This is a genomic window from Mesorhizobium sangaii, assembly GCF_014207355.1.
Classification (GTDB): domain Bacteria; phylum Pseudomonadota; class Alphaproteobacteria; order Rhizobiales; family Rhizobiaceae; genus Mesorhizobium; species Mesorhizobium sangaii.
Map to the genome: position 1 here is coordinate 966,659 of NZ_JACHEF010000001.1, position 226,254 is coordinate 1,192,912.

Below are 226,254 nucleotides of genomic sequence, written 5' to 3' on the forward strand. Positions count from 1 at the left end.
TGAGAGCCTTCTAAACCCTTGGGATGAACAAGCGTCCTGGCTAGGACCGCGACAGCCACTCCAGGCGGTCACCCTGCAGTCTGAGCACGCGGTCCTGCGGTATCTCCAGGTTCGCTGCCTCGTCCTCCGCCACCCCAAGCACGAAGCGAAACAGAGCCCGCATGACTCCGCCATGCGTCACGCAGATCGTCTGGCGTTGGATCGCGTCGAACCAGGGTTTCACCCGTTCGAGCAGCATCTGGTAACTCTCCGCGCCCTCGCCGGGCGGCTGAAAGTTCCATTTGTCCAGCGCGCGTGTGCGGCGCGCGCCTGGGTACCGCGTCTTGAGCTCGGCATAGGTAAAACCCTGCCAATCGCCGAAATTGACTTCGACCAGGCGAGGATCGGTTCGATAGGCATCCGGATCGAGCTTCATCGCGGCACGGATGCGCTGCATCGTTTCGCGGGTCCGCTTCATTGGGCTGGCGACGAATTCGAAATCCGCGGGATTTTGCACCACCTCGGCCAGCCGATAACCGTTTCCGGTCGCCTGCTCGCGGCCAAGCGGATTGAGGTCGGTGTCGGCCTGCCCCTGAAGCCGGGATTCGGCGTTCCACGCGGTCTGGCCGTGGCGCACGATATAAACCAGCGGGTACATCAGGTCTTCCGGTACGGGGTCGGGACGGACGACGGTTGGGGATGTTAGTCCTTGACCGTCGAAATATCCGGGGCGTCGACCGCCTTCATGCCGACGACGTGGTAGCCTGAATCGACGTGATGCACTTCGCCGGTGACGCCGCGCGACAGATCGGACAGGAAATAGACGCCGGAATCACCGACTTCCTCCTGCGTCACCGTCTGCTTCAGCGGCGAATTGTATTCGTTCCACTTCAGGATGTAGCGGAAGTCGCCGATGCCGGATGCGGCAAGCGTCTTGATCGGGCCGGCCGAGATGGCGTTGACGCGGATCTTCTTGGCGCCGAGATCGACGGCCAGATAACGCACGCTAGCCTCGAGCGCCGCCTTGGCGACACCCATGACGTTGTAGTGCGGCATGACCTTTTCGGCGCCATAATAGGTCAGCGTCAGCAGCGAGCCACCATTGCTCATCAGCGCCTCGGCGCGCTTGGCGATGGTGGTGAAGGAATAGACCGAAATGTCCATGGTGCGCAGGAAGTTGTCGCGCGTCGTCTCGACGTAACGGCCGGTCAACTCGTCCTTGTCGGAAAAGGCGATAGCGTGGACGAGAAAATCGAGCTTGCCCCAATGCTTGGCGACATTGGCGAAAACCTCGTCCAGGCTCGCCGGATCGGTGACGTCGCAATGGCCGGCGACAAAGGCGCCAAGTTCGGCCGCCAGCGGCTCGACACGCTTCTTGAACGCCTCGCCCTGATAGGTGAGCGCGATCTCGGCGCCATGGTCGACACAGGCCTTGGCGATGCCATAGGCGATCGATCTGTTGTTGGCGACGCCAAGAATAAGGCCGCGCTTGCCGGCCATAAGGCCCTGTCCACCCGCCATGTCAGCGCTCTCCGCAAGATTTTTCAGCTTTGTGGAGTGCCCTATCGCACAGGCACACTGCCCCTTCAAGCGTTCAAACCGGACAGTTCGGGGGACAAAAGGCGCCGATCAGCCTTTTTGGCTGCGCAGCAGCGTTTCGAGCGCGCTATCGCCGCCTTCCGGCAGCATGATCCGCACATGGGCGTAGAGATCGCCATGGCCGCCGGCTTTCTCCGGCAGGCCCCTGCCCTTCAGCCGCAGGACCTTGTCCGAACTCGACCAGGCAGGAACGTTGACCGCGAGCTTGCCGGTCGGCGTCTCGACAGGCACCTTGGCGCCTAGCACGGCATCCGCCAGCGTCACCGGCAGATCGGCATGCAGGTCGCGGCCCTCGATGCGATAGCGCGGATGCCGGCGCAAATGGATCTTGACCAGCGCATCGCCCGGCTGGCCCGGCCCTTGCTCGCCCTGTCCCTTTAGCCGAATGGTCTGGCCGTCCTCGACATAAGTTGGCAGCTTGACCGCCACTTTGCGGCCGTCGGGGAACATCGCCGTCACCTTTTCGGCGGTCGCCGCTTCCTCGATGGTGATGTCGAGCGTCACGTTCAGGTCGGCGGCGGTCGGCGGCTGGCGGCGGTCGCCCGCACCGGGGCCGCGCGCGCCCGAAAAGGCGTCGCCGAAAATCTGGCTGAAGATATCGCTGTTGCCGTCGAACGGATCACCGCCCGGGCGGCCGGAGCGGAATTCGAAGCGCGAGCCGCCGGGCCCCTGCTGCCGGCGAAACCCGCCGAAGGGATCACCGCCACCGCCGGCGCCTTCAAAACCCTGGAAACGCGGCTTGCCGTCGGCATCGATCTCGCCGCGATCGAACGCGGCCCGATTCTTTTCGTCGCCGACGATCTCGTAGGCCTGGTTGGCCTGGGCAAAACGGTCCTTCGCCTTGGGATCATTCGGATTCTGGTCCGGATGATGCTTCTTGGCGAGTTTCCGGTACGCCGATTTTATATCCTTGGCCGATGCGTTCTTGGCAACGCCCAGCACCTCATAGGGGTCGCGCATGCTTACTGCCCTGGAAAAGGAGTGAGTCTCTGGTTGCCCCCTATATGCGCTCGCATAGGAAGAAATTCCAGTGCCGAGCACCATATCAAAAACGGAAGATCAGAGCGCCTTGAAGTCCTGCATGTGCCAGCCGCCGGCGCTGGCCAGGCAGAGTTCGCCTTCGAACATGGCAACGCCATCAAAGCTTTCGCGCGAGGCCCTGAAGCGGCGGCATGTTTGGCCCTTGTCCTTCAATTCCGCCAGTTCGGTGATGGAGCCGCGTGACCCGGTGCCGGCATTTGCCCACGGCACGGCCTGCCCGCCGAGTTGCTCGATGTCGGCCGAGGACACCGCGTTGCCGATCGTCGTCTGGTCGGAGTCGCGATCCGAACTGACCGGCGCGGACGGGGCGGACGTGCTGCTGGTCAGGATCGACCGGTCGACTTCCGCTTTTTCCAGGCTAAAGCCACCGGCGCCACAGGCGGCGAGCGGCAGGGCGATCATCACGATCGCGGCTTTGGCGCTGGCTGAAGCAATTAGGCTGCCTTGCCTGCTGTCAAAAGCTTGCGCAATACGCGACAATCTGCAACCTCCCCCGCCTCGTAACGATTTGAGAAAAACTATGAGTGACACAGAGTTAACAAGCCGTGACTTTACCGAGGCGGCGGAGCCGTTTCGCCTCTTTGCCGCATGGCTGGAGGACGCCACCAAGAGCGAAATGAACGACCCAAACGGCGTGGCGCTGGCGACCGTCGATGCCGACGGCATGCCGGATGTGCGAATGGTTCTGCTCAAGGGGTTCGATGAGGGCGGGTTTGTGTTCTACACGAATTTCGAGAGCGCCAAGGGCCAGGAGATTCTTGGCAGCATGAAGGCGGCGATGTGCTTCCACTGGAAGTCGCTTCGCCGCCAGGTGCGCATTCGCGGCCCGGTGGAGATCGTCAGCGACGCCGAAGCCGACGCCTACTACGCGACGCGTCCGCGTGGCAGCCGCATCGGCGCCTGGGCCTCGAAACAGTCGCGGCCGCTGGAAAGCCGCTTTGCGCTGGAAAAGGCGGTGGCCGAATACACAGCGCGCTATCCGATCGGCGAAATCCCAAGGCCAAAGCATTGGTCGGGCTTCCGCATCGTGCCCACGACCATCGAGTTCTGGCATGACCGGCCGTTCCGGCTGCATGACCGGGTCGTCTTTTCCCGAGACGCCAATGGCGGCTGGAGCAAGGCGCGGCTTTATCCCTAAGAGGGAGGTTCAGGCCTTCTTCCTGGTCATGAACGCCGTGAGCGCGGCGCGCGCCTCGTCTGATTTCAGCCGCTCGCGAAAATGTTCGCTTTCCTCGCCGATGCGGGCGACGAGGTCGTCGCGCGAGCCGCGCATCAGGTCGCGCGCGATCTGCAAGGCTTGCGGTGGCTTGGCGGCGATCTGGCCGGCCGCCGCCAGGACCGAGGCCTCCAGCGCGTCTTCCTCGACCACATCGTAGATCAGGCCGGCGGCCTTCGCCCGTTCGGCCGAAAAGCCCTCGCCGAGGCCGAGCAGCGCGAAAGCACCCTGCTGCCCCAGGATCCGCGGCGCCAACAGGCTGGAGCCGGCCTCGGGCACCAAGCCTAGATCCACAAAAGGCGTCCTGAACACGGTGCGCGGCGTGGCGAAGGTCAGGTCGCAATGCAGGTTGAGCGTCGTGCCGATGCCTACCGCGATGCCGTCTACGCCGGAGACAATGGGTTTCCCGACCCTGGCCAGCGCCATCAGGAAGTCCCAGACCTCGGTGCCACCGTCGCCGCCGGTGGCGACGACCATGAAATCGGCAAGATCGTTGCCGGAGGAGAAGGCGCCGGGCACGCCCAGGAAGACATGGACGCGGATCGCCGGGTCGGCGTCACCTTCGGCCAGAGCAGCCGACATTTTCGCATACATGGCGCGCGTCAAGGCGTTCTTCTTGTCCGGGCGGTTCATGCGGATGATCTGGATGGCGCCCTGGCGCTCGACGAGGATATGGTCTGTCACGGGTTTTTCCTTGTGAACGTCAGGCGGAGATGAGCGCCTTGCCAGCAATGGCGAGGCTTTCGGCGCCATCGACAACGCGGTCCTTCAAGGCACTGACCTCGCCAAGCAGGTTTTCGGCGAAGAAGCGGCAAAGCGCGATACGGCCCTGATCGGCAAGCGCACCCTGCGCCAGGTAGGCCCCGCCGGCGGCCAGCGAGATCAGCTTCAGATAGGGCGTAGCACCCGCCAGCGCCTCGTCAGACCGACCATCGGCGGATAGTTTTTGCAGGAAGCGGGTCGCTTCGCTGAGCTCGCCGAACGCCTTGTCGAGAGCGTCGGCGGTGCGGCCGAAACCCTCGAGATTCGATGTCCGCACGGCATTTGCGACCGTCGCCAGTTCGCCGATAAAGCCATGCACGTGTTCGCCGCCCCCGAGCGGCAGCTTGCGCATGACCAGATCGATCGCCTGGATCCCGTTGGTGCCCTCATAGATCGGTGCGATGCGCGCATCGCGGTAGAGTGCTGCCGCGCCTGTCTCCTCGATGAAGCCCATGCCGCCATGCACCTGGAGGCCGAGCGAGGCGACCTCCACGCCGATATCGGTCGAGAAAGCCTTGGCCAGCGGCGTCAGCAGATTGGCACGATCGCGCCAATGCGCCGCCTCATCGCCGGCTGATACGCGCGCCAGGTCGATGGCATGAGCGCAGCAGTAGCTGATGGCGCGGGCTGTCTGCGTCAGCGCCTTCATGGTCAGGAGAGTGCGCTGCACATCGGGATGATGGACGATCGGCGCCATGCCGGTATCAGTGTAGCTTGCCGCCTTGCCTTGCCGGCGCTCATTGGCATAAGCGATCGCTTTCTGGGTGGCGGCTTCCGCGACCGCGACGCCCTGCATGCCGACGCAAAGGCGGGCATTGTTCATCATGGTGAACATGCAGGCGAGGCCCTTGTTCTCCTCGCCGATCAGCCAGCCGATGGCGCCGGGCGCAGCGCCCCCGAAGCCATCGCCATAGATCATGGTGCAGGTCGGCGAGGCATGAATGCCGAGCTTGTGTTCCAGGCCGGAGCAGAAGACGTCGTTGCGCGCGCCGAGCGAGCCGTCGTCGCCGACCAGGAATTTCGGCACCAGGAACAGTGATATGCCGCGCGTGCCGGCCGGTGCATCGGGTAGCCGCGCCAAAACCAGATGGATGATGTTGTCGGTAAAGTCGTGCTCGCCATAGGTGATGAAGATCTTCTGGCCGAAGATGCGGTAGGTGCCATCACCCACCGGCTCGGCGCGAGCGCGCAGAGCATTGAGGTCCGAGCCGGCTTGCGGCTCGGTCAGGTTCATGGTGCCCATCCATTCGCCGGAGACGAGCTTTTCGAGATATTTCGACTTGAGCTCCTGCGAGGCGTGCTTGTCGAGCGCCTCGACCGCGCCCATGGTCAACGTCGGGCCGATGCCGAAGGCCATGGCGGCGGAGTTCCACATTTCGAGCGCGGCGACGCCAAGCATGGTCGGCAGCGCTTGGCCGCCATACTCCTCGGGCCCGGACAGCGCGTTCCAGCCGCCGTCGATCCAGCGGCGATAGAGCTCCTTCCAACCGGGCGGCGTGGTGACGGTTGCGTCCTTCAGCACCGCACCTTGCTCATCGCCGATCTTGTAGAGTGACGCGATTTCATCAGTAGCGAAGCGGCCGGCCTCACCTAGAACGGCATCGACCAGATCCTCGCCGAGATCGCCGAACGTGCCGGCATCAAGGGCCGACTTCATGCCGGCCACGTGCTTGAGCGTGAAAGCGATGTCCTCGACCGGTGCCCGATACATGCCGCTCCTCCCCCTGAACCATCGGCCGCCGATACTAGGACCCGCACCGCCGCAAAACCATCCGCCTTTGGGCAGTGGCCTCCCATCTTCTTTTTACGTAAACGTCAAACTTTGTCACGTGGATTTTGCAATCGCGCCGAGACGTATTAAATTCTATTGACGCCGGATCAAGTCGACCGGCAGATCCGAACCAACAGACCGGAACCACCCATGCTTGCCAGACCTGATGCCTATCGCTGCATCGAATGCGGCCTGCCCTATCGCGCGGCAGGGTTCTCGTACCATCAGGGCAGACTGGAAAACGGCGCCGCCTACTGGTCGGACCGCGGCATATTATGCTCGCCGCAATGCTCCCTCGCCCACCACCGCAAACGCGCCGCCGAGGGCACACTGCCGCAAGAGCCAGCGCCAGACCCGTGCGAATTTCGGCCGGTCATCAGACGATAGCTTTGCCGGCGCCAATCTGCGGAAGCACTTCCTTAACCATGACGGTCCAGGATTTGTCTTTGGTTAACGGGGATTCCCTGTTTGAAAACGCCGGCGCATCTTCTACGCCGCTCAGCGATCGCTCTCGCGGCGATGATGGCGCTGATATCAGCGGCAAAGGCCTCGGATTTTTCCGAGCCGTGGAAGAACGCCGACCGCGCCCTCGTCGTCGACGCCTACGAATACAATTCCATCGACTGGGGCCAACTCGCCACCGACAAGCGGATCGTCGGCTTCATCAACAAGGCATCCGACGGCATGCCGCCACCCTATTTCTGTCTTGGCGACGAGACCGAGGTGAAGCTCTGCAAGGCGCTTTGGAAACGCCACGCGGTGACGCGCGAACTGTTCCAGACACGCAAGGTGGTCGCCAAGGCGCTCGGCCTGAAATGGGGTGCCTATCACCTCGCCCGCCCCGGCAATCCGGTCGAACAGGCCAATAATTTCCTGGATTTCGCCGAACCCTCGCCTGACGATCTGCTGGCTCTCGACATCGAGGGCAACGACCCTTCGCAGTGGATGTCGCTCGAAGATGCCGAGGAGTTCGTGCGCCAGGTGCATCGGCGCATCGGCCGCTTCCCTGTGCTCTACTCCAACGGCAAGACGGCCCAATACATTGCCGACAACAGCTACAGGTACCGGCTGCTGTCGCGACTGCCGCTCTGGTATGCCCGCTACAAGTCCGACATCGACGTGCATTTTCCGATGGGCAACTGGCAAGGCTACGCGCTGTGGCAATTCTCGGCGCAAGCCAATTGCGGCCGGCTCCGCTGCCCTTACAGGGTCGCCGGAACGCCTAAGGACATCGACGTCAATGTCGCGCCGACCGACGCCGCCACGCTGCGTGCACAATGGCCGTTCGGTGGTCTCATCGACGTGCCGCCTGACTATCTCGCCTCGATACCGCTGCCGGTCTCACGCGCAGCCGGGCTCGCCGGCAATGTCACCATCACCTACGCCTCGGTCGCGGCGCCGCCGACCTTCGAGGACATGGTCGCGGCGCTGGGCACGCGCTGGACGAAGTTCCGCGACGGCTTTCGCATGCCTGTGGTGAAGACGGTGCCGCGGCGGCCGACTTTCGGCATTGTCCAATATGTTGCCTGGAAGCGGACCGAACAGCGTTCGCCCGACCAACTCGACGCCGCCTTTGCCGCCGCCGATCCGCTCAGCACCGCTTCGACCGAGATCGATCGCGGTTTGCGATAAAACCTTCAGCTTGCCTGCTCGCGCGCGACGGCCTGCCAGCCAATGTCGCGACGACAGAAGCCGTCCGGCCAGTCGATGCGGTCGAGCGCGGCATAGGCGCGTTTCTGCGCCTCGCCGACCGTAGCGCCTGATGCCGTGACGTTGAGGACGCGGCCGCCATTGGCAACCAGCGCGCCGCCGTTTATGGCCGTGCCGGCGTGGAAGATCTGGACGCCGTCGCCCGCAGCGTCTTCGACGCCGCGGATGACCGAGCCCTTTTCCGGAGTGCCGGGATAGCCCCTGGCCGCCATCACCACGGTGAGTGCAGCCTCGTCGCGCCAGCGCACCGAGGTGTGCGCAAGCTGGCCGTCGGTTGCCGCATTGAGCAGGACCAGCAGATCGTCCTTCAACCGCATCATCAGCACCTGGCATTCCGGGTCGCCGAAACGGGTGTTGTATTCGATCAGCTTCGGCCCCTTGTCAGTGATCATCAGCCCGGCGAAGAGAATGCCGGCGAAAGGCGCGCCGGATACAGCCATGCCGCGCATGGTTGGCTCGACGATCTCGCGCATGGTGCGCTCGATCATCTGCGGCGTCATCACCGGCGCCGGGGAATAGGCGCCCATGCCGCCCGTGTTGGGGCCGACATCGCCATCGCCGACGCGCTTATGGTCCTGGGCGGTGCCGAAGGGCAGCGCTGTGATGCCGTCGCAGAGGCAGAAGAAACTTGCCTCCTCGCCGGTCATGAATTCCTCGACCACCACTTCCGCGCCTGCAGCGCCGAAGGACCCGTCGAAACAGCCATCGAGCGCCGCCAGTGCCTCGTCCAGCGTCATGGCAACGGTGACGCCCTTGCCTGCGGCGAGGCCATCGGCCTTGATGACGATCGGTGCGCCAGTCTTTTCAACATAGGCCTTGGCGGACGCCAGATCGCCGAAACGGCCATAGGCGGCGGTGGGGATATCGTATCTGGCGCAGAGATCCTTGGTGAAACCCTTCGAGCCTTCCAGCCGCGCGGCGGCCCTGGAGGGTCCGAAGACGCGAATGCCTTGCGCACGCAGATCGTCGGCGATGCCGGCGACCAATGGTCCCTCCGGGCCGACCACGACGAGGTCTATCTTCTTGTCCTTGCAGAAGGCGGCAATGGCGGCGTGATCGGCAACGTCCAGCTTCACCAGCTCGGCCTCGCCGCCGATGCCCGGATTGCCGGGAGCCGCATAGAGCTTTGTCAGCAGCGGGGACGCGGCGATCTTCCAGGCGAGCGCATGTTCGCGGCCGCCGGAGCCGAGAAGAAGAACGTTCATGGCCACCTCGTGATGCCTATTAACCTGCAGAGCACCCGCTATTGCTCTCTGCACGCTGGGTCAAGACATCAGGGGGCTTTGATCGGAATTGCGCACGGGAACGTTACCCCTGCCGAAAATCTGCGGCGCACGCCGCCGGCGATTTTCTGGCAAATCCCTTCAATCCTGGAAGACGACCGGGAACCAGTCCTCGCGCAGCCTCTGTCCCGGCTGCATGCCATGGCCATGATACGGCGGCGAAGTGCGTCCCGGCCGCTCGACAAAACGCGCGTCGTCGCCGACCCAGCGCAGCGACAGCGCCCGGCGCCGTGCCGAGGTCATGTTGCCACGCGCGCCGTGCGCGGTCCTGAAGTCGAACAGGATGGCGTCGCCCGGTTCCATTTCCCATTCGAGCACCTTCATCGACGGGTCCTTGTCCGGGTCCGGCACCGGCAGATAGTCGCCCTCGCCGGCATAGAAATTGCTGTCGTCGAGCCAGCGCACCGGCAGGATCATCTTGTCCCATTTGTGCGAGCCGGCGATCAGGCGCAGCGTCGCCTCCTTCACCGGATCGATGGGAATCCAGAAGCTCACCGTCTGCCGGCCATCGACGAAGTAGTACGGAATATCCTGATGCCAGGGCGTCGGCTTCTGGGTGCCGGGTTCCTTGACCAGAACGTGGTCGTGGAAGAACTGCGCGGTGCGCGATTGCATTACCGCCGCCGCCAGTTCGGCGGCGGGCGAGTCCCGCACCACGCTGACGAATTCGGGAATGCGCTCCCAGTTGCAGTAGTCGTCGAAAAAACTGCCGCGGCCATTGGCGATATCAGACGCGGTGGCGCTGCGGTTCTGCATGTTGCGCTCGATGCCGGCGGCAATCGTGTCGACCCAGCCCTTGAAGGCGCCGCGGATGCAGACAGCGCCATCGCGCTGGTAGTCGGCGATCGTCTTTGCGTCGATGACCTGGGTGTCGATTGTCTGGGTCTCGCTCTGGGAAGACATGGCGTTCTCCTTTTGGAATGGCCGACTATCGCAACCCGCTTTCATTCAGTAAAATAATAACTTCTCATTTGGTACATAGGACTACTCTATGAATTTGACCCTCACGCAGCTGCGTTATCTGGTCGCCGTTGCGCGTCATGGCAGCGTCACTGGCGCCGCAAAGATGTTGAACGTTTCGCAGCCTTCGATTTCGGTGGCCATCGACGCCGTCGAAAAGAATTTCGGCCAGAAGCTGTTCGTCCGCCAGCGCGGCAGCGGCGTTTCGCCGACATCGTTCGGTCGGGCTGTCGTGGCGAAGGCAAGACAGGTTCTCACCGAAACGGACGAACTCGTGGGCCTTGGTTCAGGCAAATCGGCCGTCGGCGGTGAACTGGTGCTGGGATGTTTCGAGGACCTGGCGCCTTTCTTCGCGCCGGCTCTTATCCGCGCCTTCTCCGAACGCTATCCGGCTGTGAAAATCGTCGTTCGCGACGAGACGTTCGAAACGCTCGGGCGGCGGCTCAGCGATGCCGCCATCGATCTCGGCCTCACCTACGACCTCAGCCTGCCGACACATTTCGCCCGTATCCTGCTGCGCGAACTTCGGCCGCATGCGATGTTGCCGGCCGGCCATGCCCTTGCGGGTCGTTCCGAGGTGAGCCTTGCGGATCTGGCCGCCTATCCGCTGATCACGACAGACCAGCCGCACAGCTGGCAGCACATGCTCGACCTGTTCCGCAGCCGCGGCCTCTCCCCGGTGGCCGACACAACGACGAGTTCGTTCGAACTCCAGCGCAGCATGGTCGCCAATGGCTTCGGCGTCGCCGTCAGCTACACCCGCCCGCATGGCGACCGCAGCTATGACGGCCTGCCGCTCCTCTGCAAGCGGCTGTCTGATCCGCTGCCCCTGCAGCGGATCCTGCTCACCTATGACACGCACCAGCGCGTCTCGAACGCGGCGCTGGCATTCATCGACGTGGCCAAGGTCTGGTTCGCCTCTCATGACATCTTCGCGTCCGCAAGCGAGACTGCTTGACGGCCTTCCAGTCTGCTGCCAATCCAGCGGGATGGAACCGATCCAGTCGAAAGCGGCCCAGGGCCGTGTCGCCGATGCACCGAACGGCCATTGGGTCTATCGCGTGCTGCCGCGCTCGATATGGCCCTATGCGCAGCTTGCCCGGTGGGACAGGCCGATCGGCTGGCAATTGCTTTTGTGGCCGTGCTGGTGGTCGGCGGCACTTGCGGCGAGCGCCTATCCGCGTCCCGGCGATCCACTGCTCTCGCTGCTGCCGGCGCCATTGTATCTCGTGCTGTTCCTGATCGGCGCCATCGCCATGCGCGGCGCCGGCTGCACCTACAACGACCTCGTCGACGAGGACATCGACAACAAGGTCGAGCGGACGCGGTCGCGACCGCTGCCTTCGGGCAAGACCACGCGCCGGCGGGCATGGGTGTTTCTCGTCCTGCAGGCACTGGTCGGCCTGGTGGTGCTCATACAGTTCAACAGTTTCGCCATTCTGCTCGGTATCTGTTCGCTGGCCATCGTCGCCGTCTATCCGTTCATGAAGCGGATAACCAACTGGCCGCAACTGGTTCTCGGCCTTGCCTTTTCCTGGGGTGCACTGATGGGATGGGCGGTCGAGTTCGGCGATCTCGATGGGCCCGCCATCATGCTCTATATCGGCTCGATCCTGTGGGTGATCGGCTATGACACGATCTATGCGCATCAGGACAAAGAAGATGACGCCATTGTCGGCGTGCGCTCGACGGCGCGCCTGTTTGGCGACAACACCAAATCATGGCTTGTCGGGCTCTATGGCGGCACGCTTGTCTGCTTCGCCATCGCCTTCGCGTCCGCGCAGGCTCCGGTGGTGGCGCTGGCAGGATTGATCGCCGCCGGCGCCCATATGGCCCGGCAGATCGCCGTGCTGGATATCGACAATCCGGACCAGTGCCTGCGGCTGTTCCGGTCGAACAACCAGGTCGGCTGGCTGATCTTTCTTGGCCTGATCGGCGGCGCTGTGTGGGTGGCGCTGAAGCCGCTGGTTTAGCGGCTTTTTCCTTCTCCCCTTGTGAAGAAGGAAGGACGCGCCAAGCTCTTGCTATTCGCGCGAAATGATCTCCTGGCCGTCGATGACCAGCCTGAGACCGAGATCGCCGGCCCTGCGGCGGGCGAGGAAGCGCGGGCGGCGCATGTTCGAAACGCGGCCCTTGCGACGATCCTGCGGCGGCAGCGTCTTGATGGCGGCGCCGAGCGATTCTTCCAGGGTACGGGCAACGCCGTCCGATTCGATCAAGAGCATCGGCAGACGGTAGGCGTCGGCCCAGGCGCGCCAGTCGGCGGCGACATCTTCGAGATCGTCGGCCACCAGCAGCGGCACCGACAGCATCGGATCGTTGTGCAGGAGTTCCAGCGTCACCGTGACATTGCCGTCCGGATCCTCCATCGCACGGGCGGCAACGCCGCGAAACGCATTGGCTGGCAGCGCGATGATCGCCGGCAAGCCGCTCATCTCGAGCATGCGGCGGATCACGGCGCCCCGCTTGTCGATGGTAAAGGTCACGTCGCCGTAGTCGTCGCGTGTGGCGTAGCTGACCACTTGCGGCAGGCGAAATGGGTCGAGACGCATGTTGCGTCCCGCCCAGACTGGCTTCAGTCCGGTGTTCATAGAGTGCCTTCCTGTCTGTCTCCTGAGAGCCGGTGTCCGGTTCTCTCCGGGCCGGTTTTTCCAGCCTCGTTTGTGAGCAGACAGTAGCGCGGGCTCCTTACCGCCCCGCTTAAGAAAGTCGGTTAAATTTTGCTGATCTGCGGGATGGTTATCGGAATGCCACCAGCCACAAGATGCCGAAAGGATCAGATAACCTTACCGGGATTCATGATGCCGGCCGGGTCGAAGGCAGCCTTGACCCGGCGCATCAGGTCGATCGCCATCGGTGGCGCGGTGGCGATCAGTTCGTCGCGCTTCAACTGGCCGATGCCGTGCTCGGCCGAGATCGAACCGTGCAGGCTGCGCACCACGTCGTGCACCGCCTTGTTCATCGGATGATAGAGAGCGAGAAACGCCTCGTCGTCGCCGTCGACGGGCCGCGAGATGTTATAGTGCAGATTGCCGTCACCCATATGGCCGAAGCAGACCACGCGGGCGCCGGCGCTCACCGACGCCACCGCCCCGGCCGCCTCCTCGATGAAGCGCGGGATCGAAGCGATCGGCACGGAAATGTCGTGCTTGATCGAAGCGCCCTCCGGCTTCTGAGCCTCGGGCAGCACTTCGCGGAAGTTCCAGAAGGCATCGCCCTGCCCAAGACTTGCGGCAATGACGGCGTCGCCGACGAATTCCTGTCCGAGACCAGCCGAGAGCACCTCCTCGATCAATGCCCGCGAATCCTCCGATGAGCGGCCGGACGAAATCTGCATCAGCACATACCACGGCCAATCTTCGATCAGCGGCCGCGTCACACCCTGGGCATGCGCCAGGGTGAAGTCGTACGGGCGCTTGCCGATCAGTTCGAAGGCGGTGAGCGCTGCCCCGGCGCGGTCCATCGCCAGGCTGAACAGAGAGAGCACTGCTTGCGGCGACGACAGGCCGACGAAAGCCACCTCGCGTCCCTTTGGTTTCGGGAACAGCTTGAGCACGGCGGCGGTGATGACGCCGAGCGTGCCTTCGGCGCCGACGAACAGGTTCTTCAGATCGTAACCGGTGTTGTCCTTCTTCAGCTTGCGCAAATCGTCGAACACCTCGCCGGTCGGCAGCACCACTTCAACCCCAAGGCAGAGTTCGCGCGCATTGCCGTAGGCAAGCACGCCGGTGCCGCCGGCATTGGACGACAGGTTGCCGCCGATCTGGCAGGAGCCTTGCGCGGCCAGCGACAGCGGAAACAGCCGGTCGGCACCATCAGCCGCTTCCTGCAGCGTCTGCAGGATGACGCCGGCCTCGACCGTCACCGTGTTGGACAGGACATCGATCTCGCGGATGCGGTTCAGCCGCGACAGCGACAGCACGATCTCGCGGCCGGATCTGTCCGGCACCTGGGCCCCGACCAGCCCGGTGTTGCCGCTTTGCGGGACGATTGGCGTTCCCGTCTCGGTCGCCAGCCGCATGATCTGACTGACTTCCTCAACGCTGCCCGGCCGCAGCACCAGCGACGTCGCACCATGCCAAAGCCCGCGCCGCTCCGTGAGGTAAGGCGCGATATCCTGCTGGTCGCGCAGCGCGTATTTGTCACCGACAATCGCCGCGAAGCGATCGATGAGAGCGGGATCGAGTTTCTCTGAGATTTCGGTCATGGGGAAAACTATGTTGCTGCCAAGATGTTGTCACGAGGGGCGGCGGCACGCGAGAGCCGATCGTTGATCGCCTCGCCAAGCCCGTCGAAGGGAACCGGCTCGACGGCGATGATCCGTGCGCCGCTGCTGTCGAGTATCTGCATATAGGCGAAAAGATTGCTCGCCGCTTCGCGTAGGTCACCTGTCTCGGACAGGTTGAGGAACGCTGCGGCCAGTCGCCAGCCATCGGCTCGCTCGCTGCCGAAGCCGAGTAGTGCTTCGCCCTCGCCGACTGTCCCGGCGTTGAGCCGCATCGCGGCACCCGGTGCATAGTGCGAGGCAAGCATGCCCGGCGCCTCGACGCCGGCGGCACCGCCACGCAACAGCTCCATGCCGATGGCCGCCTCGATATCTTCGGCTGCAATGCCGCCGGGCCGGAGCAGCCGCAATCTTTCGCCTTCGGCCTTGACGATGGTCGATTCCAGCCCGACCGGCGTCGCCCCGCCATCGACCACAAGCTTTATGCGTGCACCGAGATCCGCCGCCACCGCTTGCGCCGTCGTCGCGCTGATCTTGCCGGATGAATTGGCGCTGGGTGCGGCAAGCGGGCGGCCAAGCCGGGCGATGAGGTCGCCGCCAAAGCCTCTTGGCATGCGCAAGGCAATCGTATCGAGCCCGGCCGTGACCAGCGGGTGGATGCCGTTGCCGGGCCGCTGCGGCAGCACCAGCGTCAGCGGACCCGGCCAGAACGCAAGCGCCAGTTGCTTTGACAGCGGATCAAACAGCGCAATGCGCTCGGCCATCGCCATGTCCGCGACATGGGCAATCAGCGGGTTGAAGCGGGGCCGTCCTTTGGCTTCGAAAATGCGCGCCACGCCGATGCCGTTGGTGGCGTCGCCGGCAAGCCCATAGACGGTTTCTGTCGGGATGGCGACGACATCGCCGCCCCTGAGCAGCGCCAGCGCCCGCTCCAGCGCCTCGCCGACGGCAAGTATTTCAGCCACTCTCATCACCTCTCAGATGCCGGCTGCGTAGTACGATGGCGGCTGTTGGGCAAGTCGACTGTTGAGGCAAGTCGCTGTTGGGTAATCTGGGCATTGGCGATTTATCAATCGCTAAAATGCTATGTTCCAGCGAAAGCCGGCATCAATTCCGGCCCGCTACTGTGCGGCTGCTGAGGCAAAGGGGAGCGATCATCGTGTCTGTGCGTATGCTGCTGGGGCTTGTTCTTGCGGTGACGACCGGCGGGGCACAGGCCTCGTCGCTGGTTTTTCCCGGCGTGCCTTCCTCGACACCATCCATCATCAAGCTCGATGCCGCCAAGCCGCTGAAGACCGCCGACGCCGCCAAGGCCAGCAATGTGCAGTCGGTGGTGGGGCTCGGCGAAGCGCAGCCCGACGTCACTTATGAAAAGGTGTCGGCGATCACGGACAAGCCCGGGGCCAGCCATGGGTTTGAGCAGAACCCGATGGTCATTCGCGGGGGTGTGGTCGGTCCCGCCTTCTCTGCGCCGGCGCCAAGCGCCGCGGCGGCGAAAGCCGCAGCTCCAGAGACGGGAACCGCGCCTGCGACGGGCACCACACCGGCGACGGGTACCGCACCGGCGACGGCTACGGCCTCAGCCGCCCCCGCGGGAGACGCCGGGACAAACTCGGCCTTGCCACCGAAAGCACCCGCACGAGCAACAACCCAGCCCGTTCGTGGGGTCAGCAAGGTCAATTAGAGGCTGGACTGCGACTTGACTGGGGTCGGGCGCCCGGCGCACCATTGGCAGGCAAACTCCGTCTCGGTCCTTTGCCGGTGGCTGCCACTGTCCGAATGTCGTCAAGCGGCCATGGTAGACGGGTTTTTGTCGTTCGGGGTAAGGGGGCTGATCATGAGAAAATTCAAAACCGTCACTGCGGCCGGGCTTCTGCTGGTGTCGTTGTTTGGCGCCGGCGCGGCTCATGCCGATGACATGCTGGGATCCTATGTCGCGCGCATTTCCGAGCGGGATCATCAAGCGAGTGACGGCTATGCGCTGGAGAGTGCGGCGCAGATGGTGCGGCAGGACCGGGCCAACTGGCACAAATTCCACCGTCGCGACAGCGATGACGAGGGTGACGGCTGGTTCAGGACCAACGACCAGCGCGCCGATCTGCAACGCATGCTGGAGCGCTCCGGCGCGATGAGCTCCTCGACCAAGCGCGCCATCGTCAATGGCGAGCCGCTGATCCAGGTCGACGTCTACGAAAACAGCGTGCGCGTCAGCATTCTGGAAGACTGACCCAGTCAGCTTCCAGGAAAACTGACCCAGCCGGCATCTGACAGAAAAGGGCGGCGCGTCAGCGCCGCCCTGTCATCAATCAGGCGGCTTCTTCCTTGTCGTCGTCTTCTTCGGACTCGTCGTCTTCGGATTCTTCTTCGGATTTCTCGTCGTCGCCTTCAGCCTTCACGCTGTCATCGGCGTCGTCTTCGTCCTCATCGTCTTCTTCGTCTTCATCGTCATCGGAGAGCGTGGCGGCTTCGGCGTCGTCAGACTCTTCGCCTTCTTCATCGTCGCCGTCTTCGTCATCATCCGACAGATCGGCCGCTTCGACCGTGGCGGCGGCAGCGTGATCGAGGGCGGTTTCGGAAGCGGATTCAAGCGCCTCGGCGGGAGCCGGGGTTTCTTCTGTCACTTCGATTTCGTGATCGGAATTCATGGAAGCCTCCGTGGGTTGGGGAACATGTCCCTTTTGCCACGGAGAGATCATCGTCATATGACTGTAAGCCGGCTCGAAGGGCCCATCTTCAGAATTTTTCAGGCCTCAACCAGCGATCTTCGAGAAGTCCGCGACCTGACCGGTGGCCGCCCGGATGCGGGCGAGGAGCGCCAGGCGATTGGCGCGCACGGCCTCGTCCTCATCATTCACGAGAACATGCTCAAAGAATGAATCAACGGGTTCGCGCAACACGCTAAGCGCCAGCAGCGCGCCGGAAAAGTCTTCGTTTTGAATCGCTTCGCCGGCTTGCTTCTCAGCTTGATTCACCGCCGCAAACAGCGATTTCTCGGCGTCCTCGCGAAACAGCGCCGGCTCAACAGTCTTGGCGACCGCCGTTTTCTTCTTCTCCTCGGCGGCCAGGATGTTGGCCGCGCGCTTGGTGCCGGCGAGCAGATTCCTGCCGTCCTCGGTGTCCAGGAAAGAACCAAGCGCCTCGACACGGCGCACGATCTGCAGCAGGTCGTCCGACTGCGGTGTGATGACCGCGTCGATCAGATCATGCCGCGCACCCTGGTCGCGGAGGTAGACTTTGAGGCGATCATGGAAGAAGGCGAGGAGGTCTGGAATCAACTCGGAAGCCGAGCGCTGATGGGTCAATCCAGCCAGTTCAGAATGAAGGCCGACAAAACGCTTATCAAGCAGATCGCGGGATGAGCCCACGCCTGTCGTGAACTCGCCGCCGTCTTCAACCTTCCACATTGCAGAAAAACGGTTTCCCCCGTTGAACGTGAAACCGAAAAGTGCGTTCGCCAACTGATGTCGCAGAGAAAGGGACTTGGTGTTTTCTACCAGTATTCTAACGACCCCCAGCGCCGCCCTTCTCAGCGCGAATGGGTCTTTGGATCCCGTCGGCTTTTCGTCGATGGCCCAGAAGCCGATAAGCGTATCCAGCTTGTCGGCAAGCGCGACAGCGACTGATATCGGATCGGCCGGCACACGGTCGGAAGGGCCTTGCGGCTTGTAGTGTTCTTCCGCCGCCGCTGCGACCGAAGCATGCTCGCCCTGCAGTAGCGCGTATTTGCGGCCCATGGCACCTTGCAGTTCGGGAAATTCGCCGACGACTTCGGTGGTGAGATCGGCCTTCGCCAGGACAGCGGCGCGGCGCGCCAGCGCGGGATCGGCGCCGACGATCGGCGCCAATTCCCCGGCCAGCCGGGCAATCCGTTCCACCCGCTCGCCTTGCGTGCCGAGCTTGGCGTGGAAGGTGACGCCGAGATGGTCGAGGCGAGCCATGCGCTGGTCGAGCGGCTTCTTGAGATCGAGCCCGAATTTTTCCGCCGATGCCGCGAGCTGATAGAGGTCCGGCAAATCGCCCTGGTCGGTCGTCCAGAAATAGAGCGCATCGGACAGCCGGGCGCGCACCACCTTGCCGTTGCCGTGGGCGATCTCCTTGCCGCCATCCTTGGCCTCGATGTTGGCGGTGAGGATGAAGCGATTGGAAAGACCCTCGGCAGCACCCTGCAGCCGCGTGACAAAGCATTTCTGGTTGGCGCGGATGGTCAACCGGATCACTTCGGCCGGAATGGCCAGGAAAGCCTCCTCGAACTCGCCCATCAGCACGACCGGCCATTCGACCAGCCCTGAGACTTCCTCCAGCAGCCCCTCGTCCTCGACCAGATCGAGCCCGTTGGCGAAGGCGAGATTGCGCGCGTCGGCAAGGATGATCTCCTTGCGTCGGTCGGCGTCGAGCACGACCTTGGCCGCCTCCAGCTTTGAGACATAGTCGTCGAAGCGACGCACCATAATGGCGCCAGGCGCATGGAAGCGGTGGCCATAGGTGATGTTGCCCGAACGGATGCCGTCGATCGCGAAATCGACCACCACCGGTTCCTCGGTCTCCGGGCCAAAGGTGCACAGGATCGATTGCAGCGGGCGCACCCAGCGCAGCGAACCGGGCTTGGCCGAGGCCGGCCCCCAGCGCATCGATTTCGGCCAGGGGAAGCCGCGGATGATGCCCGGCACCAGCTCGGCGATGATCTCTTCCGATGCCCTGCCCGGCTTCGAGATGTGGGCGACGTAGAAATCGCCTTTCTTAGGATCGGAATGGACATGCGCCTCGGCGATCGACGAAAGCCCGGCCTTGCGCAGGAAACCTTGCACCGCCTGTTCGGGCGCCGTCGTCGACGGTCCCTTGATCTCCTCGCTTATATCCTTCGAGCGCGCGGTCAGGCCCCTGATATCGACCGCCAGACGCCGCGGCGTCCAGTATTCGCGCGCCGCCTCATAGGTCAGCCCCGCCTCGACGAGACCATCGGTAAGCATCTTCCTGAGATCACCCGCCGCCTTGCGCTGCATGCGCGCGGGGATTTCCTCGGAGCGAAGTTCGAGCAAAAGATCCGGCATCAGAGTTTCTCCACCCGCATGCCTTCTCCCCCATTGCGCGTCCTCGCGCCTCCGGCGCTGCGGGCGCGCGGCTGTGAGGGGATTTCCTCGGAGCGAAGTTCGAGCAAAAGATCCGGCATCAGAGTTTCTCCACCCGCATGCCTTCTCCCCCTTTGCGCGTCCTCGCGCCTCCGGCGCTGCGGGCGCGCGGCTGTGCGGGGATTTCCTCGGAGCGAAGTTCTAGAAGCAGGTCAGGCATGGTGGCTCCTCACCCTCCCCTCGATGGGGAGGGTCGGCGCGTTTGCGCCGGGGTGGGGTGGCGGCGTCTCAGTCTCAAGCGCCTTCTGGGTCTGGCGGACCAAGGCGTGATTTCCGTTCTTCCACCGCCGCATAGATCGTATCGAGAACGGAATCCAGTTCGTTTTTGATTTCATGGTTCCAGAAGCGAACGACACGATAACCCTGGCTCTCAAACCATTTCGTTCGAAGTTCGTCATGGTGCTGTTGGCCATCAAAACCGTGGTGGGCACCATCCACTTCGATGATCAGTTTCAGCCGGTGTGAGATGAAGTCAGGGAAGTAAACACCGACCGACGCCTGCCTGCGGAAATGGGTGCCTTCCACCGGAATGCGCCACAGGTGCCGCCACAATTTGCGCTCCTCGTCATTGCCGCACGCAGCCGTTGCGCGGACTGCAATTTGAACCGATCGAGCTTCGGCATGGAAAGTCGCGCTGTCACCCCCACCCGCCGCTTCGCGGCGACCTCCCCCATCGAGGGGGAGGTAAAGAGGGCATAGCAACTCGGCTGGCCGCTGTCACCCTTTCCGGAAATTTTGGCTCCCCTGTCGGGACGAGACGATCCAGCCCGTCCTTGGATCAAAGATTTCCATGAACCGAACGCAGCGCTGAAGCGACCCACGCTCAGGTAGGGAACTATTGGCTGAACGACCATGAAAACGGCATCCAGACTACTGCAGATCCTCGCGCTCAGTGCTTGCTTCACCGCGCAGGCTCACGGCGCCTTCTCGATGCCGGGCGTTCGGCAGGCACTGCGCACGATCGACGGTGCAACTGGTCAGAACATGCTGCCGATCAACACTTCCCTCGAGGTGATGAAACGTGCCTGAACTCAGGCCGCCAGTCCGCCAGCCTGCGTCTTCAAGAACGCCTCGCCGCAGGCCTTCGCCAGATTGCGCACCCGCAAGATGTAGCTCTGCCGTTCGGTGACCGAAATCACGCCACGCGCGTCGAGCAGGTTGAAGACATGACTGGCCTTGATGCACTGATCGTAGGCCGGGAAGACCATGCGGTGCATCGGCAGATTGTCATTCGACGCCGGCGCACCGGCATCGAGCAGCGCCTTGCATTCGGCCTCGGCGTCCTCGAAATGGCGCAGCAGCATCGCCGTGTTGGCGTATTCGAAATTGTGGCGCGAATATTCCTGCTCGGCCTGCAGGAAGACATCGCCGTAGATGACCTTGTCGGCGCCTTCGCGGCCGTTGAAGTTGAGGTCGTAGACATTGTCGACGCCCTGCACATACATGGCCAACCGCTCCAGCCCATAAGTCAGTTCGCCCGCCACGGGGGCGCATTCAATGCCGCAGACCTGCTGGAAATAGGTGAACTGCGACACTTCCATGCCGTCGCACCAGCACTCCCAGCCCAACCCCCAGGCACCCAGGGTCGGGCTTTCCCAATCGTCCTCCACGAAGCGGATGTCGTGCAGCAGCGGATCGACGCCGATCGCCGCCAGCGAGCCGAGATAGAGCTCCTGCAGGTTCGGCGGATTCGGCTTCAGGATCACCTGGTACTGGTAATAATGCTGCAGCCGGTTCGGGTTCTCGCCATAGCGGCCATCCTTGGGGCGGCGCGACGGCTGGACGTAGGCTGCGTTCCAGCGTTTTGGCCCGAGCGCGCGCAGCGTCGTCGCCGGATGAAAGGTGCCGGCGCCGACTTCCATGTCGTAGGGCTGCAGGATGACGCAACCATAGTCCGCCCAGTAATTGTGCAAGGTCAGGATCAGCCCCTGGAACGAGCGGCTGGGATGCATATGGGCGGGAATTTCAATCGTCGGGATTTCAATCGTCACGGGGGCCTCGACAGCAAAGGCTAGCTTGCCGGCACGTCCTAGAGACCCGGCGGCCTAGCGTCAAGCAAGGCGCCCCGGTGCGGACGCGGCGAGCGCCAATGATGTCGAAAGCTTTGCGGACGACTGGCCCATTGCCGGCCATTGCCGCCTGCGGTCTGCTCGCACCACAAAGTGTCACGACAACAGGTTCGATCATGCCCAGTTCGACCACGATCCGTCCCATCACGCGCCAGGATTTAGACCAATGGCTGCCGCTGTGGGACGGTTACAACGCCTTCTACGGCCGCTCGGGCGAGACGGCGCTGGCAAGCGAGATCACCGCGATGACATGGTCGCGCTTCTTCGATACCTATGAGCCGGTGCATGCGCTGGTTGCCGAAAGCGAGGGACAGCTTCTCGGCCTCGTGCATTACCTTTTTCACCGCAGCACCACGGCGATCGCGCCGAATTGCTACCTGCAGGACCTTTTCACCACAGAGGCCTCGCGCGGCAAAGGCATCGGCCGGGGCCTGATAGAGGGCGTCTACGAGCGTGCCCAGACCGCCGGTTCGGGCCGGGTGTACTGGCTGACGCATGAAACCAATCACACGGCGATGAAGCTCTATGACAAGGTCGGCGAACGCTCCGGGTTCATCGTCTACCGGAAGCTGTTCTGAGGCAGTTTCCAGCGCACTGGCGCGCGTTGCGTTTTTGGACGGATGGGACGGCCAAACGAAAACGGGGCTCCGAAAAGAGCCCCGTTTGCATTCCAAGAAACCGACTTCACCCCTTCGGGGCCGGCACCGGCTCGGGCTTGACCTTCGGGGTTTCCTGCGCCGTGTTGGATTCGATGGGCGGCAGGCCCTTCATCAGCTTCTGCTGCAAGGTGGCCAGCACATCGGGGTCCGGCTTCAGGTCGCGCGCCTGGTTCCACTGGAAGGTGGCTTCCAGCTTGCGGCCGACACGCCAGTAGGCGTCGCCGAGATGATCGTTGAGAACCGGATCTTCGGGCTTCAGCGACACGGCGCGTTCCATCTCGCGCACCGCGTCATCGAACCGGCCGAGGCGGAAATAGGCCCAGCCCAGGGAATCGACGATGTAGCCGTCGCTCGGCCTGAGATCGACGGCCTTCTGGATCATCGCCAGGCCTTCCTTGAGGTTCGTATTCATGTCGACCCAGGAATAGCCGAGATAGTTCAGCACCTGCGGCTGGTCGGGGAACAGTTCCAGCGCCTTGCGGAAGCTCGGTTCGGCCTTGGGCCATTCCTTCAGCCGCTCATAGGCGATGCCGCGTTGGTAGAAGATGTTCCAGTTGGCGGCAGTCGGTGTCTTCAGCACCGTGACTGCCTTGTCATAGAGATTGGCCGCCGAGCGGAAATCATCCTTCGACGAATAGACGCCGCCGAGCGCCAGATAGGCGCGCATATCGTCGGGATGCGCGTCGACGAACGCCTTCAGATGAGTGATCGCCTCGTCCTGGCGATTGAGATCGGCAAGGTTGAGGCCGAGTTGCAGGTCCGAAAGCTCTTTCAATGGCGAAGAGTCGGGGATGCGCCGATAGAGCGCGATGGCGCCCTCGCCATCCTTCAGCTGTTCGGAAACGGCCGCGAGTTGCACCAGGGCTGCGTCGCTGTCAGGCTTCAGGGCGAGAGCATACTGCAGGTAAAGACGGACAAATGGCTCGCCACCGCCGCGATTGAGCGCCGTGGCGAGATCAAGCAGGATCTCCGACGCACCGTCCGACGGGCCAGCAGCGAACGGTGCGATCTTGTCGCCCTTGCTGATCTTGTCGCGCAAGGCGAGGATTTCCAGCTTGCCCGGCGCAAACGCCTCGGCCTGAACGAGCACCGCCAGTGCCTTGTCCTTGTCGCCCTTGCGGGCCAGGAACGACGCGTAGGCCTGGGCGTTGCGCATCCAGGTTTCGGGAGCCGCACCACCGGCCGCCGTGTCCTGCATCGTCGCGGCGTAGATCGCCTCGGCCTTTTCGGGCATGCCAGACGCGTCCGCGATCAGCGCGCGATGGAAGGACTTGAACAGGCCGAACCAGTCCGGCCCCTGCAGCTTGTCGATGGAAGCCATCGCATCGCTGGCCTGGCCGGCGCCTTGTTGGGCCCAGCCGGACATGACGCCGGAGATCAGCCGGTCGAGATCGGATTCCAGCGACAGCTTGAGCCAGTACTGCGCCTTGGTGAAATCCTTCTTGTGGAAGGAATCGACCGCTAGCGCCAAGCGCGAGAAGCGCTCGACATCGGGAACTTCCTTGAGCTTGTCGGCATAGACCAGGGATTCGTCGAAGCGCCCTTGAGCGATCAGCGACAGCATCAGGCTCTGCTGCAGGCCGGTGTCGCTCGGATTGAAGGCCAATGCCTGCTTGTAATAGGCGATGGCGCTGTCGAGGTCGTTGTCGCCTTCGGCGATCCGGGCGGCCAGATAGGCACCCGAGAACGACGTGATCTTGACCGGTTCGGTGGTTTGCTTGGCATAGGCCGGCAAAGCCGAGATCGCCATGCCTGTCACAATTGCCAGCCTTGTCAGCCAGCGCGCACGTCCTTGCTGCATCGTATCCCTTTCAGCCAGGCGCCATCTCCGCGTCAGCGGGATCGACGTAGACTCGATCTTTCCGGGCAAAGCATGGCCTTTTTGGGGTCGCGCTTCAATCCGCCTCGAATTCACAATCCGGGCACCCGATTAACAAACCATGGCGACCAGGGACAGTTTTCCGTTTTTGAGTTCCGGTCATGGCCCTGCGCGGAGCCGATCATATCACAGGTTCGATCCGCTGGGACCCCGATATCAGCGCTTGCCCGGCAAGGCAGGCCGCTGCACCTGCGTGTCGCGATAGCCGCCGGCAGCAATCGTGCTGCACAGCCCATGCCACCCGCAGCCTCCGCAAGCCTTGCGCACAAGGCCGGTCGAAAATGCCTGCCGCATCCGTGCCAGGATTGCCGCATCGAGAGCGAGGTGGGCGCCGGGCCGGATTGGCTGCGCCAGCAGATCCTCCACATCCTGGGCCGCCATCTGGTCCCGCTCGACGGCGCTGTCGCGCAGGCAGTGCGGTTCCGGCTCGTCGAGCAACGGGGCACAAATGTCGTCCGGGCCGGAGCCGTAGTGCCGAAGGCGTTCACGGCATGGAGAATATTGAAGGCGAGGATTGAGAGCGCCGCTTCGGCTTTCACCGCCTTAAGCCCCTTGGTGAGGAACCTTCCACCGCCCGACATGCGCTTGATCGTCCCGAAGGGGTGCTCAACGGTACATCGTCGGATCGTCATCAAGCTGGGGTCGGCGCAAATTCTCGCCTCCATTCAGTCCCGCGAGAAGCGGCGCGTGCGCGGCGAGCCTGCGGGATACGAACTCGGTAAAGAGCCGCACACGCTTCGTCTTGCGTGTCTCCCCCTGTGTGAGAAGCCAGAGCGTTCCGTACATGTGCAGGTCGGCGCCCGGCACCCTCACCAGTAGGGGGTCGGCATCGCCAACGAAGCACGGCAGCGTCGTGATCCCGAGCCCTTGCCGTACAGCAACGATCTGCGCCTCGGCATCTGTGACCCTGAACGGAACCTGGGCGGTGCGAACCTCACCCTCGCTGGCCCAATCCGGAATTCCATGAATGCTTATGACGATCCACCGGATGGGATCAGGCGCGCCCGCACGCCACGCGGCTAGGCGATCGCGGGACATGTAGACGCCGCCGAACACCTCCGGTCCCTTCAGGCCGTGAAGATTGAGCGGCAGGGTTTTGCGGTCGTAGACGACGCGGATCGCGACGTCGGCCTCTCGGTTGGTCAGATTTACCAGCTCTCCGGACGACAAGATATCCATCTCGATGTCCGGATGCAGACGCGCGAAATCGGCGAAGTCCGGCATGAGCAGGTGTGTCGCGAGGGGCGGTGCCAGCGTCACCCGCAGAAGCCCGCGCACGCTCTGGTCGCGACCGAAGACGCGCGTCTCCAGCTGGTGCGACGACGCTTCCATCTGTTCGGCGAGCTCGAGGACCTCCTCCCCCGCAGCCGTCAGGCGGTAGCCCGAAGGCAGCTTTTCGAACATGTGCGCCCCAAGGCGTTCCTCGAGCTGGGCGATGCGTCGCAGCACGGTCGAATGATTCACCCCGAGGTGCGCGGCGGCAGCCCGCACCGAGCCTCCGCGTGCGACGGCAAGAAAGTAGCGAACGTCATCCCAGTCGATCATGGTGCGATCCCGCACCGCAAGGTGCGCCTTCCAAAGCCCTAACTTGTCGTACAACAGTACGGGGCGGCGGCCATCGTAACATTTGTCGACATAACATTTTGTCGACGAGCGGGGCCTAATTCCGAACGGCGGAACCTTATCGTCGCGGCTGCAGTTAATAGCCGTACCGGATCGATTTCGCACCACCGATGTGCGCACTTCCTCACTCAACGCCTGACCCCGGCAAACCCATCTTGAGGTCTCGGGGCATTCCCGAATGACCAAGGCGGAAGCCTGGAAGGATGCACGTCATGACCAGATTGAATGGAAAGACCGCCGTCATCACCGGCGGCGCTACCGGCATCGGCCGCGCCGCGGCAAAGCGCTTCATCGAGGAGGGCGCCTTCGTCTTCATCTTTGGCCGCCGGCAGGAAGCGCTCGACGCCGCTGTGGCCGACCTCGGGCCCAATGCCCGCGCGGTGAAGGGCTCGGTCTCCGATCTGGCCGACCTCGACCGACTCTACGCGGCGGTGAAGGCCGAGCGCGGAAGCCTCGACATCGTCTTCGCCAATGCCGGGGCCGGAGGCCCGCTTCCGCTCGGCCAGATCACCGCCGAGCACATTGACGAAACCTTCGACACCAACGTGAAGGGCACGATCTTCACGGTGCAGAAGGCGCTGCCGCTGATGGGCCCGGGCGGTTCGATCATCCTGACCGGATCGAGCGCCGGCACCACGGGCGCCCCGGGATTCACTGCCTACAGCGCGAGCAAGGCGGCCGTGCGCAACCTCGCACGGACCTGGGCCGAGGATCTTAAGGGCACCGGCATCCGGGTAAACGTGCTGTCGCCCGGGGCGACGGCGACTGAACTCGCAAAGGAAGCGCTAGGCGAGGAGGGCCAGAAGGCCTACGGCGCGATGACCCCGCTCCAGCGAATGGCCGACCCGGCGGAGATCGGAGCCGTGGCCGCCTTCCTCGCGTCGTCGGACAGCAGCTTCATGACCGCCAGCGAGGTCGCCGTCGACGGCGGCCTGGCGCAACTTTGACCCCAGCGCGGTCCGTGCCTGGCCCGCGCGCAAAGAAAGACAAAGTTTATGAAAAAACTCGAAGGTAAGGTCGCTGTCATCACCGGCGGCAGCAGCGGGATTGGGTTGGCCACGGCGAAACGCTTCGTGGAAGAAGGCGCGCACGTCGTGATCACCGGGCGAAGAGAGAATGAGCTGAAGGAGGCCGCGGCCTCCATCGGAAGAAACGTTATGATCGTTGTCGGCGACGTTGCGCGCCTGGACGACCTGGACCGGCTCTATGCCGTCGTGAAAGAGAAGCATGGTCACATCGACATTCTCTTTGCCAACGCCGGCGCGGGAACGATCGCACCACTCGCAGGAGCTACCGAGGCCCACTTCGACCAGATTTTCGACGTGAATGTGAAGGGGCTCTTCTTCACGGTGCAGAAGGCCCTTCCCCTGTTCAAAGACGGCGGTTCGATCATCCTGACATCTTCCGTCGCGAACGTGTTGGGGGTGCCCGGATTTAGCGCCTACGCCGCGAGCAAGGCGGCTGTGCGCAACTTCGCGCGCGCTTGGACACTGGAGCTGAAAGACCGCCAAATTCGCGTGAATACGGTGAGCCCCGGACCGATCGAGACTCCCGCGCTAGAGACGACGACAGGCCTCACCCCTGAGGAAGCCGAGCAAGCGGCCGCCCAGTTTGCTTCACAGATCCCGATGGGTCGCAGGGGCAAACCAGAGGAAATCGCGGCTGCGGTCACGTTCCTCGCCTCCGATGAAAGTTCTTTCATCACTGGCGTGGATCTCGCCGTCGACGGCGGCATGGCACAGGTCTGACCCCGGCGTTAAAACAAGATCGGAGAAGCATAATGACCTATTCAATTATCGGCTTCGGCAATATCGGCAAGGCTTTGGCCAAGGCATTTGCCCGCAAGGGCGTCGAAGTGTCCGTCGCAACCACGCGCGACCCGGAAAGCTTTGCATCCGACGCGGCCGCGATCGGGCCCACGATCATTCCCAAAACACTGGCGGAAGCGGTCAAGGCGGACATCATCTTTTTGGCGGTCCGTTTCGAAGCGCACCCGGATGTCGCGAAGGCGCTCGCCACCTGGCAGGGGAAGACCATCGTCGATGTGACCAATGCCTACGGCGTGCCCCCTGAGGAACTGGGAGGACAGCCTTCGTCCAAGTTCGTCGCACAGGCCTTCACTGACGCAAGACTGGTCAAGGGCTTCAATCATCTGATCGCTGCCACCCTTGACCAAGACCCGGCCGTGCATGGTGGCAGGAGAGTCGTGTTGCTGGCGAGCGACGATGACGCTGCCGCGGCGGAGATTGCTGCGCTCGCGGAAAAGCTCGGTTTCTCGCCGATCAAACTTGGCGGGCTGTCGGAAGGTGGGCTGCTAGTCCAGGCGCGCGGAAACAGCTGGGGTCATCTGGTCTTCAAGGACCTGGTCAAGTTCGACGGATGAACACGACGTCCCACCGGCAGGGACACGACGCACGCGATCGGATCGAGCGCGATCCGATCCAAGCGAAATGGAGAAATTCCCATGAGCATCGAGAAGAATATCCAGACCGTGAAGGACTTCTTCGCCGCGATCGGCGGCGATAGGGAGGCTCTCCTGGCGCTGGTCGCCGAAGACATCGAGTGGATCATTCCGGGCGAGGGCTGGCCGCTGGCCGGAACGCGTCACGGACACGCCGGGCTGGCGGATTTGCTTGAGACGGCCTCCAAGTCGATAGAAACGTCCACGGAACCCCGGGAGTTCGTGGCGCAAGGAGACCGGGTCCTCGTGCTCGGCTTCGCGAGGGGGAAAGTCAAAGCTACGAACAAGACGTTCGAGGACGACTGAGTCTTCGCCATCACGGTCCGGGACGGTAGACTGACCAACATCCGTGAATACGTCGACACGCAAGCATTGGCCCGGGCCTCGCAGATGGACGCGCCCGGGCTGGCGTAGCGTTGGCCGACTGCGGCCATCGGGTCGGGGCAGACGGTGGATCAGCCATGGATCGCCCCCTCGCACGCCGCGCGCTCGTCTAATGCCCAACCGTAAAGGAGATTCCGATGTACGACCAATCCAAGCTATCCGAGTTGATCCGGTTCGCACGTGTAGATGCAGGCTCCACTGTCATTGACGTCTACCCAGGCGACGGCGATTGGACGCGCCTGTTCTCCGACGTCGTGGGCCCCGGAGGTCGGGTCTACAGTTTCGTGCCGGCCGAAGTCGCCGACTTCAAAAACGATCCGGTTGGCCGCATGCGGACACTCGCGAAGGAGCCGGGCCGAGAGAACGTCGAAGCCGTCTCGGCGGACCTCGTGGCGATGCCGGAGGTCACGCAGCCAGCAGATGTGCTGTGGCTGCACCTGTTTTACCACGATCTTCACACCGCCCTAATCCAGAAGAAGGGTGCGACGGCGGCAGACTTCAATCGAGCTGTCTACGAGCGGCTGAAGCCCGGTGGGTCCTACGTCATCGTCGACCACGCCGCCGCCGCTGGGTCGGGCACGAGCGACACCCAGGCGCTGCATCGGATCGACCCTGCCTCTGTTCGCGAGGAGGTGGAGGCGGCCGGCTTCGTACTGGATGCGAAAAGCACAATGCTCGCGAACAAGGATGATGCGCACTCGATCAAGGTGTTCGATCCTTCGATCAAGGGCGAGACCGATCGCTTCGCCTATCGGTTCGTGAAGCCCTGACAGGTCCCGGAACCGACTTCATGTCGACCTCGCCGATGGGTACAAACAAGCCCATCGAAGACATCGAGGCAAGCCTGCTTGCCGCCACGAAGTCGGCTTTGGATGAGCTGGTCTGGTGGGCTCACGCGACGATGGCGGCGAACGCCGCTGAAGCGTCATTTTGGAGTTTTCCTTGAAGAGCTGGACGGCCTCCCGTCCTCCGCCTTCGTCGCGAGGGCATTCACCGGCGCCAAGTTCGTGAAAGGTTTCAATCACCTGGTTGCGGCCACCCTGGCTGCCGATCCGATCGTCGAGGGCGGCCATCGGGTCGTCTTTCTGTCGAGCGACGACGAGGACGCGACCGCTCCCGTGGCGGATTTGGCCAAACAACTCGGGTTCGCACCCGTCAAGCTGGGAAAACTCAACGAGGGTGGCGCGCTGGTGCACGCACGCGGCCGCACTTGGGGCCAGCTGATCTTCCAGGACCTGTTCAAGAAGGAGCAGTAACGGATTTACTGTCCACTGTCCAAACGCCAGCCGCTCAGTTCACCCGGCTGGTGCAGAAATCGATGACGTCGATCAGCGCCGATTTCTGCGGCGTCGCTTCCAGCGGCGCCAGCGCGTCGCGGGCGATCTCGCCGAAATGGCGGGCACGCCCGATCGTGTCGGCGATGGCGCCGTGGCGGGTCATCAGGCCGATCGCCTTTTCCAGGCCGGCGTCATCGACGACATTGTCCTCGATGGCGCGCTTCCAGAAGGTGCGCTCGGCCTTGGTGCCGCGCCGGTAGGCGAGAATGACCGGCAAGGTCACCTTGCCCTCGCGAAAGTCGTCGCCGACATTCTTGCCCAGATCCTTGCTGGTGCCGCCATAGTCCAGCGCATCGTCGATCAGCTGGAAGGCAAGGCCGAGGTTCATGCCGTAGGAGCGCAGTGCCGCACGGTCGTTGCGGGTCGCCTGGGCAATGACCGGGCCGACCTCGGCAGCGGCGGAAAACAGCGCCGCGGTCTTGGCCTTGATCACGGCGAAATGCTCGTCCTCGGTGGTTTCGAGGTTCTTGGCGGCGGCGAGCTGCATCACCTCGCCCTCGGCGATGATCGAGGCCGCACTCGACAGGATGTCGAGCGCTTCGAGCGAGCCGACATCGACCATCATGCGGAAGGCCTGGCCGAGCAGGAAGTCACCCACCAGGACGCTCGCCTGGTTGCCCCAGATCATGCGGGCGGTCTTCTTGCCGCGCCGCATGCCACTTTCGTCGACGACGTCGTCGTGGAGAAGCGTTGCCGTGTGCATGAATTCGACCGCCGTGGCGAGCTTGACGTGGCCCTCGCCGGCATAGCCGAACATCTGCGCGGCGGCGAGCGTCAGCATCGGCCGCAGCCGCTTGCCGCCGGACGAGATCAGATGGTTGGCAACCTCCGGAATCATCTCGACGTCGGAGCCGGCCTTGGACAGGATCAATTTGTTGACGCGTCCCATGTCGGCCGCCGTCAGATCGATCAAATCCTTGATGGAGGCGGGTTCCCGCTTCCCGTTTTCGATGTTGAGAACGACACCCACGACAATCACTCCCGTCTTGGTATAACGCGTGCGACGGCACCCTTGGTCCCTGCAGGGACTCTAGGGCGCTAGACACGGCCACGGCAAGTGGCGAATTGGCGCGGCGGCGATGACAGCCTGTCAACCGACGCCGGAAGAGCAGGCCTGCTTGGTGACGGAAATCCGCCTGCCCGTTTACATATGCGCTGCAAACTGAGAGTTTCGTCCGATGATAGAGCTCATTCGCACCAACGACGCCGTCATCATCTCCTTTGTCGAATCGCTGATGCGCGATGCCGGCATCGGTTGCTTCGTCGCCGACCAGAACATGAGCGTGCTCGACGGCTCGCTCGGCATCCTGCCGCGTCGCATCATGGTCGACGCCGACCAGGCCGACGCGGCACGTCGCATCCTGACCGATGCCGGCATCGCCAACGAGATCCGCGGGAAATAATGTCCGCCGCGCCGGCCACCCTTGCCCCGGACACGCCGGCCCATACGGTCGATGCCTTCCATCGCGGCCGGTTCTGGCTCGTGCAGCCCAAGCAAGGCGGCCATCGCGCCGGCATGGATGCCATGATGCTGGCGGCGTCCGTGCCATCCTCCTTTGGCGGACGTCTCGCCGACTTCGGCGCCGGCGCCGGGGCCGCGGGCCTTGCGGTGCTGTCGCGCTGTCCTGCGGCCGCGGCCGTGCTGGTCGAACGGGCGCCGGAAATGGCCGCTTTCGCGGCGGCTACCCTTGCTCATCCCGGCAATGCCCATCTCAGCGACCGGGCCTCGGTGCTCATCGCCGATGTCACCGTATCGGGACGGGCGCGGGCGGCGGCCGGCCTCGCCGACAATGACTTCGACTTCGTCATCATGAACCCACCTTTCAACGCCGCGCGGGACCGTGCCACGCCCGATCGGCTGAGAAAGGAAGCCCACGTCACCGAGGACGGACTGTTCGAGAGCTGGATCCGCAGCGCTGCCGCTGTGGTCAGGCCGCGCGGCGGTCTCGCCGTCATCGCCCGGCCCGAGCAGCTCGGCGCCATTCTCGATGCGATGTCCGGCCGCTTCGGCGATGCCGAAATGCTTGCCGTCCACCCTCGCCCCGACGCGGCGGCGATCCGCATCGTCGTCAGGGCTGCGCTCGGGGCGCGAGGGAAGCTCGCCATTCGCCCTCCCCTGATGCTTCATGCGCAATCGGGCGACGGACCCGATGAGCGCAGCGAAATGATTGCCAACGGCCTCGCCTCGCTGTTCGGAGATTGAGCTATTCTTACCGGCCACATTGCCGTTGGCCAGGGAGTTCCTACATGCGTGCAACCTATCGACCGGAGACCGCGCCCTCGTGAAACGACTTATCAACCGCCTGCTGCCGAAGTCCTGGCGCTCCACCGTCGTCACCATTCCGGTCATCCGGCTGCACGGCACCATCATGCCCGGGGGTGGCCAGTTCCGGCCGAGCCTGTCGCTGGCCTCGACCGCCGGCCTCATCGAGAAGGCGTTTTCCTACGATGCGCCGGCGGTCGCCATCTCGATCAATTCGCCAGGCGGCTCGCCGGTGCAATCGCGGCTGATCTTCAAGCGTATCCGCGACCTGGCGAGCGAAAAGAACAAGAAAGTGCTGGTCTTCGTCGAGGACGTCGCGGCATCGGGCGGCTACATGATCGCGGTTGCCGGCGACGAGATCTTCGCCGATCCGTCCTCCATCGTCGGTTCGATCGGCGTGGTGTCGGCCTCGTTCGGTTTCCCGGAGCTGATGAAGAAGATCGGTGTCGAGCGCCGGGTCCACACCGCCGGCCAGAACAAGGCTGTGCTCGATCCGTTCAAGCCCGAGAAGAAGGAAGACGTCGAGCGCCTGAAAGCGCTGCAACTCGAGGTGCACGGCACCTTCATCGACCTCGTCAAGGAAAGGCGCGGCACGAAGCTGAAGGACGATCCGGACCTCTTCACCGGTCTGTTCTGGACCGGCATGAAGGGTCTCGAACTCGGCCTGGTCGATGCACTCGGCGACATGCGCACGGTGCTCAAGACCCGTTTCGGACCGAAGACCCAGCTCAGGCTGGTCACGGCGCCGCGCGGTTTCCTCAGCCGGTTCAGCCTGTTCGGCTCCAGCAAGGGCTTCTCAGTGCCCGATATCGCCGCGGCAGCCGCCAGCGGCGTGATCGATGCGGCGGAAGAGCGCGCGTTGTGGTCTCGCTTCGGGCTTTGAAAACCGGGCAAAACCGTCTAGCATGAGAGCTTGAAGTCTTATGCATGTCGTTTTCCCAATTCTGGATCCACTTTTGGGCGACATGCATCAACCGACCCGACCGGCCGCCTTCGCCGGCCCAGCGTGGGGGAGTTTTGACATGCCGCAGATCATTTTCTTCACCGTCGTTGGCGTCGCCGCCTATTTCGGCTACCGCACCTTCATCCGGGAAGCCGAGCGCGTGACCGCCAAGGTGCGGCGCACCGAAAAGCAGGCGGCAAACGGTGCCATGGGCACGCTGGTCAAGGATCCGAAGACCGGCGAATACCGGCTGGCCAAGGACTGAGCATCATCCCGCATACGACTGACGCCGTGGACACCGAGATCGGGTCGCGTACCTGGCACGCGCACGCCAAGATCAATCTGGCGCTGCATGTCACCGGCAGGCGCCCTGACGGCTATCACCTGATCGAAAGCCTGGCCGTGTTCACGCGTTTTGGCGACCGGGTTGAGATCACACTCGCCGACAGCGATGATTTTACCGTGACTGGCCGCTACGCGCAGGCCGTTCCCCTCGACGCCAGCAATCTGGTGCTCAAGGCCCGCGACGCCCTGCGAAGAGAGGCTGGGCCTAAGAGAACCCCGCCGGTCGCCATCCGGCTCGAAAAGAACCTGCCGGTTGCCTCCGGCGTCGGCGGCGGCTCGAGCGACGCTGCAGCCGTCCTGCGCGGACTGGCGGAGACATGGGCCCTGAGCATGGACAGCACCGAGCTGGCGCGGATCGGCCTTTCGCTTGGCGCCGATGTGCCGATGTGCCTGGCGGCCAAGCCGCTGGTCGCGCGTGGCATCGGCGACGAGCTGTCGATGGTGCCGGATTTTTCGGCGCTGGGGCTGGTGCTGGTCAATCCCGGAACGGCCCTCTCGACCGCCGAGGTGTTTGCAGCGCTGTCGCGTCGCGACAATGAGCCCCTGCCGCCTCTGCCGCGCAGCATCGACTTCCATAGCCTGCGCAACTGGCTGGAGATCACCCGCAATGATCTTGAGCCCGCGGCGCTGGCGATTCAGCCCGCCATCGGCAGAGCGCTTTCCTGGCTTAACAAGGCTGGATCGGGCTTCTCCCGGATGTCTGGATCCGGCGCGACATGCTTCGGCCTGTTCGAGACCGGCAATGTCGCCAAGCGCGCTGCCGCCGACATCCGCAGCCGCCAGCCCGACTGGTTCGTCGCCGCGACGCGCAGCATGACATCGGAGGCTGACTGAAATGGCCAGGATTGACGAGAGCCGGCCCTTCATTCCGATCCGCATCGCGGTGCTGACCGTGTCGGACACGCGCAGCCTCATCGACGACAAATCCGGCCAGACGCTGGTCGACCGCATCGCTGAAGCCGGCCACGTCCTCGCCGCCCGAGATATCGTCACCGATGACCGCGAAAAAATCCGCGACAAGGTCCTCGGCTGGTCGCAGGATGCGGCGATCGATGTCGTCATCACCACTGGCGGTACTGGCTTCACCGGCCGCGACGTGACGCCGGAAGCGCTGGAGCCGATCTTCGAAAAGCGCATGGACGGCTTTTCGGAAGTCTTCCACCGCATCTCCTACGACAAGATCGGCACCTCGACGATCCAGAGCCGGGCGACCGGCGGCGTCGTCAACGCCACCTTCGTCTTCGTGCTGCCGGGCTCGCCGGGCGCCTGCAGGGACGCCTGGGACGGCATCCTCAAGGCGCAGCTCGACTACCGGCACATGCCCTGCAACTTCGTCGAGATCATGCCTCGCCTGGACGAGCATCTGCGGCGCGGAAAATCGGCTCCGTAAGAGTCGAGGCAAAGCGCCCGTTCCACGCCGCATTTGCGATTCAGAATAATACCGGCGCCTTCGAAACCTATTCAAACCGGGCCATCGAAAAAGCACCCTGCGTGAAGGCGATCATCGCCGTCACGACAGGGCATCTGCGATCAATGTGCATACCGGCGGATGCCATTGCGGCAACGTTCGCCTTGGGTTCAACCGAGCTCGATTCAGCGGATGACTGGCTCGCCATGAAAGCGCCGGCGTGAGGGCGGTGATACGCCGAAGCCGACTTCCATCATCAATCTCGGCGTGCGCGCCGGCACCGTGCCCATGTGGAAGCCAAAGGGATCCTCGACGAAGCCGAGACCGGCTTCACCGGTCAGCGTCACCGGGCTCTGCTCGCCATAGACATCCAGAACCTCTTGCGCGGGATGGCCGACCAGCAAGGTGAGCTGATGCTTGAGGCTGCGGCGCTTGTGACTGCCCCGGACATAGACATGCGGGCCAGTGTCGGCGTCGACCGGCTTGAGATAGAAGAAGAATTTCAGCATGCGCCAGTCGTCAAGGTCGAAATGATACTTGCCAAGCGAGGCAAGGTTCTTATCGGCGTCCGAAGCCTCACCCGTCGGAAAACTCCACCAGACGCGCGTGGTGATCAGTTTTGCCTGGCCGCCGAGGTAGTGCGCGGCAATATCCAGAAGAAGCGGATCTCGCTGGATGGCGAGCGCCGCCCGGCAATCGAGGATACGCTCGAAAAAATGTCCGCTGAGCAGCGAGCGGCCAAAGCGCTTCTCGGCCTCGGCATGTTCAGCAGGCATGAATTCGAGGCGGCGATCGAAATTGCCGAAGCAAGGCGTGCGCTGGGCGAAACTGGCGATCTCTTCATGGATCGCCGGCGGCAGCATCAGGCCCGAAAACAACCCGTCGGTGCGCAGCGCTTCGACCACTGCTTGGCGGTCGACGCCGGCAAATATCGTATCCCTCGAATTATCCGCCGGACGAGCGCGTTTTGCGCCAAGCCAATGCATCCGGCGTCCTGGCATTGTGCGCGCCAGCACGAACATCGGCAGCCAGGCAGGGTTTTCGCGCAGGTCCGTCAGATAGGTCGGAATGCGCACGGCGATGCGGTGCAGCAGGCTGCCGTTGCGCGCAACGGCCTCAAGACTGGCAGCGCCGGATTTGTTGGGAGTCGAAAGCTTCATCGGGTCCTCGGCTATGAGCGTGGGCGCCGATGCCGCATCGGTGCTCACCACTCGGCATGACCCAAACCCAATCCACCCTTCTGAACGGGAAACTAACCTCGCGTCAGATTTTGTGCAATGCACAATGAAGAAAGCAGCTGCAAAAAAATCACTCCGGGGAGCGCTGCTTCGGCGGCGCCACCCAGATTTCGGCGTCGAGCCGCTTTGTCGCGAGGCCGCGTGCGATGGCCTCGGCGCTGCCGGCCCGCTTCGACGCTGCCGCGGCTTGATGCTTGCTGATCAGCAAACCCTCGGCCAAAGCGCGCCCCGAAAACACCCGGGCCAGGAACGGCGTGCGGCTGCCGCGCGCCCGCGAGAAGCGCGCCGCCATGGTCTGCCTGGACGTGTGGGCAACGACCGCATCGATCCAGCCGTCCACCAGCCGCGCGCCCGGCTCCAGGAGCAGCAGCCAGTCCCCCTTGGCCTGGCGAATACCGACAGCGATACCGCCAATCACGTAATGACAGCCGGCATGCTCGGCAACGCGATGCGTCTGGTCGGTTGAACCCGTGTCGCAGACGATGACGTCACGCACAACGCCCTCGACCGCGCCGCCAATCAGCGAGGCGAGCGTGCGGGCGAGGCCCTCCTCGTCGTTGCGGGTTTCGATCAGAACACTGAGCATCATTGGCCGAATAGCGGAAAGCCGAACGCAGCGCCAGTTTTTGCGGCGCACGCTAGAAAGTTCTTGCTTTGTTCTCATCGGCGAAATAGGAATAATTTCATGAGCAGAGCGATTCGACACAACATGGAAAGTCCCTGGGAGCGGGCGAAGATGGAACAGATCGTGCGCGCCGACATTGCAGCTTTCGGAGCTGGAAGAGCCGAGATGGCCAATGCAATGATCGAGCAGAGTGGCGTGCGTGTCCGTCCGGACCGCAATCGCGGCAGGTCGGCGGGCATCAATCCGTCCGGCCGGTTCGAGCCGGTCAGCCGGCATGTCTTCGACGATGGCTGGAATTCACTGGAGGAACTGCCGCCCTTCAAGACCGAGGTGCAGGTCGAGAAGCCGCGCACCATCATCACCCGCAACGAATCGCCCGACATCTCCTTCGACCGGTCGATCAACCCCTATCGTGGCTGCGAACATGGCTGCGTCTATTGCTTTGCCCGGCCTACTCACAGTTTCATGGGCCTGTCGCCGGGTCTCGATTTCGAATCGAAGCTGTTCGCCAAGCCGGACGCGGCGCGACTGCTCGACAAGGAACTGTCGAAGGACGGCTACCAGCCGCGCACCATCGCCATCGGCACCAACACCGATCCCTACCAGCCGATCGAGAAGCAATATCGGATCATGCGTGAGATCCTCGAAGTGCTTGAAGCGCGCGGCCATCCGGTCGGCATCGTCACCAAGTCCGCTTTGGTGACGCGCGACATCAATATCCTGTCGCGCATGGCGGAACGCGGACTGGCCAAGGTGGCGCTGTCGGTGACGACGCTCGATCGCATGCTGGCCAGAACGATGGAGCCACGCGCCTCGACGCCGACCAAGCGGCTGGAGGCGATCCGGCAGCTTTCGGATGCCGGCATTCCGGCTTCGGTCATGGTGGCGCCGATCATCCCCGGCCTGACCGACCAGGAGATGGAACGCATCCTCGATTCGGCGCGCGCCGCCGGCGCGCGCGAAGCGGGCTATGTCGTGCTGCGCCTGCCGCTGGAGGTCAGCCCTATCTTCAAGGACTGGTTGCTGCGCCACTATCCCGACCGCTACCGCCACGTGATGTCGCTGATCCGCTCGATGCGCGATGGCAAGGACTACGATTCGGAATGGGGCAAGCGCATGAAGGGTGCTGGTCCCTACGCCTGGCAGATCGGCCGGCGCTTCGAGATCACCGCCAAGCGGCTCGGCCTCAACGTCGAACGGCGCACGCTTCGGACCGATCAGTTCGTGGCCGGCGGCAAGGACCAGGTGCAACTGACCCTGCTTTGAAAAGACAATCCCCCGCGGCGGTTTGACCTGTCGCGGCACAAGAATCCCGTCCGGCCTGCCCCGGCCTGCAGACGGTGCCCTCCCGGTCCGGCGCCCCACCCGACCCGGAGGGACTTGCGGAGAATCGGAGCCGATGCGAACCTCGCCGCAACATGGCTCGCGCGCGTTCCGATTCTCCGCTTCTCTTTGAGATCATCGAGAAACCCGATTTCTCCTTCGAGACGAAGGCGATGGCCGACGGCCTGTGGCCGGTGGCGGGCATGGACGAGGCCGGCCGCGGTCCGCTAGCCGGGCCCGTGGTCGCCGCGGCGGTGGTGCTCGATCCCGCCAACATTCCAGACGGGCTCGACGATTCCAAACGTCTCAGCCATCTGCAACGCGAAGCGCTGTTCGTGCGAATTCTTGGCTCCGCGCTGGCGGTTTCGATGGCGTCCATCAGCGCCGAGGGCATCGACGGCAGCAACATCCTCAAGGCCAGCCTGGAAGCGATGCGCCGCGCCCTGGTCGGCCTGTCGGTCCAACCTAAGCTCGCGCTCGCCGACGGACGCGACGTGCCGCCAGGATTGCCCTGCGCGGGACGCGCGCTGATCAAGGGCGACCAGCGCTCACAATCCATCGCCGCCGCCTCGATCGTCGCCAAGGTGATGCGCGACCGCATGATGTGCGGCTGCGGCAACCATCACGATCGCTACGGGTTCGAAGTCCACATGGGCTACGCCACGGCCCGCCATCGCACGGCGATCGAAGCGCATGGGCCGGTGGCGCGACTGCACCGCGTGTCCTTCGCGCCGTTCAGGCTGGGTGGGACTGAGGTTGCGGAAGAAGAGAGCTTGGCCGGATTGGATTGAAGCCGACGAGCGGATAATCTCCCTCCTTGAGGGGAGATGTGCCGAAGGCGACAGAGGGGGTCGCCTCCGCTGACGCGACGCCTCGTGTAACCAGGAAGATGAGGTCGGCGCTTGACGCGCGGCTACCCCCTCTGGCCTGCCGGCCATCTCCCCCTCGAGGGGGGAGATTAGCCGCTCAGCCGTTTCGCCAATGGGTTTTCCACAACAAAAAAGCCGCCAGGTTTCCCGGGCGGCTTTTTTCTTACTCGATGTTACAGGCTCAGTTGAGCTTGGACTTCACATCCGCAAGCGATGCCTTGAAGAGGTCGGCGCCGGCCTTGGCGTCCATCTTGCCGGCGAGCAGCGCACGCGCGGCCTCGACGGCGATGTCGACGGCGCTGGCGCGGACTTCGCTGATGGCGTCGCGCTCGGCCTGACCGATCTTCTGTTCGGCAAGCGCGGTGCGCCTGGCGACATAATCCTCGGTCTTCTTGTGCGCTTCCGCTGCAAGCATGTCGGCTTCGCGCTTGGCGGCCGCAACGATGTCTGCGGCCTCCTTCTCGGCTTCCTTGCGCTTGCGCTGGTACTGGCCGAGCAGTTGCTGGGCCTCCTCGCGCAGCCGGCGCGCTTCATCCAGCTCGTTGCTGATCCTGGCGGCGCGGGCGTCGAGCGCCTTGGCGATCATGCCAGGCACCTTGATGTAGACGGCAACGCCGAGGAAGATGATGAGGGCTATCGTTGCCCAGAGCGTCGCGAGAGATGTGTAATCCATGATGCGCTCCTCACCGGGCCACGGATTTGACCGCGGCCGCGATCTCGGCCTTGCTGGCCTTGCCGCCGACCAGTGCCTCGACGATCGCCGAAGCGGTGTCCTCGGCGATGCTGCCGACTTCCCTCATGGCATTGGCCTTGATGGAAGAAATGCGGGCTTCGGCCTCGCCAAGCTTCTCGTCGAGAGCTGCCTCGACTTTCTTGCGTGCGGTCTCGGCTTCGGCCTTGGCTGCATCGCTGGCCTGCTGGCCGATCGCGTTGGCCTTGGTCTTGGCTTCCGCCAGTTCCTGCTCGTAGGCAGCAACGGCAGCGTCGGCCTCGCCCTTCAACTTGCTCGCCTGGTCGAGGTCCTGCGTGATGCGGTCGTTGCGGACCTCGATGATGCCCCCGACTCGCGGCATCACGACCCGCTTCAGGAAGAGGTAGAACAGCCCGAAAGTGATCGCCAGCCACAGAAGCTGCGACGGGAACGTCGCAGGATCGAATGGCGGAAACGTGCCGTGCGCTTCGGCAGGCACGCTGGTGCCGGAATGCGTGTCGCCTTCCGTCGCAGCGTGGCTGGTGTCGGCTGCAGGTGCGGACTCTTGCGCGAAGGCAGATGTCACGAACATGGACTATCCCCGAAATTCAGGCCTGCCGCTCGCGCGGCCGGCCTGTCCAATCTTCCCAACGCTTAGCTCAGCCGAACAGGGCCAGAAGCGCGATGAGAAGCGAGAAAATGCCCAGAGCTTCGGTCACGGCGAAGCCGAAGATCAGACGGCCGAACTGGCCATCAGCAGCCGACGGGTTGCGCAGAGCGCCCGCCAGGTAGCTGCCGAAGATGTTGCCGAGGCCAATGCCCGCGCCACCCATGCCCAGGCAAGCGATGCCGGCGCCGATGTACTTTGCTGCTTCTGCGTCCATTTGTTCAACTCCTTTGGATCTAAAATTCCGTTGCGATTCTATCCAGCGCCAATGTTGGAAACTCTTGGGCCGGAAACTCTTGATCAGTGCCCGGGGTGCAGCGCGTCGTTGAGGTACATGCAGGTCAACACGGCAAAGACGTAGGCCTGCAGGAAAGCGACCAGCAGTTCCAGCGCCGTCAGCGCCACCGCCATTGCCAGCGGCAGGACCGAGCCCGCCACGCCGACCGCGCCCAGCGCGCTCAGGCTGACGACAAATCCAGAAAACACCTTCAGGGTGATGTGGCCGGCGAGCATGTTGGCGAACAGACGAACCGAGAGGCTGACCGGGCGCGACACGAAGGAGATCACCTCGATCAGCACCACCAGCGGCAGCAGGAACACCGGCACGCCATGCGGCACGAACAGCTTCAGGAAGCCCAGACCGTGCTTCATGAAACCGTAGACGACCACAGTTCCGATCACCAAAGCCGCGAGGCCGAAGGTGACGATGATATGGCTGGTGACGGTGAAGAAATAAGGGAACAGGCCAAGCAGATTGGCGACCAGCACGAACATGAACAGCGAGAACACGAACGGGAAGAACTTCATGCCCTGCGTGCCGGCGGCATCGCGCAACATGTTGCCGACGAACTCATAGGCCATCTCGGAGACCGACTGAAGCCGGCCGGGAACCAGGCTGCGGCTCGAGGTGGTGAGAAACAGAAATGCCGCCGCAACGACCACGGTTGCGACCATGAACAGCGCCGAATTGGTGAAAGACAGGTCGTAGCCGCCGATCTCGATCGGTATCAGCTTGTTGATATGGAACTGGTGGATCGGATCGACCTTGTCAGCTGCCACGTTCAAACCCCGTCAATGCCGCGTACGGCCTCGTTACCATTACCACACATGAAGCGCGGTCATTTCCTGTCGTCTTGGTCACGGCGCGATTTATCGCCCTGTCCGAATTCTGCCACAACGCCCGCGGAACGCATGACATTGAGCACGCCGGCGCCAAAGCCCAGCAGCAGAAACACGATCAGACCCCATGGCGATGTCCCCGCCAGACGGTCGATGATCCAGCCGATGCCGGCACCCACCACCACCCCGGCGATGAACTCGCTGGAGAGTTTGAGCGCCTGGCCGTAACCGGCCACACTGCCCGCTTTCGCGTCGTCTTTCCCCTCGAGCCGGTCCGGCCGCCTTGTCGCAAGCGATGCTTCAAGTTCACGCCGGCGGCGCTCAAGATCGTCGTCGCGGATTTCGGTTTCATGCTGCTTGCCGCGGCCGGTTTCTCCGGTTCCGTCTGGCCTGTTTTTATCGGCCATCGCAACCCCCCTGCCCGGTCAGACCGTCACCGTCCGTCCGCTTCTAAAGTCGCCGGCAACATAGTTAGAGGGTTTGCGCCAGTCAAGCCACGGGCGGAAGTTCATTGTCATGTATTTTTGTCAACAAAATCAATTTGTTATAAAGGTGCGACATCGTGCCCGCCACGACAACGGGGATGCGTTGCACGAATCCCCCCGGCGTTGGCTGTTCGATCGACTGCGCGCAGCGCGAAAAGATCGGCGATTGTCCGGCGCTCAGCTCCAGCCGCCGCCATAGGTGCGGTAGAAGATATGCAGGCCGATCTTGGTCATCTTCTGCATCGTGCGCGCCCAGCCGGGATGGACATATTGGGCGTAGTAATGGGTCGACGATCCGACCTCCGGGATGAATATCTTGCCGGCGGTGACGGCCATGGCGATATCCTGCGCGGTCTTGTAGGCGACGGGACTGTCGATGCGCTTCCGCCTGCCGTCGCAAGCGAAGGAGAACTGGCAGCGGTTGAACCAGCTGTCGTTCTGGTAGACGACGCCGCAGATCGAATTCGGATAGGCCGGGTTGCGGACGCGATTGAGGATGACCTGGGCGACGGCGGCCTGGCCGCGCACGGATTCGCTTCGCGCCTCGAAATAGATGCCGTTGGCAAGGCATGCCTGCTCCTTCTTGGAGAAGACACTCGCCGGCAGCGGGTTCTGGATCCACGAGTGGTCGCCCTTGGCCATCGGCGGGATGAAGCGGCCATCATTGGGCTGCTCGTCCTGAAGCAGGGCTTCGAAGGGCGACGCCTTGGCATAGTCGGGCTCGGCCTGCGCATAGGCGGTCGCCAGCACATCCGGATGGTCATTGTTGACCAGCGCGGCAAGCATGGCCGGCACGCCGGGATCGGGCTTCTTGTCCTCACGCGCATGGAACGCCGCGGCGATCTGGATTTCCTTGCCTTTGATCTGCGGTTTGGCGAAAGCCATCTTCAGGCCGCTGTCCATGCTGGGCCGCAGCAAGGAGGAGGTGCGCTCGAAGATCGAGCCGGCATTGAAATTCTTCGGCGGCGCGACGGGAGAAATCTGGACGATGCGGCCTTTCTTGTCGGCGCGCACGATGCGATCCTCGTCGGGCGTGCCGCTTACCTTGCCGCCCTTGCCACGAAACGACACGTTGCCTACGCCGGCCAGATAGACGCCCGATCCGGAGATGGAGCCGGTGACGTCGGAATCGACAAAGGGCATCTCGGCCGCATGGGTCGAGCCGGCGACGGATTTCTCGACATAGGAATTCCAGCGGGTGTTCGACGCTTCGAGGCCGGAGACAAAGCTGGTTATGTCCTGGTAGGCGGCGACGGTCGGAAAGCCGATCCAGATGCCGAGACCGATGACGAACGGGGTCAAAAAGCCACGTTTTCTCTCACCGGCGGCGGCCGCAAGCCGCTTCAACACACGTCGATGCACGGAACTCTCTCCAGGAACGCGACTGACCCCACTGGAGAGCAAAATGATGCATTAACCTTGATGGGACGTTAACAGCTTCGATCGGGTTTTCTCAGTCGGCTCAAGGTCGTGGTTGCGAAGTCAGGCCGGCCGCAGGAAGATAGGCCGGGCGATCAGCGCGCAGATGGCGGCCGACAACCAGACGCCCGTCCACGATCCGACAACCAGAAGCCCAGGGATGGCGATCGGCACCAGGAAGAAGGCGACGAAGACAAAGCTGTTGGCCAGACCGAGCGCCGTCCCGGCATTGCTGGCGCCGGCAAGCGTGGCAATATCGGTGTAGGCAACGCCGTGCCATGCTGAAACACAGATACCGGCGACGACCAGGACGGCAACGATCGTTGTCGCAAGTACCGGCTGCCAGCCGGGAATGGTGGCCATGGCAAACACGAGCAGTGCAAGGGTGGCGAAGGCGGCTGCGCTGAGCCTGCTGAAAAAGCGCAGGAACGAGCGGCGATTGCCGTGTCGGTCGGTGAAGCGGCCGCTCCAGACGCGCATGACCATGGCGCCGATCTGCACGGCTGCCAGGCTGGCGCTGATCACTGCCGTTCCCATGCCGGCGAAATCATGCAGGAAGACGGAGGCGAAGGTGAGCACCGCCACTTGCGGAACGCAGAGCAGGCCGATGGCCATTGCGATGCGCCAGACGTCCGGATTGCGCAGCGGTGTGGGGCCGGCCGACACCATGGCGTCGCTGGCGGACGTCGCCTCTTGGCCGATTGGCGGCTGGTGCAACCAGCGCCACGCGAAAAGCGCCGTGACGGCGGAGAATGCGGCCAGCAGGCCGTAGACCGCTGCAAAGCCATGTGCCGAGGCGAGCGACGGCAGGACAAGCGCGCCGAGCCCGCCGCCGAGCGGCACCGCAGTCTGCCTGATGCTCATGGCGAAGCCACGCTCGCCTTCACGGAACCAGGCCATGATGGCGCGGCCGCTCGAGCCGTTGACGCTGCCGCCAAGCAAGCCCGTGACAAGCAACACGGCGGCCAGAAGCGCAACCCCGGGGAGGTGTACCGGCGACGGCACGACCAGCAATGCCATGAGAAGCAGCCAGGCCGCGGTGGCGCCGAGTCCGGTGAGCAGCACGCGGCGATCGCCCCAGCGATCGGTGAGCAATCCCCATGGCAGTTCGCTCAGCGCCACACCCAGGCCGAGCAGACCGAGAACCAGCCCGAGCTGGCCATTGCCGAGCTGGTAGCCGGAGCGCAAGAAGACCGCCGTCGCCGGGATGCCGGAGAACGTCGCGGAAAAACTGGCATTGGCGGCAACGCCGATGCCCAGCACCTTCCAGCGATGATTGGAGCGAACCGTCGCAGCACCAGCGGCGGCTGCGCCAGCTTGTTGCCGAGGCCTGCCCTGGCTGCATTTCAAATCCGTAGCGACGAGCGACATGGCTGAGGTTCCCTTGATGGTCCAACCGCATCCGGACCTTGACGCCTCGTCTTTACCGCCATAGGTTCATGCCGAATATCGGGAAGTTTTTGACCAATTATCCTGAAAATCAGGATTATCTCCATGCGACGCGTGACATTCGACCTCGACGTTCTCCGCAGTTTCGTCACCGGCATGGAGTTGGGCAGCTTCGCCAAGGCTGCCGACCGGCTTGGCCGGTCGACGTCGGCGGTCAGCGCGCAGTTGAAAAAACTGGAAGAGCAGGCGGCGACGCCGATCTTTCGTAAATCGGGACGTGGCCTCGCCTTGACCGAAGCCGGCGAGACCATGCTCGGCTATGCGCGGCGGCTGATCGAGCTCAACGACGAGGCGGCATCCGCTATCCATGACGTCGAGCTGGAAGGCTGGGTCCGGCTTGGGCTGCAGGAGGATTTCGGCGAGGCGGTGCTGCCTGACGTGCTCGGGCGCTTCGCCCGCGCCCATCCCAAGGTCAAGATCGAAGCCAGGATCGCGCGCAGCTACGAACTTGCCGAGCGCGTCACCTCAGGCAATCTCGACATCGCGCTCGCCTGGCACAGCGGCGAGACGCTGCCCTACAGCGAGCACGTCGCCGACGTGCAGATGCGCTGGATCGGTCCGGCAAAGCGCATCGCGACCAGCCTGCGCAATGGCGAGCCGCTGCCGCTGGTGGCGCTCGAAGCACCCTGCCTTTTGCGCACGGTGGCAACCGAAACGCTCGACCGCGCCGGCCTGTCGTGGCGAATGGCCTTTTCCAGCCCAAGCCTTGGCGGCATCTGGGCGGCTGTCGCGGCGGGACTGGGGCTGACGATCCGCACCGACATCGGCCTGCCGGCCAGCGTCAGCGCGATGACACCGGAGATCGCCGGGCTGCCGGCACTGCCCAAAATGACGTTGTTCCTGCACCGCAAGGACGCCGAACCCGAGCCCGTGGTAGCGCGCCTCGCCGAGATATTGCTGCAAGCGGCGCGGCAGGCGCTGCCCGATAATACGCGGACCAACGAAAACGGTTTGCGCGACGTGGCGTGATCGTGGCGCCAGGACGGGCAGCGATGCTCAGCTGCGTTTCTTGGCCCTGCCGGCGAACGGGTTGTCCGAGGTGCGCAGCGCAATGCGGATCGGTACGCCAGGCATATCGAAGGCTTCGCGCAGGCTGTTGGAGAGATAGCGGACATAGGATTGCGGCATCGCATCCGGCCGCGAGCACTGGACGACGAAGCCCGGCGGCCGCGTCTTGGCCTGGGTGACGTATTTGACCTTCAGCCGGCGGCCGGCGACGGCAGGCGGCGGGTGATGTGCCAGGATGCTTTCCAGCCAGCGGTTGAGCTTGCCGGTCGAGACGCGGCTGTTCCACACCTTGTGGGTCGTCAGCACCGCATCCATCAGCTTGTCGAGGCCGCGCCCGGTTTCGGCCGAGACAGGCACCGCCTGGATGCCGCGCACCTGCGGCAGCAGCCGCTCGGTCTTCTCGCGCAGTTCCGCCAGAAGTTCCTGGGGATGGTCGATCAGGTCCCATTTGTTGAAGGCGATCACCGGCGCCCGCCCCTCGCGGATGATCAGGTCGGCGATCTGCAGATCCTGCTTCTCGAAAGGAATGGTGGCGTCGAGCACGATGATAACGATCTCGGCAAATCGGATGGCGCGCAGGCCATCCTGCACCGACATCACTTCCAGCTTTTCGTGGATCCTGGCCTTGCGGCGCATGCCGGCCGTGTCGAACAGTTTCAGGCGGCGGCCATGCCAGTCCCAGTCGACGGAGATGGAATCGCGGGTGATGCCGGCTTCCGGCCCGGTCAACAGCCGCTCCTCGCCGATCAGCGCGTTGATCAGCGTCGATTTGCCGGCATTCGGGCGGCCGACGACGGCGATGCGCATCGGCTTGGTGTCGTCGTATGAAGGCACATCTTCCGCATCCGGGTCGACAATATCCTCGCCGATCAGCACCTCGCCGGCGACGACCTCTTCGCCTCCGCCGTCTTCTTCTTCACCAAAGGCGCGTGCCTCGCCAAGCGCGCCGATCACCGCGTCGCGCAGGTCGGGCATGCCCTGGCCGTGTTCGGCCGACACCGGGATCGGCTCACCGAGGCCGAGTTCCCAGGCCTCCAGCATGCCGCCCTGGGCGCCCTTCGCCTCGGCCTTGTTGGCGACCAGCACGACCGGCTTGCCCGACTTGCGCACGATCTCGGCGAAAGTCTTGTCATCGGGCATCAGGCCGGACTTGGCGTCGACCGTGAAGAAGATCAGGTCGGCCTCGCGGATGGCGATCTCGGTCTGCGCGCGCATGCGGCCGGGCAAGGTCGAGGCGGCGGCATCCTCGAAGCCGGCGGTGTCGATGACGTCGAAATGCAGGTCGTAAAGCTTCGCGGCATGAATGCGGCGATCGCGGGTGACGCCCGGCGTGTCGTCGACAAGCGCCAGCTTCCTTCCCACAAGCCGATTGAAAAGAGTCGATTTGCCGACGTTAGGTCTGCCGATGATGGCGACTTTGAAGGTCACGACGCACTGCCCGACCCGCGGATCAGCTCGGACATCAAGGTTGCCCGCTCACGGGTGTTGCGCGGGGCGCCGTCATCGGCGGCAATCTGGTCGAACAGCTTCAGCGCGTCCTGGGTCTTGCCTTCCTTCCAGGCGGAAAGACCGAGCGCCTCACGCGCCGTGTGGCGCAGCGTGTTGGTGTCAGACGTAAGCGCCTCGACACGGCTGGAGACATCGGCGAACGAGCCATGATCGACAAGCAGGAGTGCTGCCCTGAGGCGGGCCATGTCGCGAATGCCCGAGGGAATGGCCGTATCGGCGGCGACATCGTCGAAATCCTTGACGGCGGCATCGACATCGCCCTTGCTGGCCTTGACGGTCGCGGCGCGCATGCGGGCGAGCAGCGGATAAGCGCCGTAGCCATCCTTCTCCAACTGGTCGAGAGCGGTCAGCGCTTCGTCGTTCTTGCCGTCATTGGCAAGCTTCAGCGCCTGCGAGAACGCATCGCCGGAGCGGTTGGCGCGCGTCTCGTCCCAATAGCGATAGCCGACGAAGGCGGCGGTGCCGAGCACCACAAGGATCGCGAGGACAAGCAAGGCGGGACCGAAACGGTCCCATAGCTTCTGCGCCTGTTCGCGACGCATCTCGTCGTTGACTTCACGGATAAAACTGTCGTCGGACATCAATCAAACCATTCCTGCCCTCTCGGGCCGTTGTCAGCCCGCGTTTTAGCGAAATTTTGTCGGCATGGAAGGGGTTCGACGGGAAAATCGCCCAATCCCAGGGCAGGCCGGCCAAAAGGCCAATCGCACCCGCGCCACATTTACGCGATAGCCGGCTTCCAGACATCCTCCGAGTTAAGATCAGATTGCCGATGTATCGTCCATTCCGCGCTGTTGCGTTTTCCCTCGCTTCGCTCGCCACTGCCGGCGGAGCCTTGGCCGATCCGCCCGCGCCACCAGCGCCGGCAAAGCCCAGGCAGGTCGTCATCATCTCGTTCGACAGCGCCCGCGACATTTCGCAGTGGAAGCGCAGCCGCGCGCTGGCGCAGCGCACCGGCGCGCATTTCACCTACTTTCTGTCCTGCGTGTTCCTGCTGTCGCCGGAAACGCGCAAGGAATACACGGCGCCCGGCAAGACATCAGGCAAATCCAACATCGGCTTTGCCGCCTCCAAGCAGGAAGTGAGCGAACGGCTCGAGCAGATCGGACTTGCCGCGCATGAGGGCCACGACATCGCCAGCCATGGCTGCGGCCATTTCGACGGCAAGGACTGGAGCAAGGCCGACTGGCTGAAGGAGTTCGGCTCGTTCGAGCACATTCTCGAGAACGCCTATGCGATCAACGGCATCGCGCCCGAGCCCAAAGGCTGGCGCGATTTCGCGAGGCATGCAGTGGTCGGTTTCCGTGCGCCGTATTTGTCGACAGGCAAGGCGCTCTACGAGGCGCTGCCGGCTGCCGGCTACCAATTCGACGCGAGCGGTGTCTCACAGGGCCCTGCCCGGCCGACGGCCAGCCACGGCATCCTGCACTTTTCACTGCCTCAGATTCCGGAAGGACCGAAATCGAGGCCGGTGATCGCCATGGATTACAATCTCTATGTCAGACATTCCGGCGGCTTCGAGCGGCCGAGCAAGGCGGACGAGTTCGCCAACCGAACCTACGATGCCTTTCGCGCCGCCTTCGATGCGCAATATCAGGGCAAGCGCATTCCGCTGGAACTCGGCTTCCACTTCGCCCTGATGAATGACGGTGCCTACTGGAACGCGCTGGAGCGTTTTGCCGGCGAGGTCTGCGTCAAGGCCGATGTCGAATGCATCAGTTTTCGCGATTATGTTTCGCGGCAGGATGCCGCCAAAAAGCAAGCATCGGTCGGCGGCTGAGCCGCCAACCCGGTTCCAAACCTCAGCTCTTTAGGCCGGGTCCTCGGCGCCTTGCCGTTCCAGGTAGCGCTGATCGATCGGCGGCAACGGCTCGCCTTGCAGCGTCGCTTCAAAGGCGCGCAGGCGCTTGTGGACCGATTGCAGCTCGACGATGGTCGACCAGGAGGTGAGAAGAAACTGCAGCGAACCCGTCACTTTGCCGAATGCGTTCGAGATCTGGTTCAGTGCGCCGAAGGTTATCTTGTGCGCCACGAGTGACGGACCCAGGATCAGCAGCGAGAAGATGTTGTCCGCCTGCAGATACGTATACCGGACCACGTTGAAATAGATGTAGTGGAAATAGAGCCTGAAATAGTTGTGACGAACGTTCGCGAACAGCTCGGCAGTGGTGGCTGGCTGGGCCCTCTCCGCATGATCTTCGCCGTAGACAAGTTCCTTGCGATAGGCAGCCTCGACACGCTGATTGCGAAACTGCAGCCCCGGAAGTTTCAGGCCGGCAATCATCACCGAGATCGTTCCGAACAGGCACCAGGCCAGTGCTGCGACAACCAAGGGCTGCGGGATCGCGCCGACAATCGGCAACTCGCTGATGTGAGCCTGCAACTGGATCATGACCGGCAGGAATGCGATCAACGTCATGATCGACTGGACGAAGCTCGAGCCGAGATCCTCCATGATCTGCGAGAACCGCATGGTGTCTTCCTGGATACGCTGCGAGGCGCCCTCGATATGGCGTAGCCTGCCCCAGTTCTCGACGAAATAATTGTTCATCGCGGTGCGCCAGCGGAAGATCCAGTGGCTGACGATGAAGGCGTTGACCACTTGCACATTCATGCCGACCAGCGCTAGCCACGAAAAATCGGCCAATCCGATGTAAAACTCACCGTTGGTCGACTCTCCAGTCCCCGACATCAGTCCCTGCACATAGTCGAAGAAAGGCCCATACCAGGCGTTGACCGCAACGCTGACCTGCACATTGAAATAGATGAAGAACAGGATGACCGACGTCATCAGGATCGACCAGCGCTGCCAGGGATGCGGCGAATACCAGCTCCAGAACGCGTAGAAGGCGAGCACGCAAAACGCGAAGTAGAGATAGAACCAGAGAAACGGCGGCGACAAAAGGATGGCGATGCCGATGATGGGGGGCGCGCCAGCCACGGCCGGCGGCAGTCCGACAAGGGCGCCCAACTGCTCTCCGCCGAAAAACCAGAACAGGATCGCGGCAAGGCTCCAGATGGCTGCCGAAGAGAAAAAAAGCTTCGGCTGCGGGAAGAAGGATACGAACACTGTGGGGGATTCCTCGGTCGATGCGCAAATCAGCGGGGTTTAGCGGGCATAAAGTCACACATTAGGTGGAAAGCAAATGCCTGCCCGATGCCCGGCAACGAGCAAACCCATAATCATGGCGATTTTGGCGCGGCCGACCATGTGATGGCGCCGGAGACGACCAGCATGACTGCGGCGGTGATCGAGGCGAGGAAGAAATCGCCTGACATCTGCGCCAGCAACCCGGCGGCGATCGGGCCGATGATCTGGCCAAGGCCGAAGGACGCGGTCATCAGGGCAAAGATACGCCGCGGCGCTCTTGGCGCCTGTTGCCGCGCGGCCTGCAGGCCCAGTGCCGTGATGGCAATGAAGGTGCCGCCGAGCAGCAGGCCGCCAAGCAGCGGCCCTGTGCGTCCGCTGATGGCCACGTTGGCGGTGACGCCCGCAACTTCGATGAAGCATGCCAGCGCATAGGCTGCGTAAAGCCCGATCCGGGCGGCGATCTTCTGCCAGAGCCAGGTCGAGGGAAAACCGGCAAGGCCGGCGACCATCCACACCATCGCCTCGAAAACGCGGCTGCCGCCGCCTTGTCGGACGATGGCGACCAGGAACGTCGCCGTCACCACATAGCCAAAACCGAACAGGCCGTAGGCGACGATGATCTTCATCAGCGACCAGTCCTTCGGCAGCGCCGGCTCGTGCGTAGCTTCACCATTGGCGAGTGGGCCTTCGTTCGCCAACAGCGCGACGACGACGAAACCGCAGGCCGAAATTGCCGCCGACCACAGCCAGCCAGCCGGCCAGCCGGCATGTTCAGTGACCAGCGCCGCCATCATCGCCGCGGACACTGCGATGCCGAGGCCAACGCCGCCAAAATGCCACGCCTGCAGGTCGCCGCGGCCGGCAGCGTTTATATGGCTGAAAACGATGCTGGCCATGAACACCATGACGAAGGCGCTGGCCAGGCCGGCCAGAAAGCGGATGACGAGAAAGGCGACCATGGTGTCGGACAGTCCCATCAACGCAGCAAGGGCAGTGCTGGCGCCGAGACCCACCAGCATCAGCATGCGTTCACGTCCCTGCGCCCAACCGCCCGCCGCCGCCAGCGCGCCGACGAGGTAGCCAAGATAGTTGGTGGAGGCGATCCACCCGGCATCGGCCGGCGACAGATGGAGTTCCTCCATCATGCCCGGCAGGATCGGCGTGTAGACAAAGCGGCCGATGCCCATGGCAACAGCCATGGCGATCATGCCGGCGATGGCGAAACGCAGTGCTGTCGAGGTGGGTGTCATTGCAGCGCACAATAAGTGCGCGAGGCGGTGATACAATCCACCTTTGGTTGGGCCAGCGCGGTCGCAGTGCGCGGCGCTCGCCTCGACTTTTGCTTAAGCCGGAAAGCGAGACGTCCGCTCAGAGATCGTTTCGAAATTCGCTCTGGCGAGTCATATGGTGGTGGTTTCGAGAACCGTAGCGCAGCGGACATTGGTCCGTGAGCAACGGAAGCACTGAAAACGCCATCAGATGGCCGCCAGAGTAGAAATTCCAAACAGTCTCTCAGCAGTGTCCACCGAAACCGGCATGCACTGAAGCAGTCTCGTGCACCGTCCGCCGCGCCGTCAGCCTGAACGGCACGTCACCCAATTCACGCTCCGACATGGTGTTCAGCACAGGATGCGAAAGCGGATCGGTCAGCCATCTCTGCGTCTCACTCTCCCGGCTTGGCTCATGCGGAGCATCGGTCGAGAAAAAGATCTTCAGCGATGACAACATGCTCAGCATTTTCGGCTCCGCGGGTCTGGCTCCCTCGATAAGGTCTGCCGTTTCGATGTGTCTTTCAATTGAGATTTGAGCCGGATCGGTTTAGAAAAACTCAAATGGCCATGCTCAATCGCGTCCATCTCAACGGCCTTCGCGCCGTCGAAACCGTCGCCCGTCTCGGCTCGCTCGCGGCGGCCGCAGGCGAACTCAACGTCTCCGTCAGCGCCGTCAGCCAGCAGATCAGCCGCACCGAGAAGCAGCTCGGCCAGGCGCTGTTCGAGCGAACGGCGAGTGGTCTCGTGCTGACCAAGTTCGGCGCCGTTTTCGCGGCCCGCCTCGGTGCTGGGTTTCGCGAGCTTGCCCACGCCGTGGCGCTGACCGACGAGGCGACGCAATGCACATTGGTTGTTTCGGTGGCGCCGGCCTTTGCCTCGAAGTGGCTGCTGCCGCGGCTGTCGCGTCACTTCGCACGACATCCCGACGTGCTGTTGCGCATCGACGCTTCGGTGCGGCTGGCCGATCTCGATCACTCCGATATCGACATCGCTATCCGGCTCGGCGACGGCAAATGGCCGGGTGGGAGGGCGGAACTGCTTTTGGCTCAGGAAGTCTTTCCAGTCTGCGCCCCGGTGATCGCCAGGAAACTGAAATCGATCGAGGACCTTGCCCAGACCTGCGCCATCACCGACGAGCGGGCCATGATCAACTGGGAAAGCTGGTTCGAGGCAGCCGGCGTTCCGCCCGTCACCTTCCTGAAGGGTGCCCGCTTCACCGATCCGATGCTGTGCCTGGAATCGGCGATTGCCGGCCATGGCGTGATGCTCGGCTGGCAATTGCTGACGGCCGATGCGCTGGCCGATGGCCGGCTGGTGGCGCCATTTGGAATCCGCGCCCAGAGCGGCCTCGGCTATTGGCTGGTGACCTCCTCCGCTAAGGCCGAAAGCCGCAAGGTCCGGGACTTCAAGGTCTGGATCAAGGAAGAGATCGAGGCGACGATGGCACAGTTCGGGTCCGCGAAGGCGGCCACCGCACCCGCCGGCGCGTTCACGGTGGAAAGCACCGTGGCGCCGTTCTATGTAGAGTCAGACATCAAAGCAGAGTCAGACATCAAACTACGGCAGGTAGGATCATGACCACACATTCGCGCGGCGTTTCCGCATCGATCGACCCGGTGAAGCTCGACAGGCTGGCGGAAGTCGCCATCAAGGTCGGGCTGCAGTTGCAACCCGGCCAGGACCTGGTGGTGACGTCATCGATCGCGGCGCTGCCGCTGACCAGGCGGATCGTCGAGCATGCCTACAAGGCCGGGGCCGGCCTGGTGACGCCGATCTTCAACGATGACGAGATGACGCTGGCGCGCTATCGCTTCGGCACCGATGCCGGCTTCGACCGGGCCGCCGGCTGGCTCTATGAAGGCATGGCGAAGGCCTTCGCCAACAATGCGGCGCGGCTTGCCGTACGCGGCGAGGATCCATCGCTGTTGTCGGCGCAGGATCCGGCGAAAGTGGCGCGCGCCAACAAGGCGAATTCGATGGCCTATCAGCCGGCGCTGGAGAAGATCACCGGCTTCGACATCAACTGGAACATCGTCGCCTACCCGGATCTCGCCTGGGCCAGGCAGGTCTTCCCAGATGATGCCGACGACGTTGCCGTGGCCAAGCTCGCCGACGCCATCTTTGCAGCGTCGCGGGTGAACGTCGAAGACCCGATCGGCAACTGGAAGGCGCACAATGCAGCACTTCGTGGCCGCACCGAATGGCTCAACGGCCACAATTTCCATGCGCTGCATTTCACCGGGCCGGGCACCGACCTGACCGTCGGGCTGGCGGACGGCCATGAATGGATGGGCGGCGCCTCGACCGCCAAGAACGGCATCACCTGCAACCCGAACATCCCGACCGAGGAAGTCTTCACCACGCCGCATGCCAGGCGCGTCGAGGGCCATGTCTCCTCGACCAAGCCGCTATCCTACCAGGGCACGCTGATCGACGAGATCTCGGTGCGTTTCGAGGAGGGCCGGATCGTCGAAGCGAAGGCTTCGAAGGGCGAGGACGTGCTGAAGAAGGTGCTCGACACCGACGAGGGCGCGCGCCGTCTCGGCGAAGTGGCGCTGGTGCCGCATTCCTCTCCGATCGCAGCCAGTGGCCTGTTGTTCTTCAACACGCTGTTCGACGAAAACGCCGCCTGCCACATCGCGCTCGGCCAGTGCTATTCGAAGTGCTTCGTCGATGGCGCGTCGCTCAGCCAGGACGAAATCGCCGCACGCGGCGGCAACAAGAGTTTCATCCACATCGACTGGATGATCGGCTCGGACAAGATCGACGTAGACGGTGTCCACAAGGATGGCGCCCGCGTGCCGGTGATGCGCAAGGGCGAGTGGGCCTGACATTTACTTGAGGAGGGTCGCATGGCCTTCGACCTGGCGGTCAAGCGGGTTTATGAGCCGCCGGCGCCGGACGACGGGCAGCGGGTGCTGGTCGACCGGATCTGGCCACGCGGCGTCAGCAAGCAAGAGGCCGCGCTGACGCTATGGCTGAAGGACATCGCACCGAGCGATGGCCTGCGCGGATGGTTCGGCCATGCACCGGAGCGCTGGGCAGAGTTTCAGAAGCGATATCGGGCTGAACTGGACGGGAATGCAGAGGCGGTCGGGCAGTTGCGTGCGCTGCTCGACACCGGAAAGGTCACGCTGCTCTATGGTGCGCATGACGAAGCGCACAACAATGCGGTGGCGCTGGCGGCGTATCTCAGAAAGACGGATTGAAGGGCGCCTATACCCTGCAACGGTGGCAATTGGCCAATCTCCCCCGCAAGGGTGGAGATCGGCAGCTTCGCCGTCCTGCTGCTCCTACTTAAAACTGCCGACCGCCTGCTCATAAACATCCGGCTTGAAGCCGACCAAAATCCGGTCGCCCAGGTCCAGCACCGGCCGCTTGATCATGGTCGGCTTGGCCAGCATCAGCGCCTTGGCCTTCTTCTCGTCGAGGTTCTGCTTTTCCTCGTCGGCCAATTCGCGAAAGGTCGTGCTTGCCTTGTTGAGCAGGATTTCCCAGCCAACCTTGCCGGCCCAGCCATCCAGCCGCTTCGCCTCCAGCCCCTCCGCCCTGTAGTCGTGAAACCGGTACGCAACATCATGGCTCTCCAGCCAGACGCGCGCCTTCCTGATCGTGTCGCAGGTGGTGATGCCGTACATGGTGATCGTCAAACGCACTTCCCCAAACTGACAGTCGAATCCGCTCGCAGCCTAGAACCGCCCTTCCCGCTTTGCCAGCACCCCTGGTTGGCATCCTTCGAATTTTGGCTGTTGCCAACACTAAGGAATTTTCCTAAGTAATGGTCAAAGCTGGAAAGGAATGACCATGGCCAGGATCGTTGTATCGGAATTCATCTCCATCGATGGCGTGATGGAAGCGCCGGGAGGCGAGCCGGGCTACCGGCACACCAACTGGGTCGGCAAGCGGCACGAGGCCGGACAGATCGAGTACAAATTCCAAGAGGTACTGGACCACGAGGCGCTGCTGATCGGCCGGGTGACCTATGAAAGCTTCGCCGACGCCTGGCCGACCTACAAAGGTGCGTTTGCGGACCGGATGAACAGCATGCCGAAATATGTGGTGTCGACGACGGTGAAGACCCCGGCCTGGAACAACACGACCGTCCTTCAGGGCGAACCGATGGCCGCGATCCGCAAACTCAAGCAGGATCTGAAAGGCGATATCGTCGTTGGCGGCAGCCGCACGCTGGTCAACGCGCTCAGGCAGCACGACCTTGTCGACGAATACCGGCTGATGGTGTTCCCGGTCATACTCGGCAGCGGCGCGCAGCTTTTCGACAGGACCGAGGACGCGACGGATCTCAGGCTGGTCGACACACGCTCCTTCGCCAACGGCGCCGTGGTGCTCACCTATCGTGTCGAGAGGTCATCGCCATGACAAGTCTGCAATCCGCGACACAAACACCGCCACCAATCGACGGCATCTTCCGCGCCCTGTCCGACCCGACGCGGCGACGCGTGGTCGAGCGGCTGAACCGCAGCCCCGCCTCGGTCAGCGAACTTGCGCAGCCCTTCGACATGGCCCTGCCCTCCTTCATCGAGCATCTCAGGGTTCTCGAAGGCTGCGGACTGGTGCATTCGCAAAAAACCGGCCGGGTCAGGACCTATCGACTGGCCCCCGAGCCGCTGAAGCTTGCCGAAAACTGGCTCGCCGAACAGCGCACGCTGTGGGAGCGCCGCCTCGACCAGTTCGACGCCTATGTGATGACCCTGAAGGAGAAAGACGCATGAGCTATCCGTTCAAGCCGGATCCCAGACTGGACCTCGTGCTGGAGCGTGTCGTCGATGCGCCGCGCGAGCTGTTGTGGAAAGCCTGGACGACCCCAGCCCATGTCAAGCAGTGGTTCACGCCGAAGCCGTGGATGATCACCGACTGCGAGATCGACCTCAGGCCGGGCGGGCTGTTCCGCACGCGCATGCAGTCGCCTGACGGCCAGGAAGTCAACGACCGCCATTGCTGCTACCTGGAAATCGTGCCCAACGAGCGGCTGGTGTGGACGGATGCGCTGCTGCAGGGCTACCGGCCGTCAGGGGAGCCGTTCATCACCGCGGTCATTTCCTTCCAGCCCGACGGCAATGGCACGCGCTACACCGCCACCGCCATCCACCGCGATGAGGCGACCCGCAAGAACCATGAAGAGATGGGTTTCTTCGACGGCTGGGGCACGGTGGCGGATCAGCTTGCGGAATACGTGAAGACCATATGACCCCTCACATGGCGGCCGGGCCATCGTCCCGGCCGCCGTGCTTATTTGCAAACCAGCGAAGAGAGCAGGCTCCCGGAAGCCGGCGGTTTTTACGGCTTCAGTAGTAGAAGCGCTCTTCGGTGATCTTGCCATTCTTGACCGTGTACACGCCGACCTCATCCATTGTGACGCGCTCACCGGTAGCCTTGGGCGTTATGTCAAACTTGAACCGCAAGGCGAACTGGTCGCCGTTGACATAGGGGCCTTCGACCGAGCCGCCATGGACTTCGTGGTTCTCTTGCCACCACTGGCCCTTCTGCTTGAGGGCCTCCTTGCCATGGGAGACGGCCATCGGCCCCTCCATGGCTTCATAGCTGGCGATATCGTCGGCATTGTATTTCTCAGCAGCACCCTGGTGGTCGCCCTGCTGTAGGAGTTCGGTGAAATCCTTGGCAATTTCCGCGATGGACATTTGTGTTCCTCCTGTTCGGACGCATTGCAAGTAGGGGACAGCTTGCCGGCCCGCCATCACCAATCCGCTAGGTAGCTGACAAGCCATGTCAGCATGATGATATCGCGCGGGGTATATGACGACGATTTGAGGTTCTACATCTGGCCGTTCAAACAACGAGGGCACCGATGCTACCGGTGCGGGCCATTTGCCGGTGAAACTAGCCCGGCAGCATAGGGCAGTTGGCGCCGCGGCGTAGGCTGATATGCGCCACATCGCCGACGCTGAATTGAAAGCCATCGGCCTGGCGCGGCGCGTCGATGACGATCGGGGCGCCCTGCCCAAGCTCGGCATGCAGGCGCAGAGTGCGGCCGTGAAATACGATGCTGTTGACGCGGGCCGGCGCCGTGCCGGATGCCGCCTCGGTGGCCGCCAGCAAATCCTCGGGCCGCACGCCGATGGTGCGGATAGTGCCCTCGGCGGGAGCCTCGCCGGTTTCGGAGGTCGCTTCCAGCGGCAAGGCGCCGGCGGCGAACCGCAGGCGGTCGCCATCGCGCCCGATAAAGCGCGACTGCAACAGGTTCATGGTGCCGATGAAACTGGCGACGAATGTGGTCGCGGGCCGATCGTAAAGCGTCGCCGGCGGCGCGATCTGCTCGATGCGCCCCTTGTTCATGACGACGATGCGATCGGAGATCGACAGCGCTTCGGTCTGGTCGTGGGTGACCATGACGAAGGTGGTGCCGAGCCGCGACTGCAGCCGCTTCAGCTCGACCTGCATCTGTTCGCGCAGATGCGCGTCGAGCGCCGACAGCGGCTCGTCGAGCAAGAGCACACGCGGTTCGCAGACGATGGCACGGGCGAGTGCGACGCGCTGGCGCTGGCCGCCCGACAGTTCGGAGACGCGGGCGCCAAGCTTGTCGGCCAGACCGACCATATCGAGGGCTTCGCCGACGCGTTTTGCCTGCTCGGCGCCGGAAAGTTTTCGCAAGGACAGGCCGAAGCCGACATTCTCGGCAACGTTCATATGCGGAAACAGCGCGTAGTCCTGGAACACTGTGTTGACTGGCCGGTCGTAGGGCCTGAGTGCCGTGATATCACGGCCGTCGAGCAGCACCTTACCGCTCGACGGGCTTTCGAAGCCGGCGATGACGCGCAGGCTGGTGGTCTTGCCGCAGCCCGAGGGCCCGAGCAAGGTGAGAAACTCGCCGCGGACGATGTCGAGATCGACGGCGTCGAGCCCGACAATGCCGCCGGGAAAGATCTTCGAGACCGACTGCAACCGGACGAGAGGATCAGGCGCCATCGCGAACCTCGGACGGCTTGGTGGTGTTGACCCAGAGGATCTGGCAGCGCTCGGCGCCCGGATTGCGGAAGGCGTGCAAAAGCGTGCTCTTGAACGCAAAACTGTCGCCGGTCTTCAGCACGTAGTTCGTCGAATCCACCACCAGTTCGACCTCACCCGAAACGACGAAGCCGAATTCATGGCCGGCATGGGCATAGGCCTCGGCGGTGCCGCCGGCGGCATCAACCGTTACCAGCATGCCGGTCAGCGTCGCACCCGGCGGCGACAGCAGCGCCTTGGCGATGCCTTCGGACTTGACCGGGATGGCGCGGCGGCTGTTGGCACGCACGCAATAGAGATCGCTGACGGCATCGTTGCCGTCGGCGATCAGCGCCGACGGCTCGATATCGAGGGCGGCCGCGAGCGGCCAGATCACCTTGACGCGCAGCGAGGACATGCCGCGCTCGATCTGGCTGAGCGCGCCGATCGACACGCCTGCCCTGGCGGCCAGATCGGCCAGCGACAGGTTGCGCTCAAGCCGCAGCGCCCGCACGCGCCGGCCAACCCGCACATCGGCATCGTCCTTCGGCTTTTCAGCCGCTTCGTCCAGCATGTCCATGCATTCGTCCTCGTTTGCCGCTTTATTGTCGCCAGTGTGCTGCACGTTTCCAAACGTCAGCGCTGCCCCTCACCCCTACCCTCTCCCCGTATAGAGACGGGGAGAGGGGATCGCCGGCGTCGGAGCGCTTCCCTTCTCCCCGTCACTATACGGGGAGAAGGTGCCGGCAGGCGGATGAGGGGCGGCGCAAACTTCAGCAATCAGTCCGTCCACTACGACAGTACGTGATGCTCAGCCGCCTGCCTTGACCTTTTCGAACATCTTGGCGAGTTCGTCATTCTGTTTCATCGGTCCGGTGAAGATGGTGGTTTTCAGCATCACCTCCGGGTCGGACGGCAGCTGCAGCTTCTCCAGCTCCTCCTTCGGCACGGTGGCAAAGGCAGAGCTCAGCGAACTGCCATAGCCATAGGACTCGATCAGGTATTTGCCGGAGTCGGCGTCCAACCGGCTGTTGATGAAGTCATAGGCGAGATCGACATTCTTGGCGTCCTTGAGCATGACGAAGCCGCAGGACCAGGTCAGCATGCCCTCCTTCGGCTTCATGAACTCGACCGGCACCCCTTGCTTCTTCAGCGAGGTGGCCGACGCGTTCCAGGTCATGGCGGCGACCAGCTGGCCGCTGGCCAGCGCTTGTTCGACCGAGGTCATGTCGGTGGTGTAGTTGGAGAGCAGCGGACGCTGCTCGCGCAGCTTCTCCGCCACCGTGTCCATTTGCTCCGGCGTCATGTCGAACGGATTGACGCCGGCCAGGAGCGCGGCAACGATCGGCGTGTCATGCACGGCGTCGATGGTCGCCATGCGACCGGCATATTGCTTGTCCCACAGGAGGTTCCAGCTCGCTTCCGGGTTCTTCACCAGATCGGTGCGGTAGAGGATCGAGGTGTTGCCCCAGTCCCACGGCACCATCCAGACCTTGCCATCACCGGCCTGCAAGTCGGGCAGGTTCTTGAACACCGGGAAGATCGAATCCCAGTTCTTGATGCGCTTGGTGTCGATTGGCTGCAGCAGGCCTTCCTTGTTCCAGCGCGCCACCTTGTCATAGCAGGGATGGGCAATGTCAGGGCGAAAGCCGGCCTTGACCTTGGTGAAGGCGTCATCATCGTCACCGAATATGGAGGCCTCGACGCCATCGGGATGTGCGGCAAGGAAGCTCTTGTTGAAGTCGGGCAGTTCATAGCCCGACCAGGTGAAATATTGCAGCTTGTCGCCGGCGAAAGCGACGGTCGACGACAGCGCCAAAGCCAGGGCGGTCAGGCCGGTCCGGGCCATCTTTCCAGATATCAGGTCGAATGCCATTGCAGTTCTCCTCTCTTGGTTTGTTTTGCCTGTGATTGATCCGTGGGTCGTGGCGCCGTTGCGGACAGGCCGCGATGGCGCAGGATTTCGGCGATTGCAGCAATCACGAAGGAGGCGGCCAGGATCGACGTGCCGAGCGCCATGACGGTCGGCAGCGATTTCGGGAACCGAAGCTGGCTCCAGATGTAGAGCGGCAGCGTCGGCTCGGTGCCGGCGAGGAAGAAGACGACGATGAATTCGTCGAAGGAGATCAAGAAGGCCAGCATGAAGGCCGAGACGATGGCCGGCAGGCTGAGCGGCAGCATCACCCGCCGGAAGGTCGTCCAGTCGGAAGCGCCGAGGTCGAGTGCCGCCTCGCGAATGGTTTTCGGGATGGCGGCAAAGCGGCTGCGCATGATCACCACCGTCGTTGGTAGCGCCACCAGAATGTGGCCGAGAACGATGGCAATGCGCGACGGCCCGAGGCCGATGAGGTTGATGAGGATCAGCAGCGATATGCCGACGATGACACCCGGGATCAGGATCGGCAGCCGCGCGACGGCGCTGATGGTGGCAGCCAGCGGCGAGCGGCCATAGAGATCCATGTAGGACACGGTGATGCCGCACAGCGTTGCCCCCGTGGCGGCAATCGTAGCGATGACGAGGCTGTTGACGAGCGCGCCGGACAGCACCGTATTGCCGTACAACGTCGCGTACCATTGCAAGGTGAAGCCCTGTAGCGGAAATGCTGCCTGGATCGAGTTGTTGAAGGAAAACAGCGGGATCAGCAGCACCGGCAGATAGAGAAAGACCAGATAGGCGATGACGTATAAGCCAAGCCAGCGGCCGCCACCTTGCGTGTGCGCGATGCTCATGTGCGGCTGCCAAATCTGCGGTCGGTGAAGCGTGCGACCAGCACCACGGCCAGGATGACCAGCATGACGGCAACGGCGAGCGCGGCGCCAAACGGCCAGTCGTTGGCCTTGCCGAACTCAGCCTGGATCAGCGTACCGATCATGGTGCTGGCGGGTCCGCCGACGAGCGCCGGCGTGACATAGTCGCCGACCGTCGGCACGAAGACGACAAGCGCGGCCGCCAGCACACCCGGCATCGAGTTGGGCAGCACGACCCGGCGGAAGGAGGTGAAGGGTCTGGCGCCGAGATCGGAAGCGGCCTCGATCAATGACTTCGGGATGGTGTCCAGCGCCACATAGATCGGCAGGATGGCGAACGGCGCATAGGCGTGGGCGAGCGTGACGACGACGGCGGCCGGCGTGTTGAGAAAAGCCAATGTCGGCTCGGACCAGATGCCGCTTTCGATCAGCGCCGAGTTCAAAACGCCATTGTAGGCGAGCACGATCTTCCAGGCGAAGACGCGCAGGAGATAGCTGGTCCAGAACGGCAGCGTCACCAGGAACAGCAGCAGGCCGCGCCGCCGTCCGGCATGGAAGGCAAGGTAGTAGGCGACGGGATAGGCGGTGACGACGGTGGCGAGCGTCACCAGCGCGGCAATGATCAGCGAGCGCAGCGTCACCGTCCAGTACAGCGGATCGGACAGCACGGTGGCGAAATTCGCCAGGCTGAAACCGGTGCCGAGCAGCGAGCCGTCATTGTTGCGGAAGGCAAGGAAAAGCACCAGCCCGAGGGCAAACAGGATCAGCAGGAAGGTGACCAGCGCGCCCGGCAGCAACATCGCGACCCGGAAGCCCGATGACGACCGGGCGCCTGGCGCGTGTGCTGCAACAATGGTCGACATCGACCTGCTCATCGAAATTTTGAAATTGCTTAAGAATTTTTCATATTCATGAAACTGTCAAGCGGAATCCTGCTGGCCTGCTGCGTCAACGCTCCAGTGCATCGAGCAGGCGATACCAGGCGATGGTCGCGGCAACGCCGACCTGCCGGAAGGCGTGGAACGGGATCGGCCGGATCGGCGAGAGCGGGAACGGCAACTGCCTGGCGTCGCCACCGGAAAGATAGGTTGCGATGCGCTCGCCAAGCGCGGTCATCAGACCGACGCCACGACCCTGGCAGCCGACCACGGCGACAAGGCCTTGCTCCGGCTCGTGGATATGCGGCAGGTGGTCCGGCGTCATCGCCACCCGGCCGAACCAGCGCTTCTCGATGGCGACACTGGACAGGCCGGGATAGAGCCGCCGCAGCGCCCGCTCGAGATGCGCCCAGTCACTGGGGCCCGTCGGCAAGGCCATGCGGCCGCGCCCGCCCAGTACCAGACGGCCGTCGGCACTCTTGCGGTAGTAGACGAGGATGCGACGCGAATCCGACACCGCCTGCCCTTCCGGCAGGATCGTGGCCGCCAGCTTGGGCGGCAGCGGTGCCGTGGCGATCTGGAAGGAATGCAGCGGCACGATCGTCTGGGCGAGGCCAGGGATCAAACCGTCCGTATAGGCGTTGGTCGCCAGCACGACCGCCCTTGCCTGCAATTCAGCACCGCTTTCGGTCGAAACACGCCAAACGCCGGCGGCATTGACGAGCCTTGCGACCCTCTGGCGCTCCGCTATCCCGACACCAGCCGCCGCTGCGACCCGGGCGAGTTCCGACGTGTAAGCGAGCGGATCGATGACACCGGCGCGGCGATCGAGCCAGCCGCCGAGATACCCTCGAGCGCCGGTCATCGCGGCGATTTCGGCCTCACTCAAAAGCTTGACGTCGGCACCCCTCGCCCGCCATTGCCGGTCACGATTTGCCGCCGCCTTCAGCGCGGCCTCGGTGTGCGCCGCCTGTATCCAGCCATTGCGGACGAATGGAACCGCCAGTTTTTCATCGCGGATCAGGTCGAACACGGCATTAGCGGTCGAAGCGGCGAAATTGACCAACGCCTCGCCGCGCTCCGGGCCAAAATGCTCGAGCAGCCATTCCGGATCGTATTTCAGGCCGGGAATGACCTGCCCGCCATTGAGCCCGGAAGCGCCCTGCCCGATTTCGCCGGCCTCCAGCACTTGCACCGACATGCCAGAGCGGGCCGCATGCAAGGCCGTCGACAGACCCATGATGCCGCCACCGACAATGACGACATCGGCACGTCCGCCACTGGCAAGCAGCGACTGAAACCTGGAGGCCGCTTGCGGCTTGCGCCAGACGGGATCGGAGAACGGTGCGGGCAAGGGGTCACCTGGATGCGCTGCGATGAATGAAAACTCTAGTCAGAATTTCACGATTTTGAAATAGCGTTGTCAGCTCTGCCATTTGGACCAACGCCAACGGACCGTTCGGGCCTGGTACTTGCCGATCGAACGCAGCGATCCAGATTGGCAACCAACGGGATAGACCTTTGACCGAAATCCGGTGAAAGTGCCGCGCCGATGCGGCCAGCCCGCATTGTCGATCATTTCAGAGGACCGAACGCCATGACCAACCCCACGCACCTGCCTGCTGACGGCCTTTTTCTCGGCCGCGCCAGGAGCAGTGATGTCTCGTATCCGATGGTGGTCACGGTGCGCGATGGTACCGTCGTCGACATTACGTCGAGCACGGCACCGACCGTGCGTGACGTCTGCGATATGCCTGATCCTGCCGGCCATGTGCGGTCGGCCAAGGGCAAACCGATCGGCTCGCTCGACGCCGTCGCCGCCAACAGTTTTGCGGCCAAGCGCGATGCGAACAACCCGTATCTGCTGTCCCCGGTCGACCTCCAGGCGGTCAAGGCCTCGGGCGTCACCTTCGTCGTCAGCCTGCTCGAACGGGTAATCGAGGAACAGGCGCGCGGTTCGGCGGAAAAGGCCGACGCCATCCGCGCCGACATCGCCGGGCTGATTGGCCACGATCTGTCGAAACTCAAGCCCGGTTCGCCGGAGGCGATGGAGATCAAGGCCAAGCTCATCGCGCGCGGCGCCTGGTCGCAATATCTGGAAGTCGGCATCGGTCCCGACGCCGAGATCTTCACCAAGTGCCAGCCGATGGCCTCGGTCGGCTTCGGTGCCGATGTCGGCCTCCACCCGGTGTCGACCTGGAACAATCCCGAGCCCGAGATCGCCATGATCGCCGCCGGCAGCGGCAGGATCGTCGGCGCCACCATCGGCAACGACGTCAATCTGCGCGACGTCGAGGGGCGTTCGGCGCTGTTGCTCGGCAAGGCCAAGGACAACAATGCATCGGCCGCGCTCGGCCCCTTCATCCGCCTGTTCGACGACACATTCTCGATCGATGACGTCAAGCGGGCCGTCGTGCGCCTGAAGGTCGAAGGCGAGGACGGGTTCTCGTTGGAGGGCGCAAGCTCGATGGCCGAGATCAGCCGCTCGCCGGAAGAGCTGGTTGCCGCCGCCATGGGTCCGCACCACCAGTATCCCGACGGGCTGGCGCTCTATCTCGGCACCATGTTCGTGCCGTCGAAGGATCGCGGCGAAAAGGGCAAGGGCTTCACCCACAAGGTCGGCGACATCGTCACGATCTCGTCGGAAAAATTCGGCGCGCTAGTCAACCGGGTGCGGCTGTCGCCCGACTGCCCGCACTGGACCTACGGCGCCAGCCATTTGATGCGCGAACTCGCCGGGGCCAAGCTTATCTAGCCGGCCTCTGGCCGCAAGCCGGCGCCCGTGCCGGCATTCCCACCGCCAAGCTGTGGCGGCTGACGCTGGTGCTGATGGGCGCGATGGTGGAGCTTGCCGGAGTGCGCCGGCGGCGTCGTGACGCCAACCCGCGACCGCCGCGAAAAACCACCGCAACTGATGCAATCTGATGGGACCGTTGATGGCGCCCCGTCAGGCGCCCACTACATCTGCAGATGGAGGCTTGCCATCCGTCGAAAAAGGGAATGCTCTGATGCATCCAACGGCGCTGGCAAAAGACGTGATCCGGCGGTCGCCGGAACAAGGGACGGATTCGGAACTGACCATCTACAACGGGAGGAAATCAAATGCTGACACGGCTAAGACTCGTTCTCTATGGCCTGTTGGTGGCGCTGACGATTGTTCCGGCAGCGGCACAGGCCAAGACGTTCTACTGGATCTCGCATGGCGGCCCGGCCGACCCGGTCTGGACCTACTTCCTGGCCGGCGCCAAACAATGGGCCAAGGACACCGGCAACACCGTCAACACCTCGTTCCACAATGGCGACGTGGCCTCGCAGCAGGAAGCGGTTCGCGCCGCCCTCTCCGCCAAGGCCGATGGCATCGTCACCACCAGCCCCGATCCGGGCAGCCTTGTCGAGATCGTCAAGGAAGCCCGCGCGGCCAACATCCCGATCATCAACTTCAACACGCCCGATCCCAAGGCCAATTTCAACGCCTATGTCGGCGGTGACAATGTCACCTTCGGCAAGCACTGGGCGCAGTATCTGGTCGACAAGGGCCTGGTGAAGAAAGGCGACTTCGTCTGGATGCCGGTCGAGGTCCCCGGCGCCACCTATGGGGTCCAGGAAGAGGAAGGCATCAAGAGCGTCTTCGGTCCTCTCGGCATCACCTATGAGATCACCGAAGCGACGCTCGACCAGGCCGAAGTGATCAACCGCATGGTCGACTACCTCACCGCCAACAAGGCCAAGGTGAAGGCGATCATCGGCCTCGGCGATTTGGTCACCGGCTCAATCAAGCGGGTCTTCGACCAGGTCGGCATCAAGCCGGGTGAAATACCGGTCGTCGGCTGGGGCAACTCGCTCGACACCACCCAGGAAGTGCTGAACGGCTATGTCAATGCCGGCCAGTGGCAGGACCCGCAGGCGACCAGCTATGTCGCGCTCTCCCTGGCCAACATGGCCGCTGCCGGGATTCCTCCGGGCTTCAACGTGATCACCGGCGCGCTCTACGAAAAGGATACCGCCGCGGTCTACGACAAGATCCTTTCCGGCAAATAAGATTCCAAACTCAAACAGTCGCGACTGCCCGGCGGTCGCGACTGACTTCTCCATTTTCGCCGAGCCCTTCGCTGTGCAAGGCTCAGCCTTTCCAATCCTATCGCGGGTTGCTCGTGGAAAATCGTTCACTCATCCAACACCTGATCGCGCGGCCCGAATTCGGCCCCTTGGTGCTGCTCGTCATCGAGATCGCCGTTTTCTGGAGCATCAACCACGACTTCCTATCGCCTCAAAACATCTCCAACACGCTGGCCTTCACGGTCGAACTTGGCCTGATCGCGCTGGCGATGACGCTGTTGATGACGTCTGGCGAGTTCGACCTTTCGGTCGGTTCATTGTTCGGCTTCTCGCCGGTGCTGATGTGGACGTTGTTCAACAGCGGCCTCACGTCGCTGGAAGTCGGCTTTGTCGCAGCGCTGCTGGTCGCGGCCTTCATCGGGCTGGTCAACGGCTGGTTCGTCACACAGCTCAAGATCCCGTCCTTCCTGGTGACGCTCGGCATGCTGCTGGTGGTGCGCGGCACCGCCCTTTTCGTCACCGACGGTTTTCCGCAGCGCACCTGGAGCGCGGAAGGCAGCTGGCTGGCGGAGGCGCTGGTCGGCGACTTCTTCATCGGGCCGTTCCGCATCTACATGTCGCTGTTCTGGTTCATCGCCGCGGCCATCGCGCTCGGCTATGTCCTGACGCAAAGCCGCACCGGCAACTGGATCCAGGCGGCCGGCGGCAATCCCAATGCGGCGCGCGCCCGCGGCGTCAATGTCAGCGGCGTCAAGATCGGCCTGTTCGTCCTGTCATCGCTGATGGCCTCGCTTGCCGGCGTCATCTCTTCGCTGCGCACCTCGGCCGCCAACCCCAACAGCGGCACCGGCTATGAGCTCGAAGTCATCGCCATGGTGGTGATCGGCGGCACGGCGCTGACCGGCGGGCGCGGCACCATCATCGGCACCGTGCTCGGCATCCTGATCCTGCGCGTCATGCGCAACGGCATCGTGCTGATCGGCGTGCCGGGCCTTGCCTACAACATCTTCATCGGCGCTATCATCCTTGGCATGATGGCGCTCCATTCATGGCTGGAACGCCGGCATCAGGCAGGGACTTGAACCATGGCCGAGCCACTGATCCGCATGCAGAACATCCGCAAGTCCTACGGCCGCGTGCAGGCACTCGAGGATGCCAGTTTCCATGTCAATGAACGGGAGATCGTCGGCCTGCTCGGCGACAATGGCGCCGGCAAGTCGACGCTGATCAAGGTGCTCTCGGGTGCCGTTCCGCTGACCAGCGGCGACATCTTCATCCGCGGCAAGAAGGTGAGCTTGCGCAACACCAGCGACGCCATCGCCCACGGCATCGAGACGATCTACCAGGACTCGGCGCTGGTCACGCAATTGTCGATCGCCCGCAATCTGTTCCTCGGGCGCGAGCCGATCAAGCCGCCGCGCTTCCTCAACCGGATGGACCAGGACGCGATGAACACGGTCGCCCGCGACCTGCTCAAACAGGTTGGCATCTCAAAGAACATCCCGCCGACAACACCGATCGGCTCGCTCTCGGGCGGCGAGCGGCAGGCGGTGGCGATCGCGCGCGCCATGCATTTCGACAGCGACCTCATCATCTTAGACGAGCCGACCAACAATCTTGGCGTCGCCGAAACACAGGGCGTGCTGAGCTTCGTGCGCAGCGCCCGCGATTCCGGTCATTCCTGCATCTTCATCGCCCACAACATCCACCATGTCTTCCAGGTGGTCGACCGCATCGTCGTCATGCGCCGGGGCAAGGTGGTCGCCGACGACATCGACCCGAAGAAGACCAGCGTGGCGGAAGTCGAGCGGATCATCACCGGCATGTCGGACAAGGAAATCCGCGATGCCATCGCCGATGGCAAGCCATCGCACTGAGGCAGATGGCAAGCCATCGCCTGGGAACGCGCGGGGGCCGTCCTGTCGAGGCCGCCGAATGACGGTCCGGCTGATGGGCGGCAATCAGCCGTCACCTCAAATCGCATCGCTGGTCTGGCGCGGCATCGCATCGGCACATAGGGTTGCGGGATGAAAGCCACCGTCTCGGATATCGCCCGCAATTGCGGGCTGTCGACCGCAACGGTCGACAGGGTGCTCAACAACCGGCCAGGTGCGAGTGCCGCCAACCGGCAGCGCGTCATGGAGGCCGCCAAGCAGCTCGGCTACCTGCCGGTCGCCGATCAGGTGACGCTGCCCTCGCGGCCCGCGCATCTCGAATTCCTGCTGCCGATCGGCAGCAATGCGTTCATGCGCGATCTCGCCGGACATATCGAGGACTACGCCGCGCGGCTGCCCCTTGTCGCCTCGTGCCGGATCCACAACCTCGCCGGAATCTCGCCGAACGCGCTGCAGATCGCTGTCGAGAACCTCTCGCTCCGGGCCAATGGCGTCGGTGTCATCGCCGTCGATCATCCGCGCACACGCAACATCCTGCGCGACATCGTCGACGCAGGCATGCGCCTGGTCACGCTGGTGTCGGATGTTCCGGCTGCACCGCGATCGGCCTATGTCGGCATCGACAACCGGGTGGCGGGACGAACGGCGGCGCTGTTGATGGGACGCTTCCTTGGCGGCCGCACCGGCCATCTGGCGATGGTCGTCGGCTCGCGCTCCTATCGCGGCCACGAAGAACGCGAAATGGGTTTCCGCTCGGTGCTCAATGAAGAGTTTCCCAACCTGACCGTCAGCAGCGCCGTCGAGATCAACGACGAGCCTGACGTCAGCTATGCCGAGACCATGAAGGCGCTGCACAACGAGCCCGAACTGCTGGGCATCTATTGCGTCGGCGCCGGACATTCGGGCGTTGCAAAGGCGATCCGGGAACTAAGGCCGAACCGCAAGCCGGTGTTCATCTGTCACGACCTTACCAAGGACACGCGGGGCTACCTCGTCGACGACCTGCTCGATGTCGTCATCGACCAGAATGCCAGGCTGATCGCCGAGCAGTCGGTCATCCGCCTCCTCGGCTCGATTGCATCCTCGGCGCCCTATCTGACGCGGAAGTTCATCGAGCCGCGCTTGATCTTCAGGGAAAACATTCCGGTGCAGTGAAGCTGGCCTGAGCTTTTCTGGTCACACTCGACAACTTTCGCGGGTGATACAGCGAATCTGCACAGCTGCTATGCACGATCCACGATTGCCGAATCATTGGGCAACCCCTAATTTGTAGTTGTCGGCCATCTACTCCTCCCAGATGCGATGCCGACGCTGAGTGGGGTGCACCTCCTCCCGCGCCACACTCGAAATCGAGCCCGCTGCCACCTCCTCCCGGCAGCGGGCTTTTTTCGTTCCAGTCAGTGGCGATTGCAAGCCGCTCACGCAAAAAGCGTGAGGCATCGTTCATTCTCGGGCACGAGATCGAGTGGGGAGCGTAGCTGCTGCCGGGAAGAATTCAGCCGGCCGCCGTGCCCCGAAAGGAGACGATCAATCCTTCAGCCATGCGGACGAACTGCGCGCTGGGGCCTTCCGTACCGACACTTTGAACACTGACACGAGCGCCTTCAAGCAGAAGGGACAGCGTATCGGCGAGCAGCTCGGCCTGGCCGATGCCGGCATCCCTGCACAGCGTGACAAGGCGATCGCGCTGGGCTTCCTTGAGTTCCTTGATCACGCGCCTAGCCGGATGATCTGTGTCGGTCAACTCGATGGCGGCGTTGGCCATGTCGCAGCCGCGACCGTCAGCCGTCAGGCAATCTGCGGCCATGCGAACCCAGGCATGCAATTGCGCCAGCTTGTTGCCGGGATGCTGAACCTCGAATTTCTCCCACATCGCACCAGCCTTGCAGGCGGTGGCGCGCAGGCACTGGATGATGAGGTCATCCTTGGAATCGAAATGACGATAGAGCGTCATCTTGTTGGTTCCGGCGGCCTCAGTGATGGCGTCGATACCGACGCCCTTGATACCATGCTTGTGAAACATGTCCTGCGCCGTCTCCAGGATCCTGTCCCGGGGGCGAACGCGTTCCACAGTGCCGTCTTCCATCAAAACCTCCTTGGTTTCCCAAAAATCCCTCGGTACGCCTCTTGACTAGGGTGTTACCGGTCTGTAACGTCATGAATGTTACTTACTGGTAACACCTATGTCGCCCTTCGTCAATAACAAGGTCGTGAACTGGTCCTGCCAGATCGAGATCGGCCAGAGCGAGATGGGCGAACAATTGCATTTCATGCGGCCTCGGCCGGTGAAGAGATGAAAACGGTTCGTGAGCATGGGCTGCGGATCGACAGACAAGGAGCCGGCCAATGCCACAGCGCCGCGATCTTACCATAGATGAAGCCGTCCGGGATCCGATGATCCGGCTGGTCATGAAAGCAGATGGCGTCGACCCGCGCGCCTTCGAAAGGATGCTGCGCTCGCTCGCCGATGCGCAGCGCAGCGAGATGCCGTTGCTGCGTTCGCTGCAAGAGCCGGGTGACGGCCGCGGCCAAAGGCTGTCCAGGGTTGCCAGCGCCTTCGGCAAGGTAAGAGCGGCCGGGGAGGCGTGCGTGTCGTGGTAAACTTTTTCATCCATCGTCCGATCTTCGCCTCGGCGATCGCCATCATCATGGTGCTCGCCGGGACGATTTGTTATTTCCTGCTGCCCGTTTCGCAGTTTCCCGACATTACACCGCCGCAGGTCGTGGTCAGTGCCCATTACCCGGGCGCCAGCGCGCAGGTGGTGGCCGATACCGTTACGACGCCGCTGGAGCAGCAGATCAACGGCGTGCAAGGCATGACCTATATGTCGTCGACGAGCTCCAATGACGGCTCCTCGACCATCACCATCACCTTCGATGTCGGCTACTCGCTCAGCACTGCCGCCGTCGACGTCCAGAACCGCGTCTCGCAAGCCGCCTCGTCGCTGCCGGCGATCGTCAACCAGGGCGGCGTGACGATCAAGAAACAGAATCCGAACTTCGTCCTCATCGTCAACCTGACCTCGCCCGATAGCTCGGTCGATCCGGTGGCGCTGAGCAACCTCGCCTATCTGCAGGTGGTCGATCCGCTGAAGCGGCTGCCCGGTGTCGGCGACGTGCAGATCTTCGGCGAGCGGCGCTATTCGATGCGCGTCTGGCTCGATCCGGACAAGCTCGCCAATCTCGGCATCACCGCCGTCGACGTCCAGAACGCAATTGCCGAGCAGAACGTCCAGGTGGCGGCCGGCAAGATCGGCCAGTCACCGGCCCCTGCCGGCACCGCCTTCGAGATGCAGGTCAACGCTGTCGGCCGCCTGAGCGATCCCAAGGAGTTCGGCGACATAGTCGTGCGCGCCAACACGGACACCGGCTCGCTGGTGCGGCTGCGCGACGTCGCCCGCATCGAGCTCGGCGCACTGCAATACTCATCGTCGGCCTTCTTCGGCAAGGATCCGACCGTGGTGCTCGCCGTCTACCAGATGCCCGGCTCCAACGCGCTCGATCTGCAGCAGCGCGTCAAGGACAAGATGCAGGAACTGTCGGCCCGTTTCCCGAAGGGCGTCTCCTATGCGATGCACTACGACACGACCCGCTTCGTCTCGGCGTCGATGCATGACGTGCTGATCACGCTCGGTGAAGCGCTGGTCCTCGTCGTCGCCGTGGTGTTCATCTTCCTGCAGAGCTGGCGCACGACGATCATCCCGACCATCGCCATTCCGGTGTCGCTGGTGGCGACGCTCGTCGTCATGGAGATGCTTGGCTTCTCGCTCAACATGCTGAGCCTGCTCGGCATGGTGCTGGCGATCGGCCTGGTCGTCGACGATGCCATCGTGGTGGTCGAGAACGTCGAACGACAGCTGGAGGCCGGACTCAAGCCTCTTGCGGCGACCAAGGCCGCGATGGCCGAGGTCACCGGTCCGATCATCGCCACCACCGCCGTGCTGATGGCGGTGTTCGTGCCGGTCGCCTTCATTCCCGGCGTCTCCGGCAAGCTCTACAACCAGTTCGCACTAACGGTGGCGATCTCGGTCGGCATCTCCGCCTTCAATTCGCTGACGCTCAGCCCCGCGCTCAGTGCCGCCTTCCTGCGGCATCGCCAGCCAACGCAGTTCGTGCTGTTCCGCTGGTTCAACACGGGCTTCGACCGGCTGTCGCACGCCTATGCCCACGGCGTGCGCATTCTCATCCGCTTGCGCTGGATCATGCTTGGCCTGTTTGCAGCCGGACTTGTCGCCACCTATTTCGTCTGGCAGCGCCTGCCCTCGACCTTCCTTCCGGTCGAGGACCAGGGCTACTTCTTCGTCGTCATCCAGTTGCCCGACGGCGCTTCACTGGAGCGCACCGACGCGGTGGCGCAGAAGGCGCGCGACATCCTGCAGGCTACGCCCGGCGTCGACATCGTCGGCTCGATCAGCGGCCTGAACTTCCTGACCAGTGCGGCGCAGTCGAACTCGGCGGTCGAATTCGCTATCCTGAAGCCCTGGGAGGAACGCAGTCCCGACCAGAGCGCGTCGAAGCTCGTCGCCGATGTGCGCGGCAAGCTGCTGCAGATTCCGGAAGCCTTCGCGTTGAGCTTCGATCCGCCCTCTATTCCCGGTATCGGGACCACTGGCGGCTTCGAATTCGTCGTCGAGGATCTCACCGGCCGCGGCAGTTCAGCCCTCAACGACGCGACGCAAGCCGTGATCGCCGAGGCGCGCAAGCAGCCCGAGATCAATCCGCAGCAGCTGTTCTCGCCATTCTCGACTTCGACGCCGCAGTTCAACTACGACCTCGACCGCAGCAAGGCGAAACTGCTCGGCCTCAACCTGCCGGATGTGTTCAACACGCTGCAGATCTATCTCGGCTCGCTCTACGTGAATGATTTCAATCTGTTCGGCCGCACCTTCCGGGTGACCATCCAGGCCGACAAGGATGCACGTGCGGGCGCTGCCGACATTTCCAGGCTCTATGTGCGCAATGCCTCCGGCGGCATGGTGCCGCTGAGCACACTGGGCAAACTCGTGCCATTCGTCGGCCCGGAAACCGTGCCGCACTACAACAACAACGCCTCGGCCTCGATCAATGGCGGCGCCGCACCGGGCTTCTCCTCGGGCCAGGCGGTCGCCGCGATGGAACGGGCCGCCGCCACAGCGCTGCCCAGGGATTTCGGTTTCGAATGGACCGGCATCACCTTCCAGGAACTCAAGGCAGGATCGATCGCGTCCGTCGTCTTCGGCCTCGCAATCGTCTTCGTCTTCCTGATCCTGGCGGCGCAGTATGAGAGCTGGGCGATGCCGTTCATGGTGCTACTGGCGGTGCCGCTCGCTCTGTTCGGCGCGTTCGCCGTGCTGTGGGCACGTGGGATGCAGATCGACGTCTACTCGCAGATCGGCTTCGTCATGCTGATCGGCCTGGCGGCCAAGAACGCCATCCTGATCGTCGAGTTCGCCAGGCGACGACGCGAGGAAGGCCTCAGCATCGTCGACGCGGCGATGGAGGCGGCACGGCTGCGGCTGCGGCCGATCCTGATGACGGCCTTCGCGTTCATCCTCGGCGTGCTGCCGCTGATGTTCGCGACCGGCGCCGGTGCCGCAAGCCGTCAGTCGATCGGCACCACCGTCTTTGGCGGCATGGTCGCGGCCACCATCCTGTCGCTGGTGTTCGTGCCGGTCTTCTACGCGGTCATCGAACAGCTGCGCGAACGCGGTGGCAATGACGAGCCCGCCGCTGACGAACACACTGAACCAACTGCCGAAACCGCCTTCCCTCCCCTGGCGGAAGCGGCCGAATAAGATTGGAGACTAATCATGCGTAAATGGAAAATCGCGTTGGGAACGGCTGTCGCGCTGGGAGCGATCTCGGTGGCCAGCGTCCACCTGCTCGACATGGGCAACGTCAGCCTAAATGCCGGCACCGCTGGTGCGGCGCCCGCCCCGGCGGCGTTCGTCATGCCGGTGCCGGTGGTCAGCGTCGTCAAGAAGACGATCCCGATCTACCTCGACTACGCGGCGCGGACGGAGCCGATCCGCAACATCACCTTGCAGGCCAGGATTCCGGGCTATCTGCAGGAGCAGGCCGCTGCCGACGGTGTCGACGTCCGTCAAGGCGATCTTCTCTACAAGATATCGCCTGATGACTTCCAGGCGGCTCTCGACCAGGCGAAGGCGCAGGTGCAGCGCGACACCGCAACGCTCGACTATGCCCGGTCCAATCTCGGTCGCGGCACCGAGCTTGCCAAGAGCGGCTATCTCGCCAAGGACGGCTTCGACCAGCGCACCAGCACCCTGCGCGAAGCACAGGCGTCGCTGGCGCTCAACCAGGCGGCGGTCCGCACGGCGGAGCTCAATTTGAGCTATGCCGAAATCCGCGCGCCGTTTGCCGGACGCCTGGGTCGCAACCAGGCCTCGGTCGGAACGCTGGTCAGCGTTGCCGGCACCGTGCTCAACACGCTGGTGCAACTCGATCCGATCTACGTCACCTTCAACCCGAGCGAAACGGACCTGGCTGAGATCGAACAGGCTCGTGCGGCCGGTCCAATCGAGGTCGAAGTCCTGCTTCCCGGCGAGACCGAGGCCAGCCAGAAGGGCGAACTCACCTTCATCGACAATACGGTGGACCGTTCGACCGGCACCATCACGGCGCGAGCGACGATCGGCAACGGCAAGTTCACGCTGCTGCCGGGCCAGTATGTTCGCGTCCGGCTACATGTGAAGCAGCAGGCCGATGCGCTGATGGTGCCGCAGACGGCGCTGGGCTCGAGCCAGCTCGGCAAATATCTCTACGTCGTCGGCAAGGGCAACACGGTCGACCAGCGGCTGGTCTCGCTTGGCCCGACCAGCGGCGACCAGGTGGCGATCCTGACCGGCGTGGCCGAAGGCGATCAGGTGATAACAGGCAATTTGCAGAAGATCGGACCCGGAATGCCGATTTCTCCGCTGCCGGAAAAGCCGGCCACCTGAACACCCCCGTCAGGTCCGGCCTTAGCGCGGCGCCCCGACCTTCCCATAGGTCGCGGGCGCCGCTTTCATGAGCAGCTCCACCAGACCGGCGACATCGGCACGATCGGACTTGGCCGGCGGCATGAACGCGCAATAGGGATGCCCGAGGCGAACCGAGACGGATGAGAGCGCGATCAGCCGCCCAGCCTCGAGATCGGCGCGCGCCATGACCCGCTGACCAAGGGCAATGCCGAGACCCAGCCTCGCCGAGGTGATTGCCAGGCTGGACAGGCCGACGCGCCGCCCATGCGACGGGTCGGGCGAGCGACTGCCGCCGGATGCCGCGAACCAATCGGCCCAGGTCGGGTGCGAGGCGTAGTTCGGCCCCCAATTGGTGTGGATGAACAGGCTTTCATGCAGGTCCGCCAGACCTGGATCGCCATTGCCGTGCCGGCGCCAGAATTCAGGCGCGCAGACCGGCAAGACGTCATCATGGATAAGCCGCATGAGCTTCAATCCGGGATAGTGATAGTCGCCATAGCTGATGCGCAGGTCGATGTTCTGGCGCATCAGGTCGACCGGATCGTCCTCGACCCGGACATCGATCGCCATCTGCGGGAAGGCATCGAGAAGCACGGCGAGCTTCGGCGCCAGCCACAGTTCAGCCAGCGAAAACGGCACGCTGACGACAAGGCGCGTCCGCAAGCCGCCTTCCAGCATGCGCCGGCCGATCGCCGCTATGTCGCCCAGCGCCCGCGCGGTTTGCGGATAGATGGCGTCACCGGCGTCGGTCAGCGCGATGCGGTTGCCGCTGCGCACGAACAGTTGCTTGCCGAACCAGGTTTCGAGGTTGCGTATCTGCTGGCTCACCGCCGCCGAGGACACGCCAAGCTCGGTCGCAGCCAGGGTAAAGCTGCCAGCGCGCGCCGCGACCTCGAAGGCCTTGATCGCATTCAGCGGAGGCAGCCGTTCCACATCGATCTTCCCAAAGTTTTTCTTGCCCAATCCTAATTATTTTCCGTGTTGAGAGAAAGATTTTTTTGCCGCCTCATAGGCCCAGAACCTCGGAGCCCATGACTATGACCATGACCATGAAAGACATCCTCGATCTCGACCGCTATCCGCTCGACCGCGAAGGCAGCGCCGAATGGAAGCGCCTCGTCGACCAATCGATCGCCGCACTCGAAGCCGACGGCATGTTCAACCTCGAGGGGTTTCTGCGGCCCGGCATCGCTGAAAAGGCCGTGCGGGAAATCCAGCCGGTCATGGCCACACGGTCGCATGAACACAAACGGATGCACAACATCTACTTCAAGCCTGACATTCCCGAACTCGCGCCTGACCATCCGGCGTTGCGCAAGGTCGAGACCATCAGCCACACCGTCTGTGCCGACCAGATCCCAGGCAGCGTCGTGCTCGCCATCTACGAATACGAACCGCTGCTGCGCTTCCTTGCGGCGGCGATGGACAAGGCCAGCCTGCATGTCATGCAGGATCCGCTGGCGCGCACCAACGTGATGGCCTATCGCGCCGGCGAGGCACTCAACTGGCATTTCGACCGTTCGGAATTCACCACGACCCTCCTGCTGCAGCAGTCGCAACGCGGCGGCGACCTCGAATACCGGACGGACCTGCGGTCGGACGACAATCCGAACTATGACGGCGTCGCCAGACTGCTCGAGGGGCGCGACCCCGAAGCCAAGATCCTGCGCATGAAGCCGGGCACACTCAACGTCTTTTGCGGCAAGAACACCGCGCATCGCGTCACCACCGTGGAAGGCGAGCGCGAGCGCATGATCGCGGTGTTCTCCTACTACGAGAAGCCAGGTGTGATGTTCAGCGCCGGGGAAAGGGTCGGCTTCTACGGCCGCGCGGCTTGAGGCCGAAGAGGCAGATATGCCAGCGGTGCACAAGAATCCGAAATTGACCTCTTGTTAGATTGTCGACAATCTGATTGTCTTGCTCTCGGTTTCCTTGGGAGCGGCCGAATGGCGAAAGTGGATTTCAGTCCGATTGCGGATACGACGCGGCGCGCCGAGATCGTCGCGCTGCTGCGGCGCGCGATCCTGACCGGCCAGTTGGAACCAGGCCAGAAACTCAACGAGATCCGGATCTCCGAACAGATGCGGGTCAGCCGCGCGCCACTGCGCGAGGCGATGCGCGAGTTGGTGCAGGAAGGCATCCTGACCAGCATTCCCTATGCCGGCACCTTCGTCGTCGATGTCACCGCCAAGGACATCGACGATGCGTATTCGCTCAACAAGGTGCTCGACGAATTCGCCATCGAGCGCACCTGGCCGCTGCGCGACCAGCGTTTCTTCGATGAGCTTGACCAGCGCCACGAGGCGGTGAAACAGGCGACCCGCAACCGCGACACCACCCGCCAGATCGAAACGGCGCTGCAACTGCATGGCCTGATCTACGAATGGGCCGACAATTCGGTGCTGCTGGAAACCTGGCAGCGGTTGACCAGCCGGCTGCAGATGTATTTCGCCCTGCACCAGCAGGCCCGCAACGAAGCGGTGCCGGCCGAAGACGTTCACGAGACCTATGTGTCGCTGCTCAAAGGTGCCGACATGCGCGCTGCCCAGCGCCATGCCCGCGAGCATATCGACCTCGATTTCGAGGAGCTTCTTTCCTACGCGCGCAATCTCGAACAGCGCCCGTCGAAAGGCGACTGACCCGTTCCTCACCACCGCAGACAATGGACAGACACGTGCAGATCGAAACCATCAAAGCCTACCATGTCGTGCAGCCCTTCGTGGACGGGCCCTACCGCATGTCGAAAGGACGCGTTGCCGACGCCTTCGACGCGGTGATCGTCGCCATCACCTCGGATAGCGGGATCACCGGCTGGGGCGAGATGGCGCCGCTCGGCAATTTCTACTCGCCCGCCTTCGCGGCCGGCGTTCGAGCCGGCGTGGTCGAGATCGCGCCCCATCTCATCAGCCACGATCCGCGCGGACTGGCCACCATCGGCCGGCTGATGGATACGGTGTTCAAGGGTCATCCCTACATCAAGTCGGCGCTCGACATGGCCTGCTGGGACCTTGCCGCGCGCGCCGCCGACGTGCCGCTGGTGACACTGCTCGGCGGCCGGGAGAGCGAGACGGCGGAGCTGTACAAGGTCGTCACCCACGGCAGCGTCGAGGCCATGGCGGCATTGGCCAAGCGCATTGTCAAGGATGGCTTCCATCGGCTGCAGGTCAAGGTCGGCGGCAATGTCCATGACGACATCGAGCGTGTGACGGCGGTCGCCGCTTCGGTGCCGAAAGGCACGGTGATCTTCTGCGACGCCAATGCCGGCTGGACGCCCTACCAGGCGCGCCAGTTCGCCGACGCGACGCGGGCCATCGACTACACGTTCGAGCAGCCCTGCACGACGATCGACGAATGCATGTCGGTGCGCCGTTCGCTCGACAAGCCGATGGTGCTCGACGAATCCGTCGCCTCGCTCGACGACATGCTCGACATCCATCGCAAGGGTGCCGCCGACGGGCTGACTTTGAAGATCTCGCGGCTTGGCGGCGTGACGAAGACGCGGCAGATCCGCGATCTCGCCGTCGACCTCGGCTTCATGATCACCGTCGAGGACACCGGCGGCGCCGAGATCGACACTGCGGCGATGGCGCATCTGTCGCTGTCGACACCTGAAGAACGCCGCCTGCACGCGATCGCGTTCCACGAATGGGTGACGGTGCGCACGGCGTCGAACAAGCCGCCGGTCACCGGCAGCCGCATGGGCATTCCGGATGGACCCGGCCTCGGCATCGACGTCGTTCCCGACCTGCTTGGCGCCCCGTTCTTCGAAATCGGCGGCTGAGATGAAAATCCGCGGCATCAAGGCCACGCCGATCAACCTTCGCCTCGAGGCGCCATACGCCTGGGTGTTCGGCGAACTTGATGGGTTCTCGCCGACCATCGTCGAGGTCGAGACCGAGGATGGGCTGATCGGCCTCGGCGAGGCGCCGACACCGGCGGCCGCCGCGATCATCAATGATGTCCTGGCGCCGCGCCTCGTCGGCCGCGATGCCTTCGACATCGCCGGCGCCGAGAATGTCTGCCTGCCCTACTGGACCGGCGTCCAGTCGATCAACGACCGCACCCGCATCATGGCCTTCGGCGCCATCGAGATGGCGTTCTGGGATCTACGCGGCAAGGCGTGGAACCAGCCGCTCTACCAGCTGCTCGGCGGCGCCGTGCGCAAGGACATCCCGTTCACGGACTATTTTTCGCTGCGCGGCGACGGACCAAAGGTCAAGGGCGAGACGACGCCGGAAGAGGTCGCCGATTACTGCGTCGAGCTGCACGAGACCCATGGGACAACCTTCTTCGAAGGCAAGTTTTCGACGCAGGATCCAAAAGTCTCGCTGAAAATGGTCGAGCTGATCCGCGAAAGACTTGGCGACGATGCGATGATCCGCATCGATTCCAACCAGGCCTATTCGCTGGCGACAGCGCGTCGGCTGGCACGACCGCTGGAGGAGCTGGGCGTGCGCAATTGGGAGGATCCGGTGGCGACCATCGAGGAGATGCGCGAACTGCGGCGCCACTGTTCGATCCCGTTCTCGACCCACAACATCGACATTGCGCGCGCCATGGACATGAAAGTGCCGGACGCTTTCGTCGGCAACCCGACGACGCATGGCGGCATCGGACGCATGCTGCGCTTCGTCGGCGCCTGCGAGCATGCCGGCATCGATTACTGGTGCTACAGCGGCGACAGCGGCATCGGCAGCGCGGCCTATCTGCATCTGTGCGCGGCACTTGGCTGGATCAGGGAGCCCAACCAGTCGCTGTTTCGCATGCTGCCGATGGATGTCACCGAGGAAGGGCCGTTTTCGCCGAAGAACAACGTCGTGCGCGTGCCGGAAGGCCCCGGTCTCGGTGTCACGTTGTCACGAGAAAACCTCGCTGCCTGTCACAGAGACTTTATCGAGAAAGGACCGTGCAACAAGTATCATGACCCGGCAAAGCCCGGAACCTATCGCCGTTTGCCGCTGAACTAGATGACGGGCAAGCGACCAAGAAACGAGAAGCCAACCGCCGCGACTTCGGTCGGGAAGGTTGGACAAAGACGGGTGAAAGCAGTGCAGCGAGGAATCCGGCGCATCCACGCCAAGGACTGGATGGACCGGACAAAATCGCATGCTACAGTCCCGGTCGACAGGCTCTCTGGCGGCCGGAAAATGGAGCTATCCGCAAAATTCGTCAGCCATAAGATCAGCCATAAGAACATAGGGGAAAGGGTAAAAACCCATGAGCAAGAATTATCACATTCTCGACCTGATCCGGCGCAACCGTTCGCCGCTTGAAAATCACCTGATCGATGGCCTTGTCGACGGCAGGGTCAGCCGCCGCGACTTCATCCGTCACGGCAGCCTGCTTGGCCTGTCGCTGCCGCTGCTTGGCCGCATCGGCGCGGCAGCCGGCCTCGGCGGCATGCCGTCGCTGGCGCGCGCCCAGGGCACGCCCGGCGCCACCATCCGCATCGCCAGCAGCGTGCCGGCGGCAACGATCGACCCGGTTACCATTGCCGACGCCGGCGGCCTGCTGATCATGCAGCAGGTTGCCGAGTTCCTCTGCATCGACGGACCCGACCTCGTGCTGCAGCCGGCGCTGGCCGAAAGCTGGAAGCCGAACGACAACGGCACGGTGTGGACCTTCAAGCTGCGCAAGGGCGTGAAATTCCACAGCGGCGGCGAGATGAAGGCCGACGACGTCGTGGCCAGCATCGACCGCCTTGCCGACCCGGCAAACTCGTCCAACGCGCTGTCGGTGTTCAACGGCATCCTACAGAAGGGCGCCAGCAAGAAGGTCGACGACTACACGGTGGAGTTCCACCTCGACGCTCCGAACGGCAACTTCCCCTACATGCTGTCGTCCGACAACTACAACGCCGTCATCATCCCGGCGAGCTACAAGGGCGAGTACGAGAAGAGCTTCGACGGCACCGGGCCGTTCAAGATCGAGAAGTACACGGCAAAGGTCGGCGCCTCCTTCGTCCGCAACGAAGACTATTGGGGCACCAAGGCGTTGCCGGAGCGCACCGAGTTCACCTTCTTTACCGACACGCAGCCGCAAATCCTGGCACTGCAGGGCGGACAGGTCGACATCATCAACCAGTTGCCGGTGCTGTCCGGTGTCGCGCTGCTGAACGATCCGAATGTCGACATCATCAGCCTGAAGTCGGTCGCTCACCAGCAACTGCATATGCGCTGCGATTCGGACCCGTTCAAGGACCCGCGCGTGCGCCGTGCCATCGCACTCAGCCTCGACCGTGAGAAGCTGGTTGCCGGCCTGATGAAAGGCCGGGCTTCACCAGGCAATGACAGCCCGTTCGCCCCGGCCTACCCATCGACCGATACGAGCGTGCCGCAGCGCAAGCAGGATATCGCCCAGGCCAAGCAGTTGATGGAAGCGGCAGGCGCCGGCAAGGGCTTCAAGGTGACGCTGACCACCGAGCGCTATCTGGAAATCCCCGAATACGCCCAGCTGATCCAGAACTGGGTCAAGGAGATCGGCATCGAGCTGGAACTCAATATCCTCGACCAGGGCGGCTATTACGGAGACGCGGTGTTCGGCAAGTCGAACTGGCTGGATTCGGTGATGGGCATCACCGACTATGGCCATCGCGGAGTGCCGAATGTCTATCTTGCAGCACCGCTGAAGAGCGACGGCACCTGGAACGCGGCGCATTTCAAGAACAAGGACTACGACACGCTGGCGACCAGCTACATCGCCGCACTCGACCTCGAGGCGCAGAAGGCGACGGCAGGCAAGATCCAGAACCTGCTGCTCGAAGAAACGCCGGTCATCTTCGGCTATTTCTACGACTATTTGACAGCGACCGCGAAAGGCGTGGCCGGCGTGCAGCCGACCGCGATGTCGCAGCTGTTCCTCGACAAGGCATCGAAGGCCTGAACGGAAAGGGAAAGCCAATCCTGTAACAGCCAGCTCCCTGACGGGGGCTGGCTCCACAAGGAGACTTAGCCATTCTCTCCTTCCTTGCCCGGCGTGTCTCGCTGTCGCTGGTGACGCTGTTCCTGCTCAGCATCATGGTGTTCCTGGGCGGCCAGGTGCTGCCCGGCAATGTCGGACGCGCCATATTGGGCCCATTTGCCGACCAGCGCGCCGTCGACGCGCTCAATCACACGCTCGGTGTCGATCGCCCGCTGCTGGCGCAGTACTGGGGCTGGATCTCGAACTTCGTCCAGGGCGACATGGGCACCTCCTATATCTTCCGCTCGCCGGTCGCGCCCTTCGTCATCGATGCGCTCGGCAATTCGATGAAGCTGGCGGCGGTCGCCTTCGTGCTGGTGGTGCCGATCGGCATCCTCGGCGGCGTCGTTGCCGCGCTCAACCTCAACCGGCCGCTCGACCGCATCATCAGCCTTGGCGGCCTGTCGGTGACGGTGCTGCCCGAATTCGTCACCGGCATCATCCTGATCCTGATTTTCGGCGTCTGGCTGCGCTGGCTGCCGATATCGGCCGCCTGGCCGCGCAATGCCGGCTTTTTCACCCAGCTCTACTACCTGATCCTGCCTTCGCTGCCGCTGTTCCTGGTGCTGTTCGGCTATATCGCCCGCATGGCGCGTTCCGGCATGATCGAGGCGCTCGATTCCGACTACACGCGAACAGCGGTGCTCAAGGGCCTGCCATGGCGCACGGTGATCTGGCGGCATGTGCTGCGCAACGCGCTGTTGCCGACCATCACCGTCATCGCGACGCAGACCGGCTATCTCATCGGCGGCCTCGTCGTGATCGAGACGCTGTTCCGCTACCAGGGCATCGGCTCGCTGATCTTCACCGCGGCACGCGGCAAGGATTTCCCGATGCTGGAATCGGGAATTCTCACCATCGGCATCGTCTATGCGGTGGCGACGCTTGTCGCCGACTTCCTCTATTCCGTGCTCAATCCGCGCATCCGGCTGGGGTCAGATCAATGAGCGCCGTCCAGACCACCTCCCCCACTCCCGACGACACGCGCAGGCGCGGCCCGTTGGCGGAGGTGCTGTTGTCGCTGCTGCGCTCCGGCACCTTCCTGACCGGTTTCGCCATCGTGATGTTCTGGGTGGCCTGCGCCCTGTTCGGCGAGCATTTCGCGCCTTACGACCCGCTTGCCGACGACATCATCAACGCGCTCGCGCCGCCTTCGGCCGAACACTGGTTCGGCACTGACCAGATCGGCCGCGACGTCTTCTCGCGCGTCATCGTCGGCTCGCGCGATATCTTGACCGTCGCCCCGCTGGCGACCTTGCTGGCGACAGTGGCCGGCACGGCGCTCGGCCTGCTCACCGGCTATTTTCGCGGCCTCGTCGACGACGTCGTCAGCCGCATCCTCGAAGCCTTCATGGCGATCCCGGTGGTCATCGTTGCGCTTTTGGCCATCGTTGCGCTCGGCACGTCCAAGACGACGGTCATCGTCGTCATCGGCCTGAGTTTCGCGCCGATCATCGCGCGCACGGTGCGCTCCGCGGTGCTTGCCGAGCGCGAACTCGACTATGTCGCCGCCGCACAGCTTCGGCACGAAAGTGCCGTGCATACGATGTTCGTCGAGATCCTGCCCAACGTCATCCCGCCGATCCTGGTCGAGACCACCGTACGGCTCGGCTATGCTATTTTCGCGGTTGCCACGCTCTCTTTCATGGGCTTCGGCATCCAGCCGCCCTCGCCCGACTGGGGGCTGTCGATCTCCAACAATTACGGCATGATCGGCGGCGGTTTCTGGTGGACGGTGCTGTTCGACGCGCTGGCCATCGCCTCGCTGGTGATTGGCGTCAATCTGGCGGCCGACGGCGTTCACGGAGCGCTCAATGACTAGATCCGCCAAGGCAGAAAACGCGCTCGAACTCAGAGACCTGTCGGTCGCCTACCGCGTTGCCGGCCGCAACCGCGCGGTGCTGCGCAACCTTAGCCTCAACATAGGCCAGGGCGAAGCCTACGGGCTGGTCGGCGAGTCCGGTTGCGGCAAATCCACCGTGGCGCTCACCGTCGTGCGCTATCTGCCGCGAAACGGTTCGATCACGGGCGGCGCGATCTCGCTCGACGGCCAGGACGTCATGAAGCTGGATGCCGAGGCGCTCAGGCGGGCGCGGGCCGAAAGCGTCTCCATGGTCTACCAGGATCCGGGCAAGGCGCTGAACCCGTCGATCCGCGTCGGCCGCCAGCTGACCGAGATTTTTGAACTTGGCGGCATAACAAGCAAGGCGGCCGAGGATCGCGCGATTGCCATGCTGAACCGCGTGCGCATCTCCGATCCGACAAGCGTCATGCAACGCTACCCGCACCAGCTTTCCGGCGGCATGCAGCAGCGCGTGGCGATTGCCATGGCGCTGGCCAACGATCCGTCGATGCTGATCCTCGACGAGCCGACGACCGGCCTCGATGCGACGGTGGAAGCCGAAGTGCTCGACCTGATCGCGCAGCTCCGGCAGGAACTGTCGGCGTCGATCCTGTTCATCAGCCACAACCTCGCGGTCGTCTCCAACATGTGCGACCGGGTCGGTGTGCTCTATGCCGGCATGCTGGTGGAGGAAGGGCCGACCGAGGTCGTGTTCAACGATCCGCGCCATCCCTATACGGTGGCGCTGCTGCGCTGCCTGCCGCGCGGCGGTCAGCGCAAGGACCAGGGTCGGCTCGACACCATTCCAGGCTTCCTGCCCGGCATCGGTGCCGACATCAAGGGCTGTGCGTTCGCCGACCGTTGCGCGCTCGCCGACGACCGCTGCCGCAGCGAATTGCCGCCGCTCTACGATCTAGGCGGCCGGCTGTCGCGCTGCTTCTATCACGAGAAGGCGCAGGCGTTGCCGCGCGCAACCCCGAGCGATGTCGCGCCCACGCCAAAGGCGGCAGCCGTGCCGGTGCTGCGCGTCGCCGGGCTGAACAAGACCTATTCCAGCCATGGCCACGCGCTGCGCGCCGTGAAGGACGTTTCGCTCGATTTGCGCCCGGGCGAAACGCTTGGGCTGGTCGGCGAGTCCGGCAGCGGCAAGACGACCTTCGCCAGGCTGCTGCTCGGCCTTGTGCCGCCGGATGACGGCGGCACGATCGTGCTCGAAGGCAAGGCGCTGGCGCCGCGGCTGGAAAACCGCAGCGACGACCAGATCAAGGCGATGCAGATCGTCTTCCAGAATCCGGACTCGGCACTCAACCGCTCGCACTCGATCCGGCACCTGATCGGCCGCGCACTGAAGCGGCTTGCGGGCTTGAGCGGCAAGGCGCTGGAGGCTCGGCTCAACGACCTCGTCCGTTCAGTCCGGTTGACCGACCGGCATCTTGCCGTCAAGCCACGCCAGCTCTCTGGCGGCCTGAAGCAGCGCGTCGCCATTGCGCGCGCCTTCGCCGGCGACCCGCGCATCGTCGTGTGCGACGAGCCGACCTCGGCGCTCGACGTGTCGGTGCAGGCGGCGATCCTCAACCTGCTGGCCGACCTGCAGTCGAAGGAAGACGTCAGCTACATCTTCATCTCGCATGATCTTGCCGTTGTGCGTTACCTCTCGGACAAGATCGCCGTGCTCTATCTCGGCCGCATCATGGAACTCGGACCGTCGGAAGACGTCTTTTCCGGCCCGCATCATCCCTATACCGAAGCACTGCTGTCGGCCGTGCCCAAGCTCGATCAGACCGAAACGGCGCGCATTCGCCTCGACGGCGAAATCCCCAGCGCCACCAACCCGCCGTCGGGCTGCGTGTTCCACACGCGCTGCCCGCGCAAGATCGGTGCGATCTGCGAGCAGCAGGAACCGCCGCTTAGCGAAGCGCAGCCCGGCCACTCGATCCGCTGCCATATCCCCTACGAGGAACTGGCACGGCTGCAGAAGGACGTGGTGACCGAACCGGCGTAGCGGGCATGGCCATGGATACGGCCTGACCCGTCACGTCTGGCCGGTCATGCCCAGGGAACGGTCGCCTTCCGAAAACCCCTGACCTTCCGCCCAATCTCCAGCCAGCGAGCGCAGCCCGGTGAGCGCGACATCCAGGACATCCGACGAGACCGGATTGCTGGGATAGGCAAGGTAGATCGGGCGCTGGAACACCGGCGCGTTGTCGATGCGGCGCATTTCGCCGCGCTCGATATGCGTGCTGACGGCACTGAGCGGCAGGTAGGCCGCCGCCTGCCGAGACAGCACATGCTGCAGACCGATGAAGACCAGTCCGGCCGAGATGGCCGGCTTGACCATGCCGGCAAAGGCGCGGTCGTGCTCGATGCGGAATTCCAGCCCCCAGTCCATGAGGATGTAGTTTTCGGTCCAGGACTTCGTCTGCGCGGCATGCTGAACGAGCACGACCTGGTCTACCGCCAGCGTTTCGTAGACGATGCCTGGATGCGGGCGCGGCAGATAGAGGATGCAGATGTCGAGCAGGCCTTCCGCCAGCTGGTCGATCGCCAGATCCGGAAAACTGCCCTCCAGGCGCAGCGCCACGTTCGGCCGCCTGGCGCGCATCCACTCGACCCATGGCGAGGTGATGCGGTCCCACAGATAGGCGGGGGCGGTCAGCCGCAGCAGCGTCTCGTAGCCATCGGGAACGGCGATGTCCTGCCGCGATTGCTCCCAGGTGCGGGTGATGGAAGAGGCGTGCGGCAGGAACTGGCGGCCGGCCGGCGTCAGCGTCACGCCATCGCGGTCGCGCACGAAAAGCCGGCGCCCCAACTGCTCCTCCAGTCCCCGGATCCGTGCGCTGACGGTGGACTGGGCGAGATTGAGCCGGCTGGCCGCGACGGTGAAGCTGCCATGGGCGGCAACTTCGAGAAAGCTGCGCAGATTTTCAGTGTCCATGCCTTACCCTCGCATCGAAAATTTCGATGGCCCCTATCAAAAAATATCGCTTTGCGGCGGCAGTCAACAATGAACTAGATGGCGAACCCCAAGCCAAGCGAGGAATGCAGCCATGCCAAAGCATTTCAGGATGACCGACGCCGCTCGCCGGAATCTCACGGCAATCGAAAATTCCGCTGTCGATGAACTGCTCGCCGGCAGGATGGGCCGGCGCGATTTCCTGCGCCATGGCAGCGTGCTTGGCCTCTCCCTGCCATTCCTCGGCGGCCTCGTTGCCGCAGCCGGTCTCGGCACGCAGCAGGTCCGCGCCGAGGGCAAGCCGGGCGGCACGGTGCGCGCCGGCGTCGCCACGCCGGGCGGCGCCATCGATCCCGTCACCTATTATGACAGCGGCAGCTGCCAGCTGGTTTTCCAGACCGCCGAGTTTCTCTGCATCACCCAGGCGGACCTCACCTTGAAGCCGGTGCTGGCGGAAAGCTGGGCGCCGAACGATGATGGCAGCGTGTGGACCTTCAAGCTGCGCAAAGGCGTGAAATTCCACAATGGCGAAGACTTCAAGGCCGATGACGTCGTCGCGACCTTCGACCGTCTGGCCGACCCCAGCGGCGCCTCGAACGCGCTGTCCGTCTTCAAGGGCCTGCTGTCGAAGGGCGGCACGAGGAAGGTCGACGACCACACCGTCGCCTTCCATCTCGATGCGCCGAACGGCAGCTTTCCCTATTCGGTGTCGATCGACAATTACAACGCCGTCATCCTGCCGGCGAGCTACAAGGGCGACTACGAAAAGACCTTCGAAGGGACCGGACCGTTCCGGCTGGAGACCTACACGCCGAAGGTCGGCGCGACCTTCGTGCGCAACCCCGATTATTGGGGCGAGAAGGCGCTGCCGGACCGTCTCGAATTCAAGTTCTACGGCGACGTGCAGCCGCGCATCCTGGCGCTGCAGGCCGGCGAGGTCGACATCCTCGACGCCGTTCCGCTCGATGTCAGCCAGGTCGTGCTCAACAGCCCCGACATCACGGTGCTGCGTGTGGCATCGACCGCGCACCGCCAGTTGCACATGCGCTGCGACACCGGCCCCTTCACCGACAAGCGTGTGCGCCAGGCGCTGGCATTGTGTATCGACCGCTCCAAGCTGGTCGATGGCCTGTGCCGTGGCATGGCGGCGACCGGCAATGACAGCCCGTTCGCGCCGGCCTTCCCCGCGACCGACAAGACAGTGCCGCAACGCGTCCAGGATATCGCCAAGGCCAAGCAGTTGCTTGAAGCGGCCGGCGTTGCCAGCGGCTTCGACATCACGCTGACGACGCTGCGCTATTCCGACATTCCCGGCTACGCGCAGCTGTTCCAGAACTTCGCCAAGGAAATCGGCGCCCTCATCGCGCTCAACATCGAGGACCAGGACAAGTACTACGGCAAGGCTGTGTTCGGCCAGTCGGACTGGCTGGACAGCCCGCTCGGCATCACCGACTACGCGCATCGTAGCGTGCCCAACGTCTTCCTCAAAAGCCCGCTGGTTAGCGACGGCCCCTGGAATGCGGCGCATTTCAAGAACCCGGCCTATGACGGCATGGTCGCCAGCTATCTGAAGGCGCTCGATATCGGCGCACAGCGCAGTGCCGCCTCCGACATCCAGAAGCTGCTGCTCGACGAGACGCCGGTCATTTTCAGCTATTTCCCCGACTTGCTGGTGCCGGTGCGCAAGAATGTCAGCGGCTTGCCGCCGATCGCCGCCGGGCTGTTGCTCGATCGCGTATCCATAGGCTGATCATGAACGTGATGGCCAAGACCAAGAACCGGGAGAGTACCATTCGCAAGCGTCATCTGCGCGGCCGCGGGCCGCATTTTCCGCTGCTCGACAGCATCACCCAATATGATTTCGAACCGGGTTATGTCGCCTTCACCATGCCGACACAGAAGCGGCTGCGGGTGCAGGTTGGGTCGATGATTGTCGCCGACACCGTCAACGCGCTGGTGCTCTACGAGTCCGACCATCTGCCGGTCTATTATTTTCCGATGAGCGACGTGCGCGAAGAATTTCTCTTGCCGAGCACGACGACGACCGAGAGCCCGTTCAAGGGCGTGGCGACCCATTATTCGCTCAACACCGGCGTGACGCTGGTGGAGGACGCGGCCTGGCGCTATGCCGATCCGGTGAAAGGCTGCCCGCCGCTCGCCGACTATATGTCGTTCTACTGGAGCAAGATGGGCCACTGGTTCGAGGAGGACGAGGAGATCTTCGTTCACGCCCGCGATCCGTTCCGCCGCGTCGACTGCCTGCCTTCGTCGCGGCGCGTGCAGGTCATTCTCGATGGTGAGCAGGTCGCCGATTCACGCCGCGGCGTGTTCCTGTTCGAGACCGGCCATCCGGTGCGCCACTATCTGCCAATCTCCGATACGCGGCTCGATATGTTTGCGCCCAGCCGCTACATCTCGCGCTGCCCTTACAAGGGCATCTCCAACTACTATCACGTGACGACCAAGGCCAAACGCCACGAGAACCTGGTCTGGTACTATCCCGAGCCGGTGCACGAGGCGGAGCGCATCAAGGGGCTGGTCTGCTTCCACCACGAACTGGTCGACAAGATCCTGGTCGACGGCGTCGAAATCCCGAAGGAAGCGACAGCCGCGTCGGACGGCTATTTCTGAGCGATGCAGGGCGCTTGATCGGAGCACGGCTCAGCGCGTACCCTCTCCGAGGCAGGGAGGGCTATCGATGGATCTTTTCAAACTGGACGGCGATGTCGCGCTGGTCACCGGCGCCGGCAGCGGCATCGGCCAGGCAATAGCGATCGGACTGGCCGAGGCAGGCGCCGACGTCGCCTGTTTCGGCCATGCCTCGAAAGGCGGGCTGGACGAAACCGCCCACCGGATCACGGCACTCGGCCGCAAGGCGCTGGTGCTGACCGGCACGGTGACATCGCAGAGCGATCTCGCGACGGCGATCGATCGCCTCGAGAGTGAACTCGGTGCGCTGACCGTCGCCGTCAACAATGCCGGCATTGCCGGTTCCGAACCGGCCGAGACGCTGTCGCTGGAGACATGGCGGAAGGTACACGAGGTCAATGTCGCCGGCGTGTTCCTGTCCTGCCAGGCCGAAGCCCGCAAGATGCTGGCGCGGCGTAAGGGCTCGATCATCAACATCGCTTCGATGTCGGGCACCATCGTCAACCGGGGCCTGACGCAGGCGCACTACAACTCCTCGAAAGCCGCCGTCATCCACATGTCGAAGAGCCTCGCCATGGAGTGGGCCGACCGTGGGCTGCGGGTGAATGTCGTCAGCCCGGGTTACACGCTGACGCCGATGAACAAGCGGCCGGAGGTAGCTGAAGAGATCAAGATCTTCAAGCGCGACACACCGATGGGACGCATGGCGGCGCCGGAGGAAATGGTCGGACCGACCGTGTTCCTGGCCAGCCGCGCATCGAGCTTCGTCACCGGCCTCGACCTGATTGTCGATGGCGGCTACGTCTGCTGGTAGGTTCTGCCATCCGGCGGCCCGCCTTTGCCTGCGGCCTGAAATTTTGCAACCCACGGGCGTTAGTCGTTGCGCGACATGAACGTTGGTATATATAATTTCATCCTATGAAACGGTCCTGGCGAGATGGGGCTTGCCGGGCCGACAGCCGAGATTATGGGACCTTGATGGCTCGCACCTTGCAGGGCGCCGCAAGACTGGCGATTGATCCGCAGGTGATCGCTTCCATAGCGATCCGTCGGCAGCCATGACGCTGACCCTCAAGTCCCATTCGAACATCAGCAGAATTGAGCACCATCTTGCCCGCCTTGGCCAAAGCCAGGGCGACAATTCGGCGCCGACGGCCTTGCGCAACGACCAGCCTTTCCAACACAATCAAGAAAAGCCGCAAGAAGGGAACGAACGATAATTTTCACAGCTTGAAGGAGAACAAGCATGTCATTTCGCAGCCAGATCTCGAAATTGTCGATGGGTGCCGTCGCGCTCGCGACCCTAAGCCTGCTGACACCTTCCGCCCAAGCCGCAGCGCCTGAATCCAACGACCCGATCAAGATCGCGCTGTTCGACTGGACCAGCGTCAACCTGAACGCCAAGATCCTAGGCGGCATCCTGGAAAAGCTCGGCTATACCGTCGAATACCCGACCGCCGACTACCTCTCCAGCCTGACCACAGGCCTCACCAATGGTGACCTCGATGTCGGCCTTGAGTTCTGGGACACGACCGCCGGCGAAGCCATGAAAGCCTCCGACGCGACCGGCCAGACCGAACGGCTCGGCAAGCTCGGGCCTAAGGCCAAGGAAGAGTGGTGGTTTCCCGAATACATGAAGGAAAAGTGCCCGGGCTTGCCCAATTGGGAAGCGCTGAAGGACCCGAAATGCGCCGAAGCATTTTCGACGGCCGAGACCGCACCCAAGGGTCGCTATCTCGGCGGCCCGGTGACCTGGGAAGGCTTTGACGACGAGCGTGTCGAGGCGCTGAAACTGCCCTTCACCGTGATCCATGCCGGCACCGACGCGGCGATGTTCGCAGAGCTGGACTCGGCCTATCAGCGCAAGGCGCCGATCATGCTGTGGATCTATTCGCCGCATTGGGCGCCGGCCAAATACAAGGGCGAATGGGTGCAATTCCCCGAATACACCCCCAAATGCTACAATGACCCGAAATGGGGCGTGAATCCCGACGCCAAATATGATTGCGGCAAGCCGCATGGCGAGATCTGGAAGTACTCATGGTCCGGCATGAAGGACAAATGGCCGGTCGCCTACAAGGTGGCGAAGGCCTACACGATCGACACCGATGAGCTCAACAAGATGAGCGGCGAGATCGACCTCGGCGGCAAGACGCCGGAAGACGTCGCCGCCGCCTGGATCGCTGCCCATGAGGCAGACTGGAAAGCCTGGGCGCAGTGATCGTTCCGACTGGAAAAATGAGGCCCGGCTGCTGATCAGCCGGGTCTCGATTCCTGATGTTCCAGAAGGACGATTGGATGACGGATAGGACTGAACAGGCACCGACACAGCCGGGCAAGGATGCCCGTCCGATAAAGCTCGCCTGCCGCAATGTCTGGAAATTGTTCGGAGCGAACGCGGCCAATTTCATCCGCGAGCGCGATGGCAAGGCCAGCATGGCTGACGTCACTGCTGCCGGGCTGGTCGGGGCCGTGCGGGCAGTCGATCTCGAGATCCGCCAGGGCGAGATCTTCATCATCATGGGCCTTTCAGGCTCCGGCAAGTCGACACTGGTGCGCTGCATGTCGCGGCTGGTCGAGCCGACCCACGGCAAGGTCGAATTCGAGGGCAAAGATCTGCTGAAAATCTCGGATGCGGCACTGATTGAATTGCGGCGCCACCGGATGGGGATGGTGTTCCAGAATTTTGCGCTCTTGCCACATCTCAACGTGCTGGAAAACATCGCCTTCCCGCTCAGCATCCAGGGGCAGGACCGGGCGACACGCGAAGCGCGGGCGCGCGAGGTCATCGAACTTGTCGGCCTGCGCGGCCGCGAACACTTCTACCCGCGCGAGCTTTCCGGCGGCCAGCAGCAGCGCGTCGGCATCGCCCGCAGCCTGGCGACCAAACCGGAAATCTGGTTTCTCGACGAGCCGTTCTCGGCGCTCGATCCATTGATCCGCCGCGAGATGCAGGACGAGTTGATGCGGCTGCAGACCATGCTGCACAAGACCATCGTCTTCATCACCCATGATTTCGACGAAGCGATCCGGCTGGCCGACCGCATCGCCATCATGAAGGATGGCGAGGTCATCCAGATCGGCACGCCGGAGGAATTGGTGGTCAACCCGGCGACCGACTATGTCGCCGAATTCACCCGCGACGTCGACCGTGCCAAGGTGATCTCGGCGCGCAGCCTGATGCGTGCCTGCGACGGCGCCGAGCATGGCGGCACGGTTGCGCCGGATGTCAAGATCGCGAGCTTTTCGGCCAGCATCATCTCGGCCGGCAAGCCGTTCGCGGTGGTCAACGGCACCGGCAAGCCGATCGGCGAGGTGACGCCGCAAGCGGTGATCGACCTGCTGGCTGGCATCGATCGTTCGAGGGCCGGCGCATGACGGTGACGGCTGGTGCCAGCGAGGCAAGGGCGCGTCCGGTTCAGATCTGGCTGATCGTCTGGGCCTCGGCGCTTGCCGGCGTGCTTGTCGTGTTCCTGCTGCAGGACAGCTTGCCCTGGGCCGTCAATTATCCGGCCAGCGCGATCGTCCCGGTCGCCGACTGGGTCGGCGCGTTGATGGGCTGGATCAAGTCGAACCTGTCCTGGCTGACGCGCTCGATCACCGCGGTGCTGGGCGTGCCGCTCGACTTCGCGCTCAACCTGCTGGCCAAGAACTTCAAGATCGGTCACGGCGCCGACGCCTATGTCTTGCCGCGCCTGTCCTGGGTCGGCGTCTGCGCCGCCGCCTTCCTTGCCGGACATGCCGCCGGTGGTCGGAACCTCGGCATGCTGGTCGGAGGCTGTTTCCTCTACATCGCGCTGTTCGGTCAGTGGACCAGCGCCATGCTGACGCTGGCGCTGATCTCCATCGCCGTGCCGTTCTGCATCATCACCGGCCTGTTCGCGGGCATCTGGGCGTGGCGCAAGCCATGGGCGGAAAGGCTCATCGTCTCCCCTGCCCTTGACCTGATGCAGACGATCCCGACCTTCGCCTATCTCATCCCGATGCTGCTCCTGTTCGGCAACAGCCCGGTTTCGGCGATGATCGCGACCGCCATTTTCGCCACGCCGCCGATGGTGCGGGCGACGATGCTGGGCCTGTCGCGGGTGCCATCCGAAATCGACGATTTCAGCGAGATGGCCGGCTGCACGGCGCGTCAGAAACTGTGGCGGGTGCTTTTGCCCTCGGCGCGGCCGACGCTGATGGTCGGTGTCAACCAGGTGATCATGCTAGCGCTGAACATGGTGATCATCGCTTCGATGATCGGCGCCGGCGGTCTCGGCTACGACGTGCTTTTGGCGTTGCGCGCGCTGAAGGTCGGCGAGGCGATGGAAGCCGGTCTCGCCATCGTCGCGCTGGCGATCGCACTCGACCGGCTGAGCCAGGCGATCGCGCACAAGCAGGCAAAGGGCCATGTTCATCGTGAGAATAGCCCGAGCTTCTGGCGGCGCTACCCCAATCTGACCCTGGCGATCGCCATCCTTGTCGTGACCACGCTGCTTGGCCTGTTCGTGCCGGCCTTCGCGGCGGTGCCGAAAGCGATCACCTTCACCACCGCGCCGCTTTGGAAGGCAGCGGTGAGCTGGATCACCATCAACTTCTTCGACACGATCGAGGCCTTTCGCGTGGCATTGATCCTCAACGTGCTGAACCCGCTGCGCGCCTTCTGCGAAGGCTTTCCGTGGCTGGGCGCGGTGTTCCTGCTCGGCCTTGCCGGCTATCAGCTCTCCGGCCTGCGGCTCGCGGCGCTGGTCGCCGCGTTGACGGCCTTCTGCGCGGTCACCGGGCTGTGGGAAAAGACCATGGCGACGGTCTATCTCTGCGGCATCTCGGCCTTTATCGCATGCATGATCGGCATCCCCATTGGCCTGATGGCCTCACGCAGCGACCGCTTCGAAAAGATCGTCACGCCGATCATCGACACGCTGCAGGTGCTGCCGTCCTTCTGCTTCATCATCCCCGTGGTGATGCTGTTCCGGGTCGGCGACGTCACCGCGATGATCGCCACCGTCGCCTTCGCCGTGGTGCCGGCCATCCGCTACACCAATCACGGCATCAGGCAGGTGCCGCCGGCGCTAATCGAAGCTGCGAAGGTATCCGGCTGCACGCCGCGCCAGACCTTCTTTCGCGTGCAGCTGCCGCTGGCGCTGCCGGAAATCATGCTGGGCGTCAACCAGACGATCCTGATGGCGCTGGCGATGATCATCATCTGCGCCATGGTCGGCACCCGCGACCTTGGCCAGGAAGTGTTCATCGCGCTGTCCAAGGCCGATTCCGGCCGCGGCATCGTCGCCGGCCTCGCCATCGCCTTCATCGGCATCGTCGCCGACCGGCTGTTCAACGCCTGGACGGCGAAGGCGCGGGCAAGGCTGGGTTAGGGCGTGGTCGGTGCCGAATGTCTGAGCCAGGCGAACCGCCCTTTACCGTCCTCGTTTTCGACATGGCCAGAACCGGCGAGCCGGACGGCGAACTTCTCGTTCCGGGCTTCGGCACGCTGGAGGCGGCGACGGCCTACGCCATTGCTCGGGTTCGCGCCTCGGTGGAAGAACTGCGCAAGCCCGGCATCACGGCCGCCGAGCTGCGCCAACTCTGGCACCTCTATGGCGAAGACTGCTCGGTGTTGAACAATCCGGTGCGCGGCAGCGATCTTCTCGACGCGTTCATCGCAACGCCGGCGACGCCTGCCGAAAGCGACTGGCAGGCTCTCGCGCCAAAGCTGCGCCGCTTCCGCGCCACTCTGCTGATCTCCAACGACAATGACGAGTCGGTCTGGGCCGGAGGGTTTTTCCGCGAGCCGTACAGGCTGTCGGGGCAAGGCCTGCTCGACCGGTTCCGTGACGACGCCATCGCCGCCTTCAATCGCAAGGGCATCACGCCGGCGATGCCGACCAAAATCCTTGTCGCCAACCATTTCGAGCTTCCCGACCCGCCGCACCCACCGCCGGGCGATATCAGGCCGCTGCGATGCTGGAAGGTCGAGATCGAATTTGTCTGCCACGACGTGAAATTCGGGGCCAACGCCGACGGCATCTTCGCATGGCCCGAAGAGCCGGGCGGACCTGCCCTCGACGCCATGACGTTCCTGCTGATGGCCGACACGCTGGCAGTGCGCGGCGATGGCCCCGACTTTGCCAACCCCAGCGACGTGCTATCGGTCAAGGTGACGGAGACCGACGCTCCGCCCGATTATCCGCTCGATTGAAGCCGGCGCGTCTTGCTACTCCGCCGCGACGCCCTTCACCTCGAGATAGCTCTCCATCGAATCGTCCAGCGCCTGCAGCCAGGGCGTGTGGTGCAACGGCGCCATGGTGCCGGTCATCAGTGAGCGATAGGCGTGGTCGCGAAAGCTCATGATGTCTTCGCCCTTGTGGTGCTCCCACTCCATGAAGGTCTTGTTGACCGCCTCGACGTCGAAGCCGGGATAGTCGGTCTGGTCCATCAATTCCTTGGTGTAGTCGCCCTGGAACCAGATCATCTGCTCGGCGTCTTCCAGCGTTTCCTCGCGTGCCCGCCACTTGGCGCCATGCGCGGCCATCGCTTCGGCCGACGGCAATTTGATGCGGCCCATGATGACGTCGCGCGCGAACCAGGCCTGCGCGTCGAACATGTTGAAGGTGTAGAACTGATCCTGCATGCCGATGAAGGACAGCTTCGGGTTCTTCTCCCAGACGACGCCCTCATAGAGCCCGTCCGGCCACATGCGGTTGGCGGTCTTGAGCTTCAGTTCCTCGGTGAGGAAAGGGAAGGAATGGAGATAGCCGGTGCACAGGATGATGGCATCGACATCCTTGGTGCTGCCGTCCTTGAAATGGGCGGTCTTGCCGACGACCTTCTGCAGCAGCGGCACCTCTTTCCAGTTCTCCGGCCATTTGAAACCCATCGGCTTCGAGCGATAGCTGGAGGTGATCGATTTGGCGCCGTATTTGTAGCACTGCGAACCGATGTCCTCGGCCGAATAGGAGCGGCCGATGATCAGAATGTCCTTGCCCTTGAATTCCATCGCATCGCGGAAATCATGGCTGTGCAGGATGCGGCCGTTGAAGGTCGAAAACCCTTCGAAATAAGGCACGTTCGGCACCGAGAAGTGCCCGGAAGCGACGACGACGTTGTCGAACTCTTCCGAATAGGTGATGTCGTTGGTGCGGTCATGCGCGGTGACGGTGAATTTCTTCGTCGTCTCCGAGAAGGTCACCATGCGCACCGGGCTGTTGAAGCGCACCCATTTGCGCACGCCTGATTTTTCGACGCGGCCCTTGATGTAATCCCACAGCACGGCGCGCGGCGGATAGGAGCCGATCGGCCGGCCGAAATGCTCCTCGAAGGTGTAATCGGCGAATTCCAGGCATTCCTTCGGTCCGTTCGACCAGAGGTAGCGGTACATCGAGCCGTGCACGGGATCGCCATGCTCGTCGAGGCCGGTGCGCCAGGTGTAGTTCCACAGGCCGCCCCAGTCGGACTGCTTCTCGAAGCAGACGATCTCTGGAATGTCGGCGCCCTTGTCGGCGGCCGACTTGAAGGCCCTGAGCTGTGCCAGGCCGGACGGCCCGGCTCCGATGACGGCAACGCGACTTTTCATTGCAGGCCTCCCGATCTGATTTCGACTTATGTCTTGACGCAATTCCGGACGGAAAACCGTTTCGCGCTTTTCCTGGAATTGCTCTTACGAAACAAATTTCACTCACAGGACAGTAATTGGCCCTTTCGTGCTGTCAACAGTTCCTGTGCCGAAACAGCGTTTCGGTTGTGAGGATTTCGCGCAAAACCTCGCGCGACCAAACACGGGATCGGGTGCATGCGCCTTCAAGCGACTTGCCGTCGCGGTTGCGCTCATGTATCGGCACCTGACATGTTCACCTAGAGTGAAATAAATCCGCGGAGTCCGGGGGCGACATGACGAACAAGATTTCCGATCCGAAGCCCGGTGCCGGCCCTGCCGGCGCAAAGACCAAGCCGCTGCCCAAGGTTTCTTCGGACGGCAAGACCATCCGGGCGCCGCTGACGCAGAACCCGCACGCCATTCGCGACACCCGCGAAAAAGTGCTGGAGGTGGCGATCGGGCGCGAGGTGCGGGCATTCCGCAAGAAGCTCGGCATCACCGTCGCCGATCTGGCGGTCGCCACCGACATTTCCCTGGGCATGTTGTCGAAGATCGAGAACGGCATCACCTCGCCGTCGCTGACCACCTTGCAGGCGCTGTCGCGGGCGCTCGGCGTTCCGGTCACCGCCTTCTTCCGCCGCTTCGAGGAGGAGCGCAGCGCCGTCTTCGTCAAGGCCGGCGAAGGGCTCGACGTCGAGCGTCGCGGCACGCGCGCCGGCCACCAGTACAATCTGCTCGGACATATCGGCTCCAACACCAGCGGCGTCGTCGTCGAACCCTATTTGATCACCCTGACCGAGGATTCGGACGTGTTCCCGACCTTCCAGCATGAGGGCATGGAGTTTCTCTATATGCTCGAAGGCGAGGTCGTTTACCGGCACGGCAGCAACCTCTATCCGATGAAGCCCGGCGACAGCCTGTTCTTCGACGCAGACGCGCCGCACGGGCCCGAACAGCTGACACAGCTGCCGATGCGCTACCTCTCGATCATCTGCTATCCGCAGAACAGCGCTGGTTAGTCCGGCCCAAATCCCGGCGATGTCGGGCTGCCGTCGTCGAGCTTCGACAGCCACTCGACCAGCGTCGGGCGATAGCGCGTCAGGCCCTTGTAATTGGCGAGTTCGTCCGGCAGGTCGCGGATGACGCGGTGCAGCCGCCTTGCCCATTTCGGCTGCGTCACCAGTTCGTCCATCTTGATCAGGTAGCAGCGGATCGGAAAGACGATGCCGTTCGAGCGCGGCAGCCGCCAGAAGCTCTGCAACTCGACGCGCAGATGCACCTTGTCGCCGACATTCTGCGGCGTCACGGTAGTCCGGTCCGGGCCCCATTTGTGATAGTTTTCCGGGCTGGTATCGAGGCGCGGATTGATGGTCATCGTCCAGTTCAGGCGTCGCGCCGGCTTGCCTTGCTGGATGTTGGTGAGGAATTTCAGCGCGCGGGTGAAAATCCCCTTTTCATGCGCCAGCGGCACCGGCGCGTGCCACTCGAAGAAGTTCATGCCGATGTCGAAATCGAGCGACCAGTCGGCCTGGGTGGTGACCATGCCGGCATCCATCCACAGATTGCCGTCGCGCTGGTCGAGGATGCAGAAATCGCCCTGGCTCTGCCGGGTGATGTATTCCATCGGCCCGTAGGGCAGCGTCGAGGTGTCGCCGAACGTGAAGGTATCGTCGATGCCGAGCGGCCGGTTTATCCAGCGCCAGCGATCGCCGTCGCGGGTCAGCGTGAAATGCTCGGGATAGCCCAGCGCCTGCTGCTCCATCAGGAGCTCCAGCAGGTCCCAGCCGGCCAGCGTCATGTGCGGCAGCGACTGGCAGCGCAGCGGATCCTCGGCCAGCACCAACGCACGGTCCTGCATCTCGGCGACATAGTGCTCGTCGACGTCGATCAGGTTTTCCAGCACGCTGCCCTTGGGGCCGACGACATGCGGCTCGATGTTGACCGCATACATGTAGGCGTCTTCGTGGAACGGGAACGGGAAGCGCCGGATGTGCTCCGGGCTGTTCCTGAAGGTGAAATCGTCGCGGAACGTTTCCTTGCGAAAGGTGATTCCCAAGCTCGCCTCCTATCTTTCCAGCACCAGCGACCGGCCCTCGAAGCGCGACACGCACGGCATGATCTTGCAGCCCGAGCGGTGGTCTTCCTCGCCCAGCCAGTGGTCGTTGTGGATGAACTTGCCGTCATACGAGATGACATTGGTTTCGCACTGGCCGCAGACGCCGCCGCGGCAGAGATAGGGCGGATCGACGCCGGCCGCCTCGATCGCTTCGAGCAGGCTCTGCTGTTCGTCGACCCTGATCGTCTTGCCAGTCACGGCAAGCGTCACGTCGAACGGCAGCCCGGGCTGAGGTGCCGCGAAATGCTCGAAATGCACGGTCTCCGACGGCCAGCCCAGAGTGGCGGCGCGCTCACGCACCCAGTTGATCATGCCGCCAGGGCCGCAGACATAGAGATGCGTGCCGAGCGGCTGCGACGACAACAGCCGGTCGAGCTCGATGCGCTCGTCGAGGTCGTCGTGATAGAGCCTGACCCGGCGATCGTAGCGCTCGCGCAGCAGATCGGCGTAAGTGCCGAGCGAGGCGGTGCGGCAGGTGTAGTGCAGTTCGAAATTGCCGCCTTCCGCCGCCAGCTGCGCCGTCTGCGCCATGAACGGCGTGATGCCGATGCCGCCGGCCAGCATCAGGTGCTTCTTGGCGCGCAGGTCGAGCGAGAACAGATTGACAGGATAACTGACCACCATTTCATGGCCGGGCCTGACATTCCTGTGCATGAACAGCGAGCCACCGCGGCCGACATCGTCGCGGCGCACGCTGATCGTGTATTCGCGCGTGTCGAGCGGCGAGCCCATCAGCGAATAGGGATTGAGCCGGGTGCGCTCGCCGTCGCGCATCTCGACCACGACATGGGCGCCGCCGGAAAAGGTCGGCAACAGCTGGCCGTCGCGTCGTCGGAAATGGAAGCGGGTGACCAGGTCATTGACCGGGACGACATCGCTGACCACGACATCGAGTTTTGTCGTTCCGGTGCTCATCGAAAAATCTCCTCCGTTGGAGGAATCTCGCTGCGATCCTCGGCGTTGATGCAGACACCCTGGAACGCCGCGATGCGCCTGGAGTAGTGATCGCGCACCAGGAGCAGCAAGCCGCAATGCGCGCAGGTCGCAGGCTGCGTGGTCACGTTTTCGGTGATGCCCTTGCAGTGTACGCACTGCATGCGCCGCGCCAGTGAGCCGCGATGCTCGGTCTGGATCGAGGTGTGATCGATGCCAGCTTCAAGGGCGGCCTGCATCGCCTGGCCGATCAGGCCTTCGGTGCCGGAGAGATAGAGGCGTAGGCCCATATGCGCATTGGCCAGCGTCTGCCTGAGCCGCGGCTGCAGGCTGGCAAAGGACGGCGCCTGGTGAAACTGCGCCGGCTTCAGCGCTTCGAGTGCGGCAGCGTGTTTGCCGTCCGGGCCGGGAATGAAGACGATTTCGGCGCCGTCGAAAAACCCTGGCGGAGTCCGCTCGGCCATCTCCGCAACCGCCAGCGCGCCCTCCGCATCCGCAACGAAAAGATGGTGCTTGCCGGGCTGTGGAGACAGCGTTCCGTAAACCGGCCGGCTGATGATGCTTTTGGCTGCCATTTAAATCTTCGTGCCTCGAACCCCTCGCTGTTGATTATGCCTCAACCTTTCGCCGTGCGCTTAGTCTTCTTGGGATCGTCGAAGGGGAGCGGCTGCGCCGTCGCCTTGAACGAACCGCTTTTGTTGCGGATCTCGAGCTTGGTGTCCTTGACCGCGCAGTCGACGTCGAGCCGGGCGATGCCCATCGATTTCTTGACCAGCGGCGAATACATGGCGCAGGTCACCACGCCGACCTTTTTGCCGTCGCGATAGACCGGCGCGCCCTCGTCGGCCGGCTCCTTGCCGTCGAGCAGAACGCCATAAATCTTGAAACGCTCCTTGCCCTTGAGGCGGTAGTGCTCCTCGGCGCCACGGAAGCCAGTCTTGCCGGGGCTGACGGTGAAGTCGAGGCCGAGCTCCCACAGCGTGTCGCCAGGGCCTTCATTTTCGAACGGGTATTTCTGCGAATTGTCGTAGGGATAGAACAAGAGGTAGCTCTCGACGCGCAGCATGTCGAGCGTGGTGAAGCGGCACGGAATGATGCCGGCGCTCTTGCCCTCGTCGAGAATCCGATCCCAGATCGCGCCGGCATCCTGGCCACGGCAGAAGATCTCATAGCCGCGTTCGCCGGTGTAGCCGGTGCGTGAAATCATCACCGGAAAGCCGAACAGCTGCGTCTGCATGTGATGGAAATAGTTGAGATCGCGAATGCCAGGCACATGCTTGGCCAGATAGTCGACAGCGGTCGGGCCCTGCAGCGACAGGTCGTGCAGATTGTCGTCGAAGCGCAAGGAGACGTCACGCCCGACGGAAGCGCGCTGCAACTCCTCATGGCCGGTTCCGGAACCGTGCACGACCATCCAGGCGTTCGGCCCGGTGCGGTAGAGGATGCAGTCGTCGGTGAATTTTCCAGCCTCGTTCAGCATGCAGGCATAGGCCGACTTGCCGGGATAGATCTTCTCGACGTCGCGCGTGGTGGCCAGATCGATCAGATGCGAGGCGTGTGGCCCGGTGATGTGGACCTTCTTGAGGCCCGAAACATCCATCAGCCCGGCCTTGGTGCGGATGGCGACGTACTCTTCGTCGGCGTCCTTGTCGTAGGTCCAGGCAGTCCCCATGCCGCTCCAGTCTTCGAGCTTCGAACCAAGGGCGCGATGGCGATCCGCCAGGGTCGAAAATCTCCAGGATGCCGTCATCCGCTCGTCCTCCGTTTCGAAAAATCTTTTGCTGTTCCCTGCCCCCTGCGCAGCGGCGGGGGCGTTGGCCGAATATTGACCGCAAACATTCGAGCGCCGCAATACCCATAAGCAATTAATTTCATTGTCAGGCAAAATCCGTTGCGCGAAGCAAACAGTTAACCCAACGTAAAATCGGCTTGACAATCGCGGAAATCAGACGGAATTTATGAAAAAAATTTCACTCTGTTGAAAGAGGGCGGCGCGCGGTGGATTCGGAACCTCGCGTCGGAAAAGGGGAAAGCCGATGTCAGACATGCAGCAGCGCATTGAAGCGCTGTACCGTTCCGACGTGCGCGGATCCGCGCTCCTGATCGTCTGCCTGTGGGCGACGATCCTCTTCGTCCTCCTCATGACGTGGCCGTACATCCCCAACATGGGGATCAGGGTGGTCGTCGCCGCCGCGGCCGCCGCCGTGCTGATCTTCAACACCGCGGCAATCCTGGCGATGGTCAATCACTACAAGGAAGACAAGAACTTCATCTACGGGCTCGATATCAAGAACGCCGACGCGTTCCGCAACCGCAAGTCCTGAGGGGTAGAAGAGATGTCGCGCTACACGCCGCCGGAGCAAAACAAGGCCGGGCAGATTTTCGATATCGTCGTCGTCGTGGTCGCCATTTTCGTGGCGCTGTGGCTGCCGCTCAAGATGGGCCTCGCCGGTGCGGCGAAATCCATCGACGCGCTCGACGCCAAGACATGGGAAGCGCTTGGCCAGAACCCGACCATGGCCTCGATCTGGGAAAAGCTCGGCTACACGCCCGAGACCGCGCACGACATCATCCAGAACCGCTTCCACTATGTTATCGACTGGCCGACGCTGATCATCATGGCCGCGGTGCTGATCGGCTATTTCGTCTTCCTGTTCCGCGCCTCCGACCGCGAATATCGCGACGTCATCAACGAAAAGTTCGACGACAAGTAGTTTCCACGAACAATCGGGGGACACGATCATGTGGATGGCACTCTCTTACGCATGCTGGGGCATCTCGATCGTGCTTGCCCTGTGGATGCTCTACGACTGGTTCAAGGTCGACACGACCTTCTCCGAAGAGGTGCTGACCTCGTCGCGCGAAGGCGAATTGGAAGCCGTTTCCGAAAAACACCGGATCTGAGTGGGGATTGAACAATGACGATCACACTTGAACCGACAGTCCACGGGGACAGGGTTTCACTGCTGCGCGTGCTCGGCCCGGCCCATGTCTGGGCGCTCGGCGTCGGCATCGTGCTGGTCGGCGAATTCACCGGCTGGAATTTCGCCGCCGACAAGGGCGGAGCGCTTGCCGCGCTGATCGTCTGCTGGGTCGTCGGATTGCTCTACACCTCGGTCGCGATGATCGATTCCGAGGTGACGTCGACCGTCGCCGCCGCCGGCGGCCAGTATGCGCAGGCCAAGCACATTGTCGGGCCGCTGATGGCCTTCAATGTCGCGCTGTTCCTGGTCTTTGCCTACACCATGCTCGAAGTGTCCGACGCCATCCTGCTCGGCGACACCATCGTCGCCAAGGCGGGCGTCGAAGGGCTCACCCACAATTCCTTCATCGCCGCCACCATCGTCGTGCTGGCATGGCTGAACTATCGCGGCGTGCTGATGACGCTGAATGTCAACTTCGTCATCACCGCAATCGCCTATATCTCGATCGTCGTCCTGTTTTTCTCGGTCAGCCCGTGGACGCAGGGCGCCGTGCTGAAACTCAACGAACTGGTCACGCCCGACAATGCCCTGCCCTATGGCTGGATCGGCGTCATCGCCGCCTTCCAGTTCGGCATCTGGTACTATCTCGGCATCGAGGGCACCACGCAGGCGGCCGAGGAAGTGCGCTCGCCGGCCCGCTCGCTGCCCTATGGCACGATGGCCGGCATGATCACGCTTCTGATCGCCGCCGCCATGACCTGGTATGTCTGCGCCTCGATGATGCCCTGGGAATATCTAGGCATCACCTATTACCCGCTGTGGGACGCCGGCAAGCTGACCGGCAGCCCGTTGCTCGAGAACCTCTTGTTCATCGCCACGCTGCTTGCAGCACTTGCCTCCGCCAATGGCTGCATCAACGACGCGGCGCGCGCATGGTTCTCGCTCGGCCGCGACCGCTATCTGCCGACCTGGTTCTCGGCCGTGCATCCGAAATATCGCACGCCCTATCGCTCGATCCTGTTCCTGTTGCCGATCGCGCTTGCCTTCGCCTTCATCGCCGACCTCAACCAGGCGATCACCTTCTCGATCCTGTCGGGCGTGCTACAATACACGTTCATGAGCATCAACATCGTCATGTTCAGGAAGAAATGGCCGCTCGGCTCGATCCGCCGCGGCTATACGCATCCGTTCCATCCGCTGCCGGCGATCGTGCTGTTCTGCCTGTGCGTGGTGACCTTCTTCGCCATCTTCCTCGGCTTCGGCTCGCAGCTGATCGCCATGGTCGCCTTCTATTTCCTGATCTCGCTATGGTTCCATTTCTACCGCTACAAATTCGTGCGGCGCGGCGATCAGTTCACCATGCCGTGGCCGAAGCCGCAGGGTTATTGATGGGAGTAGGCCCGTCCGGATCCTGGACGGGCCTGGCATGACAAAATGTCCGAGGTGACGTCAGCACTCTTTGCCGGGGCAATTGTCCTCGCCCTCGTCCTTCACCTTGCCTGGCAGGCGCGCGCCAGCCGCAACAGGGCGTCAGTGGCGCTCGCCATCGACCATGCCAGCGTTCGCACCGTCATTGCCGACGCAGCCAATGTTTCGGATGGCACCGCCGGTGTCATCACCTGGGAAGGTTCCTGGAACGGCCGGCGCGTGCAGGTGCGCACGATCGTCGATACGCTGGCAACACGAAAACTTCCGGCGCGCTGGCTGAGCGTCTCGATCACCGAGCCGGTGTCGGTGCCCGGCCCCTTCGACATGATGATGCGGCCGGGTTCGCCGACGACGTTCTCCAATTTCGATCATCTCGACCATACGCTGCCCAAGGCTCCAGGATTTCCGGCCGAGGCAGTGCTGCGCACCGACCGCAGGGGCGCGCGTTTTCCCCAAGGTATCATCGCCAGCCATGTCGAGATCTTCTCCGAAGGGCGCGCCAAGGAATTGCTGATCACGCCCAAGGGCATACGCATCGTCTGGCTGCTGGCCGAGGCCGAACGCGCACGCTACGGCGTTTTCCGGCAAGCCGATTTTGGCGGCGCCACACTCGATCCAGCGCTGATCGAGAGACTGCTGGTGTCGATCTCGACGCTTCGCGATGCCATCAACAAAAGCGAACGGCAGGCCGCATGAGCAATTCCCTGGCAGCCCCAGTTCCTCCCAATCCCTACCTGGTTCTCGGCGCGGCAATCGTGCTGCCGGCAAGCGGACACGTCATTCTCGGCGTGCCGGTGCGCGGCCTGCAATTTCTTTTCTTCATGGTGATCCTGGCATGGGTCACCGCCAAGATCGCACCACCAGACGCCAGCTTCGTCGGCCGTCATGCCGGCGGCTTCCTGATCTATGCGCTGTCGATCCTCGACGCCTACAGAATAGGCCGCATCCGCACCGCCAAATGGGTTCACAATGCCCAGCGAGCCAACGATGGCGCGCAGAGCGGCATCGAGACGCATACGTAACTAGAGGAATATTTTTTTCATACGATTGAATTCGGGAGACTCATTCGGTACATCATCTCAGAGCTGCAAACACCGGGAGGCTGACATGTGTGGAATTGTCGGACTGTTTTTGAAGGACAAGTCGCTGGAACCCCAGCTCGGCTCGATGCTGTCGCAGATGCTGATCTCGCTGAGCGATCGGGGGCCGGACAGCGCCGGCATCGCCATCTATGGCGCGCCTTCGAAGAATGAGGCCAAGATCACCATCCAGTCGGCCAAGCCGGAACGCGATTTCCGCGGCCTCGAGGCCGAACTCGCCAAGGCCATCGGCACGCCGGTGACGATCACCGTCAAATCGACCCATGCGGTCGTCAGGGCCAAGCCAGCCAAGATCGACGAAGCGCGCGAGGCGATCCAGACGCTGCGCCCCGACATCCGCATCATGGGCGTCGGCGACGTGGTCGAGATCTACAAGGAGGTCGGCCTGCCGGAGGCGGTGGTCGATCGCTTCGATGTCCGCAGCATGACCGGCACGCATGGCATCGGCCATACCCGCATGGCGACGGAATCGGCGGTGACGACGATGGGCGCGCATCCGTTCTCGACCGGCGCCGACCAGTGCCTGGTGCACAATGGGTCGCTGTCCAACCACAACAATGTCCGCCGCGAATTGATCCGCGAAGGCATGACTTTCGAGACCGAGAACGACACCGAGGTCGCGGCCGCCTATCTCTCCTCGCAGATGGCGCATGGCAAGAATCTCGGCGAAGCGCTGGAGGGCACACTGAGCGACCTCGACGGCTTCTTCACTTTCGTCGTCGGCACCAAGAACGGCTTTGGCGTGGTGCGCGATCCGATCGCCTGCAAGCCCGCCGTGATGGCCGAGACCGACCAGTATGTCGCCTTCGGCTCGGAATATCGCGCGCTGACCAAACTGCCCGGCATAGACAATGCGAGGGTCTGGGAACCCGAGCCCGCAACCGTCTATTTCTGGGAGCATTGAGTTCATGCCGGCAACCAAGCTTTCAGAGACTGTCGTGCACGACCAAGCCTCTCGGGTCTTCGACCTCGATCAGATGTCGCTGCGCGAGCTCAACCAGGCGCTGCACAATCTGGCTGCCGGCTCGAACGAGACGGCGTGGGAAGTGCTCAACCCGAAAGGCAATCATTCGGTCGCCGTCGGCGTCGATCAGCCGATCACCATCGATGTGCGCGGCAGCGTCGGGTACTACTGCGGCGGCATGAATTCCGGCAGCGCCATCACTGTGCATGGCTCGGCCGGGCCCGGCGTCGGCGAGAACATGATGTCTGGTTCGATCACCGTGAAGGGCGATGCCAGCCAGTATGCCGGCGCCACCGGCAAGGGTGGCCTGCTGGTCATCGAAGGCAATGCCTCGTCGCGTTGCGGCATTTCGATGAAGGGCATCGACATCGTCGTGCACGGCAATATCGGCCACATGTCGGCCTTCATGGCGCAGTCCGGCAATCTGGTGGTGCTGGGCGATGCCGGCGACGCGCTGGGCGATTCCATCTACGAGGCGCGGCTGTTCGTGCGCGGCAAGGTCGACAGCCTCGGCGCCGACTGCATCGCCAAGGAGATGCGGCCCGAACACCTGGAGTTGCTGCAAGGCCTGCTCGACCGCGCCGGCGTGACCGGCGTCAAGGCGGCAGAGTTCAAGCGCTACGGTTCGGCGCGCACGCTCTACAATTTCAATATCGACAACGCCGACGCGTATTGAGGCAGCATGACCTACAGGAACCCGCCGACGACGCCGCGCAAATCCGCGACCTTCGACGACTACACGCTTTCTGAAATCCGCCGCGCCGCGGCGACCGGCATCTACGATATCCGTGGCGCCGGCGCCAAGCGCAAGCTGCCGCATTTCGATGACCTGCTGTTCCTCGGCGCTTCGATCTCGCGCTATCCGCTCGAAGGCTATCGCGAGCGCTGCGACACCAGCGTCGTGCTGGGCTCTCGCCACGCCAAGAAGCCGATCGAACTGAAGATCCCGATCACCATCGCCGGCATGAGCTTCGGCTCGCTGTCCGGCCCGGCCAAGGAAGCGCTCGGACGCGGCGCGACCCTGTCGGGCACCTCGACCACGACGGGCGATGGCGGCATGACCGAGGAAGAGCGCGGCCATTCGAAGACGCTGGTCTACCAATACCTGCCGTCGCGCTACGGCATGAACCTGCGCGACCTGCGCCGGGCCGATGCGATCGAGGTCGTCGTCGGCCAGGGCGCCAAGCCCGGCGGCGGCGGCATGCTGCTAGGCCAGAAGATTTCCGACCGGGTCGCCGAAATGCGCACCCTGCCCAAGGGCATCGACCAGCGCTCGGCCTCGCGCCATCCCGACTGGACCGGGCCCGACGATCTTGAGATCAAGATCCTCGAACTGCGGGAAATCACCGACTGGGAAAAGCCGATCTACGTCAAGGTCGGCGGCGCCCGCCCCTATTACGATACGGCGCTTGCCGTGAAAGCCGGCGCCGATGTCGTCGTCGTCGACGGCATGCAGGGCGGCACGGCGGCCACGCAGGAAGTGTTCATCGAAAATGTCGGCCAGCCGACGCTCGCCTGCATCAGGCCAGCGGTGCAGGCGCTGCAGGACCTCGGTATGCACCGCAAGGTGCAGCTGATCGTCTCCGGCGGCATTCGCAACGGCGCCGATGTCGCCAAGGCGCTGGCGCTGGGCGTCGATGCGGTCTCCATCGGCACGGCTGCCCTTGTCGCGCTCGGCGACAACGACCCGCGCTGGGAGGCCGAGTACAACGAGCTCGGCACCACGGCCGGCGCCTATGACGACTGGCACGAGGGCCGCGACCCGGCCGGCATCACCACGCAGGATCCGGAACTGATGAAGCGCGTCGACCCGGTCGCCGCCGGTCGCCGGCTGGCGAACTATTTGAAGGTGATGACGCTCGAGGCGCAGACCATCGCCCGCGCGTGCGGCAAGAACAGCCTGCACAATCTCGAACCCGAAGACCTCGTCGCGCTGACGATCGAGGCCGCCGCGATGGCCGGCGTGCCGCTGGCCGGCACCAACTGGATACCGGGGAAGAACGGCTTCTAATCAACGAAGGGCCGAAGCCCACACGCTCTGGGGCCACCAATCGACAAAAAATGGGGAACTTCCGTGACAGCTGATCTTGCAGAATTCGCAAGGGCGAAAAACGTCAAATATTTCATGATTTCCTACACCGACCTGTTCGGCGGCCAGCGTGCCAAGCTGGTGCCGGCGCAGGCCATCGCCGACATGCAGAAGGACGGCGCCGGCTTTGCCGGGTTCGCCACCTGGCTCGATCTCACGCCGGCACATCCCGACATGCTGGCGGTGCCGGATCCGGATTCGGTGATCCAGCTGCCGTGGAAGCCGGAAGTCGCCTGGGTCGCCGCCAATTGCATCATGGACGACAAGGAGGTCGACCAGGCGCCGCGCAACACGCTGAAGCGGCTGATCGCCGAGGCGGCCAGCGACGGCATGCACGTCAAGACCGGCGTCGAGGCCGAATTCTTCCTGATCTCGCCGGACGGCAAGACGATTTCCGACGAATACGACACGGCGTCGAAGCCCTGCTACGACCAGCAGGCGGTGATGCGCCGCTACGATGTCATCGCCGAGATCTGCGACCATATGCTGGCGCTCGGCTGGGGCGCCTACCAGAACGACCACGAGGATGCCAACGGCCAGTTCGAGATGAACTGGGCCTTCGACGATGCGCTCGCCACCGCCGACAAGCATTCCTTCTTCAAATTCATGGTCAAGTCGATCGCGGAAAAGCATGGCTTACGCGCGACATTCATGCCGAAACCCTTCCAGGGGCTGACCGGCAATGGCTGCCATGCGCATATCTCTGTCTGGGACAAGGCCGGCAAGACCAACGTCTTCGCCGACAATGCAATGGAACTCGGCCTCTCGGCGAAGGGCAAGAATTTCCTCGGCGGCATCATGAAGCATGCTTCCGCGCTTGCCGCGATCACCAACCCGACGGTGAATTCCTACAAGCGCATCAATGCACCGCGCACCATTTCGGGCGCGACCTGGGCGCCGAACACGGTGACCTGGACCGGCAACAACCGCACCCACATGGTGCGCGTGCCCGGCCCCGGTCGCTTCGAACTGCGCCTGCCCGACGGCGCGGCCAACCCCTATCTTCTGCAGGCTGTCATCATCGCCGCCGGCCTCGACGGCATCCGCTCGAAGGCCGACCCAGGCAAGCGCTACGACATCGACATGTACCAGCACGGTCATACCGTGAAGGCCGCGCCAAAGCTGCCGCTCAACCTGCTCGACGCGTTGCGCGAGTTCGACAAGGACAAATCGCTGAAGGCGGCGCTGGGTGAGGAATTCTCGTCGGCCTACCTAAAGCTGAAGCACCAGGAATGGAATTCCTATGCTTCGCACTTCACGCAATGGGAGCGCGACCACACGCTGGATATCTAGGCGCATCGGACCGAAAAGCGTGAAACGGTTTTCGGGCAAATCCGATGCGCTAGGAAAGGTCCCCAGCGGTGCGAGCGACCTCGGAATGAACTGATGAAATACTCGATCTTCTCGCTGGCGCGCGCCGCCTTGTCCGGCCACAAGAACTGGCAGCGCACCTGGCGCGACGCCACGCCGAAGGATCGCTACGACGTGGTGATCATCGGTGGCGGCGGCCATGGCCTGGCCACCGCGTGGTTCCTGGCCAGCGAGTACGGCATCAAGAATGTCGCCGTGCTCGAAAAGGGCTGGATCGGCTCCGGCAATGCTGGCCGCAACACCACCATCATCCGCTCCAATTACGGCTTGCCCGGCAACACCGGCTTCTACGAATTGTCGATGAAGCTGTGGGAGCGGATGGAGCAGGACCTCAACTACAACACGATGGTCAGCCAGCGCGGCGTCATCAACCTCTATCATTCCGACGCGCAGCGTGACGCCTATGCGCGGCGCGGCAACACCATGCGCATCAACGGCATCGATGCCGAACTGCTCGACCTCGCCGCGGTCAAGAAGATGATCCCGTTCCTGAACTTCGACAATGCGCGCTTTCCCGTGCAAGGCGGGCTGTTGCAGCGGCGCGGCGGCACGGCGCGGCACGATGCGGTGGTCTGGGGCTATGCTCATGCGGCGAGCGCGCTCGGCGTCGACATCATCCAAAACTGCCAGGTGTCAGGCTTTAGCCGCGACGCCAACGGCAAGGTGACCGGCGTCGAAACCTCGCGCGGCAAGATCGGCGCCGGCAAGGTCGGCATGGCGGTCGCCGGCAGTTCCTCGCGCGTCGCGGCGATGGCGGGCCTGCGCCTGCCCATCGAAAGCCATGTGCTGCAGGCCTTCGTCTCCGAAGCGATCAAGCCGCTGATCCCCGGTGTCATGACCTTCGGTGCCGGCCATTTCTACGTCAGCCAGTCGGACAAGGGCGGGCTCGTCTTCGGCGGCGACATCGACGGCTACAATTCCTACGCCCAGCGCGGCAACATGCCTGTGATGGAGGACGTCTGCGAGGGCGGCATGGCGCTGATGCCGATGATCGGCCGCGTGCGCCTGCTGCGCCAGTGGGGCGGCATCATGGACATGTCGATGGACGGCTCGCCGATCATCGACAAGACGCCGGTCGACGGGCTCTACCTCAACGCCGGCTGGTGCTATGGCGGCTTCAAGGCGACGCCGGGATCAGGCTTGGTGTTTGCCCATCTGCTGGCCCGCGATCAATCGCACGAAGAAGCCGCACGGTTCCGCCTCGATCGCTTCCGGACTGGCGCGATGATCGACGAAAAGGGCCAGGGCGCCCAACCGAACCTGCACTGAGGACGGACAGGAAACCATGCGCATTGTCTGTCCTTTCTGTGGCGAACGCGAACTCGGCGAGTTCACCTATCTGGGCGACGCCAAGCCGGTGCGGCCGGCGGCTGGCGCCTCGGAAGACGAGGTCTTCGACTATGTCTATCTGCGCGACAATGTCGCCGGCGAAACCAGCGAATACTGGTACCATGGCGGCGGCTGCCGGTCCTGGCTGAAGGTCGCCCGCAACACGCTGACGCACGAGATTTCTTCGGTTGAGCCGGCGGCGGGCGCCGGGGCTAGGCAGCCCGCGAAATGAATTCTTCTGTTCAGGTCAGCGCCGCCCCTCACCTGCCTGCCGGCATCCTCTCCCCCTATAGCGACGGGGAGAGGGCGGCTGGCCGCGACCTCGGCGCCCTTTCTGCAACGTCGATGATTGGCGAAATCTTCAGTGACAGCTTCCTTCTCCCCGTCACTATGCGGGGAGAAGTGCCCGGCAGGGCGATGAGGGGCAGCGCAACCCTTTCGCATTTGATCGAACTCACGGAAGGCCGGCACTCGTGACGTCCAGCCAATCCCATCGCCTCACGTCCGGCGGCCTTATCGACCGTTCGGCGCCGCTGAATTTTCGTTTTGACGGCAAGACTTTTTCCGGCTTCCAGGGCGACACGCTCGCCTCGGCGCTGATCGCCAATGGCGTCAAGCTGGTTGGCCGCTCGTTCAAATACCATCGCCCGCGCGGCATCCTCACCGCTGGCTCGGAAGAGCCCAACGCGCTGGTCGAATTGCGCACCGGCGCCCGGCGCGAGCCGAACACCAAGGCAACCACGGCCGAGCTCTATGAGGGGCTCGAGGCCACCAGCCAGAACCGCTGGCCATCGCTGCGCCACGATGTGATGTCGGTCAACCAGCTGTTCGCGCCGATCTTCGTCGCCGGCTTCTACTACAAGACCTTCATGTGGCCGGCGAAATTCTGGGAAGCGATCTACGAACCGGCGATCCGCCGCGCCGCCGGACTCGGCCGCGCGGCAGGCGTTGCCGATCCCGACCATTACGACAAAGCGTGGGCGCATTGCGATGTGCTGATCGCCGGTTCAGGCCCGGCCGGACTGGCCGCGGCCTTGGCAGCCGGACGCAGTGGTGCCCGCGTCATCCTGTGCGAGGAGGATTTTTCGCTGGGCGGCCGCCTGCTCTCGGATGGCGGCACGATCGATGGCCTGCCGGCAGCGGAATGGCTTTTACGGACGCTGGCCGAACTCGAGGCAATGCCAGACGTCCGCATCATGGCCCGCACGACGCTGTTCGGCGTCTATGACGGCGGCACCTATGGCGCCATCGAGCGCGTCAACGACCACCTGCCCTCGCCGCCGGAGCACCAGGTGCGCCAGCGGCTATGGCGGATCGTGGCCAGGCGCTGCGTGGTCGCCGCCGGCGCCATCGAACGGCCGATCGTCTTTGTCGGCAACGACACGCCCGGCGTGATGATGGCCTCCGCCATGCGGACCTATGTGGCGCGCTATGCGGCAACGCCGGCGAAACGCATGGCGCTGTTCACCAACAATGAGGATGGCTGGCGCACGGTCGAGACAGCACTCAGTGCCGGATTGCAGATCGCGGCGGTCATCGACGCGCGGCCTGACGTATCACCCGCCCACCGTTCGCTGGCGTCCAAGGGTGGCTTCCCCGTGCTGCACGGTTCCGTCAGCAGCGTCGACGGCGGCAAGGACGGTGTCAGGAAAATCGCGGTGTCACTCACCGGCGGGGCGCGCGCCGAGGTCGAAGCCGACGGGCTTGCCGTTTCCGGCGGTTGGAACCCGGCTGTCGGGCTGACCTCCTATCATCGCGGCCGGCCGAAATGGCTGGATAACATCGCCGCCTTCGTGCCGGACGGCGCGCCTCCCGGAATGGTTGCCGTGGGCGCCGCCAACGGCGCCTTCGGGCTCGGCGCCTGTCTGGCCGATGGCTTTGCCGCGGGTGGCGCAGCTGCGCATGACACCGGGAACAGCGGCAAGGCCGGCGCGGCTCCTGTCGCCGAGGACGAGGCGTTCTCGCTCACGCCGCTCTGGCATGTCGCCGGCAAGGGCAAGGCCTTTGTCGATTACCAGCACGACGTCACCGCCTCCGACATCGAACTGGCGCAACGCGAGGGCTTTGAATCGGTCGAGCATCTGAAGCGCTACACGACGCTCGGCATGGCCACCGACCAGGGCAAGACCTCCAACGTCGCCGGTCTCGCCATCATGGCGGCGGTCACCGGCCGGTCCATTCCCGAGACCGGCACGACAATCTACCGTCCTCCTTACGTGCCCGTCGCCATCGGTGCCTTTGCCGGCCATCACCGCGACGAGACGTTCCATGCCACGCGGCTGACGCCGTCGCATCACTGGGCCGCCGAACAGGGCGCTGTTTTCGTCGACACCGGGCTGTGGAAGCGCGCGCAATGGTATCCGCGCGCCGGCGAGAAGGACTGGCTGGAATCGGTGACCCGCGAGGTCAAGGCGGTGCGCGGCGGCGTCGGCTTCTGCGATGTCTCGACGCTCGGGAAGATCGACGTGCACGGTCCGGATGCCGGCGCCTTCCTCGACCGCGTCTACATCAACACCTTCTCCAATCTTGCCGTCGGCAAGGCACGCTATGGGCTGATGCTGCGCGAGGACGGCATCGTCTATGACGACGGCACCACGTCGCGGTTGGCTGAGGATCATTATTTCCTGACCACCACCACGGCCAAGGCCGGGCTGGTGATGCAGCATCTCGAGTTCTGCCGCCAGGTGCTGTTCCCCGAACTCGACGTGCAACTGACTTCGGTTTCCGACCAATGGGCGCAGTTCTCGATCGCCGGGCCGAAGACCCGTGACCTGCTCAAGGAGATTGTCGATCCTGCGGAGGACCTTTCCAATGACGGGTTCCCGTTCATGGGCGCGCGCGAAGTGCGCTTGCGCGGCGGCATCAAGGCGCGGCTGTTCCGCATTTCGTTCTCCGGCGAGATGGCGTTCGAGATTTCCGTCCCGGCGCGTTTTGGCGAGGCCATGGCACGCAATCTGATGCTGGCCGGCGCGCCATTGGGCGTCACGCCTTACGGCACAGAGGCGCTCGGCGTGATGCGTGTTGAAAAGGGTCACATCGCCGGACCGGAACTGAGCGGCACGACGACGGCGGCGGATCTTGGTCTCGGCAAGATAATGTCGACCAAAAAGGATTTCATTGGCCGCGTCATGGCCGGGCGCGAGGCGCTAGTTGCTCCGAACCGTCAGGTCGTGGTCGGCATCAAGCCGGTCGACAAGGCGCGCAGGCTGCGCTCTGGTGCGCATATCATTCCGAAGGGGCAGACACCCGGACCGGGCAACGACCAGGGCTATGTCACCTCGGTCTGCTTCTCGCCGACGCTTAGCCAGTGGATCGGGCTCGGCCTGGTCGAGCGCGGCCGCGAACGCATCGGCGAGATCGTCCATGCGCATGATCCGTTGCGCGGCGAGGACTACGACGTCGAACTGTGCAATCCCGTCTTCTACGATCCGGATGGAGGGCGCCAGCGTGGCTGAATTTTCCTGGGCTTCCCGCAGTCCGCTGGAGCATGCGCTTGTCACCGGCGCGCATGGCGCACGCGGCGTCGAGGCCGGCGTCTCGCTGACGGAAGTCCGCAATTTCGACCTGATCCAGGTGATGGCGCGGCGTGGCAAAGCGGCCGAACTTGTCAACGCAGCTAAAGGCCGTTTCGGCGTGGCAGCTCCCAATGCGCCCAAGGCGATGCAGAGCCAGGACGCCACGCTGATCTGGTCCGGGCCGGATCAGTTCTTCGTCCTGTCTAAGGGCGGCAAGCACACGATGGACACGCTGGCGCTAACATTGTCCAGCCCTGCCTCACTGTCCGACCAGTCGCATGCGCGCGCCCTGGTCAGCATTTCCGGGGCAAAGGCCCGCACCATGCTGGCCAAGCTATCGTCGATCGATCTGCACCCATCGGCATTCCCGATTGGCGCTGCCGCCGCAACTTCGATCGATCACACCAGCGTCACGCTCTGGCGCGGTAATGATCGCTCGGATGGGCAGGCCGTGTTCAACCTGCTGGTGTTTGCGACCTTCGCCGAAAGCCTTTGGCACACGATGCTCGATGCGGCGGCTGAGTATGGTGCAGACATCGGGCAGTCCGAGGAATTCTAGCTCGCCAATTGTAGATCTCGGCGCTGCCCCTCATTGCCCTGCCGGGCATTTCTCCCCGTAAACGGGGAGAAAGAAGCTGGCCGCGGCCTCGGCGCTCGTTCAGCAACGCTGGCGATTGGCGAAACCGGCGACGACATCGTCCTTCTCCCCGTTTACGGGGAGAAGATGGCGGCAGCCAGATGAGGGGCAGCGCCGACGCTCTGAGAGTACGGCTGAGCGGAGATTTCAGTCTGTCAATGATTGCTTGCCGTCAGTTCGTCTTGCCAAATCCGGCCTTGCCGCCTATTCTTCCTGCTAAAGTAATTTTACACACAGGCAAACTTGTTTCTCTAACCGCAAGGCTGAGATGAGCCAGTCGCCCTACCCTGCCGTCGCTGCCGGACCACCACGGCCGAGCCTCATCCTGAGGCCCGGCCAGATCGCGCTGCCGCCGGGCATGGAGCGCCATACCATCCAGGGCAACGGCGCGGTCCTCATCGAAGTCGAGGCTGGCGATACGCTGACCGTACGCAATGTCGAGGGCGGCCAGGCCTGCGAGTTGCTGGCATGGGACAAGGCCGGCGTGACCGACCCCGGCATTTTTGGCGAAACATCGAACAGCAACGCCGCCGGCATCAAGGCGCTTTTGGCCGAGGGTGACGACAGTCTTGGCGCGTTGCGTCGCGGGCTTGCGCGCCGGCAGGTGCAGCTTGATCAGGCGAAGGCGGTACGCGTCTTCGGAGGCACCACGCCGGCCGGTACGGAACAGGCTTTCAATGTCGTGCGCGACGGCGCGATGGTCATCGCCGCGCCCGGCGGGCCGATGCTGGTCGATGGCCACGACACGGCGACGCCGCTCACCGTCATTGTCCGGCGCGCCACGGTCCGTCCTGCGGCAAAGTCGCAATTGGCCGACCCGCTCGCCGATCCGGTGCTCGACCTGCGCGTCCATTCCGCGACGGCGGAATCCTATTTCGTCAAGGCCGGCGACTATCTGCAGATCATCGATGTCGATGGCCGCCAATGCACCGACTTCCAGTGCTTTTCGGCACGCAAGCTTGACAAGGGTCGCGACCACCCGCTCGACGTGACGACGACCCGCACGCTGATGGGCGCGAGCTATCCGATGCCCGGCCTGCATTCGAAATATTACGACCAGGACATGGAGCCGCTCGTCGAGGTGGTACAGGACACATGCGGGCGGCACGATGCCTTCGCGCTCGCTTGCGCGGCCAAATATTACGACGACATCGGCTATCCCGGCCACACCAATTGCTCGGAGAATTTCAATCACGCGCTGTCGGACAAGGGCGTCACGCCACGTGCCGGCTGGATGGCGATCAACTTCTTCTTCAATACGGCGATCGACGCGCATGGCGTCATGGTGTCGGACGAGCCGTGGTCCCGGCCGGGCGACTACGTGCTGCTCAAGGCGCTGACCGACATCGTCTGCGTTTCTTCAGCCTGCCCTGACGACACGACGCCGGCCAATGGCTGGAACCTGACCGACATCCATGTGCGGACCTATTCCGGCCAGCACAAATTCTCGCGAGCGATCGCCAGACGCATGACGCCTGATTCGGAACCGAAAATGACCCGCGAGACATCCTTTCATTCGAGCTTCGCCAAGCACACCCGCAACTTCGTCGAGTACAGGGGCTACTGGCTGGCCAATTCCTTCGCCAAGCAGGGCCCCATCGACGAATACTGGGCCTGCCGGCAGGACGCGGTGATCATGGATCTGTCGCCGCTGCGCAAGTTCGAGGTCACTGGGCCGGACTCGGAAGCGCTGTTGCAATACACGCTGACCCGCGACGTCAAGAAGCTTGGCGTCGGCCAGGTCGTCTATTCCGCCATGTGCTACGAACACGGCGGCATGATCGACGACGGCACGCTGCTGCGGCTCGGCAAGGACAATTTCCGCTGGGTCGGCGGCGACGATCTGTCCGGCGAATGGTTGCGCGAAACAGCGAAAAAGCTCGGCCTCAACGTGCTGGTGCGGTCATCGACCGACCAGATGCACAATATCGCCGTGCAAGGGCCGAAGAGCCGCGACATCCTGCGGGAGGTGATCTGGACCTCGCCATTGCAGCCGTCGATCGAGGAACTCGAATGGTTCCGTTTCGCCGTTGCTCGCATCGGTGGCGGCAACGGCATCCCGGTCGTCGTCTCGCGCACTGGCTACACGGGCGAACTCGGCTACGAGATCTGGTGCCATCCGCGCGACGCCGAAAAAGTGTTCGACGCCATCTGGGAGGCCGGCCAGCCGCACGGGCTGAAGCCGATGGGGCTGCAGGCGCTGGACATGGTGCGCATCGAGGCCGGACTGATCTTCGCCGACTACGAATTCTCGGACCAGACCGACCCGTTCGAGGCCGGCATCGGCTTCACCGTGCCGCTGAAAAGCAAGACCGACGATTTCATCGGCCGCGAGGCGCTGATCCGGCGCAAGGAAAACCCGCAGACAAAACTGGTCGGTCTCGACATCGACGCCAATGTCGATGTCGGCCATGGCGATTGCGTGCATGTCGGCCGCGCCCAGATCGGCGTGGTCACGTCGGGCATGCGCTCGCCGGTGCTGAACAAGACCATCGCGCTGGCGCGGCTCGACGTCACCCACGCCGCGATTGGTACCGAGGTCGAGATCGGCAAGCTCGACGGCCATGCCAAGCGGCTGCCGGCCCGCGTCGTCGCCTTTGCCCATTACGATCCGCAGAAGACCAGACCGCGGTCGTGACCGCGCTTCACTCACAAGACATTGAGGGCTGCGCCGGCTGTCTGAGCGATCGCCCGTGGCTAGGCATTTCGATCGACAAATGCCGGCAGTTATGCTATTGATATGGGCATGGTGCTGATTTGCGCCGCGACCCGCCTCTGGCGGGTTTTTCATTTCAGGCCTCTGGTTCTTTCGAACAATTCCCCACGCAGCAGTGCGAAGCAGACACGTTTCGCAAGCGTGATGTGCATGGTTTCACAAAACGCTTGACGTGAAAGCGCGCCGGATCAATCTTCACTGCTAAGAAAAAAATGCGACTGAGTGGAAACACCCGCAGCCGCCCAACGCATACGTCGATGATGAAGCCTCGCGAAGTCGCGGCCGTCACGAACGGGGAACATCAAAATGGGGAACCCAAACACATGAGCACGATAAGCACTACGCTGGAGCCGCTTGCCGAGAGCAAGCTGCACCGGAATATCGACTGGCGCGGCGCCTTCTGGGTGGCCAGCGGCGTCCCTGCCCTCGTCCTGTTTTCGATCGGCGGCATTGCCGGCACGACCGGCACGCTGGCCTTCGCGATCTGGATCGCCTCCATGATCATGGGCTTCCTGCAATCCTTCACCTATGCCGAGATCGCCGGCCTTTTCCCGAACAAGTCGGGCGGCGCCTCGATCTACGGCGCCACCGCCTGGCTGCGCTATTCCAAGTTCATCGCGCCGCTGTCGGTGTGGTGCAATTGGTTCGCCTGGTCGCCGGTGCTGTCGCTCGGCTGCTCGATCGCCGCCGCCTATATCCTCAACGCGCTGGCGCCGGTGCCGCTGTTCACCGAAACCTCGCCCGATGTCGTCGCCTATATCGCGGCCCATGCCGGCACGAGTGCCGCCGATGCGATCACGGCGGTGACCGCTGCCGCGACGCCGGCGATCCGCAACTGGACGCTGTACAGCCACACTCTGGGTCCGGTCTCCTTCACTTTCAATGCCACCTTCTTCATCGGCGCGGTGCTGATGCTGATCATCTTCTCCATCCAGCATCGCGGCATTCTGGGCACCGCCAATGTGCAGAAATATATCGGCCTGCTGGTCATCATCCCGATGCTGATCGTCGGCGTCGTGCCGATTTTCACCGGCCAGATCAACTGGGCGAATTTTTCGCCGCTGGTGCCGCTGGCCGCCGCCTACGCGCCGGAGCCCGGCGCCTGGAACATCGCCGGCTGGACGCTGGTGCTTGGCGGCATGTTCATCGCCGCCTGGTCGACCTACGGTTTCGAGACCGCCGTCTGCTACACGTCCGAATTCAAGAACCCCGGCACCGACACGTTCAAGGCCATCTTCTATTCCGGCCTGCTCTGCATGCTGCTGTTCATCCTGGTGCCGTTCACCTTCCAGGGCGTGCTCGGCTTGAACGGCATGCTGGCCACCCCGATCGTCGACGGCTCCGGTGTCGCCGACGCGCTGGCCGGCATGGTCGGTGGCGGAGCGCTGATCCACAGCCTGCTGGTGATGCTGATGATCCTGGCTCTGGTGCTGTGCATCATGACGGCGATGGCGGGTTCTTCGCGCACGCTCTACCAGGGCTCGGTCGACGGCTGGCTGCCGCGCTACCTCAGCCACGTCAACGAACATGGCGCACCGACGCGGGCGATGTGGACCGACCTTTGCTTCAACCTGATCGTGCTGGCCATCGCTTCGGCCGACGCGACGAGCTTCTTCTTCATCCTCGCCGTGTCGAACTGCGGCTACATCATCTTCAACTTCCTCAACCTCAACGCCGGCTGGATACACCGCATCGACAACGGCCATATCGCGCGACCGTGGAAGGCGCCGAGCTGGCTGCTCGGCGTCGGCGCCACCTTCGCCTATGTCAACGCCATCTTCATGGGCGCCGGCGCCAAGGTCTGGAACCCGATGGCGCTATGGGCCGGACTGATCACCGCGGCCTTGATCATCCCGGTGTTCTGCTTCCGCCACTACATCCAGGACGGCGGCAAGTTCCCCGACCATATGCTGGCCGACCTCGGCATGAGTTCGTCCGATCTGGCGGTCAAGAAGGCGGGAATGCTGCCCTACCTGACGCTGGTCGCCGGCGTGGCGGTGATGCTGCTCGCCAACTGGTATTTCGTCATCTGACCTCGTAAATGAAAAGGAACGGGCGCGCTTCGGCGCGCCCGATCCCTTTTCGGCTGGCGCAATCGATCTATTCGGCAGCCAGCGCCAGTTGCGGCTTTTCGGCTTTTTGGCTCAGCTCCAGATCGTCCGTCTGCTCCGCCGCCTCGTGCTTCTTGGGCTCGCGGCCGAAGAACAGAGCGTAGCCCGCCGGCAGCACCAGGATGGTCAGCACGGTGGCAACGAGAATGCCGCCCATCATGGCGTAGGCGAGCGGCCCCCAGAACACGGCGCGTGAGATCGGGATCAGCGCCAGCACCGCCGTCAGGGCGGTCAGCGTGATCGGCCGGAAACGGCGCACGGCCGAACCAATGATCGCTTCGGATCGCTCCATCCCCGCCGCTATATCCTGGTCGATCTGGTCGACCAGGATGATCGAGTTGCGCATGATGATGCCGAGCAGCGCGATGACGCCGAGGATGGCGACGAAGCCGAACGGCGCACCGCTGATCAAAAGGGCCGCGGCAGCACCGATGATGCCGAGCGGGCCGGTCGCCAGCACCAGCATCGCCTTGCCGAAATTCTGCAGCTGGATCATCAGGAGCACGACGATGATGGCCAGCATGATCGGCGCCTTGGCGGCGATCGAGGCCTGGCTTTCGGCCGAATCCTCGGCACCGCCCTGGATCTCGATCTTGTAGCCGGGTGCCAGCCCATCGCGCAGACCCTGCATGTCCTTGTACAACTTGGTGACGACGTCGTTGGACTGCACGCCGTCGGGCAGCGTTGCCCGCACGCTGATGGTCGGCAAGCGGTCACGCCGCCATTCGATGCCTTGCTCCAGCACCGGCACCACCTTGGCGACCTGCGACAGCGGCACGAAGCCGCCGAAGTCGGTCGGGATATAGACGGAGTCGACCGAGGACAGCAGGCTGCGGCTGGCATCCGGCTCGCGGGCGACGATGGACACCGTCTCCTCGCCGTCGCGGAAGTCGTCGAGCGGCGCACCGGACATGGTCGCCTGCAGCATCTGGCGGATGCGCTGCGAGGTGACGCCGAGTGCACGGGCGCGATCCTGGTCGATGACCAGCTTCATCGCCGGCACCGGTTCGAGCCAATCGTCATGGACGGCGCCAAGCAGCGGATCTTCGCGGAACTTGGCCTTCACCTGGTCGGCGATGCGGCGCACCTCCTGGCGGTCCGGACCCATGACACGCATCTGCACCGGCCAGCCGGTCGGCGGGCCGAGGAACAGGCGGTCGACCTTGGCGCGGACCGACGGGAAGTCCTCGGCCAGGACGGTGCGCAGCTTGACGATCAGCCTTTCGCGGGCCGGCTCGTCATTGGCCATCACCAGAAGCTGGGCGAAGTTCGGATTGCTCAGCTGCTGGTCGAGCGGCAGGAAGAAGCGCGGCGCGCCTTCGCCGATATAGGTGGCGATGAAACGCTTGTCCTTGTCGTCCATCATCTTGGCTTCAAGCGCCTTGGTCTGCACCTCGACTTCCTTGATGCTGGTGCCCTCCGGCAGCCAGAGGTCGACGAGGATTTCCGGCCGCGACGATTGCGGGAAGAAGTTCTGCGGGATGAACTGGAACGCCCACAGGCTGGTGCCGAAGGTCACCAGGGTCATGACAAGCACGATGATGCGGTGGCGCACGGCCCAGCCGACGGTCGAGCGCAGCCGGCGGTAGAAGCGGGTGTCGAAGACATCGTGATGGCTGCCGGCATGCTTGCGCTGCTTGAGGATCATGTAGCCGAGCCACGGCGTGAAATAGACCGCGACGAACCACGAGACGATCAACGCGATGCCGACGACATAGAACAGCGTGCGCACATATTCGCCAGCCGTCGAGGCGGCGAAGCCGACCGGGATGAAGCCGGCGGTGGTGATCAGCGTGCCGGTCAGCATCGGGAAGGCGGTCGAGGAATAGGCGAAGCTCGCCGCCTCGATCTTGACCAGCCCCTCTTCCAGCTTGCGCTCCATCATCTCGACGACGATCATGGCGTCGTCGACGAGCAGGCCGAGCGCAATGATCAGCGCGCCGAGCGAGATGCGCTGCAGGTCGATGCCGAGCTCGTACATGATGGCGAAAGTGGCGGCCAGGACCAGCGGAATGGCGATGGCGATGACCAGGCCGGAACGCCAGCCGATCGACAGGAACGAGACGACGAGGACAATCAGCAGCGCTTCGCCGAGCGCGTGCATGAATTCGGCGACCGCATCCGTGACGACGCCCGGCTGGTCGGAGATCTGGTCGACCGAAACGCCATAGGGCAGCGCCTCTTCAAAGCGCTTGTAGGTCGCCTCGACCTCCTTGCCGACATCGGTGACCTTGAAGCCCTTGGCCATGACGACGCCAAGCTGCACGCTGTCATGACCGTTGAAGCGGTATTTGCGCTGATAGGGATCTTCCAGCCCCGACGTCACCGTGGCGATGTCGCCGAGCCGGGTGACCTGGCCGCCGGCGCTCAGGCGCAGGTTGCGGATATCCTCCACCTTGCTGACGTCGCCCTCGACGGAAATGCGCACCGAGTTGGTGCCGGTGTCGACGGAGCCTGCCGGGTCGACATTGTTCTGTCCTTTGATCGCGTTCTGGAGATCGGTCAGCGTCAGGCCGCGTTCGGCGAGCGCCTTGGAGGAGATGTCGATGTAGAGCTTTTCCGGCTGGTCGCCGATGATGACGGCCTTCTCGACGCCAGGCGCGCTCAAAAGCATGTCGCGCGCTTGGATGGCGAACTTCTTCAACTCGGGATAGCTGAAGCCATCGCCGCTGATCGAATGCAGCGTGATGAAGGTGTCTCCGAATTCATCGTTGAAATAGGGACCGAGCAGGCCTTTCGGCAGGTCGCCTGATATATCGCCGACCTTCTTGCGGACCTGATAGAAGGCGTCCGCCACCTCGGCGGCGTTGGTGTCGCCCTTGATCTGGACGGTGATGATGGCGCTGCCGGCGCGGGTGAACGAGCGCACGAAATCGAGATGCGGCGTTTCCTGCAGCTTGCGTTCGATTTTGTTGACGACCTGGTCTTCCATCTCCTGGATCGAGGAGCCCGGCCAGATCGCCTGGACGACCATCACCCGGAAGGTGAAATCGGGATCTTCCTTCTGGCCCATGCGCATCAGGCCGAGCGCACCGGCAATGATGATCAGGCCGAACAGGAACCGGGCAATGGAGGGATGGCCGATTGCCCAGCGCGACAGGTTGAAGGGCCGCTTCTCGTCCGTGGAATTGGTCATCGATGCAGGTCCATCTGTTTAGCGCAACAAGATCGAAGTTTCGGTGGTGGCTTCCGGGCGGCAAGGCTCTCCGAGCGGAGAAACACTCATCGCGGTTGGGGACGCGAAAATTGATGCGCGGGGGGTCACATCAATCGAGCGCCTCGGTTCGAGCGTTTGCCGCCCGGAAACCAGCGGCTGCGGAAACGCGTAGCCGGTGTTTGTCGTCAGCGCACCTGCCTGGTGTCGCTGTCTCCCGCAGATGCGGACTGCACGGTATCGCCGGTGAGTTTCACTTTCAGGTTCTCGGTCATGAACTGCGTGCCGGCAGCGACCACGACGTCGCCGGGCTTCAATCCGTCGGCGACCCGCACGCCATCGGCGGCGAACTTGGCGACCGTGACCGGGCGGGCATGGACGGTGTCGGCGCCACGATCGACGGTCCAGACGATCGACCGGCTGTCTTGCTCGGCCAGCGCGCTCAGCGGGATGGAAACGAGCTGCCGCTCATTGGCCGCCGATGCTTCGACGCTGGCGGTCATGCCGAGCAGCACGCGCGGATCGTTGGGCAGGCTGACACGGACGGCAAAGGTGCGCGACTGCGGATCGGCGCTGCCGGCGACTTCGCGGACCTTGCCGTCGAGCGCGAGCGCGTCGTCGGACCAGAAGCCCGCCTTGACGATCTTGCCCGGCTTGAACTCGGCGATTTCCATTTCCGGAACCGCGATCAGCACTTCCTTTTCGCCATCGACCGCGACGGTGACAACCGGCGTGCCGGAGCCGACCACCTGGCCGACATCGGCGCTGACAGCGGTGACGATGCCGTCCCTGTCGGCCTTGAGGTCGGTATAGCCGGCCTGGTTTTTGGCCTGTTCAAGCGATGAGCGAGCGGAATCGCGGGTGGCGACCGCCTGGTCATAGGTAAGCGTCGCCTGTTCGAGCTGCGATTTCGGTGCAAAATTCTTGGCAAAAAGCTGCTCGGCGCGCTTGCGGGCAAGCTCGACAGTCTCGACCTGCCGCTCGGCGGCGTCGAGCGCTGCCTGAGCGCTTTTGACCGACAGGTCGTAGTCGATAGGATCTATGCGGGCGAGCACGTCTCCCGAGGCCACATGCTGACCGATGTCGACAAGGCGCTCCGTGATCTTGCCGTTGACCCGGAACGCCAGGGCGCTTTCGGTACGGGCCCGCACGGAACCAGAATAGGAGAGCGTGCGGGTGTCATGCGCCTGGGCGATCTCGACGACCTTGACCGGGCGGATGATGTCCTTGACCTCGGCTTTCTCCTGCGAGCAGCCGGCAAGCCCGAGCGCCGCGACGATCAGGCCGGCGACCGGAAGCTTGCGAAGGATGGAACGGGACAAAGACATCTTGCTACTCCGACTGGAGATGAATGGTCGACACCGGCACCAGCGTGCGGCGCTATTTCAGGGCCTTGATTGCATAATCGATGAGGTCGTCGGGCATCGCCCGATTGGTCTTGGCAAGACACTGCGCGACCATCTGCGGATGGCACAGGATGACTGTGGCGGCGCCGAAGCAGCGCGACGCGATCACCGGATCCTGCTCCCTGAACTCACCGGCCTCGATGCCATCGCGGATGACTTCCGCGAACAGATCGTGGATGCTGTCGACGTGCTTGTCGATGACGCCCCAATCCCGTTCGAGCGCAACGATCACCATTTCATGGACCTTCTGCTCGTCGAGCATGACTTCCATCGTCATCTTGTACTGCGCATGCACGTAGCGCCGAAGCCGCTCTTCGGCGCTGATCGGCAGGTGGCAAATCTCATAGGCCATCTTGTAGCTGGCACCGAGCATCCGGCCACAGACGGCCTGGTGGATTTCGACCTTGGTGGCGAAGAAACGGTAGATGTTGGCCGGCGACATGCCGAGTTCACGGGCGATGTCGGCGACATTGGTCTTGCCGTAGCCGTAGTGCCGGAACAGGCGCTCGGCGCAGTCGAGAATGCGCGTCACATTTTCCTGTCGGGCGACCTCCTGTCGGGCCGCGTCAGCGACTATGTTGGCGACTTCGGACATGGCTCTCTTTGTTTACGACTGACGAATTTCAATTTTCGTCAATCGTAAATCGAAATGGCCGACCTGTCAACGCGAAATCGATGTACGCGTACGATTGGTGACAGCTGGTGACATCCCAACAGACGTGACCAGGCGGCCCGAGGATGCGGGCCGCTGAAAATATTTTCGCGAGAGGGCTGCGCGAGACTTCAGGCGACCTTGGCCATTTCCCGCAGCCGGAACTTCTGGATCTTGCCGGTCGAGGTCTTCGGGATTTCGGCGAAGATAACCGCCTTCGGCACCTTGAAGCGGGCAAGCAGTGCGCGGCAGTGCTCGATGATCTCGGCCTCGGTCGCCGACTTGCCGGGCTTCAACTCGACATAGGCGACCGGCACCTCGCCCCATTTGTCATCGGCCCTGGCGACGACGCCGCAAGAGGCAACCGAGGGGTGCTTGTAGAGCGCATCCTCGACCTCGATCGAGGAGATGTTCTCGCCGCCGGAGATGATGATGTCCTTGGAGCGGTCCTTGAGCTGGATATAGCCGTCGGCGTGCATGACGCCGAGATCGCCGGAGTGGAACCAGCCGCCGGCAAAGGCTTCGTCGCTCGCCTTGCGGTTCTTCAGATAGCCCTTCATGACGATGTTGCCGCGGAACATGACCTCGCCGATGGTTTCGCCATCCGCCGGCGTCGTCCGCATTGTCTCGGGATCCATGACGGTCAGGCCTTCGAGCGCTGCATAGCGCACGCCCTGCCGCGCCTTCTTGACACTGCGCTCGCCCTTTTCGAGATCGTCCCAGGCGCTGTGCCATTCGTTGACGACCGCCGGGCCATAGGTCTCGGTCAATCCGTAGAGATGGGTGACGGCAAAGCCGGCATCGGCCATGCCCGACAACACGGCCTCCGGTGGCGGAGCAGCCGCGGTGTTGAAGGTGACGGTCTGCGCGAATTCGCGCTTGTCCTCGTCCTTCGCATTGATCAGCACCGACATGACGACCGGTGCACCGCACAGATGGGTGACGCCGTGGTCGGCGATCGCATCGTAGATCGGCTTCGGCCGCACCCAGCGCAGGCAGACATGGGTGCCGGCCTGGACGGCGAGCGTCCACGGGAAGCACCAGCCATTGCAGTGGAACATCGGCAGCGTCCATAGATAGACGGCGTGCTTGGCCATGCCGGCATGGATGGTGTTGGTGTAGGCCATGAGGGCAGCACCCCGATGGTGGTAGACGACGCCCTTCGGATTGCCCGTGGTACCGGAGGTGTAGTTGAGCGAGATCGCGTCCCACTCATCGTCGGGCATCGACCAGGCGAAGTCCTCGTCGCCGCTTGCGATGAAGTCCTCATAGTCTGATGTGCCTATGCGTTCGCCCTTCGGATAGGGCGCGTCGGCGGCGTAGTCGGGATCATCGTAGTCGATGACCAGCGGCTTGACCTTGGCCAGTTGCAGGGCCTGCTTGACGACGCCGGAGAACTCGCGATCGACGATCAGTATCTTGCTCTCGGCATGGTCGAGCTGGAAGGCGATGACTGCGGCATCGAGGCGGGTGTTGAGCGAGTGCAGCACCGCCTTGGTCATCGGCACGCCGAAATGCGCTTCCAGCATCGGCGGTGTGTTGGACAGCATGACGGTGACGGTGTCGCCCTTGCCGATGCCGCGCTTCTGAAGGGCCGAGGCAAGCTTCAGCGACCGGCGCCAGAAAGCGCGATAGTCGATGCGCTGGCGGCCATGGATGATGGCGACATGGTCGGGATAGGTCTTTGCCGCGCGCTCCAGATAGGTGAGCGGCGTCAGTGGCTGGTGGTTGGCCGCGTTCTTGTCGAGATCCTGTTCGTAGGGATTGCCCATCCCATCCTCCCCGAGTTTCTTCTTTGAGATGTTCTAATCACAGGCTCGGGCCGCGTCACCACCAACGATGCCGCGATAGAGCGCATTTGGCATAATGATGATCTAGATTCAGCTGATGAAAAGGCATCGTATGCCTTGGCCTGGTTTGACTTTTGTCGAAGGCCGTGAATAATGTCAGCCGAGGAGACGGCATGGCGATCCGACCGGCAGAACAGCTCATCCACAAGGCCGCCTGGCTCTACTACGCCCATGGCCTGCGGCAGGACCAGGTGGCGAGCCAGCTCAACATTTCCCGTGCCTCGGTCGCCATGTATCTGCGCAAGGCGCGCGAGACCGGCATCGTCAACATCTCGACCTCGACCCAGCTTTTCACCGACGATGTGCTGGCGCGCAAGCTCGAGGATGCGCTGAGCCTCGACGCCGTCTGGATCGCGCCGGAAAACGACCATATCGCCGATCCGTCGACGGAAATCGCCGTGCTGGCGGCGAGCGTCTTTCTCGAGCTGGTCAAGAAGGGCGACCGCATTGGCGTCGCCTGGGGCCGCACCGTCTATATGATCGCCGACATCATGTCCTATGCCGACCTGCAGGACGTCACCGTGGTGCAGCTCTGCGGCAATCTCGGCGCGCCCTATTCCTACCGGCCCGACCAATGCACGATGGAAATCGCGCGCCGGCTCAACGCCAAGGGCCTCAACTTCTACGCGCCGCTGGTGCTGTCGACGGAAGATCTGGCGCGCGCGCTGCGTGCCGAACCGGTGATCCGGGAGCAGTTGTCGGGCGTAGGTGAATGCGATCTGGCGCTGTACTCGGTCGGCGCGGTCGACGCCGACAGCCATCTGGTCAAATGCGGCGCGCTGACATCAGGCGAAATGGCGGAGCTGCGCAGCCGAGGTGCTGCCGGCGTCATAGCCGGGCAGATCATCGACGCCGACGGCAAGGTGCTCGACTGCAGCTACAACCGCCGGGTGATCTCGGCCGAGCTTGCCTCGTTGCGCGCCATCGCCAGGCGGCTGATGGTCGTGCAGGAGGACAGTAAGTTCGAACCGCTGCTCGCGGCGATCGCCGGCGGACTTTGCACGCATCTGGTGGTCGGCGCACGCATGGCGCAGCGGCTGCTGGATCACGCTGGAGCGGCGACAGAAAAGGCCTCCTAGGAAACACAAACTTCCGTTGCCGGCGCATTGTCATCAAGGCGTCGCGGCATTCCTGTTTCACCATCAAAGACAACAACCGGACGAAGCGAACATGAAGAACCTGTGGAATGACGACGCAGCCGAAAAACTCGTTGCCGACTATGCAAAGAAGGGTGTCGAGCGCGACCTGGCGCTGCGCGTCTACACGACCCGGCTGCTGGGCGGCGAGCCGCGGCTGGTCCTGCATGGCGGCGGCAACACGTCCTGCAAGACGACCGCCACCGATCTCGTCGGCGACCAGTGGGACGTGCTGTGCGTCAAGGGCAGCGGCTGGGACATGGGTGTCATCGAGCCGCAGGGCCTGCCGGCGGTCAAGCTCAAGCCGCTGCTCAAGGCGCGCGCGCTGAACAGATTGGCCGACGAGGACATGGTTGCCCTGCAACGCGCCAACCTCATCGACCCGTCCTCGCCCAACCCTTCCGTGGAAACGCTGCTGCATGCCTTCCTGCCGCACAAATTCGTCGACCACACGCATTCGACCGCCATCCTGGCCATCGTCGACCAGGAGGACAGCAAACGGCTGGTGGAGACGGTGTTCGGCGCGAAGATGGGTTACGTGCCCTACATCATGCCGGGCTTCGACCTCGCCAAGGCGGCTGCCAATATTTTCGACGCCGATCCGTCGGTCGAGGGCCTGATCCTCGACAAGCATGGCATCTTCACCTTCGGCGACGACGCCAGGCAGGCCTACGACCGGATGATCCACTATGTGAATGTCGCCGAAGACTACGTCGCTGAGAATGCCAAGCCGCAAGCGGCAAAGGCAGCGTTGCCGGCAATGCTCGCGACACCGGCGGCTATCGCGCCGATGCTGCGCGGCGCCGTCGCAGTGGCGCGCGGTGAAGGCCGTTTCGACCGCATGATCAGCGACTTCCGCACCTCGGAGGCGATCGTCGATTTCATCAATTCGGCTGAGATCGCCGACTATGCCGGGCGCGGCGTGTCGACGCCCGATCTGTCGATCCGCATCAAGACTGGACCGATGGCACTGCCGGCGCCCGATGCCGACAAGGTCGGCGACTACAAGGCCGTGATCAAGGATCACGTCGAGGCCTTCGCCAAGGACTATCGCGCCTATTTCGAGACCAACGATGCGCTCGACGACGTCAAGCGCACCATGCTCGACCAGATGCCGCGGCTGACCCTGGTGCCGGGCCTCGGTATGTTCGGCCACGGCCGCACGCTGAAGGACGCGAAGATCGCCTCGGATGTCGGCGAGATGTGGATCGAGGCGGTGCGCGGCGCCGAAGCGGTCGGCCGGTTTCATCCGCTCTCCAAGGCCGACCTCTTCCCGCTCGAATACTGGTCGCTGGAACAGGCCAAGCTCGCTTCCAACAAACCGAAGCCGCTGACCGGCCAAGTGGTGCTGATCACCGGCGGCGCCGGTGCGATCGGGGCGGCGACAGCCAAGCTGTTCGCAGACAACGGTGCCCATGCCGTCGTTGTCGATCTCGACGCAGATAAGGCAGCCGAGGCGGCGAAGAAGGCCGGCAACAACTCGATCGGTGTTGCCGCCGACATCACCGACCCGCGCCAAGTGCGTGCCGCTTTCGACAGGGCGGTTGCCGTGTTCGGCGGCGTCGACATCCTGGTCTCCAATGCCGGTGCCGCCTGGGAAGGCCGGATCGGCGAACTCGACGATGCGCTTTTGCGCAGGAGTTTCGAGCTCAATTTCTTCGCTCACCAGTCGGTGGCGCAGAATGCCGTTCGCATCATGCTCGAACAGGGCACCGGCGGCGTGCTTCTGTTCAACACGTCCAAGCAGGCGGTCAATCCGGGTCCGAAATTCGGCGCCTACGGCGTGCCGAAGGCGGCGACGCTGTTCCTGTCCAGGCAGTACGCGCTCGACTACGGCGCGCACGGCATCCGTTCGAACGCCGTCAACGCCGACCGCATCCGCTCGGGCCTTTTGACCGACGCCATGATCGCTAGCCGCTCGGGCGCGCGTGGCGTCTCGGAGAAGGACTACATGTCCGGCAATCTGCTCGGCCAAGAAGTGACGGCGCAGGACGTGGCGCAGGCCTTCCTGCACCACGCGCTGGCCGATCGCACCACCGCCGATGTGACGACCGTCGACGGCGGCAACATCGCGGCGGCGATGCGGTAGGCGAAAGTCTTGCCCTTACAATCCCCCGCCGCGTGACAGGGGATTGCAAGGCGCATGAGAATCCTAACAAAGATTGTTAGATCTTGTTAGGCGTGGTATGGGGTGGGGATGAAAAACGAACCCATGCGCACCCTTACCATATCGCTCACGCCACAGCAGGCCGCTCGCTTGCAAAGCGCCATAGAAGGTGGCGGATATGCCTCCAACAGCGAGATTGTCCGCGACGCCTTGCGCTTGTGGGAGCAGCGTGAGGAATTGCGAACCCTGGAGCTCGATCACTTGAAGCGGGCCTATGCTGACGGCATAGCCAGCGGCCAGCCGGTGGAAGTCGAACCCGCTGAGTTCATACGCGGCCTGAAGGCAGAACGCCGCGCCCGTGGCTAGATACCGGTTTACACCTCGCGCCTCGCAGGATTTGCGAGACATCTGGCATACAATCGCAATCGACAACGAAAAAGGCAGCGGACAAGCTGCTTATGAGCAGTTTTGAAAAGCTGGAACTGGCGGCACAGCACCCCAAGATGGGCGCGGCTCGGCCGGAGTTGAGCATGACGGCCCGTATACTCGTCGAAGGCCGCTACATCGTCATCTACGAACCGCAGTCGGAAGGTGTCCTGGTCGTGGCGATTGTCCACGGGATGCGCGACCCGGAACACTGGATGTAACGAAAGGAGCGGCGCGAGCGCCGCTCCTTCCTTCGCCGGATAGTCAAATTACTTGGCGTTCGGGTTCGGCATCCAGGCCGGCATCGCGACGTCGGCATGGGCGAACTGCGGCAGCTTCGCCGACAGGTCTTCAATGTTCTTGATGTCCTTGTCGACGAGGTCCTTCTGGGTGATCAGCGTCGGCGGCACGACGACGTTGTGGCCGGGGTCTTCACCGGCCAGCAGCTGTGCCAGCGCGCGCACCGAGACCTGGCCGACGACGGCCGGATTGGTGGCGGCGGTCGCCGCCCAGGCGCTGTCGGGTTCACGCATCGCGGCGATATCGGACGTCGAGATGTCGGCCGAGTAGATCTTGATGCCCTTGTTTAAGCCCGCCTCGTCGACGGCGATCTTCACGCCCTTGGCGAATTCGTCATAGGGGGCGAACATCACCTTGATGTCGGGGTGGGCCGACAGCACCGAACGCGCCTGGTTGGCGACGGAGTTGGCGATCGGGTTGTCGAGCGTGCCGAACATCGCGACTTCGCTGATTCCGGCATGCTTCTTCTTGACGTCGACCCAGGTCTCGTTGCGGCGGTCGAGCGGCGCGATGCCGGCGACATAGACATAGCCGGCCTTCCAGCTCTCGCCATTGTCCTTGACCGCCTGCTCGAGAGCGAGGCGGGCCAAGTCGCGGTCGGACTGTTCGACCTGCGGGATCTTGGGGTTTTCGACATTGACGTCGAAGGCCACCACCTTGATGCCGGCATCGACCGCGCGCTGGGCGGCGTCCTTCATCGATTCCGTCAGGCCGTGCTGGATGATGATGCCTTGCACGCCAAGCGCGATGGCCTGGTCGACCATGTCGGATTGAAGGGCGGCGTCCTGGCGGCTGTCGAGCACGCGCAGGTCGATGCCTAGCGCCTTCGACTGCGCCTCGACGCCGCTGAGATAGGCCTGGAAGAAGTCGCCGGTCGAGAGATAGCGCACCAGCGCGATCTTGACGCCGGGCTTGTCGAAAGGCGCCGGCTTGTCCGCGGCCAGCGCCGGGAACTGCATCAGCATGGTTGCCCCGGCCAGCCCGAGTGCCACCTTCCCCAGAAGTCTTCTCGTAATGTTCACCTTGTTTCCTCCACTCTTGTTGAACCCAAATCCTATCCGGTCGAAAGCTACCTCCTGCCCCTGCCCGAAAGGGCGAAGGTGAAGACAAGGGCGACGACCAGAACCACGCCCTTGACGAAATCCTGCGTGTAGTAAGGCGCGTTCATCATCGTCAGGCCTTGCAGCAGGATGCCGACGAACAGCGCGCCGACGGCAGTGCCGAAGGCGTTCGGCTTGGCGGCGCCGAGCACCGCGTAGCCGATGAGCGCCGCGGCGACAGCGTCGAGCAGCAGATTATTACCCGAGGCGATGTCGCCGCGTCCAAGTCGGGCGGCGAGCAAAATGCCGCCGATCGAGGCAAAAACTCCTGAAATAACGTAGGCCCAGATCTTGTATGCCTTGACAGGCGCACCGGCGAGTTCGGCAGCGCGTTCGTTGCTGCCGACCGCATACATCATACGCCCGAAACGCGTGTATTCGAGGAAGAACCAGATCAGCACGGCGAGCACGAGCAGCACGACCACCGACACCGGAATGAGGTTCGGGATGAAGAAGTCGAAGCGGTGGCGGCCGAGCGCCAGGAAGGCGTCGCTGAACTTGCCATTGGCGACCGAACCGTCCGGCATGGTCATGCCGGTGGCGATCGAGCGGCCCTCGGTCGGGATGCGTTGCAGGCCGACCAGCAGGAACATCATGCCGAGCGTCGCCAGGAGATCGGGCACGCGCATGTAGACGATCAGCCAGCCATTGATGAGGCCGACAATGGCGCCGATGAGCAGGCAGACGACGACCGCGACGAGAGCGTTCTGCTCCAGCACCACCATGACATAGGCCGCCGCCATCATGGCTGATGTGGCGACCGAGCCGATCGACAGGTCAAAGCCGCCGACGACGAGCGTGGCGGTGACGCCGAGCGCCAGAACGCCGGTGATAGCGACCGACTGGAAGATGAAGACGGCACTTTGCGGCGAAACGAAACCGTCGGCGGCGATCGCGAAATAGGCGATCAAACCGAACAAGAGCACGATGAAACCGTAGCGGATAGCGTAGTCGCGCAACGTCATTCAGCGCCCCCGCGCGCCGCTGCGATTTTTACCCAACTCGAACCCATGGTCTCTCCATTCCAATTCCTTGCCGCCACGCTCAGGCGGCGCTGTGCAGCGGTCCGCCGGCGACCTCGGCCAGCAGGCGGTCGAGATCGACATCGGCATTGCGGTGTTCGCCGACGATGGTTTGCTCGGACATCACCAGGATTCGGTCGGCGGTCTCCAACGCCTCGTCGAGCTCGGTGACGAACAGCAGCGTGGCGCGGCCTTTGGCGCTTGCCCTGAGCTTGGCGGCAATGTCGCGCCGGGCCGAAATGTCGACGCCCTGGAACGGTTCATCCAGAATGAACAGTCCGGCATCCTGCGCCATCCAGCGGGCGACCATCACCTTCTGCTGGTTGCCGCCGGAAAGCTCCGACATCTCGTCCTTCTCGGAGCGGCACACGATGCCCAGTTCCTCGATCTGCCTGCGCGCGGTGCTGCGCTCCAGACCGCGTCTGAGAACACTGAGGCGCGACATGCGCTTGTGAAACGGCAGGCTGATATTTTCCTGGATATTGAAGCCGCTGACGATGCCGTTCTCGCCGCGATCCTTGGCGACGAGGAACACGCCGGCGGCGATCGCCTCGCCGGTTGTTTCAGGCGCGTAGGGCTTGCCGTTCAGCATCATGGTGCCAGCGAGCGGCTTGCGCACGCCAAACAGCGTCTCGGCCAGCGCGGTCTTGCCCACGCCGACGAGGCCGGTAATGGCAACGACCTCGCCGTCGCCCAGCGTCAGCGAAATCGGCCTGGCGCCCTGCGCTATGCGTAGACCTTCGATCGTCAGGATCGCCTTGGCCGAATTCCTGACGACGATGTGGTCGAGGTGAATCTTGCGCCCGAGCATGGCGTTGACCGCGCCTTCATAGTCGAGCGGTTTCTTGTCGAAGACGCCAGAGATGATGCCGTCGCGCATCGAGACGATCCGATCGGCAAGCCGCCTGATGTCAGACATGCGGTGCGAGATATAGAGGATGGCGACGCCCTGCTCGCGCAGCCTGTCGATCAGCGCGAACAGCCGATCGGCTTCAGCGCTGGACAAAGAGGAAGTCGGCTCGTCGAGGATCAGCACTTTCGGCTGATGCGCCAAAGCGCGGGCGATCGCCACCATCTGGCGATCGGCAAGCGAAAGATCGCTGACGCGCGCTTTGAGATCGATGGCCAACCTCATGCGGTCGGCGACGGCCTTTGCCTGCCGACGCACGCGCGCCGGATTGAACAGGAACGAAGCGCCGCTGCCGCTCAAGCGGTCGAGGGTCAAATTGGTGGCGACATCGAGATCGGCGACGACGCCGTCATTGATGTTCTGGTGCACGGTGACGACGCCGGCGCGGATCGCTTCCGCCGGCGTGTTGGGCGCGAAGGCCTGTCCGGCGAGACTCATCGTGCCGTCGCCGCGCTCATAGACGCCGCTGATGATCTTGACGAGGGTGGATTTGCCGGCGCCGTTGGCGCCCATCAGCACCGTCACTTCGCCGGCATGCAGCTCCAGCGAGACGCCGTCAAGCACCTCGTTATGGCCAAAGGATTTCCTCAGCCCCTCTGCGCGGAACACGGCATTGCCGACCATGCGTTCCTCCCTGACATGACGCTATGGGCTACATCGGCAATTGTCAACACGATTGACAATTGCCAGATCGCTTCCTAGCTTGGCCCGGCCGCCATGCCTCCGTTATGTTCGGAGCGCATATGCGGGAGGATGACGATGACTGGAAAATTGCAGTTCGAAGCACTGTCGGTGGAGACGCTCCCGAGCCGTCTTGGCGACAACGAGGCGCTGCGCGCACGGATCGGCAAGGACACGAGCGCGTGGAAGGTCCGCGAGGTCGGCGACGGCAATCTGAACCTGGTGTTCATCGTCGAAGGCGCCAGCGGTGCAGCGGTGGTCAAGCAGGCCCTGCCCTACGTCCGCCTGGTCGGCGACAGCTGGCCGCTGCCGCTGAAGCGCTCGTTCTTCGAATACCACGCGCTGACCCGGCAAGAAGCGCGCGCGCCAGGGTCGGTGCCGGCGATCTATCATTTCGATGAAGGCCAGGCGCTGATCATCATGGAATATCTGTCGCCGCACATCATCCTGCGGCGGGCGTTGATCGAAGGCCGGCAATTGCCTGGTATTGCCAGGGATATCGGCCTGTTCATGGCCCGCACCCTGTTCCGCGGCTCCGACCTGCATATGGCAGCCAAGGACCGCAAGGCCGATCTGGCGCTGTTCGCCGACAATGTCGAACTTTGCGACATCACCGAAAACCTGGTGTTCTCCGACCCCTATTTCGAAGCCAGGATGAACCGGCACACCAGCCCGCAACTGGACGGCCTCGTCGCGGAACTGCGCGCCGACCGCGACCTCAAGGTCGAGGCGCAGCGGCTGAAGCACATCTTCGCCGCCAATGCCGAAACCTTGCTGCATGGCGACCTGCATTCCGGCTCGATCATGGTCACCGACGGTGAAACCCGGATGATCGATCCGGAGTTCGCCTTCTACGGTCCGATGGCCTTCGATGTCGGCATGCTGCTCGCCAATTTCTGGATGTCCTTCTTCTCGCAACGGGGGCACGAGCAGAGCGGCAAGCGCGACGCCATGCGCGCCTACCTGCTCGAGGTGACCGTCGAGACTTGGGTTGTGTTCCGCGCCGAGTTTACGCATCTGTGGCGCACCGAGCGCACCGGCATGCTCTACCAGAAGAGCCTTTTCGAGGATCAGGGCGACAGGCTCGGCGCCGAACAAGCGCTCGACCATGTGCTGCACCAGATCTGGACCGACCTGCTCGGCTTCGCCGGCATCGAGGTCCACCGGCGTATCCTCGGCCTCGCCCACAATGCCGATTTCGAGACCATTGCCGACGAGGATCTGCGCGCCAGTTGTGAGTCCAAGGCGCTGAAATTCGGCCGCCACCTCGCCGTCAACCGGCGCCAGATACACAGCATCGACGAGGTCAATCATCTGGCCGCGCTGATCGAACAGGAGAGCAGCATTTGAACGTCGGCGACCGCCACTATCGCACCATCTGGCTGAGCGACGACGGGCGTTCGGTGGAGATCATCGACCAGCGCTGGCTGCCGCATGATTTCCGCATCGAGAAGATCGGCACCGTCACCGGCATCGCCACCGCGATCCGCGACATGTGGGTGCGCGGCGCCCCGCTGATCGGTGTTACCGCTGCGTACGGCGTCGCCATGCAGATGGCGGACGATCCATCGGATGCCGCACTCGATGCCGTCTGGGAGACCTTGCACGAGACGCGCCCGACGGCAATCAATCTGCGCTGGGCGCTGGACGAGATGCGGCGCTTGCTCAAGCCGCTGCCTCCCAAACAACGGGCCGAAGCCGCCTATCGGCGGGCTAGGGAAATCGCCGACGAGGATGTCGGCCTCAACCGCGCTATCGGCGAGAACGGGCTCGCCATCATCAAGGCGATCGCGGCGCGCAAGCCGAAGGGCGAACCGGTCAACATACTGACCCATTGCAACGCCGGCTGGCTGGCTACCGTCGACTATGGCACCGCCACCGCGCCGATATACCTGGCAACCGAGGCCGGCATTCCGGTCCACGTCTATGTCGACGAGACGCGGCCGCGCAACCAGGGCGCCCAGCTGACCGCCTGGGAGATGGCCGGCCATGGCGTGCCGCACACGCTGATCGTCGACAATGCCGGCGGCCATCTGATGCAACGCGGTTCGATCGACATGGTCATCGTCGGCACCGACCGCACCACCGCGGACGGCGATGTCTGCAACAAGATCGGCACCTACTTGAAGGCACTTGCCGCCGCCGACAACGACGTGCCGTTCTATGTCGCGCTGCCGTCGCCGACCATAGACTGGACGGTGCATGACGGGCTTGCCGAAATCCCGATCGAGCAGCGCTCGGCCGACGAGGTCTCGCTGGTCTGGGGCAAGACCGCTGCCGGCGAGATCGCCCAGGTGCGCATCTCGCCCGAGACGACACCCGCGGCGAACCCGGCCTTCGACGTGACGCCGGCGCGGCTGGTGACCGGCCTGATCACCGAACGCGGCGTCGCCAAGGCGTCGCGCGAGGGCCTGAAGGCGATGTTTCCCGAGCGCGGCTAGATCAATCCAGGAAAAGTGTGAAACGGTTTTCCGCCCGGAATTGCGTCAAAACAATGAGTTAGAGCAGGTTGCCGGTTCCGTGAACCGGTGAACTGCTCTAAGACCGGACTTCGAACCAAACGCTAATAAAGCGGCTTGCTCATGTGCTTGGGCGTCGGCCACGTCGCGGTCACGCCCGGCTGCACCGGCCGCTCGAGATAGGTCGATAGTACGACATAGCTGCGCGTCGAGGTGACGCCCGGCGTTTCGTAGAGGCGTGACAGCAAGCCTTCGAGCGCTCGGGTGTCTTCGGTGCGGACCTTGAGCAGCATGCAGGTGTCACCGGCGACGGTGTGGATTTCCTCGACTTCCGGATACTGCGAAACCGCCATCAGTTCCGGCGTCTTTCCCCAGCCCTTGGTGTCGATATGCACGAAAGCCAGCAGCGGCTTGCTCACCGCGTTGGGATCGATGATTGCCGCGGTGTTGCGGATGGCGCCGCTGCGCCGCAGCCGCTTGACGCGTTCGTGCGCGGCCGGCGGTGAAAGCCCCACGCGATCACCGAGCTCGGCATAACTGACGGTCGCGTCATCGACCAGGACGCCTAATATTTTTCGGTCAATTGCGTCGAGTTCACGGGCGGCAGGCCTGTTCTGCGGAATGCCATCTGTTTCTTCGTCCATGCTGAAATCTCCGGTTGCCGCAGAATTTAATGCGGTCATTATGGTCATATGTCGAACGCTGATCAAGTTGTACCATTGGCCGCGAACGCCCGGACACCGATCCCGGCGCTCGCTTATCTGTTGACCGGATGCATCGCCGTTATCGGCTCGAATTCGCTTGTGCTGGGCCCGATCGCACCGGCCGTGGCCGCGTCGTTTGCGACGAGCGTACCGGTGGTCATGATCGCGGCGGCCGTGTTCGGCCTCGGCACCTCCGCAAGCGCCCTGTTCCTGGCGCGCTACATCGACCGGGTCGGCGCCCGCCGGATGCTGCAGGGCGCGTTGCTGTTGCTGGCGATAGCGCTCGTCGCCAGCGCGGCGGCACCGACGGTGATGATGCTGGTCGCGGCACAATTGCTGGCCGGCATTGCTGCCGGTATCGCCATGCCGGCAATCTATGCCAGCTCCGCGGCCATCGCGCCGCCGGGTCGCGAAAGCGGCACGATCGGCGTCGTCCTGACTGGATGGACCTTGAGCATGGTCGCCGGCGTTTCGCTGTCGGCCGTGCTTGCCGATCTCGTGCATTGGCGCGCCGTTTTCGCCGCCGTCGCGCTGCTGGCAACGCTTGCCTTGGCCGGCCTTACACTGTCGTCGCTGAGCGACGCCAGGAAGAGCGGCCCGGCGCCGACGCCGCTGGAGGCGCTCGGCATTCCTGGTATCGTGCCACTGCTCGTCGCCTGTGCCGCCTTCATGACCGCCTTCTACGGCGTCTACGGCTATCTCGGTGATCACCTTCACAGTGGATTGGGAAGACCGGTGAGCGCCAACGGATGGGCAGCACTTGCCTATGGTATCGGCTTCGGCACGGCTGCTCTCCTCGACGGCGTTATCGATCGCCTGGGCGCACGACGCGTCATGCCATTCGCCTATCTTCTCGTCGCCGTCGTCTATGTCGCCATGGCCGCGACGAGCGGCAGCTTCGGCCTGACCATCGCCATGGTGGCGATATGGGGACTTGCCAATCATTTCGGACTGAACGTTCTGGTGATGCGCCTGTCGGCGCTCGATCCGTCACGGCGCGGCACGATCATGGGTTTGAACAGCGCGGTGACCTATCTGGCGGTGTTTGTCGGCACCACCGGCTTCGGGCCGCTCTATTCCAGCTTCGGTTTCGCCACCTGCGCGACGGTTGCCGCCTTGCTCATGCTGGTTGCCGCTTCGGCGGCGGCGTGGCGCACGCGATAAAGCGGTTCATCGTTTCACGGAAACGCCGAACCGCTCTATCTCTCCCTTTTTCTGACGAAATTCCGAAGGGAAAACGCTATCCGCCGGGAAGACCGCTTCACACTTTTCCTGGAATTGCTCCAGTAGACAGACTGTATTGGCCATCCGTCTGTCACGCGATTGACAGCGGCTCCCTGCCCTTCCATACAAGCGGCGTTAATGTTCTCAGGGCGGGGTGAAAGTCCCCACCGGCGGTAAGGGTTTCGGCCCAAGCCCGCGAGCGCTCTCCACTTATCGGAGAGGTCAGCAGATCCGGTGTGATTCCGGAGCCGACGGTTAGAGTCCGGATGGAAGAGAACGAACGGAGCACGGACCGTCTCGGCGGGCCGGATTTCGTATCGTGCGTCCTGATTCTGGTTCGAAACGGAAGGATGGACCCATGAATCAGCATTCCCACAAAGACTATGAAACGACCCGCATCGCCGTCATTCGCGCGCGCTGGCATGCCGACATCGTCGATCAGTGCGTGCAGGCCTTCGAAGCGGAATTGGCTGACATCGGCGGCGAGCGCTTCGCCGTCGACGTCTTCGACGTGCCCGGCGCCTACGAAATTCCGCTGCACGCCAAGACCCTGGCCGGGACCGGCCGCTATGCCGCGATCCTCGGCACGGCGTTCGTCGTCAATGGTGGCATCTACCGGCATGAGTTCGTTGCCGGCGCGGTGATCGACGGCATGATGAATGTGCAGTTGTCGACCGGCGTGCCGGTGCTGTCGGCGGTGCTCACCCCGCACAATTACCATGACAGCGCCGAGCATCACCGCTTCTTCTTCGAGCACTTTACCGTCAAGGGCAGGGAAGCGGCCAATGCCTGCGTGCAGATCCTGGCGGCGCGGGAACTGATCGCGGCCTGAGATCGCCAAGCGGCCGGATTTCAGCCCTGCAACAAGAATTGCGACCGACAGGACCTCTGAAGGTTGCGGTTGGCCTGAAATCCGGCCAGAAGCATCAGCGGGCCGACCGGCGAACGACCGGCCCGCGACGTTGCGCTTGAAACCAGATCCGGGAGACTATTGGGTGGCTCGCATAACACTGAGACAATTGCTCGACCACGCCGCCGAATACGGCTACGGCGTGCCCGCTTTCAACATGAACAATATGGAACAGGGCCTCGCCATCATGGAGGCCGCTGAGGAGACCAAGTCGCCGGTCATCCTGCAGGCGAGCCGTGGTGCCCGCGCCTACGCCAATGACGTGGTGCTGGCCAAGCTGATCGACGCGCTGGTCGAAATCCACCCCGACATCCCGGTCTGCATGCATCTAGACCACGGCAACAACGAAGCCACTTGCGTCACCGCGATCCAGTACGGCTTCACCTCCGTGATGATGGACGGATCGCTGAAGGAGGACGGCAAGACGCCGGCCGACTACGCCTACAATTCCGGGATCACCCGCCGCGTCGTCGACATGGCGCATTGGGGCGGCGTTTCGGTGGAAGGCGAGATCGGTGTGCTCGGCTCGCTGGAGATGGGCGGCGGTGAGCAGGAAGACGGCCATGGCGTCGAAGGCGAGATCAGCCACGACCAGCTTCTGACCGACCCGGAACAGGCGGTCGAGTTCGTTAAGGACACCCATGTCGATGCGCTGGCGGTTGCCATGGGCACCAGCCATGGCGCCTACAAATTTTCGCGCAAGCCCGACGGCGCGGTGCTGGCCATGAACGTCATCGAGGAGATACACCGCAGGCTGCCCAACATGCATCTGGTCATGCACGGATCGTCCTCGGTGCCCGAGGATCTGCAGGAGATCATCAACAAATATGGCGGCCAGATGAAGCCGACCTGGGGCGTGCCGGTCGAGGAGATCCAGCGCGGCATCAAGCATGGCGTGCGCAAGATCAACATTGACACCGACAATCGCATGGCGCTGACCGGCGCGATCCGCAAGGTGCTGACCGAGAACCCGAGCGAGTTCGATCCGCGCAAATATCTGACGCCCGCCATGGCGGCGATGAGGAAGCTGTGCAAGGAGCGCTTCGAGCAGTTCGGCACCGCCGGCAATGCGCAGAAGATCAAGCCGCTGCCGGTCGCCGAAATGGCCAAGCGCTACAAGTCGGGCAGTCTCGACCCGAAGTTCGGCTGAGCTCGATCGACCATCCAGAGCCACCAGCACAAGCTGGCAGCTCTGGCGACTATTGCGCGGTGTTTCACTCCGGCGTCTCGGCCTCGGCGCGGACCAGCTTGATGTCGGCGCCGGCCGCCCATGCGCCGATATCCTCGCGACGCAATGCCGCCGCCATCATGTCTGGAAACAGATCCGGCGTGCAGGCAAAGACCGGGATGCCAAGCGCGGCAACGGAGCCGGCCATCTTGGGGTCGTAACCGGGCCTGCCCTGGTCGGTCAGCGCCAGCAGCACCACGACATTGACGCCGGACCGAACCAGCGCTGCCAGCCGCTGCAGCAATTCCTGGCCGTTGCCGCCTTCATAAAGGTCGGTGATCAGCACCATATGCGACTTGGTCGGCCGTTCGATGCGATCCGCGCAATAGGCGACGGCCTGGTTGATGTCTGTGCCGCCGCCAAGCTGGACACCGAACAGGACTTCGACGGGATCGCTGAGTTCCTCGGTGAGATCGACAATGGCCGTGTCGAAGCAGACAAGCCTGGTCCGCACGACCGGCAAGGAAGCCATCACCGCGGCGAATATCGAGGCGTAGATCACCGAGCTTGCCATCGAGCCGGATTGGTCGACGCACAGCACGACCTCGTCCAGATCGACCAGGCGACGCTGTTTGCGCAGGAAGCCGACCAGCTTCTCAGGCACGATGGTTTTGTGCTCGGGCTGGTAGTGGCGAAGGTTGGCCGAGATGGTCCGCGGCCAGTCGATGTCGCGCTGGCGCGGCCGGTTGGTGCGCTGCGACCGGCCGACCGCGCCGCGTATCGCCTCGGCCGTCTTCTGCTCCAGCCGCTGCATCAGCTTGGCGACGATGTCGGCGATGATCGTTCGGGCGATGTCCTTGGTCTTGGCCGGCATCACCGAGCGCAGCGAAATCAGGTCGGCAACAAGATTGACGTCCGCCTCGATCGCCTTGAGGAACTCCGGCTCCATCAGCATCTGCTTCAGGTTGAGGCGCTCGAAGGCATCCTTCTGGACGATCTGCACGACCTGCGCGGGAAAGAACGACCTGATATCGCCCATCCATTGCGCCACCCGCGGCGCCGAACGGCCCAGCCCGCCGCGCCGTTTGCGCGGATCGGCAGCCGCATCGCCGGCGCCATCGCCATAGAGCGCATCGAGCGCTGCCGAAAGCCGCTTGTCCGTGTCGGAAAGCGAAGTCGATTTCTCATCATCGGCACCGATCGCCAGACGCCAGCGGCGCTCGCGTCCGTCATCGGTGGCGGGTTCGTTCATTTCGGCCGCGTCAGCCATTGCCATTCTCGCCCGTCAGCAACGGTCCAAGCCGTTCCAGGTGCCGGCGCCATGCGGCGTCGCCATCCGGCGTCGGTGTCAGTCCGGCCGGCAGGCGTGCGGCGCGGCCGAGCACCGCTTCGATCAGCCGCCGCCGCTCCATCGAGTCCAAATGCGAAAAGACCCGACGCAGCAGCGGCAGATGCGCAATGAAGGCATCTTCGTCGAGAGATTGGAGCCAGGCATCGACCGCTCGGCGCAGTGCCTCGTCATAGATCAGCCGTTGACTGGCGGTGCTGAAGAAGCCTTCGAAGAACCCTGCGGCCTCCATGACCGGCGTTCCCGGCGACAGGCGCCGTGCGATCAGGCCCGCGGCGGCGTCGGCGGACAGATGGCCGGCTTCGTAGAGCAGATGCGCGGCGCAGCCTGCCACCAGCGCCGTCGATCGGGATCCATCGAGCACCGCAGCCAGTCCGCTGCGCCAAGCGTCCAGCACGTCTTCCCCAGGTTCGACCAGCCTGATCGCTTCGTCGGCCTTGCGCATCGCGCCGACCAGCGTCGTCGAAGCCTGGTCATCGAGGTCGCGGGCGGCATAGGCGAGCGCAATCCCGCCTTCGATGATCAGGCGCTCCAGCAGACCGGACAGGCGGGCCGTTTGCGTCTTGCGCGCCTCGCCATAGCGAATGATGTCGGCGAGCGGCGGCACCGATGCCAGAATTTCCAGGCATTCGCTGCTGTGCGCCGCGCGTTCCTCCAATGCCACGAGACCGGCGGTCGACGCCTCCGACAGGTTTGCCGTGATGGCGCCCTGAACCAGTCCCGCCAGCGCGTCGAGTGATGTGGCCGCGCCGATCATCTGGATCAGCCGGCCATTGGCGGCCTTCTCGATGGTCGGCCCATAGATCAGGTTCTCGACCAGGCGAACGGCATATTCCGGCTCCCACGAGAGCGCCCATCGCTCGCGAAAGGTGCCGCGGCTGCGTCCGCTGTCGGTCAATTTGCCCCAGTGCACGCCAAGCACGGTCAGCCGGTGCAGCAATGTCGAACGAAACAGCCCGCTTTCACTGCGCAAATCGACCGAGAGTTCGCGCTCCAGCGCCTCGGGCTTCAGCCGCGCCGCCTTCTGGTTGCGCTGCAGATCCTCGATCAGCGGCGCCAGTGGCGTATCGGGCGGAATTTCACCGACATCCGCGCCCAGCAGCAGTTCGGCTTCGACCAGCGCCCAAAGCAGCGCTTCGCCATTGAACAGGGCGGCGATCGCGGCATCACGCAATTCCTCGAAACCGGGCTTTGGCCGCTCACGGATCGCGGCCAACGCACGCGCCAGCCGTTCGGCTTCGATCAGCGAGGCGGTCGAGACCATATGCCCCTTGCCTCTGAGCACCGCCGCGATCATCGCGAGCCACAGGGTCGCCGCGTCGTGGCGGCCGCGCGTACGCCACAGATGCTTGCACCAGCCGGGCGCGACGACGCCCGCGCCATAGCCGAAGCCCAGCGCCAGGCGCGGTCCCGTCCATGGCGCCCAGGTCATCGTGCTCTTGCGCCGGGCGAGCCCTTTGAGAAGCGCCTGGTCCTCCTTCTGCGGTCGCGTCGCTTGCAAGGCAGGCACATGCCAGGCGCCGCAAACGACAGCGATCGGCCCATCGAACTCCTTGCGCGCGGCGGTGATTTCAAGCCGCATATGCGCCTCACGCCTGGCCTCGAATTCGGCAAGCGGACCTTCGCCGGCGCGCAGCGTCGTCATGGCATCGGATATCGCGGCGAAGATGGGACCCGGCTGAGGATTCTGCTCGATGATATCGGACCACCAGCTCTCGCCGTCTTCATAGCCGGCGGCTTGCGCCAGTGTCCCGATCGGGTCACGCACATGCTGAGCCGTCTCGTTGTCGACACCGGGTTCCGCTTCATCGGCATCGACATTTTCCGCGCCTTCAACAGGCGCAACCCGGGCCGATGACGGAAGGTCGATGAACCGCAAAGCCGCGTTGTTGCCGACGGCCCACAGGGCCGCCTGGTATTCCGGCGAGAACTCGGCGAAGGGCCAGAAGCTCGTCGAAGCCGGATCGTCTTCCGGATAGCAGAGCAGCGCCACCGGCGGCTGCATTTCGGGTCGGGCAAGCAGTGGCAGCAGCGCGGAGGCATCGGCCGGCCCTTCGATCAGCACGGCGACCGGTTTCAACTCCTGCAACGCCTGCACCAGGCTGTCGGCGGAGCCGGGCCCGTGATGGCGTACGCCGAAATAGGAAACGTCGCTCAGCGCCATGGCGTCAGATCGCCGCGTTCAAGGCCGCGTAATAGCCGGCATAGTCCGGCCGCTTCTTGAGTACAGTTTCGAGATATTCTTCCAGCACCAGCTTGTCCTGCACCGGATCCTTTATGATCGCGCCGACAAGGCTGGCGGCGAGGCCTTCGGCCCCGAGCTTGCCGCTGTCGAACCAGGCCGCCTGGCTGAGGCCGCCGACCATGGTGGCGATAGCTTCGGCCGTGGACAGCGAACCGGACGGCGTCTTCAACGTGACCTTTCCGTCCGATGTCGCACCGGAGCGCAGTTCGCGGAAGATGGTCAGCACGCGGGCGATCTCCTCGCCGACATTCTTCGGCACCGGCAGGTCGAGGCCGCCGGCCATCTCGCCGACCCGCTTGGAGACGATCGCCACTTCTTCCGCCATATCCTCGGGCAACGGCAACACGACGACATTGAAGCGGCGCTTCAGTGCCGAGGACAGCTCGTTGACGCCCTTGTCGCGGTTGTTGGCCGTGGCGATGATGTTGAAACCGCGCTGCGCGTAGATCGACGTGTTCAGTTCCGGGATCGGCATCATCTTTTCGGAAAGCACGGTGATCAGCGTGTCCTGCACGTCAGAACCCATGCGCGTCAGTTCCTCGAGGCGGCAAAGCTTGCCGTCCTGCATGGCGCGATAAAGCGGCGTCGGCACCAGCGCCTCCTGGCTCGGGCCCTTGGCCAGAAGCTGCGCGTAGTTCCAGCCATAGCGGATCTGGTTCTCGTCGGTGCCGGCCGTGCACTGCACGATCAATGTCGAGTCGCCCATGATGGCGGCGGCCAGATGCTCCGACACCCAGGATTTCGCGGTGCCCGGAACGCCGAGCAGCAACAGCGCGCGGTCGGTGGCGAGCGTCGCCACGGCGGTCTCCATCAGCCGACGGCGGCCGACATATTTGGGCGTTATCAGCGTCCCGTCGTCGGCCTTGCCGCCGAGCAGATAGGTGAGGACCGCCTTTGGCGACAGGTTCCATCCGGCGGGCCTTTGCCGGTCGTCATTGCGCGACAGCGCCTGCAACTCGGCGGCGTAGGCCTGCTCGACCGGAAGACGGATGGCTGCGTTCATTTGCTTGTTCTCCCGAGTGATCATGTGTCGATTCCAGGTCCGGCCAGCGATGCGTTGAGACGCAGAAGACCGAGCGAAGGCGCTGCCGGAGCCATGCCGGCCGCAACAACATCCCCGATCAATTTTTCCGCCGTCGCCGCTGTCGCGAGAAAGCCCAAGGTTTCCAGTATTTGGTCGGCGCTTCGCTTCAGGGGCTCGTCGTTTCCCGCAATGGCGGAATGCAATGCCGGGAGCGTCTGGCCATTTGTCAGGTCGTCCCATTCCAGCCAGCCCGCTTCGACGCCTTCGACCTGGTTGAGCGCGTGAAGATCGTACGTGTCTTTCAGGATTTGTCTGATCAAGGCGCGCTTCCTGCCGCTGTCCAGGCGCGCCATGAGATGGAGGACGAGAAGCGCCGGCTTGCCGCCTTCGGCGACAAGCGTGTCGGCCAAATGCGCCACCGCTGCTTCACCGCCGGACACAGAGACCATTCGAATGAGAAATAGATCGGCATTGTCGTCGACGCCGAACTGCCATGCCCCAAGGAAATCGGACTCTGTCTTGCCGAAGTGGGCAGCAAGATCGCGGAGGTAACAGGTGGCAAACAAGTCGCCGCGGCGTGCTTCCTGCGCTGGCGACTTGAGTCTTATCGGCGTATAGGTGGTGCGGCGGCGGAGAAAGCCGGATTTACCTTCCGCGAAGAAGGCGGCGAGCTCGGCCGTCGGATCTTCCGTCCCGCCATCGCCTGGGTTGCCATGCTCTCCCAACCTTGCCAGCAGCCGGCCAGCCAGTTCGCGCACCCTGCCGGAGCGATCGGCGAAGAGGCTCTTCAGGAACGGCGCGTCATCGGCGCTCAAGCCGACGCCCATGAGTTCGATGAGTGCGGATCTGATCTCCGCCGGCTCACTTGATCCCTTCGCCTCGATCAATTGTCTGGCCAAAGCCGGAGCGGTGCGGCGCATATCGGCCAGCGCGGTGCGGCGCGCGGCGGGATAGAAGTCATCCCAGGTTTCCACGGTCAGTTGCTCCCGGCGGGATTGTTTTTCGCCATCCACACCGGCCTGCCAATCGACCCAGGGGGCATAAACGTCCGGAATTTCTTGATACGACGCGGCGGGCATCCAATCCATTGGATGCAGCACGAAGCCTCGGCTGGCGACGAGCGTGGCCACGCGTGTCTTGAATCTTGCGTCGGCTGCATGCTTCAGCGCCGCTCGCAAAAGCGGCCGCTGGCGCTCCGGCAGCATCGGCATGGCAAGTTCAGGCAGTGGCGGGCGTCGTTTCAGCGCCTTCGGCCCGGCTGGCCGCAAGGCAATGTCGAGGGCCTGCGCGGCGATTGCCAGCAGCCGGCGCTCGCGCTCGTCGGGATTTGCGTTGGCGGCGATCGCCTTCCAAGCGGCTGGAGCCAGGTCGAAGGCGGTTCCGCCGGTGATCCAGCAATCGCGCATGGCCGCGAGCCCGGTCAGCTCGATCTCGTTCATGACAGATCAAGCCTCCCGAAGCCGCTTTGTGCCGCCAAGAGGTCAAGTCGGCCGCCGTTCCAAAGTGCCGCCGTTGCCGCAAGGTTCAGCCCAAGCAGCGTTGGATTGATGGTGCCGGCGATCGGCAAGGCGATGCCATGCGGATCGCCGGCGGCCTGCCACCAGGCGGCACCCCGATCGTCCAGCAGGATCGCGCCAGGCGGCAGCATGACAGGAGAATCGGCGATCCAAGGCGCAGTGTCCTGGCGAGCACCATGGTCCGCGAGGGGATCGGATATACTAAAGCTGAAGTCCGGCCAATCGCCGGAGGCGATGTCACCCTTGCGGTCCGCCACCAATGCCCGCAGCGGATGCCGCGCAGGATAAAAGACCAACCTGGCCTCGAAACGGTCGCCAGACGTGAAGGCGTTGGATCGGCGACCGGCGGAAGCCGGAAAAAAGTCGAGCAGGAGGGCGAATTGCGAGGTGGCGCTGTTCAGGTCGAGCAGCCAGGTCGAATGGCTGACAAGACCGTCACGGCGCGATTCGATCTTCTCGCCGAGCACTTCCCAAGCGCTTTCGACCTGGGTCGCATCGGGACTGGCCAGCACCTGTTCGCGGCTCTCGGAGGTCGAGACGAGCCGCCTCAGTTCCGGGTCATCGGGTGCCGACCGCCAGGCTTTGGCCAGCAGCACAAGCTTGCCGAGTTCGCGGATCGCCGCGTCCGGCCGTTCCTCGCTGCGCAACGCCATCAATCTTGACGGAATCTCGTCGATGCGGCCGGCAAGTGCCGTCGCCTTCATGTCGACCAACCGCGCGGCGATCCGGCGGCAACGATCGCTGCTGTTGTCGACAAAACCGGCAAGGCCAAGCCGCAACTGGTCGGCGATCCATTGATCCAGTTCATCCAGTCCCGCCGACACGGAGGATCGTGTGTCTTCCGCCCGCTTGCGCTGCGCTGCCTCGCGGCGCTCGACAGCTGCTGCGTCCTCGATATCTGCGCGTTCGTCGTCGTGCGCGGCTTCGCCAATGCTCTTGCCACCCGCACCGGGCGTCGTCGCCACAGGCGGCGATGCGGCCTTCTTGCGGCGGCCCAGCCAGTCATTCACCCATTCCGGTGTCGAACCGGCGGCGGCAAAACTGGCTGGCGCGGTGGCGGCGATCCACATCAGCGCCAAGGTGTGCTTGCAGGGAAATTTCCGCGACGGGCAGGTGCATTTGTAGCCATGGTCGCCGGTGTCGAAGACCACACGGTACGGGTTGGAGCCGGAACCCTGGCATTCCCCCCAGATGAGAGCGAGCTGTTGGTTCTTTTCGAGCCGTGGCCAGTTCGATTGCTTGGTCAACTTGGAAGCGGCGCTCAACGACGCCTGGTCGGGCGCAAGCGCCTCGATGGTTTTCAAGTCAAATTCCAAGCCGCGCCTCTCGTCGCTCGAACGAATGCCGGTTGCCAGTATAGATGGCCCTCTGTGAAGGATTCTTGTAGCAGCAGAGGGATAGAGACCGATACAGCGGGCCGCAAGTTAAAGCGCGCTGAGCAAAGCCGATACGCAGGCGACAGGGTTGTCAGGCAACCTGAGCCTTTGCCAAGGATGTGCGCAGAGGTAGCTACTGAAGCGTCCGCGCCGGCGGCTGGCCGACATGGCCCCGGGCGATGCCGGCATCGGCATCCTCTGCCCCAAAGGCACGATCGAGCCCGGTCGCCACCACCGAAACCCTGAAGCGGCCTTCCATGCTCTTGTCGAAGATGGCGCCGACAATAATGTCGGCGTCCTCATAGACCTCTTCGCGGATGCGGGTGGCGGCCTCGTCGACCTCGAACAGGGTCATGTCCCTGCCGCCCGATATCGAGACCAGGACACCCTTGGCGCCCTTCATCGACACTTCGTCCAGCAACGGGTTGGCGATCGCGGCTTCCGCCGCCTTCATCGCCCGGCCGTCGCCGGAGGCCTCGCCGGTTCCCATCATGGCGCGGCCCATGTCGCGCATCACCGATTTCACATCGGCGAAGTCGAGATTGATCAGGCCTTCCTTGACGATCAGATCGGTGATGCAGCTGACGCCGGAATAAAGCACGCGGTCGGCAATCACGAACGCATCGGCGAAGGTGGTCTTGGCATCGGCGATCCGGAACAGGTTCTGGTTCGGGATGACGATCACCGTGTCGGCGCTCTCGCGCAGCCGCTCGATGCCCTCTTCGGCCATCTGCATGCGGCGCCTGCCCTCGAAGGCGAAAGGCTTGGTGACGACGCCCACCGTCAGGATGCCGGCCTTGCGCGCAGCCTGAGCAATGATCGGAGCAGCGCCGGTACCCGTGCCGCCGCCCATCCCGGCGGTGACGAAACACATATGCGTGCCGGCCAGGTGATCCATGATTTCGTCGAGCGATTCCTCGGCCGCGGCGCGGCCGATCTCGGGAAGCGATCCGGCGCCCAAACCTTCGGTGACATGCGCGCCAAGCTGGATCAGCCGCGTTGCCTTCGACATGGTCAGCGCCTGCGCGTCGGTGTTGGCGGCGATGAATTCGGTTCCCTGAAGCTGCTCGGTGATCATGTTGTTGACGGCGTTGCCGCCGCCGCCGCCGACGCCGATAACGGTGATCTTGGGTCTCATCTCGGAGATTTCGGGCTTCTTGAACTCGGCCATGCCTGTTTCTCCTTCGCCAATTGCGCGCTTCACGACCCATCCGCAGACTGCCTTGGGGACATTGCAATCGAGCGGCATGACGCGAATCAGTCCGTTCGGATGGGTACCTCAAAAAGCCAGAGAGCGGCCAGAGGTGCAAGTGCGCGCAAGGTCAAGTTTTGTGATGATGGTTTTGCACACCGTGGCATGGACGCCGGCAGCCAGGGCCCCGGCTGTGCCGACACGGCTTGCGGCGCTGCGATCGGTGCGTCTATCATGCCGGACGAGAAGTCGCTGACTTCGGCGTTCTCGCCGCGTTCGGCCAACCAAGACTATCTGCGGCTGATGTCGTCAGGGTCAATTTCAGAACGAATGAAGTAGCGCCCCCCGCCAATGGCCGACAAAACACAATTCGGGTTGACCGCCGTCGACACCGTCCCCTTGCATGAGAAGGTCTATCTGGAGCTTGTCAGAGCCTTGATGTCCGGCCAGTTCTTGCCTGGCCAGAAGCTGACCTCACGCAAGCTCGCCAAGGAACTCGGCACCAGCGACATGCCGGTGCGCAGCGCCTTCATGCGGCTGCAGGCGCTGCGGGCGCTCAGCCCGATGCCGAACGGCAGCGTGGAAGTACCGGTGATTTCGGCTGAGCGGTTCTCACAGCTGACCGCCGTGCGGACGATCCTCGAAGGCTCGGCGACCGAATTTGCGACAAAGCTCATCAACGGCAACAACCTGCGGACGATCCGACGCCACTCTACCGACCTGACTTTGGCGGCCCGCAAGGGCGACATCGACGACTACCTGCGGAAGAACTACGACTTCAAATTCTCGATCTATCGCCATTGCGGCAATGAGCAGATGATCTTCCTGATCGAAACAGTCTGGATGCAGGTCGGCCCTTTTCTGAGGAACCTGGCCATGGGATTCGAGGACGATCTCGCCTCCATTCTCGACATCGACTATCACGAGGAAGTCGTCGCGGCGATCGAGGCCCAGGATGGGGAGCGCGCGCGCACGGCCATCGTTCGCGACATCGACGAGGGCGCCACGCATATCCTTCAACAGGCCCGATTTCCGCAACCGAGAGCCTAGGGCGCTAGACCACGGCCATGATCACGTGGGCCTGAATTTTGGCGGCAACTTCGCCGCGGCCATGTCTGTCCGCAATCGCGGAGGCGGCGTAGTCGGTTGCAGCTTCCAGTTCTCCCGCGCCCCTGGCCTCGATTTCGTTGCGAAGAGGAGTTCCCTGGCAATAAGCAACGGCCGCATGGCGAGGCGAGGACGCACGACTTTGTTCGGCTCTCGTCTCCATTACCACACGGGAGAAACCCGCGTCCTCCAGTTCGCTACGGATCAGGGCCGTGTCGTGGTAGCCGTGCGGCGTGCGTGCCATAAAGCGCGGCGGATCGTTCGGAAACATCCTTGCGAGAGCCTTCGTCACATCATTGGCGAAGACATTCTCCTCGAGGCGATCCCATACGTTGAACAGAAAATGACCTCCGCGCTTCAGGACCCGCTTTGCTTCGCGGTAGCCGGATGAGCGGTCGGGAAAGAACATCGCGCCGAACTGACAACAAACGAGGTCGAAGGCCGCATCTTCGAACGGCAGCGCCAAAGCGTCCGCCTGGCGCCATTCGATGCGACTGTCGGGGGCCTGTCGCGAAGCGGCGTAGTCGAGCATCGGCTGGTTGAGATCGGTGACGACATAGGTTGCGCCCGGGGACAGTTTTGGCGCCAGTGCGCGGGTGACAACCCCGGTGCCGGCGGCGATTTCCAAGACGGCACTTGGCGACAGGGACGCTGCTCGTCGTGCAAGATCCGCGGCGAACGGCTCGAAAATCAACGGCACCATATAGCGGTCGTAGTTTTCCGGAATCGAGCCCGCGAACACCTTGTCCGTTTCTGACATCACCACCACCCGCCATCGTTCTATAGCGGGCGAGACTAGCACATAATTGTCGGCCTGGTCGCTTTTGACCGAGAGGCTCCAACAGCCTATGCGGCGATGTCGGCGGAGAGCCGCGGCAGTTCAGATGCCCCCTTGGCTTTCCGTCCTCTTGCCTCTATGTTGCGATCGCAAATCGCGCAATTGGTTTTGAAATGCCTCCCGACATCCCGGCTAGTGACTTGAAAAAATAAGGAAAACTCCTGGCAGCGGCCAGGTTTTGTTTCCAAAAACTCACCAGCTATTTTTACCAGGGCAGTGTAGCCGATCAGGCTGCGGGACCTTCAAAAACCAGAGGTTACAAATTGAGCGATGCAATTGCGGACGTTTTGAACTGGCTTGAAAGCCGAAACGACATCCAGAGCCTAAGGGCGGCTGTGTGCGACCTCAACGGCGTCATGCGCGGCAAGCGCATCCCGGTCGAGCAGGCGCGCAAGGCGCTCGAAGGCAAGCTGCGGATGCCCTATTCGCTGATCGGGCTCGACATCTGGGGTGAGGACATCGAAGGCAACACGCTGGTTTTCTCGACAGGCGACGCCGACGGGCTTTGCCAATGGACGGGGCGCGGCATTCTCCCGGTGGCCTGGACGGCGCATCCGACGGCGCTTGTCCCGCTCTGGCTCGCCGACGAAACCGGCGCGCCGTATCTTGGCGATCCGCGGCGGGCGCTGGCCCGCATTCTCGATCGCTACAAGGCCTTGGGGTTGACCCCGGTCGCGGCGACGGAACTCGAATTCTACCTGGTTGATCCGCAGTCGCAGCGGCCGGTCGGACCCGTCTCTCCGGTCACCGGGCGCCGGCTCGATTCCGATGCGGCATTGTCGATCGACGAGATCGACGACTTCGAATCCTTCATCCACGACGTCTACGAAGCCTGCAGAACGCAAGGCATTCCCGTCGACACGGCCATTGCCGAAAACGGCGTCGGCCAGTTCGAGATCAATCTGAACCATGTCGCCGACGCCCTGCGGGCGGCTGACGATGCGGTGTTGTTCAAGCGCACGGTGAAGGGCATCGCCCGCAAGCACGGCTTTGCCGCCTGTTTCATGGCCAAGCCCTATGGAGACCGCGCCGGCAACGGCTTTCACGTCCATTTCAGCCTGATCGACGCCGAGGGGCGCAACGTCTTCGACGACGGCACGGATCAGGGCTCGGAGATCATGCGCCATGCGGTCGGAGGCCTGCTCGCGGCGATGGCCGAGAGCACGCTGGTGTTCGCGCCGCACTTCAATTCATACCGCAGGCTGCGGCCGAGATCCTATGCACCGACCGCCGTGGCCTGGGGCTATGAGAACCGCATGGTCGCGATCCGCATTCCCGGCGGCCCGACCGGCGCGCGTCGCATCGAGCACCGCGTTTCGGGAGCGGATGCCAATCCTTATCTCGTGCTTGCCGCCATATTGGGCGCCGCACTGATCGGCATTGAAAGACAGATGTCGCCTGGCGATCCGACCGGGAGCGACGGGCAAGGGCTTGTGCCGGCCAAGCTGCCGCCGGACTGGGCATCGGCAATCGCCAGTTTTGAGAGCGGGACACATGTGGCCGAGATCTTTCCGGCGATCCTGCGCGACTCCTTCATCGCCTGCAAACGCCAGGAGTTGAATACGTTCGCCCTCAATGTCAGCGACTTCGAGATCGAGACCTATCTGGAAAGCGTTTAGGTCCGGCAACAAGCACGTGATCCTGCTTGACGGGTGGCCAAGCCGCTGAAGGCTAGACCCGGCCAAACAAGTTCCTATTATGCAGCCGATGGGGATACTTCGACCGCGACCGAAACCCAGGAAGGTTTATCCAAATAGCGACCGCTTCGAGGAAGATGGCCGGCGCATTTACTGTGCTTATGCACCAGCATCCCGACGTCGCCGCGAGAGGTCAGCGCAACGCCTCCGTCTGGTAGCGATCGTCGCCGTGTTTGCCGTCGTGGCGACAGCTATCGCGTTTGCGTGGTGGCCAAACTAGCTACGAGGACAACTCTGCCTTCAGCACCGAGACCGCCACTTCGCTGTTGTGGACATACTCGTTGGCGTCGGGCTGCTTCTGCAGCAGCAGGATGAACAGAAGGTCCGTCAGCGCCAATTGCGCGTCGCGCGCGGTGATTGAGGACGAGCGCGCGCGCTCCTCGTCGGCGATGGTGTAAAGGCAGATGTCGGCCACCCGGCTCAGCGGATTGTCGTGGACGCCGGTGACGGCGATCACCATCGTGCCGCGCTTCCGGGCAAGCTCTGCGATGCGCAAGGTTTCAATGCTGGCGCCAGAATAGGACAGTGCAAACAGCACATCGCCTGGCCCGAGCGTCGAGACATTGGCCATCTGGATGTGGCTGTCGCTGTCATGCAGGACATTACGGCCGAGCTTCATCAGCTTGTAGGAGAAATCGCGCGCCACCAGAGAGGAGGCGCCGACGCCGACCAGATGGATGCGGCGAGCGCCATCCAGCAGTTCCAGCGTCCTGGAAATGATCCGCTCGGTGTTGGCGCCGACGGTCCGCTGTATCGACAGAAGCTTGCTGCCGACCAGCTTCTTCAGAATGACCTGGTAACTGTCGCCGACCTCGATCGAACCGTGGATGACGCCGGCCGGTACCTGCCATTCCTGCGCCTTGGCCTCGCTGACCGCGAGCTTGAGCTCCTGATAGCTGGCATAGCCGAGCTTCTGGCTGAACTTGACGACGCTCGACTGGCTGCGCCCGATCGCGGCTGCAAGTGCGGCCGTCGACAGGCGCAGCATCTGGTCGGGATTGTCGACGATGTACTGGCCGATCTCACGATCGCCAGGCGCCATGCCGTCGAGCTTCGCATTGATCCTGTTCAGAACAGACACGGGATCCCCCCTATTGCCTTTCAGGGCCGGCAAGCCGCACAGCGTACCACGACAGGAATAAAATATTCCAATTCCGATTGACAGCCAAGAACGCACAATTAATTCTCGAACCTCATCACACAAGGTTTCGGCGCATGGACAGATTGCGGATCGTCGGCGGACAGAGACTGGAAGGCGCGGTCACTATATCCGGCGCCAAGAACGCCGCCCTGCCGCAGATCGCGGCCGCCCTGCTCAGCCCCTACCCGCTCGAACTGACCAACCTGCCTGATGTGACCGATGTCGAAAACATGCTGGGCGTGGTGCGGCTACACGGCGCGGAAGTGACGAGGTCGGCCCATGCAGCGACAATCGATACCAGTGCCGCCGTTTCCAAGGAGACGTCCTACGACACGGTGCGAAAGATGCGGGCGACGGTGCTGGTGCTAGCTCCGCTGCTGGCCCGGTTCGGCCATGCGCGGGTTTCGCTGCCGGGCGGCTGCGCGATCGGCGCGCGGCCGGTCGACATGCATGTCGCCGCGCTCGCGGCCCTCGGCGCCAGGATCGCCATCGAGAATGGTTCGATCGTCGCATCAGTGCCGAACGGGCTGACCGGCACGCGCATCGTCTTGAGTTCGCCATCGGTCGGGGCAACGGAGACCGCGATGATGGCAGCGGCCACGGCAAGGGGCGAAACCGAGATCCTCAACGCGGCGCGCGACCCCGAAGTGGCCGACCTCGCCGCCTGTCTCAACGCCATGGGCGCGCGCATCGAGGGCGCCGGCACGCACCGCATCCTGATCGCCGGCGACACGAACTGGCATGCCGCCAGGCACGACATCATCCCGGACCGGATCGAGGCCGGCACCTATGCCATCGCCGCTGCCATCACTGGCGGCCAGCTTGAACTGACGCATGCCCGGCTCGAGCATATGGCCTCGGTCGTGCAATTGCTTGAAGCAACCGGCGTCAGCGTCTGGCCTGGCGACCGTGGCCTCATCGTGTCACGCGACCGGCCGTTGAAGGCAGCCGACGTCACGACGGAACCCTATCCGGGATTTCCGACCGACCTGCAGGCGCAGTTCATGGCGCTGATGTGTTGCGCCGAAGGTGCATCGCTGCTGCGTGAAACCATCTTCGAGAACCGCTTCATGCATGTTCCCGAACTGATGCGGCTCGGCGCCAACATCAAGCTGCAGGGCACCACGGCCCTGGTGCGCGGTGGCGCGAAGCTGCATGGCGCGCCCGTGATGGCCACCGACCTGCGCGCTTCGGTTTCGCTGGTGCTGGCGGCGCTGGTCTGCGAGGGCGAGACGACCATCAACCGCGTCTATCACCTCGACCGCGGCTATGAGCAACTGGACCGCAAGCTGCGCCTGTGCGGTGCCGACATCGAGCGGCTGAGCGCATGACCAGCGATGCGGATTATTTTCTCGGCGTCGATGGCGGCGGGACCGGGTGTCGCGCCCGCATCGAGGACGCCCAGGGAAACGTGCTGGGACAGGGCCTGTCGGGCCCGGCGACCACGCGGCTCGGCATCGACGCGGCCTGGGCCTCCATAGCGAAAGCCTTTGGCGCGGCGATCGAAGAGGCAGGCTTCGGACCGGCCGAGACAGCCAGGATTCGCGCCGGCATTGGCCTTGCCGGCATCGGCCGCAAGGGTGCGCTGGAGGCGTTGCGGGCGATCGCGCATCCGTTTGCCAGCATCGATTTCGTCAGCGATGGCGTCGGCGCCTGCCTTGGCGCGCATTCCGGCCAGGACGGAGCCATCGTCATTGCCGGCACCGGCTCGATCGGCCTCGGTTTTGTCGACGGGCGCGACCTGCGTGTCGGCGGCTACGGGTTTCCGATCTCCGACGAAGGCAGCGGCGCCGATCTTGGATTGAAGGCCGTGCAACTGGCGTTGCGCGCCCATGACGGCCGGCACGAGCGGACGGCGCTGCTGGCCGAGGTGATGCAGCGCTTCGAGGGCGACCCGATGGCAGCGGTCGCCTGGATGGATCGCGCCAGCGCCACCGACTACGCGGCGCTGGCGCCGATGGTTATGCGCCATGCCGACCAGGGCGATCCGGCAGGGCGGCGCATCGTACAAGGTGCGGCCGAGCAGATCGACACGCTGGTGCGGGTACTGTTCGAACAAGGCGCGCCTCGCGTCACCTTGCTGGGCGGTCTTTCCAGTGCGCTCGAGCCCTGGCTCTCCCCCGATGTCCGGCGTCGCCTTAAGCCCGCTGATGGCGATGCGGTCTCGGGCGCTATCATCCTCGCAAAACGGTCCTGTGGCGGGCGATAGCGCTTGCGGGAAGGAATATTATATTCCATATTCTTGTTGACGATGTGAATATTAAATTCTAAAAAGTTAACAAACGAAAACAGGGTAGCTGCACACGGACCCAGGGTCCGTGTGCGCTGGCGCCGGTCGGGAGCTCTGCTCAACGACGGCCGTACAGCTTGATTTGAAAGTAAGAGATGACCGAACAAGGGTTGATGTCCGAGCTGGACCGGCTGATTTCCGAGGGCCGCAACCCAAGGACGATGGACATCGACCTGCTGACGACCATCGATGTGCTGCGCAAGATCAATGACGAGGACGAGGCTGTCCCGGCGGCTGTCGAAAAAGTCGTGCCGGAGATTGCGGCCGCGGTGGACCGCATCGTGCTTGCCTTCCAGAAAGGCGCACGGCTGATCTACATGGGCGCCGGCACCAGCGGCCGGCTTGGCGTTCTCGATGCTTCGGAATGCCCGCCGACCTTCGGCGTGCCCGAAGGCATGGTCGTCGGCCTGATCGCCGGCGGTCCCGACGCCCTCGTGCGGTCGACGGAAGGCGCCGAGGACGATCCGAAAATGGGCGCGAGGGCGCTTCAGGAGATCGGGCTCACGTCAGACGACGTTGTGGTCGGCATCGCGGTCAGCGGGCGAACGCCCTATGTCATCGGCGGATTGACCTATGCCACGCAGGTTGGCGCGACGACGGTCGCCTTGTCCTGCAATCCGGCCTCGACCATTGCCGGCATCGCCGACATTGCCATCTCGCCGGTTGTCGGGCCGGAAGTGCTGACAGGCTCGACCCGGCTGAAATCGGGAACCGCGCAGAAGCTGGTGCTCAACATGCTGACCACCGCCAGCATGATCCGCATCGGCAAGAGCTACCAGAACCTGATGGTCGACCTTAACCCGTCCAACAAGAAGCTGGTCGCCAGGGCGACCAGGATCGTCATGCAGACGACCGGTTGCGCGGCGCAGCAAGCCAAGCAAGCGCTCGCCCAGACCGGCAATGATGTGAAGCTGGCGATCCTGGTGACGATCACCGGCTTGGGCGTCGAGGAGGCGCGCGTGGCTCTCGGCAAGGCTGGAGGCTTCCTGCGAAAGGCAATCAGCGACACGACGGCATGAAGCCGCATGAGACACGACGGCATGAAGCCGCATGAGACATGACGGCAAAGCCGCATGGGACAAGACGGCGGGAAGCCGCATAGACTGGGCCGATGCTCCAAAGCATGTGTGTCTTGGAAGCGGTCCACAGAAACTGCAAGGCATCAAGTTCAATCATAATGGGAGACGAGAATGGTTCACCTCACAAGAAAGCTGCTGTCGGGCATTACGCTGGCGGCGATGCTCGGCGTGGCTGTGGTTTCAACGCAGGCGAATGCGGCGACGCTGCATATGGCCTGGTCGCAGGACGCCACCGGGCTTGACCCGCACAAGCAGACTGCCTTTTCTTCGCTGCGGCTGCTGGAACTGATTTATGAGCCGCTGGTGCGGGTCGACGCCAGCCTGCAGATCGTCCCCGCCATCGCCACCTCCTGGGAATTCTCCAAGGACGGCAAGGAGCTGACCTTCAAGCTCGATCCCAAGGCGAAATTCCAGGACGGCACAGCGGTGACCTCGGCCGACGTCAAGGCATCGTTCGAGCGCATCCTCGACGAGAAGACGGGAGCGGCTACCCGCGCCAACTTCCTGTCGATCGCCAGCATCGACACGCCCGATCCGACGACCGTCGTGTTCCATCTGTCGCAGCCGGACGTGCCAATCCTGACGGCGATGAGTGACGTCAACGCGGCCATTGTTCCGGCAAGCGAGATCAAGGCCGGCTCGATCGGCACAAAGGCGGTCGGCTCCGGCCCGTTCAAGCTCGACAAATGGGACCCCAATGCCAAGGAAGTGCTGAGCGCGAACAAGGATTGGGCCGGCGGCCCGACCGGCGTCGACGGTATCGAGATCAGCGTGCTTCCCGACGAAGCCGCGATCCTGGCCGCCATGCGCACCAAGCAGATCGATTTCGCGCTGCTTAACGACCCGCTTGTCGCCACGCTGGTGCCGAAGGAAGCCAGCCTGCAGCTGAACCGCGTGCCGGTGCTCGCCTATCACGTGCTGCAGCTCAATCCGTCGCGCAAGCCAATGACGGAGCTCAAGGTGCGCCAGGCCATCTCCTGCGCCATCGACCGGCAGGAGGTGCTCGACACTGCTTCGCTCGGCGAAGGGAAGGTCACGGGCCCGCTGACGATCCCGGCTCTGGCGACCGATCCGAGCCAGCTGTTCTGCTACAAGCGCGACGTCGAAAAGGCCAAGAAGCTGATGTCCGAGGCCGGTTATGCCGATGGCTTTTCGGCGACCGTGATCGGTGCCACCGGCGAGCCGCCGACGGCGGCGGCGGAGGCCCAGGTCATCCAGTCGCAGCTGGCCGAAATCGGCGTCAAGCTCGACATCAAGATGATGGAGCTCAACGTCTATGTCGACGCCTGGCTGAAAGGCGATTTCGACATGGCGATCGCGCTCAATGGCGGCCGTGCCGACCCCTACACCATGTACAACCGCTACTGGACCAAAGCAGGCAATTTGCAGAAGGTGGCCAACTACATCGACGACACGCTCGACAGCCAGATGCAGAAAGGCCGCGCCGAGACCGACCCGGCGGCGCGCAAGGCGATCTTCGCCGAGTTCGAGAAGCACCTCGCCGAGATGTCGCCGTGGATCTGGCTCTACACCTCGTACAGCTACACGGCGCAGCAGAAGAACATCGCCGGGTTCGTACCGACGCCGACGGGCACGCTGTTCAGCCTGAGCAAGGTGACCATCCAGCAGTAGCCGCCGGAATTGGACGAGAGGACTTCTTCGCGTGAATTATCTGATGCGACGACTGGCGACGTTTCCTCTCGTCCTGCTTGGCGTGTCCATCCTGGTCTTCGTTGCGATCCGGATGGTGCCGGGCGATTCGATCACGGCGATGCTGGGCACCGAGGCCGGCCTGCTGACGCCGGCGCAGCGTGACTCGCTCGCCGCCTATTTCGGTATCGACCAGCCCTGGTTCGTCCAGTACTGGCGCTGGATAGGCGGCATCCTGCACGGCAATCTCGGCATCTCGGTCACCTATGGCCGGCCGGTGCTCGACGTCATCATCGAGCGCTTCCCGCTGACGCTCGAGCTGGCCGTTCTGTCGATGATCATCGCGCTTGCGGTTGGCATGCCTGCCGGGATCTTTGCCGCCACGCACAATGAGAAACTCTCCGATCTCGGGGTGCGCATGGTCGCCATGATCGGCCAGTCGACACCGAGCTTCGTGCTTGGCCTGCTGATCATCTACACGCTGTCGGCCGGCTTCGGCGTCCTGCCGGCGATGGGCGAATTCGCGCCGCTGTGGCAGGATCCCCTGCGCAATCTCAGCCAGTTGATCCTGCCTGCCATCACGCTCGGCTTCGCCTTCGCCGCCTCGGTCACCCGCATATCGCGCTCGGCCATGCTCGACGTGTTGAGCGACGACTACGTCCGGACGGCCCGCAGCAAAGGCGCCTCGGCACGCAGCGTCATCTGGCGGCACGCATTGCCCAATGCGCTGATCCCGGTCGTCACGCTGAGCGGCATCGAGTTCGGCTATCTCCTGGGTGGCGCCGTCATCGTCGAGCAGATCTACGCCCTGCCAGGTCTCGGCCGCATGGTGCTGGATGCGATCCAGCAGCGCGACTATGCGCTGGTGCAAGGCGCCGTGCTGTTCATCGCCTTCAACTTCATGATCGTCAATCTCCTGGTCGACCTCGCCTATGTCGCGCTCGATCCGCGCATCCGGCTGGGAGAGCCGTGATGCGCATCCTGCGCGCCATCTTCGGCCATGGCAGCGGCCGCATCGGCGGCATCATCGTCGGCGTCTATCTGTTGGTCGCCATCCTCGGCATGCTCGGGCTGACGCCGCACAATCCCATCACGCAATACCGGGTCGACCGGCTGCATGCGCCCAACGGCGCCTACTGGATGGGCACCGACCTGTTCGGCCGCGACGTCGCCAGCCGGCTGATGGCGGGCGTCGGGCAGTCGTTCACGGTAGCCTTCTTCTCGGTCGCCTTTGCGACCCTTGCCGGCACGGTGCTAGGGCTCGCCGCCGCCTGGCTCGGGCGCCGCTGGGACGGCGTGCTGATGCGGATCATGGATGTGCTGCTGGCCTTCCCGGCAATCCTTCTGGCGCTGCTCATCGTCACCGTTGCCGGGCCGGGCACATGGACCAGCGTGGTTGCCATCGGCATCGTCTACACGCCGATCTTCACCCGCGTGGTGCGCGGCCCTGCTCTGTCGCTCAAGGCACGCGAATTCGTCGACGCCGCGCGCACCTTCGGCAGCAGTTCGAGCTACATCGTGACACGCCATCTGCTGCTCAATCTGGTGGCGCCCTTGACCGTTCAGGTGACGCTGGCGCTGGCCTGGGCGCTGCTGACGGAGGCGGGCCTGAGTTTCCTGGGGCTCGGTACGCAGCCGCCCGCCGCCTCGCTCGGCCTGATGCTGAGCGACAGCCGCAATCTGATGGAGACCGCGCCCTGGCTGATGATCTTTCCGGGCCTGGCGATCATGATCAGCATCCTCGGTTTCAACCTGCTTGGTGATGCGTTGCGCGACATCCTCGACCCGAAGATGCGGAGGGCGCCGGCATGACCCCGCTGTTGTCCGTCTCAGATCTGCGCGTCGGCTTCGGCCGCAAACCGCACGCCAATGAGGTGGTGCGCGGCGTCAGTTTCGACCTGGCCGACGGCGAGACACTGGCCATTGTCGGCGAAAGCGGCTCGGGCAAATCCGTTACCGCCTTGTCGATCAACCGGCTGATCGACTTCGGCGGCGGTTGCATCACCGGAGGTGCGATGAAGCTGAAGCGGGCCGATGGCAGCGTCTTCGACCTGATGACGGCTACCGAACCGCAACTGACCGGCATTCGCGGCGCCGAGATCGGCATGATCTTCCAGGAGCCGATGACCTCGCTCAATCCGGTGCTGACCATTGGTTCGCAGATCGAGGAATCGTTTCGGCTGCACCGGGGGCTGACCGGCAGGCAAGCCACGGCGGCGGCCAAGGATGCGCTCGACCGCGTGCGCATTCCCGATGCCGCGCGGCGGCTGAAATATACGCCGAACCAGTTGTCTGGCGGCATGCTGCAGCGGGTGATGATCGCCATTGCGCTGGCCTGCAATCCACGCCTGCTCATCGCCGACGAGCCGACGACGGCGCTCGACGTTACGGTGCAGGCGCAGATCATGGCGCTGCTGGCCGAGTTGAAGCGGCAAACCGGCATGTCGATGATCTTCATCACGCATGACATCGGCCTGGTTGCCGGCATCGCCGACAAGGTGATGGTGATGCAGAACGGGCAGGCCGTGGAGCAAGGCGAGTTGAACCAGATCCTCGACAAAGCGCAGCATCCCTATACGCAGCACCTGCTGCAGGACGTGCCGCATTTCGCCAACGGCAGCGCGACGCGCGCCGACGGGCAGCGCGACAAAGGTGCAAGCACGGAACCGGCCTTGAAGGTGGATAACCTGGTTGTACGATTTCCCCTCAAGAGCAGCTTCTTCAGCCGCGCCTCGGGCGCGGTGCATGCCGTCGATGGCGTCGATTTCGACCTGATGCCCGGCGAGACGCTGGCGATCGTCGGCGAGAGCGGTTCGGGCAAATCGACCACCGCGCGCGCGGTCCTGGGGCTGGTGCGGTCGACACGCGGCAGCTTCTCGGTCGGCGTCCGAAAGGCTTCAGCGCAGCAGAGCGCCCTGCCCGTGCAGATGGTGTTCCAGAACCCCTATGCCTCGCTCAATCCAAGGCTCAGCATCGAGACCATCCTGGCCGAACCGGTGATCGCCACCGGCGGCCGGGTGAACATCAAGACGCGGGCCAGGATGGCAGGCCTGCTGGAGCGCGTCGGCCTGCCAAAGAACAGCCTGGAGCGGTATCCCCACGAATTCTCCGGCGGCCAGCGGCAAAGGCTGTGCATCGCGCGGGCGCTGATGCTCAATCCTTCCGTTGTTGTGCTGGATGAAGCGGTGTCGGCGCTCGACGTCTCGGTGCAGGCCAAGGTGCTGGAGTTGCTGGTTGACCTGCAGCGCGAATTCGGACTGGCCTATCTGTTCATCTCGCACGACATGGCCGTCGTCGAGCGGATCGCCCACCGGATCGCCGTCATCTATGCTGGCCAGATCGTCGAAATCGGCGACGCAACCTCGGTGCTGTCGACGCCGCAGCATTCCTATACGAAGAAGCTCATCGCCGCCGTTCCGACCATCGATCGGCGCCACGAACATTTCGAACTCGACACGCGCCAGGTTCCCTCACTGGTGCGCCCACAGGGGTATGAGCCGGCGCCGGCGAGATGGGAGCAGTTTGGGCCTGACCATCGAGCGAGGGCGGAAGCGTGATCGGTGCCCAGACATTTGTAGAATTGGAGGGGCAGCGCCCCCCTCTGTCCTGCCGGACATCTCCCCCTCAAGGGGGGAGATCGGCAGTTTATGCAAACCGCCAGCCTTCAGCCGTTGGAGATTGGCGAATGCCGATGCGACATCCAGTCTCCCCCCTTGAGGGGGAGATGGCCGGCAGGCCAGAGGGGGGCGCGAAGGATCGCCTACTTTCTAGCGGAGGCCGGCATTGAGCACCCTCGCCCAGCTCTTCGACCGTGCGTTCGCACCGCTGAAAGCCGCAGTGGTCGCCAAGCGCATTCCCGGCGGTGTCCTCGGCATTGTCGACAAAAATGGCGAACGCGTCGTCAGGTCGGTCGGCTCCGCGCAGCTCGTGCCGAAGCTGCGGCCAATGCGCGTCGAAACCTGGTGCGACCTGGCGTCCTTGACCAAAGTCATCTTCACGACACCGCGCATCCTGGCGCTGGCTGAAGACGGCGTCATCGATCTCGATGCGCCGCTGATCTCGGTGCTGGCGGACCTTCGCCAGTATGATGCAGAGGCCTGGGAGCGGAAGGTGACGTTTCGCCAGTGTCTTGGCCACCAGACGCCGTTTCCCGCGGTCGAGCCGATCTACACCTATGGGCGCGATCCCGAGCTGCTGCGTGCCTTCATCCTGCAACGCGAATGGCAAGCCCGCGACCCGGTCTATTCCGACATCAACTTCATCCTGCTCGGTTTTGCGCTGGAGCGGCTGTCGGGGAAAACGATCCGGGACATGGATCCCGGCCCCGGCTTCGCTTTTTTCGCCGAGCCGGATGCGTCGGCGGCGACGGAGGACTGCACCTGGCGCCATCGCGTGCTGTCGGGCGAGGTCCACGACGACAATTGCTCGGCGCTGCAAGGCGCAGGACATGCCGGCCTGTTTGGAACAGCCGCTTCCGTCCTCGATTTCGCGCAGGGGCTGTTGGACGGCACCGGCGCGTCCGAACGTTCGATCGCGCTGATGCGCACGCCCTTGTCCGCCACCCGCACCCATGGCTGGGAGCGCCCCTACGAGGGCTGGTCCGGCGGGGCGCTGTGCAGCCCAGGAACCATCGGCCACACTGGCTTTACCGGCACGGGACTGTGGATCGACTTCGACAGAGGCAAGGCCTGGACCTTGCTCACCAACCGGATCCATCCGACACGTCATTTCGACAGCGGCATCGCCGCGCTTCGGCAGGCGGTCGGCGACCTTGTTAACGGGGACTGTTAGGGAAGTGACCATGGAACCAATCTGGGCCGTCGGCCTGATGACGGGCACCGTGCTTGACGGCAATATCGACGTCGCGCTGATCAAGACCGATGGTGAGCGGATCGACGATTTCGGCACCTATCGGCTGATGCCCTACCCGCAATCGATCCGTTCGCTGCTCGAAGAGACGCTGAACGAGGCAAGAGCCTGGAATTTCACCGGGCCGGAGCCGGCGATCTTTCGCAAGGCGGAGGAAGCCCTGACGCGTGCCCAGTCGGCGGCGGTCAAGGAACTCGTCGAAGGCTATGGGATGACGATGGCCGATATCGGCGTCGTCGGCTTTCATGGCCAGACCGTGTTGCATCGCGCGCCGCAGGTGGGCCGGTTCGGCCAGACCCGGCAGCTCGGCGACGGCGAACTCATGCACGCAATCCTCGGCACCAAGGTCGCCTATGATTTCCGCTCGGCCGACATGCGCGCCGGCGGGCAAGGCGCGCCATTGGCGGCTGCCTATCACACCGCGTTGATGCGCAGCGCCGGCGCAGGCGGCGAGGTGGCGGTGCTCAACCTCGGCGGTGTCGCCAACATTACCTGGTGGGATGGAGCCGACAATGTCGTGGCCTTCGACACCGGACCGGCCAACGCGCCACTCAACGATTTCATCAAGTCGAAGGGACTGGGCGACATGGACCGCGACGGCGCGCTCGGCCGGGCGGGAACAGTGGATGAGGCACGGCTCGCCAAGCTCTTGCAGCATCCTTATCTGACCAAGCCCTACCCGAAATCGCTGGACCGTTTCGACTTTGGCGCCGCAATGGCCGATGGAATGAATGCCGAGGATGGCGCCGCCTTGTTGACCGCCTTCACGGCCGCCGCCGTCGGCAAGGCACTCGACCTTTTGCCGCGCCGCCCGAAAAAACTGGTGGTCAGCGGCGGTGGCCGCCACAATCCGACGATGATGGCGATGCTCGCCAGCCGCGCCGGCGTCGAGGTGGTGCAGGCCGAAAGCCTTGGCTGGAGCGGCGACGCGGTGGAGGCGGAGTGCTTTGCCTTCCTCGCGGTTCGCGTGCTGAGAGGCCTGCCGATCAGCTTCCCGAGCACCACCGGCGCGCCGCAGCCGATGCGCGGCGGAAAGCTCGCCGGTTAGTCAGGCCCTGGAAGCGCCTTCTGCAGGAAGATGCGGCTGCGGCCGACAGGGAAATCGGCAAGCGTTCCGAAGGGCTGGTAACCCTGGCGCTGGTAGACCTTGGCGGCGTGCGGATTGAAGGTGTCGATCCAGGCATTCCGACAGCCCCGCGCCACCGCTTCCTGCTCGGCCGCATCCAGCATGTTGCCGGCCATCCGCTGGCCGCGCAGCCTTTCATCGACCCACAGCCATTGCACGTAAAGCCAGCCCCAGGCGGTGTAGCCCGAGATGCCGGCGACGACCGTGCCGTCCTCGTCGCGCACGAACACGGCCAGGGCCTTCCTTTCGGAAGCGCCGACGTCACCGTCGTTGAACGCCGTCAGCCGTTCGGCGAGAAAGGTGAGTTCTTCCGGCGATGGATTTGCCGTCGTTTCAAGTGTCGTCTTCATGGCTCTTTTCCGAGATGGCGCTCATGCAATGTCTATGTCGGGTCCCGAACAGGGTGCGGATCGGCATCGCCGCCATTGCGAAACTCGGAGGCGGCAATGCCGTAGCGCTTGAGCTTGTCGTAGAAGGTCTTGCGCGGCACCCCGAGTGCGTCGATGGCGCTGCGCACATCGCCACTGTGATCGCGCAGCGCGTCGCGGATGAGCTGCGCCTCGTAGTGGCCGACCCGTTCGGGCAGTGTAGCCGCCTGCTCCGGCAAGTGCGCGGGAACCGCTTTCGTCTCGTCGTCCGGGCCGAGACCAAGTGCGACGCGATCGGCAAAATGCGCAAGCTCGCGCACATTGCCCGGCCATGCATGCGACTGGAGATGCTCGCTCACCGCTGCGTTCACCTTTGCGACAGGCCGGCTGAACCGTTCTGCGGCCTTGCCGAGGAAATGGCCGAACAGCATCGGGATGTCGCCGCGCCGCTCGCGCAATGGCGGGATGCGCAGCGTCACCACGTTGAGGCGGAAATAGAGATCCTCGCGAAAGTCGCCGCGCTGGTCCTGCCGGCCGAGATCCACCTTGGTCGCCGCGACGACCCGGAGGTCGACGCGCCGGGTCTCGTTCGAGCCAAGCGGGGTGACGCTGCGCGTTTCGAGCACACGCAACAGCTTGACCTGGAGGGCCGGCGGCATGGATTCGATCTCGTCAAGGAACAGCGTGCCGCCGCTGGAATGCTCGATGCGGCCGATCCGCCGCCGCTGCGCGCCGGTGAACGCGCCCGCCTCGTGGCCGAACAGCTCGCTTTCTATGACGGTCTCGGGCAGCGCGCCGCAATTCAGCGCCACGAAGGGCTTTGCGCGCCGCCGGCCCCATCTGTGCAGGAGGTCGGCCACCACCTCCTTGCCGGTTCCGGTCTCCCCTTCCACCAGGACGTCGACGTCCATGTCGGCGATCTGCCGCAAGGTCTCGCGCAGCCGCCGGATGGCCAGCGCTTCACCGATCAACGGCAGGCCGTCGGCAGCCTGCGCCGCGGCTTCGCGCAGCCGCCGGTTTTCCATCACCAGGCGCCGCTTCTCCGATGCCCGTCTCAACGCCTCGACAAGGCGATCTCCGGCATAGGGTTTCGGGATGAAATCGTAGACGCCATCCTTGAGCGCGGCGACCGCAAGATCGACGTCGCCATGCCCGGTGACCAGGATTACTGGTATGTCCGGGTCGATCGCCTTGATGCGATCGAACAGCTGCAGCCCGTTCATGCCCGGCATCCGGATGTCGCTGACGACCACGCCCTCGAAATTCCTGTCGACGACGGCAAGCGCCGCCTCGGCGGCGTCGAGCGCGACCACCGCGAAGCCGCCAAGTTCGAGCAATTGCGTGGTGGCGTGCAGCAGGTCCGCATCGTCCTCGACGAGCGCCACCAGCCCTGATGCGTCTGTCATTCAATTCGCCTCAAGTCGATGGTGAAGGATGCGCCGCCGGCGCTGCCAGGGCCGCTGGCGCTGGCGGGATCGAGCCGCAGCGTGCCGCCCAATTCCTGGGCGATCTCCTGCGAGATCACCAGCCCGAGGCCAAGTCCCTTCTCCTTGGTGGTCTGGAACGGCATGAACAGATTGCCGGCCGCTTCCGGTCCGAGGCCGGGGCCGTTGTCGCGCACCGAAATCAGCACCCTGTCGTCGCGCTCGGCGATGTCGATCTCGATGCGGGGATCAGGCTGGTCCTTCATGGCGTCCAGCGCGTTCTGCAACAGGTTGACGAGGATCTGCTCCAGCCGGATACGGCTGGCCATGACCACCGGCGACGCGTTGCCGCGCGGCTTGACGATGGTCACTCCGGAATCGCGGATGCGGCCGGACAGCAGCGACAACGCGCCGTCGATCGCCTCGCGTACCGGCAATGGCGAAGCGGCGACGCCTGGCCGTCGGGCGAAAGTGCGCAAGGTGCTGGTGATCGCGCCGATGCGCTCGGTCATCGAAACGATCGATGTCAGATTGCCGCTGACCGGCTCGGTCTTGCCGGTGTCGAGAAAGCGGCCGGCGTTCTCGGCATAGGTGCGGATGGCGGCGACGGGCTGGTTGATCTCGTGCGCGACGCCGGCGGCGATCTGGCCGAGGATGGAAAGCCGGTTGGCCTGGGCGAGATCGTCGCGCAGCCGGCGGACCTTGGCTTCGGCGTTCTCACGCTCGGCGATTTCGCCGGCAAGCGCGGTGTTGGAGCGTGTCAGCTCGGCCGTTCGCGTGCTGACCCGGCTCTCCAGTTCGGCATTCATGCGCGCCAGCGCCTCCTGACGCAGCCGGCGGGCGCGCCGGCGCCGGGTCAGCACGAAGGCAAGCAGGCCCATCAGCAGCAACCCGAGCAGCGTGGTAAGGCGTGCCGTGTTGGCGGCGGAGGACAAAGTGGCGTCGGCGGGCGTCAGCAGCCACAGACGCCAGCCGGGGACGGCACCGGAAAGGTCCTGCACCACTTCGACGAACTGGCGCGGCTTGCCGGCGCTGTCGATAGTCGCCAGGCCGTCACCGGCACCGCGTTGCAACGGCAGCGGTTCGAAGCCGGCATCGGCCAGTTGAAGCTGTTCGCGGGCAGCAGCAGCATCCGCGGCCGAGAGCGGTGCCAGGGCATGAAACCGCCACTCGGGCTGGCTGGTGGCCAGCACCACGCCACGTTCGTCGGTGACGAAAACAAGAAAGCCGCTGGAGCGCCAATTGGCTTCGACGCGGTCGAGTTCGACCTTCAGCACCGCAACGCCAAGCGGCTTGCCGCCATCGTCGACGCGACTGGCAAGGTAGAGACCCGGCCGGCCGCTGATCGTGCCGAGGCCATATTGGCTGGCTGCACCCTTGGCCATTGCCTCCTGGAAATAGTGACGAAAATTATAGTCGATGCCGACAAAGCTCGTCGGTTCGCCGGCATTGCTGGCTGATATCGCGATGCCGGCCGTGTCGATGACATAGATGGCGGACGCCGATGCATCGCCGGCAATCGCCCTGAGCTTGTCGTTGAGGGCCGCTTCTTGCATCTTTCCGGCCCGGCGCAGCGCCCCGCGCACGGCATCGTCGCGTGCCAGCACCAATGGCACCAGGCGTTGCTTTTCGATTTCGCCAGTCAGGGTTCCCGCCGCCAGCGGCAGGGCGGCAAGGGCTCCGTCACGGAGATTGTCGGCCGCCTGGCCGGTGGCGATGCGCCCTGCGATGACGATCGCGCCTGCCAGAACCGCAAGGGCGACCACCACGACACGCCAGCGGCCATCGCCCAGCCGGGCCACCGCTTCGCGCAGCAATTCACGGCCGGCCGCGGATCCCCTATCGATGCCTGCTTGCGGCGTCTGCCCTCTCCCTTTCCTCGCGGCCTCTATTTCTTCACGGCCTCTTTGGCGGCCAGTGTAATGCGAAATTCCGCCCAGGCAAACGCTGCCTGTGCGGAAATCCGCACAAGCATTCGCAGCAAAGCACCTGACAACCGCCGAAATCCAGGCATTCCGGCCTTTCACCGATCTGGCACAGCGCTTGCAAAACTCCTTGCAGCGGCGTGCGACCGGAGCGCCGCGATGGGAGAAGTCACGCAGGGCGGTGCATTTCCGCCCCATCCGGCAGGGAGAGTTCTATGCACATCGCAGACCAATCAGGCGCGTTTGCCGCGCAGCGCAAGCCTTTCTATGCCCAACTCTACGTGCAGGTGCTCGTCGCGATCACCCTCGGCATCCTGCTCGGCCACTTCTATCCATCAATCGGCGAGAGCATGAAGCCGCTCGGCGACGCCTTCATCAAGCTGGTCAAGATGATCATCGCCCCGGTCATCTTCCTGACCGTGGCAACCGGCATCGCCGGCATGAGCGACCTGCAGAAGGTCGGGCGTGTCGCCGGCAAGGCGATGCTCTATTTCCTCACCTTCTCGACGCTGGCGCTGATCATCGGCCTTGTCGTGGCCAATGTCGTGCAGCCGGGTGCCGGCTTCAACATCGACCCTGCGACGCTCGACGCCTCGACCGTCAACACCTATGCCGCCAAGGCGCATGACCAGTCGGTCACCGGCTTCCTGATGAACATCATCCCGACGACTATCGTCGGCGCCTTCGCCGACGGCGACATCCTGCAGGTGCTGTTCTTCTCGGTGCTGTTCGGCATTTCGTTGGCGCTGGTCGGCGACAAGGCCACGCCTGTCCTTAATTTCCTCCAGGCGCTGACGACGCCGATCTTCAAGCTGGTCAGCGTGCTGATGAAGGCTGCACCGATCGGTGCCTTCGGCGCCATGGCGTTCACCATCGGCAAATACGGCATCGGCGCGGTCATCAACCTCGCCATGCTGGTCGGCACCTTCTACGTGACGTCGCTGCTGTTCGTGTTCGTCGTGCTGGGTGCTGTCTGCCGCTATAACGGGTTCTCCATCCTGTCCTTGATCCGCTACATCAAGGAAGAGCTGCTGCTGGTGCTCGGAACCTCCTCGTCGGAAGCTGCCCTGCCCTCGCTGATGGAAAAGATGGAGAAGGCCGGCGCAAAGCGCTCGGTGGTCGGTCTGGTCATCCCGACGGGCTATTCGTTCAACCTCGACGGCACCAACATCTACATGACGCTGGCGGCGCTGTTCATCGCGCAGGCGACCAACATCCATTTGTCGATGGGCGACCAGATCCTGCTGCTGCTGGTTGCCATGCTTTCCTCCAAGGGCGCCGCCGGCATCACCGGAGCCGGGTTCATCACCCTTGCCGCCACGCTGTCGGTCGTTCCGGCGGTGCCGGTCGCCGGCATGGCGCTGATCCTCGGTGTCGACCGCTTCATGTCGGAGTGCCGGGCGCTGACCAACTTCGTCGGCAATGCCGTCGCCACGCTGGTGGTGGCACGCTGGGAAGGCGAACTCGACGAAGCCAAGCTCGCCAGGGCACTGGCGGGCACGGCCTACGACAGCCTGCCGGCTGATATCGTTCCCGCCGAGTAATCCACGCGCCTCGACACCAATCAACGGCCGGAAGCCCTTGGCTTCCGGCCGTTGCCGTACAGCTGACAATGTCAGGCGGTTTTGCGCAGCGGTGCCAGCGCCTTGCCGTCGGCGGCGAAGAGATGGCAGCGGGAGGGGTCGGCCTGCATGGCGATGGGGCTGTGCAGCGGTGTCGTGTCGATGCCCTCGGTCTGAACGACCAGCCTCGTCTTCTCGCCGATCTCGGCATGCAGGATGGTCAGGCCGCCGAGCCGTTCGGCCAGCACCGCCTCGCCCTTGAACTGGCCCGCATCCGCGATCCGGATATGTTCCGGCCGGATGCCAAGCAGCAACTCGCTGTTTTGTGCAAGCGCGCCCGCCTCGACCGGAACAACCAGGCTGGATCCGTCCGGCAGCGCGACGGCAACGCCATCGGCGTTGGCGGAGAGAACCCGCACCGGCAGCATGTTCATCTTCGGCGAGCCGATGAAGCCGGCGACGAAGACATTGGCCGGTCTCGCATAGAAGTCGAGTGGCGTGCCGACCTGTTCGATCGTGCCGCCATTGAGGACGACGATCTTGTCGGCCATGGTCATCGCTTCGGTCTGGTCGTGCGTGACATAGACGATGGTGGCGGCGAGCCGCTCGTGCAGTTGCATCAACTCCAGCCGCATGTTGACGCGAAGTGCGGCGTCGAGGTTCGACAGCGGTTCGTCGAACAGGAACACCTTCGGCTGGCGCACGATCGCACGGCCGATGGCAACACGCTGGCGCTGGCCGCCGGACAGCTCCTTCGGCCGCCGCTCGAGCAGAGCGACAGCTGCAGCACGTCGGCCGCCGCCTTGACCTTGGCGTCACGCTCGACGACCGGCAGCCCGGCGATCTTCAGCGCAAAACCCATATTCTCGGCGACCGTCATGTGCGGATAGAGCGCATAGGACTGGAACACCATGGCGAGGCCGCGCTCGGAGGGATCGACCTCGTTGATGCGCGCGCCATCAAGCATCAGCTCGCCGGAGGTGATCTTCTCAAGACCGGCGATCATACGCAGCAGCGTCGACTTTCCGCAGCCCGACGGTCCGACGAAGACAACGAATTCGCGGTCGCCTACATCAAGGTCGACCCCTTTGATCACCTCGGCATTGCCGTAGGATTTGCGCACGCCGCGCAGCTTGAGCTCAGCCATTGAAGTCCCTCCTCGCATCCGGATATGTGCTTGGACCGACAGGCATGCGTGCAGCCAGCGTACCTCCGTCATCGAACAGGACAAGGCTGGCAGCACCAACCAGCCCGGCGTGGCGGCCAAGCTGGGCCTGAACGACCGGCACGTCGCGATAGGCACGCATGGCCCGCTGCCTGATGGTCGCCTCGATGGCAGGCGCCATGAGGTCGAGCCCGTTGGCAATGCCGCCGCCGACAACCAGCACATCGGGCGAATAGAGATGCAAAAGATTGGTGAAGCCGATGCCCAGCCAGCGGGCTTCCTCCTCCAGCAGGGCCAAGGCAAGCTCATCCTGCAGCCGCGCCGCCTCGACCACGTGACGGCCGGTCACTTGACCGTTGCCCGAGAGGCGCCGCAGCGCCGAGCCATCCCACGGCGCCGTCGCGGCATTGGCGCGGCGGCCGAGCGCGGTGCCAGAGGCGATGGCCTCGAAGCAGCCGACGACGCCGCACATGCAACGCTCGCCTTCATTGGTTATGGTCATGTGGCCGATCTCGGCGGCGAGGCCACGGCGGCCATGCAGGATGCGTCCGTCGACGACGACGCCGCCGCCGATGCCGGTAGAAACCGTAACGAAGACCAGCGAGCGGGCGCCATGACCGGCGCCAAAGCGCCATTCGCCGAGTGCGGCGGCGTTGGCGTCGTTCTCCAGTCGTACCGGCAGGCCGAGCCGCCTTTCGAGGATATCGGCAAGCGGCACGTCGAGCCAGCCGGCCAGTGTCGGCGGTCCGACGGCGATGCCGGCCAGCGGATCGAGCGGTCCCGGCGCGCCGACGCCGACGCCGACGATGGCGAGCGCCGGGGCCTCGCCGTGGATGGTCGCGGCCAGCGCCTCGATCTGGCCGATTACCACGTCGGGGCCAGCCTGCGCCTGTGTCGGCACCGCGGCGAACGCCAGGATCTTGCCGTCACGGTCGACCAGGGCGGCACGAAGCTCGGTGCCGCCAAGATCGATCGCAAGGGCGGCTTCGTTGCTCATGCCGCGACCTTGAGGCCGTGCAGCCAGCCGATGCGGCCGGCAAGGTCCTTGTCGCCGAAAGCGAGCGAGCCGAGAACCACGGTTTCGGCGCCGGCAGCGCGCAGCAAGGGTACGGTCTCATGGCGGATACCGCCATCGGCGGCCAGGATCACAGCCGCCTCGCGGCGGGCCTCTCTCAGGATGGCGCGGGCATCACCCAGCCTGTCGCAGGCCTTGTCCGACAGGCTCTGGCCTTTGACACCGATGGCGGTGCCAAGCAGCGTGACGAAAGCCACCTCTGGGACGAACGGCGTCACCGTCTCGACCGGCGTCTCCAGCCTGAGCACGACGCCAGCTTCGGCACCGAGTTCCCGCGCCAGCCGGACGGCACGCAATCCCGCCTCGCCGTTTTCTGCATGGACGCTGATCATGTCGGCGCCGGCCTCGATGAACTGGCGCGTCTGTGCCTCGACAACCGCCGCATCGACCATCAGATGGACATGGATGGGTTTGGCCGTCAGCCGAGCGATGCGGGCGACAAGATCGGGAAAGAACAGGAAGGACGGGGCGAAATGACCGTCCGCTACATCGATGTGGTGAAGGTCGACATAGGGCTCGATGCGCTTCAGATCGCTCTCGAAATTGACGAGGTCGGCGGACCACAGCGAGAATTCAGCGATCATGCGATCGCGCGGCAATGCGGCGATGGCGGCCTGGCCTGAGAGAGGTTTCGAGATCATGGCTGGTCCTGGTTGTTGAAACGATCCTCGAGGAAACCCGCGATAGCGGCGCGGACCTCGGCGAAATGACGATCCTTGTCGTTGGCCTTCGGCGTCACCTCGGCAAAGGCGGCGTTGGGGATGGCGTCGGCGAGGAAACGGGCGGTCGCCAGCGGATGGATGAGATCGACGCCGCTGCCGACGACCAGCGTGGGGACAGCGAGATTGCCGGCTGCCGCCAGCGTGACGCCGGGGCCATCGTTTGCGATCGCCTGCATCACCTCGGCGAAGACAGCCGCATTTTCGCGCTCGAAGAAACCAAGCAGGGAAGCAAGATTGTCCGGTGCTTCCCCACGAAAGCGGGCGGCGGTGACCGAGGTTGCAAAGGCGTTGCGCGCGTCCTCCAGCGGACGGTCGCGGATGAGCTTCGCCACCTCCGAAAAGGGCTGCATGTTCTGCGGCGCCGCATCGAAGCGCCAGGCTGGGCGCACCAGCACCAAACCCAGGACACGGTCCGCGTGACGGCTTGCAAGCCTGAGCGCAATCGCCGCGCCCATCGAGACGCCGCCGGCGACGAAACGGTCGAGCCCGGCCGCATCGGCGGCGGCCAGCACGTCGTCGGCAAACATGGCAATCGAAAAGGGTCGCCTGGAGCCGGAGCCGGAGCCGCCCTGTGCGCGGCATTCGACGGTCAGCCGGCGGTATGACGGACTGTCGGGAAAATTCTGCGCCACCTGCGCCGCATCACCGCCGAGACCGTGCTGGAAGATGACCGGAAACCCCTGCCCTGTATCGAAGACACAAAGTGCTGCATCGTCGCGAAGCATGACCGTCGGCGCGGCGTCCATCAGAGGAGCCTCCGCAGGAAGGCGGCGACGCCGGGGGCTTGGTCGGCGGACAGCCCATGGGTGACGAGCGCCCCGTCGAAGCCCACCGCCTTCAGCCGCGCGATGAGATCCGGGAAGTCGACGATGCCTTGGCCAGCGGTGGCAAAGCGACCGTCACCAAAACGGTCCTTGGCGTGCGCCATAGCGATGTGGCCGGCCGCCTCGTCGATCGCGGCGGCGACAACGGCGCGCGCTTCGTCGGGCGTCGCATGTTCGAAAAGGTTTGCCGGATCAAGCACGATCTTCAGGCGCTTCGACCCCATCTCGGCGATCAGCCTGGTGGCATCCTTCGCCGAGGTGACGATGTTGGCCTGCTCGGGTTCGATGCCGAGATCGACGCGGGCGGCTTCTGCCAGCGCCAGTGCTTTCGCCATCTCGGTGGCCATGTCGGACCAGGCCGCCGGATCGGCATTGTCGGGATGGTACGCCCATTGGTCTGCAGCGTTGCGCGAGCCGGTGCAGAGCGTGACCAGGGGAATGTCCAGGGCGGCAGCTGCCTCTATGACAACGGCAAGGCGCCTGAGGCCGTCGTCGCGGAGGGCCTTGTCGGGATGCGCCATGTTGTAGGTGCCCGAAAGGGCTGCAAGCGAAACACCGGTCGACTGTGCGGCGGCACGGATCGCCGCGACGGCTTCCGCCGGCACGGCATCGGGCATCGACGGCAGGCCGGCGCAGGCGAGATTGAACTGCGTGGTCTCATAGCCAGCGTGCCGCACGGCCGCCAGCACGGCGGCCGGCTCGGCGCCGGGAAAGGTCTTGGCGAAAATGCCGAGACGCATCAAACCGCCCCCGAAACCGAGGCGAGTTCAACCCGCTCGCCTGATACCACCGAGCGCGCGATGGCGACCATGGCGCGGATCGACGCGATGCCGTCCTCGACATTGGCGCCGCGCATCGGCGCGCCTTCCAGCACCGTTTCGGCTAGACCTTCCAGCTGACGGCGGAAGAAATGGCCATCGGCGCCGAGCGGCTTGTGGGCCGTGGCGGTCTTCTCGTGAAAGATCTCGACCTCGCTGGCGCGGAAGTACCAGGGGTTGAAGGTCTTGGCGATGACGGAGCCGTTCTCGCCATAAAGCTGGAAACCTTCGTGCCAGTCCATCCGCACGGCGACAGTGAGATCGAGATGGCCGAGCGCGCCGCTGGCGAATTCGGTCTCGACGAACCAGCAATAGGCGCCGAAACGCTCGTTGAGGCGCGCGCGCACGGCGACGATGTCGCCGCACAGGAAGCGCGCCGTGTCGACGAGATGCGAGCCGTGCGCCAGCATGAAATACTGCCTGAGATCAGCCTTCGGATTTCCGGCCGGCTTCCTTGCTAGCCTGCTGGTGACAGGCAGCGGCTGCACTGCATCGGTGTTGGTGTAGCGGTGGGTGGAATCGCAGTACCACGCCTTCAGCGCCAGCACCTCGCCGATCTCGTCGCGGACGAAATCGCGCGCCGCCTCCAGCGCAGGGTCGAAGCGCTTCATATGCCCGACCTGCAGGATTTTGCCCGAGCGCCTGACCGCCTCGGCAAGCGCCTCGCCCTCCTCGACCGAGGTGCCGATCGGTTTTTCGCTCAGCACATGCTTGCCGGCATCGAGCGCCTTGATCGACATCGGCACATGGTAGGCGTCGGAGGTGGCGACGATCACCGCTTCCAGTTCGGGATCGGCGAGCATCGCGTCATAGTCGGCATACATTTTCTGCGGCTCGTAGGTGGCACCCATGCGGGCGAGCAGGTCGGGTGCGGCGTCGCAGATGGCGTAGAGATCGGCATTGCTGGCCTTGGCGCAGGATTGCAGATGCGCGAACTGCGCAATGGGGCCGCAGCCGAGCACGCCGACCCTGAGGCGTCTGTCCTGTTTCTTGATCATCGTCTCGTTCTTCAGGCGCCGTAGGCGCGCATTGTCTGGCGGTTGGCTTTGACCGCGCCGGCGGGGTCGGCGGCGGCGGTGTCGGATTCCTCTTCGAGCACCAGCCAACCGGTGAAACGCGGCGCGGTGCCGGCGATCTCGATGACCGCCGGGGTGTCGCAGACGCCTTTGCCGAGCATCGCCCATGTGCCCTTGGCGTCGACGTCCTTGAGGTGGATGTAACGGATGCGGTCGCGGTAAGTGTGCAGCGTGTCGAGCATGTCCTTGTGGCCGCGCAGGATGTGGCCGGTATCGGGCACCCAGCCGACCAGATCGGGGTCGAGTAAGGCAAAGATCGTGTCGTAGTCGGCGCGGTCGAAGAGCAGCGTGTTGTGGTGCGAACTCGGATGCACCGCGACATCCACACCGGCCTTGCGGCCGATCTCGGCGGCGCGATTGTAGAATTCGGCCGATATTGCGAACTTGTCTTCGCGCGGACCATCGGAGACGACCGTCGCCGAACCAATCGACACCAGTGCGCCCGGACAGTTCGCGGCAAAGCCTATCCAGCGCCGGGCGGCTTCGAGGTCGCTTTCCAGCGCCTCTTTCAAGGTGAACCCGCTCTTCGAGCCAAAAGCAAAGGAGACGAGGTTGAGGCCTCGGGCATCGAGCGCGGCAGCGAATTCGGCAGGCCTGTCGGCATAGCGGCCGATCATGGTGTCGGTGATCTCGATGCCGGCGTAGCCGCCATCTTCTATCGCCCTCAACAGATCGTCGGGACCGCCGGTCCAGCCTTTGCCCAGCATCTCCCAGGTGAAGGTCTGGCAGCCGACCTTGAGCTCCGTCTTCGTCATGTCATTCATTCCTTGACGCCCCCCTGGGTCAGTCCTTCGATGATGTGGCGCTGGAAGAACAGCACCAGGAGGATCAAGGGCACGGTCACCACGGCGGAGGCCGCGGCGATGTCGCCCCAGGGGACGTAATAGAGGTTGGTGAAGTTGGCGATGCCGACCGGTATCGTCTGCCGGTCGATGTTGGAGGTGAAAGCAAGCGCGAACAGGAATTCGTTCCACGCGGTGATGAAGGCGAGCAGGCCGGTGGTCACCAGGCTCGGCAGCGACATCGGCAGGATGATGCGCCAGAGCAGGCCGGGCACGCTGACGCCGTCCATGCGCGCCGCCTCGTCGATCTCGCGCGGCAGCGTCTCGAAATAGCCGAACAGCACCCAGGTCACCAGCGGCAGCCCGAGCGCCAGATAGGTGATGATCAGCGCCGTGTAGGTGTCGAGCAGGCCGAGATTGGTGGCGACCAGATAGAGCGGGCCGACCAGCGCGATCTGCGGGAACATCGATACCGAAAGGATGACCATCAGAATGCCAAAGCGGCCCTTGATATTGAGCCGCGACAGCGCGAAGGCGGCCAGCGAGCCGACGAACAGGCACAGGAACGTCGTCGCCAGCGAGACCACCAGCGAGTTCCAGACATAGCGGTGAAGCTGCTTCTCGACGAAGGCGTTGTAGTAATGCTCCAGCGTGAAGGGATGCGGGATCAGCGACGGCGAGCCCGACGTTAGCGCCTTGTCGAGCTGGAACGAGGTCGAGAACTGCCAGATGAACGGACCGCCCGACCAGACGAGGATCAGCAAGGCGCCGAGATAGATAAGAAATGTCTGCAGCGGCGAGCGCGTGTCGTTCATTGCGCTCTCTTGATCTGGCGGACGAGATACAGGCAGAACACCAGCGCGATGATGCCCTCGGTGATAAACATCGCCGTCGAGACGGCCGAGCCGTAGCCGAACTGCAGCGTCGAGAAGAGCACCTTGTACGACAGGGTCGACAGCGTTTCGGTCGAATCGGCCGGGCCGCCACCGGTCAGCACATAGACGAGGTCAAAGACGCGGAAGGCGTCGAGCGCGCGGAACAGGCCGGCGATCAGCAAGGTGGGCATCAACAGCGGCAGGCGGATGTACCAGAAGGTGATCCAGCCTTTGGCGCCATCCATGCGCGCCGCCTCGATCAGCGAATTGGGCACGGTCTGCAAACCGGTCAGAAGCAGCAGCGCCATGAACGGCGTCGTCTTCCAGACATCGGCGATGATGATGGTGATCATCGCCGTGTCGGTAGAGCCGTACCAGTTGACGTTCTGGTCGATCAGCCCGGCATGCAGGAGGATGTAGTTGATGATGCCGTTCTGGCCATCGAACAGCCAGCCGAACATCTTGGAGGTGACAACGGTTGGCATCGCCCACGGCACCAGCATGGCCGCGCGGACGAGCCCCCGCCCCTTGAAGGCTTCGCACAGGATGAGCGCCATGCCGAGCCCGATCACCGTCTCCAGCACGGTCGAAGCGGTGGTGAACCAGATCGTGTGCCACCACGCATTCCAGAACTGCGGGTCGCCCCACAGCTCCGCATAGTTGGAGAAGCCGGTGAAAGCCTGCTCCTGCGTGATCAGCGAGGTGTTGGTGAGCGAGAGGTAGAGCCCATTGACGATCGGGTAGAAGGAAACCGACGCCAGCGACACAAAGGCCGGCGTCAGCAGGAGCAAGGCCCACAAGGCGCCCGGAAGCGCTTTGCCGAGGCGCCGCGGCCGGCCGACACTGGGAATGGTGGCCGCCGCGGACATTGGTTCAGCCTACGATCTTGTCGATTTGCGCCGCCGTCGCGTCCATCTCGGCCTGGACATTGCCGGAGACCAGCGCCTTGGAGATGCCGGACTGCAGGGCAAGCGTCACTTTCGCGTATTCGGGCGTGATCGGCCGCGCCGTGGCGCCGGTGAACACTTTCTCGAGGCTGGCCATGAACGGCTGTTCCTTCTTGATCTGCGCGTCCTGGAACAACGCCGGCCGCGTCGGTGCGAGGCCGAAGTTCAGCGCGATGCGGTGCTGGACTTCTGTCGACGACAGCCAGGTCAAGAGCTCGATCGCGGCTTCGCGCTGCTTCGAGTTGGCGTTGACGCCGAGCTGGTAGCCGCCGAGGCAGGCAGAGCTCTTGCCGCCGGGGAACGACGGCAGCGGCGCGACGCCGACCTTGTCGACCACCTGGGAAGCCTTGGCGTCCTGGGCGATCGGGTAGACATAGGACCAGTTGCGCATGAACATCGCCTTGCCCGAGGTAAAGGGCTGACGCGACGGTTCCTCGTCCCAGGACAGAACGTCCTGCGGGCTGATCTTGTTGGTGGCGAGGGTGTCGTGCAGGAACTGGATCGCCTCCACCGCTCCCTTCTGGTTGATCAGCGACGACTTGCCGTCGGGCGCCAGGATGGCGCCGTTGTTGGAGGTGATGATCTCGACCGCGTCGCAGACCAGAACCTCGGCCTGCTTGCCTTGCCAGAGATAGCCGTAATCGATGTCGCCGGCCTTCTGCGCGGCGGCGGCGATGGTCGCCATGTCGGCCCAGCTTTCCGGCACCTTGCCGCCATGCTTTTCCAGCACGTCCTTGCGGTAATAGAACATGCCCGAATCCATGAACCAGGGAAGGGCGGTGAGCTTGCCGCCATAGGTACAGGCATCGAGGGTCCCGGTGAAGTAGGCGCTGCGCTTGTCGGCCGGGAAATACTCGTCCAGCGGCAGCGCCCATCCGGCGGCGGCAAAGCCGGCGATCCAGATCACGTCCTGGCTGAAGACGTCGGGCGTGCCGGTGCGGCGGGCGAGCTGCTGTACCAGGCCCTGGTAGACCTCGGTCGAGGAGCTCGGCGGCGGCAGTTCGATGTTCTTGACCAGGATGCGGTCCTGCGATCCGTTGAAGGCCTTGATCAGGTCGCCAAAGGTCTCCTTGCCGAAGAAGGCGGCGCTGGCAAAGCTGATCTCGGCCCGGCTCTGGGCGCGAGCCCGGCCAATGCCGAGCGACGTCCCTGCCCCGAAAGCCGCCGCGCCGAGAAGGCCGGCGGAACCGATGAGAAATTGCCGGCGATCGGCGATGGTGACATGCCCAATCGACTTGGAACCGCTGCGCGGCCCCTTCCTTGACTCGTCCATGTGTAGTCCTCCCAGAGTTGACGGCAGCCACTCCCGCCCGTCCAACTTCGCATATGATTCATAAAAAATTGTCGCGCGTCAAGATTTAAACTGCATAATGGTGCATCAATGTGCTTATGACGTGGGCGAAGGATGGCCACGTGAACGAAGAATCGCCGATCCTGACGGACGGACGCCGACTGGAGGAATGATGGAAAAGCTTGGTGTAGGGGTCATCGGTTGCGGCAACATCGCCATGACCTACATGCGCAACGCAGCACTTTTTGCCGGCGTGGAGTTGAAGGCCTGCGCCGACATCTCGGCAGACGCCGCCGCCCTGCGAGCCCGCGAATACGGCATCAGGGCAATGGGCGTCGATGCCCTGCTTGCCGATTCCGAAATCGGCCTGGTTCTCAACCTCACCATTCCCGCCGTACATTTCGACGTCACCATGTCGGCGCTTTCGGCTGGCAAGCATGTCTTCACCGAAAAGCCGCTCGCCACCTCGGCAGCCGACGGGCAGCTTCTGGTCAGCGAGGCGAAGTCGCGCGGCCTGCTGCTGGGCTCGGCGCCCGACACTTTCCTCGGTGCTGCCGGACGCCGGGCGCGCCGGCTGATGGACGCCGGTGCCATTGGCCGTCCGGTCACCGGCACCGCCTTCATGATGGGCCGCGGCATGGAGCACTGGCACCCCAACCCGCAATTCTACTATCAGCCGGGCGGCGGCCCGGTGTTCGACATGGGCCCCTACTACCTGACCATGCTGGTCAACCTGCTCGGTCCGGTCGAGCGGGTCATGGCGATGGCGACGCGCGGCCAGGAGGAACGCTTGATCACCGCCGACGGACCGTTCAAGAACACCACATTCAAGGTCGGCACGCCGACCAACGTGCTGTCGCTGCTTGAATTCCGCTCCGGCGCGACGGTCACCTTCGGCGCGTCGTGGGACGTCTTTCGCCACTCGAACCACCCGATCGAGTTGCACGGCACGGAGGGCTCGCTGCGCCTGCCCGATCCCGACACGTTCGGCGGCACCGTGTCGCTGTCCGAGCGCGGCGCCGACTGGAAGGACTTTGCCAGCGAAGGCGACCTCTACGGCGCCCGCAACTGGCCTTATGCGGCGCCCGACCGCGCCAATTACCGCATGCTCGGCGTGGCCGATCTGGTGCGTTCGCTTCAAACCGGTAACACACCACGCGCCTCCGGCAACCTTGCGCTGCATGTGCTTGAGATCATGGAGGCGATCCTGCGTTCCGGCGAGAGCCAGGGCTCGGTGATGGTCGCGGGCGACGTCACCCAACCTGCCCTGCTGACCGAGGAAGAGGCAACCGACCTGCTTGCCTGAGGATATGACGATGACACTCGATCCGGATGCGCTGCACGTCCTCGAAATCGGCCGCGCGGCCGGCGGCGAGCCGTTCGAGACTGGCAGCGTGGCGGCGGCGCGGGCCGCCTACAACGCCTCGTTTCCGACGCTGCAGGGCGAGCGCGAGCCGGTCGCTGCGACCTTGGAACAGTGGATCGACGGGCCGAACGGCCCCATCGCGGTCCGCATCCATCGCGGCATCGACGCGCCACAAGGCGGCGCGCCGGCGCTGCTCTACCTGCATGGCGGCGGCTGGGTCGTCGGCAACCTCGATTCGCATGACGAGATCTGCCGCTGGCTGGCCAATCTCTGCGGCGCCGTCACTGTCTGTCCCGACTATCGGCTGGCGCCGGACCACAAATTTCCCGCCGGGCTGGAGGATTGTCTGGCAACACTGCGCTTCATGACGGCGAACGCCGCCGCTCTCGGCATCGACCGATCCCGCATCGGCGTTGCCGGCGACAGCGCCGGCGGCAATCTCGCTGCCGTGCTGGCGCTGCTTTCCCGCGATGGGCTGGCGCCATCCCTCGCCGCACAGATCCTGATTTATCCCAACACCGATGCCCGGCAGACGGCCGACAGCTACCGGCGTTTCGGCGACGGCTTCGGGCTGACCGCAACCACCATGGCATGGTTCCGCGACCACTATCTGCGAACGCCTGACGACATTCTGGACTGGCGCGTCTCGCCCTTGCTGGCGCCCGATCTCGCCGGCGTCGCGCCGGCTTTCATCGCGCTTGCCGGCGGCGACATCCTTGCCGACGAAGGCGCAGCCTATGCCGAACGCCTGCAAGCCGCAGGTGTCCCACTGGTCCTGCGGCAATGGCCGGGCAAGATCCACGGCTTCGTCTCGATGGGACGCCACATCCCCGCCGCGCGGCAAGCGGTGGCCGAGGCGGTGGCGGCCTGGCGCCAGTTCGAAAAGGATCGCTGACGGTGGACGCTCAGGCCGACTGACGCATCACCAGGGTTGCGCCGAGCTTGACCCTTTGCGCCATGCCCTGCTTGGGCGGTTCGGCCTCGTCCAGCAGGGCCAGCAGGATCTCGACGCTGCGGCCAGCCATGGCGGCGAAATCCTGCGCCATGGTGGTCAGCGCCGGACAGGTGTAGCGGCTGAGCGGATGATCGTCATGCGCGGCAACGCGCAGATCGCAGTCGGGTCTGCGGCCGATCTTCAGTCCGCGCGAGAACGCGGCCGCCATCACGCCGAAGGCGAGACGATCATTGGCACACAGGATTGTGCGGCCGGGCAGGCCGCCAACGTCGAGTGTCCTTTCCATCCATTCATGGCCGATGCGCTCGAAGTCCCAAGTATAATCGCGCGCCGCGTCGATGACGACGGGTTCCAAACCGGCGACTTTCATCGTCGCGATGTAGCTTTGCAGCCGCTCACCCGAATTGTGATTGACATGCGGGATGTCGACATAGACAGGCGGTTCTCCGGACCGGTTGAGATAGTCGACCATGGTCGACGTGCTCTGATGGTTGTCGTTGCCGACGAAAGGCGTGTCACCCTCGATATAGGTGTCGAAATAGACGATCGGAATGTCCTGCCCGAGCTTGTCGAAAACACTCCGATCGGAGGCCAAGCCGAGCGGGGCGATGATCGCGCCGGCGACCTTCAGTGACAGCAATGTCCTGACCGATTCCGCCTCCAGCTTCTGCGAGCCATGCGAAGAAATGACGATCGGCCAATAGCCCTCGTCGCGGCAGCGAAATTCGATGCGGCTGACCATCTCGGCATAGAACGGATCGGTGATCGTCGGTACGACGATGCCGATGTTGCGGGTGCGCTTGCGGTTGAGATTGCGGGCGAAAAGGTTCGGCTGATAGTCCGAGGAACGCAGCGCGGCTTCGATGCGCGCCCGCGTCGCCGGCTTCACGCTCGCAGGATCGTCAAAATATTTCGAGAGCGTCGGCCGGGACACGCCACATGCCCGGGCGAAGTCATCCATCGTGCGGTGCGTCTTCTCCGCCATCGAACGTCAGGTCCTCTTGCCCACACCGCCGATCGGAACGATCCGCCCGCCACCAGTCATGCGGCCGTTGTCCGAGGGCGGCAATGCTTGGCCGAACTTATTCAGTCAATTTTCACAGTTTCCAGTACAGCGCAAAAACATTACGAGCGTCAATTTATTTGTTGACGACATGAAGAAATGACTCAGCGATCAGGGTTGCGGCTGCAGAACCAAGGGGCCCGCTGTGCGGCGGGATGCCGGATCGCGGTGTGCGTCGGCGGCGTTGGCAAGGTCGTAGCGGGTCGGTACGTCGACCCTGACGATGCCTTGAAAGGATAGGTTCCGACGAGATGCTTGCCGCGCTGGCCACGGTCCGACTTGCCAAATGCCGCCATGCCGCCCATACACGGCTGGGCAGTAGCCCCCGCCCCGTTCGCGCCCCACCTGCCAGGATACTGTCCGATGTCTGCGACGCCGTACCCCCGGACAAAGCCGTGACGGATCCCTCCATGCCATCTCTCGCCAGCCTGGGCTGGACGGATTTTTTCGGCGATCAGCTCGAGCCCGGCGAAGCCAAGCTTGTGCCTGCGCGAATCGCCACGGTCCATCGCGACCGCCTGACCGGCCTGTCGCAGGCAGGGCCAATCGATCTGACGCTGCCGGCGCAGGCGAACACCGGCGACTATGCCGTTGGCGACTGGGTGCTCGTCGACGCGCATGACCGGCTTGTGCAACGCCGCCTGACCCGCAAGACGGTGCTGGAACGCCGCACCCAGGGCGGCAGGGTACCGCAGCTGGCAGCGGCCAATGTCGACACGTTGTTCATCGTCACCTCATGCAATGCCGACTTCAATCCGGCCCGGCTCGAGCGTTATCTGGCGCTGGCCAACGAGGCTGGAACGAAGCCGGTGATCTTGTTGACCAAGGCCGACACCGCTTCCGACGCCGAGGCGTATCAGAGGCAGGCTGCCGCGCTGCAGCGCGGCTTGGCGGTGGTGACGCTGAACCCCCGCACATCGGACGCCGCAACCGCGCTCGCCGCCTGGTGCGGTGCCGGCCAGACGGTCGCGCTGGTCGGGTCATCCGGCGTCGGCAAATCGACGCTGGTCAACACGCTGGCCGGATCGGCACAGCGCTTGGCGCAACAGACCGGAGACATCCGCGAACACGACGCCAAGGGGCGCCACACCACCACGTCGCGGTCACTGCACGCCATTGCCGGTGGCGGCTGGGTCATCGATACGCCGGGAATGCGGACGCTGCAGGTCAGCGACGTCGCCTACGGCATCGACACGCTGTTTGCCGAAATCACCGAACTCGCGCCGCTCTGCAAGTTCCGCGACTGCACCCATGTGCATGAACCGGGCTGCGCGGTGCAGGCTGCCTTGAAGGCCGGCACGCTCGATCCGGAACGTCTTGCCCGCTGGCGGAAGCTGTCCGACGAAAACCGGAGCAACACGCCGGTTCAGAGCGGACCTCGCGGAGCCAAATCCCCCGGCGGTCGCGGAAAAAGGCGTTGAACGCCTGAGGCCCCTGGCTTCAGAGCCGCGCCGTGCCGAAAACACGATCCCAGAATATGGACGTGACACCGAAATTGACCGTTTCGTCGACATGATGATGCACGGCGTGGCGGCGCTTGAGTGTGTAGAGATAGCTCGGATGCGAGGGATGCCAGTGGTGGATCATGTGATGGACGCTGATGTACCAGAGGTAGCCCAGCATCAGTCCGCAACTTACCGCGCTTGCGGCGGCGAAACCTGAAATCATCCAGACCGGGAAAAACGCGACCAGCGCATGCACTCCGAGGCTGAGCCAGGTCGGCGTGCCCACCGAACTGCGCTCCTCGACATGATGACGATCATGCAGGTCCTTGATGTAGGGGATGTGGTGCAGGACGAACCTGTGCAGGACGTATTCGGTCAGCGTCCAGAGCAAGAGACAGGCGACCACAGTGACTATCCAGCCCGGTGCATTGTTTTCGCCGGCCTCGATCAGCCCGGCCACTGCCAGCACGGCGATCACCAGCGGATACACCACGAAGTCGCTGTAGTAGCCAATAAGACCGAGTTGCATCGTCACGCCTCATCTAGCCTTCGAGCCGCCAAATAAGCGATGGTCAGATTGCCGGACTCGCGGGTGAGGAGCAATGCAGTCGCACCTGCCATAGCGTCGCAATCATTTGGCGTAAGGTCGGCACCCATGATCCATGGGGAATCGGTGGACCACCGCCTTCGCAACCAGCTTTACAAACGGACATTAAAAAATGGCAAAACGTAGTGCGGGGTTGCTGATCTACCGCCGTGACGACGGCGGTTTCCGGGTGCTGCTGGTCCATCCAGGCGGACCGTTCTGGGCGAAGAAGGACGATGGTGCGTGGTCGATACCGAAGGGCCTCGTTGACGAGAACGAGGACGAGTTGACGGCGGCGCAGCGCGAGACCGAGGAAGAGCTCGGCTTCAAGGTCGATGGTCCCTTCGCGCGGCTCGGCGACTACAGGCAGCCGGGCGGAAAGATCGTCGTGGCATGGTCCGTCGAAGCGCGTATCGACATCGATGTGACCGCGATCAGGAGCAACACTTTCAGCATGGAATGGCCGCCAAGGTCGGGATCGATGAAGGAATTCCCGGAAGTCGACAGGGCCGGATGGTTCACCTTGCCCGAGGCTGAGGTCAAGATCCTCAAGGGGCAGCGGCCGATGCTGTCGGATCTTGCCAGGCAGCAAGACGCCGAATGACGATCGCCGGCGGTGCGGCCCTCAGTAAGGCAGGCCGACATAGTTCTCGGCGAGCGCAGTCGACGCTGCACGCGAGTGTACGAGGTAGTCGAGCTCGGCCTCCTGGATGCGCTGGCCGAAATCGCCGGTGTCGGGAAAGCGGTGCAGCATCGTCGTCATCCACCAGGAAAAGCGCACCGCCTTCCAGACCCGTGCCAGCGCCTTGCCTGAATAGGCCTCGATGCCGGCCATCGATTTGTCGCGGTAGAAGTCGCGCAAACCGGCAAACAGATAACGCACGTCGCTGGCGGCGAGGTTGAGCCCCTTGGCGCCGGTTGGCGGCACGATGTGAGCGGCGTCCCCGACCAGGAACAGCCGACCGAAACGCAACGGCTCGGCAACGAAGGAGCGCAACGGCGCGATCGACTTCTCGAAGGATGGACCGGTGACGACGCTTGCCGCCGTCTGTTCCGGCAGGCGGCGACGCAACTCGTCCCAGAAGCGGTCGTCGGACCACGCCTCGACGCGGTCGCCTTCGGGGCATTGGACATAGTAGCGGCTTCGGTGCGTCGAGCGCATCGAGCACAGCGCAAAGCCCCGCTCATGGTTGGCGTAGACCAGTTCGTGATCGGCCGGCGGCACTTCGGCCAGCACGCCGAGCCAACCGAACGGATAGTGGCGCTCGAAGGTCTTCAGCGCGTGCTCAGGCACCGATTTGCGGCTGACGCCGTGATAGCCGTCACAGCCTGCAATGAAATCGCAGTCGATGCGATGGGTGACGCCGTCCTTCTCATAGGTGGCAAGAGGCGTCTCACCGCCGAAATCGTGCAGCGTAACGTTTGCCGCTTCGTAGATCGTGGTCAGTCCCGCCGCATCGCGCTTGTCCATCAAATCATGCGTCACTTCGGTCTGGCCGTAGACGGTGACATGCCTGCCGCCGGTCAGCCCCTCGAGGTCGATGCGGTGCAGGCGTCCGTCGAAAGCAAGCGAGATGCCGGAATGCGGCAGCCCCTCGGCGTGCAGCCGTGCCGCGGCACCCGCCTCCTCCAGCAGTTCGACGGTACCCTGTTCGAGCACGCCGGCGCGCACGCGGCCGAGCACATGCTCTCGGCTGGCGCGCTCCAGAATGACCGTCTCGACGCCGATCGTGCTGAGAAGCTGGCCAAGCAGCAGGCCGGACGGTCCAGACCCGACAATGAGGATTTGCGTGCGCATCAGCGTCCCAGGCTTTCGACCTGCCCGGCCAGTCCAGCGGCAAGCCGCAGTGAAGCGGCTGTCGCCACCACCATCTGCGGTAGCAGCAGCCATTCCAGCGTCCAGGCGGCGCCCGAGCGCTCCTGTTCATGCACCTTAGCCTGATGCATGCCGGAAAGTTGCGTGGCGTTGAAACGGGCCAGCGCCACCAGCACCTCGGCTTTTACCGGATTCTGCTTGTGCGGCATGGCCGAAGAGCCGCCACCGCCCGAAAGCGCAATGTCGGTGCCGCCTTGCGCCATCAGCGCAATGTCCTGGCCGAACTTGCCGAGGCTGCCCGTCACCAGCGACAGCCAGCCGGCGAAGTCGGCGAGCGCGTCGCGCTGGCTATGCCATTGCGGCGCATCGGCAAGGCCGAGCTTTGCCGCAAGGGCCGCGCGCACCGCCGGCCCCGTGTCATCCAACTTTTCCAGAGTGCCGGCGGCGCCCCCGAACTGCACCACCAGCAGGCGCCTCGACTGTTCCGATAGTCTCTGTTGATGCCGTTGCAGCGGCGCCCGCCACGCCATGATGCGATCCCGCACCTTGATTGGAACCGCCGGTTGCATGCGCGTCATCCCGGTCAGCGCCCTGCCCCCAAAACGCTCTTCGAGCGAGGCGAGGCGCATGACGGTTTCGGTCAACAGCAGGCCGAGATGTTCGACGACGGATTTGAGCCGAAGCATAAGGCCTGTGTCGACGACATCCTGGCTGGTCGCGCCGAAATGAACGGAGGCACCATGCGGTTCGCCGACCGCCGCCCTGATCTGGCGCACCAGTTCCGGCACCGTGACGCCGTCCCTGGCGACACCAGCGCGCAGCAAGGTGGTGTCGGGACGGAACGTCCCAAGCGCCGCCACGATGGCTGCTGCCGCCTCCCCCGAGATCAGTCCGCTTTCCGCTTCCACTTCGGCCAGCGCCCGCTCGAAGGCCAGCATCGCCTCGATTTCCGCCTCGACGGAAAAATACCGGCTCGCTTCCTCGTCGCCGAGAAGAGCGGAGAGCAGTGGATGGTCGAAGGGCGAAACGGTCATGGCGCGGGCCTCCTAGCTGTCGAAGAAGACCGTTTCCTTCTCCCCCTGGAGATGGACGTCGAAGACATAGATATCGCCCTTGCGCTCGGCGATCAGTGTCGGCACACGAACGCGGTGCTCGATGCGCGCCAGGATCGGATCCTGCCCATTGGCCTCTTCCTCGTCGGAAAAATACAGCCGCGTGTGCAGGCCGAGATTGATGCCGCGGGCGACGATCCAGAGCGTGATGTGCGGCGCCATCAGGCGGCCATCGCTGAACGGCACGCGGCCCGGCTTGATCGTGTCGAACGTGCACAGGCCGGTGTCCATGTCGGTCGGGCAGCGGCCCCAGCCGATGAAATTCGGATCGGCCGTGCCGCGCAGTTCCGCCGGCGAATTGTAGAGCCCGTTCGCATCCGCCTGCCAGATCTCGACCAGCGCGTCCTTGAGCGGCGTGCCGGTGCCGTCGAGCACCCGGATGCGCAGGCCGATGCGCTCGCCCCTGGTCTTGTCGTTGACCATGGCCGCACCAAGATCGTTCGGGTAGACGTCGCCGATGCCGCAGAAATTCGGCGTCAGCCCGATATGGACGTAGGGTCCTGCGGTCTGCGAAGGGCTTTCTCTGAGCCGGTCGAGCGACTGGGCCATCAATTGCCCTCCAGCCTGTTTTCGAACAGCGAGGAGCGGCGCCCGCGCAGCACGATGTCGAACTTGTAGGCGCGCGCGTCGAAAGGGATCGTCGCCTGCATGTCGAGCGCGGCGATCAGCGTTTCGATGGCTGCCTTGTCGGGAATGCCGCGCGCGATCGGGCAGCGCCAGATCAGCGGGTCGCCCTCGAAATACATCTGCGTGATCAGCCGTTGCGCGAAGCCATGGCCGAAGACCGAAAAATGGATGTGCGAAGGCCGCCAGTCGTTCGGCCCGTTCGGCCAGGGATAGGGACCGGGCTTGACGGTGCGAAAGGCATAGCCGCCGTCCTCACCGGTGATGGCGCGGCCGCAGCCGCCGAAATTCGGGTCGAGCGGCGCCAGATAGCTGTCCTTCTTGTGGCGGTAGCGGCCACCGGCATTGGCTTGCCAGAATTCGAGCAGCGCGCCGGGTACGCCAACGCCGCGTTCGTCGAGCACCCGCCCATGGACGATGATCCGCTCGCCGATGGCGCTCTCGCCGGGTCTGGCGAAATTGTGGATCAGGTCGGCATCGAGTTCTCCGAGCATGGCGTGACCGAAGACCGGGCCTGCAATCTCAGACATCGTGTTGTCGAAGGCGAGCAGCGCCTTCTGCGGCGAACGCAGCACGGAAGTCTTGTAGTTCGGCGTCAGCGCCGGCGGATGCCATGTCCGGTCGCGCTGGAAGAAGGCGCCGGTCTCGGGCCTCCGGTTCGATCCGGACTCAGCGGGCATCCTTGGCTCCGTCCATTTCCGAAAACACGTCCTTGGCGATCTTGAAGGCACGGTTGGCGGCCGGCACGCCGGCATAGATGGCGACATGCAGGAACGCTTCGCAGATGTCGTCGCGCGAGGCACCGGTGTTGGCGGTGGCGCGCACATGCATGGCGACCTCCTCATCATGGCCGAGTGCTGCCAGCAGCGCCAGCGTGACGATCGAGCGCTCGCGCTTGGTGAAGCCCGGCCGTGCCCACACCGTTCCCCAGGCGGCCTCGGTGATCAGTTCCTGGAAGGGCTGGTCGAAATCGGTCGCGGCGACCTCGGCCCGATCGACATGGCGGTCGCCGAGCACGGATCGCCGTACGCCGAGGCCTGTGCGATATCTGGCGGCGTTGCCGGGGACTTCATCCATGGGTTTCGGCTCCAAGGGCAAGCGATGCGATAAAATGGCGGATCAAGGCGACAAGTGCTTCGGGCTGTTCGATACAAGGAATATGTCCGGCGTCGCGGATGATCTCGAAGCGCGCGCCGGGAATGAGAGCGGCCAGCGAGCGGACAAGGTCGGGTGGCGTCGAGCCGTCCTGGTCGCCGGCGATACAAAGCGTCGGTACGGAAATACGGCGCGCGGCCTCGGTGAAATCGGCATCGCGAACGGCCGCGCATGTCCCGAGATAGCCTGCGAGCGCCTGCCTGGTCAGCATGTTCCAGTAGCCGTCGAGCTCGGCTGAACGCGTTGCGTGGAAGCCGGGTGTGAACCACACTTTGAGCACCCCATCGGCAATCTCCTGGATCCCCTTGCTTTCGACCGTTGCGATGCGCGTGTTCCAGCTGTCCATGGTGCCAATCTTTTGGGCCGTATCGCAGAGGATCAGACCTTCGACGCCTTCGGGGCGCCTGGCATGGAACCCCTGCGCAATCAGACCGCCGACCGACAGGCCGCACAACACCACCTTGCCAAGACCGAAGTGATCGATGAGGCCGCAGAGATCATCGACGTGGTCGTCGATCGACCTGATGTCGCCGATATCGGAGAGCCCGTGGCCGCGCTTGTCGTAGACCAGCAGCGGCATTTCCCCGCCCAGGATCGACAGGACCTGGTCCCAGATCCGGAAGTCGGTGCCGAGCGAATTGATGAACACGATCGGGCGCGCACTGCCGTTCGCCTCGACGTGACGGTGGTGCAGCGTGATGCCGCCGATGGTGACGAATGGCACGATTTCGATCCTCCATCTCCACATTGCACAAGGCATTTGGTTCGGTAAAATGATATTTTGTGCCGTTTCATTAACTCAGGGGTTATCAGATCCATGTCCGAGAGCCGCATCCGGTTCCGTCACCTGCAGGCATTCCTGGAAGTTGCACGGCAGGGCAGCGTGGCGAGGGCGGCCGATTTGCTGCATGTCAGTCCACCGGCGGTGACCAAGACGTTGCGCGAACTGGAAGAGGCGCTGGGCGTCGCGATGGTCGAACGCGATGGCCGCGGCATCAGGCTGACGCGCATCGGCGAGATCTTCCTTCGCCATGCCGGCACGGCAATTACGGCGCTCAAGCAAGGCGTCGATTCCGTCCGGCAGGACGGGGCGATCAACCGGCACCCGATCCGCATCGGCGCGCTGCCGACGGTGTCGGCGCGGGTGATGCCGCTTGCCATGACCCTGTTCCTCAAGGAGGGCACGGGGGCGGCGATCAAGATCGTCACCGGCGAGAACGCGGTGCTGCTCGAACAATTGCGCACCGGCGCGCTCGATCTCGTTGTCGGGCGGCTGGCCGCGCCGGAGAACATGACCGGCTTCTTCTTCGAGCACCTCTACTCCGAACAGGTGCTGTTCGTGGTGCGAGCGGGACATCCACTGCTTGATCCCGAACAGGACGTGTTCGCGCGCCTCGACGAGTTCCCGATGCTGATGCCGACGCGGGAATCCGTCATCCGTCCCTTCGTCGACCGGCTGTTCATCACCAACGGCATGACCGCGCCGGCAACCGAGATCGAAACCGTCTCGGACTCCTTCGGCCGCGCCTTCCTGCGGCAGAGCAATGCCGTCTGGATCATTTCGGCCGGCGTCGTCGCCAACGAACTCGGCAGCGGCGCCTTCGTCGCCTTGCCGGTCAACACCGAGGAAACCAAGGGCCCGGTCGGCCTGACGATGCGGACCGACACCGCGCCCTCGCCGGCCTTCTCCATCCTGCTGCAGACCATCCGCGAAGCGGCAAGGCAAGGCAGCTGACGCCTCGGAACATTCCAACCGGACGTCGCCTCGGCTGCAGAATTCACTAACCCATAGGTTAATGAAACACCGCAAAATATCATTTTACCGAACCAAACCGGTGGTGCACTGTGACGATGGAGGAGCCACAGAGGGAGGAAAACATGACCCACGCCATTGGCAGCAGATCCACCATTCCGGGCCTATCGCGACGCCAGTTCATCGCCACGTCGATTGCCGGCGGCACGGCGCTCGCGCTTGGCGGCAAGGCCTTTGCTCAAGCCGGCGACACGCTCAAAGTCGGCTTCGTCAGCCCGCGCACCGGTCCGCTCGCAGGCTTCGGCCAGACCGACGGCTATGTGCTCGATCTGGCCCGCAAGGCGCTGGCCGGTGGCCTCGACTTGGGCGGCAAGAAATACAGCGTCGAAATCCTCGACCAGGACACGCAGTCCGACCCGTCGCGTGCCGGCCAGTTGGCCAAGGACCTGATCAACAACCAGGCCATCGACCTGATGCTGGCGGTGTCGACGCCCGAGGTGATCAACCCGGTGGCCGACGCCTGTGAAGCCGCCGGCGTGCCGTGCCTGTCGACGGTGATGCCTTGGGAGGCCTGGTACTTCGGCCGCGGCGCCAAGCCCGGCGCGCCCTCGCCGTTCAAATGGACCTATCATTTCGGCTTTGGCGTCGGCGAGTTCTTCAAGACCTACATCTCGCAATGGAACCTGATCGAGACCAACAAGAAGGTCGGCGTCATGTATCCGAACGACGCCGACGGCAACGCCATCCGCGCCAATCTGGCGCCACTGCTGGCCAAGCAAGGGTTTACGATCGTCGACCCCGGCGCCTATGAAACCGGCACCACCGACTATTCCTCGCAGATCGCGTTGTTCAAGCAGGAAGGCGTCGAGATCTTCAATTCCTTCCCGATCCCGCCGGACTTCGCAGCGTTCTGGCGTCAGGCGGCACAGCAAGGGCTGATCAAGCAGATCAAGATCTGCCAGGTCGCCAAGACCGGCCTGTTCCCGTCTGACATCGAAGCGCTCGGCGATCTCGGCATGAAGATTTCGAGCGCCGCCTACTGGCACAAGGCCTTCCCGTACAAATCGCCGCTGACCGGCGTTTCGGGAACCGAACTGGCGGACGGCTATGAGGCGGCGAGCGGCAAGCAGTGGACGCAGCAGCTCGGCGCCTCGATGTCGTTGCTCGACGCCGGCTTCGAAGCGCTGAAGGCAAGCAGCGACGCCAAGGACAAGGCGGCGGTGGCCAAGGCGCTGAGCCAGCTCAAGACCGAGACGATGATCGGCAAGGTCGACTTCACCAGCGGCCCAGTGGCCAATGTCTCGCCCGGCCCGATCATCGGCACGCAATGGGTGGCCGCCAAGGAGGGAGCCAAGTTCCCGCTCGATTATGTGGTGACCGAGAATGCCACGGACCCGAAAGTGCCCGTCGAAGCCAAGCTTCTGCCTTACAACGGCTGATGGACCGCTGACGAGGATCGCCTGGTGACCCATCCGCAACAACAGGCGATCCTCGCCGCCGCCGGTATCCACAAGCGCTTCGGCGCACTTGTGGTGCTGGATGCAGTCGACTTCACCATGGCCGCCGACGAGGCGGTCGGTATTGTCGGCCCGAACGGGGCTGGCAAGACCACGCTGCTCAGCGTGCTGGCCGGGGCCTTTCCACCAAGCTCGGGCACGGTAAGCTTCAGGGGCGGCGACGTGACGCCGCTGTCGGCGACGCAGCGTTGCCGGCTCGGCCTGGTGCGCACGCACCAGGTGCCAAAACCGTTCAGCGGCATGACCACCTTCGAGAATGTCTTCGTCGCGGCATCGCATGGCGCCGGCCTCGGCCGCGACGAGGCCTATGAGGAAGCGCTCGGCTCGCTGAAACTGTGCGGCATGCTGGGCGTCGCCAACCGGCGCGCCGAAACGCTCGGGCTGCTCGACCGCAAGCGGCTGGAACTGGCAAGGGCGCTCGCCGCAAGACCGACACTGCTGCTGCTCGACGAGATCGGCGGCGGCCTGACCGATGGCGAAGCCGGCGAACTTGTCGACACGATCAAGGAATTGCGCCGGCGCAAGATCGGCATCGTCTGGATCGAGCACATCGTGCATATCCTGCTGCAGGTGGCCGAGCGCCTGATCTGCATGGATGCCGGCAAGATCATCGCCGACGGCGAGCCGCAAGCGGTGATGGCCGACCCCGAGGTCGTGCGCGCCTATGTTGGCGGAGGCCCGAAATGAGCCTGCTGTCGGTCGAGAACCTGGTTGTCCGGCACGGCCTGCTGCAGGCAGTGCGCGGGGTGAGCTTCACGATCGAACGCGGCGAGACGCTGGCGCTGGTCGGTGCCAATGGCGCCGGCAAGACGACGCTGCTGCGGGCGATCGCCGGGGCGCATCAGCCGGCGGCCGGCCGCCTGCTGCTGGACGGCGCCAACCTCACCAGCGTGCCGTCGCACAGGCGTGTCGGAATGGGCATCGCGCTGGTGCCGGAGGGACGCAAACTGTTCGTGCAGATGACGGTCGAGGAAAACCTCCTGCTCGGCAGGACCGCCGGCCGGCCGGGCGACTGGAGCGTCGACAAGGTGTTGGATATGTTCCCCAACCTGAAACCGCGCCGCCATGCCAGGACGGGCCATCTCTCGGGCGGCGAGCAGCAGGCGACGGCGATCGGCCGGGCCTTGATGAGCAACCCCGAACTGCTGCTGCTCGACGAGGTTTCGCTCGGCCTGTCACCACTGATCGTCGACCGTGTCTATGCCGCGCTGCAAGGGCTGATCGCTTCGGGCACGACGATCATCCTGGTCGAACAGGACCTCAACCGCGCGCTCGCGGTGTCCGACAGGGTCATTTGCATGCTCGAAGGGCGTGTCGCGCTCGAAGGGTCGAGCAAGGCGATTTCGCGCGAAGAGGTGACGAAGGCTTATTTCGGCCTGCACCGGAAAAGCAGCGGGAGCGTTCCCGCATGAGCAACCAGATCATCCAGGGCATCCTTCTCGGCGGCTACTACGCGCTGATCGCCTGCGGCCTGTCGTTCATGTTTTCGGTGATGCGCATCATCAACCTCGCCCATGGCAGCCTTGCGGTGTTTTCCGCCTACGCGCTGTGGTGGCTCGCCTCGCGATACCATGTCTCGCCCTTTGTCGGCCTGCTCATCGTCCTGCCATTGATGGCGGCGATCGGCTGGGCGCTGCAACGGTTCCTGCTCGAACGCAGCGCGCGCGGCGGTGCCCTGCTGCCGATCCTGACGACATTCGGCCTGGCCATCGTCATCGACAATCTGCTGTTCGAGCAGTTCGGCGCCGACACGCGTTCGCTGGCGCCCTATATCGGCAGTCTGTCCTATGATTCCTGGGAATGGCCAGGCAGCATCTATGTCGGCAAGCTCGCGGTGATGATGTTTGCTACCGCAATTGTCCTGCTCGGCGGGCTGCAATTGTTCCTCACGCACACCAGGCTTGGCCGCTCGATCCGCGCCACCTCGGAAGATCCCGATACGGCCGGCCTGGTCGGTGTCGATGCCCGCCGCGCCAACGCCATTGCCGCGGCCATCGCCATGGTCACGGTTGGTCTTGCTGGCGCATTCCTGGGCATGCGCGCCACCTTCGATCCCTATGCCGGCGCGCCGCAATTGCTGTTCGCCTTCGAGGCGGCGGTGATCGGCGGCGCCGGTTCGCTTTGGGGAACGCTGATCGGCGGTATCGTGCTGGCGCTTGCCCAGACGCTCGGCGCGCAAGTGCATCCGCAGGGGTTTCTGATCGGCGGCCACGCTGTCTTTCTCGTCGTGCTTTTCGTGCGGCTGTCCGCGTCCGGCCTTGGCCTGCGCGACCTGCTGCGCCTCGGGAAGACGTCATGAGCACTCTCGCCACCATGCCTGTCATCGAGCGCGGCACGGCCACGTCGCGGATCGCGGCGATGGCCGTCGCCTTAATCATCGCGCTGCTGGCGATTGCACCGCAGTTCCTGTCGGCCGGTTCGGTCGACCGTATGACCGCCCTGTTCATCTATGTGATCCTGGCGGCGATGTGGAATGCGCTGGCCGGCTTCGGCGGGCTGGTCTCGGTCGGGCAGCAGGTGTTCTTCGGGCTCGGCGCCTATTTCGCCATCCGGCTGGCCGATGCGGGCCTCAATCCCTTCCTGGCGCTGTTCGCCTCGGGACTTGTCGTCGGCGTGGTGTCTATCCCGCTCTCGCTGTTCATGCTGCGGCTGAGAAATGGCGAGTTCGCCATCGGCATGTGGGTGATCGCGGCACTGACGCATCTGCTGGTCAATCTCGACCGGCTGGTGCAGGGCGAAACCGGCACCTCGCTGATCTCGCTCAATGTCTATGATGCCGGCACAAGGCGAGCGACGATCTACTGGCTGGCACTGGCCTCGATGACCGCGCTGCTTGCCATCCTGTTTGGCCTGCTGCGCGGCAGCACGGGTGCCGCGATCCGCGCGATCCGGGACAATGAGGATGCCGCCGCGTCGGTCGGTGTGCGCGTCACCGGCACCAAGCGGCTGCTGTTCGTGCTTGCCGCCTTCGGCATCGGCATTGCCGGTGCGTTGTGGCTGGCGACCTCCATCACCTTCCAGCCGAAGACCTACTTCAACGTGCAATGGACCGCCTACATGATCTTCATGGTGCTGGTCGGCGGCATCGGCACCTTCGAGGGCGCTATTCTCGGCGCGCTGGTGTTCTTCCTCATCGAGACCTGGTTCGGCGGCACCGGCGTCTGGTACCTGGTCGGACTTGGCGCCACAGCGGTGGTGTTCTCGCTTTTCCTGCCGCGCGGCCTGTGGGGGACGATCGAGGAGCGCTTCGGGCTTCGCCTGCTGCCGGTCGGTTATCGCGTCAGGCTCGCGGCTGCTGATGACGACGTGACGCCTTCACCACAACAAACCACGATGCATCAGGAAAAGGCATGACCATGCTCTTCGGCAAGATCGTCCTTGTCACCGGTGTCGCTTCAGGCATTGGTGCGCGCACCGCGGAACTCGCCGGCCAACTCGGCGCCGACGTGATCGGCGTCGATGTGCGTGAGCCGGCGACAGCGGCTGGCAGTTTCGTCAAGGCCGACATCTCCACCAAGGCCGGTGTCGACGATCTCATCGCGCGTCTGCCGCATCGTATCGACGCGCTCTGCAATGTCGCCGGCCTTTCCGGCAACACCGGTGCGGCGGCGACGCTGGCCGTCAACTTCTTTGGGCTGCGGGCGCTTTCGGAAGGTCTTGTGCCAAAACTTCGCGAAGGCGGCGCCATCGTCAACCTCGCCTCGATCGCCGGTTATGGCTGGCGCGCCCATCTCAATCGCGCCGCCTCGATCGTCGGCATCGAAGGTTTTCCCGATGTCGCCCAGGTGGTCTGCGACCACGCGGTCAGGAACGAGGAAGGCTATCCTGTCTCCAAGGAACTGCTGCTCTTGTGGACGTTCCGCGCCGCACATCAGGATCTGTTCAAACGCCGCGGCATTCGCGTCAATGCGGTGAGCCCCGGTCCTGTCGAGACACCGATCCTCAAACAATTCCGCACGGTGCTCGGCGACGCCCGCGTCGACAGCGACATTGCCAGGGTCGGGCGCGCCGGCACAGCGGGCGATATCGCACCGGTGGTGCTGTTCCTGTGCTCGGACGGCGCGCGCTGGATCAACGGCGCCAACGTGCCGGTCGATGGTGGCCTCGAGGCATCGATCAATGCCGAAATGTTCGGATTCTAGACCATGATCCCCAAGTGGGAACCGCTTTTCGGAAACGATCATGGTCAAACAAGAATGGAGGGATGGAGACAGTGATGGACATCGGACTTCTGATCGACGGCGACGAACGGGCTGCCTCGGGTGCGGCGTCCTTCGAGCGCATGGATCCGTTCACCGGCAGGCTGGCGACGCGCGCCGCAGCAGCCAGAATTGCCGACGCCAATGCCGCGGTCGAAGCTGCAGCGGCCGCGTTTCCGGCATGGTCGAAGACCGGGCCTGGTGAACGCCGCGCCTTGCTGGGCAAGGCGGCTGACGTGATGGCCTCGAAGGTCGGCGAATTCACCCGGCTGATGATGGAAGAGACCGGCGCGACCGGCCCGTGGGCCGGCTTCAACGTCATGCTGGCGGCGAACATGCTGCGCGAGGCGGCGGCGATGACGACGCAGATATCGGGCGAGATCATCCCATCCGACAAGCCGGGCACGCTGGCCATGGCGATCCGCCAGCCGGCTGGTGTGTGCCTCGGCATCGCGCCGTGGAATGCGCCGGTCATTCTCGGCACCCGCGCCATCGCCATGCCGATCGCCTGCGGCAACACGGTGGTGCTGAAAGCATCCGAAATGTGCCCCGGCACGCACCGGCTGATCGGCCAGGTGCTGGTCGAGGCCGGCCTGCCGAAGGGCGTCATCAATGTCGTCACCAACGATCCGAAGGACGCCGCCGACATTGTCGAGGCGCTGGTCGCGCACCCTGCAGTCAGGCGCGTCAACTTCACCGGATCGACCAAGGTCGGCAGGATCATCGCCGAACTCGCTGGACGGCACCTGAAGCCGGCGCTGCTCGAACTCGGCGGCAAGGCGCCGTTGCTGGTCCTGGACGATGCCGACATCGACGCTGCGGTCAACGCCGCCACCTTCGGCGCCTTCATGCATCAGGGCCAGATCTGCATGTCGACCGAGCGGCTGATCGTCGACGAGAAGGTCGCCGATGAATTCGTTTCCAAGCTCGCTGCGCGCGCGTCGCAACTGCCGGCCGGCGACCCGCGTGGCCATGTCGTGCTGGGCTCGCTGATCAGCAGCCAGGCGGCCGACAAGATGGAGGAACTCGTCACCGATGCCGTCGCCAAGGGCGCCAGGTTGGTGGCCGGCGGCAAGCGTACCGGCACCGTGGTGGAAGCGACGTTGCTCGACCACGTCACGCCGACCATGCGCGTCTATGCCGAAGAATCCTTCGGGCCGGTCAAGCCGGTGATCCGTGTCAGAGGCGAGGACGAGGCCGTGCGTGTCGCCAACGACACCGAATACGGCCTGTCGTCAGCCGTCTTCAGCCGCGACATCAAGCGTGCCATGGCGGTCGCCGCGCGCATCGAAGCCGGCATCTGCCATATCAATGGCCCGACCGTCGGCGACGAGGCACAAATGCCGTTCGGCGGCGTCAAGGGCTCGGGCTATGGCCGCTTCGGCGGCAAGGCCTCGATCGCCGAGTTCACCGATTTGCGCTGGGTGACGATCGAGGATCCGGGCCAGCATTATCCGTTCTGAACCGGCCTCGCTTCGGCAGGTTCGACATCGGTCAGACCGCCTGTGAGGGCGTGAAGCGAACACTGGCAGATCGCATCCGGCCGGGCGCCAGTATGATGCGGCCGGTGTCGATGCCCGCGTCGCGGTTGAAGGCATCGGTGATGTTGCTGACCGGCTCGGCGCAAAAGAACGGCTCGCCGGGCGGCGTGTAGAGAACGAGGAAATCGAGCGGCGCCTCGGCCTCGATGTCCAATTGCCGTCCATGCTCCGGCCAGGAGATCCGGGCCCGGCGCGTCCATCCGGTGAAGACGGTATCGAAGTCCGTCTCGGACACATCGAAGCCCGTGGTCGGGTTGGCACCGGCCGGCGGCAGGACGTGGCGGGTTGGCAAGATGTCCGCATCGGTCTCCCACATACCGGACACCGGCGCCTTGACATGCGTCCACGGCGTCGACGGGAAATAGGGATGCAGGCCGAAGCCGGCCGGCATCGGCGTGTCCGAGAGATTGCGCAGCGAGATGGTGATGCCCAGCCTGCCATCGGCGAGCGAGATGACTTGCTCGGCCTCGTAGCCCCATGGCCAGGAATCGGCGGCATGGCGATAACGCAAGACGACAGCGCTGGGTTCGTGTCGCCCGACTGTCCAAGGCCGACGCCAGCCATGGCCGTGCTCATGATGCGGGTCATCGGGGCTAGTCGGCAGCTCAATGCTACGGCCGGCGAATGCGAAGCGACCACCCCTTATGCGGTTGGAATAGGGAACCAGCGGGAAGCAGGCCATGGCGCCGGCATCGCGGCGGCTGATCGCCGCCTGATCGGCCGGGCGTAGCAAGTCCACGACGGAGCCGTCTTGCCGCCAGCGATACGATGCCACCGCACCGCCGGCGGCCGGAGCAATCTCGGCCGTGGCAATGCCGTCGCTGATCGAAAGCAGCTCTGTGTGCTGCTCGGCAACGGCCGCTGAATTCTTTGTCATCGGCATGTCCCCATCCCTTGACTCCAATCGCCATGACTATAAGACATATCATATGAATAGTATGAAGAATAAGAAATCTTTTAGCACGGCTCGGACTTCGCGCGTCGCCGTCGCGGTTTCCAGCGGCTCCACGGCACTGCATGCGACGGTTGTCGAGCAGATCGGGTTGCGCATCGTGCAGGGCGATTTCCTGCCCGGCGAGGCGCTGCCCAATGCGGACGATTCCAGCGAGATGCTGGGGGTCAGCCGCACCGTGTTGCGCGAGGCCATCAAGGTGCTGGCCGGCAAGGGGCTCGTCGAATCGCGGCCGAAGACCGGAACACGGGTGCGTCCCCGCTCCGACTGGAATTTCCTCGACCCGGACGTCCTGTCGTGGCGTTACGCCAGCGGCGTCAGCGCCGACGATGTGCGGGCGCTGTTCGAACTGCGGCGGGCCATCGAGCCTATGTCGGCCGCACTCGCCGCGCAGCGCGCCACACCGGCGCAGATCGCCGAGATCAACGCCGCGCTCGCCGAAATGGAAGCCGTTGTCGACGACGGCGACCGCTTCGCCAAGCCTGACCTGCTGTTCCACCAGACCATTCTGCGCATGACCGGCAACGAGCTGATCGGCTCGCTCGCGGCACTGGTCGAAACCGCGCTGGTGATGAGCTTCCGCCTCTCCAACGACAATCCCGAAGGCCAGCGCCACTCTTTGCCGCTGCACCGGGAAGTGGCTGAGAAGATCGCCGCGCGCGATGCCGCCGGCGCGCAAAAGGCGCTGCTGGTGCTCATCGACAATGCCGAAGAAGACGTGCGCCGCAGTGTCGAGAACCGCAACAGGCGCCGCACCAATCGGGAGCTGGCATCGTGACCGAGACCAAACGCAAGCTGCGGTCCGAGGCCTGGTTCGGCGGCGAAGGCAAGAACGCCTTCATGCACCGCAGCTGGATGAAGAACCAGGGCATTCCCGCCGACGCGTTCGACGGCCGCCCGGTGATCGGCATTTGCAACACCTGGTCGGAATTGACGCCGTGCAATGCGCATCTGCGCGCCCTGGCCGACCACGTCAAACGCGGCGTCTATGAAGCCGGCGGCCTGCCGCTGGAATTCCCGGTCATGTCATTGGGCGAGAGCAACATGCGCCCCACCGCCATGCTCTTTCGCAATCTGGTCAGCATGGATGTCGAGGAATCCATCCGCGGCAATCCTATCGATGGCGTCATCCTGCTGGTCGGCTGCGACAAGACCACGCCTGCGCTGCTGATGGGTGCTGCGTCGTGCAATCTGCCGACCATCGCCGTTTCCGGCGGACCGATGCTCAACGGCAAGTTCCGCGGACAAGATATCGGCTCGGGCACACATGTCTGGAAATTCGCCGAAGAGGTGAAGGCCGGCCGCATGCCGGTCGCCGATTTCCTTGCCGCCGAACAAGGCCAGAGCCGGTCGGCGGGTAGCTGCATGACAATGGGCACGGCTTCGACCATGGCCAGCATGGTGGAGGCGCTCGGCATCGGCATGCCGGACAATGCCGCGATCCCGGCGGTGGATTCGCGCCGTGGCGTGCTCGCCCAGATGGCCGGACGCCAGATCGTCGAGCTGGTCCGCAAGGATGTGACGATTGCGCAGATCCTCACCCGGCATGCGTTCGAGAACGCCATCCGCGTCAATGGCGCGATCGGCGGCTCGACCAATGCGGTGCTGCATCTGATCGCCATCGCCAACCGTATCGGTGTCGATCTCAGCCTCGATGACTGGGACCGCCTTGGCCGCGACGTTCCGACAATTGTCGATCTGATGCCATCGGGGCGGTTCCTGATGGAAGATTTCTACTATGCCGGGGGGCTGGCTGCGGTCATGGCGTCGCTTGATGAAGTGGGGCTTCTTCATCGCGACGCCATGACCGTCAGCAACAAGACCATTGGCGAGTTGATCGACGGCGCGCCCAACTACAACACCGAGGTCATCCGCCCGCTGAGCGACCCGCTGACCAGGGAAGGTGGCATCTCGATCCTGCGCGGCAATCTGGCGCCCAACGGGGCGGTCATCAAACCGTCGGCGGCAACGCCCGAGCTGATGCAGCATCGCGGCAAGGCGGTGGTCTTCGAAAACATAGAGCATTACTACGCCCGCATCGATGATCCGGAGCTCGATATCGACGCGTCTTCGGTGATGGTGCTGAAGAACTGCGGACCGCGCGGCTACCCCGGGATGGCCGAGGTCGGCAACATGCCGCTGCCGGCCAAGCTGCTGAAGCAAGGCGTCTCCGACATGGTGCGCATCTCGGACGCGCGCATGAGCGGCACCGCCTACGGCACCGTGGTGCTGCATGTGGCGCCGGAAGCAGCGGCCGGGGGGGCACTGGCGCTGGTGCGCGATGGCGATCTCATCGAGCTGGATGTGGCCGGCCGGCGACTGGAGCTTTTGGTGTCGGACGAGGAGCTGGCCACCCGCCGGCATGACTGGCAGCCGCCGGCGGCGCCCGAAGGCGGCTACCAGAGCCTCTATGTCGAGCGCGTTCTGCAAGCCGACAAGGGCTGCGATTTCGACTTTCTCGTCGGCCGGCGCGATGCCGGCATCCCCCGGCATTCCCACTAGTGAGGCGCGCGCGATGACGGATGAAATTGGCGGCTACGCCACCTACCCCAGCCTCAAGGATCGCAGCGTCTTCATAACCGGCGGTGGCAGCGGCATCGGCGAAAGCCTGGTGCGCCATTTCTGCGCGCAAGGCAGCCGCGTTGCCTTTGTCGATCTGGCCGAGGAGCCGTCGCAGCGCCTGGCCGATGCGATCGCGGCGGATGGGCATCGCGCGCCGCTGTTCATCGCCTGCGACCTGCGTGACGTCGAGAAACTGCAGGCGGCAACGGTGCAAGCGATGCAGCACAACGGCCCGATTCAGGTTCTGTGCAACAATGCCGGCAATGACGACCGCCATCAAACCAATGACGTGACGGTCGCCTATTGGGACGACCGCATGGCGGTCAATTTGCGCCACCAGTTCTTTGCGGCGCAAGCGGTGCGCCCGCAGATGGGCTCGCAGGGCGGCGGCTCGATCATCAATTTCGGTTCGATTACCTGGATGGTTGGCGATCCCGATTGCCCCGCTTATGTGACGGCCAAGGCGGCGGTTTACGGCATGACGCGGGCGCTGGCCCGCGAGCTTGGTCCCGAGCGCATCCGTGTCAACTGCATGGTGCCTGGCTGGGTGATGACTGAGCGCCAGATGCGCCTGTGGCTGAACCCGGCCGGAGAGCGGCAGATCGAGGAGCGGCAGTGCCTGCCCGACCGGCTGCAGCCCTCCGATATTGCGCGCATGGCGCTGTTCCTGGCCGCCGACGACAGCCGCATGTGCACAAGCCAGCAATTCATCGTCGATGCGGGCTGGGTGTGACCCGCACGGCCTCAAGGGAAGAAGGGTACCTCATGCGTCTTGTTCAGTTCAGAATGCCCGATGGCAACAGGGGGGTTGGCCGTGTCTCCGACGACGGCAATCACCTGCACCCGCTCGAAAAGACCAGCACCGTGCTGGAACTTGCCGAAGCGGCAATTGCTGAGGGCGTTTCCATCGCCGCACTTGTCGAGAAGCGGTCGGGCACAGCAACGGTCGACTATGACGAGCTGTTGCGCAATGGCCGTGTGCTGGCCCCGGTCGATCATCCTGAACCGGCGCGCTTCCTGGTCACCGGCACCGGCCTGACCCATACCGGAAGTGCCGCGGCACGCGACAAGATGCATGTGCTTACGCATGGCGAGGACGCCGAGGAATCCGATTCACTGAAGATCTTTCGCATGGGCCTGGAGGGCGGCAAACCCGCCGCCGGGCAGATCGGAATCCAGCCCGAATGGTTCTTCAAGGGCGTCGGCACCTGTGTCGTGCCGCCCGGTGCGGCGCTGCCGATGCCCGCCTTCGCGCGCGCCGGCGCGGAAGAGGCCGAAATCGTCGGGCTCTATCTCAATGGGCCGGATGGCCGCCCCTATCGCATCGGCTATGCGCTCGGCAACGAATACTCCGACCACGTCACGGAAGCCGAGAACTACCTTTATCTCGCCCATTCGAAACTCCGCTCCTGCTCGATCGGCCCGGAGCTTTTGATCGGCGACCTGCCCGATGAAGTGCGTGGCCATTCCCGCATCCTGCGCGACGGGGCCGTCATCTGGGAGCAGGAGTTCTTGTCGGGCGAGGCGCACATGTCGCACTCGATCGCCAATCTCGAACATTTCCATTTCCGCTACCCGATGCACCGCAGAGCAGGCGACCTGCATGCCTATTTCTTCGGCGCGGCGGTGATGAGCTACGCCTCCGGCATCAAGACGGCTTCCGGCGACGAGTATGAAATCCAGGCACAGACATTCGGCAAGCCACTGCGCAACCGGATGGAGTCGGTGCCGGACGAGGGACTGGTCGCCGTCACCCAGCTGTGACGGCAAAAGGTCCGGAAACTGCGGTCCATCAGAAAGACAATGGGAGATTAAAAATGGGACTGAAGAAACTGTTTCTAAGAATGGCGGCAATCGGCCTCGGCATCGGCCTGATGACATCGGCAGCCTTGGCCGCGAACCTTCGGGTTCTGGCCTGGGATGGCTATGCCGACCCGGACTGGGTGAAGGACTTCACCGCTGCAACCGGCGTCGGCGTCGATGTCGTCTTCATCGGCAGTGACGACGAGATCTGGGCCAAGATCAAGGGCAGCGAAGGACAGGACTTCGACGTCTTCGCCGTCAACACCGCCCAGTTGCAGCGCTACATCAAGGCCGATCTGGTGTCGCCGATCGACGTGACGAAATTGGCCAACCAGAAAGAGGTGCTGCCGCGCTTCCGCGATCTCACCGCGGTGAGCGGCGTCACCAAGGACGGCAAGGTCTATGGCATTCCGTTCTGCTTCGACTCGATCGGCCTGATCTACGACACCGACAAGGTCAAGCCGGCACCGACATCGATGTCGGTGCTGTGGGACCCGGCCTACAAGGGCAAGGTCCTGGCCTATGACAATGGCGAGCACAATTTCTCGTTCACCGCACTGACGCTCGGCTACCAGGATCCGTTCAATCTGAATGAAGAACAGATGGCGGCGGTCAAGGCCAAGTTGGTCGAACTCAAGCGCAATGTGCTGAGCTTCTATACCACCGCCGACGAGGCGCAGCAGATCTATCAGAACAATGACGTGGCCCTGATCTGGGCCAATTACGGCCAGCAGCAGGTCAAGGCACTGCAGAAGATCGGCGCCCATGTCGCTTACGTCAACCCGAGCGAGGGCGCGCTTGCCTGGCTCGACAACTGGGTCATCTCCAAGGGCGTCCGCGACAATGCGGCGGCCGAGAAATGGATCGACTTCATGCTGAGCAAGAAGGTCAGCGGCGAGCTTTCCGAACGCACCGGCTTCGGCAACACCGTGACCGAAACCGGCAGCGCCGGCGGCAATGACAAGCTGGTCTGGCTCAACAATGTCGAGGACCCGCTGAAGCGGTCGGACATGTGGAACGAGATCAAGGCCACGCCCTGATCTTTCCGTAACGAAGACTTCGAAGGACCCGGCGGTCCGGACGTTCCGGACCGCCGAAGCGTATGCGAGAATATTCTATGAACCAGAACACCGACCTGCTGACGCTGCGGTCCGTCTCGAAATCCTACGGCACCGTTCCGGTGCTGCACGACATCGACCTGTCGATCAAGGACGGTGAGTTCCTGACCGTGCTTGGGCCGTCAGGCTCCGGCAAGACCACGGTGCTGCGGCTGATCGGCGGGCTGGAACCACTGACGTCGGGCGAGATCCGGCTCGACGGCCAGGATATCAGCCGCATGCCGATCAACCGGCGGCCGTTCAACACCGTGTTCCAGGACTATGCGCTGTTCCCACATCTGACCGTTTCCGGCAATGTCGGCTACGGGCTTTCGGTTCGCCACGTGCCGCGCAAGGAGATTGCGCGCCGCGTCGCGGAAGCGCTGGAACTGGTCCAGCTCGGCCGTTTCACCGACCGCTTTCCGGCCCAACTCTCCGGCGGCCAGCGCCAGCGCGTCGCCTTGGCCCGCGCGCTGATCTGCCAGCCGCGCCTGATCCTGCTCGACGAGCCGCTGGCAGCGCTCGACCTCGAGCTGCGCCGGCAAATGCAGGAGTTCCTGAAATCCATCCAGCGCGAAATCAAAACCACGTTCCTGTTCGTCACCCACGACCAGGAAGAAGCGATCGGCATGGCCGATCGGATCTGTGTCATGCAGGCCGGCCATATCCGCCAGCTCGGCACCCCGCACGAGCTTTACTACAAGCCGAATTGCGAGTTCGTGGCGCGCTTCTTCGGCGAGAACAATCTGGTGGCCGGAAAGCTTGGATCCGTCCAGGGTGAACTGCGATCGATCGAGACGGCGCTCGGACGCCTGGTCTGTTCGATCAGTGACCAGCCGCATTTGAAGACTGCGGCGGATGGCGCCAGTGCCTTCGCTGCCTTCCGTCCCGAGGCCTTGCACCTTGCCGATGCAAAGGACACCGACAACCGCTTTTCCGGCACGATCGCCGACATGGCCTTCGCCGGCTCGTCGACCGTTGCCACCATCACGGCCGGCGCCGACCATACTGGGCAACGCTTGCGGCTGCGCATGCCGAGCCGGGTCGACGGCAGCACGCTGAAATCCGGCGCGACGATCTCCCTGGCGTTTGCGCCGCATGAAGGCCACCTGGTGCTGGCATGAGCGGACCCGGCACGATACCGCTCGCGGAACGGCGATGGTCGCTGCTGGTGACGGCGCTGGCTTTCGCCTTGCCGGTGGTCTTCGTCCTCGTGCCGCTGGCGATCTTCCTCGGCTATAGCTTCTTCAGCGTCGACCAGGGCACGATCGTTCATACGCTGTCACTGGGCAACTATTTCCGCTTCTTCACCGATCCGATCTTCCTTCCGGTGTTCTGGAACACCATCGTGCTGTGTCTCTCGGTGGCGGCAATCTGCATTCTGCTCGCCTATCCCGCCGCCTATTTCCTGACGACCCTGAAGGGGCGCTGGCGCTACGCCTTGCTGATGCTGCTGCTGGTGCCGCTGCTGATGAGCTACGTCATCAAGATCTATGCGATCCGCAGCATCCTCGGCCTTAACGGCTTTCTCAACAAGGCGCTGGTCGGGCTCGGTATCCTGCAGGAGCCGTCGACGCTTTTCGTGTTCAACATGAACGCCATCCTGCTGACGCTGACGCTGCTGCTGATCCCGTTCGCCATCCTGCCGATCTTCCTGTCGCTGGAGCGGATTCCGCAGGTGCTGCTACGCGCCTCCGACGATCTGGGCGCGAGCGGCCTGCAGACGTTCCTGCGCATCACCTTGCCGCTCAGCCTGCCCGGCGTCGCCTCTGCGGCGAGCTTCGTGTTCGTGCTGGCGATCGGCGATTTCCTGACGCCGCAAATGGTCGGCGGCATCAGCGGCTTCACCTTCGGCCGCATCCTCTATAGCCAGTTCGGCACCGCCTACAACTGGCCGTTCGGTGCGGCACTATCAGTGGCGCTGGCGGTCGTGGTGATCGCGGCAATTCTTGTCGGCGAGCGCTTCGGCCGCAACCGGGGGACAGCGATATGACCGCCCTGCCCCGGCTATCCACCGTCCTTCTGGCAGCGATCACGACTTTGGTCGCGGTTCTGCTCTACAGCCCGCTGGCCGTGCCGATCGTGTCGTCGTTCTTCACCATTGCGCATGGCAATGTCGACTGGTCTTCGCCGACGCTTGCGACCTATGTCGCGCTGGCCGAAAACCACGACATTCTGGCCGCATTGCGCACCACGCTGATCGTCGGTGTCTGCACCGTCGTCCTGTCGGTGGTCAGCGGAACGCTGCTGGCGCTCTATTATCACAGCCGCCGTTCCGGGCGCTCGCTGCTGCAGTTCATCATCTTCCTGCCGTTCCTGATGCCGCCTATCATCAGCGGTCTGGCGCTGCTGATCTTCTTCCGTGAGATCGGCCTTGAACGCTCTCTGCTGACGGTGGTCATCGGGCATACGGTCTTCGTGCTGGCAATCGTCTATCGCACGGTGCTGATGCGACTGCAGTCGATGAGCCGCACACTGGTCGAAGCGTCCTACGATCTCGGCGCCACGAGCTGGCAAACGTTCTGGCGCATCGTCCTGCCGAACCTGTCGAGTGCCATGGTCGGCGGCGCCATCCTGGCTTTCGCGCTGTCGTTCGACGAGACCATGATCACCATCCTGGTCACCGGCACCCAAAGCACGCTGCCGGTCAGGCTGTGGGCGATGATGCGGCTTGGCTTTTCACCCGACATCAATGCGCTGGTGGCGCTGATCCTGATGTTCACCGTACTGCTCTGCGTGCTCGCCGCGCGTTTTCTTATCCCCAGGCAAGTCGCGACGGAACGGACCTGAGTGCGCGGCAGCCACGGCCGACGGATGTCGCGGAGTCGCGTTGACTACAGGCTGGCCGCTATGATTTTGCGAAGGCAGGCGGAATCAGGTCGAAGACCCGCCCCGGATTGAGGATGTTTCTGGGGTCAAGGGCTGCCTTCCGCCGCCGCATGGTGGCGATCTCGGCATCGCTGCGGACCAGATGCAGCCACTTCTTCTTGTCGAGGCCGATGCCATGTTCGGCCGAAACGCCGCCGCCGGCTGCCGCCACGCCGCGATAGACGATATCGTATGCCGCCGCCGGATCCACAGTGCGGACCTGGTAGTGCAGATTGCCGTCACCGAGATGGCCGAAGACATAGATGTCGGCGCCGGGATCGACGGCGTGGATGGCAGCGTCCGCTTCCCGCAGGAAAATTCCCATCCGCGCCAGCGGGATGCCGATGTCGACGCCGACCAGACCTTTGATCGAAAACAGGACGCGATTGGCGTCCTCGCGCACGGCCCACAGCGCCCGGACTTCGCGCGGCGACTGCGCGACGACCACATCGTCAATGACACCGTCTTCGACCGCTTGCATCAGCACTTCGGCAAAGCGCTCGCCGTCGCGTTCGGGCTCGCTGCCCTGGATCTCGGCCAGCACGTAGACGGACGAACCCGCCGGCAGCGGCGCCGGCATGTCCATGCTGGCGACCATCGTGTCATAGAGCGGCGCGAAGTTGACCTCATAGGCGGACAAGAGTGGGCCGAGCTTCTGCCGCAGCAGCCCAAGCAGGGCGATCGCCGCATCGAGCGACGACAGCGCGCAGAAGGCGTTTACCTCGGACACCGGCTTCGGATGCAGCCTGAGCGCCGCGCGTGTGACGACGCCAAGCGTCCCTTCCGTGCCGATGAAGAGCTGGCTGAGGTCATAGCCGGAATTGTCCTTGGGCAGTCCCTTCAGCGATGTCAGTACGGTGCCATCGGCAAGCACCGCCTCCAACCCCAGAACCTGCGCCCGGTACATGCCGTAACGCAGCACGCGGATGCCGCCTGCATTGGTGGCGACATTGCCGCCAACCGTCGCCGAGCCGCGTGCGCCCATATCGACGCCGAACATCAGACTCGCGCCGTCGGCCGCCTCCTGCACCGCCTGCAGCGTTGCGCCCGCCTCGGCGACGATGCTGGCAGCCTGGCGATCCGGCGCATCGAGACCGGTCATCCGCTCCAGCGACAGCACGATTTCGCCCGGCTGCACGCGCGCGGCGCCGGTCAGCCCGGTGCGTCCGCCCTGCACGACAACTGGCTGGCCGAGATCGTTGCATGCGGCCAGCGCGGCAGCGACACCCTCGGTGTCGCGCGGACGCAGCACCGCTTCGGGCAATGCGCCGAGCTTGCCATCGGGATCGTCGCGATAGCGCTGGTCCACATCGGAACCGGCGAGCACACCGACCGCGCCCAGCCGGCCGCCGAGAGCAGATAGAAGTTTCTCAGTTTCAGGCGACATTGGCCAATCCTGTTGATGGGCCAATCCTATTCGTGATCGCCTGCCGGTCAAACCCTTGCCCGTGCAAACGATATGGTTCTCACGGCCTGGCGGCGCAGATCCTGTTCCTGTTCCGGCACGCACCCAACATGCTGCTCGGCTGGAGCATGCTGCGCGACCGGTTGGACGATACGAGATAGGCGGACCGTCACCTGGCCGAGCCAAGGTTTGCCGACAGAACAGCGGCCGCCACAGCGATGTCTTGCTCGATGAAAGTCCGAACGGCAGGACCACTGCGCTGCTCCAGCGCGGCGACGATCTTGCGATGCGCATCGTTCGACTGCGGAACGTAGCGATCGGCCTGCATCAGCAGCTTGAGATACGGCCCGACCCGTCCCCAGAGGTCGCGAATCATATTCAGAAGGATCGGCGCGCCGGCATGCTGGTAGATGGCGAAGTGGAAGCCTTCGTTCAGCGTGAGATAGGCCTTGGCGTCGCCCTCCTCGATGGCGTGCTGCATGCCGGCCAGCGTGACGTGGATGTCGACCAGCCCGCTTTCGGTCATCCGCGACGCCGCCATCTCGCCCGCCAGACCCTCGACCGCGATGCGGATGCGCGTCAGTTCCTCGAAGGCGGGCGCGGACAGCAAGGGCACGATGACCGAACGGTTGTTCTGCATCTCGAGCAGCCGCTCGGCAACCAGCCTTTGCAGCGCCTCGCGAATGGGTGTCGTCGATATGCCGAACGTCTCGGCGAGCTTGCGGATGACCAGTGTCTGGCCTGGGCTGAAGCCACCGGAAATCAATTCCTGCTTGAGCGCGCCATAGGCGCGGTCGTTCAGGGTTTGATGTTCAAGCTTCAGCATGCGCGGCTCGCTCCGGTCACCAGTTCGACAGTGCGCGATCGAGCGTCTCGGCCAGCTGTTCGGCATTGTCCCTGGCAAAGGGCAGCGGCGGCCTGATCTTGAGCACATTGCCGCGCGGACCGCAGGAGGAGATCAGCACGCCGTCCTCACGCATGGCTTCGACGACCGCCGATGTCTTGGTGGCGGCCAAGGCCTCGTCGCCCTCCGCCGTCAACTCGACACCGAAATAGAGCCCGTTGTGCCTGACGTCGGCGACGATGCCGTGCCTGCCCTTCAGCGTGCACAGCAGGTCGGCCGTATAGGCTCCGACCATGCGTGCATTCTCGATCAGCCCCTCGTCCTCGATCACCTCGAGAACGGCAATGCCGACAGCGGCCGCGACCGGGTTGCCGCCGAAGGTGTTGAAGTAGCCGGTGTTCGAGCCGAAGGAGGCGACAAGCTGTGGCCGCACGATCACCGCTCCCATCGGATGACCGTCGCCGATCGGCTTGCCCATCGTGATGATGTCAGGCTCGATGCCATAATTGGCGAAGCCCCACATGCCCTGGCCGAGCCGGCCGAAGCCGGATTGGACCTCATCGGCGATGACGATGCCGCCCGCCTTTTTTACGTGATCCGCCGCCTCGCGCATCACCGCAGCATCGGGAAAAAAGATGCCGTCGCTGGAAAACGCCGAGTCGAGAAGCAGTGCGGCCGGACGGATATTTTGCGCGCGCATGTCCTCGATGGCGGCGGCGACATTTTTCGCGAAATCGCGCGCGGCGCGGCCATGATCGCGGAACGTGTCCGGCGCTGCGACAGTGCGGTGCTGCGCGGGCACCGCTTTCACCCCGACCGCGGCCGGCGACAATTGTGCGGTCGCGATCGTCGCGCCGTGATAGGCGAAGTCGGTGATGATCACCCCGGTGCCGCCGCTGGAATGCTGGGCGATGCGGATGGCAAGGTCATTGGCCTCGCTGCCGGTGCAGGTGAACATGGCATGGCCGAGATGGGGCAGACAGGTGCCGAGCAATTTCTCGGCGTAGTCGAGGATGATCTCGCTGAGATAGCGTGTGTGCGTGTTCAGTGTTGCGGCCTGCCCCGACAGGGCCTCGACGACACGCGGATGGCAGTGGCCGACCGAGGCGACATTGTTGTAGGCGTCGAGGAATTTTCGGCCCTGGGCGTCATAGAGCCAGACGCCGCTGCCGCGCACCAGATGGATCGGGTTGCGGTAGAAGGCGCGGTAGGTCGGGCCAAGCAGCCTGGCGCGGCGCTCGAGCAACGCGCGCTCTTGCGCCGAGGCGCCGGCATCGGCAAGGGCATTTGCAGGCGAGGACTGGGACACGGGCATCTACTCCGGATTGGAATGGTCGAGAAAATAGCGGCCGGCATCAGCGGACGACAGGCCGTCCAGCCGTTCGAGCGAAGCCCAGACCTCGGTGGCGAGGCGCAGGACATAGTCGCGCTTGGCCGGGAAGCGCTCGGCCTGCCAGCTGGCGATGTTGGCGATGAGCGCAAGCCGGGCACGGATCAGATCAAAGAGGATTTCTAGCTCTTCAGCTTCGAGCGGCTGCACCGATTGATAGCCGGCAACGAAGCGCGCAGCCGGCGCCAGTGGATGGCCTTCCGCCGGCCAGCGGTAGACGGCGCCGATGGCGAGATCGCAGATCAACGGCGAGTGGATCATGTCGCCAAAGTCGAGAATGCCGCTCACGATCTCCGGCCGCGACGCGTCCATCACCACATTGTAGGAGTTCATGTCATTGTGGACGATCTGGGCGCGCAGTTTCGGGATGACCGGCGCCGCATGCTGCTCGAAGGCGTTGATCGCACGCTCGACCATGGCCCGCCGGCCAGCGTCGGCGATATGCGCCAGCATCGGCCGCGTCTTGGCGACCTTGCGGATATCCCAAAGCAGGTCGCTGCCCGCCGCAGGATGGAAGAAGCCGCGCAGTGCGCGGCCAAGGCGGGCGAGGAAGATGCCGAGATTGCGATCTTGCGCCGGTGATGCAGGCGACCGCGACAGCAATTGGCCGGGCAGATAGGTGACCAGCCGGACGATGCGTGGCGCCGATCCGCCTACACTGACTGTGAATTGCGCCTCACCTTGCAGGCTTTTGCGCAGCGAAGGAACCGGCAAGGTCGGGTCGACCGCAAGGATGTGATCGAGCGCCTTGTTCTGGAAGTCGGTGAATGCCACCTCTTCCGCCGGATGGGAGATTTTCAGGACGAATTCGCCCTCGCCGTCCGTCTGTATGTGGAAGTTGTGGTCGCGCTCACCAGGCAACGGGCGCGCGGTTCCGCTCAGGCCGTAGTACCGGCGCAGGATGGCAAGCGCGTCGGCCGTCGAAACGTCGGGCGCGTCCTCGGCGAGTGTTTCGCCGAAAGCATCGGGCACAGCCGCGTTCATGGCCTCGCCTCGGGATCGACGGGCTCAAGGCCGCACCAGTCGGCGATGAACAGCGCGATGGTCTGGGTGACCTTGCGCACCGAGTCCAGGTCGACGGCCTCGTCATAGCCGTGCGGCATGCGGCAGATCGGGCCGTAGACGATCGCCGGCGTGTCGGCATAGAGGCCAAAGAAACGTGCATCGGTGGTCGCCGAGGTGACGTGTTCCTTTAGCGGCTCGCCCCAGACAGCGGTATGGCTGCGGCGCAAAACGGCTTCCATCTCGTCGGCGCCCTCCAGCACATAGCCCTCGGCCATGAAGCCGTTGTAGGTGAGCCGCGGCGGGCGGTTGGCCAGGAACGGATCGGCGCGGGCCGCATCGGCGATGCACGCCTCAAGCTCTGCCCTGGCGTCCTCAAGCCTCTGACTGGGATAGGTCGCGACCCGCATCTCGAAGATACAGCGCGCCGGAACGCTCGACGTCCATTCGCCGCCTTCGATCTTGCCGAGATTGAAGCGGATCGGGTGCGGATGGTCGCAAAAATGCGGGTCATCGACCTTGCGCGCGTTCCAGACGATTTCGAGCTGCTTCAGCGCCTGGATGATGACAAATGCCTTTTCGATGGCATTGGCGCCGGCGGAAAAAGCGCCCGACGCGTGCTGCGGATCGCCGTCGACCTCGACCCTGAACCAAATCGGCCCGACCTGCGCCCGCATCAGCCTCGGCTCCAACGGCTCGGGGATGAAGGCGGCATCGGCGCGATAGCCGCGCTGCAGGCAGGCGAGCGCGCCATTGCCGGTGCACTCTTCCTCGACCACCGACTGGAGGAACACGTTCGCCGCCGGCTGATAGCCGAGGCTGCGCAATGCGGTCAGCGCATAGAGGCAGGCGGACAGGCCAGCCTTCATGTCGCCAGCGCCGCGGCCATGCATCCAGCCGTCCTCGATCGCCGGATCGTAGGGATCGCGCGCCCAGCGGTCGAGCGGTCCCGTCGGCACGACATCGATATGGCCGTTGAGGATCAGCGAGCGGCCGGTCGCGTTTCTCGGCGTATGGCTGGCAACGACATTGAAGGCGTCGTCATAGGACACCGCCACCGGTGAAAAACCCGGAAGGTCGCGAATCGCGTCGACATCGACGCTCCACATGTCGACCGCATAGCCGTTGACCTCATAGGCAGCCGCCATGAAGGATTGCGCAGCATGCTCATCGCCGCGCTGGGAGGGAAAGCGCACGAGATCGGCCAGGAACGCGACCTGTCGCGCGAAGCCGTCGTCGACCGCGCTGAGAATAGCCTCGTCCGCAATCCGATCAGGCATCATATTTCACTTTCATCCGAATGGTGTATCATATCTCATATGCCATTTCTGTGAAATGCAAGGGGCAGCGGCGCCAAAAATCCGATCCAAGCCCAACAGCATCTTGTCAGACCATTCGTGGGTGTTGGCATCAGCGGCCGCAAGCCGATACTGCTAACGGGCAGAGATGAAGAGGAATGCGTTGATCTCCGAAGATACGATGCCGGCCGAAATCACCGATCTCGCCATTGGCTACCGGCGCCTGCCGGCGGGCAAGCTCGCCAATGCGGTGACGTGGATGGAGGCGCGTGCTCCGCAGCCCGACCTCGCGCAACCCCTGGCTATGACCCGGATCACGACGCCCGACTGCGCCTCCTATCGGGCGATCTTCCTCGAGATCGGCGCGCCCTGGCTGTGGGACCGCGTGTCTGAAATGTCCGACGCCGAGATAATGGATCACTTCGCCGATCCGCGTCAGCATCTCTACTACGGCCATGATGAAAGCGGCGCGCATCTCGGCATGGTCGAATTCTTCGCCGCCGACAGCAACGAGATCGAGATCACCTATTTCGGCCTGATCCCGTCCCTGACCGGCCGCGGTTTCGGCAAGCGTCTGATGGCCGGCGCGCTCGAGCAGGCATGGCGCCTGAAACCAAGCCGTGTCTGGCTGCATACAAGCAGCTTCGATCATCACAGCGTGATAGGCTTCTACGGCGCCTGCGGATTTGTGCCGTTCGCGTCCGGTTTTGAGATCGTCGACGATCCCCGGATAAAGGGCACCTTGCCGCGCAATGCCGCGCCGCAGATTCCGCTGATCGAAGCGGAGTGGAGCAGCTGCCATCCGGAGAACCGACAGGTTGCGCGAGCCTAGATGAGAACAGCTCCGCAACCCACCCCGCACGCGTCGCCGCATCACCGCCGATGGGTCCGCCGAGAGACCATCCTGTCGACGCTGAAGCGCCATATCGATACGCGCATCGTGCTGTTCGCCGCGCCGGCTGGCTTCGGCAAATCGACGACGATGGCGCAATGGGCCGCGGAAGCCGCGCGCCTCGGCCGGCTGACCGCGTGGCTGTCCTGCGAGGCGACCGATAATGACGAAGGCGCCTTCCTGTCGCATCTGGTGGGGGCGCTGCGCCATCTCGTGCAGAGCCCGGCGGAACTCGACCTTGCCTTCCAGTCGAGCCCGATACCGCAGCTTGACGTCGTTCTCGCCGCGCTGGTGGCGGGGTTGGCGGCGCGCGAGGCCGACATCACCTTGTTCTTCGACGACTACCACGCCATCGAGGCGCCGGCGGTGAAGCGGTTCATGGAGCGCCTGACCCGGCAGGCGCCGGCCAATGTCGCCTTCGTCATCGGTTCGCGCAGCCTGCCCGACCTGCAGCTCGGCAAGCTCAGGGTGCTGGGCGACGTCTGCGAAATCGGCCCCGACGATCTGCGCTTCGCCTCCTCCGAAGCCGAGGCCTTCTTCAACGAGAAGCTCGGCTTGAGCGTCAGCAGCGGCACCGTGGAGACCTTGTGTTCACGGACCGAAGGCTGGGCCGCCGGCCTGCAGCTCGCCTCGCTGTCGCTCAGTGCCGCGCACGCGCCCGAAACCGTCATCGGCAATTTCACCGGCGCCAACCGCAACGTCGCCGACTTCCTGATGGGAGAAGTGTTTCTCGAACTGCCGCCAGCGATCGCGAAGTTCCTACTCTACAGTTCGATCTTCGAACGCTTCAGCGCCGAGGCCTGCCGGGCGGTGATGCGGGCGCCGGATGCCGAGGCGGCGATCACCGAAATCGAGACGCGCAATCTGTTCCTGGTGCCGCTCGACGAGGAGCGCCGCTGGTTCCGCTATCATCATCTGTTCCGCGACTTCCTCAGCCGCGAGATGGAACGGCGCGAACCGGAGATGATCGCGCCGCTGCACCTGGCGGCCGCCGAATGGTTCGGCGAACGCAAGATGCTGACTGAAGCGATCGGCCATGCGCTCACGGCCGGCGACCAGGCCCGCGCGGCGGTGTTCGTCGAGAACAACGCGCTCGACCTCATCGCCCAATGCCAGCTTCTCTATGTGCGCCAGTTGCTGGCGCTGTTGCCCAAAAAGCTGATCGACCAGCGCATCCGGCTGCAGTTGATCGTGCTGTGGCTGGCTGTGCACAGCAGCCAACCCGAGCTTGCCCAACAGACGCTGACCAATGCGCGCAAGCTGGTCGAAACCGGGCCGGCCGACGGCAAGGATCCGGGCACTTTGACCGGCACCGCGATCGATGCGGAGCTGGTGGTGCTCGCCGCCGCCGTCCACAGCACGCTGGAGCAATTCGAGGAGGCGCGCGATACCGCACTGGCGGCCCTGCGCGTCATCGCGCCCGACGCCTGGTTCATGGAAGGCGCGACGGCCAATGTCATCGGCTACAATCTCTATGCGCTGGGCGACCTCGACGGCGCGCGCGCGGCGGTGGACGCGGCGCGCAAGGCGCATGAGCGAAGCGGCAGCCTGCTCGGCGTCACCATCGCCAATTGCTATATGGCTGTTATCGAACGCTCGGCCGGCCGCCTGCCCGCCGCCGAACGGCTGCTGCGTGACGCAATCGCCGAGGCCAGGGCACGGATCGGTCCGAATTCCTACGCCGAAGCGCTGGCCGGCACGCTGCTTGCCGAACTTGCCTATGAGACCAATGCTTCGGGCGAAGCGCTGACCTTGGTGGAGAATCTCGGGCCGCTGATCGAAGGAGCGGCGGTCATCGTCTATCCGCTCGCCAGCGTGCCGACCTATGCCCGCGTGCTGCAACTGACCGGGCGCACGGAGGCTGCACTCGATATGCTGGAGCGGGTCTACCAGCGCCTGCGCGGCTCCGTGTACCGTCGTCTCGCTTCGGTGCTCGTGCATGATCGCGTCAGGCTGCTGCTCGACCAGAACCGCGGCGCCGAGGCGCGCGCCCTGCTGAACGAGCATCGCCGCGGACGGCCTGAGACCACTCCCACGGTCGCCAACGAATTCGAGTTCTTCGCCGAGGGCCGCTTGCTGACGGCGGAGAAATCCTATGCCGATGCAGCGCGGGTCTTCGACGTGCTTCTGGAGCGCACGAAAAGCGGGGGGCGTATGCGCCGCCATATCCTGGCGCTGATCCAGCGCGCCAAGTGTGCTGGCCAGGACCAGCGCGAGGCCGACCGCTATCTGCTCGAAGCGCTGCGCCTTGCCCACCCCTCTGGCTTCATCCGCTCCTTCGTCGATGAGGGAAAGCCCGTTGTCGAAGGGTTGATGCGGCTGCGTGCGGCCCAGGCAAAGACCGAACCGGCACTCTCAGCCTATGCCACGCGCATCATCGATGCCGCGCAGATGGTGCCTGTGGCGACGCGCAGGCCGGCCCAGCCAGCCGCAGAGAAGGAACACCTCACCCAGCGCGAGGCCGAGCTGCTGCGCTGCCTGACGGAGGGCATGTCCAACCGCGATATCGCGGTTGCGCTGTCGGTCAGCGAAACCACGGTGAAGTGGCATCTGAAAAACATTTTCGGCAAGCTGGCGGTGAGCAACCGGGTCCAGGCCGTGCGCGCCGCGCAAGGGTCGGCAAACCTCCGTACCCCTCCGAAAGGAGGGGCATAGATAACAGGCGCAACCCCTCTTTCGGGTCGGGCCACGCCGATGCAAGCCTGTTAGCGTCACCAGGTTTTTAGAGGACGCTGCGGATGGCGACAGGTTACGTTTTTCACGAACAGCTGATGTGGCATGACACCGGCTCCAGCGCCGACATGATGCCTCCCGGCCGTTTCGTGGAACCCGGCCGGCATCTGGAATCCCCCGGCTCGAAGCGTCGGCTGAACAATTTGATCCAGGTCAGCGGCCTGTCGCGCCACCTCGTGCCGATCATTCCAGAGCCGGTTTCGGTCGAGGACCTGCTGCGCGTGCATACCCAACGCCACGTCGACGATATCCGCATGCTCAGCGAACGGGGTTCCGGCTTCGCCGGGCCGCAGGCGCCGATCGGCCTCAACAGTTTCGACATCGCCTTGCTGTCGGCTGGTACCACCTATGCTGCCATGCGCGCCGTGCTGACCGGTCGGGTCGACAACGCCTATGCGCTGGCGCGGCCGCCAGGGCACCATGCCGAGCCAGACCAGGCGTTGGGCAATTGCCTGTTCTCCAACATCGGCGTCTCCGTGCGCCGGCTGCAGCATGAAGGCCTGCTTGGCCGCGCGGCGGTGGTCGACTGGGACGTGCATCACGGCAACGGCACCGAGACGGTGTTCTATTCCGACCCATCGGTACTGACCATTTCCGTGCACCAGGACAACCTCTATCCGACCGGACGCGGCGCGCTGGTCGACAACGGCAAGGGCGCCGGCGAAGGCTATAACATCAACATCCCGCTGCCGGCCGGCAGCGGCACCGGCGCTTATGAATCGACCTTCGATCGCGTCATCGCCCCTGCCCTGCGCGCCTACAAGCCGGACCTCGTCATCGTCGCTTCCGGCTTCGACGCATCGGGTTTCGATCCGCTCGGTCGCATGATGCTCAACAGCGAATGCTTCCGGCGCCTTGCCGCACGCATGGTGGCGCTGGCCGCCGAGACATCGAACGGACGCCTGATCATGAGCCATGAAGGCGGCTATTCCGAAGGTTATGTGCCGTTCTGCGGCCATGCCGTCATCGAGACGCTGGCCAACCATCGCACCGAAGTGGTCGACCCGCTGTCGGACCATATCGACGAATGGGCAGGCCAGGACTTGCAGCCGCATCAGGCTGAAGTGATCGATGCCGCCGAAGGCCTGCTTGCCGGCCTGCGCCAACGCCTCGCCAGTGCGGCCTGACGCGATGGATTTTGTCGTCACCACGCTCCTCAATGCGCTGACGCTGATCAGCATCCTGATGCTTGTGGGGCTCGGCCTGGCGATCAGCTTCGGCCTGATGAACGTGACCAACCTCGCGCATGGCGAGTTCGTCACCGTCGGCGCCTTCGCGGTCTATTTCGTCCAGAGCATCGGCGGTTCGTTCTGGCTGGGGCTGGCCGCCGCACCGATCGCCGGCGCGGTTGTCGGCTGCATCCTCGAATTCGCCATCATCCGCCATCTCTATTCGCGGCCTGTCTCGACCGTGCTCGCCACCTGGGGCGTCAGCCTGATTCTGCAGCAAGGGCTGGAGCTGACCTTCGGTCTCGGCGCCAAGCCGGTGTCGCCGCCGATCGAAGGCACGCTCGACCTCTTCTTCACCGTCTATCCGGCCTACCGGCTGATCCTGATCGCTATTGCCGCGCTGACCCTGCTCGGCGTCGTGCTACTCATCAGCCGAACATCGTTCGGCCTCGACATCCGCACCGTCATCCAGAACCGCGAGATGGCCGAGGGCGTCGGCATCAACACGCGGCGTACCTATGCCATCGCCTTCACCTTTGGCGCGGCGATCGCGGGGCTCGCCGGCGGGCTGGTCGCGCCGCTGGCGATCGTGCTGCCGCAGATGGGAGTGAACTATCTCGCCAACGCCTTCTTCGTCGTCATCGTCGGCGGCGTCGGTTCGATCGGCGGCCTTGTCGCCGGCAGTGTCTTCGTCGGCGGCCTGACGAGTGTCCTGAACTACCAGATATCGCCATCGCTGGCGCAAGCGATCGTGCTGCTCGCGGCCATCGTCGCCGTGCGGCTGCGGCCCAACGGCCTTTTCAACGGGGCATCGCGATGATCGCCCGGGACCGCAACTGGCTGCTGATCTTCGCGGTCTGCGTGGCGCTCGCAGTCGTCTATCCGTTCATTGCCGATGGCTATCAGCTGACGGTGATCCGCGACGCACTGATCTTCGGCCTGTTCGCGGCGAGCCTCGACTTCTTCTGGGGTCGCACCGGCATTCTGTGTTTCGGCCACGCCGCTTTTTTCGGCATTGGCGGCTACATCATGGCACTGGTCACGCTCAATGACGCCATCCCATTCGCAAGCCTGCTTGGTATCATCGGCGCGGTGACCGGCGCGGCCTTGGTCGCCGCCATCATCGGCTACTTCCTGTTCTTCGGCGGCATCCGTGGCAGCTATTTCACCATCGTCACGCTGGCCATGGGCGTCATCTGCCAGCAGGCCGCGGTCTCCTGGAGTTCGGTCACCGGCGGCGACAGCGGCCTGATCGGCATCCCGCCGATCGAGTTCGATGTCGGCGGGCTGCATGTCGATCTCAGCCAGGATCTGCCCTCCTACATCTTTGTCTCGGCCATCGTCGCGGTGGCCGTGCTGGCGCTGTGGTCGATCAGCCGCGGGCGCTGGGGCACGGTGCTCACCGCCATCCAGGACAATGAAGTCCGGGCGGCCGCGCTTGGCCACCACGCGCCGTTGCGGCTGCTCGTCACGTTCGTCGTGTCGGCGGCCATCGCCGGGCTTGCCGGCGCCCTCTATGTCTGCATGGCCGGGTTGGTGGCGCCGGACCTTTCGGGGCTGCTTCTGTCGACGGAAGTCATCGTCTGGGTGGCGGTCGGCGGGCGCGGCACGTTGCTTGGTCCGGTGCTCGGCGCCATCTTCATCCAGCGGGCGCAGCAGACGATCAGCAGCTTCAACCCGAGCCTGTGGCCGCTGCTGCTCGGCTGCGTCTTCGTCGTCATCGTCTTCGTCTTGCCGGACGGCATCCTGTCGATCTACGCGCGGCTGAAGGTCCTGTTCAAAGGCCGGAGGCGCGCGCAATGAGCGACGTGCTGCTCCAGGCCGAAAATGTCGGCATCCGCTTTGGCGGCCTGCAGGCGCTGGAATCGCTTGATCTCACCGTGCGCGATAAGGAGCTTTGCTGCATCATCGGGCCGAACGGCGCCGGCAAGAGCACCTTCCTCAACGTGCTGACCGGCACGCTTCGCCCGACCAGCGGCAGCGTGCGCTTCCTCGGCCACGACATCGCCGGCCTGCCGCTGCACCGCATCGCCCGGCTCGGCATCGCCCGCAAGTTCCAGATCCCGTCGGTCTTCCCCAGCCTGTCGGTGGAGGACAATCTGAAGGTGGCACGGTGGGGGGCGCCGGCACCGGTCCGGCCGCTCGCCGAGTTGCTGGAACTGGTCGCGCTCGGCAACTGTGCCGCCACGCTGGCCGGCGAACTCGCGCACGGCCAGAAGCAATGGCTGGAGATCGGCATGGCCCTGGCGATCGAGCCAAGGCTGCTGCTGCTCGACGAGCCGACCGCCGGCATGACGCCGCAGGAGACGCTGGCGACCGCCGAGATGCTGCTGCGGCTCAAGGGCGAATTCTCGATCGTCGCGGTCGAACATGACATCCGCTTCGTGCGGGCGCTGAACTGCGAGACGCTGGTGCTGCATCAGGGGCGCCGGCTGCGCAGCGGTCCTTTCCACGACATCGAGACCGACGAATTGGTCCGCGACGTCTATCTGGGGAGGCGCTGACGATGCTGCGGACAATGGCGATCTCGGCCGGCTACGGCCTGCTCCCGGTGCTGAACGGCATCGACCTCAGCGTCGCGCCGGGCGAAGTCGTCGGCCTGCTCGGCCGCAACGGCGCCGGCAAGACGACGCTGCTGCGCGTCATCGCCGGAGCCTTGCGGGCGAGCGGCGGCGCCATGCTTCTCGGCGACCAGGACCTCACCAATGCGCCGGCCTTCCGGCGCGCGCGGGCAGGCATCGCGCATGTGCCGCAGGGACGCGGCATTTTCAACCAGCTGACCGTGCGGCAGAACCTGGACGTCGGCACACGCGCCGCCAAGGGGCGTGGCGATGGCGGCATACCGACTGACATCTTCGGCTATTTCCCGATCCTGCGTGAGCGCGAAGCGCAGGTCGCCGGCACGCTTTCGGGTGGCCAGCAGCAGATGCTGGCGATCGGCCGCGCACTGTGCGGCCTGCCATCGGTGCTGCTGCTCGACGAACCCTCGGAAGGCATCCAGCCGAACATCGTGCAGTCGATCGCCGAGCTGGTGCCTCGCATCGCGCGCGAGCGCGGCATCGCGATCGTTCTCGTCGAGCAGAATCTCGATCTCGTGCTCAAGGCGGCGGACCGCTGCCTGGTGATGGAGAAGGGCAGGATCGTGCACGAAGGCGCGCCGGAGGCGTTCGCCGACGAGACGCTGCTGAAGGATTTGTTGGCTTTGTAAGGCGTGCATGGGGCGCGCCTGGACTGGAAGGGAACACAAAAATGATAAGCAGAAGAACTGTTCTGAAATCGGGCGGCGCCGCGGCCGCCTTCGCCATGGTCGGCGCGCCGTCGATCCTGCGCGCCGCCGACACCGTCAAGGTCGGCCTGTCGATCCCGATCACCGGATTGCAGGCGATCCTCGGCGAGACGCTGCTTAATTGCTACAAGCTGGCGGCTGCCGAACTCAACGCCGCCAACGGCATTGGCGGCCGCCAGGTCGAATTGTTCATCGAGGACAACCAGACCACGACCAAGGGCGCGATCGACAAGGCACGCAAGCTCATCAACGAAGACAAGGTCGACGTGATCATGGGCACGATCATCTCGCCCGAGCGCAGTGCGACGCTGTCCGTCACCTCGAAAGCCAAGAAGCTGTTCTTCTACCCGACCAATTTCGAAGGCGGCGAATGCAACCGCTACTTCGTCGCCACCGGCCCGATCCCGATGCAGCAGGTCGACCCGATGATGCCTTGGGTGGCCGAGAACCTCGGCAAGACGATCTATGTCATGGCCTCCGACTACGCCTGGCCGCAGAAGATGACCGAGGCGATCACCGCGGCCTACGAGAAGGCCGGCGGCAAGATCATCGGCGCCGATTACTATCCGTTCGGCACCACAGATTTCGGTCCGGCCTTCCAGAAGATCAAGTCGCTGAAGCCCGATGTCGTCTGGTCGATGGTGGTCGGCAACGACGCCGTCACCCAGCTCAAGCAGTATCGCAGCTTCGACATCAAGCAGCCGCTGATCGCGCCGCTCGACGAGGTCTTCAACAAGGACGCGCTGCCGGCCGGCGTGGCGGCCGGAACCTACGCGCCGCAGCCCTACTGGATGGCGCTCGACAATCCGGTCAACAAGAAGTTCATCTCGAGCTTCCGCGAAAAGTTCGGCCAGGAGAAGATGGTCAACGGCATCGGCGAGGCCGGTTACAACGGCCTGCATCTCTACGCGCTGGCCGCCGAAAAGGCCGGATCGCTGAAGGACGACGATGTGCTGGCGGCGCTGCCATCGATCGAGTTCGACGCGCCGCAAGGCAAGATCCGCGTCGACGCCACCAACAACCACACGCTCTGCCATTCCTATGTCGGCAAGGCGGCGGCAGACGGCATCAGTTACGAGATCGCCAAGGATTTCGGCGTCATCGCGCCGGTGACGCCCTACTGCAAGATATAGCGAACCAAGCTGCCCGGCTCAGGCACCGCAAGGTGGCCTGAGTCGCGCGGACGTCCGACGACGACGCCTGCGATCAGGCCATCGATTTCGGCAAAGCGGCCGCCAGTGCATCGACGGCCAGCCGTACCTTCAACGGCAGATGCGGCGTCTGCAGCCAAAGCGCGTGACAGTCGTAGAGGTATCGCGGCTGATCCGGCAGCAGCGCCACCAGCGCGCCAGCCTGAATGCGCTCGCGCACCAGCCAATAGGGCAACCAGGCAAGGCCCATGCCTTCGGCAGCGGCATCGGCGATGGCATCGAGATCGTCGAGCCTCAGCCGGCCGGTCGGCATGATCTCCTGCACGGCTAGCCCCTCGTGCAAGAACAGCCACGGCTGAACGACCTGGCCGAGCCGGCGGTAGACGATGGCCTGATGGTCCGCGAGATCCTCGATCCGCCGTGGTTCGCCGTGGCGTTGGAGATAGGAGGGTGCTGCGCAGACGAGCATGCCCTGGCGCGCGACACGACGCGCGATCACCCCTGCCTTGTCGTCCAAGGCGCCGGTGCGGATGGCAAGATCGTAGCCGTCCTCGGCAAGGTCGGCGAAGCGGTCGCTGAGCGACAGTTCCAGTTCCAGCATCGGATATTGCCGCGCCAGCCGCAGCAATATGGGTGTCACGCAGTGGCGTCCGAAATGCGCCGGCATGGTGACGCGCAGTTTGCCTCGCGGTTCGGAAAACTGGTCGGCGGCGAGCGCATCGGCGGCTTCGGCCTCGGCCAGCACCACCCGGCAGCGTTCATAATAGGCGCGTCCGAAGTCGGTCAGGCTCTGCCGGCGCGTGGTCCGGTTGAGCAGCCGCACGCCCAGCCGTTCCTCGAGAAACCGGACATGCTTGCCGACCATCGGCCCGGACAGATCGAGCGCGATTGCCGCGGCCGCGAACGAGCCGACGTCGACGGCCCTGACGAACACGGCCATGCTCTCAAGTCGATCCATATTCGGAACTCCTGGTTTCTACTGTTCTGCCTTATAGCCATTTATTGCCGAGAATCTTGCCTGCATAGCTCATTCGGTTCAGATAATTTGGAGTCACCCGAATGGCACGTCTTGTTCGCTTCCACGAGCATGGTGGCCCCGAAGTCCTGCGCATCGAGGACGTCGAGCTTCCCCGACCGGGTTCGGGCGAAGTTCAAATCCGCGTCAAGGCGCTCGGCCTCAATCGCGCCGAGGCGTTGTTGCGCGCGGGTGCCTATATCGAGACGCCGACGCTCCCTTCGGGGCTAGGCCTCGAAGCGGCTGGTATCATCGAGGCGGTGGGCGAAGGCGTGAATAACTTCGCGCCAGGCGACAGTGTCAGTGTCATCCCGCCGCAATCGATGATCCGCTGGCCCGCCTATGGCGAGCTCGCCACCTATCCCGTCGGGCTCGTCGTCAAGCACCCGCCCTCGCTCGACTGGCCAATGGCGGCGGCGGTCTGGATGCAATACCTCACCGCCTATGGCGCGCTGATCGATATCGCCAGGCTGCACAGCGGAGATTTCGTCGTCATCACCGCCGCATCGAGCAGTGTCGGGCTTGCCGCGATCCAGATCGCCAACAGGATTGGCGCGACCGCGATTGCGGTGA

At 63.8% G+C, this 226,254-nt stretch carries 211 protein-coding genes, 4 pseudogenes and 1 riboswitch (1 of these 216 running past the window's edge); of the genes and pseudogenes, 122 read left to right on the plus strand and 93 right to left on the minus strand.

Annotated elements, in window-relative coordinates:
- Positions 1 to 40 precede the first annotated feature (40 nt).
- The 4 genes from HNQ71_RS04845 to HNQ71_RS04860 form a co-directional block, all read right to left on the minus strand.
- A complete protein-coding gene (locus HNQ71_RS04845) occupies positions 41 to 637 on the minus strand; it encodes a histidine phosphatase family protein (protein WP_184871419.1) in 597 nt (198 codons plus the stop codon).
- Positions 638 to 681: 44 nt separating this feature from the next.
- The gene (gene fabI, locus HNQ71_RS04850) at positions 682 to 1,500 is read right to left on the minus strand and encodes an enoyl-ACP reductase FabI (protein ID WP_184871420.1); all 819 of its coding nucleotides are present in this window, start codon (positions 1,498 to 1,500) and stop codon (positions 682 to 684) included.
- 108 nt (positions 1,501 to 1,608) lie between these two features.
- Complete coding sequence (locus tag HNQ71_RS04855) at positions 1,609 to 2,538, minus strand: DnaJ C-terminal domain-containing protein (RefSeq protein WP_184871421.1); 930 nt, start codon at positions 2,536 to 2,538, stop codon at positions 1,609 to 1,611.
- 99 nt (positions 2,539 to 2,637) lie between these two features.
- On the minus strand, positions 2,638 to 3,099 hold the full coding sequence (locus HNQ71_RS04860) for an RT0821/Lpp0805 family surface protein (protein WP_184871422.1): 462 nt from the start codon (positions 3,097 to 3,099) through the stop codon (positions 2,638 to 2,640).
- Positions 3,100 to 3,139: 40 nt separating this feature from the next.
- Between HNQ71_RS04860 and pdxH the strand changes: the two genes are divergently transcribed.
- Entirely contained in the window at positions 3,140 to 3,757 is a 618-nt protein-coding gene (pdxH, locus tag HNQ71_RS04865) for a pyridoxamine 5'-phosphate oxidase (protein ID WP_184871423.1), read from the plus strand.
- Positions 3,758 to 3,766: 9 nt separating this feature from the next.
- Here the strand turns inward: pdxH and HNQ71_RS04870 are convergent, their stop codons facing one another.
- Both HNQ71_RS04870 and HNQ71_RS04875 read right to left on the minus strand, forming a co-directional pair.
- Positions 3,767 to 4,519, minus strand: a complete 753-nt coding sequence (locus HNQ71_RS04870) for a crotonase/enoyl-CoA hydratase family protein (protein ID WP_184871424.1) — start codon at positions 4,517 to 4,519, stop codon at positions 3,767 to 3,769.
- 19 nt (positions 4,520 to 4,538) lie between these two features.
- Complete coding sequence (locus HNQ71_RS04875) at positions 4,539 to 6,308, minus strand: acyl-CoA dehydrogenase family protein (protein ID WP_184871425.1); 1,770 nt, start codon at positions 6,306 to 6,308, stop codon at positions 4,539 to 4,541.
- Between the two features lie 210 nt (positions 6,309 to 6,518).
- On the opposite strand from HNQ71_RS04875, the gene HNQ71_RS34710 reads away from it, so the two are divergent.
- Complete coding sequence (locus tag HNQ71_RS34710; RefSeq protein ID WP_246461190.1) at positions 6,519 to 6,755, plus strand: hypothetical protein; 237 nt, start codon at positions 6,519 to 6,521, stop codon at positions 6,753 to 6,755.
- A gap of 132 nt (positions 6,756 to 6,887) precedes the next feature.
- Positions 6,888 to 8,000 carry a glycoside hydrolase family 25 protein gene (locus HNQ71_RS04880; protein WP_184872237.1) on the plus strand — a complete coding sequence of 371 codons (1,113 nt, stop codon included), beginning with the start codon at positions 6,888 to 6,890 and terminating at the stop codon, positions 7,998 to 8,000.
- A 5-nt stretch (positions 8,001 to 8,005) separates the two neighbouring features.
- On the opposite strand, the gene purD is transcribed toward HNQ71_RS04880, so the two are convergent.
- Together purD and HNQ71_RS04890 are read right to left on the minus strand one after the other, a co-directional pair.
- A complete protein-coding gene (gene purD, locus HNQ71_RS04885; protein WP_184871426.1) occupies positions 8,006 to 9,283 on the minus strand; it encodes a phosphoribosylamine--glycine ligase in 1,278 nt (425 codons plus the stop codon).
- 159 nt (positions 9,284 to 9,442) lie between these two features.
- A complete protein-coding gene (locus HNQ71_RS04890; RefSeq protein WP_184871427.1) occupies positions 9,443 to 10,264 on the minus strand; it encodes a phytanoyl-CoA dioxygenase family protein in 822 nt (273 codons plus the stop codon).
- Positions 10,265 to 10,352: 88 nt separating this feature from the next.
- Here HNQ71_RS04890 and HNQ71_RS04895 point away from each other — a divergent pair, with 88 nt between their 5' ends.
- Positions 10,353 to 11,279: a LysR family transcriptional regulator gene (locus HNQ71_RS04895; protein ID WP_184871428.1), complete on the plus strand. Its 927-nt coding sequence runs from the start codon at positions 10,353 to 10,355 to the stop codon at positions 11,277 to 11,279.
- A 31-nt stretch (positions 11,280 to 11,310) separates the two neighbouring features.
- Positions 11,311 to 12,294, plus strand: coding sequence for a 4-hydroxybenzoate octaprenyltransferase (gene ubiA, locus HNQ71_RS04900; protein ID WP_184871429.1), 984 nt, complete (start codon positions 11,311 to 11,313; stop codon positions 12,292 to 12,294).
- 51 nt (positions 12,295 to 12,345) lie between these two features.
- Here ubiA and HNQ71_RS04905 read toward each other — a convergent pair whose 3' ends face one another.
- The 3 genes from HNQ71_RS04905 to HNQ71_RS04915 all read right to left on the minus strand — a co-directional run bounded on the left by HNQ71_RS04905 (position 12,346) and on the right by HNQ71_RS04915 (position 15,511).
- The gene (locus HNQ71_RS04905) at positions 12,346 to 12,912 is read right to left on the minus strand and encodes a DUF6101 family protein (RefSeq protein ID WP_184871430.1); all 567 of its coding nucleotides are present in this window, start codon (positions 12,910 to 12,912) and stop codon (positions 12,346 to 12,348) included.
- 185 nt (positions 12,913 to 13,097) lie between these two features.
- Entirely contained in the window at positions 13,098 to 14,528 is a 1,431-nt protein-coding gene (locus HNQ71_RS04910; protein WP_184871431.1) for an FAD-binding oxidoreductase, read from the minus strand.
- An 8-nt stretch (positions 14,529 to 14,536) separates the two neighbouring features.
- On the minus strand, positions 14,537 to 15,511 hold the full coding sequence (locus HNQ71_RS04915; protein WP_184871432.1) for an L-threonylcarbamoyladenylate synthase: 975 nt from the start codon (positions 15,509 to 15,511) through the stop codon (positions 14,537 to 14,539).
- 194 nt (positions 15,512 to 15,705) lie between these two features.
- Here HNQ71_RS04915 and HNQ71_RS04920 point away from each other — a divergent pair, with 194 nt between their 5' ends.
- Both HNQ71_RS04920 and HNQ71_RS04925 read left to right on the plus strand, forming a co-directional pair.
- Entirely contained in the window at positions 15,706 to 16,230 is a 525-nt protein-coding gene (locus HNQ71_RS04920; protein WP_184871433.1) for a hypothetical protein, read from the plus strand.
- Positions 16,231 to 16,383: 153 nt separating this feature from the next.
- A complete protein-coding gene (locus tag HNQ71_RS04925; RefSeq protein WP_184871434.1) occupies positions 16,384 to 16,773 on the plus strand; it encodes a hypothetical protein in 390 nt (129 codons plus the stop codon).
- A 79-nt stretch (positions 16,774 to 16,852) separates the two neighbouring features.
- On the opposite strand, the gene HNQ71_RS04930 is transcribed toward HNQ71_RS04925, so the two are convergent.
- The 3 genes from HNQ71_RS04930 to HNQ71_RS04940 all read right to left on the minus strand — a co-directional run bounded on the left by HNQ71_RS04930 (position 16,853) and on the right by HNQ71_RS04940 (position 20,224).
- Positions 16,853 to 17,191: an ATPase gene (locus tag HNQ71_RS04930; protein ID WP_184871435.1), complete on the minus strand. Its 339-nt coding sequence runs from the start codon at positions 17,189 to 17,191 to the stop codon at positions 16,853 to 16,855.
- A gap of 105 nt (positions 17,192 to 17,296) precedes the next feature.
- On the minus strand, positions 17,297 to 19,594 hold the full coding sequence (gene glyS, locus HNQ71_RS04935; protein WP_184871436.1) for a glycine--tRNA ligase subunit beta: 2,298 nt from the start codon (positions 19,592 to 19,594) through the stop codon (positions 17,297 to 17,299).
- A gap of 312 nt (positions 19,595 to 19,906) precedes the next feature.
- Positions 19,907 to 20,224 (minus strand): endonuclease domain-containing protein, encoded by a 318-nt coding sequence (locus HNQ71_RS04940; protein WP_246461192.1) that lies wholly within the window; start codon positions 20,222 to 20,224, stop codon positions 19,907 to 19,909.
- Positions 20,225 to 20,524: 300 nt separating this feature from the next.
- Between HNQ71_RS04940 and HNQ71_RS04945 the strand changes: the two genes are divergently transcribed.
- Complete coding sequence (locus tag HNQ71_RS04945) at positions 20,525 to 20,701, plus strand: hypothetical protein (protein WP_184871437.1); 177 nt, start codon at positions 20,525 to 20,527, stop codon at positions 20,699 to 20,701.
- Between the two features lie 2 nt (positions 20,702 to 20,703).
- On the opposite strand, the gene HNQ71_RS04950 is transcribed toward HNQ71_RS04945, so the two are convergent.
- Positions 20,704 to 21,624 (minus strand): glycine--tRNA ligase subunit alpha, encoded by a 921-nt coding sequence (locus HNQ71_RS04950; protein WP_184872238.1) that lies wholly within the window; start codon positions 21,622 to 21,624, stop codon positions 20,704 to 20,706.
- Positions 21,625 to 21,857: 233 nt separating this feature from the next.
- Here HNQ71_RS04950 and HNQ71_RS04955 point away from each other — a divergent pair, with 233 nt between their 5' ends.
- Positions 21,858 to 22,319: a GNAT family N-acetyltransferase gene (locus HNQ71_RS04955; protein WP_184871438.1), complete on the plus strand. Its 462-nt coding sequence runs from the start codon at positions 21,858 to 21,860 to the stop codon at positions 22,317 to 22,319.
- A gap of 106 nt (positions 22,320 to 22,425) precedes the next feature.
- Here HNQ71_RS04955 and HNQ71_RS04960 read toward each other — a convergent pair whose 3' ends face one another.
- The 3 genes and pseudogenes from HNQ71_RS04960 to HNQ71_RS04975 all read right to left on the minus strand — a co-directional run bounded on the left by HNQ71_RS04960 (position 22,426) and on the right by HNQ71_RS04975 (position 25,824).
- Entirely contained in the window at positions 22,426 to 24,201 is a 1,776-nt protein-coding gene (locus HNQ71_RS04960) for a tetratricopeptide repeat protein (protein WP_184871439.1), read from the minus strand.
- A 234-nt stretch (positions 24,202 to 24,435) separates the two neighbouring features.
- Positions 24,436 to 24,732: pseudogene (locus HNQ71_RS04965) on the minus strand (DUF1284 domain-containing protein); the annotation flags it as partial.
- Positions 24,733 to 24,885: 153 nt separating this feature from the next.
- Entirely contained in the window at positions 24,886 to 25,824 is a 939-nt protein-coding gene (locus HNQ71_RS04975) for a LysR family transcriptional regulator (protein ID WP_184871440.1), read from the minus strand.
- A 290-nt stretch (positions 25,825 to 26,114) separates the two neighbouring features.
- Between HNQ71_RS04975 and HNQ71_RS04980 the strand changes: the two genes are divergently transcribed.
- From HNQ71_RS04980 to HNQ71_RS05005, 6 genes and pseudogenes are all read left to right on the plus strand, one after another.
- A complete protein-coding gene (locus HNQ71_RS04980) occupies positions 26,115 to 26,849 on the plus strand; it encodes an SDR family NAD(P)-dependent oxidoreductase (protein ID WP_184871441.1) in 735 nt (244 codons plus the stop codon).
- Positions 26,850 to 26,897: 48 nt separating this feature from the next.
- A complete protein-coding gene (locus tag HNQ71_RS04985) occupies positions 26,898 to 27,650 on the plus strand; it encodes an SDR family NAD(P)-dependent oxidoreductase (RefSeq protein WP_184871442.1) in 753 nt (250 codons plus the stop codon).
- 32 nt (positions 27,651 to 27,682) lie between these two features.
- Entirely contained in the window at positions 27,683 to 28,285 is a 603-nt protein-coding gene (locus HNQ71_RS04990) for an NADPH-dependent F420 reductase (RefSeq protein WP_184871443.1), read from the plus strand.
- Positions 28,286 to 28,366: 81 nt separating this feature from the next.
- Positions 28,367 to 28,777: pseudogene (locus tag HNQ71_RS04995) on the plus strand (nuclear transport factor 2 family protein).
- A gap of 107 nt (positions 28,778 to 28,884) precedes the next feature.
- Positions 28,885 to 29,517: a class I SAM-dependent methyltransferase gene (locus HNQ71_RS05000; protein ID WP_184871444.1), complete on the plus strand. Its 633-nt coding sequence runs from the start codon at positions 28,885 to 28,887 to the stop codon at positions 29,515 to 29,517.
- Positions 29,518 to 29,688: 171 nt separating this feature from the next.
- Positions 29,689 to 30,003 (plus strand): annotated as a pseudogene (locus HNQ71_RS05005) (NAD(P)-binding domain-containing protein); the annotation flags it as partial.
- Positions 30,004 to 30,037: 34 nt separating this feature from the next.
- On the opposite strand, the gene HNQ71_RS05010 reads toward HNQ71_RS05005, so the two are convergent.
- Complete coding sequence (locus HNQ71_RS05010; protein ID WP_184871445.1) at positions 30,038 to 31,054, minus strand: polyprenyl synthetase family protein; 1,017 nt, start codon at positions 31,052 to 31,054, stop codon at positions 30,038 to 30,040.
- A 208-nt stretch (positions 31,055 to 31,262) separates the two neighbouring features.
- On the opposite strand from HNQ71_RS05010, the gene HNQ71_RS05015 reads away from it, so the two are divergent.
- The 6 genes from HNQ71_RS05015 (at position 31,263) to moaB (ending at position 35,025) form a co-directional block, all read left to right on the plus strand.
- Positions 31,263 to 31,487 carry a putative signal transducing protein gene (locus tag HNQ71_RS05015; protein WP_091576439.1) on the plus strand — a complete coding sequence of 75 codons (225 nt, stop codon included), beginning with the start codon at positions 31,263 to 31,265 and terminating at the stop codon, positions 31,485 to 31,487.
- The gene (locus tag HNQ71_RS05020; protein ID WP_184871446.1) at positions 31,487 to 32,287 is read left to right on the plus strand and encodes a tRNA1(Val) (adenine(37)-N6)-methyltransferase; all 801 of its coding nucleotides are present in this window, start codon (positions 31,487 to 31,489) and stop codon (positions 32,285 to 32,287) included. The genes HNQ71_RS05015 and HNQ71_RS05020 overlap by 1 nt, the downstream gene beginning before the upstream one ends.
- A 79-nt stretch (positions 32,288 to 32,366) precedes the next feature.
- Positions 32,367 to 33,230, plus strand: a complete 864-nt coding sequence (locus tag HNQ71_RS05025; protein ID WP_184871447.1) for a S49 family peptidase — start codon at positions 32,367 to 32,369, stop codon at positions 33,228 to 33,230.
- 139 nt (positions 33,231 to 33,369) lie between these two features.
- Positions 33,370 to 33,555 carry a membrane protein gene (locus HNQ71_RS05030; protein ID WP_027023000.1) on the plus strand — a complete coding sequence of 62 codons (186 nt, stop codon included), beginning with the start codon at positions 33,370 to 33,372 and terminating at the stop codon, positions 33,553 to 33,555.
- Between the two features lie 26 nt (positions 33,556 to 33,581).
- Entirely contained in the window at positions 33,582 to 34,469 is an 888-nt protein-coding gene (locus HNQ71_RS05035; protein ID WP_184871448.1) for a 4-(cytidine 5'-diphospho)-2-C-methyl-D-erythritol kinase, read from the plus strand.
- Between the two features lies 1 nt (position 34,470).
- Complete coding sequence (gene moaB, locus HNQ71_RS05040) at positions 34,471 to 35,025, plus strand: molybdenum cofactor biosynthesis protein B (protein ID WP_184871449.1); 555 nt, start codon at positions 34,471 to 34,473, stop codon at positions 35,023 to 35,025.
- A gap of 203 nt (positions 35,026 to 35,228) precedes the next feature.
- On the opposite strand, the gene HNQ71_RS05045 is transcribed toward moaB, so the two are convergent.
- Both HNQ71_RS05045 and HNQ71_RS05050 read right to left on the minus strand, forming a co-directional pair.
- On the minus strand, positions 35,229 to 36,203 hold the full coding sequence (locus HNQ71_RS05045) for a hypothetical protein (RefSeq protein ID WP_184871450.1): 975 nt from the start codon (positions 36,201 to 36,203) through the stop codon (positions 35,229 to 35,231).
- A gap of 148 nt (positions 36,204 to 36,351) precedes the next feature.
- On the minus strand, positions 36,352 to 36,867 hold the full coding sequence (locus HNQ71_RS05050; protein WP_184872240.1) for a glycosyltransferase: 516 nt from the start codon (positions 36,865 to 36,867) through the stop codon (positions 36,352 to 36,354).
- Between the two features lie 150 nt (positions 36,868 to 37,017).
- On the opposite strand from HNQ71_RS05050, the gene HNQ71_RS05055 reads away from it, so the two are divergent.
- Both HNQ71_RS05055 and HNQ71_RS05060 read left to right on the plus strand, forming a co-directional pair.
- Complete coding sequence (locus tag HNQ71_RS05055) at positions 37,018 to 38,172, plus strand: PA0069 family radical SAM protein (protein WP_184872241.1); 1,155 nt, start codon at positions 37,018 to 37,020, stop codon at positions 38,170 to 38,172.
- Positions 38,173 to 38,324: 152 nt separating this feature from the next.
- Positions 38,325 to 39,020: a ribonuclease HII gene (locus HNQ71_RS05060; protein ID WP_184871451.1), complete on the plus strand. Its 696-nt coding sequence runs from the start codon at positions 38,325 to 38,327 to the stop codon at positions 39,018 to 39,020.
- Between the two features lie 259 nt (positions 39,021 to 39,279).
- On the opposite strand, the gene HNQ71_RS05065 is transcribed toward HNQ71_RS05060, so the two are convergent.
- The 7 genes from HNQ71_RS05065 to HNQ71_RS05095 form a co-directional block, all read right to left on the minus strand.
- Positions 39,280 to 39,771 carry a F0F1 ATP synthase subunit B gene (locus HNQ71_RS05065; protein WP_184871452.1) on the minus strand — a complete coding sequence of 164 codons (492 nt, stop codon included), beginning with the start codon at positions 39,769 to 39,771 and terminating at the stop codon, positions 39,280 to 39,282.
- A gap of 10 nt (positions 39,772 to 39,781) precedes the next feature.
- Positions 39,782 to 40,381, minus strand: a complete 600-nt coding sequence (locus HNQ71_RS05070; RefSeq protein ID WP_184871453.1) for a F0F1 ATP synthase subunit B — start codon at positions 40,379 to 40,381, stop codon at positions 39,782 to 39,784.
- Positions 40,382 to 40,448: 67 nt separating this feature from the next.
- Positions 40,449 to 40,673, minus strand: coding sequence for a F0F1 ATP synthase subunit C (locus HNQ71_RS05075; protein ID WP_006206606.1), 225 nt, complete (start codon positions 40,671 to 40,673; stop codon positions 40,449 to 40,451).
- An 83-nt stretch (positions 40,674 to 40,756) separates the two neighbouring features.
- Complete coding sequence (locus HNQ71_RS05080) at positions 40,757 to 41,515, minus strand: F0F1 ATP synthase subunit A (RefSeq protein WP_095091979.1); 759 nt, start codon at positions 41,513 to 41,515, stop codon at positions 40,757 to 40,759.
- A gap of 59 nt (positions 41,516 to 41,574) precedes the next feature.
- On the minus strand, positions 41,575 to 41,982 hold the full coding sequence (locus HNQ71_RS05085; protein ID WP_184871454.1) for an AtpZ/AtpI family protein: 408 nt from the start codon (positions 41,980 to 41,982) through the stop codon (positions 41,575 to 41,577).
- Between the two features lie 255 nt (positions 41,983 to 42,237).
- Entirely contained in the window at positions 42,238 to 43,422 is a 1,185-nt protein-coding gene (locus tag HNQ71_RS05090) for a cell wall hydrolase (RefSeq protein WP_184871455.1), read from the minus strand.
- 120 nt (positions 43,423 to 43,542) lie between these two features.
- Positions 43,543 to 44,850, minus strand: a complete 1,308-nt coding sequence (locus HNQ71_RS05095; RefSeq protein ID WP_184871456.1) for an MFS transporter — start codon at positions 44,848 to 44,850, stop codon at positions 43,543 to 43,545.
- Positions 44,851 to 44,973: 123 nt separating this feature from the next.
- Here HNQ71_RS05095 and HNQ71_RS05100 point away from each other — a divergent pair, with 123 nt between their 5' ends.
- Entirely contained in the window at positions 44,974 to 45,897 is a 924-nt protein-coding gene (locus HNQ71_RS05100) for a LysR substrate-binding domain-containing protein (protein WP_184871457.1), read from the plus strand.
- 27 nt (positions 45,898 to 45,924) lie between these two features.
- On the opposite strand, the gene der is transcribed toward HNQ71_RS05100, so the two are convergent.
- The gene (der, locus tag HNQ71_RS05105; RefSeq protein ID WP_184871458.1) at positions 45,925 to 47,364 is read right to left on the minus strand and encodes a ribosome biogenesis GTPase Der; all 1,440 of its coding nucleotides are present in this window, start codon (positions 47,362 to 47,364) and stop codon (positions 45,925 to 45,927) included.
- Positions 47,361 to 48,026 (minus strand): tetratricopeptide repeat protein, encoded by a 666-nt coding sequence (locus HNQ71_RS05110; protein ID WP_095091881.1) that lies wholly within the window; start codon positions 48,024 to 48,026, stop codon positions 47,361 to 47,363. The genes der and HNQ71_RS05110 overlap by 4 nt, the downstream gene beginning before the upstream one ends.
- Positions 48,027 to 48,217: 191 nt before the next feature.
- On the opposite strand from HNQ71_RS05110, the gene HNQ71_RS05115 reads away from it, so the two are divergent.
- Complete coding sequence (locus HNQ71_RS05115) at positions 48,218 to 49,225, plus strand: polysaccharide deacetylase family protein (RefSeq protein ID WP_184871459.1); 1,008 nt, start codon at positions 48,218 to 48,220, stop codon at positions 49,223 to 49,225.
- Between the two features lie 30 nt (positions 49,226 to 49,255).
- On the opposite strand, the gene sbmA is transcribed toward HNQ71_RS05115, so the two are convergent.
- The 3 genes from sbmA to HNQ71_RS05130 all read right to left on the minus strand — a co-directional run bounded on the left by sbmA (position 49,256) and on the right by HNQ71_RS05130 (position 52,273).
- On the minus strand, positions 49,256 to 50,515 hold the full coding sequence (sbmA, locus tag HNQ71_RS05120; protein WP_184871460.1) for a peptide antibiotic transporter SbmA: 1,260 nt from the start codon (positions 50,513 to 50,515) through the stop codon (positions 49,256 to 49,258).
- A 113-nt stretch (positions 50,516 to 50,628) separates the two neighbouring features.
- Positions 50,629 to 51,786 carry a YbfB/YjiJ family MFS transporter gene (locus tag HNQ71_RS05125; RefSeq protein WP_246461196.1) on the minus strand — a complete coding sequence of 386 codons (1,158 nt, stop codon included), beginning with the start codon at positions 51,784 to 51,786 and terminating at the stop codon, positions 50,629 to 50,631.
- A 262-nt stretch (positions 51,787 to 52,048) separates the two neighbouring features.
- Positions 52,049 to 52,273 carry a hypothetical protein gene (locus HNQ71_RS05130; RefSeq protein WP_184871461.1) on the minus strand — a complete coding sequence of 75 codons (225 nt, stop codon included), beginning with the start codon at positions 52,271 to 52,273 and terminating at the stop codon, positions 52,049 to 52,051.
- A 95-nt stretch (positions 52,274 to 52,368) separates the two neighbouring features.
- On the opposite strand from HNQ71_RS05130, the gene HNQ71_RS05135 reads away from it, so the two are divergent.
- From HNQ71_RS05135 to HNQ71_RS05145, 3 genes are read left to right on the plus strand one after another with little or no spacing between them, the layout of a single operon-like run.
- On the plus strand, positions 52,369 to 53,385 hold the full coding sequence (locus HNQ71_RS05135; protein ID WP_184871462.1) for a LysR substrate-binding domain-containing protein: 1,017 nt from the start codon (positions 52,369 to 52,371) through the stop codon (positions 53,383 to 53,385).
- The gene (locus HNQ71_RS05140) at positions 53,382 to 54,638 is read left to right on the plus strand and encodes an aminopeptidase (protein ID WP_184871463.1); all 1,257 of its coding nucleotides are present in this window, start codon (positions 53,382 to 53,384) and stop codon (positions 54,636 to 54,638) included. The genes HNQ71_RS05135 and HNQ71_RS05140 overlap by 4 nt, the downstream gene beginning before the upstream one ends.
- A 21-nt stretch (positions 54,639 to 54,659) precedes the next feature.
- A complete protein-coding gene (locus tag HNQ71_RS05145; protein ID WP_184871464.1) occupies positions 54,660 to 55,016 on the plus strand; it encodes a DUF488 domain-containing protein in 357 nt (118 codons plus the stop codon).
- Positions 55,017 to 55,100: 84 nt separating this feature from the next.
- On the opposite strand, the gene HNQ71_RS05150 is transcribed toward HNQ71_RS05145, so the two are convergent.
- Positions 55,101 to 55,457: an ArsC family reductase gene (locus HNQ71_RS05150; RefSeq protein WP_184871465.1), complete on the minus strand. Its 357-nt coding sequence runs from the start codon at positions 55,455 to 55,457 to the stop codon at positions 55,101 to 55,103.
- Positions 55,458 to 55,611: 154 nt separating this feature from the next.
- Between HNQ71_RS05150 and HNQ71_RS05155 the strand changes: the two genes are divergently transcribed.
- The 3 genes from HNQ71_RS05155 to HNQ71_RS05165 are packed head-to-tail and all read left to right on the plus strand — an operon-like array spanning position 55,612 to position 57,013.
- A complete protein-coding gene (locus tag HNQ71_RS05155) occupies positions 55,612 to 56,184 on the plus strand; it encodes a dihydrofolate reductase family protein (RefSeq protein WP_184871466.1) in 573 nt (190 codons plus the stop codon).
- Complete coding sequence (locus HNQ71_RS05160; RefSeq protein WP_184871467.1) at positions 56,181 to 56,537, plus strand: ArsR/SmtB family transcription factor; 357 nt, start codon at positions 56,181 to 56,183, stop codon at positions 56,535 to 56,537. The genes HNQ71_RS05155 and HNQ71_RS05160 overlap by 4 nt, the downstream gene beginning before the upstream one ends.
- Positions 56,534 to 57,013 (plus strand): SRPBCC family protein, encoded by a 480-nt coding sequence (locus tag HNQ71_RS05165; RefSeq protein ID WP_184871468.1) that lies wholly within the window; start codon positions 56,534 to 56,536, stop codon positions 57,011 to 57,013. Before HNQ71_RS05160 ends, HNQ71_RS05165 begins: the two co-directional genes overlap by 4 nt.
- A 97-nt stretch (positions 57,014 to 57,110) precedes the next feature.
- Here the strand turns inward: HNQ71_RS05165 and HNQ71_RS05170 are convergent, their stop codons facing one another.
- The 7 genes from HNQ71_RS05170 to HNQ71_RS05200 form a co-directional block, all read right to left on the minus strand.
- Positions 57,111 to 57,464, minus strand: coding sequence for a nuclear transport factor 2 family protein (locus tag HNQ71_RS05170; protein WP_184871469.1), 354 nt, complete (start codon positions 57,462 to 57,464; stop codon positions 57,111 to 57,113).
- 199 nt (positions 57,465 to 57,663) lie between these two features.
- The gene (locus tag HNQ71_RS05175) at positions 57,664 to 58,749 is read right to left on the minus strand and encodes an ABC transporter ATP-binding protein (RefSeq protein WP_184871470.1); all 1,086 of its coding nucleotides are present in this window, start codon (positions 58,747 to 58,749) and stop codon (positions 57,664 to 57,666) included.
- A complete protein-coding gene (locus HNQ71_RS05180; RefSeq protein ID WP_184871471.1) occupies positions 58,739 to 59,347 on the minus strand; it encodes a cupin domain-containing protein in 609 nt (202 codons plus the stop codon). The genes HNQ71_RS05175 and HNQ71_RS05180 overlap by 11 nt, the downstream gene beginning before the upstream one ends.
- Positions 59,348 to 59,578: 231 nt before the next feature.
- Entirely contained in the window at positions 59,579 to 60,643 is a 1,065-nt protein-coding gene (locus HNQ71_RS05185) for an ABC transporter substrate-binding protein (protein WP_184871472.1), read from the minus strand.
- Positions 60,628 to 61,497: an ABC transporter permease gene (locus HNQ71_RS05190; RefSeq protein ID WP_184871473.1), complete on the minus strand. Its 870-nt coding sequence runs from the start codon at positions 61,495 to 61,497 to the stop codon at positions 60,628 to 60,630. The genes HNQ71_RS05185 and HNQ71_RS05190 overlap by 16 nt, the downstream gene beginning before the upstream one ends.
- On the minus strand, positions 61,494 to 62,378 hold the full coding sequence (locus tag HNQ71_RS05195; protein ID WP_184871474.1) for an ABC transporter permease: 885 nt from the start codon (positions 62,376 to 62,378) through the stop codon (positions 61,494 to 61,496). Before HNQ71_RS05195 ends, HNQ71_RS05190 begins: the two co-directional genes overlap by 4 nt.
- 85 nt (positions 62,379 to 62,463) lie before the next feature.
- Positions 62,464 to 63,747, minus strand: a complete 1,284-nt coding sequence (locus tag HNQ71_RS05200; RefSeq protein WP_184871475.1) for an NAD(P)/FAD-dependent oxidoreductase — start codon at positions 63,745 to 63,747, stop codon at positions 62,464 to 62,466.
- A 243-nt stretch (positions 63,748 to 63,990) separates the two neighbouring features.
- Between HNQ71_RS05200 and HNQ71_RS05205 the strand changes: the two genes are divergently transcribed.
- The 5 genes from HNQ71_RS05205 to HNQ71_RS05225 all read left to right on the plus strand — a co-directional run bounded on the left by HNQ71_RS05205 (position 63,991) and on the right by HNQ71_RS05225 (position 69,499).
- Complete coding sequence (locus tag HNQ71_RS05205; protein WP_184871476.1) at positions 63,991 to 65,148, plus strand: fumarylacetoacetate hydrolase family protein; 1,158 nt, start codon at positions 63,991 to 63,993, stop codon at positions 65,146 to 65,148.
- A gap of 347 nt (positions 65,149 to 65,495) precedes the next feature.
- Positions 65,496 to 66,431 carry a substrate-binding domain-containing protein gene (locus HNQ71_RS05210; RefSeq protein WP_095091864.1) on the plus strand — a complete coding sequence of 312 codons (936 nt, stop codon included), beginning with the start codon at positions 65,496 to 65,498 and terminating at the stop codon, positions 66,429 to 66,431.
- A 113-nt stretch (positions 66,432 to 66,544) separates the two neighbouring features.
- Complete coding sequence (locus tag HNQ71_RS05215) at positions 66,545 to 67,531, plus strand: ABC transporter permease (RefSeq protein WP_095091975.1); 987 nt, start codon at positions 66,545 to 66,547, stop codon at positions 67,529 to 67,531.
- 3 nt (positions 67,532 to 67,534) lie between these two features.
- Positions 67,535 to 68,326 (plus strand): ATP-binding cassette domain-containing protein, encoded by a 792-nt coding sequence (locus tag HNQ71_RS05220; protein ID WP_184871477.1) that lies wholly within the window; start codon positions 67,535 to 67,537, stop codon positions 68,324 to 68,326.
- Between the two features lie 150 nt (positions 68,327 to 68,476).
- Positions 68,477 to 69,499, plus strand: coding sequence for a LacI family DNA-binding transcriptional regulator (locus HNQ71_RS05225; RefSeq protein WP_184871478.1), 1,023 nt, complete (start codon positions 68,477 to 68,479; stop codon positions 69,497 to 69,499).
- 340 nt (positions 69,500 to 69,839) lie between these two features.
- Here the strand turns inward: HNQ71_RS05225 and HNQ71_RS05230 are convergent, their stop codons facing one another.
- Positions 69,840 to 70,430, minus strand: coding sequence for a TetR/AcrR family transcriptional regulator (locus HNQ71_RS05230; protein WP_184871479.1), 591 nt, complete (start codon positions 70,428 to 70,430; stop codon positions 69,840 to 69,842).
- A gap of 260 nt (positions 70,431 to 70,690) precedes the next feature.
- Here HNQ71_RS05230 and HNQ71_RS05235 point away from each other — a divergent pair, with 260 nt between their 5' ends.
- The 3 genes from HNQ71_RS05235 to HNQ71_RS05245 are packed head-to-tail and all read left to right on the plus strand — an operon-like array spanning position 70,691 to position 75,285.
- Complete coding sequence (locus tag HNQ71_RS05235; RefSeq protein WP_184871480.1) at positions 70,691 to 70,945, plus strand: hypothetical protein; 255 nt, start codon at positions 70,691 to 70,693, stop codon at positions 70,943 to 70,945.
- Complete coding sequence (locus HNQ71_RS05240) at positions 70,939 to 74,118, plus strand: multidrug efflux RND transporter permease subunit (protein ID WP_184871481.1); 3,180 nt, start codon at positions 70,939 to 70,941, stop codon at positions 74,116 to 74,118. The genes HNQ71_RS05235 and HNQ71_RS05240 overlap by 7 nt, the downstream gene beginning before the upstream one ends.
- Positions 74,119 to 74,133: 15 nt before the next feature.
- Positions 74,134 to 75,285 carry an efflux RND transporter periplasmic adaptor subunit gene (locus tag HNQ71_RS05245; RefSeq protein ID WP_184871482.1) on the plus strand — a complete coding sequence of 384 codons (1,152 nt, stop codon included), beginning with the start codon at positions 74,134 to 74,136 and terminating at the stop codon, positions 75,283 to 75,285.
- Between the two features lie 21 nt (positions 75,286 to 75,306).
- Here HNQ71_RS05245 and HNQ71_RS05250 read toward each other — a convergent pair whose 3' ends face one another.
- The gene (locus HNQ71_RS05250) at positions 75,307 to 76,239 is read right to left on the minus strand and encodes a LysR substrate-binding domain-containing protein (RefSeq protein ID WP_184871483.1); all 933 of its coding nucleotides are present in this window, start codon (positions 76,237 to 76,239) and stop codon (positions 75,307 to 75,309) included.
- 104 nt (positions 76,240 to 76,343) lie between these two features.
- On the opposite strand from HNQ71_RS05250, the gene HNQ71_RS05255 reads away from it, so the two are divergent.
- The 8 genes from HNQ71_RS05255 (at position 76,344) to HNQ71_RS05290 (ending at position 86,111) form a co-directional block, all read left to right on the plus strand.
- Positions 76,344 to 77,144: a HalD/BesD family halogenase gene (locus HNQ71_RS05255; protein WP_246461198.1), complete on the plus strand. Its 801-nt coding sequence runs from the start codon at positions 76,344 to 76,346 to the stop codon at positions 77,142 to 77,144.
- Positions 77,145 to 77,252: 108 nt separating this feature from the next.
- Positions 77,253 to 77,945: a GntR family transcriptional regulator gene (locus tag HNQ71_RS05260; RefSeq protein ID WP_184871484.1), complete on the plus strand. Its 693-nt coding sequence runs from the start codon at positions 77,253 to 77,255 to the stop codon at positions 77,943 to 77,945.
- Between the two features lie 35 nt (positions 77,946 to 77,980).
- Complete coding sequence (locus HNQ71_RS05265; RefSeq protein WP_184871485.1) at positions 77,981 to 79,087, plus strand: enolase C-terminal domain-like protein; 1,107 nt, start codon at positions 77,981 to 77,983, stop codon at positions 79,085 to 79,087.
- 1 nt (position 79,088) lies between these two features.
- Positions 79,089 to 80,273 (plus strand): mandelate racemase/muconate lactonizing enzyme family protein, encoded by a 1,185-nt coding sequence (locus HNQ71_RS05270; RefSeq protein WP_184871486.1) that lies wholly within the window; start codon positions 79,089 to 79,091, stop codon positions 80,271 to 80,273.
- A gap of 250 nt (positions 80,274 to 80,523) precedes the next feature.
- Complete coding sequence (locus tag HNQ71_RS05275) at positions 80,524 to 82,188, plus strand: ABC transporter substrate-binding protein (RefSeq protein WP_184871487.1); 1,665 nt, start codon at positions 80,524 to 80,526, stop codon at positions 82,186 to 82,188.
- 71 nt (positions 82,189 to 82,259) lie between these two features.
- A complete protein-coding gene (locus HNQ71_RS05280) occupies positions 82,260 to 83,213 on the plus strand; it encodes an ABC transporter permease subunit (protein WP_184872244.1) in 954 nt (317 codons plus the stop codon).
- The gene (locus HNQ71_RS05285) at positions 83,210 to 84,088 is read left to right on the plus strand and encodes an ABC transporter permease (protein WP_184871488.1); all 879 of its coding nucleotides are present in this window, start codon (positions 83,210 to 83,212) and stop codon (positions 84,086 to 84,088) included. Before HNQ71_RS05280 ends, HNQ71_RS05285 begins: the two co-directional genes overlap by 4 nt.
- A complete protein-coding gene (locus tag HNQ71_RS05290; protein WP_184871489.1) occupies positions 84,081 to 86,111 on the plus strand; it encodes a dipeptide ABC transporter ATP-binding protein in 2,031 nt (676 codons plus the stop codon). Before HNQ71_RS05285 ends, HNQ71_RS05290 begins: the two co-directional genes overlap by 8 nt.
- Positions 86,112 to 86,141: 30 nt before the next feature.
- On the opposite strand, the gene HNQ71_RS05295 is transcribed toward HNQ71_RS05290, so the two are convergent.
- Positions 86,142 to 87,044, minus strand: coding sequence for a LysR family transcriptional regulator (locus HNQ71_RS05295; RefSeq protein ID WP_184871490.1), 903 nt, complete (start codon positions 87,042 to 87,044; stop codon positions 86,142 to 86,144).
- Positions 87,045 to 87,156: 112 nt separating this feature from the next.
- Here HNQ71_RS05295 and HNQ71_RS05300 point away from each other — a divergent pair, with 112 nt between their 5' ends.
- The 8 genes from HNQ71_RS05300 (at position 87,157) to HNQ71_RS05335 (ending at position 95,892) form a co-directional block, all read left to right on the plus strand.
- A complete protein-coding gene (locus HNQ71_RS05300) occupies positions 87,157 to 88,812 on the plus strand; it encodes an ABC transporter substrate-binding protein (protein WP_184871491.1) in 1,656 nt (551 codons plus the stop codon).
- An 11-nt stretch (positions 88,813 to 88,823) separates the two neighbouring features.
- Positions 88,824 to 89,693 carry a DUF427 domain-containing protein gene (locus HNQ71_RS05305; protein WP_425492189.1) on the plus strand — a complete coding sequence of 290 codons (870 nt, stop codon included), beginning with the start codon at positions 88,824 to 88,826 and terminating at the stop codon, positions 89,691 to 89,693.
- Positions 89,694 to 89,760: 67 nt separating this feature from the next.
- Entirely contained in the window at positions 89,761 to 90,525 is a 765-nt protein-coding gene (locus tag HNQ71_RS05310) for an SDR family oxidoreductase (protein WP_184871493.1), read from the plus strand.
- Positions 90,526 to 90,769: 244 nt separating this feature from the next.
- A complete protein-coding gene (locus HNQ71_RS05315) occupies positions 90,770 to 90,931 on the plus strand; it encodes a hypothetical protein (RefSeq protein WP_184871494.1) in 162 nt (53 codons plus the stop codon).
- 26 nt (positions 90,932 to 90,957) lie between these two features.
- Positions 90,958 to 91,932: an ABC transporter substrate-binding protein gene (locus tag HNQ71_RS05320; RefSeq protein ID WP_184871495.1), complete on the plus strand. Its 975-nt coding sequence runs from the start codon at positions 90,958 to 90,960 to the stop codon at positions 91,930 to 91,932.
- Between the two features lie 77 nt (positions 91,933 to 92,009).
- Complete coding sequence (locus HNQ71_RS05325) at positions 92,010 to 93,089, plus strand: quaternary amine ABC transporter ATP-binding protein (RefSeq protein ID WP_184871496.1); 1,080 nt, start codon at positions 92,010 to 92,012, stop codon at positions 93,087 to 93,089.
- Positions 93,086 to 95,068, plus strand: coding sequence for an ABC transporter permease (locus tag HNQ71_RS05330; protein WP_184871497.1), 1,983 nt, complete (start codon positions 93,086 to 93,088; stop codon positions 95,066 to 95,068). The genes HNQ71_RS05325 and HNQ71_RS05330 overlap by 4 nt, the downstream gene beginning before the upstream one ends.
- Positions 95,069 to 95,085: 17 nt before the next feature.
- Complete coding sequence (locus tag HNQ71_RS05335; protein WP_184871498.1) at positions 95,086 to 95,892, plus strand: hypothetical protein; 807 nt, start codon at positions 95,086 to 95,088, stop codon at positions 95,890 to 95,892.
- 15 nt (positions 95,893 to 95,907) lie between these two features.
- Here HNQ71_RS05335 and HNQ71_RS05340 read toward each other — a convergent pair whose 3' ends face one another.
- Complete coding sequence (locus HNQ71_RS05340; RefSeq protein ID WP_184871499.1) at positions 95,908 to 97,266, minus strand: NAD(P)-binding domain-containing protein; 1,359 nt, start codon at positions 97,264 to 97,266, stop codon at positions 95,908 to 95,910.
- A gap of 314 nt (positions 97,267 to 97,580) precedes the next feature.
- Between HNQ71_RS05340 and HNQ71_RS05345 the strand changes: the two genes are divergently transcribed.
- A complete protein-coding gene (locus tag HNQ71_RS05345) occupies positions 97,581 to 98,306 on the plus strand; it encodes a helix-turn-helix domain-containing protein (protein ID WP_184871500.1) in 726 nt (241 codons plus the stop codon).
- Here the strand turns inward: HNQ71_RS05345 and HNQ71_RS05350 are convergent.
- The 4 genes from HNQ71_RS05350 to HNQ71_RS05365 are packed head-to-tail and all read right to left on the minus strand — an operon-like array spanning position 98,303 to position 102,086.
- Positions 98,303 to 99,343, minus strand: coding sequence for a heme-dependent oxidative N-demethylase family protein (locus HNQ71_RS05350; RefSeq protein ID WP_184871501.1), 1,041 nt, complete (start codon positions 99,341 to 99,343; stop codon positions 98,303 to 98,305). The genes HNQ71_RS05345 and HNQ71_RS05350 overlap by 4 nt on opposite strands.
- A 9-nt stretch (positions 99,344 to 99,352) precedes the next feature.
- Positions 99,353 to 100,318 (minus strand): PDR/VanB family oxidoreductase, encoded by a 966-nt coding sequence (locus HNQ71_RS05355; protein WP_184871502.1) that lies wholly within the window; start codon positions 100,316 to 100,318, stop codon positions 99,353 to 99,355.
- A complete protein-coding gene (locus tag HNQ71_RS05360; RefSeq protein WP_184871503.1) occupies positions 100,315 to 100,911 on the minus strand; it encodes a dimethylamine monooxygenase subunit DmmA family protein in 597 nt (198 codons plus the stop codon). Before HNQ71_RS05360 ends, HNQ71_RS05355 begins: the two co-directional genes overlap by 4 nt.
- A gap of 41 nt (positions 100,912 to 100,952) precedes the next feature.
- The gene (locus tag HNQ71_RS05365; protein ID WP_184871504.1) at positions 100,953 to 102,086 is read right to left on the minus strand and encodes an aminomethyl transferase family protein; all 1,134 of its coding nucleotides are present in this window, start codon (positions 102,084 to 102,086) and stop codon (positions 100,953 to 100,955) included.
- A gap of 295 nt (positions 102,087 to 102,381) precedes the next feature.
- Between HNQ71_RS05365 and HNQ71_RS05370 the strand changes: the two genes are divergently transcribed.
- The 16 genes from HNQ71_RS05370 to HNQ71_RS05445 all read left to right on the plus strand — a co-directional run bounded on the left by HNQ71_RS05370 (position 102,382) and on the right by HNQ71_RS05445 (position 120,442).
- A complete protein-coding gene (locus tag HNQ71_RS05370) occupies positions 102,382 to 102,660 on the plus strand; it encodes a hypothetical protein (protein WP_246461200.1) in 279 nt (92 codons plus the stop codon).
- Positions 102,661 to 102,672: 12 nt separating this feature from the next.
- Positions 102,673 to 103,050, plus strand: a complete 378-nt coding sequence (locus HNQ71_RS05375) for a hypothetical protein (RefSeq protein WP_184871506.1) — start codon at positions 102,673 to 102,675, stop codon at positions 103,048 to 103,050.
- A 28-nt stretch (positions 103,051 to 103,078) separates the two neighbouring features.
- Positions 103,079 to 103,240, plus strand: coding sequence for a hypothetical protein (locus tag HNQ71_RS05380; protein WP_095088222.1), 162 nt, complete (start codon positions 103,079 to 103,081; stop codon positions 103,238 to 103,240).
- 14 nt (positions 103,241 to 103,254) lie between these two features.
- The gene (locus HNQ71_RS05385) at positions 103,255 to 104,649 is read left to right on the plus strand and encodes an APC family permease (RefSeq protein ID WP_184871507.1); all 1,395 of its coding nucleotides are present in this window, start codon (positions 103,255 to 103,257) and stop codon (positions 104,647 to 104,649) included.
- Between the two features lie 45 nt (positions 104,650 to 104,694).
- Entirely contained in the window at positions 104,695 to 105,384 is a 690-nt protein-coding gene (locus tag HNQ71_RS05390; protein WP_184871508.1) for a hypothetical protein, read from the plus strand.
- The gene (locus tag HNQ71_RS05395; RefSeq protein ID WP_184871509.1) at positions 105,381 to 105,710 is read left to right on the plus strand and encodes a hypothetical protein; all 330 of its coding nucleotides are present in this window, start codon (positions 105,381 to 105,383) and stop codon (positions 105,708 to 105,710) included. Before HNQ71_RS05390 ends, HNQ71_RS05395 begins: the two co-directional genes overlap by 4 nt.
- Positions 105,711 to 105,795: 85 nt before the next feature.
- Entirely contained in the window at positions 105,796 to 106,692 is an 897-nt protein-coding gene (locus tag HNQ71_RS05400) for a class II glutamine amidotransferase (RefSeq protein WP_184871510.1), read from the plus strand.
- 4 nt (positions 106,693 to 106,696) lie between these two features.
- Positions 106,697 to 107,428 (plus strand): GltB/FmdC/FwdC-like GXGXG domain-containing protein, encoded by a 732-nt coding sequence (locus HNQ71_RS05405; protein WP_184871511.1) that lies wholly within the window; start codon positions 106,697 to 106,699, stop codon positions 107,426 to 107,428.
- Positions 107,429 to 107,434: 6 nt separating this feature from the next.
- A complete protein-coding gene (locus tag HNQ71_RS05410) occupies positions 107,435 to 108,763 on the plus strand; it encodes an FMN-binding glutamate synthase family protein (protein WP_111546931.1) in 1,329 nt (442 codons plus the stop codon).
- 63 nt (positions 108,764 to 108,826) lie between these two features.
- Positions 108,827 to 110,134: a type III glutamate--ammonia ligase gene (gene glnT / locus HNQ71_RS05415; RefSeq protein WP_184871512.1), complete on the plus strand. Its 1,308-nt coding sequence runs from the start codon at positions 108,827 to 108,829 to the stop codon at positions 110,132 to 110,134.
- 93 nt (positions 110,135 to 110,227) lie between these two features.
- Entirely contained in the window at positions 110,228 to 111,481 is a 1,254-nt protein-coding gene (locus tag HNQ71_RS05420; RefSeq protein ID WP_184871513.1) for a sarcosine oxidase subunit beta family protein, read from the plus strand.
- Between the two features lie 16 nt (positions 111,482 to 111,497).
- The gene (locus HNQ71_RS05425) at positions 111,498 to 111,773 is read left to right on the plus strand and encodes a sarcosine oxidase subunit delta (RefSeq protein ID WP_184871514.1); all 276 of its coding nucleotides are present in this window, start codon (positions 111,498 to 111,500) and stop codon (positions 111,771 to 111,773) included.
- Between the two features lie 241 nt (positions 111,774 to 112,014).
- Positions 112,015 to 114,996, plus strand: coding sequence for a sarcosine oxidase subunit alpha family protein (locus HNQ71_RS05430; protein ID WP_184871515.1), 2,982 nt, complete (start codon positions 112,015 to 112,017; stop codon positions 114,994 to 114,996).
- The gene (locus HNQ71_RS05435) at positions 114,989 to 115,615 is read left to right on the plus strand and encodes a sarcosine oxidase subunit gamma family protein (protein ID WP_184871516.1); all 627 of its coding nucleotides are present in this window, start codon (positions 114,989 to 114,991) and stop codon (positions 115,613 to 115,615) included. Before HNQ71_RS05430 ends, HNQ71_RS05435 begins: the two co-directional genes overlap by 8 nt.
- Before the next feature lie 346 nt (positions 115,616 to 115,961).
- On the plus strand, positions 115,962 to 118,331 hold the full coding sequence (locus HNQ71_RS05440; RefSeq protein WP_184871517.1) for a trimethylamine N-oxide demethylase: 2,370 nt from the start codon (positions 115,962 to 115,964) through the stop codon (positions 118,329 to 118,331).
- Positions 118,332 to 118,732: 401 nt separating this feature from the next.
- Positions 118,733 to 120,442 (plus strand): trimethylamine N-oxide permease, encoded by a 1,710-nt coding sequence (locus HNQ71_RS05445; protein WP_184871518.1) that lies wholly within the window; start codon positions 118,733 to 118,735, stop codon positions 120,440 to 120,442.
- 67 nt (positions 120,443 to 120,509) lie between these two features.
- Here the strand turns inward: HNQ71_RS05445 and HNQ71_RS05450 are convergent, their stop codons facing one another.
- The 4 genes from HNQ71_RS05450 to HNQ71_RS05465 form a co-directional block, all read right to left on the minus strand.
- A complete protein-coding gene (locus HNQ71_RS05450) occupies positions 120,510 to 123,656 on the minus strand; it encodes an efflux RND transporter permease subunit (RefSeq protein ID WP_184871519.1) in 3,147 nt (1,048 codons plus the stop codon).
- A 206-nt stretch (positions 123,657 to 123,862) separates the two neighbouring features.
- The gene (locus HNQ71_RS05455; protein WP_184871520.1) at positions 123,863 to 125,002 is read right to left on the minus strand and encodes an efflux RND transporter periplasmic adaptor subunit; all 1,140 of its coding nucleotides are present in this window, start codon (positions 125,000 to 125,002) and stop codon (positions 123,863 to 123,865) included.
- A 52-nt stretch (positions 125,003 to 125,054) separates the two neighbouring features.
- Positions 125,055 to 125,675 carry a TetR/AcrR family transcriptional regulator gene (locus tag HNQ71_RS05460; protein WP_184871521.1) on the minus strand — a complete coding sequence of 207 codons (621 nt, stop codon included), beginning with the start codon at positions 125,673 to 125,675 and terminating at the stop codon, positions 125,055 to 125,057.
- Between the two features lie 188 nt (positions 125,676 to 125,863).
- The gene (locus HNQ71_RS05465) at positions 125,864 to 127,504 is read right to left on the minus strand and encodes an acyl-CoA synthetase (protein WP_184871522.1); all 1,641 of its coding nucleotides are present in this window, start codon (positions 127,502 to 127,504) and stop codon (positions 125,864 to 125,866) included.
- Between the two features lie 191 nt (positions 127,505 to 127,695).
- On the opposite strand from HNQ71_RS05465, the gene HNQ71_RS05470 reads away from it, so the two are divergent.
- The 4 genes from HNQ71_RS05470 (at position 127,696) to HNQ71_RS05485 (ending at position 131,472) form a co-directional block, all read left to right on the plus strand.
- Complete coding sequence (locus tag HNQ71_RS05470) at positions 127,696 to 128,661, plus strand: sugar-binding transcriptional regulator (protein WP_184871523.1); 966 nt, start codon at positions 127,696 to 127,698, stop codon at positions 128,659 to 128,661.
- Positions 128,662 to 128,752: 91 nt separating this feature from the next.
- The gene (locus HNQ71_RS05475; RefSeq protein ID WP_184871524.1) at positions 128,753 to 130,807 is read left to right on the plus strand and encodes a bifunctional aldolase/short-chain dehydrogenase; all 2,055 of its coding nucleotides are present in this window, start codon (positions 128,753 to 128,755) and stop codon (positions 130,805 to 130,807) included.
- Between the two features lie 123 nt (positions 130,808 to 130,930).
- The gene (locus HNQ71_RS05480; RefSeq protein WP_246461202.1) at positions 130,931 to 131,191 is read left to right on the plus strand and encodes a type II toxin-antitoxin system ParD family antitoxin; all 261 of its coding nucleotides are present in this window, start codon (positions 130,931 to 130,933) and stop codon (positions 131,189 to 131,191) included.
- Positions 131,192 to 131,283: 92 nt separating this feature from the next.
- Positions 131,284 to 131,472, plus strand: a complete 189-nt coding sequence (locus HNQ71_RS05485) for a type II toxin-antitoxin system RelE/ParE family toxin (protein ID WP_343068050.1) — start codon at positions 131,284 to 131,286, stop codon at positions 131,470 to 131,472.
- A gap of 48 nt (positions 131,473 to 131,520) precedes the next feature.
- Here the strand turns inward: HNQ71_RS05485 and HNQ71_RS05490 are convergent, their stop codons facing one another.
- The 3 genes from HNQ71_RS05490 to HNQ71_RS05500 form a co-directional block, all read right to left on the minus strand.
- Entirely contained in the window at positions 131,521 to 132,573 is a 1,053-nt protein-coding gene (locus HNQ71_RS05490) for a substrate-binding domain-containing protein (protein ID WP_184871526.1), read from the minus strand.
- Between the two features lie 47 nt (positions 132,574 to 132,620).
- Positions 132,621 to 133,616 (minus strand): ABC transporter permease, encoded by a 996-nt coding sequence (locus HNQ71_RS05495; protein ID WP_184871527.1) that lies wholly within the window; start codon positions 133,614 to 133,616, stop codon positions 132,621 to 132,623.
- A 79-nt stretch (positions 133,617 to 133,695) separates the two neighbouring features.
- A complete protein-coding gene (locus HNQ71_RS05500; protein WP_184871528.1) occupies positions 133,696 to 135,207 on the minus strand; it encodes a sugar ABC transporter ATP-binding protein in 1,512 nt (503 codons plus the stop codon).
- Positions 135,208 to 135,342: 135 nt separating this feature from the next.
- Here HNQ71_RS05500 and mtnK point away from each other — a divergent pair, with 135 nt between their 5' ends.
- Together mtnK and mtnA are read left to right on the plus strand one after the other, a co-directional pair.
- Positions 135,343 to 136,614: an S-methyl-5-thioribose kinase gene (mtnK, locus tag HNQ71_RS05505; protein ID WP_184871529.1), complete on the plus strand. Its 1,272-nt coding sequence runs from the start codon at positions 135,343 to 135,345 to the stop codon at positions 136,612 to 136,614.
- On the plus strand, positions 136,611 to 137,705 hold the full coding sequence (gene mtnA, locus HNQ71_RS05510) for an S-methyl-5-thioribose-1-phosphate isomerase (RefSeq protein WP_184871530.1): 1,095 nt from the start codon (positions 136,611 to 136,613) through the stop codon (positions 137,703 to 137,705). Before mtnK ends, mtnA begins: the two co-directional genes overlap by 4 nt.
- Before the next feature lie 122 nt (positions 137,706 to 137,827).
- On the opposite strand, the gene HNQ71_RS05515 is transcribed toward mtnA, so the two are convergent.
- Positions 137,828 to 138,367 carry an Lrp/AsnC family transcriptional regulator gene (locus HNQ71_RS05515; RefSeq protein WP_184871531.1) on the minus strand — a complete coding sequence of 180 codons (540 nt, stop codon included), beginning with the start codon at positions 138,365 to 138,367 and terminating at the stop codon, positions 137,828 to 137,830.
- A gap of 48 nt (positions 138,368 to 138,415) precedes the next feature.
- Between HNQ71_RS05515 and HNQ71_RS05520 the strand changes: the two genes are divergently transcribed.
- The 3 genes from HNQ71_RS05520 to fba all read left to right on the plus strand — a co-directional run bounded on the left by HNQ71_RS05520 (position 138,416) and on the right by fba (position 141,711).
- Entirely contained in the window at positions 138,416 to 139,591 is a 1,176-nt protein-coding gene (locus HNQ71_RS05520) for an MFS transporter (protein WP_184871532.1), read from the plus strand.
- A gap of 196 nt (positions 139,592 to 139,787) precedes the next feature.
- Positions 139,788 to 139,933, plus strand: a riboswitch (FMN riboswitch).
- A gap of 76 nt (positions 139,934 to 140,009) precedes the next feature.
- Positions 140,010 to 140,483 carry a 6,7-dimethyl-8-ribityllumazine synthase gene (locus HNQ71_RS05525; protein WP_184871533.1) on the plus strand — a complete coding sequence of 158 codons (474 nt, stop codon included), beginning with the start codon at positions 140,010 to 140,012 and terminating at the stop codon, positions 140,481 to 140,483.
- A 163-nt stretch (positions 140,484 to 140,646) separates the two neighbouring features.
- A complete protein-coding gene (gene fba, locus HNQ71_RS05530; RefSeq protein ID WP_184871534.1) occupies positions 140,647 to 141,711 on the plus strand; it encodes a class II fructose-bisphosphate aldolase in 1,065 nt (354 codons plus the stop codon).
- A gap of 64 nt (positions 141,712 to 141,775) precedes the next feature.
- Here fba and HNQ71_RS05535 read toward each other — a convergent pair whose 3' ends face one another.
- From HNQ71_RS05535 to ftsZ, 6 genes are all read right to left on the minus strand, one after another.
- Entirely contained in the window at positions 141,776 to 142,999 is a 1,224-nt protein-coding gene (locus HNQ71_RS05535) for a VWA domain-containing protein (protein ID WP_184871535.1), read from the minus strand.
- Entirely contained in the window at positions 142,992 to 145,241 is a 2,250-nt protein-coding gene (locus HNQ71_RS05540) for a DUF5682 family protein (RefSeq protein WP_184871536.1), read from the minus strand. The genes HNQ71_RS05535 and HNQ71_RS05540 overlap by 8 nt, the downstream gene beginning before the upstream one ends.
- 4 nt (positions 145,242 to 145,245) lie before the next feature.
- A complete protein-coding gene (locus HNQ71_RS05545) occupies positions 145,246 to 146,325 on the minus strand; it encodes an ATP-binding protein (protein WP_184871537.1) in 1,080 nt (359 codons plus the stop codon).
- Positions 146,326 to 146,345: 20 nt separating this feature from the next.
- Positions 146,346 to 147,557, minus strand: a complete 1,212-nt coding sequence (locus HNQ71_RS05550; protein ID WP_246461205.1) for a DUF5691 domain-containing protein — start codon at positions 147,555 to 147,557, stop codon at positions 146,346 to 146,348.
- Between the two features lie 224 nt (positions 147,558 to 147,781).
- Positions 147,782 to 149,167 carry an SWIM zinc finger family protein gene (locus HNQ71_RS05555; RefSeq protein ID WP_246461206.1) on the minus strand — a complete coding sequence of 462 codons (1,386 nt, stop codon included), beginning with the start codon at positions 149,165 to 149,167 and terminating at the stop codon, positions 147,782 to 147,784.
- A gap of 205 nt (positions 149,168 to 149,372) precedes the next feature.
- Positions 149,373 to 150,410 carry a cell division protein FtsZ gene (gene ftsZ / locus HNQ71_RS05560; protein WP_184871540.1) on the minus strand — a complete coding sequence of 346 codons (1,038 nt, stop codon included), beginning with the start codon at positions 150,408 to 150,410 and terminating at the stop codon, positions 149,373 to 149,375.
- A gap of 372 nt (positions 150,411 to 150,782) precedes the next feature.
- Here ftsZ and HNQ71_RS05565 point away from each other — a divergent pair, with 372 nt between their 5' ends.
- Entirely contained in the window at positions 150,783 to 151,481 is a 699-nt protein-coding gene (locus HNQ71_RS05565) for a GntR family transcriptional regulator (RefSeq protein WP_184871541.1), read from the plus strand.
- Positions 151,482 to 151,485: 4 nt separating this feature from the next.
- Here the strand turns inward: HNQ71_RS05565 and HNQ71_RS05570 are convergent, their stop codons facing one another.
- On the minus strand, positions 151,486 to 152,298 hold the full coding sequence (locus tag HNQ71_RS05570; RefSeq protein ID WP_184871542.1) for a class I SAM-dependent methyltransferase: 813 nt from the start codon (positions 152,296 to 152,298) through the stop codon (positions 151,486 to 151,488).
- 341 nt (positions 152,299 to 152,639) lie between these two features.
- Here HNQ71_RS05570 and HNQ71_RS05575 point away from each other — a divergent pair, with 341 nt between their 5' ends.
- Positions 152,640 to 153,995: a glutamine synthetase family protein gene (locus tag HNQ71_RS05575; RefSeq protein WP_184871543.1), complete on the plus strand. Its 1,356-nt coding sequence runs from the start codon at positions 152,640 to 152,642 to the stop codon at positions 153,993 to 153,995.
- 298 nt (positions 153,996 to 154,293) lie between these two features.
- Here HNQ71_RS05575 and HNQ71_RS05580 read toward each other — a convergent pair whose 3' ends face one another.
- Positions 154,294 to 155,154 (minus strand): SIS domain-containing protein, encoded by an 861-nt coding sequence (locus HNQ71_RS05580; protein ID WP_184871544.1) that lies wholly within the window; start codon positions 155,152 to 155,154, stop codon positions 154,294 to 154,296.
- A 134-nt stretch (positions 155,155 to 155,288) separates the two neighbouring features.
- On the opposite strand from HNQ71_RS05580, the gene murA reads away from it, so the two are divergent.
- The 9 genes from murA (at position 155,289) to HNQ71_RS05625 (ending at position 166,150) form a co-directional block, all read left to right on the plus strand.
- A complete protein-coding gene (gene murA, locus HNQ71_RS05585) occupies positions 155,289 to 156,545 on the plus strand; it encodes a UDP-N-acetylglucosamine 1-carboxyvinyltransferase (protein ID WP_184871545.1) in 1,257 nt (418 codons plus the stop codon).
- Complete coding sequence (locus tag HNQ71_RS05590; protein WP_184871546.1) at positions 156,542 to 157,423, plus strand: glucosamine kinase nucleotide-binding domain-containing protein; 882 nt, start codon at positions 156,542 to 156,544, stop codon at positions 157,421 to 157,423. Before murA ends, HNQ71_RS05590 begins: the two co-directional genes overlap by 4 nt.
- 176 nt (positions 157,424 to 157,599) lie before the next feature.
- Positions 157,600 to 158,523, plus strand: a complete 924-nt coding sequence (gene murQ / locus HNQ71_RS05595; RefSeq protein ID WP_184871547.1) for an N-acetylmuramic acid 6-phosphate etherase — start codon at positions 157,600 to 157,602, stop codon at positions 158,521 to 158,523.
- A gap of 171 nt (positions 158,524 to 158,694) precedes the next feature.
- Positions 158,695 to 160,215, plus strand: a complete 1,521-nt coding sequence (locus tag HNQ71_RS05600; protein WP_184871548.1) for an ABC transporter substrate-binding protein — start codon at positions 158,695 to 158,697, stop codon at positions 160,213 to 160,215.
- Positions 160,216 to 160,246: 31 nt separating this feature from the next.
- Complete coding sequence (locus tag HNQ71_RS05605; RefSeq protein ID WP_184871549.1) at positions 160,247 to 161,206, plus strand: ABC transporter permease subunit; 960 nt, start codon at positions 160,247 to 160,249, stop codon at positions 161,204 to 161,206.
- Positions 161,206 to 162,045, plus strand: a complete 840-nt coding sequence (locus tag HNQ71_RS05610) for an ABC transporter permease (protein ID WP_184871550.1) — start codon at positions 161,206 to 161,208, stop codon at positions 162,043 to 162,045. Before HNQ71_RS05605 ends, HNQ71_RS05610 begins: the two co-directional genes overlap by 1 nt.
- Entirely contained in the window at positions 162,042 to 163,790 is a 1,749-nt protein-coding gene (locus HNQ71_RS05615; protein WP_184871551.1) for an ABC transporter ATP-binding protein, read from the plus strand. Before HNQ71_RS05610 ends, HNQ71_RS05615 begins: the two co-directional genes overlap by 4 nt.
- 226 nt (positions 163,791 to 164,016) lie before the next feature.
- A complete protein-coding gene (locus tag HNQ71_RS05620; protein ID WP_184871552.1) occupies positions 164,017 to 165,024 on the plus strand; it encodes a serine hydrolase domain-containing protein in 1,008 nt (335 codons plus the stop codon).
- A gap of 10 nt (positions 165,025 to 165,034) precedes the next feature.
- Positions 165,035 to 166,150 (plus strand): anhydro-N-acetylmuramic acid kinase, encoded by a 1,116-nt coding sequence (locus tag HNQ71_RS05625; protein ID WP_184871553.1) that lies wholly within the window; start codon positions 165,035 to 165,037, stop codon positions 166,148 to 166,150.
- Here HNQ71_RS05625 and HNQ71_RS05630 read toward each other — a convergent pair.
- Genes HNQ71_RS05630 through HNQ71_RS05640 form a run of 3 tightly spaced genes read right to left on the minus strand, consistent with a single transcriptional unit; the run spans position 166,147 to position 169,837 of the window.
- Entirely contained in the window at positions 166,147 to 166,578 is a 432-nt protein-coding gene (locus tag HNQ71_RS05630) for a GNAT family N-acetyltransferase (RefSeq protein ID WP_184871554.1), read from the minus strand. The two genes, HNQ71_RS05625 and HNQ71_RS05630, sit on opposite strands and share 4 nt — an antisense overlap.
- A 32-nt stretch (positions 166,579 to 166,610) precedes the next feature.
- Positions 166,611 to 168,002, minus strand: coding sequence for a sigma-54-dependent transcriptional regulator (locus HNQ71_RS05635; protein WP_184871555.1), 1,392 nt, complete (start codon positions 168,000 to 168,002; stop codon positions 166,611 to 166,613).
- Complete coding sequence (locus HNQ71_RS05640; protein ID WP_184871556.1) at positions 167,999 to 169,837, minus strand: sensor histidine kinase; 1,839 nt, start codon at positions 169,835 to 169,837, stop codon at positions 167,999 to 168,001. Before HNQ71_RS05640 ends, HNQ71_RS05635 begins: the two co-directional genes overlap by 4 nt.
- Before the next feature lie 323 nt (positions 169,838 to 170,160).
- Here HNQ71_RS05640 and HNQ71_RS05645 point away from each other — a divergent pair, with 323 nt between their 5' ends.
- Positions 170,161 to 171,489 carry a dicarboxylate/amino acid:cation symporter gene (locus HNQ71_RS05645; RefSeq protein WP_184871557.1) on the plus strand — a complete coding sequence of 443 codons (1,329 nt, stop codon included), beginning with the start codon at positions 170,161 to 170,163 and terminating at the stop codon, positions 171,487 to 171,489.
- 71 nt (positions 171,490 to 171,560) lie between these two features.
- Here the strand turns inward: HNQ71_RS05645 and HNQ71_RS05650 are convergent.
- The 10 genes and pseudogenes from HNQ71_RS05650 to HNQ71_RS05695 form a co-directional block, all read right to left on the minus strand.
- Positions 171,561 to 172,654, minus strand: a pseudogene (locus HNQ71_RS05650) (ABC transporter ATP-binding protein).
- A complete protein-coding gene (locus HNQ71_RS05655) occupies positions 172,647 to 173,669 on the minus strand; it encodes an ROK family protein (protein WP_184871558.1) in 1,023 nt (340 codons plus the stop codon). Before HNQ71_RS05655 ends, HNQ71_RS05650 begins: the two are co-directional and overlap by 8 nt.
- Positions 173,666 to 174,388 carry a ribulose-phosphate 3-epimerase gene (locus tag HNQ71_RS05660; protein WP_184871559.1) on the minus strand — a complete coding sequence of 241 codons (723 nt, stop codon included), beginning with the start codon at positions 174,386 to 174,388 and terminating at the stop codon, positions 173,666 to 173,668. Before HNQ71_RS05660 ends, HNQ71_RS05655 begins: the two co-directional genes overlap by 4 nt.
- The gene (locus tag HNQ71_RS05665; RefSeq protein WP_184871560.1) at positions 174,385 to 175,215 is read right to left on the minus strand and encodes an alpha/beta fold hydrolase; all 831 of its coding nucleotides are present in this window, start codon (positions 175,213 to 175,215) and stop codon (positions 174,385 to 174,387) included. The genes HNQ71_RS05660 and HNQ71_RS05665 overlap by 4 nt, the downstream gene beginning before the upstream one ends.
- Positions 175,215 to 176,033: a sugar phosphate isomerase/epimerase family protein gene (locus HNQ71_RS05670; RefSeq protein WP_184871561.1), complete on the minus strand. Its 819-nt coding sequence runs from the start codon at positions 176,031 to 176,033 to the stop codon at positions 175,215 to 175,217. The genes HNQ71_RS05665 and HNQ71_RS05670 overlap by 1 nt, the downstream gene beginning before the upstream one ends.
- Entirely contained in the window at positions 176,033 to 177,109 is a 1,077-nt protein-coding gene (locus tag HNQ71_RS05675) for a Gfo/Idh/MocA family protein (protein ID WP_184871562.1), read from the minus strand. The genes HNQ71_RS05670 and HNQ71_RS05675 overlap by 1 nt, the downstream gene beginning before the upstream one ends.
- Before the next feature lie 11 nt (positions 177,110 to 177,120).
- A complete protein-coding gene (locus tag HNQ71_RS05680; protein WP_184871563.1) occupies positions 177,121 to 177,942 on the minus strand; it encodes a sugar phosphate isomerase/epimerase family protein in 822 nt (273 codons plus the stop codon).
- A gap of 5 nt (positions 177,943 to 177,947) precedes the next feature.
- Positions 177,948 to 178,784 carry a carbohydrate ABC transporter permease gene (locus HNQ71_RS05685; RefSeq protein ID WP_184871564.1) on the minus strand — a complete coding sequence of 279 codons (837 nt, stop codon included), beginning with the start codon at positions 178,782 to 178,784 and terminating at the stop codon, positions 177,948 to 177,950.
- Positions 178,781 to 179,713, minus strand: a complete 933-nt coding sequence (locus tag HNQ71_RS05690) for a carbohydrate ABC transporter permease (RefSeq protein ID WP_184871565.1) — start codon at positions 179,711 to 179,713, stop codon at positions 178,781 to 178,783. Before HNQ71_RS05690 ends, HNQ71_RS05685 begins: the two co-directional genes overlap by 4 nt.
- Before the next feature lie 4 nt (positions 179,714 to 179,717).
- A complete protein-coding gene (locus HNQ71_RS05695; protein ID WP_184871566.1) occupies positions 179,718 to 181,064 on the minus strand; it encodes an ABC transporter substrate-binding protein in 1,347 nt (448 codons plus the stop codon).
- Positions 181,065 to 181,251: 187 nt separating this feature from the next.
- Between HNQ71_RS05695 and HNQ71_RS05700 the strand changes: the two genes are divergently transcribed.
- Complete coding sequence (locus HNQ71_RS05700) at positions 181,252 to 182,388, plus strand: Gfo/Idh/MocA family protein (protein ID WP_184871567.1); 1,137 nt, start codon at positions 181,252 to 181,254, stop codon at positions 182,386 to 182,388.
- A gap of 10 nt (positions 182,389 to 182,398) precedes the next feature.
- Entirely contained in the window at positions 182,399 to 183,343 is a 945-nt protein-coding gene (locus tag HNQ71_RS05705; RefSeq protein ID WP_184871568.1) for an alpha/beta hydrolase, read from the plus strand.
- Positions 183,344 to 183,353: 10 nt separating this feature from the next.
- On the opposite strand, the gene HNQ71_RS05710 is transcribed toward HNQ71_RS05705, so the two are convergent.
- Positions 183,354 to 184,388 (minus strand): LacI family DNA-binding transcriptional regulator, encoded by a 1,035-nt coding sequence (locus tag HNQ71_RS05710; protein ID WP_184871569.1) that lies wholly within the window; start codon positions 184,386 to 184,388, stop codon positions 183,354 to 183,356.
- 488 nt (positions 184,389 to 184,876) lie between these two features.
- On the opposite strand from HNQ71_RS05710, the gene rsgA reads away from it, so the two are divergent.
- Entirely contained in the window at positions 184,877 to 185,887 is a 1,011-nt protein-coding gene (gene rsgA, locus HNQ71_RS05715) for a ribosome small subunit-dependent GTPase A (protein ID WP_184871570.1), read from the plus strand.
- A gap of 19 nt (positions 185,888 to 185,906) precedes the next feature.
- On the opposite strand, the gene HNQ71_RS05720 is transcribed toward rsgA, so the two are convergent.
- Positions 185,907 to 186,440, minus strand: a complete 534-nt coding sequence (locus HNQ71_RS05720) for a sterol desaturase family protein (protein ID WP_184871571.1) — start codon at positions 186,438 to 186,440, stop codon at positions 185,907 to 185,909.
- A 190-nt stretch (positions 186,441 to 186,630) separates the two neighbouring features.
- Between HNQ71_RS05720 and HNQ71_RS05725 the strand changes: the two genes are divergently transcribed.
- The gene (locus HNQ71_RS05725) at positions 186,631 to 187,101 is read left to right on the plus strand and encodes an NUDIX hydrolase (protein WP_184871572.1); all 471 of its coding nucleotides are present in this window, start codon (positions 186,631 to 186,633) and stop codon (positions 187,099 to 187,101) included.
- A gap of 21 nt (positions 187,102 to 187,122) precedes the next feature.
- Here HNQ71_RS05725 and pobA read toward each other — a convergent pair whose 3' ends face one another.
- Genes pobA through pcaD form a run of 6 tightly spaced genes read right to left on the minus strand, consistent with a single transcriptional unit; the run spans position 187,123 to position 191,928 of the window.
- A complete protein-coding gene (gene pobA / locus HNQ71_RS05730) occupies positions 187,123 to 188,295 on the minus strand; it encodes a 4-hydroxybenzoate 3-monooxygenase (protein ID WP_184871573.1) in 1,173 nt (390 codons plus the stop codon).
- Positions 188,295 to 189,347 carry a 3-carboxy-cis,cis-muconate cycloisomerase gene (locus HNQ71_RS05735; protein WP_184871574.1) on the minus strand — a complete coding sequence of 351 codons (1,053 nt, stop codon included), beginning with the start codon at positions 189,345 to 189,347 and terminating at the stop codon, positions 188,295 to 188,297. The genes pobA and HNQ71_RS05735 overlap by 1 nt, the downstream gene beginning before the upstream one ends.
- A 12-nt stretch (positions 189,348 to 189,359) precedes the next feature.
- On the minus strand, positions 189,360 to 189,974 hold the full coding sequence (gene pcaG / locus HNQ71_RS05740; RefSeq protein ID WP_184871575.1) for a protocatechuate 3,4-dioxygenase subunit alpha: 615 nt from the start codon (positions 189,972 to 189,974) through the stop codon (positions 189,360 to 189,362).
- Positions 189,974 to 190,729 (minus strand): protocatechuate 3,4-dioxygenase subunit beta, encoded by a 756-nt coding sequence (pcaH, locus tag HNQ71_RS05745; RefSeq protein WP_184871576.1) that lies wholly within the window; start codon positions 190,727 to 190,729, stop codon positions 189,974 to 189,976. The genes pcaG and pcaH overlap by 1 nt, the downstream gene beginning before the upstream one ends.
- A complete protein-coding gene (gene pcaC, locus HNQ71_RS05750) occupies positions 190,719 to 191,126 on the minus strand; it encodes a 4-carboxymuconolactone decarboxylase (protein WP_184871577.1) in 408 nt (135 codons plus the stop codon). The genes pcaH and pcaC overlap by 11 nt, the downstream gene beginning before the upstream one ends.
- The gene (pcaD, locus tag HNQ71_RS05755) at positions 191,119 to 191,928 is read right to left on the minus strand and encodes a 3-oxoadipate enol-lactonase (protein WP_184871578.1); all 810 of its coding nucleotides are present in this window, start codon (positions 191,926 to 191,928) and stop codon (positions 191,119 to 191,121) included. Before pcaD ends, pcaC begins: the two co-directional genes overlap by 8 nt.
- Before the next feature lie 93 nt (positions 191,929 to 192,021).
- Here pcaD and pcaQ point away from each other — a divergent pair, with 93 nt between their 5' ends.
- The 8 genes from pcaQ (at position 192,022) to HNQ71_RS05795 (ending at position 200,136) form a co-directional block, all read left to right on the plus strand.
- Positions 192,022 to 192,939: a pca operon transcription factor PcaQ gene (gene pcaQ, locus HNQ71_RS05760; protein WP_184871579.1), complete on the plus strand. Its 918-nt coding sequence runs from the start codon at positions 192,022 to 192,024 to the stop codon at positions 192,937 to 192,939.
- Between the two features lie 143 nt (positions 192,940 to 193,082).
- Positions 193,083 to 194,396 (plus strand): ABC transporter substrate-binding protein, encoded by a 1,314-nt coding sequence (locus tag HNQ71_RS05765; protein ID WP_184871580.1) that lies wholly within the window; start codon positions 193,083 to 193,085, stop codon positions 194,394 to 194,396.
- A gap of 21 nt (positions 194,397 to 194,417) precedes the next feature.
- The gene (locus HNQ71_RS05770) at positions 194,418 to 195,161 is read left to right on the plus strand and encodes an ABC transporter ATP-binding protein (protein ID WP_184872245.1); all 744 of its coding nucleotides are present in this window, start codon (positions 194,418 to 194,420) and stop codon (positions 195,159 to 195,161) included.
- Positions 195,158 to 195,886, plus strand: coding sequence for an ABC transporter ATP-binding protein (locus HNQ71_RS05775; RefSeq protein ID WP_184871581.1), 729 nt, complete (start codon positions 195,158 to 195,160; stop codon positions 195,884 to 195,886). The genes HNQ71_RS05770 and HNQ71_RS05775 overlap by 4 nt, the downstream gene beginning before the upstream one ends.
- A complete protein-coding gene (locus tag HNQ71_RS05780) occupies positions 195,883 to 196,773 on the plus strand; it encodes a branched-chain amino acid ABC transporter permease (RefSeq protein WP_184871582.1) in 891 nt (296 codons plus the stop codon). Before HNQ71_RS05775 ends, HNQ71_RS05780 begins: the two co-directional genes overlap by 4 nt.
- Positions 196,770 to 197,828 (plus strand): branched-chain amino acid ABC transporter permease, encoded by a 1,059-nt coding sequence (locus tag HNQ71_RS05785; RefSeq protein ID WP_184871583.1) that lies wholly within the window; start codon positions 196,770 to 196,772, stop codon positions 197,826 to 197,828. The genes HNQ71_RS05780 and HNQ71_RS05785 overlap by 4 nt, the downstream gene beginning before the upstream one ends.
- A gap of 2 nt (positions 197,829 to 197,830) precedes the next feature.
- The gene (locus HNQ71_RS05790) at positions 197,831 to 198,616 is read left to right on the plus strand and encodes a coniferyl-alcohol dehydrogenase (RefSeq protein WP_184872246.1); all 786 of its coding nucleotides are present in this window, start codon (positions 197,831 to 197,833) and stop codon (positions 198,614 to 198,616) included.
- A 74-nt stretch (positions 198,617 to 198,690) separates the two neighbouring features.
- On the plus strand, positions 198,691 to 200,136 hold the full coding sequence (locus HNQ71_RS05795; RefSeq protein WP_184871584.1) for an aldehyde dehydrogenase: 1,446 nt from the start codon (positions 198,691 to 198,693) through the stop codon (positions 200,134 to 200,136).
- 31 nt (positions 200,137 to 200,167) lie between these two features.
- On the opposite strand, the gene HNQ71_RS05800 is transcribed toward HNQ71_RS05795, so the two are convergent.
- On the minus strand, positions 200,168 to 201,091 hold the full coding sequence (locus HNQ71_RS05800) for an aldose 1-epimerase (protein WP_184871585.1): 924 nt from the start codon (positions 201,089 to 201,091) through the stop codon (positions 200,168 to 200,170).
- 61 nt (positions 201,092 to 201,152) lie between these two features.
- Here HNQ71_RS05800 and HNQ71_RS05805 point away from each other — a divergent pair, with 61 nt between their 5' ends.
- The 8 genes from HNQ71_RS05805 (at position 201,153) to HNQ71_RS05840 (ending at position 209,418) form a co-directional block, all read left to right on the plus strand.
- Positions 201,153 to 201,944, plus strand: coding sequence for a FadR/GntR family transcriptional regulator (locus tag HNQ71_RS05805; RefSeq protein WP_184871586.1), 792 nt, complete (start codon positions 201,153 to 201,155; stop codon positions 201,942 to 201,944).
- Entirely contained in the window at positions 201,941 to 203,668 is a 1,728-nt protein-coding gene (locus HNQ71_RS05810) for a dihydroxy-acid dehydratase (RefSeq protein ID WP_184871587.1), read from the plus strand. Before HNQ71_RS05805 ends, HNQ71_RS05810 begins: the two co-directional genes overlap by 4 nt.
- A 13-nt stretch (positions 203,669 to 203,681) precedes the next feature.
- The gene (locus tag HNQ71_RS05815) at positions 203,682 to 204,461 is read left to right on the plus strand and encodes an SDR family NAD(P)-dependent oxidoreductase (protein ID WP_184871588.1); all 780 of its coding nucleotides are present in this window, start codon (positions 203,682 to 203,684) and stop codon (positions 204,459 to 204,461) included.
- 32 nt (positions 204,462 to 204,493) lie between these two features.
- Positions 204,494 to 205,492 (plus strand): AraD1 family protein, encoded by a 999-nt coding sequence (gene araD1, locus HNQ71_RS05820; RefSeq protein WP_184871589.1) that lies wholly within the window; start codon positions 204,494 to 204,496, stop codon positions 205,490 to 205,492.
- A 53-nt stretch (positions 205,493 to 205,545) separates the two neighbouring features.
- A complete protein-coding gene (locus HNQ71_RS05825) occupies positions 205,546 to 206,571 on the plus strand; it encodes an ABC transporter substrate-binding protein (protein WP_184871590.1) in 1,026 nt (341 codons plus the stop codon).
- A 77-nt stretch (positions 206,572 to 206,648) separates the two neighbouring features.
- Positions 206,649 to 207,752: an ABC transporter ATP-binding protein gene (locus HNQ71_RS05830; RefSeq protein ID WP_184871591.1), complete on the plus strand. Its 1,104-nt coding sequence runs from the start codon at positions 206,649 to 206,651 to the stop codon at positions 207,750 to 207,752.
- Complete coding sequence (locus tag HNQ71_RS05835; RefSeq protein WP_184871592.1) at positions 207,749 to 208,621, plus strand: ABC transporter permease; 873 nt, start codon at positions 207,749 to 207,751, stop codon at positions 208,619 to 208,621. Before HNQ71_RS05830 ends, HNQ71_RS05835 begins: the two co-directional genes overlap by 4 nt.
- The gene (locus HNQ71_RS05840) at positions 208,618 to 209,418 is read left to right on the plus strand and encodes an ABC transporter permease (protein WP_184871593.1); all 801 of its coding nucleotides are present in this window, start codon (positions 208,618 to 208,620) and stop codon (positions 209,416 to 209,418) included. The genes HNQ71_RS05835 and HNQ71_RS05840 overlap by 4 nt, the downstream gene beginning before the upstream one ends.
- A 58-nt stretch (positions 209,419 to 209,476) precedes the next feature.
- On the opposite strand, the gene HNQ71_RS05845 is transcribed toward HNQ71_RS05840, so the two are convergent.
- From HNQ71_RS05845 to HNQ71_RS05865, 5 genes are all read right to left on the minus strand, one after another.
- The gene (locus HNQ71_RS05845) at positions 209,477 to 210,883 is read right to left on the minus strand and encodes an FAD-binding oxidoreductase (protein WP_184871594.1); all 1,407 of its coding nucleotides are present in this window, start codon (positions 210,881 to 210,883) and stop codon (positions 209,477 to 209,479) included.
- A gap of 187 nt (positions 210,884 to 211,070) precedes the next feature.
- Positions 211,071 to 211,727: a GntR family transcriptional regulator gene (locus HNQ71_RS05850; protein WP_184871595.1), complete on the minus strand. Its 657-nt coding sequence runs from the start codon at positions 211,725 to 211,727 to the stop codon at positions 211,071 to 211,073.
- Between the two features lie 16 nt (positions 211,728 to 211,743).
- Positions 211,744 to 213,060, minus strand: a complete 1,317-nt coding sequence (locus tag HNQ71_RS05855; protein ID WP_184871596.1) for an aspartate aminotransferase family protein — start codon at positions 213,058 to 213,060, stop codon at positions 211,744 to 211,746.
- Positions 213,061 to 214,119 (minus strand): phosphotransferase, encoded by a 1,059-nt coding sequence (locus HNQ71_RS05860; RefSeq protein ID WP_184871597.1) that lies wholly within the window; start codon positions 214,117 to 214,119, stop codon positions 213,061 to 213,063.
- Positions 214,116 to 215,417 carry an ArgE/DapE family deacylase gene (locus HNQ71_RS05865; RefSeq protein ID WP_184871598.1) on the minus strand — a complete coding sequence of 434 codons (1,302 nt, stop codon included), beginning with the start codon at positions 215,415 to 215,417 and terminating at the stop codon, positions 214,116 to 214,118. Before HNQ71_RS05865 ends, HNQ71_RS05860 begins: the two co-directional genes overlap by 4 nt.
- A 181-nt stretch (positions 215,418 to 215,598) precedes the next feature.
- Between HNQ71_RS05865 and HNQ71_RS05870 the strand changes: the two genes are divergently transcribed.
- The 8 genes from HNQ71_RS05870 (at position 215,599) to HNQ71_RS05905 (ending at position 224,648) form a co-directional block, all read left to right on the plus strand.
- Positions 215,599 to 216,267: a GNAT family N-acetyltransferase gene (locus tag HNQ71_RS05870; protein WP_246461208.1), complete on the plus strand. Its 669-nt coding sequence runs from the start codon at positions 215,599 to 215,601 to the stop codon at positions 216,265 to 216,267.
- A complete protein-coding gene (locus tag HNQ71_RS05875; RefSeq protein ID WP_184871600.1) occupies positions 216,268 to 218,982 on the plus strand; it encodes a winged helix-turn-helix domain-containing protein in 2,715 nt (904 codons plus the stop codon).
- A gap of 83 nt (positions 218,983 to 219,065) precedes the next feature.
- A complete protein-coding gene (locus HNQ71_RS05880) occupies positions 219,066 to 220,187 on the plus strand; it encodes a class II histone deacetylase (protein ID WP_184871601.1) in 1,122 nt (373 codons plus the stop codon).
- A 4-nt stretch (positions 220,188 to 220,191) separates the two neighbouring features.
- Positions 220,192 to 221,049: an urea ABC transporter permease subunit UrtB gene (gene urtB / locus HNQ71_RS05885; protein ID WP_184871602.1), complete on the plus strand. Its 858-nt coding sequence runs from the start codon at positions 220,192 to 220,194 to the stop codon at positions 221,047 to 221,049.
- Complete coding sequence (locus HNQ71_RS05890) at positions 221,046 to 222,032, plus strand: branched-chain amino acid ABC transporter permease (RefSeq protein WP_184871603.1); 987 nt, start codon at positions 221,046 to 221,048, stop codon at positions 222,030 to 222,032. Before urtB ends, HNQ71_RS05890 begins: the two co-directional genes overlap by 4 nt.
- A complete protein-coding gene (locus HNQ71_RS05895; protein WP_184871604.1) occupies positions 222,029 to 222,733 on the plus strand; it encodes an ATP-binding cassette domain-containing protein in 705 nt (234 codons plus the stop codon). Before HNQ71_RS05890 ends, HNQ71_RS05895 begins: the two co-directional genes overlap by 4 nt.
- A 2-nt stretch (positions 222,734 to 222,735) precedes the next feature.
- Positions 222,736 to 223,437, plus strand: coding sequence for an ABC transporter ATP-binding protein (locus HNQ71_RS05900; RefSeq protein ID WP_184871605.1), 702 nt, complete (start codon positions 222,736 to 222,738; stop codon positions 223,435 to 223,437).
- Positions 223,438 to 223,478: 41 nt separating this feature from the next.
- On the plus strand, positions 223,479 to 224,648 hold the full coding sequence (locus tag HNQ71_RS05905; protein ID WP_184871606.1) for a substrate-binding protein: 1,170 nt from the start codon (positions 223,479 to 223,481) through the stop codon (positions 224,646 to 224,648).
- Positions 224,649 to 224,721: 73 nt separating this feature from the next.
- On the opposite strand, the gene HNQ71_RS05910 is transcribed toward HNQ71_RS05905, so the two are convergent.
- Positions 224,722 to 225,624 carry a LysR family transcriptional regulator gene (locus HNQ71_RS05910; protein ID WP_184871607.1) on the minus strand — a complete coding sequence of 301 codons (903 nt, stop codon included), beginning with the start codon at positions 225,622 to 225,624 and terminating at the stop codon, positions 224,722 to 224,724.
- A gap of 101 nt (positions 225,625 to 225,725) precedes the next feature.
- On the opposite strand from HNQ71_RS05910, the gene HNQ71_RS05915 reads away from it, so the two are divergent.
- A protein-coding gene (locus tag HNQ71_RS05915; RefSeq protein ID WP_184871608.1) for a zinc-dependent alcohol dehydrogenase family protein crosses the window boundary here: on the plus strand, positions 225,726 to 226,254 show its 5' portion. It continues 461 nt past the right edge of the window; the window shows 529 of its 990 coding nt (coding positions 1–529); its start codon is at positions 225,726 to 225,728; the stop codon falls past the right edge of the window.

Excerpts from the sequence above, each read along its gene's own strand:
- HNQ71_RS05195 (WP_184871474.1), bottom strand. The coding sequence starts at position 62,378 with ATGTCGACCATTGTTGCAGCACACGCGCCAGGCGCCCGGTCGTCATCG.
- HNQ71_RS05410 (WP_111546931.1), top strand. The coding sequence starts at position 107,435 with ATGACCTACAGGAACCCGCCGACGACGCCGCGCAAATCCGCGACCTTC.
- HNQ71_RS05020 (WP_184871446.1), top strand. The coding sequence starts at position 31,487 with ATGTCCGCCGCGCCGGCCACCCTTGCCCCGGACACGCCGGCCCATACG.
- HNQ71_RS05230 (WP_184871479.1), bottom strand. The coding sequence starts at position 70,430 with ATGGAAGACGGCACTGTGGAACGCGTTCGCCCCCGGGACAGGATCCTG.
- pdxH (WP_184871423.1), top strand. The coding sequence starts at position 3,140 with ATGAGTGACACAGAGTTAACAAGCCGTGACTTTACCGAGGCGGCGGAG.
- HNQ71_RS05110 (WP_095091881.1), bottom strand. The coding sequence starts at position 48,026 with ATGTCCGACGACAGTTTTATCCGTGAAGTCAACGACGAGATGCGTCGC.
- HNQ71_RS05390 (WP_184871508.1), top strand. The coding sequence starts at position 104,695 with ATGTCCGAGGTGACGTCAGCACTCTTTGCCGGGGCAATTGTCCTCGCC.
- HNQ71_RS05900 (WP_184871605.1), top strand. The coding sequence starts at position 222,736 with ATGCTGCGGACAATGGCGATCTCGGCCGGCTACGGCCTGCTCCCGGTG.
- HNQ71_RS05705 (WP_184871568.1), top strand. The coding sequence starts at position 182,399 with ATGACACTCGATCCGGATGCGCTGCACGTCCTCGAAATCGGCCGCGCG.
- HNQ71_RS05890 (WP_184871603.1), top strand. The coding sequence starts at position 221,046 with ATGATCGCCCGGGACCGCAACTGGCTGCTGATCTTCGCGGTCTGCGTG.
- HNQ71_RS05225 (WP_184871478.1), top strand. The coding sequence starts at position 68,477 with ATGAAAGCCACCGTCTCGGATATCGCCCGCAATTGCGGGCTGTCGACC.
- HNQ71_RS05680 (WP_184871563.1), bottom strand. The coding sequence starts at position 177,942 with ATGACGAAGACGGAGCTCAAGGTCGGCTGCCAGACCTTCACCTGGGAG.
- HNQ71_RS04960 (WP_184871439.1), bottom strand. The coding sequence starts at position 24,201 with ATGCAGCAAGGACGTGCGCGCTGGCTGACAAGGCTGGCAATTGTGACA.
- HNQ71_RS05865 (WP_184871598.1), bottom strand. The coding sequence starts at position 215,417 with ATGCCTGATCGGATTGCGGACGAGGCTATTCTCAGCGCGGTCGACGAC.
- HNQ71_RS05485 (WP_343068050.1), top strand. The coding sequence starts at position 131,284 with ATGAGCAGTTTTGAAAAGCTGGAACTGGCGGCACAGCACCCCAAGATG.
- HNQ71_RS05660 (WP_184871559.1), bottom strand. The coding sequence starts at position 174,388 with ATGATCTCGAAACCTCTCTCAGGCCAGGCCGCCATCGCCGCATTGCCG.
- mtnK (WP_184871529.1), top strand. The coding sequence starts at position 135,343 with ATGACTGGAAAATTGCAGTTCGAAGCACTGTCGGTGGAGACGCTCCCG.
- HNQ71_RS05380 (WP_095088222.1), top strand. The coding sequence starts at position 103,079 with ATGTGGATGGCACTCTCTTACGCATGCTGGGGCATCTCGATCGTGCTT.
- HNQ71_RS04895 (WP_184871428.1), top strand. The coding sequence starts at position 10,353 with ATGAATTTGACCCTCACGCAGCTGCGTTATCTGGTCGCCGTTGCGCGT.
- HNQ71_RS05220 (WP_184871477.1), top strand. The coding sequence starts at position 67,535 with ATGGCCGAGCCACTGATCCGCATGCAGAACATCCGCAAGTCCTACGGC.
- HNQ71_RS05125 (WP_246461196.1), bottom strand. The coding sequence starts at position 51,786 with ATGACACCCACCTCGACAGCACTGCGTTTCGCCATCGCCGGCATGATC.
- HNQ71_RS04945 (WP_184871437.1), top strand. The coding sequence starts at position 20,525 with ATGAAAACGGCATCCAGACTACTGCAGATCCTCGCGCTCAGTGCTTGC.
- HNQ71_RS05465 (WP_184871522.1), bottom strand. The coding sequence starts at position 127,504 with ATGGGCAATCCCTACGAACAGGATCTCGACAAGAACGCGGCCAACCAC.
- HNQ71_RS05835 (WP_184871592.1), top strand. The coding sequence starts at position 207,749 with ATGAGCGGACCCGGCACGATACCGCTCGCGGAACGGCGATGGTCGCTG.
- HNQ71_RS05340 (WP_184871499.1), bottom strand. The coding sequence starts at position 97,266 with ATGAAAAGTCGCGTTGCCGTCATCGGAGCCGGGCCGTCCGGCCTGGCA.
- pcaC (WP_184871577.1), bottom strand. The coding sequence starts at position 191,126 with ATGGATGAAGTCCCCGGCAACGCCGCCAGATATCGCACAGGCCTCGGC.
- HNQ71_RS05425 (WP_184871514.1), top strand. The coding sequence starts at position 111,498 with ATGCGCATTGTCTGTCCTTTCTGTGGCGAACGCGAACTCGGCGAGTTC.
- HNQ71_RS05880 (WP_184871601.1), top strand. The coding sequence starts at position 219,066 with ATGGCGACAGGTTACGTTTTTCACGAACAGCTGATGTGGCATGACACC.
- HNQ71_RS05615 (WP_184871551.1), top strand. The coding sequence starts at position 162,042 with ATGACCCCGCTGTTGTCCGTCTCAGATCTGCGCGTCGGCTTCGGCCGC.
- HNQ71_RS04855 (WP_184871421.1), bottom strand. The coding sequence starts at position 2,538 with ATGCGCGACCCCTATGAGGTGCTGGGCGTTGCCAAGAACGCATCGGCC.
- HNQ71_RS05085 (WP_184871454.1), bottom strand. The coding sequence starts at position 41,982 with ATGGCCGATAAAAACAGGCCAGACGGAACCGGAGAAACCGGCCGCGGC.
- HNQ71_RS05070 (WP_184871453.1), bottom strand. The coding sequence starts at position 40,381 with ATGTTCGTGACATCTGCCTTCGCGCAAGAGTCCGCACCTGCAGCCGAC.
- HNQ71_RS05055 (WP_184872241.1), top strand. The coding sequence starts at position 37,018 with ATGGAACAGATCGTGCGCGCCGACATTGCAGCTTTCGGAGCTGGAAGA.
- murA (WP_184871545.1), top strand. The coding sequence starts at position 155,289 with ATGGACAGATTGCGGATCGTCGGCGGACAGAGACTGGAAGGCGCGGTC.
- HNQ71_RS04880 (WP_184872237.1), top strand. The coding sequence starts at position 6,888 with ATGATGGCGCTGATATCAGCGGCAAAGGCCTCGGATTTTTCCGAGCCG.
- HNQ71_RS05515 (WP_184871531.1), bottom strand. The coding sequence starts at position 138,367 with ATGGACGAAGAAACAGATGGCATTCCGCAGAACAGGCCTGCCGCCCGT.
- HNQ71_RS05905 (WP_184871606.1), top strand. The coding sequence starts at position 223,479 with ATGATAAGCAGAAGAACTGTTCTGAAATCGGGCGGCGCCGCGGCCGCC.
- HNQ71_RS05690 (WP_184871565.1), bottom strand. The coding sequence starts at position 179,713 with ATGTCCGCGGCGGCCACCATTCCCAGTGTCGGCCGGCCGCGGCGCCTC.
- HNQ71_RS04985 (WP_184871442.1), top strand. The coding sequence starts at position 26,898 with ATGAAAAAACTCGAAGGTAAGGTCGCTGTCATCACCGGCGGCAGCAGC.
- HNQ71_RS05315 (WP_184871494.1), top strand. The coding sequence starts at position 90,770 with ATGACGCTGACCCTCAAGTCCCATTCGAACATCAGCAGAATTGAGCAC.
- HNQ71_RS05785 (WP_184871583.1), top strand. The coding sequence starts at position 196,770 with ATGAGCACTCTCGCCACCATGCCTGTCATCGAGCGCGGCACGGCCACG.
- HNQ71_RS05535 (WP_184871535.1), bottom strand. The coding sequence starts at position 142,999 with ATGGCTGACGCGGCCGAAATGAACGAACCCGCCACCGATGACGGACGC.
- HNQ71_RS04845 (WP_184871419.1), bottom strand. The coding sequence starts at position 637 with ATGTACCCGCTGGTTTATATCGTGCGCCACGGCCAGACCGCGTGGAAC.
- HNQ71_RS05270 (WP_184871486.1), top strand. The coding sequence starts at position 79,089 with ATGAAAATCCGCGGCATCAAGGCCACGCCGATCAACCTTCGCCTCGAG.
- pcaQ (WP_184871579.1), top strand. The coding sequence starts at position 192,022 with ATGTCCGAGAGCCGCATCCGGTTCCGTCACCTGCAGGCATTCCTGGAA.
- HNQ71_RS05310 (WP_184871493.1), top strand. The coding sequence starts at position 89,761 with ATGGATCTTTTCAAACTGGACGGCGATGTCGCGCTGGTCACCGGCGCC.
- HNQ71_RS05460 (WP_184871521.1), bottom strand. The coding sequence starts at position 125,675 with ATGTCCGAAGTCGCCAACATAGTCGCTGACGCGGCCCGACAGGAGGTC.
- HNQ71_RS05855 (WP_184871596.1), bottom strand. The coding sequence starts at position 213,060 with ATGCCCGTGTCCCAGTCCTCGCCTGCAAATGCCCTTGCCGATGCCGGC.
- HNQ71_RS05825 (WP_184871590.1), top strand. The coding sequence starts at position 205,546 with ATGGGACTGAAGAAACTGTTTCTAAGAATGGCGGCAATCGGCCTCGGC.
- HNQ71_RS05365 (WP_184871504.1), bottom strand. The coding sequence starts at position 102,086 with ATGACGGCATCCTGGAGATTTTCGACCCTGGCGGATCGCCATCGCGCC.
- HNQ71_RS05075 (WP_006206606.1), bottom strand. The coding sequence starts at position 40,673 with ATGGACGCAGAAGCAGCAAAGTACATCGGCGCCGGCATCGCTTGCCTG.
- HNQ71_RS05140 (WP_184871463.1), top strand. The coding sequence starts at position 53,382 with ATGACCACACATTCGCGCGGCGTTTCCGCATCGATCGACCCGGTGAAG.
- HNQ71_RS05780 (WP_184871582.1), top strand. The coding sequence starts at position 195,883 with ATGAGCAACCAGATCATCCAGGGCATCCTTCTCGGCGGCTACTACGCG.
- HNQ71_RS05520 (WP_184871532.1), top strand. The coding sequence starts at position 138,416 with ATGTCGAACGCTGATCAAGTTGTACCATTGGCCGCGAACGCCCGGACA.
- HNQ71_RS05565 (WP_184871541.1), top strand. The coding sequence starts at position 150,783 with ATGGCCGACAAAACACAATTCGGGTTGACCGCCGTCGACACCGTCCCC.
- HNQ71_RS05805 (WP_184871586.1), top strand. The coding sequence starts at position 201,153 with ATGAAGAATAAGAAATCTTTTAGCACGGCTCGGACTTCGCGCGTCGCC.
- HNQ71_RS05625 (WP_184871553.1), top strand. The coding sequence starts at position 165,035 with ATGGAACCAATCTGGGCCGTCGGCCTGATGACGGGCACCGTGCTTGAC.
- HNQ71_RS05175 (WP_184871470.1), bottom strand. The coding sequence starts at position 58,749 with ATGGCGCCTGATCCTCTCGTCCGGTTGCAGTCGGTCTCGAAGATCTTT.
- HNQ71_RS05355 (WP_184871502.1), bottom strand. The coding sequence starts at position 100,318 with ATGAGCACCGGAACGACAAAACTCGATGTCGTGGTCAGCGATGTCGTC.
- HNQ71_RS05395 (WP_184871509.1), top strand. The coding sequence starts at position 105,381 with ATGAGCAATTCCCTGGCAGCCCCAGTTCCTCCCAATCCCTACCTGGTT.
- HNQ71_RS05670 (WP_184871561.1), bottom strand. The coding sequence starts at position 176,033 with ATGCGTCTCGGCATTTTCGCCAAGACCTTTCCCGGCGCCGAGCCGGCC.
- HNQ71_RS05235 (WP_184871480.1), top strand. The coding sequence starts at position 70,691 with ATGCCACAGCGCCGCGATCTTACCATAGATGAAGCCGTCCGGGATCCG.
- HNQ71_RS04905 (WP_184871430.1), bottom strand. The coding sequence starts at position 12,912 with ATGAACACCGGACTGAAGCCAGTCTGGGCGGGACGCAACATGCGTCTC.
- fabI (WP_184871420.1), bottom strand. The coding sequence starts at position 1,500 with ATGGCGGGTGGACAGGGCCTTATGGCCGGCAAGCGCGGCCTTATTCTT.
- HNQ71_RS05455 (WP_184871520.1), bottom strand. The coding sequence starts at position 125,002 with ATGTCTTTGTCCCGTTCCATCCTTCGCAAGCTTCCGGTCGCCGGCCTG.
- HNQ71_RS05155 (WP_184871466.1), top strand. The coding sequence starts at position 55,612 with ATGGCCAGGATCGTTGTATCGGAATTCATCTCCATCGATGGCGTGATG.
- HNQ71_RS05735 (WP_184871574.1), bottom strand. The coding sequence starts at position 189,347 with ATGACCGTTTCGCCCTTCGACCATCCACTGCTCTCCGCTCTTCTCGGC.
- HNQ71_RS05440 (WP_184871517.1), top strand. The coding sequence starts at position 115,962 with ATGAGCCAGTCGCCCTACCCTGCCGTCGCTGCCGGACCACCACGGCCG.
- HNQ71_RS05130 (WP_184871461.1), bottom strand. The coding sequence starts at position 52,273 with ATGCTGAGCATGTTGTCATCGCTGAAGATCTTTTTCTCGACCGATGCT.
- HNQ71_RS05845 (WP_184871594.1), bottom strand. The coding sequence starts at position 210,883 with ATGTCGCCTGAAACTGAGAAACTTCTATCTGCTCTCGGCGGCCGGCTG.
- pcaH (WP_184871576.1), bottom strand. The coding sequence starts at position 190,729 with ATGCCCGCTGAGTCCGGATCGAACCGGAGGCCCGAGACCGGCGCCTTC.
- HNQ71_RS05205 (WP_184871476.1), top strand. The coding sequence starts at position 63,991 with ATGACCAACCCCACGCACCTGCCTGCTGACGGCCTTTTTCTCGGCCGC.
- urtB (WP_184871602.1), top strand. The coding sequence starts at position 220,192 with ATGGATTTTGTCGTCACCACGCTCCTCAATGCGCTGACGCTGATCAGC.
- HNQ71_RS05830 (WP_184871591.1), top strand. The coding sequence starts at position 206,649 with ATGAACCAGAACACCGACCTGCTGACGCTGCGGTCCGTCTCGAAATCC.
- HNQ71_RS05635 (WP_184871555.1), bottom strand. The coding sequence starts at position 168,002 with ATGACAGACGCATCAGGGCTGGTGGCGCTCGTCGAGGACGATGCGGAC.
- HNQ71_RS05420 (WP_184871513.1), top strand. The coding sequence starts at position 110,228 with ATGAAATACTCGATCTTCTCGCTGGCGCGCGCCGCCTTGTCCGGCCAC.
- HNQ71_RS05630 (WP_184871554.1), bottom strand. The coding sequence starts at position 166,578 with ATGAAGACGACACTTGAAACGACGGCAAATCCATCGCCGGAAGAACTC.
- HNQ71_RS05015 (WP_091576439.1), top strand. The coding sequence starts at position 31,263 with ATGATAGAGCTCATTCGCACCAACGACGCCGTCATCATCTCCTTTGTC.
- HNQ71_RS05775 (WP_184871581.1), top strand. The coding sequence starts at position 195,158 with ATGAGCCTGCTGTCGGTCGAGAACCTGGTTGTCCGGCACGGCCTGCTG.
- HNQ71_RS34710 (WP_246461190.1), top strand. The coding sequence starts at position 6,519 with ATGCTTGCCAGACCTGATGCCTATCGCTGCATCGAATGCGGCCTGCCC.
- HNQ71_RS05550 (WP_246461205.1), bottom strand. The coding sequence starts at position 147,557 with ATGCCGATGCTGCCGGAGCGCCAGCGGCCGCTTTTGCGAGCGGCGCTG.
- HNQ71_RS05100 (WP_184871457.1), top strand. The coding sequence starts at position 44,974 with ATGCGACGCGTGACATTCGACCTCGACGTTCTCCGCAGTTTCGTCACC.
- HNQ71_RS05685 (WP_184871564.1), bottom strand. The coding sequence starts at position 178,784 with ATGAACGACACGCGCTCGCCGCTGCAGACATTTCTTATCTATCTCGGC.
- HNQ71_RS05480 (WP_246461202.1), top strand. The coding sequence starts at position 130,931 with ATGCGCACCCTTACCATATCGCTCACGCCACAGCAGGCCGCTCGCTTG.
- HNQ71_RS05210 (WP_095091864.1), top strand. The coding sequence starts at position 65,496 with ATGCTGACACGGCTAAGACTCGTTCTCTATGGCCTGTTGGTGGCGCTG.
- HNQ71_RS05655 (WP_184871558.1), bottom strand. The coding sequence starts at position 173,669 with ATGAGCAACGAAGCCGCCCTTGCGATCGATCTTGGCGGCACCGAGCTT.
- HNQ71_RS05330 (WP_184871497.1), top strand. The coding sequence starts at position 93,086 with ATGACGGTGACGGCTGGTGCCAGCGAGGCAAGGGCGCGTCCGGTTCAG.
- HNQ71_RS05295 (WP_184871490.1), bottom strand. The coding sequence starts at position 87,044 with ATGGACACTGAAAATCTGCGCAGCTTTCTCGAAGTTGCCGCCCATGGC.
- HNQ71_RS05610 (WP_184871550.1), top strand. The coding sequence starts at position 161,206 with ATGCGCATCCTGCGCGCCATCTTCGGCCATGGCAGCGGCCGCATCGGC.
- rsgA (WP_184871570.1), top strand. The coding sequence starts at position 184,877 with ATGCCATCTCTCGCCAGCCTGGGCTGGACGGATTTTTTCGGCGATCAG.
- HNQ71_RS05385 (WP_184871507.1), top strand. The coding sequence starts at position 103,255 with ATGACGATCACACTTGAACCGACAGTCCACGGGGACAGGGTTTCACTG.
- ftsZ (WP_184871540.1), bottom strand. The coding sequence starts at position 150,410 with ATGGCCGAGTTCAAGAAGCCCGAAATCTCCGAGATGAGACCCAAGATC.
- murQ (WP_184871547.1), top strand. The coding sequence starts at position 157,600 with ATGACCGAACAAGGGTTGATGTCCGAGCTGGACCGGCTGATTTCCGAG.
- araD1 (WP_184871589.1), top strand. The coding sequence starts at position 204,494 with ATGCGTCTTGTTCAGTTCAGAATGCCCGATGGCAACAGGGGGGTTGGC.
- HNQ71_RS05030 (WP_027023000.1), top strand. The coding sequence starts at position 33,370 with ATGCCGCAGATCATTTTCTTCACCGTCGTTGGCGTCGCCGCCTATTTC.
- HNQ71_RS05375 (WP_184871506.1), top strand. The coding sequence starts at position 102,673 with ATGTCGCGCTACACGCCGCCGGAGCAAAACAAGGCCGGGCAGATTTTC.
- HNQ71_RS05600 (WP_184871548.1), top strand. The coding sequence starts at position 158,695 with ATGGTTCACCTCACAAGAAAGCTGCTGTCGGGCATTACGCTGGCGGCG.
- HNQ71_RS05695 (WP_184871566.1), bottom strand. The coding sequence starts at position 181,064 with ATGGACGAGTCAAGGAAGGGGCCGCGCAGCGGTTCCAAGTCGATTGGG.
- HNQ71_RS05450 (WP_184871519.1), bottom strand. The coding sequence starts at position 123,656 with ATGACCAATTCCACGGACGAGAAGCGGCCCTTCAACCTGTCGCGCTGG.
- HNQ71_RS05570 (WP_184871542.1), bottom strand. The coding sequence starts at position 152,298 with ATGTCAGAAACGGACAAGGTGTTCGCGGGCTCGATTCCGGAAAACTAC.
- HNQ71_RS05545 (WP_184871537.1), bottom strand. The coding sequence starts at position 146,325 with ATGAACGCAGCCATCCGTCTTCCGGTCGAGCAGGCCTACGCCGCCGAG.
- HNQ71_RS04955 (WP_184871438.1), top strand. The coding sequence starts at position 21,858 with ATGCCCAGTTCGACCACGATCCGTCCCATCACGCGCCAGGATTTAGAC.
- HNQ71_RS05875 (WP_184871600.1), top strand. The coding sequence starts at position 216,268 with ATGAGAACAGCTCCGCAACCCACCCCGCACGCGTCGCCGCATCACCGC.
- HNQ71_RS04950 (WP_184872238.1), bottom strand. The coding sequence starts at position 21,624 with ATGCATCCCAGCCGCTCGTTCCAGGGGCTGATCCTGACCTTGCACAAT.
- glyS (WP_184871436.1), bottom strand. The coding sequence starts at position 19,594 with ATGCCGGATCTTTTGCTCGAACTTCGCTCCGAGGAAATCCCCGCGCGC.
- HNQ71_RS05665 (WP_184871560.1), bottom strand. The coding sequence starts at position 175,215 with ATGGACGCCGCGCCGACGGTCATGCTTCGCGACGATGCAGCACTTTGT.
- HNQ71_RS05285 (WP_184871488.1), top strand. The coding sequence starts at position 83,210 with ATGAGCGCCGTCCAGACCACCTCCCCCACTCCCGACGACACGCGCAGG.
- HNQ71_RS05795 (WP_184871584.1), top strand. The coding sequence starts at position 198,691 with ATGGACATCGGACTTCTGATCGACGGCGACGAACGGGCTGCCTCGGGT.
- HNQ71_RS05305 (WP_425492189.1), top strand. The coding sequence starts at position 88,824 with ATGGCCAAGACCAAGAACCGGGAGAGTACCATTCGCAAGCGTCATCTG.
- HNQ71_RS05840 (WP_184871593.1), top strand. The coding sequence starts at position 208,618 with ATGACCGCCCTGCCCCGGCTATCCACCGTCCTTCTGGCAGCGATCACG.
- ubiA (WP_184871429.1), top strand. The coding sequence starts at position 11,311 with ATGGAACCGATCCAGTCGAAAGCGGCCCAGGGCCGTGTCGCCGATGCA.
- HNQ71_RS05405 (WP_184871511.1), top strand. The coding sequence starts at position 106,697 with ATGCCGGCAACCAAGCTTTCAGAGACTGTCGTGCACGACCAAGCCTCT.
- HNQ71_RS05260 (WP_184871484.1), top strand. The coding sequence starts at position 77,253 with ATGGCGAAAGTGGATTTCAGTCCGATTGCGGATACGACGCGGCGCGCC.
- HNQ71_RS05145 (WP_184871464.1), top strand. The coding sequence starts at position 54,660 with ATGGCCTTCGACCTGGCGGTCAAGCGGGTTTATGAGCCGCCGGCGCCG.
- HNQ71_RS05300 (WP_184871491.1), top strand. The coding sequence starts at position 87,157 with ATGCCAAAGCATTTCAGGATGACCGACGCCGCTCGCCGGAATCTCACG.
- HNQ71_RS05800 (WP_184871585.1), bottom strand. The coding sequence starts at position 201,091 with ATGACAAAGAATTCAGCGGCCGTTGCCGAGCAGCACACAGAGCTGCTT.
- HNQ71_RS05495 (WP_184871527.1), bottom strand. The coding sequence starts at position 133,616 with ATGACGTTGCGCGACTACGCTATCCGCTACGGTTTCATCGTGCTCTTG.
- HNQ71_RS04875 (WP_184871425.1), bottom strand. The coding sequence starts at position 6,308 with ATGTATCGGGCACCGGTCGAGGACATCGCTTTCACGCTCAAGCACGTG.
- HNQ71_RS05590 (WP_184871546.1), top strand. The coding sequence starts at position 156,542 with ATGACCAGCGATGCGGATTATTTTCTCGGCGTCGATGGCGGCGGGACC.
- HNQ71_RS05185 (WP_184871472.1), bottom strand. The coding sequence starts at position 60,643 with ATGGCATTCGACCTGATATCTGGAAAGATGGCCCGGACCGGCCTGACC.
- HNQ71_RS05320 (WP_184871495.1), top strand. The coding sequence starts at position 90,958 with ATGTCATTTCGCAGCCAGATCTCGAAATTGTCGATGGGTGCCGTCGCG.
- HNQ71_RS05850 (WP_184871595.1), bottom strand. The coding sequence starts at position 211,727 with ATGCTGAAGCTTGAACATCAAACCCTGAACGACCGCGCCTATGGCGCG.
- HNQ71_RS05370 (WP_246461200.1), top strand. The coding sequence starts at position 102,382 with ATGCAGCAGCGCATTGAAGCGCTGTACCGTTCCGACGTGCGCGGATCC.
- HNQ71_RS04890 (WP_184871427.1), bottom strand. The coding sequence starts at position 10,264 with ATGTCTTCCCAGAGCGAGACCCAGACAATCGACACCCAGGTCATCGAC.
- HNQ71_RS05345 (WP_184871500.1), top strand. The coding sequence starts at position 97,581 with ATGACGAACAAGATTTCCGATCCGAAGCCCGGTGCCGGCCCTGCCGGC.
- HNQ71_RS05065 (WP_184871452.1), bottom strand. The coding sequence starts at position 39,771 with ATGGATTACACATCTCTCGCGACGCTCTGGGCAACGATAGCCCTCATC.
- HNQ71_RS05360 (WP_184871503.1), bottom strand. The coding sequence starts at position 100,911 with ATGGCAGCCAAAAGCATCATCAGCCGGCCGGTTTACGGAACGCTGTCT.
- HNQ71_RS05500 (WP_184871528.1), bottom strand. The coding sequence starts at position 135,207 with ATGGTCGGCAATGCCGTGTTCCGCGCAGAGGGGCTGAGGAAATCCTTT.
- HNQ71_RS05255 (WP_246461198.1), top strand. The coding sequence starts at position 76,344 with ATGACCATGACCATGAAAGACATCCTCGATCTCGACCGCTATCCGCTC.
- HNQ71_RS05115 (WP_184871459.1), top strand. The coding sequence starts at position 48,218 with ATGTATCGTCCATTCCGCGCTGTTGCGTTTTCCCTCGCTTCGCTCGCC.
- HNQ71_RS05470 (WP_184871523.1), top strand. The coding sequence starts at position 127,696 with ATGGCGATCCGACCGGCAGAACAGCTCATCCACAAGGCCGCCTGGCTC.
- HNQ71_RS05475 (WP_184871524.1), top strand. The coding sequence starts at position 128,753 with ATGAAGAACCTGTGGAATGACGACGCAGCCGAAAAACTCGTTGCCGAC.
- HNQ71_RS05165 (WP_184871468.1), top strand. The coding sequence starts at position 56,534 with ATGAGCTATCCGTTCAAGCCGGATCCCAGACTGGACCTCGTGCTGGAG.
- HNQ71_RS05700 (WP_184871567.1), top strand. The coding sequence starts at position 181,252 with ATGATGGAAAAGCTTGGTGTAGGGGTCATCGGTTGCGGCAACATCGCC.
- HNQ71_RS05060 (WP_184871451.1), top strand. The coding sequence starts at position 38,325 with ATGGCTCGCGCGCGTTCCGATTCTCCGCTTCTCTTTGAGATCATCGAG.
- HNQ71_RS05170 (WP_184871469.1), bottom strand. The coding sequence starts at position 57,464 with ATGTCCATCGCGGAAATTGCCAAGGATTTCACCGAACTCCTACAGCAG.
- HNQ71_RS05895 (WP_184871604.1), top strand. The coding sequence starts at position 222,029 with ATGAGCGACGTGCTGCTCCAGGCCGAAAATGTCGGCATCCGCTTTGGC.
- HNQ71_RS05000 (WP_184871444.1), top strand. The coding sequence starts at position 28,885 with ATGTACGACCAATCCAAGCTATCCGAGTTGATCCGGTTCGCACGTGTA.
- HNQ71_RS05180 (WP_184871471.1), bottom strand. The coding sequence starts at position 59,347 with ATGGACATGCTGGACGAAGCGGCTGAAAAGCCGAAGGACGATGCCGAT.
- HNQ71_RS05190 (WP_184871473.1), bottom strand. The coding sequence starts at position 61,497 with ATGAGCATCGCGCACACGCAAGGTGGCGGCCGCTGGCTTGGCTTATAC.
- purD (WP_184871426.1), bottom strand. The coding sequence starts at position 9,283 with ATGAACGTTCTTCTTCTCGGCTCCGGCGGCCGCGAACATGCGCTCGCC.
- HNQ71_RS04910 (WP_184871431.1), bottom strand. The coding sequence starts at position 14,528 with ATGACCGAAATCTCAGAGAAACTCGATCCCGCTCTCATCGATCGCTTC.
- HNQ71_RS05815 (WP_184871588.1), top strand. The coding sequence starts at position 203,682 with ATGACGGATGAAATTGGCGGCTACGCCACCTACCCCAGCCTCAAGGAT.
- HNQ71_RS04930 (WP_184871435.1), bottom strand. The coding sequence starts at position 17,191 with ATGAATTCCGATCACGAAATCGAAGTGACAGAAGAAACCCCGGCTCCC.
- HNQ71_RS04925 (WP_184871434.1), top strand. The coding sequence starts at position 16,384 with ATGAGAAAATTCAAAACCGTCACTGCGGCCGGGCTTCTGCTGGTGTCG.
- HNQ71_RS05160 (WP_184871467.1), top strand. The coding sequence starts at position 56,181 with ATGACAAGTCTGCAATCCGCGACACAAACACCGCCACCAATCGACGGC.
- pobA (WP_184871573.1), bottom strand. The coding sequence starts at position 188,295 with ATGCGCACGCAAATCCTCATTGTCGGGTCTGGACCGTCCGGCCTGCTG.
- HNQ71_RS05290 (WP_184871489.1), top strand. The coding sequence starts at position 84,081 with ATGACTAGATCCGCCAAGGCAGAAAACGCGCTCGAACTCAGAGACCTG.
- HNQ71_RS05445 (WP_184871518.1), top strand. The coding sequence starts at position 118,733 with ATGAGCACGATAAGCACTACGCTGGAGCCGCTTGCCGAGAGCAAGCTG.
- HNQ71_RS05540 (WP_184871536.1), bottom strand. The coding sequence starts at position 145,241 with ATGGCGCTGAGCGACGTTTCCTATTTCGGCGTACGCCATCACGGGCCC.
- HNQ71_RS04990 (WP_184871443.1), top strand. The coding sequence starts at position 27,683 with ATGACCTATTCAATTATCGGCTTCGGCAATATCGGCAAGGCTTTGGCC.
- HNQ71_RS05400 (WP_184871510.1), top strand. The coding sequence starts at position 105,796 with ATGTGTGGAATTGTCGGACTGTTTTTGAAGGACAAGTCGCTGGAACCC.
- pcaG (WP_184871575.1), bottom strand. The coding sequence starts at position 189,974 with ATGGCCCAGTCGCTCGACCGGCTCAGAGAAAGCCCTTCGCAGACCGCA.
- HNQ71_RS04980 (WP_184871441.1), top strand. The coding sequence starts at position 26,115 with ATGACCAGATTGAATGGAAAGACCGCCGTCATCACCGGCGGCGCTACC.
- HNQ71_RS05765 (WP_184871580.1), top strand. The coding sequence starts at position 193,083 with ATGACCCACGCCATTGGCAGCAGATCCACCATTCCGGGCCTATCGCGA.
- HNQ71_RS05325 (WP_184871496.1), top strand. The coding sequence starts at position 92,010 with ATGACGGATAGGACTGAACAGGCACCGACACAGCCGGGCAAGGATGCC.
- HNQ71_RS05245 (WP_184871482.1), top strand. The coding sequence starts at position 74,134 with ATGCGTAAATGGAAAATCGCGTTGGGAACGGCTGTCGCGCTGGGAGCG.
- HNQ71_RS05525 (WP_184871533.1), top strand. The coding sequence starts at position 140,010 with ATGAATCAGCATTCCCACAAAGACTATGAAACGACCCGCATCGCCGTC.
- HNQ71_RS05050 (WP_184872240.1), bottom strand. The coding sequence starts at position 36,867 with ATGCTCAGTGTTCTGATCGAAACCCGCAACGACGAGGAGGGCCTCGCC.
- HNQ71_RS05790 (WP_184872246.1), top strand. The coding sequence starts at position 197,831 with ATGCTCTTCGGCAAGATCGTCCTTGTCACCGGTGTCGCTTCAGGCATT.
- HNQ71_RS05910 (WP_184871607.1), bottom strand. The coding sequence starts at position 225,624 with ATGGATCGACTTGAGAGCATGGCCGTGTTCGTCAGGGCCGTCGACGTC.
- HNQ71_RS05860 (WP_184871597.1), bottom strand. The coding sequence starts at position 214,119 with ATGAACGCGGCTGTGCCCGATGCTTTCGGCGAAACACTCGCCGAGGAC.
- HNQ71_RS05675 (WP_184871562.1), bottom strand. The coding sequence starts at position 177,109 with ATGATCAAGAAACAGGACAGACGCCTCAGGGTCGGCGTGCTCGGCTGC.
- HNQ71_RS04975 (WP_184871440.1), bottom strand. The coding sequence starts at position 25,824 with ATGATCGACTGGGATGACGTTCGCTACTTTCTTGCCGTCGCACGCGGA.
- HNQ71_RS05045 (WP_184871450.1), bottom strand. The coding sequence starts at position 36,203 with ATGAAGCTTTCGACTCCCAACAAATCCGGCGCTGCCAGTCTTGAGGCC.
- HNQ71_RS05135 (WP_184871462.1), top strand. The coding sequence starts at position 52,369 with ATGGCCATGCTCAATCGCGTCCATCTCAACGGCCTTCGCGCCGTCGAA.
- moaB (WP_184871449.1), top strand. The coding sequence starts at position 34,471 with ATGGCCAGGATTGACGAGAGCCGGCCCTTCATTCCGATCCGCATCGCG.
- HNQ71_RS05725 (WP_184871572.1), top strand. The coding sequence starts at position 186,631 with ATGGCAAAACGTAGTGCGGGGTTGCTGATCTACCGCCGTGACGACGGC.
- HNQ71_RS05095 (WP_184871456.1), bottom strand. The coding sequence starts at position 44,850 with ATGTCGCTCGTCGCTACGGATTTGAAATGCAGCCAGGGCAGGCCTCGG.
- HNQ71_RS05335 (WP_184871498.1), top strand. The coding sequence starts at position 95,086 with ATGTCTGAGCCAGGCGAACCGCCCTTTACCGTCCTCGTTTTCGACATG.
- HNQ71_RS05710 (WP_184871569.1), bottom strand. The coding sequence starts at position 184,388 with ATGGCGGAGAAGACGCACCGCACGATGGATGACTTCGCCCGGGCATGT.
- HNQ71_RS05645 (WP_184871557.1), top strand. The coding sequence starts at position 170,161 with ATGCACATCGCAGACCAATCAGGCGCGTTTGCCGCGCAGCGCAAGCCT.
- HNQ71_RS05275 (WP_184871487.1), top strand. The coding sequence starts at position 80,524 with ATGAGCAAGAATTATCACATTCTCGACCTGATCCGGCGCAACCGTTCG.
- HNQ71_RS05720 (WP_184871571.1), bottom strand. The coding sequence starts at position 186,440 with ATGCAACTCGGTCTTATTGGCTACTACAGCGACTTCGTGGTGTATCCG.